General features: G+C 68.5%; 223 protein-coding genes, 1 tRNA gene and 1 other RNA gene (1 of these 225 running past the window's edge). 124 read left to right on the top strand and 101 right to left on the bottom strand.

Going from position 1 to position 220,281, the window contains the following annotated elements; genetic code table 11:
• From BLQ14_RS05495 to BLQ14_RS05485, 3 genes are all read left to right on the top strand, one after another.
• Positions 1 to 610 carry the final stretch of a glutamine synthetase family protein gene (locus tag BLQ14_RS05495; RefSeq protein ID WP_092499037.1) on the top strand. It extends 722 nt beyond the left edge of the window, so the window shows 610 of its 1,332 coding nt (coding positions 723-1,332); the start codon falls outside the window, past its left edge; the stop codon is at positions 608 to 610.
• Positions 611 to 680: 70 nt separating this feature from the next.
• A complete protein-coding gene (locus BLQ14_RS05490) occupies positions 681 to 1,394 on the top strand; it encodes a type 1 glutamine amidotransferase (protein WP_092499036.1) in 714 nt (237 codons plus the stop codon).
• A gap of 12 nt (positions 1,395 to 1,406) precedes the next feature.
• Positions 1,407 to 2,714 (top strand): NAD(P)/FAD-dependent oxidoreductase, encoded by a 1,308-nt coding sequence (locus tag BLQ14_RS05485; protein ID WP_092499034.1) that lies wholly within the window; start codon positions 1,407 to 1,409, stop codon positions 2,712 to 2,714.
• Between the two features lie 41 nt (positions 2,715 to 2,755).
• Here BLQ14_RS05485 and phaR read toward each other — a convergent pair whose 3' ends face one another.
• From phaR to BLQ14_RS05470, 3 genes are all read right to left on the bottom strand, one after another.
• The gene (gene phaR, locus BLQ14_RS05480; protein WP_092499033.1) at positions 2,756 to 3,319 is read right to left on the bottom strand and encodes a polyhydroxyalkanoate synthesis repressor PhaR; all 564 of its coding nucleotides are present in this window, start codon (positions 3,317 to 3,319) and stop codon (positions 2,756 to 2,758) included.
• A gap of 203 nt (positions 3,320 to 3,522) precedes the next feature.
• Positions 3,523 to 3,975, bottom strand: coding sequence for a Phasin (locus BLQ14_RS05475; protein ID WP_092499458.1), 453 nt, complete (start codon positions 3,973 to 3,975; stop codon positions 3,523 to 3,525).
• Between the two features lie 109 nt (positions 3,976 to 4,084).
• Entirely contained in the window at positions 4,085 to 5,908 is a 1,824-nt protein-coding gene (locus BLQ14_RS05470; RefSeq protein ID WP_092499031.1) for a PHA/PHB synthase family protein, read from the bottom strand.
• A 119-nt stretch (positions 5,909 to 6,027) separates the two neighbouring features.
• Here BLQ14_RS05470 and phaZ point away from each other — a divergent pair, with 119 nt between their 5' ends.
• Positions 6,028 to 7,347: a polyhydroxyalkanoate depolymerase gene (gene phaZ, locus BLQ14_RS05465; protein ID WP_092499029.1), complete on the top strand. Its 1,320-nt coding sequence runs from the start codon at positions 6,028 to 6,030 to the stop codon at positions 7,345 to 7,347.
• Here phaZ and BLQ14_RS05460 read toward each other — a convergent pair.
• The 4 genes from BLQ14_RS05460 to BLQ14_RS05445 all read right to left on the bottom strand — a co-directional run bounded on the left by BLQ14_RS05460 (position 7,268) and on the right by BLQ14_RS05445 (position 10,809).
• Positions 7,268 to 7,987, bottom strand: coding sequence for an alpha/beta fold hydrolase (locus BLQ14_RS05460; RefSeq protein ID WP_092499027.1), 720 nt, complete (start codon positions 7,985 to 7,987; stop codon positions 7,268 to 7,270). The genes phaZ and BLQ14_RS05460 overlap by 80 nt on opposite strands.
• Before the next feature lie 268 nt (positions 7,988 to 8,255).
• Positions 8,256 to 9,020, bottom strand: a complete 765-nt coding sequence (locus BLQ14_RS05455; protein ID WP_092499026.1) for an SDR family NAD(P)-dependent oxidoreductase — start codon at positions 9,018 to 9,020, stop codon at positions 8,256 to 8,258.
• 44 nt (positions 9,021 to 9,064) lie between these two features.
• A complete protein-coding gene (locus tag BLQ14_RS05450) occupies positions 9,065 to 10,045 on the bottom strand; it encodes an alpha/beta hydrolase (RefSeq protein ID WP_092499024.1) in 981 nt (326 codons plus the stop codon).
• Positions 10,042 to 10,809: an alpha/beta hydrolase gene (locus BLQ14_RS05445; RefSeq protein ID WP_092499023.1), complete on the bottom strand. Its 768-nt coding sequence runs from the start codon at positions 10,807 to 10,809 to the stop codon at positions 10,042 to 10,044. The genes BLQ14_RS05450 and BLQ14_RS05445 overlap by 4 nt, the downstream gene beginning before the upstream one ends.
• 323 nt (positions 10,810 to 11,132) lie before the next feature.
• Between BLQ14_RS05445 and thrS the strand changes: the two genes are divergently transcribed.
• A complete protein-coding gene (thrS, locus tag BLQ14_RS05440) occupies positions 11,133 to 13,109 on the top strand; it encodes a threonine--tRNA ligase (RefSeq protein WP_092499019.1) in 1,977 nt (658 codons plus the stop codon).
• Between the two features lie 10 nt (positions 13,110 to 13,119).
• Here the strand turns inward: thrS and BLQ14_RS05435 are convergent, their stop codons facing one another.
• Complete coding sequence (locus tag BLQ14_RS05435; RefSeq protein ID WP_092499018.1) at positions 13,120 to 13,452, bottom strand: arsenate reductase family protein; 333 nt, start codon at positions 13,450 to 13,452, stop codon at positions 13,120 to 13,122.
• A gap of 207 nt (positions 13,453 to 13,659) precedes the next feature.
• Here BLQ14_RS05435 and BLQ14_RS05430 point away from each other — a divergent pair, with 207 nt between their 5' ends.
• Complete coding sequence (locus BLQ14_RS05430; RefSeq protein ID WP_092499016.1) at positions 13,660 to 13,869, top strand: cold-shock protein; 210 nt, start codon at positions 13,660 to 13,662, stop codon at positions 13,867 to 13,869.
• Positions 13,870 to 13,947: 78 nt separating this feature from the next.
• Here the strand turns inward: BLQ14_RS05430 and BLQ14_RS05425 are convergent, their stop codons facing one another.
• From BLQ14_RS05425 to BLQ14_RS05415, 3 genes are all read right to left on the bottom strand, one after another.
• Positions 13,948 to 14,217, bottom strand: coding sequence for a hypothetical protein (locus BLQ14_RS05425; protein ID WP_092499014.1), 270 nt, complete (start codon positions 14,215 to 14,217; stop codon positions 13,948 to 13,950).
• 208 nt (positions 14,218 to 14,425) lie between these two features.
• On the bottom strand, positions 14,426 to 14,725 hold the full coding sequence (locus BLQ14_RS05420; protein ID WP_106176383.1) for a hypothetical protein: 300 nt from the start codon (positions 14,723 to 14,725) through the stop codon (positions 14,426 to 14,428).
• Positions 14,726 to 14,870: 145 nt separating this feature from the next.
• Positions 14,871 to 16,064: a LysR family transcriptional regulator gene (locus BLQ14_RS05415; RefSeq protein WP_092499010.1), complete on the bottom strand. Its 1,194-nt coding sequence runs from the start codon at positions 16,062 to 16,064 to the stop codon at positions 14,871 to 14,873.
• A gap of 117 nt (positions 16,065 to 16,181) precedes the next feature.
• On the opposite strand from BLQ14_RS05415, the gene BLQ14_RS05410 reads away from it, so the two are divergent.
• The 21 genes from BLQ14_RS05410 (at position 16,182) to BLQ14_RS05310 (ending at position 38,583) form a co-directional block, all read left to right on the top strand.
• Positions 16,182 to 16,919, top strand: coding sequence for a PIG-L deacetylase family protein (locus tag BLQ14_RS05410; protein ID WP_092499009.1), 738 nt, complete (start codon positions 16,182 to 16,184; stop codon positions 16,917 to 16,919).
• A gap of 13 nt (positions 16,920 to 16,932) precedes the next feature.
• Positions 16,933 to 17,901: a VOC family protein gene (locus BLQ14_RS05405; RefSeq protein WP_245656947.1), complete on the top strand. Its 969-nt coding sequence runs from the start codon at positions 16,933 to 16,935 to the stop codon at positions 17,899 to 17,901.
• Positions 17,902 to 17,904: 3 nt separating this feature from the next.
• Positions 17,905 to 18,576: a 4-carboxy-4-hydroxy-2-oxoadipate aldolase/oxaloacetate decarboxylase gene (locus BLQ14_RS05400; protein WP_092499005.1), complete on the top strand. Its 672-nt coding sequence runs from the start codon at positions 17,905 to 17,907 to the stop codon at positions 18,574 to 18,576.
• Complete coding sequence (locus BLQ14_RS05395; RefSeq protein ID WP_092499003.1) at positions 18,569 to 19,648, top strand: 4-oxalomesaconate tautomerase; 1,080 nt, start codon at positions 18,569 to 18,571, stop codon at positions 19,646 to 19,648. The genes BLQ14_RS05400 and BLQ14_RS05395 overlap by 8 nt, the downstream gene beginning before the upstream one ends.
• Positions 19,645 to 20,529 carry an amidohydrolase family protein gene (locus tag BLQ14_RS05390; protein WP_092499001.1) on the top strand — a complete coding sequence of 295 codons (885 nt, stop codon included), beginning with the start codon at positions 19,645 to 19,647 and terminating at the stop codon, positions 20,527 to 20,529. Before BLQ14_RS05395 ends, BLQ14_RS05390 begins: the two co-directional genes overlap by 4 nt.
• Complete coding sequence (locus BLQ14_RS05385; protein WP_092499000.1) at positions 20,526 to 22,478, top strand: TRAP transporter permease; 1,953 nt, start codon at positions 20,526 to 20,528, stop codon at positions 22,476 to 22,478. Before BLQ14_RS05390 ends, BLQ14_RS05385 begins: the two co-directional genes overlap by 4 nt.
• Positions 22,475 to 23,449 carry a TAXI family TRAP transporter solute-binding subunit gene (locus BLQ14_RS05380; RefSeq protein WP_092498999.1) on the top strand — a complete coding sequence of 325 codons (975 nt, stop codon included), beginning with the start codon at positions 22,475 to 22,477 and terminating at the stop codon, positions 23,447 to 23,449. Before BLQ14_RS05385 ends, BLQ14_RS05380 begins: the two co-directional genes overlap by 4 nt.
• A gap of 62 nt (positions 23,450 to 23,511) precedes the next feature.
• Positions 23,512 to 24,177, top strand: a complete 666-nt coding sequence (locus BLQ14_RS05375; protein ID WP_092498998.1) for a dienelactone hydrolase family protein — start codon at positions 23,512 to 23,514, stop codon at positions 24,175 to 24,177.
• Positions 24,178 to 24,180: 3 nt separating this feature from the next.
• Complete coding sequence (locus tag BLQ14_RS05370) at positions 24,181 to 25,071, top strand: NAD(P)-dependent oxidoreductase (RefSeq protein WP_092498997.1); 891 nt, start codon at positions 24,181 to 24,183, stop codon at positions 25,069 to 25,071.
• A 209-nt stretch (positions 25,072 to 25,280) separates the two neighbouring features.
• Positions 25,281 to 26,006, top strand: coding sequence for a GntR family transcriptional regulator (locus BLQ14_RS05365; protein ID WP_092498996.1), 726 nt, complete (start codon positions 25,281 to 25,283; stop codon positions 26,004 to 26,006).
• A 28-nt stretch (positions 26,007 to 26,034) separates the two neighbouring features.
• The gene (gene ligM, locus BLQ14_RS05360) at positions 26,035 to 27,450 is read left to right on the top strand and encodes a vanillate/3-O-methylgallate O-demethylase (RefSeq protein WP_092498995.1); all 1,416 of its coding nucleotides are present in this window, start codon (positions 26,035 to 26,037) and stop codon (positions 27,448 to 27,450) included.
• A gap of 110 nt (positions 27,451 to 27,560) precedes the next feature.
• Complete coding sequence (locus BLQ14_RS05355) at positions 27,561 to 28,565, top strand: TRAP transporter substrate-binding protein (protein ID WP_092498994.1); 1,005 nt, start codon at positions 27,561 to 27,563, stop codon at positions 28,563 to 28,565.
• Positions 28,566 to 28,568: 3 nt separating this feature from the next.
• A complete protein-coding gene (locus BLQ14_RS05350) occupies positions 28,569 to 29,072 on the top strand; it encodes a TRAP transporter small permease (RefSeq protein WP_092498993.1) in 504 nt (167 codons plus the stop codon).
• Positions 29,069 to 30,373: a TRAP transporter large permease gene (locus BLQ14_RS05345; RefSeq protein WP_092498992.1), complete on the top strand. Its 1,305-nt coding sequence runs from the start codon at positions 29,069 to 29,071 to the stop codon at positions 30,371 to 30,373. The genes BLQ14_RS05350 and BLQ14_RS05345 overlap by 4 nt, the downstream gene beginning before the upstream one ends.
• Positions 30,374 to 30,453: 80 nt before the next feature.
• Complete coding sequence (locus BLQ14_RS05340) at positions 30,454 to 31,656, top strand: amino acid ABC transporter substrate-binding protein (RefSeq protein ID WP_092498991.1); 1,203 nt, start codon at positions 30,454 to 30,456, stop codon at positions 31,654 to 31,656.
• A gap of 51 nt (positions 31,657 to 31,707) precedes the next feature.
• Positions 31,708 to 32,574 (top strand): branched-chain amino acid ABC transporter permease, encoded by an 867-nt coding sequence (locus tag BLQ14_RS05335; RefSeq protein ID WP_092498990.1) that lies wholly within the window; start codon positions 31,708 to 31,710, stop codon positions 32,572 to 32,574.
• On the top strand, positions 32,571 to 33,497 hold the full coding sequence (locus BLQ14_RS05330) for a branched-chain amino acid ABC transporter permease (protein ID WP_092498989.1): 927 nt from the start codon (positions 32,571 to 32,573) through the stop codon (positions 33,495 to 33,497). The genes BLQ14_RS05335 and BLQ14_RS05330 overlap by 4 nt, the downstream gene beginning before the upstream one ends.
• Entirely contained in the window at positions 33,497 to 34,243 is a 747-nt protein-coding gene (locus BLQ14_RS05325; protein ID WP_092498987.1) for an ABC transporter ATP-binding protein, read from the top strand. Before BLQ14_RS05330 ends, BLQ14_RS05325 begins: the two co-directional genes overlap by 1 nt.
• Entirely contained in the window at positions 34,236 to 35,501 is a 1,266-nt protein-coding gene (locus tag BLQ14_RS05320) for an ABC transporter ATP-binding protein (protein ID WP_092498985.1), read from the top strand. The genes BLQ14_RS05325 and BLQ14_RS05320 overlap by 8 nt, the downstream gene beginning before the upstream one ends.
• Positions 35,502 to 35,511: 10 nt before the next feature.
• The gene (locus BLQ14_RS05315) at positions 35,512 to 36,987 is read left to right on the top strand and encodes an aldehyde dehydrogenase family protein (protein ID WP_092498984.1); all 1,476 of its coding nucleotides are present in this window, start codon (positions 35,512 to 35,514) and stop codon (positions 36,985 to 36,987) included.
• 36 nt (positions 36,988 to 37,023) lie between these two features.
• The gene (locus tag BLQ14_RS05310; RefSeq protein WP_092498982.1) at positions 37,024 to 38,583 is read left to right on the top strand and encodes a flotillin family protein; all 1,560 of its coding nucleotides are present in this window, start codon (positions 37,024 to 37,026) and stop codon (positions 38,581 to 38,583) included.
• Positions 38,584 to 38,604: 21 nt separating this feature from the next.
• On the opposite strand, the gene BLQ14_RS05305 is transcribed toward BLQ14_RS05310, so the two are convergent.
• Positions 38,605 to 40,446 carry a feruloyl-CoA synthase gene (locus BLQ14_RS05305; RefSeq protein WP_092498981.1) on the bottom strand — a complete coding sequence of 614 codons (1,842 nt, stop codon included), beginning with the start codon at positions 40,444 to 40,446 and terminating at the stop codon, positions 38,605 to 38,607.
• A gap of 101 nt (positions 40,447 to 40,547) precedes the next feature.
• Between BLQ14_RS05305 and BLQ14_RS05300 the strand changes: the two genes are divergently transcribed.
• The 6 genes from BLQ14_RS05300 to BLQ14_RS05275 all read left to right on the top strand — a co-directional run bounded on the left by BLQ14_RS05300 (position 40,548) and on the right by BLQ14_RS05275 (position 45,709).
• Positions 40,548 to 41,354, top strand: coding sequence for a crotonase/enoyl-CoA hydratase family protein (locus BLQ14_RS05300; RefSeq protein ID WP_092498980.1), 807 nt, complete (start codon positions 40,548 to 40,550; stop codon positions 41,352 to 41,354).
• A complete protein-coding gene (locus BLQ14_RS05295; RefSeq protein WP_092498979.1) occupies positions 41,347 to 41,835 on the top strand; it encodes a MarR family winged helix-turn-helix transcriptional regulator in 489 nt (162 codons plus the stop codon). The genes BLQ14_RS05300 and BLQ14_RS05295 overlap by 8 nt, the downstream gene beginning before the upstream one ends.
• Positions 41,832 to 42,707, top strand: coding sequence for an amidohydrolase family protein (locus tag BLQ14_RS05290; RefSeq protein ID WP_092498978.1), 876 nt, complete (start codon positions 41,832 to 41,834; stop codon positions 42,705 to 42,707). Before BLQ14_RS05295 ends, BLQ14_RS05290 begins: the two co-directional genes overlap by 4 nt.
• 26 nt (positions 42,708 to 42,733) lie before the next feature.
• Positions 42,734 to 43,852: a C4-dicarboxylate TRAP transporter substrate-binding protein gene (locus BLQ14_RS05285; RefSeq protein ID WP_092498976.1), complete on the top strand. Its 1,119-nt coding sequence runs from the start codon at positions 42,734 to 42,736 to the stop codon at positions 43,850 to 43,852.
• Between the two features lie 70 nt (positions 43,853 to 43,922).
• Positions 43,923 to 44,420, top strand: a complete 498-nt coding sequence (locus BLQ14_RS05280) for a TRAP transporter small permease (protein ID WP_092498974.1) — start codon at positions 43,923 to 43,925, stop codon at positions 44,418 to 44,420.
• Complete coding sequence (locus tag BLQ14_RS05275; protein WP_092498972.1) at positions 44,417 to 45,709, top strand: TRAP transporter large permease; 1,293 nt, start codon at positions 44,417 to 44,419, stop codon at positions 45,707 to 45,709. The genes BLQ14_RS05280 and BLQ14_RS05275 overlap by 4 nt, the downstream gene beginning before the upstream one ends.
• 6 nt (positions 45,710 to 45,715) lie before the next feature.
• Here BLQ14_RS05275 and BLQ14_RS05270 read toward each other — a convergent pair whose 3' ends face one another.
• A complete protein-coding gene (locus BLQ14_RS05270) occupies positions 45,716 to 47,158 on the bottom strand; it encodes a mannose-1-phosphate guanylyltransferase/mannose-6-phosphate isomerase (protein WP_092498970.1) in 1,443 nt (480 codons plus the stop codon).
• A gap of 192 nt (positions 47,159 to 47,350) precedes the next feature.
• Between BLQ14_RS05270 and BLQ14_RS05265 the strand changes: the two genes are divergently transcribed.
• The 3 genes from BLQ14_RS05265 (at position 47,351) to BLQ14_RS05255 (ending at position 50,327) form a co-directional block, all read left to right on the top strand.
• Positions 47,351 to 47,800, top strand: a complete 450-nt coding sequence (locus BLQ14_RS05265) for a DUF1178 family protein (RefSeq protein WP_092498968.1) — start codon at positions 47,351 to 47,353, stop codon at positions 47,798 to 47,800.
• Positions 47,801 to 48,002: 202 nt separating this feature from the next.
• On the top strand, positions 48,003 to 49,088 hold the full coding sequence (locus BLQ14_RS05260; RefSeq protein ID WP_092498967.1) for a Zn-dependent alcohol dehydrogenase: 1,086 nt from the start codon (positions 48,003 to 48,005) through the stop codon (positions 49,086 to 49,088).
• Positions 49,089 to 49,094: 6 nt separating this feature from the next.
• Positions 49,095 to 50,327, top strand: a complete 1,233-nt coding sequence (locus BLQ14_RS05255) for a mandelate racemase/muconate lactonizing enzyme family protein (RefSeq protein ID WP_092498965.1) — start codon at positions 49,095 to 49,097, stop codon at positions 50,325 to 50,327.
• A 187-nt stretch (positions 50,328 to 50,514) separates the two neighbouring features.
• Here the strand turns inward: BLQ14_RS05255 and BLQ14_RS05250 are convergent, their stop codons facing one another.
• Both BLQ14_RS05250 and BLQ14_RS05245 read right to left on the bottom strand, forming a co-directional pair.
• Complete coding sequence (locus tag BLQ14_RS05250; RefSeq protein WP_092498964.1) at positions 50,515 to 51,189, bottom strand: SOS response-associated peptidase; 675 nt, start codon at positions 51,187 to 51,189, stop codon at positions 50,515 to 50,517.
• A 179-nt stretch (positions 51,190 to 51,368) separates the two neighbouring features.
• Positions 51,369 to 52,886 (bottom strand): bifunctional metallophosphatase/5'-nucleotidase, encoded by a 1,518-nt coding sequence (locus tag BLQ14_RS05245; protein WP_092498963.1) that lies wholly within the window; start codon positions 52,884 to 52,886, stop codon positions 51,369 to 51,371.
• Positions 52,887 to 53,048: 162 nt separating this feature from the next.
• Here BLQ14_RS05245 and BLQ14_RS05240 point away from each other — a divergent pair, with 162 nt between their 5' ends.
• From BLQ14_RS05240 to hisH, 5 genes are all read left to right on the top strand, one after another.
• Positions 53,049 to 53,390, top strand: a complete 342-nt coding sequence (locus tag BLQ14_RS05240; RefSeq protein WP_092499456.1) for a DUF952 domain-containing protein — start codon at positions 53,049 to 53,051, stop codon at positions 53,388 to 53,390.
• On the top strand, positions 53,387 to 54,469 hold the full coding sequence (locus BLQ14_RS05235) for a quinone-dependent dihydroorotate dehydrogenase (protein WP_092498962.1): 1,083 nt from the start codon (positions 53,387 to 53,389) through the stop codon (positions 54,467 to 54,469). The genes BLQ14_RS05240 and BLQ14_RS05235 overlap by 4 nt, the downstream gene beginning before the upstream one ends.
• Before the next feature lie 2 nt (positions 54,470 to 54,471).
• On the top strand, positions 54,472 to 54,822 hold the full coding sequence (arsC, locus tag BLQ14_RS05230) for an arsenate reductase (glutaredoxin) (protein WP_092498961.1): 351 nt from the start codon (positions 54,472 to 54,474) through the stop codon (positions 54,820 to 54,822).
• 163 nt (positions 54,823 to 54,985) lie between these two features.
• Entirely contained in the window at positions 54,986 to 55,573 is a 588-nt protein-coding gene (gene hisB, locus BLQ14_RS05225; RefSeq protein WP_092498960.1) for an imidazoleglycerol-phosphate dehydratase HisB, read from the top strand.
• Positions 55,574 to 55,576: 3 nt separating this feature from the next.
• A complete protein-coding gene (gene hisH / locus BLQ14_RS05220; RefSeq protein WP_092498959.1) occupies positions 55,577 to 56,215 on the top strand; it encodes an imidazole glycerol phosphate synthase subunit HisH in 639 nt (212 codons plus the stop codon).
• Positions 56,216 to 56,221: 6 nt separating this feature from the next.
• On the opposite strand, the gene BLQ14_RS05215 is transcribed toward hisH, so the two are convergent.
• The gene (locus BLQ14_RS05215) at positions 56,222 to 56,614 is read right to left on the bottom strand and encodes a DUF2147 domain-containing protein (RefSeq protein ID WP_092498958.1); all 393 of its coding nucleotides are present in this window, start codon (positions 56,612 to 56,614) and stop codon (positions 56,222 to 56,224) included.
• 139 nt (positions 56,615 to 56,753) lie between these two features.
• Between BLQ14_RS05215 and hisA the strand changes: the two genes are divergently transcribed.
• Positions 56,754 to 57,473, top strand: a complete 720-nt coding sequence (gene hisA, locus BLQ14_RS05210) for a 1-(5-phosphoribosyl)-5-[(5-phosphoribosylamino)methylideneamino]imidazole-4-carboxamide isomerase (RefSeq protein WP_092498956.1) — start codon at positions 56,754 to 56,756, stop codon at positions 57,471 to 57,473.
• A gap of 39 nt (positions 57,474 to 57,512) precedes the next feature.
• On the top strand, positions 57,513 to 58,274 hold the full coding sequence (gene hisF / locus BLQ14_RS05205) for an imidazole glycerol phosphate synthase subunit HisF (protein WP_092498954.1): 762 nt from the start codon (positions 57,513 to 57,515) through the stop codon (positions 58,272 to 58,274).
• A gap of 7 nt (positions 58,275 to 58,281) precedes the next feature.
• Here hisF and BLQ14_RS05200 read toward each other — a convergent pair whose 3' ends face one another.
• Entirely contained in the window at positions 58,282 to 58,755 is a 474-nt protein-coding gene (locus BLQ14_RS05200) for a hypothetical protein (protein ID WP_092498952.1), read from the bottom strand.
• A gap of 100 nt (positions 58,756 to 58,855) precedes the next feature.
• Here BLQ14_RS05200 and BLQ14_RS05195 point away from each other — a divergent pair, with 100 nt between their 5' ends.
• Entirely contained in the window at positions 58,856 to 59,170 is a 315-nt protein-coding gene (locus tag BLQ14_RS05195; RefSeq protein WP_092499454.1) for a phosphoribosyl-ATP diphosphatase, read from the top strand.
• Positions 59,171 to 59,189: 19 nt separating this feature from the next.
• Here BLQ14_RS05195 and BLQ14_RS05190 read toward each other — a convergent pair whose 3' ends face one another.
• Genes BLQ14_RS05190 through scpA form a run of 4 tightly spaced genes read right to left on the bottom strand, consistent with a single transcriptional unit; the run spans position 59,190 to position 62,991 of the window.
• Complete coding sequence (locus BLQ14_RS05190; RefSeq protein ID WP_092498950.1) at positions 59,190 to 59,678, bottom strand: GNAT family N-acetyltransferase; 489 nt, start codon at positions 59,676 to 59,678, stop codon at positions 59,190 to 59,192.
• Positions 59,675 to 60,298 (bottom strand): VOC family protein, encoded by a 624-nt coding sequence (locus BLQ14_RS05185; RefSeq protein WP_092498948.1) that lies wholly within the window; start codon positions 60,296 to 60,298, stop codon positions 59,675 to 59,677. Before BLQ14_RS05185 ends, BLQ14_RS05190 begins: the two co-directional genes overlap by 4 nt.
• Before the next feature lie 10 nt (positions 60,299 to 60,308).
• Entirely contained in the window at positions 60,309 to 60,839 is a 531-nt protein-coding gene (locus BLQ14_RS05180; RefSeq protein ID WP_092498946.1) for a hypothetical protein, read from the bottom strand.
• Between the two features lie 4 nt (positions 60,840 to 60,843).
• On the bottom strand, positions 60,844 to 62,991 hold the full coding sequence (gene scpA / locus BLQ14_RS05175; protein ID WP_092498944.1) for a methylmalonyl-CoA mutase: 2,148 nt from the start codon (positions 62,989 to 62,991) through the stop codon (positions 60,844 to 60,846).
• Between the two features lie 110 nt (positions 62,992 to 63,101).
• On the opposite strand from scpA, the gene BLQ14_RS05170 reads away from it, so the two are divergent.
• A complete protein-coding gene (locus BLQ14_RS05170) occupies positions 63,102 to 63,605 on the top strand; it encodes a DUF4174 domain-containing protein (protein ID WP_092498942.1) in 504 nt (167 codons plus the stop codon).
• Positions 63,606 to 63,716: 111 nt separating this feature from the next.
• Here BLQ14_RS05170 and BLQ14_RS05165 read toward each other — a convergent pair whose 3' ends face one another.
• The 6 genes from BLQ14_RS05165 to BLQ14_RS05150 all read right to left on the bottom strand — a co-directional run bounded on the left by BLQ14_RS05165 (position 63,717) and on the right by BLQ14_RS05150 (position 68,785).
• Positions 63,717 to 65,768, bottom strand: a complete 2,052-nt coding sequence (locus BLQ14_RS05165) for an acetyl-CoA carboxylase biotin carboxylase subunit (RefSeq protein WP_092498940.1) — start codon at positions 65,766 to 65,768, stop codon at positions 63,717 to 63,719.
• Positions 65,769 to 65,850: 82 nt separating this feature from the next.
• Positions 65,851 to 66,210: a hypothetical protein gene (locus tag BLQ14_RS05160; RefSeq protein WP_092498938.1), complete on the bottom strand. Its 360-nt coding sequence runs from the start codon at positions 66,208 to 66,210 to the stop codon at positions 65,851 to 65,853.
• Between the two features lie 72 nt (positions 66,211 to 66,282).
• A complete protein-coding gene (locus BLQ14_RS15610; protein WP_281220838.1) occupies positions 66,283 to 66,414 on the bottom strand; it encodes a hypothetical protein in 132 nt (43 codons plus the stop codon).
• Positions 66,415 to 66,628: 214 nt separating this feature from the next.
• Positions 66,629 to 67,057, bottom strand: coding sequence for a DUF6497 family protein (locus tag BLQ14_RS05155; protein ID WP_092498936.1), 429 nt, complete (start codon positions 67,055 to 67,057; stop codon positions 66,629 to 66,631).
• Positions 67,057 to 67,179, bottom strand: coding sequence for a hypothetical protein (locus BLQ14_RS15605; protein ID WP_281220837.1), 123 nt, complete (start codon positions 67,177 to 67,179; stop codon positions 67,057 to 67,059). Before BLQ14_RS15605 ends, BLQ14_RS05155 begins: the two co-directional genes overlap by 1 nt.
• Positions 67,180 to 67,252: 73 nt before the next feature.
• Entirely contained in the window at positions 67,253 to 68,785 is a 1,533-nt protein-coding gene (locus BLQ14_RS05150) for an acyl-CoA carboxylase subunit beta (protein WP_092498934.1), read from the bottom strand.
• Positions 68,786 to 68,977: 192 nt separating this feature from the next.
• On the opposite strand from BLQ14_RS05150, the gene BLQ14_RS05145 reads away from it, so the two are divergent.
• Together BLQ14_RS05145 and BLQ14_RS05140 are read left to right on the top strand one after the other, a co-directional pair.
• Positions 68,978 to 70,225, top strand: coding sequence for a multidrug effflux MFS transporter (locus BLQ14_RS05145; protein ID WP_092498932.1), 1,248 nt, complete (start codon positions 68,978 to 68,980; stop codon positions 70,223 to 70,225).
• 71 nt (positions 70,226 to 70,296) lie between these two features.
• Positions 70,297 to 71,685, top strand: a complete 1,389-nt coding sequence (locus BLQ14_RS05140; protein ID WP_092498930.1) for a helix-turn-helix domain-containing protein — start codon at positions 70,297 to 70,299, stop codon at positions 71,683 to 71,685.
• Between the two features lie 8 nt (positions 71,686 to 71,693).
• Here BLQ14_RS05140 and BLQ14_RS05135 read toward each other — a convergent pair whose 3' ends face one another.
• From BLQ14_RS05135 to betI, 7 genes are all read right to left on the bottom strand, one after another.
• Positions 71,694 to 71,954, bottom strand: a complete 261-nt coding sequence (locus tag BLQ14_RS05135) for an HP1242/YdcH family protein (protein WP_092498928.1) — start codon at positions 71,952 to 71,954, stop codon at positions 71,694 to 71,696.
• Positions 71,955 to 72,039: 85 nt separating this feature from the next.
• Entirely contained in the window at positions 72,040 to 72,714 is a 675-nt protein-coding gene (locus tag BLQ14_RS05130; protein ID WP_092499452.1) for a thermonuclease family protein, read from the bottom strand.
• A gap of 63 nt (positions 72,715 to 72,777) precedes the next feature.
• Entirely contained in the window at positions 72,778 to 74,436 is a 1,659-nt protein-coding gene (betA, locus tag BLQ14_RS05125) for a choline dehydrogenase (RefSeq protein WP_092498926.1), read from the bottom strand.
• On the bottom strand, positions 74,436 to 75,083 hold the full coding sequence (locus BLQ14_RS05120) for a glutathione S-transferase family protein (protein WP_092498924.1): 648 nt from the start codon (positions 75,081 to 75,083) through the stop codon (positions 74,436 to 74,438). Before BLQ14_RS05120 ends, betA begins: the two co-directional genes overlap by 1 nt.
• Positions 75,084 to 75,293: 210 nt before the next feature.
• Positions 75,294 to 76,754 carry a betaine-aldehyde dehydrogenase gene (betB, locus tag BLQ14_RS05115; protein WP_092498922.1) on the bottom strand — a complete coding sequence of 487 codons (1,461 nt, stop codon included), beginning with the start codon at positions 76,752 to 76,754 and terminating at the stop codon, positions 75,294 to 75,296.
• A 2-nt stretch (positions 76,755 to 76,756) separates the two neighbouring features.
• Positions 76,757 to 78,265 carry a choline-sulfatase gene (gene betC / locus BLQ14_RS05110; protein ID WP_092498920.1) on the bottom strand — a complete coding sequence of 503 codons (1,509 nt, stop codon included), beginning with the start codon at positions 78,263 to 78,265 and terminating at the stop codon, positions 76,757 to 76,759.
• The gene (gene betI, locus BLQ14_RS05105; protein WP_170068409.1) at positions 78,262 to 78,828 is read right to left on the bottom strand and encodes a choline-binding transcriptional repressor BetI; all 567 of its coding nucleotides are present in this window, start codon (positions 78,826 to 78,828) and stop codon (positions 78,262 to 78,264) included. Before betI ends, betC begins: the two co-directional genes overlap by 4 nt.
• Before the next feature lie 99 nt (positions 78,829 to 78,927).
• Between betI and BLQ14_RS05100 the strand changes: the two genes are divergently transcribed.
• The 3 genes from BLQ14_RS05100 (at position 78,928) to choV (ending at position 81,902) form a co-directional block, all read left to right on the top strand.
• The gene (locus BLQ14_RS05100; RefSeq protein ID WP_092498916.1) at positions 78,928 to 79,872 is read left to right on the top strand and encodes a choline ABC transporter substrate-binding protein; all 945 of its coding nucleotides are present in this window, start codon (positions 78,928 to 78,930) and stop codon (positions 79,870 to 79,872) included.
• Between the two features lie 141 nt (positions 79,873 to 80,013).
• Positions 80,014 to 80,850, top strand: coding sequence for a choline ABC transporter permease subunit (gene choW / locus BLQ14_RS05095; RefSeq protein WP_092498914.1), 837 nt, complete (start codon positions 80,014 to 80,016; stop codon positions 80,848 to 80,850).
• Positions 80,847 to 81,902 (top strand): choline ABC transporter ATP-binding protein, encoded by a 1,056-nt coding sequence (gene choV, locus BLQ14_RS05090; RefSeq protein ID WP_092498912.1) that lies wholly within the window; start codon positions 80,847 to 80,849, stop codon positions 81,900 to 81,902. The genes choW and choV overlap by 4 nt, the downstream gene beginning before the upstream one ends.
• Positions 81,903 to 81,923: 21 nt before the next feature.
• Here choV and BLQ14_RS05085 read toward each other — a convergent pair whose 3' ends face one another.
• The 4 genes from BLQ14_RS05085 to BLQ14_RS05070 form a co-directional block, all read right to left on the bottom strand.
• Positions 81,924 to 82,838 carry a DMT family transporter gene (locus BLQ14_RS05085; protein ID WP_092498910.1) on the bottom strand — a complete coding sequence of 305 codons (915 nt, stop codon included), beginning with the start codon at positions 82,836 to 82,838 and terminating at the stop codon, positions 81,924 to 81,926.
• Positions 82,839 to 82,880: 42 nt separating this feature from the next.
• The gene (locus BLQ14_RS05080) at positions 82,881 to 83,489 is read right to left on the bottom strand and encodes a LysE/ArgO family amino acid transporter (RefSeq protein WP_092498908.1); all 609 of its coding nucleotides are present in this window, start codon (positions 83,487 to 83,489) and stop codon (positions 82,881 to 82,883) included.
• Positions 83,490 to 83,516: 27 nt separating this feature from the next.
• Positions 83,517 to 84,134 (bottom strand): M23 family metallopeptidase, encoded by a 618-nt coding sequence (locus BLQ14_RS05075; protein WP_092498906.1) that lies wholly within the window; start codon positions 84,132 to 84,134, stop codon positions 83,517 to 83,519.
• A 74-nt stretch (positions 84,135 to 84,208) separates the two neighbouring features.
• Positions 84,209 to 84,958 carry a YebC/PmpR family DNA-binding transcriptional regulator gene (locus BLQ14_RS05070; protein WP_092498904.1) on the bottom strand — a complete coding sequence of 250 codons (750 nt, stop codon included), beginning with the start codon at positions 84,956 to 84,958 and terminating at the stop codon, positions 84,209 to 84,211.
• 298 nt (positions 84,959 to 85,256) lie between these two features.
• Between BLQ14_RS05070 and BLQ14_RS05065 the strand changes: the two genes are divergently transcribed.
• The 13 genes from BLQ14_RS05065 (at position 85,257) to ptsP (ending at position 99,496) form a co-directional block, all read left to right on the top strand.
• On the top strand, positions 85,257 to 87,032 hold the full coding sequence (locus BLQ14_RS05065) for an SLC13 family permease (protein WP_092498902.1): 1,776 nt from the start codon (positions 85,257 to 85,259) through the stop codon (positions 87,030 to 87,032).
• A gap of 68 nt (positions 87,033 to 87,100) precedes the next feature.
• Positions 87,101 to 87,790: a haloacid dehalogenase type II gene (locus BLQ14_RS05060; RefSeq protein WP_092498900.1), complete on the top strand. Its 690-nt coding sequence runs from the start codon at positions 87,101 to 87,103 to the stop codon at positions 87,788 to 87,790.
• Complete coding sequence (locus BLQ14_RS05055) at positions 87,787 to 88,626, top strand: alpha/beta fold hydrolase (protein ID WP_092498898.1); 840 nt, start codon at positions 87,787 to 87,789, stop codon at positions 88,624 to 88,626. The genes BLQ14_RS05060 and BLQ14_RS05055 overlap by 4 nt, the downstream gene beginning before the upstream one ends.
• Before the next feature lie 8 nt (positions 88,627 to 88,634).
• Positions 88,635 to 89,609 (top strand): threonine ammonia-lyase, encoded by a 975-nt coding sequence (locus tag BLQ14_RS05050; RefSeq protein ID WP_092499450.1) that lies wholly within the window; start codon positions 88,635 to 88,637, stop codon positions 89,607 to 89,609.
• Positions 89,610 to 89,688: 79 nt separating this feature from the next.
• The gene (gene pobA / locus BLQ14_RS05045) at positions 89,689 to 90,858 is read left to right on the top strand and encodes a 4-hydroxybenzoate 3-monooxygenase (protein WP_092498896.1); all 1,170 of its coding nucleotides are present in this window, start codon (positions 89,689 to 89,691) and stop codon (positions 90,856 to 90,858) included.
• A gap of 14 nt (positions 90,859 to 90,872) precedes the next feature.
• On the top strand, positions 90,873 to 91,661 hold the full coding sequence (gene pcaD, locus BLQ14_RS05040) for a 3-oxoadipate enol-lactonase (protein WP_092498894.1): 789 nt from the start codon (positions 90,873 to 90,875) through the stop codon (positions 91,659 to 91,661).
• A gap of 81 nt (positions 91,662 to 91,742) precedes the next feature.
• The gene (gene pcaC / locus BLQ14_RS05035) at positions 91,743 to 92,132 is read left to right on the top strand and encodes a 4-carboxymuconolactone decarboxylase (protein WP_092498892.1); all 390 of its coding nucleotides are present in this window, start codon (positions 91,743 to 91,745) and stop codon (positions 92,130 to 92,132) included.
• A complete protein-coding gene (gene pcaH, locus BLQ14_RS05030) occupies positions 92,129 to 92,878 on the top strand; it encodes a protocatechuate 3,4-dioxygenase subunit beta (protein ID WP_092498890.1) in 750 nt (249 codons plus the stop codon). Before pcaC ends, pcaH begins: the two co-directional genes overlap by 4 nt.
• Before the next feature lies 1 nt (position 92,879).
• Positions 92,880 to 93,479: a protocatechuate 3,4-dioxygenase subunit alpha gene (gene pcaG, locus BLQ14_RS05025; protein ID WP_092498888.1), complete on the top strand. Its 600-nt coding sequence runs from the start codon at positions 92,880 to 92,882 to the stop codon at positions 93,477 to 93,479.
• A 120-nt stretch (positions 93,480 to 93,599) separates the two neighbouring features.
• Positions 93,600 to 94,433, top strand: a complete 834-nt coding sequence (locus BLQ14_RS05020) for a 3-oxoadipate:acetyl-CoA acetyltransferase (RefSeq protein WP_092498886.1) — start codon at positions 93,600 to 93,602, stop codon at positions 94,431 to 94,433.
• An 8-nt stretch (positions 94,434 to 94,441) separates the two neighbouring features.
• On the top strand, positions 94,442 to 95,770 hold the full coding sequence (locus BLQ14_RS05015; RefSeq protein WP_092498884.1) for a class-II fumarase/aspartase family protein: 1,329 nt from the start codon (positions 94,442 to 94,444) through the stop codon (positions 95,768 to 95,770).
• A gap of 130 nt (positions 95,771 to 95,900) precedes the next feature.
• Complete coding sequence (locus BLQ14_RS05010) at positions 95,901 to 97,139, top strand: aspartate kinase (RefSeq protein WP_092498882.1); 1,239 nt, start codon at positions 95,901 to 95,903, stop codon at positions 97,137 to 97,139.
• Positions 97,140 to 97,249: 110 nt separating this feature from the next.
• On the top strand, positions 97,250 to 99,496 hold the full coding sequence (gene ptsP, locus BLQ14_RS05005; protein ID WP_092498880.1) for a phosphoenolpyruvate--protein phosphotransferase: 2,247 nt from the start codon (positions 97,250 to 97,252) through the stop codon (positions 99,494 to 99,496).
• Between the two features lie 3 nt (positions 99,497 to 99,499).
• On the opposite strand, the gene BLQ14_RS05000 is transcribed toward ptsP, so the two are convergent.
• Positions 99,500 to 100,051 carry a GNAT family N-acetyltransferase gene (locus tag BLQ14_RS05000; RefSeq protein ID WP_092498878.1) on the bottom strand — a complete coding sequence of 184 codons (552 nt, stop codon included), beginning with the start codon at positions 100,049 to 100,051 and terminating at the stop codon, positions 99,500 to 99,502.
• Positions 100,052 to 100,147: 96 nt separating this feature from the next.
• Between BLQ14_RS05000 and BLQ14_RS04995 the strand changes: the two genes are divergently transcribed.
• On the top strand, positions 100,148 to 100,753 hold the full coding sequence (locus BLQ14_RS04995) for a flavin reductase family protein (RefSeq protein WP_092498876.1): 606 nt from the start codon (positions 100,148 to 100,150) through the stop codon (positions 100,751 to 100,753).
• A 74-nt stretch (positions 100,754 to 100,827) separates the two neighbouring features.
• Here the strand turns inward: BLQ14_RS04995 and rpoH are convergent, their stop codons facing one another.
• Positions 100,828 to 101,724: an RNA polymerase sigma factor RpoH gene (gene rpoH, locus BLQ14_RS04990; RefSeq protein WP_092498874.1), complete on the bottom strand. Its 897-nt coding sequence runs from the start codon at positions 101,722 to 101,724 to the stop codon at positions 100,828 to 100,830.
• A gap of 179 nt (positions 101,725 to 101,903) precedes the next feature.
• The gene (locus BLQ14_RS04985; RefSeq protein WP_092498872.1) at positions 101,904 to 102,944 is read right to left on the bottom strand and encodes an RluA family pseudouridine synthase; all 1,041 of its coding nucleotides are present in this window, start codon (positions 102,942 to 102,944) and stop codon (positions 101,904 to 101,906) included.
• Between BLQ14_RS04985 and BLQ14_RS04980 the strand changes: the two genes are divergently transcribed.
• The 4 genes from BLQ14_RS04980 to BLQ14_RS04965 are packed head-to-tail and all read left to right on the top strand — an operon-like array spanning position 102,943 to position 106,359.
• Entirely contained in the window at positions 102,943 to 103,272 is a 330-nt protein-coding gene (locus BLQ14_RS04980; RefSeq protein WP_092498870.1) for a DUF6476 family protein, read from the top strand. The two genes, BLQ14_RS04985 and BLQ14_RS04980, sit on opposite strands and share 2 nt — an antisense overlap.
• A 49-nt stretch (positions 103,273 to 103,321) precedes the next feature.
• Positions 103,322 to 104,275 carry an HlyD family secretion protein gene (locus BLQ14_RS04975; protein WP_092498868.1) on the top strand — a complete coding sequence of 318 codons (954 nt, stop codon included), beginning with the start codon at positions 103,322 to 103,324 and terminating at the stop codon, positions 104,273 to 104,275.
• A gap of 7 nt (positions 104,276 to 104,282) precedes the next feature.
• Positions 104,283 to 105,218 carry an ABC transporter ATP-binding protein gene (locus tag BLQ14_RS04970; protein ID WP_092498866.1) on the top strand — a complete coding sequence of 312 codons (936 nt, stop codon included), beginning with the start codon at positions 104,283 to 104,285 and terminating at the stop codon, positions 105,216 to 105,218.
• A 1-nt stretch (position 105,219) separates the two neighbouring features.
• Positions 105,220 to 106,359, top strand: a complete 1,140-nt coding sequence (locus BLQ14_RS04965; protein WP_092498864.1) for an ABC transporter permease — start codon at positions 105,220 to 105,222, stop codon at positions 106,357 to 106,359.
• Positions 106,360 to 106,367: 8 nt separating this feature from the next.
• On the opposite strand, the gene BLQ14_RS04960 is transcribed toward BLQ14_RS04965, so the two are convergent.
• The 6 genes from BLQ14_RS04960 to BLQ14_RS04935 all read right to left on the bottom strand — a co-directional run bounded on the left by BLQ14_RS04960 (position 106,368) and on the right by BLQ14_RS04935 (position 113,024).
• The gene (locus tag BLQ14_RS04960; protein ID WP_092498862.1) at positions 106,368 to 106,655 is read right to left on the bottom strand and encodes an OSBP family protein; all 288 of its coding nucleotides are present in this window, start codon (positions 106,653 to 106,655) and stop codon (positions 106,368 to 106,370) included.
• A 46-nt stretch (positions 106,656 to 106,701) separates the two neighbouring features.
• Positions 106,702 to 108,555 (bottom strand): PHA/PHB synthase family protein, encoded by a 1,854-nt coding sequence (locus BLQ14_RS04955; protein ID WP_092498860.1) that lies wholly within the window; start codon positions 108,553 to 108,555, stop codon positions 106,702 to 106,704.
• 69 nt (positions 108,556 to 108,624) lie between these two features.
• Positions 108,625 to 110,103, bottom strand: a complete 1,479-nt coding sequence (locus tag BLQ14_RS04950; RefSeq protein ID WP_092498858.1) for an MBL fold metallo-hydrolase — start codon at positions 110,101 to 110,103, stop codon at positions 108,625 to 108,627.
• Positions 110,103 to 111,080, bottom strand: a complete 978-nt coding sequence (locus BLQ14_RS04945; protein ID WP_092498856.1) for an LOG family protein — start codon at positions 111,078 to 111,080, stop codon at positions 110,103 to 110,105. The genes BLQ14_RS04950 and BLQ14_RS04945 overlap by 1 nt, the downstream gene beginning before the upstream one ends.
• A 51-nt stretch (positions 111,081 to 111,131) precedes the next feature.
• Positions 111,132 to 112,202: an ABC transporter ATP-binding protein gene (locus BLQ14_RS04940; protein ID WP_092498854.1), complete on the bottom strand. Its 1,071-nt coding sequence runs from the start codon at positions 112,200 to 112,202 to the stop codon at positions 111,132 to 111,134.
• A gap of 33 nt (positions 112,203 to 112,235) precedes the next feature.
• The gene (locus BLQ14_RS04935) at positions 112,236 to 113,024 is read right to left on the bottom strand and encodes an IclR family transcriptional regulator (RefSeq protein WP_092498852.1); all 789 of its coding nucleotides are present in this window, start codon (positions 113,022 to 113,024) and stop codon (positions 112,236 to 112,238) included.
• Between the two features lie 173 nt (positions 113,025 to 113,197).
• Between BLQ14_RS04935 and BLQ14_RS04930 the strand changes: the two genes are divergently transcribed.
• From BLQ14_RS04930 to BLQ14_RS04895, 8 genes are all read left to right on the top strand, one after another.
• Positions 113,198 to 114,436 carry an ABC transporter substrate-binding protein gene (locus tag BLQ14_RS04930; RefSeq protein ID WP_092498850.1) on the top strand — a complete coding sequence of 413 codons (1,239 nt, stop codon included), beginning with the start codon at positions 113,198 to 113,200 and terminating at the stop codon, positions 114,434 to 114,436.
• A 143-nt stretch (positions 114,437 to 114,579) separates the two neighbouring features.
• Complete coding sequence (locus tag BLQ14_RS04925) at positions 114,580 to 115,494, top strand: carbohydrate ABC transporter permease (protein ID WP_092498848.1); 915 nt, start codon at positions 114,580 to 114,582, stop codon at positions 115,492 to 115,494.
• Between the two features lies 1 nt (position 115,495).
• Positions 115,496 to 116,344, top strand: coding sequence for a carbohydrate ABC transporter permease (locus BLQ14_RS04920; RefSeq protein WP_092498846.1), 849 nt, complete (start codon positions 115,496 to 115,498; stop codon positions 116,342 to 116,344).
• The gene (locus BLQ14_RS04915) at positions 116,344 to 118,455 is read left to right on the top strand and encodes an alpha-galactosidase (RefSeq protein ID WP_245656944.1); all 2,112 of its coding nucleotides are present in this window, start codon (positions 116,344 to 116,346) and stop codon (positions 118,453 to 118,455) included. Before BLQ14_RS04920 ends, BLQ14_RS04915 begins: the two co-directional genes overlap by 1 nt.
• Positions 118,448 to 119,224, top strand: coding sequence for an SDR family NAD(P)-dependent oxidoreductase (locus tag BLQ14_RS04910; RefSeq protein WP_092498842.1), 777 nt, complete (start codon positions 118,448 to 118,450; stop codon positions 119,222 to 119,224). Before BLQ14_RS04915 ends, BLQ14_RS04910 begins: the two co-directional genes overlap by 8 nt.
• Positions 119,221 to 120,147, top strand: coding sequence for a 2-dehydro-3-deoxygalactonokinase (locus tag BLQ14_RS04905; protein ID WP_092498840.1), 927 nt, complete (start codon positions 119,221 to 119,223; stop codon positions 120,145 to 120,147). The genes BLQ14_RS04910 and BLQ14_RS04905 overlap by 4 nt, the downstream gene beginning before the upstream one ends.
• Positions 120,144 to 120,761: a 2-dehydro-3-deoxy-6-phosphogalactonate aldolase gene (locus BLQ14_RS04900; RefSeq protein WP_092498838.1), complete on the top strand. Its 618-nt coding sequence runs from the start codon at positions 120,144 to 120,146 to the stop codon at positions 120,759 to 120,761. The genes BLQ14_RS04905 and BLQ14_RS04900 overlap by 4 nt, the downstream gene beginning before the upstream one ends.
• An 86-nt stretch (positions 120,762 to 120,847) precedes the next feature.
• The gene (locus BLQ14_RS04895) at positions 120,848 to 122,773 is read left to right on the top strand and encodes a beta-galactosidase (protein WP_092498836.1); all 1,926 of its coding nucleotides are present in this window, start codon (positions 120,848 to 120,850) and stop codon (positions 122,771 to 122,773) included.
• Here the strand turns inward: BLQ14_RS04895 and BLQ14_RS04890 are convergent.
• From BLQ14_RS04890 to BLQ14_RS04875, 4 genes are all read right to left on the bottom strand, one after another.
• Positions 122,770 to 123,546 (bottom strand): sulfite exporter TauE/SafE family protein, encoded by a 777-nt coding sequence (locus BLQ14_RS04890; RefSeq protein ID WP_092498834.1) that lies wholly within the window; start codon positions 123,544 to 123,546, stop codon positions 122,770 to 122,772. The two genes, BLQ14_RS04895 and BLQ14_RS04890, sit on opposite strands and share 4 nt — an antisense overlap.
• A complete protein-coding gene (locus tag BLQ14_RS04885) occupies positions 123,543 to 124,598 on the bottom strand; it encodes an AbrB family transcriptional regulator (protein ID WP_092498832.1) in 1,056 nt (351 codons plus the stop codon). The genes BLQ14_RS04890 and BLQ14_RS04885 overlap by 4 nt, the downstream gene beginning before the upstream one ends.
• Positions 124,599 to 124,678: 80 nt before the next feature.
• Positions 124,679 to 126,286 (bottom strand): FMN-binding glutamate synthase family protein, encoded by a 1,608-nt coding sequence (locus BLQ14_RS04880; protein ID WP_092498830.1) that lies wholly within the window; start codon positions 126,284 to 126,286, stop codon positions 124,679 to 124,681.
• Positions 126,287 to 126,319: 33 nt separating this feature from the next.
• On the bottom strand, positions 126,320 to 127,645 hold the full coding sequence (locus BLQ14_RS04875; RefSeq protein ID WP_092498828.1) for an aspartate aminotransferase family protein: 1,326 nt from the start codon (positions 127,643 to 127,645) through the stop codon (positions 126,320 to 126,322).
• Between the two features lie 109 nt (positions 127,646 to 127,754).
• On the opposite strand from BLQ14_RS04875, the gene BLQ14_RS04870 reads away from it, so the two are divergent.
• The 4 genes from BLQ14_RS04870 to BLQ14_RS04855 all read left to right on the top strand — a co-directional run bounded on the left by BLQ14_RS04870 (position 127,755) and on the right by BLQ14_RS04855 (position 132,851).
• Positions 127,755 to 128,630: a MurR/RpiR family transcriptional regulator gene (locus BLQ14_RS04870; protein ID WP_092498826.1), complete on the top strand. Its 876-nt coding sequence runs from the start codon at positions 127,755 to 127,757 to the stop codon at positions 128,628 to 128,630.
• A gap of 58 nt (positions 128,631 to 128,688) precedes the next feature.
• Positions 128,689 to 129,657, top strand: coding sequence for a TAXI family TRAP transporter solute-binding subunit (locus BLQ14_RS04865; protein WP_092498824.1), 969 nt, complete (start codon positions 128,689 to 128,691; stop codon positions 129,655 to 129,657).
• 147 nt (positions 129,658 to 129,804) lie between these two features.
• Positions 129,805 to 132,414, top strand: a complete 2,610-nt coding sequence (locus BLQ14_RS04860; RefSeq protein WP_092498822.1) for a TRAP transporter permease — start codon at positions 129,805 to 129,807, stop codon at positions 132,412 to 132,414.
• Positions 132,411 to 132,851 (top strand): universal stress protein, encoded by a 441-nt coding sequence (locus tag BLQ14_RS04855; protein WP_176759529.1) that lies wholly within the window; start codon positions 132,411 to 132,413, stop codon positions 132,849 to 132,851. Before BLQ14_RS04860 ends, BLQ14_RS04855 begins: the two co-directional genes overlap by 4 nt.
• Before the next feature lie 6 nt (positions 132,852 to 132,857).
• On the opposite strand, the gene BLQ14_RS04850 is transcribed toward BLQ14_RS04855, so the two are convergent.
• Positions 132,858 to 132,934, bottom strand: a tRNA-His gene (locus BLQ14_RS04850).
• Between the two features lie 120 nt (positions 132,935 to 133,054).
• On the opposite strand from BLQ14_RS04850, the gene BLQ14_RS04845 reads away from it, so the two are divergent.
• Positions 133,055 to 133,267 (top strand): DUF6324 family protein, encoded by a 213-nt coding sequence (locus BLQ14_RS04845; protein WP_092498820.1) that lies wholly within the window; start codon positions 133,055 to 133,057, stop codon positions 133,265 to 133,267.
• On the opposite strand, the gene BLQ14_RS04840 is transcribed toward BLQ14_RS04845, so the two are convergent.
• Entirely contained in the window at positions 133,251 to 133,754 is a 504-nt protein-coding gene (locus BLQ14_RS04840; protein WP_092499446.1) for an MmcB family DNA repair protein, read from the bottom strand. The two genes, BLQ14_RS04845 and BLQ14_RS04840, sit on opposite strands and share 17 nt — an antisense overlap.
• Before the next feature lie 118 nt (positions 133,755 to 133,872).
• On the opposite strand from BLQ14_RS04840, the gene ssrS reads away from it, so the two are divergent.
• Positions 133,873 to 134,029, top strand: a non-coding RNA gene (gene ssrS, locus BLQ14_RS04835) — 6S RNA.
• Positions 134,030 to 134,077: 48 nt separating this feature from the next.
• Here the strand turns inward: ssrS and BLQ14_RS04830 are convergent.
• The 5 genes from BLQ14_RS04830 to BLQ14_RS04810 form a co-directional block, all read right to left on the bottom strand.
• Complete coding sequence (locus BLQ14_RS04830; RefSeq protein ID WP_092499444.1) at positions 134,078 to 134,401, bottom strand: hypothetical protein; 324 nt, start codon at positions 134,399 to 134,401, stop codon at positions 134,078 to 134,080.
• Between the two features lie 93 nt (positions 134,402 to 134,494).
• The gene (gene nusB, locus BLQ14_RS04825; protein ID WP_092498818.1) at positions 134,495 to 134,971 is read right to left on the bottom strand and encodes a transcription antitermination factor NusB; all 477 of its coding nucleotides are present in this window, start codon (positions 134,969 to 134,971) and stop codon (positions 134,495 to 134,497) included.
• Complete coding sequence (locus BLQ14_RS04820; RefSeq protein ID WP_092498816.1) at positions 134,968 to 135,510, bottom strand: 6,7-dimethyl-8-ribityllumazine synthase; 543 nt, start codon at positions 135,508 to 135,510, stop codon at positions 134,968 to 134,970. The genes nusB and BLQ14_RS04820 overlap by 4 nt, the downstream gene beginning before the upstream one ends.
• Positions 135,511 to 135,516: 6 nt before the next feature.
• Positions 135,517 to 136,674: a 3,4-dihydroxy-2-butanone-4-phosphate synthase gene (gene ribB / locus BLQ14_RS04815; RefSeq protein WP_092498814.1), complete on the bottom strand. Its 1,158-nt coding sequence runs from the start codon at positions 136,672 to 136,674 to the stop codon at positions 135,517 to 135,519.
• A gap of 136 nt (positions 136,675 to 136,810) precedes the next feature.
• On the bottom strand, positions 136,811 to 137,419 hold the full coding sequence (locus BLQ14_RS04810) for a riboflavin synthase (protein ID WP_092498812.1): 609 nt from the start codon (positions 137,417 to 137,419) through the stop codon (positions 136,811 to 136,813).
• Positions 137,420 to 137,631: 212 nt separating this feature from the next.
• Between BLQ14_RS04810 and BLQ14_RS04805 the strand changes: the two genes are divergently transcribed.
• The 3 genes from BLQ14_RS04805 (at position 137,632) to BLQ14_RS04795 (ending at position 142,227) form a co-directional block, all read left to right on the top strand.
• Positions 137,632 to 138,912, top strand: a complete 1,281-nt coding sequence (locus BLQ14_RS04805) for a capsule biosynthesis protein (RefSeq protein WP_092498810.1) — start codon at positions 137,632 to 137,634, stop codon at positions 138,910 to 138,912.
• A 149-nt stretch (positions 138,913 to 139,061) separates the two neighbouring features.
• Positions 139,062 to 140,153, top strand: coding sequence for a polysaccharide biosynthesis/export family protein (locus BLQ14_RS04800; protein WP_092499442.1), 1,092 nt, complete (start codon positions 139,062 to 139,064; stop codon positions 140,151 to 140,153).
• A 7-nt stretch (positions 140,154 to 140,160) separates the two neighbouring features.
• The gene (locus BLQ14_RS04795) at positions 140,161 to 142,227 is read left to right on the top strand and encodes a capsular polysaccharide biosynthesis protein (protein WP_092498808.1); all 2,067 of its coding nucleotides are present in this window, start codon (positions 140,161 to 140,163) and stop codon (positions 142,225 to 142,227) included.
• A 15-nt stretch (positions 142,228 to 142,242) separates the two neighbouring features.
• On the opposite strand, the gene BLQ14_RS04790 is transcribed toward BLQ14_RS04795, so the two are convergent.
• From BLQ14_RS04790 to BLQ14_RS04775, 4 genes are read right to left on the bottom strand one after another with little or no spacing between them, the layout of a single operon-like run.
• Entirely contained in the window at positions 142,243 to 143,091 is an 849-nt protein-coding gene (locus tag BLQ14_RS04790) for an ATP-binding protein (protein ID WP_092498806.1), read from the bottom strand.
• Positions 143,088 to 143,996 carry a twin-arginine translocase subunit TatC gene (tatC, locus tag BLQ14_RS04785; protein WP_092498804.1) on the bottom strand — a complete coding sequence of 303 codons (909 nt, stop codon included), beginning with the start codon at positions 143,994 to 143,996 and terminating at the stop codon, positions 143,088 to 143,090. Before tatC ends, BLQ14_RS04790 begins: the two co-directional genes overlap by 4 nt.
• Positions 143,993 to 144,556: a Sec-independent protein translocase protein TatB gene (gene tatB, locus BLQ14_RS04780; RefSeq protein ID WP_092498802.1), complete on the bottom strand. Its 564-nt coding sequence runs from the start codon at positions 144,554 to 144,556 to the stop codon at positions 143,993 to 143,995. The genes tatC and tatB overlap by 4 nt, the downstream gene beginning before the upstream one ends.
• A 47-nt stretch (positions 144,557 to 144,603) precedes the next feature.
• Positions 144,604 to 144,816, bottom strand: a complete 213-nt coding sequence (locus BLQ14_RS04775; protein ID WP_092498800.1) for a twin-arginine translocase TatA/TatE family subunit — start codon at positions 144,814 to 144,816, stop codon at positions 144,604 to 144,606.
• 200 nt (positions 144,817 to 145,016) lie between these two features.
• Here BLQ14_RS04775 and BLQ14_RS04770 point away from each other — a divergent pair, with 200 nt between their 5' ends.
• Positions 145,017 to 145,760, top strand: a complete 744-nt coding sequence (locus BLQ14_RS04770; RefSeq protein ID WP_092498798.1) for a helix-turn-helix transcriptional regulator — start codon at positions 145,017 to 145,019, stop codon at positions 145,758 to 145,760.
• A gap of 69 nt (positions 145,761 to 145,829) precedes the next feature.
• Entirely contained in the window at positions 145,830 to 146,234 is a 405-nt protein-coding gene (locus BLQ14_RS04765) for a VOC family protein (protein ID WP_092498796.1), read from the top strand.
• Between the two features lie 43 nt (positions 146,235 to 146,277).
• Here the strand turns inward: BLQ14_RS04765 and BLQ14_RS04760 are convergent, their stop codons facing one another.
• Positions 146,278 to 147,417 (bottom strand): ABC transporter ATP-binding protein, encoded by a 1,140-nt coding sequence (locus BLQ14_RS04760; protein ID WP_245656977.1) that lies wholly within the window; start codon positions 147,415 to 147,417, stop codon positions 146,278 to 146,280.
• 182 nt (positions 147,418 to 147,599) lie between these two features.
• Positions 147,600 to 148,379 carry an SDR family oxidoreductase gene (locus BLQ14_RS04755; protein ID WP_092498794.1) on the bottom strand — a complete coding sequence of 260 codons (780 nt, stop codon included), beginning with the start codon at positions 148,377 to 148,379 and terminating at the stop codon, positions 147,600 to 147,602.
• Positions 148,380 to 148,854: 475 nt separating this feature from the next.
• Here BLQ14_RS04755 and BLQ14_RS04750 point away from each other — a divergent pair, with 475 nt between their 5' ends.
• The 12 genes from BLQ14_RS04750 (at position 148,855) to BLQ14_RS04695 (ending at position 161,249) form a co-directional block, all read left to right on the top strand.
• Positions 148,855 to 149,868, top strand: coding sequence for a Hint domain-containing protein (locus tag BLQ14_RS04750; protein ID WP_170068411.1), 1,014 nt, complete (start codon positions 148,855 to 148,857; stop codon positions 149,866 to 149,868).
• A gap of 113 nt (positions 149,869 to 149,981) precedes the next feature.
• Entirely contained in the window at positions 149,982 to 151,601 is a 1,620-nt protein-coding gene (locus tag BLQ14_RS04745; protein ID WP_092498790.1) for a peptide chain release factor 3, read from the top strand.
• 4 nt (positions 151,602 to 151,605) lie between these two features.
• A complete protein-coding gene (locus BLQ14_RS04740) occupies positions 151,606 to 152,223 on the top strand; it encodes an exopolysaccharide biosynthesis protein (protein WP_092498788.1) in 618 nt (205 codons plus the stop codon).
• A gap of 250 nt (positions 152,224 to 152,473) precedes the next feature.
• Positions 152,474 to 154,003 carry a DEAD/DEAH box helicase gene (locus tag BLQ14_RS04735; RefSeq protein ID WP_092498786.1) on the top strand — a complete coding sequence of 510 codons (1,530 nt, stop codon included), beginning with the start codon at positions 152,474 to 152,476 and terminating at the stop codon, positions 154,001 to 154,003.
• A gap of 77 nt (positions 154,004 to 154,080) precedes the next feature.
• Positions 154,081 to 155,130 carry an alanine racemase gene (gene alr, locus BLQ14_RS04730; RefSeq protein WP_092498784.1) on the top strand — a complete coding sequence of 350 codons (1,050 nt, stop codon included), beginning with the start codon at positions 154,081 to 154,083 and terminating at the stop codon, positions 155,128 to 155,130.
• Positions 155,127 to 155,918 carry an MlaE family ABC transporter permease gene (locus BLQ14_RS04725; RefSeq protein WP_092498782.1) on the top strand — a complete coding sequence of 264 codons (792 nt, stop codon included), beginning with the start codon at positions 155,127 to 155,129 and terminating at the stop codon, positions 155,916 to 155,918. Before alr ends, BLQ14_RS04725 begins: the two co-directional genes overlap by 4 nt.
• On the top strand, positions 155,915 to 156,664 hold the full coding sequence (locus BLQ14_RS04720) for an ABC transporter ATP-binding protein (RefSeq protein WP_092498780.1): 750 nt from the start codon (positions 155,915 to 155,917) through the stop codon (positions 156,662 to 156,664). The genes BLQ14_RS04725 and BLQ14_RS04720 overlap by 4 nt, the downstream gene beginning before the upstream one ends.
• Positions 156,664 to 157,110, top strand: a complete 447-nt coding sequence (locus BLQ14_RS04715; protein ID WP_092498778.1) for a paraquat-inducible protein A — start codon at positions 156,664 to 156,666, stop codon at positions 157,108 to 157,110. Before BLQ14_RS04720 ends, BLQ14_RS04715 begins: the two co-directional genes overlap by 1 nt.
• A gap of 105 nt (positions 157,111 to 157,215) precedes the next feature.
• Positions 157,216 to 158,580, top strand: coding sequence for a DNA repair protein RadA (radA, locus tag BLQ14_RS04710; protein WP_092498776.1), 1,365 nt, complete (start codon positions 157,216 to 157,218; stop codon positions 158,578 to 158,580).
• Positions 158,581 to 158,620: 40 nt separating this feature from the next.
• Positions 158,621 to 159,193 (top strand): CvpA family protein, encoded by a 573-nt coding sequence (locus BLQ14_RS04705; protein WP_092498774.1) that lies wholly within the window; start codon positions 158,621 to 158,623, stop codon positions 159,191 to 159,193.
• 152 nt (positions 159,194 to 159,345) lie between these two features.
• Positions 159,346 to 160,815, top strand: coding sequence for an amidophosphoribosyltransferase (purF, locus tag BLQ14_RS04700; protein ID WP_092498772.1), 1,470 nt, complete (start codon positions 159,346 to 159,348; stop codon positions 160,813 to 160,815).
• Positions 160,812 to 161,249 carry a DUF1284 domain-containing protein gene (locus BLQ14_RS04695; RefSeq protein WP_092498770.1) on the top strand — a complete coding sequence of 146 codons (438 nt, stop codon included), beginning with the start codon at positions 160,812 to 160,814 and terminating at the stop codon, positions 161,247 to 161,249. Before purF ends, BLQ14_RS04695 begins: the two co-directional genes overlap by 4 nt.
• 67 nt (positions 161,250 to 161,316) lie before the next feature.
• Here BLQ14_RS04695 and BLQ14_RS04690 read toward each other — a convergent pair whose 3' ends face one another.
• Positions 161,317 to 161,922 carry a biotin transporter BioY gene (locus BLQ14_RS04690; RefSeq protein WP_092498768.1) on the bottom strand — a complete coding sequence of 202 codons (606 nt, stop codon included), beginning with the start codon at positions 161,920 to 161,922 and terminating at the stop codon, positions 161,317 to 161,319.
• Positions 161,923 to 162,029: 107 nt separating this feature from the next.
• Between BLQ14_RS04690 and BLQ14_RS04685 the strand changes: the two genes are divergently transcribed.
• The 4 genes from BLQ14_RS04685 (at position 162,030) to BLQ14_RS04670 (ending at position 165,424) form a co-directional block, all read left to right on the top strand.
• Positions 162,030 to 162,686 carry an SDR family NAD(P)-dependent oxidoreductase gene (locus BLQ14_RS04685; protein WP_092498766.1) on the top strand — a complete coding sequence of 219 codons (657 nt, stop codon included), beginning with the start codon at positions 162,030 to 162,032 and terminating at the stop codon, positions 162,684 to 162,686.
• A 71-nt stretch (positions 162,687 to 162,757) separates the two neighbouring features.
• Complete coding sequence (gene surE, locus BLQ14_RS04680; RefSeq protein WP_092498764.1) at positions 162,758 to 163,540, top strand: 5'/3'-nucleotidase SurE; 783 nt, start codon at positions 162,758 to 162,760, stop codon at positions 163,538 to 163,540.
• 37 nt (positions 163,541 to 163,577) lie between these two features.
• Positions 163,578 to 164,228 (top strand): protein-L-isoaspartate(D-aspartate) O-methyltransferase, encoded by a 651-nt coding sequence (locus tag BLQ14_RS04675; RefSeq protein ID WP_425412086.1) that lies wholly within the window; start codon positions 163,578 to 163,580, stop codon positions 164,226 to 164,228.
• A gap of 44 nt (positions 164,229 to 164,272) precedes the next feature.
• Positions 164,273 to 165,424, top strand: a complete 1,152-nt coding sequence (locus tag BLQ14_RS04670; RefSeq protein ID WP_092498760.1) for a LysM peptidoglycan-binding domain-containing protein — start codon at positions 164,273 to 164,275, stop codon at positions 165,422 to 165,424.
• Positions 165,425 to 165,597: 173 nt separating this feature from the next.
• Here the strand turns inward: BLQ14_RS04670 and BLQ14_RS04665 are convergent, their stop codons facing one another.
• From BLQ14_RS04665 to BLQ14_RS04620, 10 genes are all read right to left on the bottom strand, one after another.
• Positions 165,598 to 166,626 (bottom strand): phosphotransferase family protein, encoded by a 1,029-nt coding sequence (locus BLQ14_RS04665; RefSeq protein WP_092498758.1) that lies wholly within the window; start codon positions 166,624 to 166,626, stop codon positions 165,598 to 165,600.
• A gap of 3 nt (positions 166,627 to 166,629) precedes the next feature.
• On the bottom strand, positions 166,630 to 167,283 hold the full coding sequence (locus tag BLQ14_RS04660; protein WP_092498756.1) for a histidine phosphatase family protein: 654 nt from the start codon (positions 167,281 to 167,283) through the stop codon (positions 166,630 to 166,632).
• Positions 167,284 to 168,519, bottom strand: coding sequence for an acyl-CoA dehydrogenase family protein (locus BLQ14_RS04655; protein WP_092498754.1), 1,236 nt, complete (start codon positions 168,517 to 168,519; stop codon positions 167,284 to 167,286).
• Between the two features lie 120 nt (positions 168,520 to 168,639).
• Entirely contained in the window at positions 168,640 to 169,119 is a 480-nt protein-coding gene (locus tag BLQ14_RS04650) for a MaoC family dehydratase (RefSeq protein WP_092498752.1), read from the bottom strand.
• A gap of 142 nt (positions 169,120 to 169,261) precedes the next feature.
• Complete coding sequence (locus BLQ14_RS04645; protein WP_092498750.1) at positions 169,262 to 170,896, bottom strand: long-chain fatty acid--CoA ligase; 1,635 nt, start codon at positions 170,894 to 170,896, stop codon at positions 169,262 to 169,264.
• 182 nt (positions 170,897 to 171,078) lie between these two features.
• Positions 171,079 to 172,464, bottom strand: coding sequence for a phosphohexomutase domain-containing protein (locus BLQ14_RS04640; RefSeq protein ID WP_092498748.1), 1,386 nt, complete (start codon positions 172,462 to 172,464; stop codon positions 171,079 to 171,081).
• Positions 172,465 to 172,468: 4 nt separating this feature from the next.
• Positions 172,469 to 172,708, bottom strand: coding sequence for an Lrp/AsnC ligand binding domain-containing protein (locus tag BLQ14_RS04635; RefSeq protein WP_092498746.1), 240 nt, complete (start codon positions 172,706 to 172,708; stop codon positions 172,469 to 172,471).
• Positions 172,709 to 172,868: 160 nt separating this feature from the next.
• Positions 172,869 to 174,197, bottom strand: coding sequence for an MATE family efflux transporter (locus BLQ14_RS04630; protein ID WP_092498744.1), 1,329 nt, complete (start codon positions 174,195 to 174,197; stop codon positions 172,869 to 172,871).
• A complete protein-coding gene (locus BLQ14_RS04625; protein ID WP_092498742.1) occupies positions 174,194 to 174,721 on the bottom strand; it encodes a PaaI family thioesterase in 528 nt (175 codons plus the stop codon). Before BLQ14_RS04625 ends, BLQ14_RS04630 begins: the two co-directional genes overlap by 4 nt.
• A 3-nt stretch (positions 174,722 to 174,724) precedes the next feature.
• Positions 174,725 to 175,144 (bottom strand): PaaI family thioesterase, encoded by a 420-nt coding sequence (locus BLQ14_RS04620; protein WP_092498740.1) that lies wholly within the window; start codon positions 175,142 to 175,144, stop codon positions 174,725 to 174,727.
• A gap of 138 nt (positions 175,145 to 175,282) precedes the next feature.
• On the opposite strand from BLQ14_RS04620, the gene BLQ14_RS04615 reads away from it, so the two are divergent.
• The 10 genes from BLQ14_RS04615 (at position 175,283) to BLQ14_RS04570 (ending at position 185,477) form a co-directional block, all read left to right on the top strand.
• The gene (locus BLQ14_RS04615; protein ID WP_092498738.1) at positions 175,283 to 176,461 is read left to right on the top strand and encodes a putative manganese transporter; all 1,179 of its coding nucleotides are present in this window, start codon (positions 175,283 to 175,285) and stop codon (positions 176,459 to 176,461) included.
• Between the two features lie 68 nt (positions 176,462 to 176,529).
• Positions 176,530 to 176,928, top strand: coding sequence for a MerR family transcriptional regulator (locus tag BLQ14_RS04610; RefSeq protein ID WP_092499438.1), 399 nt, complete (start codon positions 176,530 to 176,532; stop codon positions 176,926 to 176,928).
• Positions 176,929 to 177,022: 94 nt separating this feature from the next.
• Positions 177,023 to 177,472, top strand: a complete 450-nt coding sequence (locus BLQ14_RS04605) for a MerR family transcriptional regulator (protein ID WP_092498736.1) — start codon at positions 177,023 to 177,025, stop codon at positions 177,470 to 177,472.
• Positions 177,444 to 179,222 carry an acyl-CoA dehydrogenase C-terminal domain-containing protein gene (locus BLQ14_RS04600; RefSeq protein ID WP_092498734.1) on the top strand — a complete coding sequence of 593 codons (1,779 nt, stop codon included), beginning with the start codon at positions 177,444 to 177,446 and terminating at the stop codon, positions 179,220 to 179,222. Before BLQ14_RS04605 ends, BLQ14_RS04600 begins: the two co-directional genes overlap by 29 nt.
• Before the next feature lie 26 nt (positions 179,223 to 179,248).
• Complete coding sequence (locus BLQ14_RS04595; protein ID WP_092498732.1) at positions 179,249 to 179,461, top strand: hypothetical protein; 213 nt, start codon at positions 179,249 to 179,251, stop codon at positions 179,459 to 179,461.
• A gap of 10 nt (positions 179,462 to 179,471) precedes the next feature.
• On the top strand, positions 179,472 to 180,638 hold the full coding sequence (locus BLQ14_RS04590; protein ID WP_092498730.1) for an acyl-CoA dehydrogenase family protein: 1,167 nt from the start codon (positions 179,472 to 179,474) through the stop codon (positions 180,636 to 180,638).
• Between the two features lie 289 nt (positions 180,639 to 180,927).
• Positions 180,928 to 181,563 carry a glutathione S-transferase family protein gene (locus tag BLQ14_RS04585; protein WP_092498728.1) on the top strand — a complete coding sequence of 212 codons (636 nt, stop codon included), beginning with the start codon at positions 180,928 to 180,930 and terminating at the stop codon, positions 181,561 to 181,563.
• A gap of 16 nt (positions 181,564 to 181,579) precedes the next feature.
• Positions 181,580 to 182,791 (top strand): acetyl-CoA C-acetyltransferase, encoded by a 1,212-nt coding sequence (locus tag BLQ14_RS04580; protein WP_092498726.1) that lies wholly within the window; start codon positions 181,580 to 181,582, stop codon positions 182,789 to 182,791.
• A gap of 4 nt (positions 182,792 to 182,795) precedes the next feature.
• The gene (locus tag BLQ14_RS04575) at positions 182,796 to 183,254 is read left to right on the top strand and encodes a cupin domain-containing protein (protein ID WP_092498724.1); all 459 of its coding nucleotides are present in this window, start codon (positions 182,796 to 182,798) and stop codon (positions 183,252 to 183,254) included.
• Positions 183,255 to 183,278: 24 nt separating this feature from the next.
• Positions 183,279 to 185,477 (top strand): 3-hydroxyacyl-CoA dehydrogenase NAD-binding domain-containing protein, encoded by a 2,199-nt coding sequence (locus BLQ14_RS04570; RefSeq protein WP_092498722.1) that lies wholly within the window; start codon positions 183,279 to 183,281, stop codon positions 185,475 to 185,477.
• Positions 185,478 to 185,511: 34 nt separating this feature from the next.
• On the opposite strand, the gene BLQ14_RS04565 is transcribed toward BLQ14_RS04570, so the two are convergent.
• Together BLQ14_RS04565 and hemC are read right to left on the bottom strand one after the other, a co-directional pair.
• Positions 185,512 to 186,603, bottom strand: a complete 1,092-nt coding sequence (locus tag BLQ14_RS04565) for a glycosyltransferase family 2 protein (RefSeq protein WP_092498720.1) — start codon at positions 186,601 to 186,603, stop codon at positions 185,512 to 185,514.
• Positions 186,604 to 186,669: 66 nt separating this feature from the next.
• On the bottom strand, positions 186,670 to 187,617 hold the full coding sequence (gene hemC, locus BLQ14_RS04560) for a hydroxymethylbilane synthase (protein WP_092498718.1): 948 nt from the start codon (positions 187,615 to 187,617) through the stop codon (positions 186,670 to 186,672).
• 109 nt (positions 187,618 to 187,726) lie between these two features.
• Here hemC and hemE point away from each other — a divergent pair, with 109 nt between their 5' ends.
• A complete protein-coding gene (gene hemE / locus BLQ14_RS04555; RefSeq protein WP_092498715.1) occupies positions 187,727 to 188,758 on the top strand; it encodes a uroporphyrinogen decarboxylase in 1,032 nt (343 codons plus the stop codon).
• 139 nt (positions 188,759 to 188,897) lie between these two features.
• Here the strand turns inward: hemE and BLQ14_RS04550 are convergent, their stop codons facing one another.
• Positions 188,898 to 189,752, bottom strand: a complete 855-nt coding sequence (locus BLQ14_RS04550; RefSeq protein WP_092498713.1) for a LysR substrate-binding domain-containing protein — start codon at positions 189,750 to 189,752, stop codon at positions 188,898 to 188,900.
• A 99-nt stretch (positions 189,753 to 189,851) separates the two neighbouring features.
• Between BLQ14_RS04550 and BLQ14_RS04545 the strand changes: the two genes are divergently transcribed.
• Genes BLQ14_RS04545 through BLQ14_RS04530 form a run of 4 tightly spaced genes read left to right on the top strand, consistent with a single transcriptional unit; the run spans position 189,852 to position 194,635 of the window.
• Complete coding sequence (locus tag BLQ14_RS04545) at positions 189,852 to 191,018, top strand: 2-aminoethylphosphonate--pyruvate transaminase (RefSeq protein ID WP_092498711.1); 1,167 nt, start codon at positions 189,852 to 189,854, stop codon at positions 191,016 to 191,018.
• Positions 191,019 to 191,041: 23 nt separating this feature from the next.
• Complete coding sequence (gene phnA, locus BLQ14_RS04540; RefSeq protein WP_092498709.1) at positions 191,042 to 192,298, top strand: phosphonoacetate hydrolase; 1,257 nt, start codon at positions 191,042 to 191,044, stop codon at positions 192,296 to 192,298.
• Positions 192,299 to 192,303: 5 nt separating this feature from the next.
• A complete protein-coding gene (gene phnY / locus BLQ14_RS04535; protein WP_170068413.1) occupies positions 192,304 to 193,755 on the top strand; it encodes a phosphonoacetaldehyde dehydrogenase in 1,452 nt (483 codons plus the stop codon).
• A gap of 37 nt (positions 193,756 to 193,792) precedes the next feature.
• Complete coding sequence (locus tag BLQ14_RS04530) at positions 193,793 to 194,635, top strand: EamA family transporter (RefSeq protein ID WP_211295352.1); 843 nt, start codon at positions 193,793 to 193,795, stop codon at positions 194,633 to 194,635.
• Positions 194,636 to 194,718: 83 nt separating this feature from the next.
• Here the strand turns inward: BLQ14_RS04530 and BLQ14_RS04525 are convergent, their stop codons facing one another.
• A complete protein-coding gene (locus BLQ14_RS04525) occupies positions 194,719 to 196,338 on the bottom strand; it encodes an acyl-CoA dehydrogenase family protein (RefSeq protein WP_092498705.1) in 1,620 nt (539 codons plus the stop codon).
• A 137-nt stretch (positions 196,339 to 196,475) separates the two neighbouring features.
• On the opposite strand from BLQ14_RS04525, the gene BLQ14_RS04520 reads away from it, so the two are divergent.
• From BLQ14_RS04520 to BLQ14_RS04500, 5 genes are all read left to right on the top strand, one after another.
• Positions 196,476 to 196,772, top strand: a complete 297-nt coding sequence (locus tag BLQ14_RS04520; protein WP_092498703.1) for an FtsB family cell division protein — start codon at positions 196,476 to 196,478, stop codon at positions 196,770 to 196,772.
• 131 nt (positions 196,773 to 196,903) lie between these two features.
• Positions 196,904 to 197,923, top strand: coding sequence for a pyruvate dehydrogenase (acetyl-transferring) E1 component subunit alpha (gene pdhA, locus BLQ14_RS04515; protein ID WP_092498701.1), 1,020 nt, complete (start codon positions 196,904 to 196,906; stop codon positions 197,921 to 197,923).
• Positions 197,924 to 197,938: 15 nt separating this feature from the next.
• The gene (locus BLQ14_RS04510) at positions 197,939 to 199,330 is read left to right on the top strand and encodes a pyruvate dehydrogenase complex E1 component subunit beta (RefSeq protein ID WP_092498699.1); all 1,392 of its coding nucleotides are present in this window, start codon (positions 197,939 to 197,941) and stop codon (positions 199,328 to 199,330) included.
• A gap of 12 nt (positions 199,331 to 199,342) precedes the next feature.
• Positions 199,343 to 200,668 carry a pyruvate dehydrogenase complex dihydrolipoamide acetyltransferase gene (locus tag BLQ14_RS04505; RefSeq protein ID WP_092498697.1) on the top strand — a complete coding sequence of 442 codons (1,326 nt, stop codon included), beginning with the start codon at positions 199,343 to 199,345 and terminating at the stop codon, positions 200,666 to 200,668.
• Between the two features lie 75 nt (positions 200,669 to 200,743).
• Entirely contained in the window at positions 200,744 to 201,076 is a 333-nt protein-coding gene (locus BLQ14_RS04500) for a carboxymuconolactone decarboxylase family protein (RefSeq protein ID WP_092498695.1), read from the top strand.
• A 7-nt stretch (positions 201,077 to 201,083) separates the two neighbouring features.
• On the opposite strand, the gene cysE is transcribed toward BLQ14_RS04500, so the two are convergent.
• Positions 201,084 to 201,893, bottom strand: a complete 810-nt coding sequence (cysE, locus tag BLQ14_RS04495) for a serine O-acetyltransferase (protein ID WP_092498693.1) — start codon at positions 201,891 to 201,893, stop codon at positions 201,084 to 201,086.
• 80 nt (positions 201,894 to 201,973) lie between these two features.
• Here cysE and BLQ14_RS15665 point away from each other — a divergent pair, with 80 nt between their 5' ends.
• Positions 201,974 to 202,321 (top strand): TraR/DksA family transcriptional regulator, encoded by a 348-nt coding sequence (locus tag BLQ14_RS15665; RefSeq protein WP_092498691.1) that lies wholly within the window; start codon positions 201,974 to 201,976, stop codon positions 202,319 to 202,321.
• Here BLQ14_RS15665 and BLQ14_RS15660 read toward each other — a convergent pair.
• The 21 genes from BLQ14_RS15660 to BLQ14_RS04385 form a co-directional block, all read right to left on the bottom strand.
• The gene (locus BLQ14_RS15660) at positions 202,228 to 202,599 is read right to left on the bottom strand and encodes a DUF7742 family protein (protein ID WP_143004458.1); all 372 of its coding nucleotides are present in this window, start codon (positions 202,597 to 202,599) and stop codon (positions 202,228 to 202,230) included. The two genes, BLQ14_RS15665 and BLQ14_RS15660, sit on opposite strands and share 94 nt — an antisense overlap.
• Positions 202,600 to 202,605: 6 nt before the next feature.
• Positions 202,606 to 203,316, bottom strand: a complete 711-nt coding sequence (locus BLQ14_RS04480; RefSeq protein ID WP_092498687.1) for a DUF2793 domain-containing protein — start codon at positions 203,314 to 203,316, stop codon at positions 202,606 to 202,608.
• The gene (locus BLQ14_RS04475; RefSeq protein ID WP_092498686.1) at positions 203,309 to 207,238 is read right to left on the bottom strand and encodes a baseplate multidomain protein megatron; all 3,930 of its coding nucleotides are present in this window, start codon (positions 207,236 to 207,238) and stop codon (positions 203,309 to 203,311) included. The genes BLQ14_RS04480 and BLQ14_RS04475 overlap by 8 nt, the downstream gene beginning before the upstream one ends.
• Positions 207,238 to 207,687: a C40 family peptidase gene (locus BLQ14_RS04470; RefSeq protein WP_092498684.1), complete on the bottom strand. Its 450-nt coding sequence runs from the start codon at positions 207,685 to 207,687 to the stop codon at positions 207,238 to 207,240. The genes BLQ14_RS04475 and BLQ14_RS04470 overlap by 1 nt, the downstream gene beginning before the upstream one ends.
• A complete protein-coding gene (locus tag BLQ14_RS04465; protein ID WP_092498682.1) occupies positions 207,684 to 208,571 on the bottom strand; it encodes a DUF2163 domain-containing protein in 888 nt (295 codons plus the stop codon). Before BLQ14_RS04465 ends, BLQ14_RS04470 begins: the two co-directional genes overlap by 4 nt.
• Positions 208,571 to 209,209, bottom strand: a complete 639-nt coding sequence (locus BLQ14_RS04460; protein ID WP_092498680.1) for a DUF2460 domain-containing protein — start codon at positions 209,207 to 209,209, stop codon at positions 208,571 to 208,573. Before BLQ14_RS04460 ends, BLQ14_RS04465 begins: the two co-directional genes overlap by 1 nt.
• Before the next feature lie 12 nt (positions 209,210 to 209,221).
• A complete protein-coding gene (locus tag BLQ14_RS04455; protein ID WP_092498678.1) occupies positions 209,222 to 209,881 on the bottom strand; it encodes a phage tail tape measure protein in 660 nt (219 codons plus the stop codon).
• A 4-nt stretch (positions 209,882 to 209,885) separates the two neighbouring features.
• Positions 209,886 to 210,089: a rcc01693 family protein gene (locus BLQ14_RS04450; protein ID WP_092498676.1), complete on the bottom strand. Its 204-nt coding sequence runs from the start codon at positions 210,087 to 210,089 to the stop codon at positions 209,886 to 209,888.
• Positions 210,086 to 210,418, bottom strand: coding sequence for a gene transfer agent family protein (locus BLQ14_RS04445; protein WP_092498674.1), 333 nt, complete (start codon positions 210,416 to 210,418; stop codon positions 210,086 to 210,088). The genes BLQ14_RS04450 and BLQ14_RS04445 overlap by 4 nt, the downstream gene beginning before the upstream one ends.
• Before the next feature lie 3 nt (positions 210,419 to 210,421).
• Entirely contained in the window at positions 210,422 to 210,838 is a 417-nt protein-coding gene (locus tag BLQ14_RS04440) for a phage major tail protein, TP901-1 family (RefSeq protein ID WP_092498672.1), read from the bottom strand.
• A gap of 24 nt (positions 210,839 to 210,862) precedes the next feature.
• Entirely contained in the window at positions 210,863 to 211,273 is a 411-nt protein-coding gene (locus BLQ14_RS04435; RefSeq protein ID WP_092498670.1) for a DUF3168 domain-containing protein, read from the bottom strand.
• Positions 211,270 to 211,608 (bottom strand): head-tail adaptor protein, encoded by a 339-nt coding sequence (locus tag BLQ14_RS04430; protein WP_092498668.1) that lies wholly within the window; start codon positions 211,606 to 211,608, stop codon positions 211,270 to 211,272. Before BLQ14_RS04430 ends, BLQ14_RS04435 begins: the two co-directional genes overlap by 4 nt.
• Positions 211,605 to 212,201, bottom strand: a complete 597-nt coding sequence (locus BLQ14_RS04425; RefSeq protein ID WP_092498666.1) for a head-tail connector protein — start codon at positions 212,199 to 212,201, stop codon at positions 211,605 to 211,607. The genes BLQ14_RS04430 and BLQ14_RS04425 overlap by 4 nt, the downstream gene beginning before the upstream one ends.
• Before the next feature lie 163 nt (positions 212,202 to 212,364).
• A complete protein-coding gene (locus BLQ14_RS04420; protein ID WP_092498664.1) occupies positions 212,365 to 213,567 on the bottom strand; it encodes a phage major capsid protein in 1,203 nt (400 codons plus the stop codon).
• Between the two features lie 50 nt (positions 213,568 to 213,617).
• The gene (locus BLQ14_RS04415) at positions 213,618 to 214,178 is read right to left on the bottom strand and encodes an HK97 family phage prohead protease (protein ID WP_092498662.1); all 561 of its coding nucleotides are present in this window, start codon (positions 214,176 to 214,178) and stop codon (positions 213,618 to 213,620) included.
• On the bottom strand, positions 214,168 to 215,361 hold the full coding sequence (locus BLQ14_RS04410; protein WP_092498660.1) for a phage portal protein: 1,194 nt from the start codon (positions 215,359 to 215,361) through the stop codon (positions 214,168 to 214,170). The genes BLQ14_RS04415 and BLQ14_RS04410 overlap by 11 nt, the downstream gene beginning before the upstream one ends.
• Positions 215,362 to 215,558: 197 nt before the next feature.
• Positions 215,559 to 216,920 carry a DNA-packaging protein gene (locus BLQ14_RS04405; protein ID WP_245656942.1) on the bottom strand — a complete coding sequence of 454 codons (1,362 nt, stop codon included), beginning with the start codon at positions 216,918 to 216,920 and terminating at the stop codon, positions 215,559 to 215,561.
• A complete protein-coding gene (locus tag BLQ14_RS04400) occupies positions 216,844 to 217,185 on the bottom strand; it encodes a hypothetical protein (protein ID WP_092498656.1) in 342 nt (113 codons plus the stop codon). The genes BLQ14_RS04405 and BLQ14_RS04400 overlap by 77 nt, the downstream gene beginning before the upstream one ends.
• A 183-nt stretch (positions 217,186 to 217,368) precedes the next feature.
• The gene (gene mltG / locus BLQ14_RS04395; RefSeq protein ID WP_092498654.1) at positions 217,369 to 218,523 is read right to left on the bottom strand and encodes an endolytic transglycosylase MltG; all 1,155 of its coding nucleotides are present in this window, start codon (positions 218,521 to 218,523) and stop codon (positions 217,369 to 217,371) included.
• Positions 218,523 to 219,785 (bottom strand): beta-ketoacyl-ACP synthase II, encoded by a 1,263-nt coding sequence (gene fabF, locus BLQ14_RS04390; protein ID WP_092498652.1) that lies wholly within the window; start codon positions 219,783 to 219,785, stop codon positions 218,523 to 218,525. Before fabF ends, mltG begins: the two co-directional genes overlap by 1 nt.
• A gap of 167 nt (positions 219,786 to 219,952) precedes the next feature.
• A complete protein-coding gene (locus BLQ14_RS04385; RefSeq protein WP_092498650.1) occupies positions 219,953 to 220,189 on the bottom strand; it encodes an acyl carrier protein in 237 nt (78 codons plus the stop codon).
• Positions 220,190 to 220,281 lie beyond the last annotated feature (92 nt).

The following is a 220,281-nucleotide window of genomic DNA, read 5'->3' as shown; positions in this document are numbered from 1 at the left end:
CAAGCCCTATGCCGGCCAGCCGGGCTCCGGCATGCATGTGCATTTCTCGGTGCTGGACAGCGCCGGGCGCAACATCTTCGACAACGGCAGGCCGGAAGGCTCGGATGCGCTGCGGCATGCCGTGGCCGGCTGCCTCGCGGCGATTCCGGCATCAACGCTGATCTTTGCCCCGCACGCCAATTCCTACGAGCGGCTGGTGCCGGGCGCGCATGCTCCCACGGGCATCTCGTGGGCCTACGAAAACCGCACGGCGGCGCTGCGCATCCCCGGCGGCGCACCGGCCGCCCGGCGCATCGAGCACCGCGTCGCGGGCTCCGACACCAACCCATACCTGGTGATCGCCGCCATCCTCGGTGCCGCGCTCGCGGGTATCGAGGCCGGGGCCGAGCCCCCTGCCCCGATCACCGGCAACGCCTACGCCGCTGACCTGCCGCAGGTGCCCGCAAGCTGGGAAGAGGCGCTGGCTCTGTTTGAGAAGGACGAGGGCATGACCGCCATCTTCGGCGCGGAGCTTCAGCGAAACCTCGTTCTGACCAAGCGGCAGGAAATGCGGCTGGGCGAACGGTTTACCCCCGAAGAGCTCCGCGACATATGCCTTGACGCGGTGTGAGCGGCGTCTTGCGGACGCGCCACGCTGCGCCTAGCTTGGTCCAAGAGCCGCGTTTTCAGTAGCGTCAGCAATGCACATCGGCATCCTTCAGACCGGCCACGCGCCCGAGCCACTGATCCCCGAGCATGGTGACTATGGGGAGTTGTTTCCCCGGCTGTTGGCCGGGCGCGGCTTCACCTTTTCCACCTGGAGCGTGGTTGACGGAGACTTTCCCGAATCGGTGCATGACGCGGAGGGGTGGCTTCTGACCGGCTCGCGCCATGGCGCCTACGACGATCTGCCGTGGATCCCGCCGCTCGAGGAGTTCATCCGCAAGGCCTATGCGGCGGGTGTGCCATTGGTGGGCATCTGCTTTGGCCACCAGATCATCGCCCAGGCCCTCGGCGGCAAGGTGGAAAAGCACCCCGGCGGATGGATCATCGGTCGGCAGGAGTATGACTTCTCCAACGGGCTCGGGCGGCTCGCGCTCAATGCCTGGCATCAGGATCAGGTGGTGGAGCTGCCCGAGGGCGCCCAGGTGGTGGCCTCACATCCCGGCTGCCCCTATGCGGCGCTAGCCTATGAGGGAGACCGGGCCTATACCATCCAGCCGCATCCCGAATTCGACGCGCGCTTCATCGAGGGGCTCATGCGCACGCGCGGCCCCGGCAATGTGCCCGAGCCGTTGCTCGAGGCGGCCGAGGCCGAGCTTGGCAAGCCCGTCGATCAGGCCAGATTCGCCGACAGCATCGCCGAGTTCTTCCACCGCGCGAAGAACCGGCAGGACATGGCAGCGTCAGGCTGAGAAGCGGCGCCCATGAACCTTCTCGACGCCAACGACCGCCCGGGCGCCTACCCCGAGAGCTGGTATGCCGCAAGCGCGGTGCTGCCCGCGCCGCGCCCCCGGCTCGAGGACAGCCTGAATGCGGAAATCTGCGTGATCGGCGGGGGTTACACCGGGCTTTCGGCGGCACTGCATCTGGCCCGGCGCGACCATGATGTGGTGCTGATCGAGGCGCAGCGGGTGGGCTTCGGGGCCTCGGGACGCAACGGCGGGCAGGTGGGTTCGGGCCAGCGGCTTGACCAGATCGAACTCGAGCGCCGCCTCGGGGCGGACGATGCGCGCAAGCTCTGGCAGCTGGGCGAGGACGCCAAGGCGTTGGTACGCGGGCTCGTTGACGAGCTCGGAATTGATGCGCGCTGGCGGCCCGGCGTGGCGCATGTGGACGAACGCGCCTCGGGTGTGACCCATGCCCATGCTCTGGCCGAAAAGCTCGCCCGCGATTACGGCTACGAAAAGGTCGAACCCCTCGACGAACAGGCGGTGCGGGCGCTGATCGGTTCGCGCCGTTTTCGCGGCGGGCTCATCGACTGGGGCGCGGGGCACATCCACCCCTTGCGCTTCGCGCTGGGGCTTGCGCAAGGGGCCGAAGCGGCGGGTGCGCGCCTCTTCGAGCGCACGCGCGCGCTGAGGATCTCCGAGCGCGACGGCCGCCGGGTCGTCACCTGCGACGGCGGCGAAATCTCTGCCGAGCATGTGGTGGTGGCCGCCAACGGCTATCTCGGCGGGCTTGAGCCGCATGTTGCCCGGCGGGTGATGCCGATCAACAACTTCATCGTCGCCACCGAGCCCTTGGGGGAGCGGGCACAGGAGATCCTTGCCCGCGACATCGCCGTGGCCGACGGGCGCTTCGTGGTCAGCTACTGGCGGCTCAGCGAAGATGGCCGGCTTCTCTTCGGCGGCGGCGAGAGCTATGGCTACCGCTTCCCCGCCGACATCGCCGCGATCGTGCGCAAGCCGATGCTCCGCATCTACCCACAGCTCGCCGGGACACGGATCGATTACGCCTGGGGCGGAACGCTCGCCATCACCCGCACGCGCCTTCCCGCCTTCTTCTGCCCGCGCCCCGCCGTCTGGTCAGCCTCGGGCTACTCGGGGCACGGGGTGGCGCTGGCGACACTTGCCGGACGCATCCTTGCCGATGCCATCGAGGGCGAGGATGCCGCATTCCGGCTCATGGGGCAGGTGTTGCCCCCGCCCTTTCCGGGCGGGCGGGCGCTACGCTCGCCGCTTCTGGCGCTGGCAATGGGCTGGTTCGGGCTGCGCGACCGGCTCGGGATCTGACCCGGCGCGAGCGCAAGCGGCACCGCAAGGCGCAAAGCGCGCTACTGCCCCAGCTTGGCGAGCTTTTCCTGGAGTTCGGCAAGCTGCTTCTTGATCTCGTCGAGATCCTCGGCACTCGCCGACGCGCCTTCGCGCTTCTCCCCCTGCTTCGACGCCTTGCCCCAGGCGGCGAGCCCACCGGTCATGGCCTCGAGAAACGCCTTCTGCTGCGCCTGCATCGCCTCGAAGCCCGGCACGGCCCGCAGAGGGTTCATGGAGTTCATGTTCTCCATGAGCTTCGACTGGCTCTCGCGCAGCATCTCGAAGGAGGCGGCCAGAAACTGCGGCACGATCGACTGCACCTCGGTGGTGTAGCTGCGCACCAGGTCGGTAAGCACATTGATCGGCAGCACGTTCTCGCCGCGGCTCTCGTGCTCGGCGATGATCTGTAGCAGGTATTGTCGCGTCAGGTCATCGCCGGTCTTGAGGTCGATGATCTTCACGTCGCGCCCTTCGCGGATGAAGCGGGCGATATCGTCGAGCGTGACATAGTCGCTGGTCTCGGTGTTGTAGAGCCGGCGGCTTGCATAGCGCTTGATGAGAAGCGGCTCGGACGTCTGTGCCACCTGTGATCCTCCCCATGGATCCTGTGCCCGCGGCCGACCTGGGGCAAACCGCAATCGCCCCGTTGTCGCAGCGCAGAAAAAGCCTAAGGGAGCGCGGCAGAAAAGAAAAGGGCGAGCCCGCTTCCGGGCTCGCCAATTCGACCGTCCTTCAGGGAGGAGGGAGGAGAAATCGACGGTCGGTCGTTCCTGTCTTGCTCAGCGGCTCACTTGACCGGAGCAGCGGCCTTCTTCGCGGCCTTGGTCACCTCTTCGGTAGCCTTGCGGACCGCGGCCGAAGCGTCCTCCGACAGATCCTTGCCAGCCGCCAGCATCAGCTCGACGGTCTCCATCTGCACCTTCTTGGCCACCTCGACGAAGGCGGCGAGCGACTCGGCGGTCATCTCCGCCTGCGCCGCGGCAAAGTCGGTCAGGGCCTTGGTGTAGTCGGCCGGATCTTCCTTGACGGCGGTCACTTCGGCGAGCTTCGCGAGCGTGTCGCGCGTCCACTTGGTGGAGATCTCGGCGGACTTGTCCGCCGCCTCGAGAGCCACCTTGGAAAGCTTCTCGCCGAGCGTCGCCTGAGTCTTGAAGGCATCCTGCATCGCGCTCATGTCCACCGGGAACGCGCCCATCAGGTCCTTCATGATCTTGGTGTAATCCTGGGTCTTCGCAGCCATCTTCGTCACTCCAATCCGCGGGCCACCCCGCATGTCTCGCTTCTGCAGCATATATGCATGCTGCATCGCGGCATTGCAAGAGGAATTTGCTGCAGCGCAGCAAAAATTTTCAGTGCTCGCCCTGCTCGGCGCTTCGCGCCAGCACATAGGAGCCCGGCGCCTTGCCCAGCGTGGGATGACCTGCATCGCCCGGCTGGCGCGCGGGAATCATCCGTCCAGAGCGGCGCGCAAGCCACTTTTCCCAATCCGGCCACCACGAGCCCTCATGGAACTGCGCGTGCGCCAGCCACTCCTCCGGCGTCTCGTGAAGTTCGGGGTTGAGGTAATGGCCGTACTTCCTCTTCGTGGGCGGATTGACGATCCCGGCGATATGGCCTGATTCGGAAAGGATGAAGGTCTTCGAGCGGCTGCCCATCTGCCGGATGCCGTTGTAGCTCGCCTTCCAGCCGGCAATGTGGTCGGTCTCGCAGGCCACGGCACAGAGCGGCACGTGCACATCCCTGATCGAGAGCTTCTCGCCGAGGATCTCGAGCTCGCCCTTGGCGAAGCGGTTCTCCTGGCACAGCCAGCGCAGATACTCGATGGTCATGCGCGCGGGCAGGTTGGTGCCGTCACCGTTCCAGTAGAGCAGATCGAAGGCCGGCGGCGTCTCGCCCAGCATGTAGCTGCGGATCGCAGGCGCATAGACAAGGTCGGTGGAGCGCAGGAAGGAGAAGGTGCGCGCCATGTAGAAGGCGCGCAGAATGCCTTCGCGCTTCACCTCGCGCTCGATGCCGTCAACGAAATCGTCGGTCAGGAAAACCGCGAATTCCCCCTGATCCTCGAAATCGGTGAGCGTGGTGAAGAAGGTGGCCGAGCGGATCGACTTGTCGCCGCGCTTGTGCATGAGGGCCAGCGTCAACGCCAGGGTGGTGCCGGCGATGCAGTAGCCCACGGCGTTGACCTGCTCCTCGCCGGTGATCGCCTTCACCTCGCGAATCGCGGTCATGTACCCCTCCTCGATGTAGGTATCGAGCCCGACATCGGCGTAGGAAGGGTCGGGGTTCTTCCAGCTCACGACAAACAGCGTGTAGCCCTGATCCACGATCCAGCGGATCAGCGAGTTCTCGGGCTTGAGGTCAAGGATGTAGAACTTGTTGATCCAGGGCGGGAAGATGATGAGCGGGGTCTTGTGCACCGTCTCGGTGCGCGGGGTGTACTGAATGAGCTCGAACATCCGGTTGCGGTAGACCACCTCGCCATCGGTGGTCGCGAGGTTCTCGCCCACGCGGAAGGCATCCTTGTCTGCAAGCGTGACCAGTAGATCGCCCTCGTTGGCCTCGATGTCGCGCACGAGGTTCTCGAGCCCGCGCACCAGCGACTCGCCCTCCGTCTCGATCGCGCGCTGCAGCGCCTCGGGATTTGTGCCGAGGAAGTTCGCCGGGTTGAACATCTCGAGGATCTGACGGGTGAAGTACTCCACCCGCTTGCGCTCCTTCGGATCCAGACCCTGCATGTCGGCGATGGCGTTCTCCACCGCCACGGTGTTGAGGAGATACTGCTGGCGCAGGTAGTTGAAATAGGGGTGCTTGTGCCACAGCTCGCCCTGAAAGCGGCGATCCTCGCGGCGGCGCAGCTCCTCTTCCTCTTCCTCGTCCTCGATCTCGAGCTTGCCCTGCAAGAGCCGCTGCTGCGCCTCGAGGTAATGCTTGAGCGACTTGCCCCAGTAGGAAACCTGATGCTCGAGGATCTTGGCCGGGTTCGACATCATGCCCGCCACATAGGCCGCGGCCGCCTTCATGAAGAGCTCCGAGCTCGGCGCCTCGAGCGCGGGCTCTGGCGGTTTCTTGCGCGACAACGCCGCCACCAGCCGCTTCGACAATTCGTCCAGCTTCGCCAGATTGGCGTTGAGCCTTTCGAGCGACTCCGGCAATTGTCTTTCCTCGGTTGTCATGTTTCCGTTTCCAAACTAGATTTCGCATCCGCAGAATAGCGGCTGCGGCCTTTCAATGAAAGGGCGCGGCTGGTTGACCGTGCCACCCGGCATGGCGCGGAACGGCAAGGACGGGCAGCATGCGCTACATGGCCACCTATGATCTGATGGAGACGGTGCGCAACACCAACCAGTGGCTGGGCGCGACTGCCCAGGCCATCGGCTCCTATCCCTGGACGGGGCTCATGCCCACGCCCTTCTTCCGCCTTCTTGCCGCATGGGGCGAGGTGACCGAGCGGAGTTTCTCGCGCATGGTCGCCAAACCCGATTGGGGCATCACCTCGGTTCTGGCCGAGGACGGGCGCGACCACCTCGTCGCGGTCGAGCCGGTGGTGATGAAAGCCTTCGGGGATCTCGTCCACTTCAAGGCGATCGGTCGGCCCGAGCGCGCGCGCAAGGTCATGCTCGTTGCGCCCATGTCGGGGCATTACGCGACGCTCCTGCGCTCGACCGTGGCGAGCCTGCTGCCCGACTGCGAGGTCTATGTCACCGACTGGCACAATGCCCGCGACATTCCCGTAAGCGCAGGCAAGTTCGACATCGAGGACTACACCCTTTACCTCGTGGAGTTCATGCGCCACCTCGGCCCTGACATCCATGTGATCGCCGTCTGCCAGCCCGCGCCGCTGGCGCTTGCCGCCACCGCTTGGCTGGCGGAGCGCGAGCCGGCCGCGCAGCCGCGCACCCTCACGCTGATAGGTGGGCCCATCGACCCTGACGCCGCCCCCACCGAAGTCACCGACTTCGGCAGGCGCGTGACCATGGGCCAGCTCGAGGAGATGGTCATTCAGCAGGTCGGGTTCAAATACGCCGGAGCCGGGCGCATGGTCTATCCCGGTCTCCTGCAGCTTGCCTCCTTCATGTCGATGAACGCCGACCGCCACGGCGAGGCTTTCCTCAACCAGATCCTGCGCGTGGCCAAGGGCGAGGCGAGCGATCACGACAAGCACAACCGATTCTATGACGAGTACCTCGCGGTGATGGACATGACGGCGGAATTCTATCTTTCCACCGTCGAGCGCATCTTCAAGCGCCGCGAGATTGCCCGCAACGCCTTCACCATCCGCGGCGAGCCCGTGAACATCGGCGCCATCACCGACGTGGCGGTGAAGATCGTCGAGGGCGAGAAGGACGACATTTCCGCCCCCGGCCAGTGCCTTGCAGCGCTCGACCTTCTCACCGGCCTGCCGGAAGAGAAGAAGGCCCACCACCTCGAGCCCGGCGCGGGACATTACGGCATCTTCGCCGGACGCTCGTGGCGCGACAACATCCGCCCGCTGGTGCTCGGATTCATCGACGCCAACGGCGGCCCTCGCGGTGTCAGGCCAGAACCCGGCCCGCGGGCGCAAGAAGCCAGCGACGCAGAAGCGCGGTCACGAGACGCGGGCGCTCCAGCGTAGGCAGGTGCCCCGCGCCGGGGATCACCTCAAGACGTGCAAGCGGCATGAGCTGGGCGATGAACTCGTGCCGACGCAGCGGATAGAGACGGTCTTCCTCGCCGCAGATCACCAACGCAGGCGTGCGCGCGCGGCGCAGCGTGGCCTGCTGATCGGGGCGTCGCTGCAGGGCGCGTGATTGCGCGACGAAGACCTCGGGGCCCAGATCGAGCGCCATTCTCATCACCGTTTCGGCAAGCTGCCGACCCTGGGCGTCGAGCGCCGCGGCGGGCAACCCCATCTCCTCGCGGATGACCTCCGCCAGCCGCCCGGTGCGCGCGCGGATGATGCGCGGCTCGCGCGCCGCGGCGACCGAGGCAAGTTCGGCCTGCGCGCTCGTGTCCATCAGGCACAGCCGCGTGACCCGGTCGCGTGACTGGGCGAGCGCCTCCATCGCCACCATCCCGCCAAGCCCGAGCCCGGCCACCGCAAAGCGGGGCGGCGCGGCCTCGAGCAGGTTGCGCGCCAGCCGGGCAATGGAGTCGCCGCCCGTCATCGGCATCACCATCACCGGCACCTCGCGGGAAAGCGCCTCGATCTGGGGCGCGAAGAGGCGCGCGTCGCTCATCATGTCCGGCAGGAGCACGAGGGGTTCGGCGCCCATGCCTCAGCGCCTCCCTCGAAAACGGACGGCAGGGCGAGACATGCTGGCTCTTGTCATGATCGAACCTTCGGGGAGCAGAGCCGGGATTGCCGGCCGCTCCCCTCCGAAACCCCCGGACTGCACATTTTGTTCAATCATCGGACTCGATTTGACCTGAAAACGACCGGAGAACATCGCAATCGTGATTTCTTGGCAAGACCGCGAGAGGTCCGTGCAGACCTTCGACACTCCGGCTTTGCTGCACCATTGCAATCTGCATGTCCGCTCCTCAGTCGGCGGTCCATCCGCCATCGACGAGGATGGACGTTCCGGTGACCAGTGCCGCGGCATCCGAGGCGAGCCAGACCACCGCGCCCATGATGTCCTCCACCTCGCCAGCGCGGCCGAGTTTGATCTTCTGCTCGATCCAGCGAAGCTTCGCGGAATCGGCGAGCGTCGCTTCGGTCAACGACGTGCGAATGAAGGTGGGGCAGAGCGTGTTGACGCGAATGCCGAGCGGCCCCCATTCGATGGCCATGGCCTTGGTCATCCCCTCCACCGCATGCTTTGAGGCGCAGTAGACGGCGCGATCGGCCCCGCCGACATGGCCCATCTGGCTCGAGACCTGGATGATCGAGCCCTTGATGTGCGCCGTCACCATCCCGCGCGCCGCCTCCTGCGCGAGGAAGTAGGCCGCGCGCGCGTTCACCGCCATGACCATGTCATAATCCTCCGGGTCGGTCTCGAGCGCGGGCGTGTGCCGCGCGATGCCGGCGGAATTGACGAGAATGTGGAACGGCCCATGCTCGGCGAAGAGGCGCCGCACCGCGGGGAGATCGGTGACATCAAGCTCGGCACCCTCGGCGACCATTCCCCGCGCGCGCATTTCCTCCACCGCCGCCTCGCGCTCGGCGCGCCCGCGGGAGGCGATCAGCACCTCCGCCCCCGCCTCGGCCAGCGCCACCGCCGCGCCAAGCCCGATGCCGCGGGAGCCGCCGGTGACCAGAGCGCGGCGGCCATCGAGGCGGAAGGATGGGGTGCGGGGAAGCTTCATCGGTCGTCTCCTTTCTGTGGTTCGGCGCGCGCCGAGACCGTCACCTACGGCGCTACAACCGAACGCCACCACTCAAGGATGGTCCGGACCAAGAGCGGCGTCGTCTCGGGCGCGAGGATGTCCCCGGCAATGACGTGATAGGAACCGCCTGCCCCGCCGGGCGGGCTCAGCTCGACAAGGCGGACAGGCCCGCCCCAGCGGCCGGCGACCTCCTTCACCCTGTCCGGCCGGATCACCTGATCGCGCTCGGAATAGACGAAGAGCGCGGGCACGCGGGCGCGGGAATAGTCCTGCCGGAGGGCATGATCGACAAGCGCCATGAGCGGGATGGCCGCGACGGTGGGGTAGCGCGTTGTCCAGTGCGCCGCCTGTTCGGCGTTTGCCGGCTCCCAGCTCCGCTCGCGCCCGGTGAGAAGCGGCGCCCAGAGGCGGGCGAAGGGCAGCAGCGCGAGCCGCGCGGCCTTGTCCTGCACCCCGAAATTCGGCGAAACGAAGACGATGCCGGCGATGGCATCCGAGAGCCCGGGCTCAAGGGCGGCGAGCGCGGCGAGCGTCCCGCCGGTGGAGGTGCCGATGACAAGCACCCTCTCCCCCACCGCGCGCGCCACGGCAAGCGCGGCCCGCATGTCGGCAATCCAGTCGCCCGCGCGCGGCTCGGCCAGCGCCGCGCCACCGCGCCCGTGGCCCGAAAGGCGGTAGTGCACGAGATTGGCGCCGAGCGCCTCGGCCACCAGCTCGGGCACCGGCCTGAGCTCCGCCGGGCTTGCCGAGAAGCCGTGCAGATAGAGCACCGCGACCGGCGCGCGCGCGCGCCGTTCTCCGGCCCAGAGAATGGCCGAGCCGTCGCCGGGCCGGATGTCGTCATGGGCCGCCTCGCGCGCGGCAAGCCATCCCTCGGGGTCGGCGGCAATGGCGGCATAGTCGGGGTGAAGGCCGGTCTCGACCGGCTCGCGCGGGCCGAAGGCGAGAAGCAGGGCGACGACAAGCGCCAGCGCCGCCAGAGCCCAGAGCACGGCCCGCCTCATGCCCCGCGCCCGGCGCGCGCCGTCACTTCGTGGATGGCGGTCTCGATCAACTCAAGGCAGTCGGGGTCTGAAAAACGGTGATCGGCGCCCTTCACCAGCGTCAGCCGCATGTCGGCGCAGTCGGCATGATCGAGAAGCTTCAGAGGCACCTCGAGCGGCACCGCCTCATCCTCCGTTCCCTGCAGCAGCCGCACCGGGAAGGGCAGGCCGAGCGGCCGGCGCAGGACGAGATGCCTGCGGCCTTCCTCGATCAGCCGGCGGGTGATGATGTAGGGGCCGTCCTCATAGTCGGAGGGGATGGCGATCTGCCCCTTTTCCACGAGTTCGGCGCGCTGGGCCTCGTCAAATCCGGCCCAGAAGCCGTCTTCGGTGAAATCCGGTGCGGCGGCGATGCCGACGAGGCCGGCCACGCGCGCCGGACCCAGCCTTTCGCTCGCCAGAATCGCGATCCAGCCACCCATGGAGGAGCCGACGAGAATCTGCGGGCCTTGCGTCAACGCCTCGATGGCGGCCACCGCATCCTCGGCCCAGTCGCCGATGCAGCCTTCTTCGAAACGGCCCGACGAGGCGCCGTGACCGGAATAGTCGAACCGCAGGAAGGCGCGGCCGCGCGCCCGCGCCCAGGCCTCGAGATGGAGCGCCTTGGTGCCGGTCATGTCCGAGCGGAAGCCGCCGAGAAACACCACCCCCGGCCCCGCCCCTTCGCTTTTGTGATAGGCGATGCGCCGGCCCTGCGGCGTGTCGAGAAATGCGGGCGCGCTCATGCCTCAACTCTCCTTCTGCTCCTGCCCTTCCCAGTTTGCCGTGAAAGCACCGCACTCTTCCAGCCCGATCTGCGCCGACCGAGGAGCGCGTCATGCGGAACACCGAAACCAATGCCGCCCCTGTCCCGCCCGGCCGTCGGGCCGGGCATGCGCCCGCCCGCCCCCAAGGCGGCCGCATGCCCGCGCGACAGATGTCGCCGCGCAAACCACACCCCTGCCCCCTTCACGTTGACACCGCGGCCCGTCTGCCCCAATTGGGGCCGGACAACCACATACCCGCAACCGGGCGTTCCGTGGGCGCCAGACCGACGAGGAGAGCCGCCATGGCCGAGACGATCACCCTGACCTTTCCCGATGGCGCGAGCCGCACGTATCCGCGCGGGGTGACGGCGGCCGAGGTGGCGGCGTCGATCTCCAACTCGCTGGCAAAGAAGGCGATCTCGGCCGAGGTGGACGGTCGGCACTGGGACCTGCAGTGGCCGATCGAGGAGGATGCGTCCATTCGCATCTTCACCATGGCCGATGACGAACCGGCGCTCGAGCTCATCCGCCACGACCTTGCCCATATCATGGCCCGGGCGGTGCAGGAGATCTGGCCCGAGACCAAGGTCACCATCGGCCCGGTCATCGACAAGGGCTGGTATTACGACTTCGATCGCGCCGAGCCCTTCACACCCGAGGACCTGGGCCGCATCGAGACGCGGATGCGCGAGATCATCGCCGCCCGCGATCCGGTGCGCACCGAGGTCTGGGAGCGCGCGCGCGCCATAGCCTACTACCGGGACAATGACGAGCCCTACAAGGTGGAGCTTGTCGAGGCGATCCCCGAGGGCGAGCCGATCCGCATGTACTGGCACGGGCACTGGCAGGATCTCTGCCGCGGTCCGCATCTGCAGCACACCGGGCAGGTGCCTGCAGATGCGTTCAAGCTGATGCGCGTGGCCGGCGCCTACTGGCGCGGCGACAGCTCGCGCCCCATGCTCCAGCGCATCTACGGCGTGGGCTTCAAGACGCGACAGGATCTCAAGGCCTATCTGAACTTCCTCGAGGAGGCCGAGCGGCGCGACCATCGCCGCCTCGGCCGCGAGATGGATCTCTTCCACTTCCAGGAGGAGGCGCCGGGCCAGGTGTTCTGGCACCCCGCCGGCTGGACCATCTACACCACGCTGCAGGACTACATGCGCCGCCAGCAGCACCGCGGCGGCTATGTCGAGGTGAACACCCCACAGGTGGTCGACCGCAAGCTGTGGGAGGCTTCGGGCCACTGGGAGAAATACCAGGAGCACATGTTCATCGTCGAGGTGGACGAGGAGCACGCCCGCGAGAAGACGGTGAATGCGCTCAAGCCGATGAACTGCCCCTGCCATGTGCAGATCTTCAATCAGGGCCTGAAGAGCTACCGCGACCTGCCGCTCCGCATGGCCGAGTTCGGCGCCTGCAACCGCTACGAGCCTTCGGGCGCGCTGCATGGGCTCATGCGCGTGCGCGGCTTCACCCAGGATGACGCGCACATCTTCTGCACCGAGGCGCAGATCGAGAGCGAGACCAAGCGCTTCATCGGGTTCCTCTCCGAGGTCTACCGCGATCTCGGCTTCGAGGAATTCCGGGTGAAATTCTCCGACCGCCCCGAGATGCGCGCGGGCTCCGACGAGGTGTGGGACAAGGCCGAAGCCGCGCTGAGAGCCGCGACCGAGGCGGCGGGCTATGACTTCGAGCTCAACCCCGGCGAGGGCGCCTTCTATGGCCCGAAGCTCGAATTCGTGCTGACGGATGCCATCGGGCGCGACTGGCAGTGCGGCACGCTGCAGGTGGATTTCGTGCTGCCCGAGCGGCTCGATGCCAGCTACATCGGGCCTGACGGTGCGCGCCACCGGCCAGTGATGCTGCACCGCGCCACGCTCGGCTCCTTCGAGCGCTTCATCGGCATCCTCATCGAGGAGCACGCGGGCCGCCTGCCCTTCTGGCTTGCCCCCCGGCAGGTGGTGGTCGCCTCCATCGTCTCGGACGCCGACAACTACGTGCATGAGGTGGTGACCGCACTGAAGGCGCGCGGGATCCGCGCCGAGGCCGACATCCGCAACGAGAAGATCAACTACAAGGTGCGCGAGCACTCGCTGAGGAAAGTGCCGGTGATCCTCGCCCTCGGCCAGCGCGAGGTGGAGGAGCGCACCGTCTCCGTCCGCCGGCTGGGCGAGAAGCAGACCCGCGTCGCCCCGCTTGCCGAGATCGTGGAGCAACTGGCCACCGAAGCCTTGCCGCCCGATCTGGCGCGCGAGCGGGCAGCCGCGCATACCGCCTGAGGCGCGGGCCTCAGGCGAGCCCCAGCGCCGCCTGCGTCTCGGGCGTCCAGCCCAGAAGCAGGCGGCCGTCATCCGTCTCGATCAGCGGACGCTTCATCAGCGCGGGATGGGCGCGCAGAAGCTCGCGTGCCGGGCGCGCGCGTTCCTCCTGCCCCAGCGCGCGCCAGGTGGTCGAGCGGCGGTTGACGAGCGCCTCGCCATACTGCTCGAGGGCACGGTCGAGGACGGCCTCGTCAATCGGGGCCTCGCGAATGTCGATGAGATCGGCATCCACTCCCGCCGCGGCCAGCGCCTTGACCGCCCTGCGGCAGCTGTCGCAGCTCCTGAGCCCGAAAATTCTCACTTTTTTCCCTCCGGTGGTGCAATTTCCGCCCGTGACGCACGATTTGCCCTTGCCAACGGGCCCGATCGCCCCCATTCTCCTGCCCGTGACGACGGACTTTCCCAGGACGACCGCTTCCTTCTAGGGGGCAGCCGAAAGACTTGGAAGACCCGGCTGCACCGGCCCGCCGCAATACCGTGGGCGGGAAACATGAGAAGGAGAAGCGGCATGCCCAGCGGCACCGTGAAATGGTTCAATTCCACCAAGGGTTATGGTTTCATCGCGCCCGATGATGGCGGCAAGGATGTCTTCGTGCACATCTCCGCCGTCGAGCGCGCCGGGATGACCAGCCTGCAGGAAAACCAGAAGGTCAACTACGAGGTCCGCGAGGGGCGCGATGGGCGCAGCTCGGCGAGCGATCTCGAGATGGCCAACTGATCCCGCTTCATCAAGCGATGAAAAGGAGCGGCGCGCCGGAGACCGGCGCGCCGCTTCTCTTTTGTCGGGTCTGGCGCCTTACTGCTTTTCCCACCAGAACGGCTGATAGCCCGCCCCGTGCTTGTAGGGATAGACAATCACTTCCCGCCCGTCGGGGTAGACGTAGTGGCGCATCGTGAGGTTTTCCGTGGGCCAAGGCGCATTGGCGCAACAGCCGGGCCGCGGCGCGAAGACGCCAGTGTATTTGCCGGACGTCTCCACCCGGTCGCCGGCCAGCTCGGCCAAAGCCTGCCCCGCCGACAGCGCCAGACCCGCGAGCAACAGGGCGGCAAATTTCCTGAAAAACATGCCTTCCCCCAGAATTGCGACCACCACAGTCGGCAGGATCTTGCCTCTCCGATGTCGAATCTAGTGCAAACTCCCAACGGGATCAGAGAAGAACGCGGAAGCGGCGTGTTCTTCCGGTCTGAACAGTCCGCGAAACAAGAAACGGCCCGGCCCCCGAAACGTGGGAACCGGGCCGCGGGACGTGAAGACTCTCGGTAACTAGCCGGCGTCAGTCGCGGATATAGTAGCCCTCGCCGGATCCCTTGCCGGTGGCCACATAACGCCCCCGAAACGTGCCCTGCTTCCGCTCCGCGTAGCCGACGCGGTTGGGTGTGCCGCAGCTGACGACCCCACCGATCACCACCGGTTGCAGCCCCGCAGGGCAATGGTTGGCCTCGGAAGGATACGCCCAGATCGGCACCTCGTCCGTTGCGGGAGCGAATTCGCCGAGCGGCATGTCATTCCAGGCCATGGCCGACGCGCTGGAAAGGACGAAAAACAGCAGCGCGCCCAAAACCCGTCCGGGCATGATCCCCTCCTCTGCTTCCTCGGCTTGCCCCGAGGTTCAGCGAATTCACGTTAGCTTTCCGAGCCGTATCGCTCAAGAGCCGTGACCTGGACGTCACGGAAACACAGGGTTTCCGCCACACGCGCAGGGCGGCTCGCGCCCGTGTTCAGCCTCTTGCACGGTCTGCGGCCTTCCGGATGAAGCCGATGAGCTGCGACTGCGCGCGCGTGGGTACCCATTCGGCGCGGAAGGTCAGTCCGATGGGACGCTCGGGCCAGTCGCGGCCAATGTCGAGCGGAACGAGAAGCCCGCGTGCCACCTCTGCCTCCGCCTGACGCGCGGAGATGCAGCCCAGCATGTCGCTGCGGCCCAGAAGCTCGCGCATTAGCAGGATCGAACCGCATTCGAGAATGCTCTCGGGAGGCACGAGCCCGGCGCGCGTGAACAGCTCGTCGAACTGCGCGCGCGCCGGCGTCCCGGTGCGCGGCACCACCCAAGCCTGCCGCGCCAGCGTCTCCAGCGGCACGCAGCTCCGCCCTGCCAGCGAATGCCCCGGCCGGGCCAGCACCGCCAGCCGGTCGGCAAACAGGGCTTCCTGCACGATGTCGCCGATCGGCGGCGGGTCGCGCAGCGCACCCAGGATGAAATCGATCTCGCCTCGGCGCAGACCGGTGAGCAGATCACCATAGCGGCCGTCAAGCACCGTCACCGGATGGCGCGGACGCGCGGCGCGAAACCGGGCCAGTGCCTCTGGCAGCACCACCGAGCGCGACAACGGCAGCGCCCCGATCACGATCGCCCCGCCATCGCCGCCGTCGAGCTCGGCCAGCTCGGCGTCCGCCTGGGCAAGCTCGGCAAAGGCGAGGCGCGCGGCCTCGGCGAGTTCGCGGCAGGCGCGCGTCGGCACCACGCCATGGGAGGTGCGCTCGAAAAGTCGCTTGCCCGCCTCCGCCTCGAACTGGGCAATGGCCCGGTGAACGGTCGGCTGCGCCACCCCCAGCCTGCGCGCCGCCAGCGTGAAGTTCTGGGCCTCCGCGGTGGCGATCAGGGCCATCAGACGCGCGGTTGTGGCGGTGAGAGGCAGCCGTGGAGAGACCGCTGCCAGCGCCGCGTCAAGCCGGTTCAGGGCGCGCCGCACCCGTGCCTCAAGCACCCGGCCCCGCTCGGTCAGGAACACGCCTTGCCCGGTCCGGTCGAACAGTGGCCCGCCCGCCTGCCGCTCGAAGCCGGCGAGCGCCTGACTGACGGCGGGCTGGGAGACATGCACCCGTGCCGCAGCGCGCGTCAGCGACCCTGTCTCGGCTATGGCGAGAAAGGCCCGCAGATGGCGCAGGTTGGGTGTCTTCGGCGGGGTAGGCATCGCTCCTCGATCACGCAAGTTATAGCATGATCTTATCACGTGGAATGGGGTTCGAAATTGCACGCGCCGTGCGGGCCGTGACATGAGTCCTCCCGCTGAACGGCAGGAGGAGCGGAAATGTCGGCAAATGGTGGCAAGACGGCGCTGGTTATCTCCGCCCATGCGGCGGATTTCGTCTGGCGCGCGGGCGGCGCGATCGCCCTGCACGCCGAGAAGGGCTACGAGGTGACGGTGGCCTGCCTGTCCTTCGGCGAGCGCGGGGAGAGCGCGCGGCTGTGGAAGGAGGGCAAGACGCTCGAGGAGGTCAAGGCGATCCGCCGCGCCGAGGCGGAGGCGGCGGCCGAGGCTCTGGGCGTGCATGAGCTCGTCAGCTTCGATCTCGGCGACTATCCGCTGCGGCTTTCCGACGAGGACCGCTTCCGCCTCGTCGACCTGATCCGCAAGGTGCAGCCCGCCTTCATGCTGAGCCACTCGCAATACGACCCCTACAACACCGACCACATGTACACCACCGAGGTGGTGCTCGAATGCCGCATGGTGGCGCAGGCTTGGGGACACAACCCCGGCGAGAAGGTTCTCGGCGCGCCGCAGCTCTATCTCTTCGAGCCGCACCAGACCGAGCAGATGGGCTGGAAGCCCGACACCTTCCTCGACATCACGCCGGTGTGGGAGAAAAAGCGCGCGGCGATGGAGTGCATGCAGGGCCAGGTGCACCTGTGGGACTATTACACCCGCGTCGCCCAGCAGCGCGCCAACCACTTCAAGCGCAACTCCGGCGGCCAGGCCGGCGGGCGTGACTGCAAATATGCCGAGGCCTTCCAGTCCGTCTTTCCGCGCACCGTGGACGAGCTTTGAGGGGGGGCGCGCCGTGAACGAACCGACGAACCCCAGCTTCGACATCGCCCATCTGGGCCATGTCGAGATGTATACCGACCGCTTCGAGGAGAGCCTCGACTTCTTCACCCGTGTCTACGGGCTCAAGCTCAGCGGGCAGGACGACAACAGCGCCTACCTGCGCGCCTGGGATGACTACGAGTTCTGCACCCTCAAGCTCACCCGTCACCACGCCACCGGCGTGGGCCATGTGGGCTACCGCGCAAGCTCGCCCGAAGCGCTCGAGCGGCGGGTGAAGATCATCGAGGCATCGGGCTATCCCGTCACCGGCTGGGTCGAGGGCGACATGAGCCACGGGCCGGCCTTCCGCTTCTCCGACCCCTTCGGCCATGACTTCGAGATCTACTGGGAGACGCGCTGGTACGAGCCCCAGGAGGAAGCCGAGCGGGCGGCGCTGAAGAACACCGCCTCGGCCTTCACCGGCGCCCCGCCCCGGCGCATCGACCACGTCAACCTTCTGGCCGAGGATGTGAGCGTCTTCCGCGACTTCATGCTCACCTGCCTCGGCTCGCGCATCACCGAGCTCATCCAGCTCGACAACGGACGCATCGGCGGCTGCTGGTTCACGGTCAACAACAAGACCTACGACCTTGCCTGCACCGAGGAGCACGGAGGCGGCATGGGGCGGCTGCATCATGTGACCTACGCCACCGACCAGCGCGAGGACATCCTGCGCGCCGCCGACATCTTCCTGCAGAACGGCGTGCACATCGAGACCGGCCCGCACAAGCACGCCATTCAGGGCACCTTCTTTCTGTATGTCTGGGAGCCCGCGGGCAACCGGGTGGAGCTGGCCAATGCCGGCGCGCGGCTGGTCCTGGCGCCCGACTGGGAGCCGGTGGTGTGGACCGAGGCCGAACGCAAGAAGGGCCAGGCCTGGGGGCTGAAGACCATCGAGACCTTCCACACCCACGGCACGCCGCCGGTTGAGAAGAAAGGCTGAGCAATGGGAATTGTCGTTCAGAACATCGAGCGCGCCGCGAAGGAGGTCATCGAGGGGCTTGCCCGCGCGGGCGTGGCCACGGTGCACGAGGCGCAGGGGCGCCGCGGGCTGATGAGCGCGCGCATGCGCCCCATTCAGCAGGACGCGGCGATTGCCGGCTCGGCGGTGACCATCAGCGCCCCGCCCGGCGACAACTGGATGGTGCATGTCGCCATCGAACAGCTGCGCGAGGGCGACATCATGGTGCTTGCCCCCACCGCGCCCTGCGACATGGGCTATTTCGGCGATCTTCTGGCCACCTCGGCCATGGCGCGCGGCTGCCGGGCGCTGGTGATCGACGCGGGCGTGCGGGACACGCGCGACCTGCGCCAGATGGGCTTTCTGGTCTGGTCCACGGCCGTCTCGGCGCAGGGCACGGTGAAGGAGACGCTGGGCGACGTGAATGTCCCCATCGTCTGCGCCGGGGCGCTGGTGAACCCCGGTGACGTGATCGTCGCCGATGATGACGGGGTCTGCGTGGTGCCGCGCGAGCGCGCCGCGGACGTGCTCGCCGCCGCCGAGAAGCGGCTTGCCAGCGAGGAGGACAAGCGCAGGCGCCTCGCTGCCGGCGAGCTCGGGCTCGACATGTATGGCATGCGCGAGAAGCTTGCGGCCAAGGGGCTGAAATATGTCTGACCCGGTGCAAGACGGCATCCCCTGCATGTGGATGCGGGGCGGCACATCGAAGGGCGGCTACTTCCTCGCCTCCGATTTGCCCGCCGATCCGGCCGAGCGCGATGATCTTCTCCTGCGCATCATGGGCTCTCCCGACCCGCGCCAGATCGACGGGATGGGTGGCGCCGATCCGCTCACCTCGAAGGTCGCCATCATCCGCCCCTCCGCGCGGCCGGGCGTGGATGTGGACTATCTCTTCCTGCAGGTCTTTGTCGATCAGCCGATCGTCACCGATGCCCAGAACTGCGGCAACATCCTTGCCGGCGTCGGCCCCTTCGCGATCGAGCGCGGCCTTGTCGCGGCGCGGGAACCGGAGACGCCGGTGACGATCTACATGGAGAACACGGGCCAGATCGCGGTGGCGCGCGTGCAGACGCCCGGCGGGCGGGTCACCTATGCCGGCACTGCGCGCATCGACGGCGTGCCGGGCACCGCCGCGCCGGTGCCGATCGAGTTCCGCGACACCGCCGGGTCGAGCTGCGGGGCGCTCCTGCCCACGGGCAACGCGCGCGACGTGATCGAGGGGGTGGAGGCCACGCTCATCGACAACGGCATGCCTTGCGTGATCCTGCGCGCGGCCGACTTCGGGCTCACCGGGCGCGAGAGCCCCGCCGAGCTCGAGGCCAATGACGCCTTGCGCGCGCGCCTCGAGGCGATCCGCCTTGCCGCGGGCCCGCTGATGAACCTCGGCGACGTGCGCGGGAAATCGGTGCCGAAGATGACCCTCGTCAGCCCCCCGCAGGCGGGCGGGGCGATCTCCACCCGCAGCTTCATCCCGCACCGCTGCCACAAGGCAATCGGCGTTCTTGCCGCCGTCACCGTGGCGACCGCCTGCCTCATTCCCGGCAGCGTGGCGGCCGAGCTTGCGGTGATCCCCGAGGGGACGGAGAAGCTCATGTCGATCGAGCATCCCACCGGCGAGATGACGGTGATCGCCCGCCTCGCCGAGGATGGCAGCGTGGCGCGGGCCGAAGTGCTGCGCACCGCGCGCAAGCTGATGGACGGGCGCGTCTATGCGAGGCCGGCAGCATGAGCGATGACTACCTTCCCTTCCACCCGAACCCGCGCAAGCCGAGCTACCGCCCGCCCGAGGGCGCGGTTGACGCGCACTGCCATGTCTTCGGCCCGGCGGCGCGCTTTCCCTTCGCGCCGGAGCGCAAATACACCCCCTGCGACGCGCCGAAGGAAAAGCTGTTCGCGCTGCGCGACTTTCTGGGCTTCTCCCGCAACGTCATCGTGCAGGCCACCTGCCACGGGCGCGACAATTCCGCCCTCGTTGACGCGATTGAGACGGCCGGAAGCCGCGCGCGCGGCGTTGCCATCGTCGGCCCCGATGTGACCGACGCCGAGCTTGACCGGCTCGACGAGGCGGGGGTGCGGGCGGTGCGCTTCAACTTCCTGCGCCGGCTCGTCGATGCCGCCCCGCGCGAGGATTTCGCCGCCATCGCCGCGCGCGTCGCCAAGCGGGGCTGGCATGTGGTGGTCTATTTCGAGGCCGGGCAGCTTGCCGAGCTCGCGGGCTTTCTCGCCACCCTGCCCTGCCCCGTGGTGATCGATCACATGGGCCGGCCGGATGTGCGCGCCGGCGTGGAGGGCGCGGCATTCCAGGACTTCCTGCGCTTTCTCGACGCGCACCCGGCGATGTGGGTCAAGGTCTCCTGCCCCGAGCGGCTGACCGTTCAGGGCCCGCCCTATGACGATGTCGTGCCCTTCGCCCGCGCGCTCGTCGAGCGCTTTGGCGATCGCGTGCTCTGGGGCACCGACTGGCCGCATCCCAACATGCGCTCGCACATGCCCGACGATGGCGAGCTCGTCGACATGATCCCGCGCATCGCGGTGACCGAAGCGGCGCGGCAGGCGCTTCTGGTGGACAACCCCATGCGGCTCTACTGGCCCGAGGAGGTGGCGCCATGAGCGGGGCCGTCCGGCTCGAGGGCCTCGGCCGCTGGCTCGTGGCCGGATGCGCCACGACGATGGTGGTGGCCTGCATCTTGTGGAACGTCGAGGCACCCACCCGGCTGGGCTTTGCCATTCTGCCCCAGCAATACATGGCGCTGCAGCTCGGCCTTGCGCTGGCGATTTGCTATCTCGCCTTCGATGCCCGCGGCGGCCGCAGGCGAGCGCCGGGGACGGTCGCGCTTCTCGTCGCGCTCGGCTGTCTCGGCGTGCTCGGCTATGCCGCGCTCGATTTCCAGTGGCTTCTGAAGGAGCAGTTCTACCGCCCCTGGCAGATCACGCTGGTGGGCACGGTGGTGGTGCTGGCGGTGATGGAAGGGATCCGGCGCCGCACGGGCTGGATGCTCTTTTCCATCGTCGCCGCCTTCCTTCTCTATGCGCTTCTGGCCGACAGGGTGCCGGGCCGGCTGATCGGCAAGGCCGTGAGCCCCAAGGGGCTGGTCGACTATGTCGGCTTTGACTCGAGCGCCGTGTTCTCCTCGCCGCTTGCGGTGGGCACGATGGTGGTGCTCCTCTTCGTCTTCTTCGGCCAGCTGCTCTTTGCCGCCGGGGGCGGCGCCTTCTTCACCGATCTGGCCATGGCCGCGGCCGGGCGCAGCCGGGGCGGCAGCGCCAAGATCGCCGTGATCGGCTCGGCGCTCTTCGGGGCGATCTCGGGCTCGGCCGTCTCCAACGTGGCGACAACCGGGGTGATCACCATCCCGCTGATGCAGCGCGGCGGCTACCGGGCGCGCGATGCCGGCGCCATCGAGGCCGTGGCCTCCACCGGCGGGCAGCTCGCGCCCCCGATCATGGGCGCCGCGGCCTTCCTGATGGCCGAATTTCTCGACATCCCCTATGCCAGCGTGGCGGCGGCCGCGCTTCTGCCGGCGGTGCTCTATTTCCTTGCCGTCTTCGTGCAGGTTGATCTCATCGCCGGGCGCGACCGCATCGCCGCCGCCGAGGCCGATCAGCGCGGCGTGGCCGAGGTGCTTGCCCAGGGCTGGCACTTCGCCGTGCCCTTCGCGCTGCTTCTGGCCGGGCTCTTCTGGTGGCGGATGGACCCCGAGGACTCCGCCCTTCTCGCCGCCGTTGCCATTGCCGGGCTCGGATTTCTGCGCGGCTATGGCGACAAGCGCCTGACCTTGCGCAGCCTCGGCCAGGTGTTCGTGGACACCGGCACCGGCATGGTCGACCTCATCCTCGTGGTCGCGGCGGCCGGTTTCGTCATCGGCGTGCTCAACATCACCGGCCTCGGCTTTGCCCTGACGCTGGTTCTCGTCGATGCGGTGGGCGGCAACCTGCTGCTGCTTCTGGCGATGTCGGCGGCGATCTGCATCGTTCTGGGCATGGGGATGCCCACCTCGGGCGTCTATGTGCTGCTCGCGGCGCTGGTGGCGCCGGCGCTCGTCGAGGCCGGGATCGGGCAGCTCGCCGCGCATCTCTTCATTCTCTACTTCGGCATGATGTCGATGATCACCCCGCCGGTGGCGCTTGCCGCCTTCGCCGCCGCCGCGATCAGCCGGGACGATCCGCTGATGACGGGGCTTGCGGCAATGCGCGTGGGCTGGGCGGCCTTCATCCTGCCATTCGTCTTCGTCGCCACGCCGGCGCTCCTGATGGAGGGCGGCTGGGGCGCGATCCTGCGCGACTTCGCGCTGACGGCAGTGGGCGTGGCGGCGGTCACCGCCGGCATCGTCGGCTTCTGGAGCCGCAGGCTGGGGCTCGCGGCGCGCGCGCGCCTCACCGCGCTTGGCGCGCTGGCACTGCCGCTCGGGGCGGTGCCGCTCGCCGCATCGGCCGCCGCCGCGCTCGCCGCGGCGCTCTGGGCGGTGAAGCTTTCGATTTCCGACGCGCGCCGGGCGCAAGACCGGCCGGCCGCCGAACCGGGCGCAGGGGCGCCCGCAACCAGGGGAGGAAAGGGATGACCTTCATCACACGTTCGATCGGCGCGGGGCTGTTTGCCGCCGCGCTCGCGGCAGGCGCCGCCTCGGCGCAGGTCGTGACCATCGCAACCGGCGCGCAGGGCTCGCTGGCCTACAACTCGGGCCAGGCGGTGGCCAAGGTGGCCAACGAGGCCGGGATCATCGCCCGCACCCAGCCGCTTGTGGGCTATCTGCCGCTCATCAATGCGGGCGAGGTGGATTTCGGTTTCTCCAACGCCGTGGAGGCCGAATACGCCTATACCGGCACCGGCAACTATGACCGGCCGCACCCCAACATCCGCCTCGTCGGCGTGATGTTTCCGCTCACCACCGGGATCATGGCGCCCTGCGATCTGGGGCTGAAATCGGTGGAGGATCTGAAGGCACGGGCCGGCGAGCTCAGGATTGCTTCGGAATACACCTCTTCCACCATCATTCCCTTCTACATCGCCGGCGCGCTCGCCAACGCCGGGATCAGCTATGACGACTTCCAGCAGGTGCCGGTGGCCTCCTTCGTCGCCGGCATCAACGCGCTCGGCGACGGGCTTGTGGACATCGCGCTTGTCAGCCTCAACGCCGGGGCCGGCCAGCAGGCGGCGGTGAAGCTGAAGGACCGCGGCGGCCTGTGCTACATCTCGCTCGACAATTCCGAGGAGGGCGTGGCGCGCTTCAAGGAGTATCTGCCGGCAGGCAGCATCGTGTCGCTGCCGCAGAACGACAAGATCAACGGCCTGCAGAACTACGGCGCCAATATCATGCAGATCCCGTGGGTGATGCTGACCCACGCGGGCGCCGACGAGGAGCTTGTCTATCGCATGGTCAAGGCCGTGGCCGAGAACAAGGACAAGCTCGCCGAATCCTTCGGCCTCTTCAGGCTTGCCAAACGCGAGACGATGGCGCCCGCAAGCCGCGTGCCCTACCACCCCGGCGCGCTGCGCTACTACGCCGAAGCCGGCATCCCGGTCGGCCAGTGACCCTTTAGGCCCGGCCGCGCGCACACCGCCGGCCGGGCCGCATCCTTCAGCGGAGACCGCCCATGATGAAAGAAGTGACGGCCGCCGACGGCCATGTGCTCGACTGCTGGATCGAACCGGCACAAGGCGAGCGGCGCTCGGGGCTCGTGATATTGCAGGAGATCTTCGGCGTCACCGAGCAGCTCAAGGGCGTGGCGCGGCGCTATGCGAAGCTGGGCCACGAGGTGGCGATCCCGGCGCTCTTCGACCGGGTCGAGCGCGGCCTTGTCATCCCGTTCGACGAAGGCGCGCGGGGGCGGGAGATCATGCTTTCGCTCGGGCTTGAGGACACCATGCGCGACATCGCCGCGGCGGTGGAGACGCTCGCCGAGGCCGGCGGCAAGGTCGGGGTGATGGGCTTCTGCTGGGGCGGGGGGCTGGCGATCGGCGCGGCCGGGCGGCTCGAGACCGGCGCGGCGGTGTCCTTCTACGGCACCCGGCTCGAGCGCTATCTCGACCGACCCTTGCGCGCGCCGCTCCTGTGTCATTTCGGCACGCGCGACGACCACACCCCGCCCGAGATGATCGAGGCCCTGCGCCGGCATGCGCCAGAGGCGGAGATTCACCTCTACGAGGCGGGCCACGCCTTTGCCAATGATGCGCGCCCCGCCGCCCATGTGCCCGAGGCTGCCGAGCTTGCGCACCGGCGCACCGAGGCCTTCCTTGCGCGCCACCTTCAGGGAGAGTGAGCGATGCGCATTGCCTTCATCGGCTTTGGCGAGGCGGGCTCGACCTTCGTTACCGGCTGGCGCGAGGCGGGCGGGCCGGCGGCCGAGATCGCCGCCTATGACATCAAGACCGACCGCGCCGAGACTGCGGTAGCCCAGCGCGCGCTGTATGAGCGGCTCGGGGTGGAAGGCGCGGCGAGCCTTGCCGAGGCGCTCGCCGGGGCGGATCTGGTGATCTCGGTTGTCACGGCCGATCAGGCGCTGGCCGCGGCCAGAGCCGCCGCCCCCCATCTCGGCCCCGGCACGCTCTACTGCGACATGAACTCGGTCTCGCCCGGCACCAAGCGCGCGGCCGCCCGAGCCGTGGACGCGGCGGGCGGTGCCTATGTGGACGTGGCGGTGATGGCGCCTGTCGGGCCGAAGCGGCATCTGACGCCCCTCCTTGTCTCGGGGCCGCACGCGACGCGCGCCATCGAGCGTCTGCGCGCCCTGCCGATGGCGGCCGAGCCCGCCGGCGAGGAGGTCGGGCGGGCCTCGGCGATCAAGATGCTGCGCTCGGTGATGGTGAAGGGGATCGAGGCGCTCTCGGCCGAGCTTGGCCTTGCCGCCGCCGCCGCCGGGGTCGGCGACGAGGTGCTCGCCTCGCTCAACGCCAGCCACGGCAAGATCGACTGGCACCGGCAGGTCGCCTACAACCTGGAGCGGATGGTCACCCACGGCGCACGCCGCGCCGCCGAGATGGAGGAGGTGGCCACCACCCTTGCCGAGCTGGGCATTCCGAACCGGATGGCACGCGCGAGCGCGGAATGGCAGCGCCAGATCGCCGGGGTCGGCGCGGCACTGCGCCAGGATCGGAACCTTGCCGACGAGGCGCTTGCCACTCGGCTTCTCGAGGAAATGCGCGCGAAGAACTGAGCCCGCCGCTTCTCCGCCGGAAGGGGCGCGCGGCTGCCCCTTCCGTCGCCGCACCCGAAGTCTCGCCTGCTTTTTGTATACATTTACGCCCTTCAGGACGCACTCAAGCGCTCGTTTCGGCGCATTGACACAAAACTGTATACAGAATATCGAATCCCGAAACGCCCCCGAAGCCTTGGGAGGGGATTCGGGCAGCGCCGGGAGGAGACATGGGCGAGCGGCTATCCCAGCATGAGCGCGCCTTGCGCGAACTCAGGGCGATGATCCTTCAGGGCCGCTTCGAGGCGAATGCGCGCCTATCCGAGCCCGCCCTTGCCGAGGAGCTGGGCATTTCCCGCACGCCGCTGCGTCAGGCGATGGCGCGCCTTGTCGAGGAAGGGCTTCTGGAGCGGCTCGACACCGGCCGCTGCCGCGTGGCCAGCTTCACCATCGAGGACATCTTTGACGCCATCGAGCTGCGCGGCGTCGTCGAGGGCACGGCCGCGCGGCTTGCCGCAGAGCGCGGCATCTCCGCCGCGCATGCCCGCGAGGGGCAGGAGATACTCGCTTCGCTCGACCGGGCCGTCTCGGCGCCCGGCGGGCTCGATTTCGAGACTTACGTCAGACTGAATGCCCGCTTTCACCGCCTGATCGCCGAAATGCCGGGCAGCGCGATCATCGCGCGCGAGGTCGAGCGGGCCACGCGCCTGCCCCTCGCCTCGCCGAGCGCGTTCCTGCAGGGGCAGGAGACGGTCCCCGATTTCGCCGCATCTCTCAGACATGCCCAGACGCAGCACCGGGCGATCTTCGAGGCGATCACGGGCCGCGAGGGGACGCGCGCCGAGGCGCTGATGCGCGAACATGCCCGGCTCGCGCGCCAGAACCTCCGTCACGTTCTGAAGGCCGGCCCGAGCGTGGCCGGAAAGGTGCCCGGCCTTGCCCTCATCTCGAACTGACACAGCGACAGAAGAAAGGAAGCCCCATATGCCAAGCCTCAGCGAGCTGATGAAGAAATGGAAGAACCCCGTGGAGATGCTGCGCAACTCGCGGTCGGGGATCTATGTCTACCCGGTGGTGGCGCCGGAATTCGCCAACTGGCGCGACGAGCAGCGCGCCTGGCGCGAGTCGGCGGTGCTGTTCGACCAGTCCCACCACATGGACGAGCTCATCGTCGAGGGGCCGCAGGCCACCGAGTTTCTCTCCCACCACGGGATCAACCGCTTCGACAACTTCGGCCTCAACCGGGCCAAGCACTATGTGCCGGTCACGCCCGCGGGCCATGTGATCGGCGATCACATCATCTTCCGCGAGCGCGAGGACAAGTATGTGCTCGTGGGCCGCGCGCCGACGGCCAACTGGCTGATGTTCGCCGCCGCCTGGGGCAACTGGAACGTGCGCCTGCGCCACGACCCGCGCTCGCCGAGCCGGCCCGAGGGCGAGCGGGTCTTGCGCGTGCACTACCGCTACCAGATCCAGGGCCCCGAGGCCTGGAAGGTCATCGAGAAGATGAACGGCGGGCCGATCCCCGACATCCCCTTCTTCCATGTGGACTGGATCAATGTCGGCTCGAAGCGCGTGCAGGCGCTGCGCCACGGCATGTCGGGCGCGCCGGGGCTCGAGATCTGGGGGCCCTATGAGGACAAGAGCTACATCCTCTCCACGATCCTGCAGGCAGCCGAGGATGCGGGCGTCAACCTCGTGCGCTGCGGCAGCCGCGCCTATTCGACGAACACGCTCGAGTCGGGCTGGATTCCCTCACCGCTGCCCGGCATCTACACCGGCGAGGGCATGCTCGCCGACTACCGCGACTGGCTCGGCGACGACATGTACGAGGCGGTGGGCTCGATCGGCGGCAGCTTCGTCTCCGACAACATCGAAGACTACTACATGACGCCCTTCGACCTCGGCTACGGCTTCTACATCGGCTGGAACAAGGATGACTTCATCGGCAAGGCCGCCCTTCAGGAGATGAAGGACAAGCCGCACCGCAAGAAGGTCACCTTCGAGTGGAACCGCGACGACGTGCTCAAGGTCATCGCCACCGCCTTCGAGGACGGCACGCCGATGAAGTGGATCGACTTCCCGCAGCCCAACTACGCCTCGACCTCGGCCGACATGGTGCTCGAGGGTGATCGCATGGTGGGGCTGAGCATGTTCAACGGCTACAGCTTCAACGAGCGCGCGCTCCTGTCGCTGGGCGTGGTCGACCCTGATGTCGAGGTGGGTGACGTGCTGACGCTGAAATGGGGCGAGCCGGAGCCGACCATGAAGACCTCCACAGAGCGTCACCGCCAGGCGGACATCCGCGTGCGCGTCTGCCCCGCGCCCTACGCGCGACAGGCCCGCGAATCCTACGCGCCGGGCAGCTGGCGCACCAAGGCGGAGAAGGCAGCAGGCTGAACTTATGGCCTGTGCCTGAAATTGATGACCGCGGCGGGGACGATCGCGCTATCGTCCCCGCGACCGGCCGGGAGCGAGCCGGCCCGAAAAAAGACAACAGGAGGAGGAAGATGAAGATCGCACGTGAATTCGCAGGGGCTTTGGCGGGAACGCTCGCAGGCTTCGCCATGGCCGCCGTGACGGCGCTGCCGGTGTTTGCCGAGGAGCTCAAGTTTGCCAACTTCACCCCGCCCTTCCACACCATCAACAAGAGCGTGATCGAGAAGCTCGATTCCGAGCTCAGCGCCCGCACCGGCGGAGAGCTTCGCGTGCGGGGCTACCATGGCGGCGAGCTCGGCTCGGGCCCCGTGGAGCAGTATGTGCGCGCGGTTCAGGGTGTGGCCGACATCGTCTGGGGGCTGCCGGGCTACACCTCCTCGCAGTTCCGCAAGACGATGATCGCCGAGCTTCCGGGGGCGATTCCACCCGAGAAACCCGGCTATGAGGCGCTCTGGGCCGCGTATGATCCGCATCTGAAGGACGAGTTCCCCGCCACCAAGCCGCTGGCTTTGTGGACGTCGGAGCCCAACATCTTCATCATGCGCAACAAGGTCATCCGCACACCGGCCGATCTCGCCGGGCTGAAGGTGCGCGTCGCAGGCGCCACCGCCGCGGAGGTGGCCGAGGCGCTCGGCGCCACGCCGGTGCAGATGCCGATCAATCAGGTCTACAACGCGCTGCAGACCGGGCTGATCGACGGAGTGATCACCGGCGCCTCCACCCTCACCGACTTCAAGCTCGACGAGGTTGCAGACGCCATCACCACCGGCGCGCCGCTGGGGCGCATCGCCTTTTACACGGTCATGAACCTGGCGAAATACGAGAGCCTGCCGGCCGAACATCGCGCCGCCATCGATGCCGTGGCGGGGATTCCGCTCTCGAAGAGCGCCGAGGATGCCTGGTATGCCGCCGCGGACGCCGCGCTTGACGCCGCGCGGGCGGACGCGCGCAACACGGTCGTCGATCTCACGCCGGAGGAGGCAGCGCCCTTCGCCGAGGCGGTTCGGGGCGTGGTCGAAGCCTACGTCAAGAGCGTCGGCGGCGAGGCGGCTCTCGCGGCGATGCGGGGCGAATAAGGCGTGTACCGCGCGATAAGGCGGGCCGCGGACGGCCTCATCGAGCTTTGCGCGGGCCTCGGCGCCCTCGGCCTGATGGTCGAGGTCGCCGTGGTGATTGTCGATGTGGTTGGCCGGGCCTTCGGCCATCCGCTCTATGGCTCGCAGGACATCATCACCATGACCATGGTGTTCGTCGTCTTCGGGGCCATGGCGCTGTGCGACCGCCGCGGCGGCCACATCGCCGTGGACCTTCTCGAGCCGCGCCTGCCCGCGGCCCTCAATCGCGCGATCGACGTCCTCTCCGCCCTGCTCGGCGCGGCGATCTTCGTCACGCTCGCATGGGCGGTCTATGAGAGCGCGAAGCTGTCGGTGATGCTGAACCTCTCCACCAATCTTCTGAACCTGCCCAAGGCATGGTTTCAGTGGGCGCTCTGCGCCCTCGCGCTCGTCACCGCGCTGGCGATGCTGCTCAGGGCGTTCGAAGCTGCCGTGCGGCCGAGCGCCGCGAGGGAGCCGGGCAGATGAACGAGGGCGGCATCGGCCTGTCGGGACTTCTCATCCTGCTGGTGCTCCTGGCGCTGCGGGTGCCGGTGGCGTTTGCCATGTTCCTCGTCGGTTTCTTCGGCATCGCCATTCTCAACGGGCTGCCCTCGGCCATGAGCCTCCTGGCATCCGAGGCCTTCACGCTCGGCACATCTCCCGAGCTCGTGGTGATCCCGCTCTTCATTCTCATGGGCAATGTGGCCTCTGCCTCGGGAATGAGCCGGAGGCTCTACGACGCGGCCTATGCGGCGATCGGCCATGTGCGCGGGGGGCTGGCCTCGGCCACGGTGATCGGATGCGGGGGCTTTGCCGCGCTGTCGGGCTCCTCCGTGGCCTCGGCGCTGACCATGGGCAAGGTGGCGCTGGCTGAAATGCAGCGCTTCAACTATGATCCGCGGCTCTCAACCGGGGTGGTGGCGGCGGGCGGCACGCTGGGCATCCTCATTCCGCCCTCCACCGGCTTTGTCATCTACGCCATCCTGACCGAACAGTCGATCGGCCGGTTGTTCATCGCCGGCATCCTGCCGGGTCTGCTGCTGCTGGCGCTGTTCGTGACCGCGATCAGCCTGATCTGCTGGTGGCGCCCCGAGATGGGGCCGGCGGGGGAGCGCCGGCCGCTCGGCGCGAAGCTGCGGGCGCTTGCCGGGGCGGTGCCGATCCTTGGCGTGATCCTGGTGTCCATCGGCGGCATCTATGCCGGGCTTTTCTCGCCTGTCGAGGCTGCCGCGGTCGGAGCGGGGCTGGTGATTGCTCTGGGCGCGCTGAGCGGCAACCTGACGCTCGCGCAGCTGTGGAGCGCCTCGAAGGATTCCGTGGCGACCACGGCAACGGTGATGCTCATCCTGATCGGCGCGCACATGATCAGCCCGTTCCTCGCGCTGGCCCATGTCTCCACCATCGTCGGCAGCTTCATCGAGGGGCTCGGGCTCGGCGTGACCGGCACGCTGGTGATGATCCTCGCCCTCTATCTGGTGCTCGGCTGCTTCCTTGAGGGCTTCGCGATGCTTGTGTTGACATTGCCAATCTTTTTCCCGATCGTCACCGCACTCGGCATCGACCCGATCTGGTTCGGGGTACTCGTGGTTCTGACGCTGGAGATGGGCCTCATCTCGCCGCCGGTTGGCATAAACGTCTTCATCGTCAAGTCGGTGGCACCGGATGTCCCGCTTGGCCAGATTTTCCGGGGCGTCCTGCCCTTCTGGGCGATGATGCTGGTCGCGCTGGCCATCCTCATTGCCTTTCCGCAAATCTCCCTCGTGCTGCCAAATTCGATGTTCGACTAGCGCAGCAGGGGCCGGGCCCGTCGCCTCGGCGGGGCGACGGGACGCCGGGAGACAAGCCGCCAGAAAAGGGAGGAAAACAGATGAGACGCAGAACTCTGGCAAAGGGCATGCTGGCCGCGGCCGCGCTCGGGCTGAGCCTTGCCTCGGCGCAGGCCGCCGAGCCCCTGAAGATCGGCGCGGTCGGCCCGAAGACCGGGCCGCTCGCCGGCGGCGCGGCCGTCACCTTCTGGCCCAACGTCAAGCTCTGGGCGCATGACGTGAACGCGCGCGGCGGCATCAATGTCGGCGGCGAGATGCGGCCTGTGGAGATCATCGAATACGACGACCAGACCAACCCCGGCGAGACCATCAAGGCGGTGCAGCGTCTGGCCACGCAGGATGGCGCCGACTTCATCCTCGCCCCCTACGGCACCGGCTTCAACATCGCCGCGGCGCCGCTCTTCGACCGCTTCGGCTATCCGATGGTCACCCACACCGCGATCACCGATCAGACCGAGGAGCTGGCCGCGAAGTTCCCCGACATGTTCTTCACCCTCGGCGGCGCACAGGGGCTTGTCGGATCGGTGGTGGACATCCTCAACGAGCTGCGCGATGCCGGCCGGATCGGCAACAAGGTGGCGATGGTCAATGTCGCCGACGCCTTCGGCATCGAGATGGCCGAGGTGGCCCGCCCGCTTCTGAAGGAGGCGGGCTACGAGCTCGTCTATGACAGCTCCTATCCGCTCGGCACGCAGGATCTCTCGCCGATAGTCAAGGGCGCCAAGGCCGCAGGGCCGGATGCCTTCCTCGCCTGGTCCTATCCGCCCGACACCTTCGGGCTGACCGAACAGGCGATGATCGAGGATCTTCCGGTAAAGGTCTATTACACCGCGGTGGGCACCGCCTTCCCTGCCTTCGGGGCGAAGTTCGGCAAGGCCGCCGAGGGCGTTCTGGGTGCCGGCGGCGTGCATGCCGATGGCGAGCGGTTCAAGGAATATGCCGCGCGCCACGAGGCGGTCACCGGCGCCAAGCCCGACTACTGGGCCTCGGCGATGGTCTATTCGAGCTTCCAGATCCTCGAGCAGGCGATCGAGGCGGTGGGCTCCACCGACCGCGCGGCGGTGGCGAAATACATCCACGAGAACGAGTTCGACACCGTGATCGGCAAGATCCGCTTCGACGAGAACAACTCCAACCCCGCCTACTGGACCGTCGGCCAGTGGCAGGGCGGCGTGTTCAAGGGCGTGCGCTCCACCGGCCGCGAGGGCGCGGTGCCGGTGCGGCTGAAGGAAGGCTGGAAGTGATCCGGCCGGTGGCGGCTCCGCAAGGGGCCGCTGCCTTCGGGGAGGAGAGGCATGGACATCCTGATCACGGGGCTGCTGCTGGGCGGCACCTACGCGCTCATCGCCATGGGGCTCAACCTGCAATACGGCATGGCGCGGATCATGAACCTCGCCAATGGCGAAATGCTGGTGGCGGGGGGCTTCGCCGCCTTCTGGCTCTACAACGCCGGACAGGTGAGCCCGCTTCTGACGGTGTTTCTGGTTGCGCCGCTCGCCTTTGCGCTCAACTGGCTGATCTACCGGGTGATGCTCTTGCCGCTCGTGCGGCGGGCGAAGTCGCGCGGCCAGCTTGAGGTGGACTCGATCCTTGCCACCTTCGGCCTCAGCTTCGTTGCGGTGGGGCTGATGCTGATGGCCTTCGGCGGCGACTATTTCAGCTATTCCTACCTCGCGCGCCCGGTCAGTTTTCTGGGCGACACCTACGCGCTCAACCGCATGGTCGCCTTCCTCGCCGCGGTGGTGATCTGCGGCGCCCTCTACCTCTGGCTCGAACGCTCGCGCGCGGGCATGTCGATCCGCGCCATTGCGGTCGCGCCCGAAAGCGCGCGACTCGTGGGCATCGACGTGCCCCGCCTTGCCGCGATTGCCTTCGCGCTTGGCGGCGCGGTCACGGCCGCGGGCGGCGCGCTGATCTCGAGCTTTCTGACCCTCGACGCCTCCACCGGCGTTGTCTTCACCCTCAAGGCGCTCATCATCGTCATCATGGGCGGGGTGGGCGACGTGCGCGGCACCATCGTCGCCGCGCTGCTCCTGGGCGTGATGGAAACCTTCGTCGCCGCCCTCATCGACCCGGGCCTGACCCTGGCCGCGGCCTATCTTCTGTTCATCCTGATCCTGCTCTTCCGTCCGCAGGGTCTCTTCGGGCAGAGGACGACATGACCGGACAGGAACTCCGCGCCCTCATCCTCTCCACCCTTGCCCTCGCGGCTGCCGCGGCGCTGCCGGCGCTGGGCAGCAGCTACTGGCTGACCATGGGCGTCACCATCGCCATGTATACGGTGCTGGCAACGAGCTGGGCGCTGTTCTCGGGGCCCACGCACTACATCTCGCTTGCCACCGCCGCCTTCTTCGGCGTGGGCACCTACACCACCGCCATCGGCATCGAGCTTCTGCCCTACTGGACGCTCCTGCCCATCGCCGCCGCGCTGGGTGCGGTGATGGCCGCCCTCGTGGGCTTTGCCACGCTCAGGCTTTCGGGCGTCTACTTCGTGATCTTCACGCTCGGCCTTGCCGAATTCGTGCGCCAGATCATCACCTGGGTGCAGAACCTGACCGGCCAGAAGGGCCTTTACGTGCTGACCGACCTGACCGAGAAGCACATCTACTGGCAGCTTCTGGGGCTCGCGGCGCTCGTCTATCTCGCCGGCTGGCTGATCGCGCGCTCGCGGCTCGGCTTTGCACTGCGCATCATCGGCGATGACGAGGAGGTCGCGCGTCACGTCGGCATCGACACCGCGCTTGCCAAGATCGTTCTGTTCATGGTGCCGGGCGCGGTGGCCGCCGTGGCCGGGGCGATGCTCGCGCCGCGCTACATCTACATCGAACCCTCGCTCGCCTTCACGCCGATGCTCTCGTTCCAGGTCGTCATCATGGCGCTTCTGGGCGGCACCGGGCGGCTGTGGGGCGCGGTGGTGGGCGTCATTCCCTTCACCCTTCTGTGGGAGGCAATCTCGGCCTCCTTCCCCAATCAGACGACGCTGCTCCTCGGAGTTGCCTTCCTCGTCATCGTCTATCTGCTGCCACGGGGCTTCGTGGGGCTTCTCGAGGATGCGCGCCGGCGCCTCGGCGGAGGGGGGTGGTGATGGCGGTGCCTTCCTCCTCCACCCCGGTGCTGTCGCTGAGGGGCGCGACCAAGCGCTTCGGCGGGCTCGTGGCGGTGAACAATCTCGACTTCGACGTGATGGAGCATCAGGTCATGGGGCTGATCGGCCCCAACGGCTCGGGCAAGTCCACCACGCTCAACCTCATCTCCGGCGCGCTCAGGCCCAGCGCCGGCAGCATCCTTCTGCGCGGGGCGCCGATCACCCATCTGCGCGCCCATGCCATCGCCCGGCGGGGGGTGGCGCGCACCTTTCAGCTCGTGCGGGTGCTGCCCTCGATGACGGTGCTCGAGAACATCCGCGCCGGCGCCGTCTTCGGCCATCGCCGGCGCTGGGGGCATGAGGCCGATGCCTTCGCCACCCAGATGGCCGAGAAGGTCGGGCTTGCGGGCAAGCTGGCGATGCGGGTGAGCCAGCTCACCTACATCGACACCAAGCGGGTCGAGCTGGCGCGCGCGCTGGCCTCCGAGCCGCGGGTGCTTTTGCTCGACGAATGGCTTGCCGGCCTCAACCCCACCGAGCTCGGGGAGGGCATCGCGCTGGTGCGGCGGCTGCGCGACGAGGGGCGCACGATTCTTCTCGTGGAGCATGTGATGGATGCGATCCGCTCGCTCTGCGACGCTTGCGTGGTGATGGCCGCGGGCGCCAAGATCGCAGAAGGGACGCCCGACGAGGTGCTTTCCGACCCGGAGGTGATCCGGGCCTATCTGGGGGAGGAGGATGCTTAAGGTCCGCGCGCTCAGCGTCTCCTATGGCCAGCACCGGGCGCTCGAGGAGGTCTCGGCCGGCCTCGATGCAGGCGAGATCGTTGTGATCCTCGGCGCCAACGGGGCGGGCAAGTCGACGCTTCTGAAGGCGATCGCCGGCATCTGCGAGGGTCGGGTTTCGGGCGAGATCCTCATGGACGGGATCGACATCACCGGCATGGAGCCGCACGAGATCGTCGCCCAGGGCATCGCGCTGGTGCCCGAGGGGCGGGGGATCTTCCCGCAGCTGACGGTGCAGGAGAACCTGGCCCTCGGCGCCCACACCGCCCATGCCCGCGACGAGGCGGCGGGCAATCTCGAGCGCGTCTATGCGCTCTTTCCCAAGCTCAGGGAGCGGCGCCGGCAGGTGGTGCGCACAATGTCGGGCGGCGAGCAGCAGATGGTGGCGATCGGGCGGGCGATGATGTCGCATCCGCGCATCCTGATGCTCGACGAGCCCTCGCTGGGGCTCTCGCCGATCCTGTGCAAGGAACTGTTCCAGAGCCTCAAGGCCGTGCGCGACAGCGGCATCGGCATTCTCCTTGTCGAGCAGAACGCCCGCCAGAGCCTCGCCATCGCCGATCGCGGCTACCTGCTGGAGAACGGCCACATCGTGCACCACGACAGCGCCGAGGCGCTGGCGCGCGACCCGGCCGTGCAGCGTGCCTATCTCGGCTCGGGCGGCAGGGCGGCACCCGCCGCGCCACCGCGCGCACCGGCAAGCGCGCCCCCGGCTCCGGCTCCCGCCAGCCCACTGGCCGCGCCCGCCGCCCCGCCGCGCAGGCCGGCCGGCCCCAGCCCCCCGGAAATCGCGGCGGCGGCGCTTGCGAAGGTCACTTCCCCGCCGCCGCCGAAACCAGCACCAGCGGCGGCGACACCGGTGCAGGCTCCCCCGCCGCGGCCGGCGCCCGCGCCGGCCCCGCAACTGCCGCCGTGCCCCTCGACCGCCCCCGCGCCCCCGGCCGCGCGCCGCTCGAAAGCAGACGAGATGCTCGGCCTCTCCATCGCCGAGCTCGTTGCACGCGCCGAGCGCAAGAGCGCGGCGAGCACGAGCCCCCGCAACGGGCCGAGCCGGCCTGCCGCGCCCGCGCCGCGGCCTTCGGCGCCCACACTGACCCCGACACCGATGCCCGATCTCTCCGCCAGCGGCGCCGATCGCCTGCGCGCCGCCCTCGCCGAGATCGAGCAAGCCGCCCGTCGGGCCGAGGCGTATCGCCCCGGCTTCGGGCGCAAATCCTGAGGAGGCAACCATGCTTGACGCCACCACCGCCGCCCCCACCATCCGGGGCATGTACATCGGAGGCCGCTGGGTGCCGGCTGCGCGCACCTTCGATGACCTCAACCCCTCCGACAATTCGCTCTACGCCCGCATCCCCGATGCCAGCCGCGAGGACATGGCCCGCGCCATCGAGGCCGCCCAGGCCGCCTTTCCGGCCTGGTCCGCCCTGCCCTTCACCGAGCGGGCGAAAGCGCTTCTGAAGGTCGCCGAGGTGTGGGAGCGGCGCGCGCCCGACTTCGTTGCCGCCGCCGTCGCCGAGGGCGGGGGCTGGTACGGCAAGGGGGTGTTCGAGGCGGGATATGTCGCCGGGGTGTTCCGCGCCGCCGCGGCGCTGTGCTACCACTCCACCGGCGAGCTGCTGCCCTCCGAGCATGGCAAGCTGTCGATGGCAACGCGCTGGCCGCTCGGCGTGGTCAGCGTCATCAGCCCCTGGAACATGCCCGGCATCCTCACCTCGCGCGGCTTTGCCGCCGCGCTGGCCGTGGGCAACACCGTCGTGCTCAAGCCCTCCGAGGACACGCCCTACGCCGGCGGCCTCTACTTTGCCGAGATCCTCGAGGAGGCCGGCATTCCCGCCGGTGTCTTCAACGTCGTCACCTGCTCACGCGAGAGCGTCGCCGAGGTGGGCGACGAGATGATCGAGCACCCCTATGTGAAGGCGATCAGCTTCACCGGCTCCACCGCCGTCGGCCGGCACATCGCCGCCAAGGCGGGCGCCTACCTCAAGAAGGCCTGCGTGGAGCTTGGCGGCAAGGACTCGATGATCGTCTTCGAGGATGCCGATCTCGACGCGGCGGCGCGCGCGGCCAACTTCGGCAGCTTCATGCATCAGGGGCAGGTGTGCATGTCCACCGAGAAGCTGCTGGTGCAGGAGTCGGTCTATGACGAGTTCATGAAGAAGTTCCTCGCCCGCGCCGCGCGGCTGAAGACGGGCCACACCGCCGACAAGGAAAACGTCATCGGCCCGCTCGTCAACGCCCGCCAGGCCCAGCGCGTGAAGCGTCTCATCGATGACGCGGTGGCCAAGGGCGCGCGCATCGAGCTCGGCGGCAAGGCGTGGGACAACTTCGTCGAGCCCACCGTGCTGACCAATGTGAACTCCACCATGGACATCTGGCACGAGGAGACCTTCGGCCCGGTGGTCATCGTCTGCCCCTTCCGCACCGAGGAGGAGGCCATCGCGCTGAACAACGACACCGAGTACGGGCTGACCGCGGCGATCTGGACGCGCGACGAGGCGCGGGCGCTGCGTATCGCCGGCCAGCTCGAGACGGGCATGGTTCACGTCAACTGCCAGAACATCAACGACGAGCCGCATGTGCCCTTCGGCGGGGTGAAGGCCTCGGGCGTGGGCCGTTACGGCGGGCGCTGGTCGCTCGATGCCTTCACCGAGCTGCGGTGGATCACGCTCGACCGGGGCGGTCGGCACTTCCCGCCGCAGTTCTGAGGCGGCGGGCAGGGAATTCAGGGAGGAGAGGCGAAGATGACCGCACTGGGCTGGATCATTCTTCTGCTCGTCATCGCCGCGGTGCTGGTGGTGCTGGCGGCATGGTTCTACGAGCGCGCCACCAACGAGGTCAGCCTCGTCAAGACAGGGCTCGGCGGGCGCAAGGTGGTGATCGACGGGGGCACGCTGGCGCTGCCCTTCTTTCACGAGATCACCCGGGTGAACATGCAGACCATCCGCATGCACGTGACCCGCGCGGGCGAGAATGCGCTCATCACCCGCGATCGCATGCGCATCGACGTGGGCGCTGAGTTCTACGCCTCGGTGATCCCCGAGCCCGAGGCGATCTCGCGCGCCGCACAGACGCTCGGGCGGCGCACCTTTCAGCCCGATCAGCTCACCCAGTTGATCGACGGGATGATGGTGGATGCGCTGCGCTCGGTGGCCGCGCAGATGACCATGGACGAGCTGCACGAGAACCGCGCCGAGTTCGTCCGCGAGGTGCGCGAGGCGCTCAAGGACGTGCTCGGGCGGTACGGGCTGCAGCTTGACAGCGTGTCGCTGACCGCGCTCGACCAGACGCCCTTCTCGGCGCTCGACGAGAACAACGCCTTCAACGCCGTCGGCATGCGCAAGCTTGCCGAGGTGATCGCGCGCTCGAAGAAGGAGCGCGCCGAGATCGAGGCCGAAAGTGCCGTCAGCGTGCGCCGGGCGGAGATGGAGGCCGCGCGCCGCAAGCTCGAGATCGAGCTCGAGGAACGCCGCGCCGAGATCGCGCAGACCCGCGAAATCGAGCTTCTCCTGGCCGAGCAACTCGCCGAGGTCGCCCGCCGCAAGGCCGAGGCCGAGCGCGAGGCGGCGGAGGCGCGTATCCGCATGGAGCAGGAGATCCAGGCCGCGAGCATCGCCCGCGAACAGGCGATCCGCGAGGCCGAGATCGCCCAGGCGCGCGCGCTCGAGATCGCCGAGCAGGAGCGGCTGATCCTGAATGCCGCCAAGAGCCAGGAGACGAGCCGCGCCCAGGCCGAGGCGACATCGGCGCGCGCCGCCGTCGTCACCGCCGAGCAGGCGCTCGAGACCCTCAAGCAGATGGCCGAGGCCGAGCGGCGCCGGCGCGTCGCCCTTGTCGCCGCCGAGCAGGAGGCCGAGGCCGAAGCCACCCGCGCCCGCATCGCCGCGGAAAAGGACAAGGTGGTGGCCAAGGCGCGCGGGGTGATCCGCCGCGAGGAGGCCGAGACGCTGCGCATCTACGCCGCGGCCGAGACCGAGGCGGAGGCCGCGCGGATCAAGGCGCTTAACCTCAAGTCAGAGGCGACGCTTGCCGCCGAGCTCGAGCGCGCGCGCCTTGAGGCGATGCCGAAGATCATCGCCGAGGCGGTCAAGCCGGCCGAGAAGATCGAGGGTATCTCGATCAACCACATCACCGGCCTTGGCCGAGGGGCGGGCGAGCCCGCGCCGGCCGGCCCCATCAATCAGGTGGTCGACTCGATGCTCGAAATGGCCGTGGCCATGCCCGCGCTGAAGAAGATCGGCGAGTCGATCGGGCTCAACCTCGAGGGCACCGGCGGCTCCGCCGGAGAGGCGAAGAAGGGCTGAGCGCCCCCGGAGAGGGTGGCGTCAGCCCGCCGGCGCCACCCTGATCACCGCCGGATCGTCCGAATAGAGCCGCTCGACGAGATCGGCACGGTTTCTGAGCACCGCGCGCTGGTTGACCGAACCCTTGTCGGTGACCTCGCCGGCATCGAAGGAAAGCGGCTCGGCAAGGAACATGATGCGCATCACCCGGCTGGCCGAGCCCGTGGCGCGCGCGGCATGGGCGGCGAGCCGCTCGGCCGCCACCGCCCGCACCTTGGGGTGGTTGATGAGCGCCTCTCCCTCAAGCGTGGCATCGCCCGCGATGGCCCGGAGCGCGGCGAGGTTCGGCACGATCAGCGCGGCAAGCTCCTCCCGCCCCTCCCCGGCAATCACCGCGTCAGAGGCGATGCCGCCCAAGTCATCGACAAGCCCCGACCTCAGCGCACCCACCGCCACCCAGGTGCCCGAGGCAAGCTTGAAGTTCTCGGCAAGCCGCCCGTCGAAATACACGCCCTTGGCCGGATCCTCCGGGTCGGCCAGGCGGAAGGCGTCGCCGAAGCGGTAGAAGCCCTCCTCGTCGAAGGCGGCGCGGGTGAGTTCGGGGTCGCGCCAGTAGCCGGGCGTGACCGAGGGGCTCTTCACCCGCCCCTCGAGCTTGCCGGCCTCGGGCGCGAGCTTGAAGGTCACGCCGTGGGCGGGGATGCCGACATTGCCGGGTCGCTCCTGCCGCTCCATGCACATCAGCGCAAAAGGCCCCGTCTCGGTGGAGCCGAAGCCCGTGGCCAGGAGAACGCCACCCGGCACCGTCTCGTCGGCGAGCCGCGTGATCCGGTCCCACACCGGCTGGCTCATGCCGGCACCCGCATACATCATCATTGCCAGCCGCGAGAAGAAATGCCGCCTGAGCCCCTCGTCGGCCTCGAGCGCATCGGCGAGCATCTGATAGCCGAGCGGCACGTTGAAATACCATGTCGGCGCCACCTCGCGGAGGTTGCGAATCGAGCGCTCCATCGCCCCGGGCGCCGGCCGGCCGTCGTCGATGTAGAAGGTGCCGCCGTTGTAGATCACCATGTTGAAGACCTTGTTGCCCGAGGCGGTGTGGTTCCACGGCGCCCAGTCCACCACCACGGGCGGGATGTCCTCGAGAAAGACGTAGCACTGGCGCACCATCTGCTGGTTCGCACACAGCATGCGGTGGGTCTGGATCACCGCCTTGGGCGCGCCGGTGGTGCCGGAGGTGAAGAGGAACTTGGCAATGTCATCTCCGGTCAGCGCGGCATGGGCGGCGTCCATCTCCGGCGTCGGGGCGGTGGCGCAGAGGGCTTCGAAGGAGAGGTTGCGCCGCCCGGGCACCTCGCCCTCTGCGGTGACCACCGGCACATCCTCGCCGATCACCGCCTCGATGGCGGGGCGGAAAGGGTCGGCCTTTTCGACAAACACCATGCCGGGCGTCAGCTGGCCGACCACATCGCGCAGCTTGGCGTATTCGCCGCCCGAAAGCGCATAGGCCGGCGCGATCGCCGCCGAGGCCGCGCCGGCGTGCTGGGCGCCCAGCGCCATCAGCGCGTGCTTCGTGGAGTTGCCCGAGAGGATCAGGAGCGGGCGCTCGACCGACACGCCCTCGGCCAGAAGCGCCGTGGCGATGGCGCGGATGCGCGCCGCGCCCTCGCCATAGCTCGTGGCGACCCATTCGCCGGTGTCATCGCGCTCCACCATCCAGGGCCGGTCGGGGTCGCGCGCGGCCCATTCCATGAAGCGGTCGGTCATGGTCACGGGGTAAGGGCCCAGGGGCTCCTCCTGCCAGATCACGAGGCTCCCGTCACCCCGCCGCTCATGGCGCACGCTGGGCGTCCAGAACCTGACCTTGCTGCGATCGAACGCCATCGCCTCCTCCTTCCGTGACACCGACGAATCTTGACATTGCCCCTCTATTTTGTCTACTTGGAAACAAAATTCCAGTCGCCTGATGCCAGGGAAAGGGTTCGATGGACGCCAGCGCCGAAGCACCGCTCGTCACCTATGAGCTGAGGGGGGCGGTGGCCGTCGTGACCCTCAACCGCCCCGAGAAGCGCAACGCCATCAGCGACAGGGTGGTTGCCGCGCTCGACGAGGCGGTGAGCCGCGCCACGGCGGAGGCGAAGGCGGCGGTGATCTGTGGCGCGGGGCCGCATTTCTCGGCCGGGCTTGATCTGGCCGAGCATGTGGAGAAGACGCTGATCGAGGCGGTGGAGAACTCCCGCACATGGCATCGCGTCTTCGACCGTATCCAGCGGGGGTGCATCCCTTGGGTTGCCTCCCTGCAGGGCGCGGTGGTGGGCGGCGGCTTCGAACTTGCCGCCTCCACCCACATCCGCGTCGCCGACCCCGGCGCCTATTTCGCCTTGCCTGAGGGCTCGCGCGGCATCTTCGTAGGCGGCGGCGGCTCGGTGCGAATCGCCCGGCTGATCGGGGCGGCGCGCATGGCCGACATGATGCTGACCGGCCGCACCGTCCCGGCCGCGGAGATGGAGCGCTGGGGCGGGGTGAGCTACATCGCCCCCGAGGGCGAGGCCTTCGAGATGGCGCTGAAGCTCGCGGAGCGCACGGCGCAGAACGCGCCGATGTCGAACTACGCCATTCTCAACGCCCTGCCCCGCATCCAGGACATGAGCAGCGAGGACGGGCTATTCACCGAATCGATCATGTCCGCCCTCGCCTCGGCCACACCCGAGGCGGAGGAGCGGCTGCGCGCCTTCCTCGAGAAGCGCGCCGGAAAGGTCGAGGCACCAGCGGGAGGCGGCGGCAATGCATGAGACCGCCGCCGCCACGCATGACGAGGTGCGGCTTGGCGCGCTCGCCAATTCGCTCGGCTTTCTGTTGCGCCTCGCGCAGCTGACCAACTTCTCCGACTTCTATGCCGCCTTCGACGGCACCGGCATTCGGCCAGGCGAGATCTCCGTCCTGATGCTCATCGGTGAGAATCCGGGGATCCGGCAGGGGGTTCTCGCGCGGCGGCTGATGATCAAGCGCGCGCACATGGCCAAGATGATCGCGGCGATGGAAGCCGACGGGCTGGTGGAAAAATCCGTGCCCGAGGCGGACCGGCGCGGCGTTGAGCTGCGCCTCACGCCCAAGGGCCGCGCGCGGGTGGCGCAGGCGCAGCCGATCTTTGCCCGCCTCGATGCGGTGAGCCACCGCGGGCTCACCCCGCGCGAGGAGCAGGAGCTCAAGCGGCTCTTGCGGAAATATCTCGAAATCGACAGCCAGTCCGACGGCCGGGAGGCGCAACCATGAATGCCGACGAGCTTGTTGCCATCGACTTTCACACCCACGCCGAGGAGCCCTGCAACCCCGCCCGCGACGACGGCTACAACGAGTTTCAGGCAGGCATGGCGGCCTATTTCAAGAACCCGGCCGGCGCGGAAGGCATGCTGCCGACGGTGGAACAGACCGCCGCCTATTTCCGCGAGCGGCGGATCGGCGCCGTGATCTTTCCCGTCGATGCCGAGCGCGAGACGGGCTTCCGCCGCTATTCCAACGAGGAGGTGGCGCGGATCGCGGCCGAGAATTCCGACATTCTCATCCCCTTCGCCTCGATCGACCCGGCCAAGGGCAGGATGGGCGCGCGCGAGGTGCGCCGGCTCGTGCGCGACTTCGGGGTGAAGGGCTTCAAGTTCCACCCCACCATGCAGGGTTTCTTCCCCAACGACCGCTCGGCTTATGTGCTTTACGAGGCGATCGCCGAGGAAGGGGCGATCGCGCTCTTCCACACCGGGCAGACGGGGGTGGGCTCGGGGCTTCGCGGCGGCATGGGGATGCGGCTGAAATACTCCAACCCCATCCACATCGACGATGTGGCGGTGGACTTTCCCGACATGCCCATCGTGCTGGCGCATCCCTCCTTTCCGTGGACGGAGGAGGGCCTCGCCGTCGCCCAGCACAAGCCCAATGTCTACATCGACATGTCGGGCTGGTCGCCGAAGTATTTTCCGCCGCTCTTTGTCAAATACGCCAACACGATCCTCAAGAAGAAGATGCTCTTCGGCTCCGACTGGCCGGCGATCACGCCTGACCGCTGGCTTGCCGACTTCGAGACGATCGGCATCCGAGACGAGGTCAAGCCGCTGATCCTGAAGGAGAACGCACGGCGGCTTCTGAAGATCTGACGACATGAAACCAGGGAGGACACGTCATGTCGAAACTTTCGCTTTCACTTCTTCTCGCTGCCGGGATTGCCGTCTCCGCGGGGGCTGACGCGCGCGAGCTGCGCATCGCCTCGGGCGCGCCGCCGCCGCATCCGGCGACGAGCCATCTCTACAACGGACTGGCGAAATACCTGCCCGAGGAGTCGGGCGGCGCCCTGACCGCGATCTTCCTTGGCCCCGAGGTGGTCAGCCTCGGCCAGATGAAGGACGCGCTGCAAACGGGTCTCATCGACGTGGGCAACCTCCTGCCGCTCTACTTCCCGGCCGAACTGCCCAACTTCGCGCTCGCCGGCGAGCTGTCGCTCTCGGCGCGCGACCCCTACGCCGTGGCCGCAGCGCTGACCGAATACACCGTCAACTGCGAGAGCTGCCAGAAGGAGCTTTCGGACTTCGGCATGGTCTATCTGGGCTCGGGCTCGTCCGACCCCTACCGGCTTCTGACCAAGGAGCCGGTGGTCACCGCCGATGACCTCAAGGGCGTGCGCCTGCGCTCGGGCGGGGCACCCTACTCGCGCTGGGCAGAGCATTTCGGCGCCGTGCCCGTCGCGATCAGCGTGCTCGAGACCTTCGAGTCGATGAGCCAGGGCACCATTGACGGCACCATGGCCTCGATCGGCGATCTGCTCGCCTTCCGCCTGGTGGAGCTTGTCAAGCACGTCACGCCCGTGCCGCTCGGCACCTACTTCTCCACCTGCAACTTCTGCGTCGCCAAGGGCACCTGGAGCGAGCTGAGCGTGGATGAACGCGCCGCGCTCCTGCGCGCGGCCAACCGCGCCAATTTCGACTTCACCTGGCGCTGGGGCTACGACTTCCCCGCCATCGCCGAAAAGGCGGCGCGCGATGCCGGCATCACCTTCCACGAGCCCGATCCCGCGCTGGTCGAGGCCGCCCGCGCCTTCGCCATCGAGGATCGCAAGACCGCGGCCCGCATCGCCAAGGAGCGCTTCGGCATGGAGGATGCCGAGGAGCGCGTGGCCGAGTTCGTCGCGCTCGTGGAGAAGTGGGAGAAGATCTCCGAAGAGACCGGCCGCGACCGCGATGCGATGACGCAGAAGGTATGGGAAGAGGTCTGGAGCAAGGTGGACCTCGCCAGCTACGGCATGTGAACCGGTGGGGGCCGGCGCCCGCAGCGCGCCGGCCCTTGCCGCCGAAGGAGGAGCCAGGGGAGGAGAAGGCATGGACCGGCTCGACCGCGCCGCCGAACGGCTTGCCCAGGCGCTCGCGCTCGTCGGGGCGCTGGGGGTCGTGGCGCTGCTTGTGCATGTCGCGGCAGATGTCGCGCTGCGCAATCTCTTGGCGCGCCCGATTCCGGCCACCAACGAGATCGTCTCGCGCTACTACATGGTCGCGATGGCCTTCCTGCCGCTCGCCTGGGTGGAGCGGCGCGGCGGCATGGTCCGGGTCGAGCTCATCGACGCGGCGCTGTCGCCGGGGCTCAAGCGCCTCTCCGAGCTGGCGGTCGCAGCGCTCACCCTTGCCATCTACCTGACGCTGGCCTGGGTCAGCTCTGAGCACGCGCTGAAGCAATGGAACGTCGGCGCCTTCGTTGATGTGCTGGGCCGCCGCGTCATCGTCTGGCCGACCTTCTTCCTGCCCGCGGCGGGCTTCTTCCTCGCCGCGCTCGTCGTCGCTCAGCGCATTCTTGCGCTTCTTTCCGGGCGGTCGCTGCCATGAGCGTCGAGACCGGCTTCTGGGGCATCGCCGCGCTTCTCATCCTGCTCATCCTGCGGGTGCCGGTGGCGCTGTCGCTGATGACCGTCTCCTTCGGCGGCATCGCCGCGCTGCTCGGGCTCAAGCCCGCGCTCGGGATCCTCTCCAACACCCCCTACAGCTTTGCCGCCAACTGGACGCTGAGCGCGGTGCCGATGTTCCTGCTGATGGGCTTCGTCGCCTATCACGCCCAGCTCACCGGCGGACTCTTCGATGCCGCCAAGGCGCTCTTGCGCCGGGTGCCGGGGGCGCTGGCCATCGCCTCGATCTTCGCCTGTTCGGGCTTTGCCGCCGTCTGCGGCTCGTCGCTCGCCACCGCCGCCTCCATGGGGCGCATCGCCATCCCCGAGATGGTGCGCGCAGGCTACGCCCCCTCGCTTGCCTCGGGCACCATTGCCGCGGGCGGCACCATCGGGGCGCTGATCCCGCCCTCGATCCTGATGATCGTCTATGGCGTCTTCGCTGAGACCTCGATCACCCGGGTCTTTCTCGGCGGCATTTCGGTGGGCATCCTCACCGCCATCGGCTACGCGCTCGTCGTGCTCGCCTTCGCCTGGGCACGCCCCGATCTGGTGCCGCGCCGCCCCATCGAGAGCGAAACCCTCTCCGCGCGTGCCGCACTCGCGCGCGTCTGGCCGGTGCTGGTGCTCGTCGTCATCGTCTTCGGCGGGCTGTTCTCGGGCTTCTTCACAGCCACCGAGGCGGGGGCGATCGGCGCGGGCGGGGCCATCGTCATCTCCGCACTCATGGGCCGGCTCTCGCCGCGCGTGCTGCGCGATGCGCTGCTCGAGACGCTGACCACCACCACGTCGCTTCTGATCATCGGCATCGGCGCGGCGATGTTCACCCGTTTTCTGGGCCTCACCGGGCTGTCGGGGTTTCTGGCCCGCCAGGTGGGCGCGGCCGACATCTCCTATGCCGAGCTGATGCTCATCATCGTGCTCGTCTATCTCGCCCTCGGCATGGTGATGGAGCCGTTCGGGGCGATGCTGGTGACGCTGCCGGTGTTCCTGCCGATCCTTCAGGCCGAGGGCATCAGCCTCGTGTGGTTCGGCGTGCTGGTGGTGAAGCTCCTCGAGATCGGCATGATCACACCGCCCGTGGGGCTCAACGTCTTCGTCATCCGCAACGTCGCCTCGCGGCACGTGACCACGGTGCAGGTGTTCAAGGGCGTCGCCCCCTTCTTCGCCGCCGACCTTCTCGTGACCTTCCTCATCATCGTCGCGCCGGGGCTGGTGCTGTGGCTCGCCTGAGCGCGCTCACTCGCGGGCGTAGACATCCTCGTAGCGCACGATGTCATCCTCGCCGAGATAGGCGCCGGTCTGCACCTCGATGAGCACCATCGGCAGCTTGCCGGGGTTCTCGAGCCGGTGCACGGCCCCGAGCGGCACGTAGATCGACTCGTTCTCGGTGACGAGCTTAACCTCCTCGCCCACCGTCACCCGCGCCGTGCCGCTCACCACGATCCAGTGCTCGGCGCGGTGCACATGGCTCTGCAGCGAAAGCTTGCCGCCGGGCTTCACCACGATGCGCTTGACCTGGAACCGGTCGCCCAGCGCCAGCGTCTCGAACCAGCCCCAGGGCCGGAAGTCGCGGGCAAAGGCCGTGGCCTGCCGCGCGCCCTTTTCCTTGAGCGCCTCGACCGCCTCCTTCACCTCCTGCGCGCGGTCCTTGGCGGCCACGAGCACCGCATCGGGCATCGCCACGGCAACAATGCCCTCAAGCCCGATGCCCACGAGCTCCGGCCCCTCCTCCTCCGACCGGAGCAGAACGTCCCGGCAGTCGAGCGCCGTCACCGGCCCCTCGGCGGCCACGCCCTCGGCGTCGGGCGACGAGTGGCGCCAGATCGCCTCCCACCCGCCGAGATCGGACCACGCCCCATCGTAAGGCACCACGGCGAGATCGCGGGCCTTCTCCATCACCGCGTAGTCGATGGAGATGTCGGGGACCTCGCCCCAGGGCTCGGCGGCAAGCCGCAGAAAGTCGAGATCGGCCCGCGCGCCCTCGACCGCCGCGCGCACCGGCGCGACGATCTCGGGTGCGTGCTCCTCGAAGGCGGCGATGATGCGCTCGGCGGTGAACATGAAGATGCCGGCGTTCCACAGATACCGCCCCGAGGCCACCATCTCGGCCGCCCGCGCGGCATCGGGCTTCTCGACAAAGCCCGAGAGCGGCAGCACCCCCCGCGCGCCGGCGTCGGCGTCGCGGCCAAGCTCAAGATAGCCATAACCCGTCTCGGGCCGGTCGGGGCGGATGCCGAACGTCACGATCGCCCCCTCCCGCGCCGCCGCGCCGCCCCGTGCCACCGCCGCGCGGAACGCCTCGGCATCGGGAATGAGATGATCGGAGGGCGCCACAAGCATGACCGCCTGCGGATCCGCGCGCGCAACATGAAGCGCCGCGGCAAGAACGGCGGGTGCCGTATTGCGCCCCGCGGGCTCGATGATGATCGCCCCGGGGCGCACGCCGGCCTCCGCCAGCTGCTCGCCCACGATGAAGCGGAACGGCTCGCCGGTGATCGCCACCGGCGGCGCGAAGCCGGGCCCCGAGAGCCGGCGCGCGGCGGCCTGAAACAGGCTCTCCTCCCCGACAAGCCGCGCGAACTGCTTGGGATAACTCGCCCGGCTCACAGGCCAAAGCCGCGTCCCCGAGCCGCCGCAAAGCAGAACCGGATGCACCTGCCGCGTTACATCATCTCTCATCGACGACCGCTCCACCGCTCCGCTTCACACACGCAAGGCGGGAAAGCCACTCCTCCGCCTCACCCATTAACCTGCCCGCCACTATGCGCGCCCGCAACCACCTTGACGAGTCCCAAATCGGCCCGCCCCGCGAATTGAATTTTCGCCACGCAGGCTTATGTTCGGGCAAGTTGCGCCAGAGCAGAGCCGAGCATGATCCGCTACGCCCTGAAATGTGACACCGGCCACGAGTTCGAGAGCTGGTTCCAGTCCGCCGATGCCTTCGACGGGCTCAAGGCCTCGGGCATGGTTGCCTGCCCGGCCTGCGGCAGCACCGCCGTGGAAAAGGCGTTGATGGCGCCGCAGATCCGCCCCTCCCGCAAGCGTGCTGCGGCAGACGGCCCAGTGCCCGAGGAACGCAAGCCGCTGACCGGGCCGCGCCATCCCGTGGAGGAGTTCCTCCGCGCGCTGCGTCGCAAGGTCGAGGAGAACTGCGACTATGTCGGGCGCAACTTCGCCACCGAAGCACGCGCCATCCATCTCGGCGAGGCGCCCGAGCGGCCGATCTACGGCGAGGCGGCCCCGGAGGAGGCGCGCGAGCTGCTCGAGGAGGGCGTACCCATCGCGCCGCTTCCCTTCATCGGCCCGCGCAACACCAACTGAGCGCTGCCCTGCCCTCTCACCCTGGGTGCAAATACCCCCGCCGGGGGCACGCGCTCCCCGCAGGGGAGCGCAAGGAAGAACTGCGGCCCGAAGGGCCACAATCCCGGCCCCGGACCATGACGCCATGCCTGGTCGGTTTCGCCCTTGCCAGCGCCGGCACGCGGCGCCACTCTCGGCGCCGTGACAATCGAGGAGGACCGCCATGGCCCGCATCCGCGCCGCTCTGTGCCGCAGCTTCGGCGCACCGCTCACCATAGAAGAGGTGGAGCTGCGCGCCCCCGGCCCCGGCGAAGTTGAGGTCGACATCGCCGCCTGCGCCATCTGTCACTCCGACATCTCCTATGCCGATGGTGGCTGGGGCGGGCATCTGCCGGCGGTCTACGGCCACGAGGCGGCCGGGCATGTGCGCGCGGTCGGCGAGGGGGTGAGCCGCTTCGCACCGGGCGACACGGTGCTCGTCACCTTCCTGCGCGCCTGCGGCCACTGCCCTTCCTGCGCCGCCGGCCATCCGGCGGTGTGCGAGACACCCTATGACCGCGCCGCCGGCCCCCTCACCCTGCCCGATGGCACACCGGTGGAGCAGGGGCTCGGCTCGGGCTGCTTCGCCGAGCGCGCCGTGGTCGATCAGTCGCAGATCGTGAAGATTCCGCCCGAGCTACCGCTTGACGCGGCCTGCCTGTTGAGCTGCGGCGTCGTCACCGGCGTCGGCGCGGTGGTCAACACCGCCCGCCTGCGCTCCGGCGAGAGCGTGGTGGTCATCGGCGCGGGCGGGGTCGGGCTCAACGCCATCCAGGGCGCCTGGCTTGCCGGCGCGCGGCGGATCGTGGCGGTGGACATGACGCCCGAGAAGCTTGAGGCCGCGGCCGAATTCGGCGCCACCGACGGGGTGCTTGCCACCGAGCCGAAGCCCTGGCGCCGGGTGCGCGAGATCCTCGGCGGACGGCTTGCCGACGCGGTCTTCGTCACCGTGGGCGCCATTCCCGCCTATGACACCGCGCTGCGCTATCTCGCACCGATGGGGCGGATGGTGATGGTCGGCATGCCGCATTCGGGCGAGCTCTCCAGCTACGAGCCGGTGATTGTCTCGGCCATCGGCCAGCAGATGCTGGGCTCGAAGATGGGCGATGTGGTGCTCGAGCGCGACATCCCCTGGATGGTCGACCTCTACCGCCAGGGGCGGCTGAAGCTCGATGAGCTGGTTTCCGGGCGCTGGTCGCTCGATCAGATCAACGAGGCCATCGCCGACACTAAGTCAGGCGCGGCCCGGCGCAACGTCATCGTCTTCTGAAGCCCGATGCGGCTCGAGGATCTCGAGATCATCATCACCGCCCCGCCGGCGCCCGGCTGGGGCGGGCGCTACTGGATCTTCGTCAAGCTCACCACCGATGACGGCCTCACCGGCTGGGGCGAGTGCTACGCCTCGAGCGTCGGCCCGGAGGCGATGCGCGCCGTCATCGAGGATGTTTTCGCCCGCCACATGCAGGGCGAGAGCCCCGAGAACATCGAGCTGATGTTCCGCCGCGTCTATTCCTCGGGCTTCACCCAGCGCCCTGACCTGACGGTGATGGGCGCCTTCTCTGGCCTCGAGATCGCCTGCTGGGACATCTTGGGCAAGGCGCGCGAGCGGCCCGTGTGGGCTCTACTCGGCGGGCGCGTGAACGAGCGCGTGCGCGCCTACACCTATCTCTACCCGCTGCCCCACCACGACATCGACGGCTTCTGGATCAGCGCCGAGATGCACGCGGAAGCGGCTGCCGACTGTGTCGCGCGCGGCTACACGGCGGTGAAGTTCGACCCCGCCGGCCCCTATACCATTCACGGCGGGCACATGCCGGCGATGCGGGACATCACCCGTTCGGTGGCCTTCTGTGCCGCGATCCGCGAGGCGGTGGGAGACCGGGCCGATCTTCTCTTCGGCACGCACGGGCAATTCACGCCCGCAGGCGCCATCCGGCTGGGCCAAGCGCTCGAGCCCTACGCGCCGCTCTGGTTCGAGGAGCCGGTGCCGCCCGACGATGTTGCCGGCATGGCCGAGGTTGCGCGGGCCGTGCGCATTCCCGTGGCCACCGGCGAGCGGCTGACCACGCGCGCGGAATTCGCCGCCGTCCTACGCGCCGGTGCGGCGGCGATACTGCAACCGGCGCTGGGGCGCGCGGGCGGGCTTTGGGAGGGGTGCAAGCTCGCCGCGCTGGCCGAGGCCTTCGGCGCCCAGATGGCCCCGCATCTCTACGCCGGGCCGGTGGAATGGGCGGCCAATGTGCATCTGGCGGTGGCAGTCCCGAATCTGCTGATGGCCGAAACCATCGAGACGGAGTTTCACCGCGACCTCATCGGCGGCGCGATCGCGGTGGAGGAGGGCTTCATCGCCGCCCCGCAGGGCCCCGGGCTTGGCATCGATCTTGACGAAGCGCTCGCCCGCGCCCACCCCTTCACCGGCGAGGGGCTGCATCTGCAGATGCAGGAGGCACCTTGCGATTATGTTGGCGTCAACTGCTTTGCCGGAGGTGCACCGCCTGTGAAGGAATGAGGACAGATCGCGTTGCGCGCCACCCTTCCCGCCCAACGCGAGAACAATGCCTCAGAATCGCCGCATTTCGCCGCTACAAGGAAAGTCGAGCAAAGAGGCATTCGGGTTTTCCCTGGCCCGCCGGAAACGGGCCGATGGCAGCTTCCTCCCTGACTGGACAGGCCGCGCTTCGTCGCGGCCTCTTTTTTCAAGCCTCCTCGGAAACGGGTTCGATCAGCTCCGGCCCTTGGGCGCGGGAAGAGTTGACGCGGGTGCTCACCCGCCACGCCCTGAGGCTGCCCGCAGGCGCAGGCCGCATCAGAAGCGCCGCGCCCTTCCCCGCCTCGCCAAGCCACAAGGGCCAGTCCTCGCGCGCGATGATGACCGGCGCGCGGCTGTGGATATGGGCGATGTCGGGGTTGGCACTGGTGGTGACGATGGCGGTCGTGGTCATCGGCTCCTGCCCCTCCGCCTCCCAGCGCTGCCAGATGCCGGCAAAGGCCAGCGGGCTGCCGTCGCGGGCGGTGATGTACCACGGCAGGCGGCGGCCGTCGGGAGCCTTCTGCCACTCGTAGAAGCCCGAAGCGGGGATCAGGCAGCGGCGTTCGCGCGCGGCGCGGGCGAAGGCGGGCTTCTTGGCGACCGATTCGGCGCGGGCGTTGATGAGGAGCGGGCCGTCATCGGGCGTCTTGTACCAATGCGGGATGAAGCCCCAGCGCAAGCCACGGAGGCGGCGGATGCCATCCTCATGGGTGACGGCGTGAATGCGCATGGTCGGGCAGACGTTGTAATTGGGCGTGGGCGGGAGGTCATTGTCGGGCACCGCCCCGAAGAGCTCGACCATCGCCTCCGGCGGCAGGGTTATGGCGAAACGCCCGCACATGGGTGCGAGGCTAGCGCATCGCGGCGAGGAAGGAAAAGCATGCGGCGGAGTGAAGAGCGGAAGGCCTGCCGCCCGGCCGCGAGGCCGGGCAGCGCCCGGCCCGCCCCCCACGGGGCGGGCGCTTCACGCCCACCCCGCCGGGCCGGGCGCCGCCCTTCTTGCCACAGGGTCGGCGCGGATCACTCCCCAACGCGACGGATGCGGCCCTCGACCGTCTGCGTGACCTTTCCCATCTTCGCGATGTAGTCGATCACGTCATTGGCCATGAGGTTGCCGTTGCCCTTGTCGATGACCACACGGCCACCGCCGAGCGCGGCATAGCCGTCACCGCCGGCCAGCATGTAGTCGTTGGTGGCCACCCGATAGACCTTGTTCAGATCGAGCGGCGCGCCGTTCACCTTGACCTCCACGACGCGGCTGCCCGGCTCGGCCGAAGGATCCCACACCACCGTCAGCCCCGAGACCTGCGGGAAGCGGCCCGCGCCCTCCTCCACACGCGAGAAGCCGTTCTCGAGCGCGTCGAGAATCTGGGCGCCGGTGATCTCGGTCATCACCGTGACATTGCCGAAGGGCAGCTCGGTGAGGATGTCGCGGCGGGTGAGAACCGTGCCCGGCTCATAGGTGCGATCGCCGCGGATGCCGCCGCCATTGGTGATCGCCACATCCGCGCCGGTGGCCGCGCGCATGGCGTCGGCTATGAGATTGCCGATCGCCGCCTCCTCGGCGCGCACCACGTTGCGGCGGCTGTCGAGCGTCACCTCGGTCACGCCGATCTCGACATTGAGACTCTCGTCGAGCTTGGCCTTGAAGGCATCGACCAGCGCCTGCGTCTCGGGGTCGGGCTCGACATTGGCCGAATCGATGAAGCGGAAGTTCGGCTTCCAGCTCACATGCCGCTCGCCGCGCCGCTCGCCGATGGTGACGTAGAGATCGAGCGGCGCGATGAAGCGGCCGTCCATCCCCGTCTCGACATAGGCTGTCACCCCGTCATAGGCGGTGGCGTAGGAATGGTCGTCGCCCGACATGATCACGTCGAAGGCATGGCTCGCGATCAGCGCGCGGTCGTTGGGCATGGGCGTCTGCACGACGCCGATGACGAGATCGGCCCCCTCGCCGCGCGCCGCCTTCGCCGCTTCAATCGCCGTCTCCACCGTGGGCAGGAAGACGAGATCGCCGGTGTCGGAGACCTCGGGCGAGGTGTCCTGCGCCACCGGAATGAGCGCAATCCTGAGCCCCGCCATCTCCTTCCACATCACCCCGCCAAGCCCTTCGAGCGGCGAGCCGTCGGCCTTGGTGATGTTGATCGCCGCCCAGGGGTATTTCGACGCCTTCATCTTCTCGACGAAGTTGTCCATTCCGAAATCGAACTCGTGGTTGCCGGGAACGGCGATGTCGAAGGGCACGATGTTGGTCAGGTCGATCATGTTCTGCCCCTTGTCGAAGCCCGACAGGAGCGAGGGCGAGAGCATGTCGCCGTCGAAGACATAAAGCGTGTTGGGGTTTGCGGCGCGCTCGGCGCGCGCCACCGCGTTGAGCCTGGCCACGCCGCCGACACCGTCCTTGTCGCTGAACTCGTAGATGTCGCCGATGCCGAGGATGGTGAGCTTCACCGTCTCCTGCGCCTGCGCGGCCGCGCCGAGTGCCAGAGTGGCACCCGCAACGAGCCCGCCGGCGATGTTGCGAATCAACCTTGTCATTATGCGTCTCCCTGATGACTTTGTTGTTGTCGATTGCGCCACTCTGCGCCCGCCCGGGGGCGTGAGTCAAAGCGCAAGACAAGGCCCCGGCGACTGCCGTGACGTAACACTGCGGTGACACGCGGCTTGACCGGCGGGCGCGCGCGCGGCAAGGACGCGGCCATGCTGATCTACAAGATATTCCGCGCCGCCGAATGGCAGGGGCTGGAGGAAGCCGGCGAGACCGCGGGCGCGCCGGTCGATCTTGCCGACGGCTTCATCCATTTCTCCACCGCCGAGCAGCTGGCCGAAACCGCGGCGAAGCATTTCGCGGGCGAAAAGGGCCTCGTGCTCGCGGCGGTGGAGACGGAGGCGCTCGGGCCTGCGCTGCGCTGGGAGCCCTCGCGCGGCGGGCAGCTCTTTCCGCATCTCTACCGGGCCTTGAGGCGTGCGGAGGTGGTCTGGCACACGCCGCTGCCGCTGGGGCCCGACGGCCGGCACACGTTTCCCGAGGCGCTCGCATGAGGCTGGTCGAACGGCTCGGGCTCGCCGCGCTTCACCGGCTCGAGCCGGAGCGGGCGCACCACCTGGCGCTCAGGGCGCTCAAGGCGGGGCTGGTGCCGCTCGAAGGCGGGCCGGTGACAAGCCCGCGGCTTGCAACCCGCATCGCCGGGCTCACGCTGCCCAACCCCGTGGGGCTCGCGGCGGGCTTTGACAAGAATGCCGAGGCCGTCGCGCCCCTCTGCCGCGCCGGTTTCGGCTTTGTCGAGTTCGGCGCCGCCACGCCGCGCCCGCAGCCCGGCAACCCTCGCCCGCGACTCTTCCGCCTGACCACCGATCGCGCCGTCATCAACCGCTTCGGCTTCAACAACGAGGGTGCCGAGGCCATCGCCGCGAGGCTCGCCGCAAGCCGCTGCGCGGTGCCGCGCGGGCTCAACCTCGGCGCGGGCAAGGACAGCCCCGACCGCGCCGGCGACTATGCCGAGGTGCTGCGCATTGCCGGCCCGCACATCGACTTTGCCACGGTCAATGTCTCCTCGCCCAACACCGAAGCCCTGCGCGATCTGCAAGGCCGGGCCGCGCTCGAGGCGGTGATCGCGCGGGTGCGGCAGGCGAATGCCGCGCTGCCCCGCCCGGTGCCGCTGTTTCTGAAGATCGCCCCCGATCTTTCCGACGCCGAGATCGCCGAGATCGCCGCCGTGGCGATGGAGGCGCGGCTCGATGGGATCATCGCGACCAACACCACCGTGCGCCGCGAAGGGCTGAGAAGCGCTGCGCGGGGCGAGGCGGGCGGGCTCTCGGGGCGGCCGCTCTTTGCGCTCTCGACTCGGGTTCTGGCGCGGCTCTCCTTCGAGACCGGGGGCGCACTGCCGCTGATCGGGGTGGGCGGCATCTTCTCCGCCGAGGACGCCTTCGAGAAGATCCGCGCGGGCGCAAGTGCGGTGCAGCTTTACACCGCGCTCATCTATGAGGGGCTCTCGCTTGCCCCGCGCATCGCGCGCGGGCTCGACCGGCTGCTGGAGCGCGAGGGATTTGCGAGCGTTGCCGAGGCGGTGGGCACCGGACGGGAGCGCTGGCTGCGGGAACCGGCTCAGGGAGGTTGAGGATGGGCGAAGGCGAAGTGATCATCTGGCACAATCCACGCTGCTCGAAGTCGCGGGCGGCGCTGAAGCTGCTCGAGGAGCGCGGGATTGCACCGAAAATCCGGCTTTATCTGACCGATCCGCCAAGCGTGGAGGAGCTCAGGGAGGTGGCGCGCATGCTCGGCGTCGGGCCGCGGCAGATGATGCGCGTGAAGGAGCCGGAGTATCGCGCGCAGGGTCTGGCCCAAGCCGATGACGAGGCGCTGTTTGCGGCGATGGCGGCAACGCCGAAGCTCATCGAGCGGCCCATCGTCATCAAGGGCGGGCGTGCCGCGATCGGCCGGCCGCCCGAGGCGGTGCTCGACATTCTGTGACAGAGGGGGGCGCTGCCCCCCGCGCTTTCGCGCTCCCCCCGGGGTATTTCCACCCAGGGTGAGAAGGGAAGGGGCACGCCCGGCTTGGCAGGCGCCGCGCCTCTTCCTATAAGGCGGCTGGCCAGAGACCGGTAAGGCGGCTGGCCAGAGACCGGAGGCTTTGATGCGTCGCGCCAGCATGACCCGCAAGACTGCCGAAACCGAGATTTCGGTGGAAATCGACCTTGATGGCAGCGGCGTCTATGACAACGCCACCGGGGTGGGCTTCTTCGACCACATGCTCGACCAGCTCGCGCGCCATGCGCTCATCGACATGAAGGTGCGGGCCGAGGGCGACAGGCATATCGACGATCACCACACGGTGGAGGACACCGGCATCGTGCTCGGCCAGGCGCTGGCGCAGGCGCTCGGCGACAAGCGCGGGATCAGGCGCTACGGCGCCTGCCTTCTGCCGATGGATGACGCGCTGGTGCGCGCCGCGCTCGATCTGTCGGGCCGGCCGTTTCTGGTGTGGAACGTCGCCATGCCGACGGCGAAGATCGGCAGCTTCGACACCGAGCTCGTGCGGGAGTTCTTCCAGGCGTTCTCGACCCATGGCGGGATCACGCTTCATGTCGATTGCCTGCACGGGATCAACAGCCACCACATCGCCGAGGCGGCCTTCAAGGCGGTGGCACGGGCGCTGCGCGACGCGGTGGAGAATGACCCGCGCAAGGGGGATGCGATTCCCTCGACCAAGGGGACGCTTTAGGCCGTGACCACCGTCCTGATCGACTACGAGTCGGGCAATCTCCACTCCGCCGAGAAGGCCTTGAGCCGCATGGCTGCCGAGGTGGAGGCGGGTGCTGTGAAGGTCACTTCGCGGGCAGAGGATGTGGCGCGCGCGAGCCGCATCGTGCTGCCGGGCGACGGGGCGTTTCCGGCCTGCCGGGAGGCGCTTTTCGCCATCGACGGCATGGCCGAGGCGCTGGAGGAGGCGGTGATCGGGCGCGGCGTGCCGTTTCTGGGCATCTGCGTGGGCATGCAGATGCTGGCGACGCGCGGGCTTGAGTATCGCCCCACGCCGGGGCTTGGCTGGATTCCGGGCGAGGTGGTGAAGATCGCGCCCGCCGATCCCGCGCTGAAGGTACCGCACATGGGCTGGAACGACCTGGTCATCGACACGGCGCACCCGGTGCTTGAGGGCATAGAGACGGGCGATCACGCCTATTTCGTGCATTCCTACCATTTCGTGGTGGAGAATGCGGCGCACAGGCTTGCGCATTGCGACTATGGCGGCGAGATCACCGCCATCGTCGGGCGCGACAACATCATCGGCACGCAGTTCCACCCCGAGAAGAGCCAGAAGCCGGGGCTGCGGCTGATTGCCAATTTCCTGCGCTGGCGTCCCTGAGCGGCGCTACTTCACGCGTGTCCAGGTCTGCGAGGAGCACAGGAGACCTCCGGCCACGCAGCCGCGCAGCTTGAGCCTGTCGGGGCCCTGCAGGTCCATCTTGCCGATGTAGATCTTGTTGTTGGAGGGGCGCCAGACCTTGCCGCGGTAGCTGCCGTTGCCCTTGGGTTCCATGTTGATGACCAGAACCTTGCCCTTGTTGGGCGAATCATACTCGCCCGAGGCGTTGAAGGTGCGTTCGATCACGCCGCAGATGTATTGCCCGCAGGGCGCCATGCGAACGTAGGCATAGGCGCCATCGTCGGCCTCGGTCTTCCACAGCCCCTCCACCGGATCGGCAGCGGCGGCCGGCAGGGCAAGGCCGAGCAGCATGGCGAAGGCGAGCACAAGTCTCTTCATGTTGGTATCCTCCCGTCTCCCTGAGGTGGATGCTGCCGGTTTGGCGGGCGCGGCTCAAGGCTGACGTGGCGTCTGCGAATTGCATCGCGGCGCGCGGGGTGCCAAAGAGCGGCCGAAATCCGAGTGTCGGGAGTGCGCGATGATCCTCTACCCTGCGATTGATCTCAAGGACGGCCAGTGCGTGCGGCTTCTGCGCGGCGAGATGGAGGCGGCGACGGTGTTTGGCGACGATCCCGCCGCGCAGGCCCGCGCCTTTTCCGAGGCCGGCTGCGAATGGCTGCACGTGGTCGATCTCAACGGCGCCTTCGCCGGCCACCCCGTCAATGCCGCGGCGGTGGAGGCGATTCTGGCGGCGGTGTCGATCCCGGTGCAGCTCGGCGGGGGCATCCGTGACATGGCCACCATCGAGGGCTGGCTCGAGCGAGGGCTTGCGCGGGTCATCCTCGGCACGGTGGCGGTCGAGAATCCTGCGCTCGTGCGCGAGGCGGCGCGCGCCTTTCCGGGCCGCGTGGCAGTGGGGATCGACGCGCGCCAGGGGCGTGTGGCCACGCGCGGCTGGGCCGAGGAGACGGAGGTGATGGCCAGCGATCTTGCCCGCTCCTTCGAGGATGCCGGGGTGGCGGCCATCATCTACACCGACATCGAGCGCGACGGCGCCATGGCAGGTCCGAATGTGGCGGCCACGGCGGCGCTGGCGCGGGCGGTGTCGATCCCGGTGATCGCCTCGGGCGGGGTCTCCTCGCTGGCCGACCTCATCGCGCTGAGGGACACCGGCGTGATCACGGGCGCGATCGTGGGGCGGGCGCTTTACGACGGGGCCATCGACCTTGCAGAGGCGTTGGCCGCACTCGGAGAGTAACGCTTTTCAGGCCGGTGCAATCGCGCTATCTCGCGGGCCATGCTCAAGACGCGCATCATCCCTTGCCTTGACGTCGCCGATGGGCGGGTCGTCAAGGGCGTCAATTTCGTCGATCTCGTTGATGCCGGCGACCCGGTGGAATCGGCCCGCGCCTATGACGCGGCGGGGGCCGATGAGCTGTGCTTTCTCGACATCCATGCCACGCATGAGAACCGGCGCACGATGTATGATCTGGCCACGCGCACGGCCGAGCAGTGCTTCATGCCGCTGACCATCGGCGGCGGCGTGCGCACGGTGGAGGATGTGCGCAACCTTCTGCTTGCCGGGGCCGACAAGGTGTCATTCAACTCCGCTGCCGTGGCCGACCCCGAGGTGGTGGCCCGTGCGGCCGACCGTTTCGGCTCGCAGTGCATCGTGGTGGCGATCGATGCCAAGACCGTGGCGCCGGGGCGGTGGGAGATCTTCACCCATGGCGGGCGCCGGCCCACCGGCATCGACGCGGTGGAATTCGCCCGGCTTGTGGCCGAGAAGGGGGCGGGCGAAATCCTGCTGACCTCCATGGACCGCGACGGCACGCGCGCGGGCTTCAACATCCCCCTCACCCGGGCGGTGGCTGATGCCGTGCCGATACCGGTCATCGCCTCGGGGGGCGTCGGCACGCTCGATCATCTGGTGGAAGGCGTGGTGGAGGGGCACGCGAGCGCGGTGCTCGCAGCGTCGATCTTCCATTTCGGCCATTACACCATCGCCGAGGCCAAGGCGCATATGGCCGCGGCCGGCATCCCCGTCCGGCTCACCTGAACGCCGCTCAGAACCCCGAGCAGTCACCCTTCGCCTCAGCGAAGGGCACGGCCACGGGCCTCAGCCGCCCCTTGAAGATCGCGATCGGGTCATAGGGCGGCTCCTTGATGAGGTCCGGGTTGGTCTGGCGCAGCACATAGCAGCCGGCAAAGACCGCGCGCGAGCCGTCCCGCCGAACCGCGGCGATCACCGTGGGCACCAGCCAGTAGGTGGTGCCGGCCGCGCCTTCCGAGACCACCTCGCCGGTGCGCACATCGACCCACAGCGTATCGGCATAGCCGGCCACAAAACGGTGGAAGTCGGGGCGCACATCGTCGTCGAAATAGCTCCAGGCGCGGGGGTAGTGGTGCATCGAGACGGCATTGTAGAGCGATTGGATCACCGCCTCCGGCGTGGAGCGGTCGTCAAGATAGCGCAATGGCTCGAGCGCAAGCCCGGCACCGGGCAGCAGAGCCAGCAGAGCTGCAAGGGCCTTCCACATCTTCGCCTCCCTTGGCTGAGGCCGATTTTCGCGCATCTTCGGAGCGAGGCAAGGGATTGACACCGCCGCGACGCGGCGGGATGTGGGGCGCATGGCACAGATCGAGACATTGCAGCGCCTGGCTGATACCATCGCCGCCCGCCGCGGGGCCGATCCCGAAAGCTCCTGGACCGCCCGGCTTCTGGCCCAGGGGCCCGAGAAATGCGCCGGGAAGTTCGGCGAGGAGGCGGTGGAGGCGATCATCGAGGCGGTCAAGGGCGACCGCGCGCGGCTCGCGGCGGAGGCGGCGGATGTTCTTTATCACCTGCTCGTCATGCTGGCCGCGCGCGAGGTGACGTTTGATGAGGTGCTCGCCGAGCTCGCCCGCCGCGAAGGCACCTCCGGCATCGCCGAGAAGGCCGCGCGCAAGGTCTGAGGGCGCAGCGAGGGCGCCTTCAGAGAAACTTCTGCATCAGGTGCAGGTCGAACCAGAGGCCGAACTTGAAGCCCACCTCGCGCAGCACCGCCACTTCCACGTAGCCGAGACGCGCATGAAAGGCGCGTCCGGCAGGATTGCCCGAGGAAACCCCGGCGAAGATGCAATGCGCGCCGCGGGCGGTGGCGTGGGCCTCGACATGCGCCATCAGGCTCCGCCCCACCCCGCGCCCGCGCGCCTCAGGCGCGAGGATCACCGTGTGCTCCATGCTGTGCGCATAGCCCACCCCGGCGCGGAACTGGAAATAGGTGGCAAAGCCCGCGATCGCGCCTCCGGCTCCTTCGGCCACGAAGAAACCCAGCCCCTCGGCCTGCCGCGCGGCGATGAGCGCGGCGATCTCTTCGGGGTTCTTCTCGACGCTGTTGAAGGTGATCGCCGTCTCCCGGATCACCGGATTCCAGATCGCGGCGATGGCGGGGGCATCCTCCGCCCTGGCGTCGCGGATCATGGCCCGAGCAGCCTTGGCCCGTGCGGCGTGGCGATCACCGCGCGCATCTGCGGGAGTGCGCCGTATCTGACGAGAAGGCGCGCATCCTCCACCAGAGGCGCCAGCGCGGCCTCGAGCGCTTCGGCCGCAGGGTGAAAAAGCTCCAGCCGCTCAAGCGTGCAGCCCGAGGGCGGGAGCTGCTCGGCGGGGTGGTCGCCCTCCTCCCACTCGATCAGCGCCGGGAACAGCCCGTCGAACGGCGTCACCCCGATTTCGGGCACCGTCAGCCGCCAGGCGAGGTCGCCGCGCGAAAGCTCCATCGGCGCGCCGATGCCCTCGGGCGCGGCGGCAAGCGCGGCGTCGAGGTCGTCACAGCGCAGCACCCAGGCCACGGGGCGCGGCGCCCCCTCGAAGCTGTCGAGCGCGAACCAGCGAGGGCGGCCGGGCGGGATCGCCTGCGGATCGATGGCGATGACCTCGAGGTATTCCCCCTCGCCCAGCGACAGGAGGCGATTGTGCGTGCCCATGGCCGGGTGCTGGCCGCCGGGTGCAAGCGGCACGCCGAGCGTGGCGGAGACGGCCTCGGCCCCGGCATCGAGATCCTCGGCCGCGATCACCAGATGGTCGATGGTGCAGGGCATCCCCACCCCCTCATTGTGCAAGACGCGCAAGCCATCCCGCCCCTGCCCAGAGCATGGCCACCAGCGTGGGAAAATAGCTCGCGGCAAAGCCGAAGGCGCGCAGTCCGGGCGAAAGATGACACCCCGCCCAGGCAGCGATGCGGGCAAGCGCAAGCCCCAGCCCGAGCGCGACCACAACTCCGGGGCCGTCGCCCACGAGGAGATAGGCCAGCGGCGGCCAGAGCGCGAGCGCCATCACCGTGAGGGCCACCGTCTCGGCCAGCACATGGGCGTCGATGGCCCGCCGGCTGCCCGGAGCGGGGGGCTGCGAAGGATGGACGTCATCGGCAAAGCGCCCCGCTGCCAGCCAGCCGAGCATGGCGGCGAGGATGAGCCCCGGCGCGAGAAAGGCAAAGGCGAGCGTGGCCAGAAGCGAATAGACCGGCAGGTTGAGAAGCGCCACGCCCGCCCAGACCTCGGCGATTGCCAGCACGATGCCCGCCCCGGCGCCAAGGGCGCGCGCGGCGCGGCCGGCGCCTTCTGCCCCGCTCCTGCCTGCCATGTCCCTACTCCGCCGCCTGCCCCATCCGCGCCTCGCGGATGAGCTTGAGGATTTCCGATGCCGCCTGCGGAATGTTGGTGCCCGGCCCGAAGATCGCCTTCACCCCCTTCGACTTGAGAAACTCGTAGTCCTGCGGGGGGATCACGCCGCCGCAGATCACGATGATGTCCTCGGCGCCCTTTGCGCGCAGCGCCTCGATGAGCTTCGGCGCGAGCGTCTTGTGCCCGGCCGCCTGGCTCGAGATGCCGACCACATGCACGTCGTTGTCGATGGCGTCCTGCGCCGCCTCCTCGGGGGTCTGGAAGAGCGGGCCCACATCGACATCGAAGCCGATGTCGGCAAAGGCGGTGGCGATCACCTTGGCGCCGCGGTCGTGGCCGTCCTGCCCGAGCTTGACCACCAGCATGCGCGGGCGGCGGCCCTCTTCTTCGGCGAATTTCTCCACCTCGCGCTGGATCGCGGCGAACCCCTCGTCGCCCTCATAGGCCGCGCCATAGACGCCCGAAAGCGTCTTCACCTCGGCCCGGTGCCGGCCGAAGACCTTCTCCATCGCCATCGAAATCTCTCCCACCGTGGCGCGCGCCCGCGCCGCCTCCACCGCCGCTTCCAGAAGATTGCCGCCCTCGCGCGCGCGCCGCTCGAGCTCTGCCAGCGCCGCATCGACCGCGGCCTGATCGCGCGTGGCCTTGAGCCGCTCGAGCCGGGCGATCTGCGCCTCGCGCACCTTGGTGTTGTCGATCTCGCGGATCTCGACGGGCGGCTCCTCCTCGGGGCGGTAGCGGTTGACGCCCACGATCACCTCCTCGCCGCGATCGATGCGGGCTTGCCGCCGCGCCGCGGCCTCCTCGATCCTGAGCTTCGGCATGCCCGACTCCACGGCCTTCGTCATGCCGCCCATCGCATCCACTTCCTCGATGAGCTTCCAGGCGGCATCCGCCAGCTCGGCGGTGAGCTTCTCGACATAGTAGGAGCCCGCGAGCGGGTCGATCTGATGCGTGATCCCCGTCTCGTGCTGAAGGATGAGCTGGGTGTTGCGGGCGATGCGCGCGGAGAAGTCGGTGGGCAGGGCGATCGCCTCGTCAAAGGAGTTGGTGTGCAGCGACTGGGTGCCGCCAAGCACCGCCGAAAGCGCCTCGTAGGCGGTGCGCACGATGTTGTTGTAGGGGTCCTGCTCCTGCAGGCTCACGCCCGAGGTCTGGCAGTGGGTGCGCAGCATCAGGCTTTGCGGCTTCTTCGCGCCGAACTCCGACATGATCCGGTGCCACAGGAGCCGGGCGGCACGGAGCTTGGCGATCTCCATGAAGAAGTTCATGCCGATGGCGAAGAAGAAGGACAGGCGCGGCGCGAAGCTGTCAACGTCGAGCCCGCGCGCCATGGCCGCCTTCACATATTCCTTGCCGTTGGCGAGCGTGTAGGCCAGCTCCTGCACCAGCGTCGCGCCGGCCTCCTGCATGTGGTAGCCGGAAATCGAGATGGAGTTGAAGCGCGGCATCTCGCGGGCGGTGTATTCGATGATGTCGGCGACGATCCGCATCGAGGGTTCGGGCGGGTAGATGTAGGTGTTGCGGACCATGAACTCCTTGAGGATGTCGTTCTGGATGGTCCCCGAAAGATCCTTGCGCGCCACGCCCTGCTCTTCGCCGGTGACGATGAAATTGGCCATGATCGGGATCACCGCGCCGTTCATCGTCATCGACACCGACACCTCGCCGAGCGGGATGCCATCGAAGAGAATCTTCATGTCCTCCACCGAGTCGATGGCGACACCGGCCTTGCCAACGTCGCCCTCGACGCGCGGATGATCGCTGTCATAGCCGCGGTGGGTGGCGAGATCGAAGGCCACCGAAATGCCCTGCTGACCGGCGGCGAGGGCCTTGCGGTAGAAGGCGTTCGATTCCTCGGCGGTGGAGAAGCCGGCATACTGGCGGATGGTCCAGGGCCGGCCAGCATACATCGTCGCCCGCGGCCCGCGCACATAGGGCGGCAGTCCCGGCATGGAGCCCAGATGCTCAAGCCCCGCGATGTCTTCCTCGGTGTGGAGGGGGGCCACGTCGATGCCCTCGGGGGTGTGCCAGGTGAGGCTCTCGAGCGGCCTGCCCCTGAGTTCCTTCTCGGCCAGTTCCTTCCACTTCTCGCGATCGCTCGTGCCCATCGCCCTTTCTCCTCTTGCGCCGGAAGGCCACGCCTCATTCGCAGCCGCCGCGGCTTTCAACCTTTCGCCATCCTCTCCCGCGCGCCTATATTGCCCCGGCAGGAGGCCCGATGACGCGAATCCTTTCCCTCGTTCTTGCCGGCGCGCTTGCGCTCGCCGCCCCCGCCGCGGCCGAGAACGGCATTGCCGAGACGCCCGAAGAGGAACCCGCACCGCAGGCCGAGCCACGCGGCCTTGTTCCGCTCGATGCCGCGAACCATACGCTTGACGAGTTCCTGTGGGTGGCGCGCCCGCTCGTCGTCTTTGCAGATACGCCGGCCGATCCGCGCTTCCAGCGCCAGCTCGAGCTTCTGGCAGAACGCCCCGAGCCGCTGATCGAGCGCGACGTGGTGGTGATCGTCGACACCGACCCGGCCGCCCGCTCCGAGATCCGCCTTGCCCTGCGCCCGCGCGGCTTCTCCTGGGTGCTGGTGGACAAGGACGGAACGGTGATCCTGCGCAAGCCCCTGCCCTGGCATGTGCGCGAGATCACTCGCGCCATCGACAAGACGCCGCTCAGACAGCAGGAGATCGAGGAGGAGCGGCGGCGACTGCTGGAAGCGCAGGACGGGTAAGGCGCCGCCCGCATCGCGCAAGGCGCCGGCGAGAGCCGCGCCCGAGGCAGGCCGGGCGGGCGCATGCGTTTTCTCATCGGCTCACCGGCGCGTCGCACGTCCCCTCTTCCCTCACTCGAACTCCATGATCACCTCGTCCACGCCAAGGCTGTCGCCGGGTGCGGCGTGGATCTTCGCCACCACTCCGCGCCGCTCGGCGCGCAGGATGTTCTCCATCTTCATCGCCTCCACGGTGCAGAGCGGCTGGCCCTCCTCGACCTGCTGGCCGACCTCCACATCGATCTTCACCACCAGCCCCGGCATCGGGCAGAGCAGCATCTTCGAGGTGTCCGGCGGCGCCTTCTCGGGCATCAGCGCGGCCAGCTCGGCCGCGCGGGGGGTGCGCACGAAAACCTTCAGCTCGGCCCCGCGCGTGCGGATGCGAAAGCCCCCGCCCCTGATCTCGTTCACCTTGAGCACCAGGGGCTCGCCATTGACCTCGAGCACCGCCAGCGTCCGCCCCGGCGTCCAGTCGCTCTCGACCCGGTAGTCGCCGTCATCCTCGAAACGCACCGTCGATCCCTGACGGTCGGCCTTGATCTTCACCGGCCAGCGATGGCCGTCGATTTCCACAACCCAATCCTCGCCGACATGGCGCTCGTGATTGTCCATGCGCCCGGAGATGCGCGCGCGGCGAATCTCCGCCACCCGGTGCATCGCCGCCGCCGCGGCCGCGACACGCCGCAGCGCCTCCTCCGAAAGCTGAACCCCCTGAAAGCCCTCGGGGTATTCCTCGGCGATGAAGGCGGTGGTGATGTCGCCCTTCACGAAGCGCGGATGATCCATCACCGCCGACAGGAAGGGGATGTTGTGGCCGATCCCCTCGACCTCGAAGGCGTCGAGCGCCACGCGCATGGCCTCGATCGCGCCCGCGCGGTCCGGCGCCCAGGTGCAGAGCTTGGCGATCATCGGGTCGTAGTAGATCGAGATCTCGCCACCCTCGTAGACGCCGGTGTCATTGCGCACGGCCGTCTCGCCGCGCGGGGCGGCCTCGTCGAGCCACTTGCCCGCGTCCGCCATCGGCCCGGCGGCAACCTCGGCCGGCGGGCGGTAGCGGGTGAGCCGGCCCGTGGAGGGCAGGAAGTTGCGATAGGGATCCTCGGCGTAAAGCCGCGACTCGATCGCCCAGCCGGTGAGCGTGATGTCCTCCTGGCTGAAGGGCAGCTTCTCGCCTGCCGCGACGCGGATCATCTGTTCCACAAGGTCGATGCCGGTGATGAGCTCGGTGACGGGGTGCTCCACCTGCAGGCGCGTGTTCATCTCGAGGAAGTAGAAGTTCCGCTCCCCGTCGACGATGAACTCCACCGTTCCGGCCGAGCGGTAGCCCACGGCGCGGGCAAGCGCGCAGGCCTGCTCGCCCATCGCCCGCCGCGTTGCCTCGTCGAGAAACGGCGAGGGCGCCTCCTCGATGACCTTCTGGTTGCGCCGCTGGATGGAGCATTCGCGCTCGCCCAGATAGACGACATTGCCGTGCCCGTCTGCGAGCACCTGAATCTCGATGTGCCGGGGCTGGGTGACGAACTTCTCGATGAAGATGCGATCGTCGCCGAAGCTCGCGGCGGCCTCGTTCTTCGAGCTCTGGAAGCCCTCGCGCGCCTCCTCGTCGTTCCAGGCAATCCGCATCCCCTTGCCGCCGCCGCCGGCGCTGGCCTTGATCATCACCGGATAGCCGATCTCGCGGGAAATCTTCACAGCCTCCTCGGCATCGGCGATGAGCCCCATGTAGCCGGGCACGGTGTTGACCCCCGCCTCGGCGGCGATCTTCTTCGAGGTGATCTTGTCGCCCATCGCCTCGATGGCCTCGCGCGGCGGACCGATGAAGACCACGCCCGCCTCCTCGAGCGCGGCGGCAAAGCGCGGGTTTTCCGACAGAAAGCCATAACCGGGATGCACCGCCTGCGCACCGGTCTCGCGGATCGCGGCCATCACGCGGGAGATGTCGATGTAGGACTGCGCCGCCGGCGGCGGGCCGATATGCACCGCCTCGTCAGCCATCTTCACATGCAGGGCATGGCGGTCGGCATCGGAGTAGATGGCGACGGTCTTGATGCCCATGCGGCGGGCGGTCTTGATGACGCGGCAGGCGATCTCGCCGCGGTTGGCGATCAGGATCTTGTCGAACACGGGCGCTGTCCTCGTATCGGAAAGAGGGGCAAGGGAGCGGAGCGCGCGGCGGAGTCACGCGCAAGGAACGGGGCCGGCCGCCTCATGGCCGGTCCTCCCCGTCGAAGAGCTGGGGGAAGCTGCGCCGGGCGGCGTCGAGATCGACGCGCAGCATGGCGTCGTAGCTTTCGGGGTCGAAAGAATCTTCGGCGGGCACCACCTCGCGGCCGAAGAGCCACGACAGTCGGCCGGCATCGAGGTTGCCGCGCGGGAAGGGTTCGGCGCCGAAATGCGCGATCAGCGCGGCCAGAAACGCCTCGTCCGCGGTGCGGTCGGCCGGCCGGCGGTCGGCGTAACGCTCACGCGCGACGAGCCGCGTGGCCCCGCGCGGGTTGGCGCGTCGGATGGTGAACTGGAAATCGGTGCCGGGAAGGCGGCCGGGAAAGCCGCGATGCTTGATCATGCCGCACCCCCCGGCAGGAAACGGGCGCGGCGGTGGGTCGGGGCAGGCGCGGCGGCCTGCCCCGGCGTGATCTTACTTGTATTTGCCCGTTTGGACGGGCTCGACGGTGATCGGCTCGGGCACGACCACTTCCTCCTGCTGCGCACAGGCAGCAACGAAGCCGACGAGGCCGAGAGCGAGAACCAGTTTGACGGCTTTCGACATGTTTGTCTCCTATTCAAATCCTGGCGGTTTCCCGCGTTCTGATGGGCGCGGTTCCCCCCATACAAGGTACAGGTCCCTGTCCGGTAACCCGCGCCGACAATACGGCATCGTTCGGCGAATGAAAATTCCGTGCAGACATGATGCCGCAGTTGTGGCGCGATTGCATCATTTCCGCGCATGCCCGGACGCTGCGCCAGCGGCTTCAGGCCCATCATCAAAAGCCCTCCCACACGCATCGGCCGCCCTGCACCGAGAAAGCCTCGAAATATCGGGTCGCCTCCGGCGCCGGCTGGCCGAATTCGACCTCCCGATCGGCGAGTTCGATGACGATCTGTCCGACCGCCTCGCCTTGCGGAAGCCAGGGCAACGCGAATCGGTTGCACAGATGCTCCATGTCCTGCGCGGCGGTGTCGAGATTCACCGTGCCACCAACGCGGGAAATGGCTGGCGCCACGAAGCGGAACCGCCAGGTGATTCCCGCCGTGAGTCCCGCCGCGGCGCCGGCATCCCTCCGCGCCTCGATGAAGCGCACCTCCTGCCCCGAAGGCACCTCGACGCGCGCGCCCGCCTCCTGCGCCGCCGCAGGCAGGGCAAGGGCGAGACCGGCGACGAGCGCCGCGCGATGTGCGGCCGCCGGCGCCATCAGGCCGGCGCCCCCGCCGCGCGGGCGCCGAAGCGGGCTGGGGCGGTGGTCCCGATCAGCTCCATGTCGTCGCGGTGGCGGTCATCGGCGCGGGTGATGACGAAATCGGGCGTGGTCTCCATGGGTCGGGTTCCTTGTCGCGGCTGGCGCCGCGTGCCTTCGGCGAGGGTATTTGAACCAGGATGATGCAACCGGTCAGAGCGGGATGTTGTCGTGCTTCTTCCAGGGGTTTGTCAGCTTCTTCTCACGAAGCGAGGCGAAGGCGCGGCAGACGCGACGGCGGGTCGAGTGGGGCATGATGACATCGTCAATGAAACCGCGCTCGGCCGCGACGAAGGGGTTGGCGAAACGCTCCTCGTATTCCTTCGTGCGCGCGGCGATCTTCTCGGGGTCTCCAAGCTCGGAGCGGTAGAGGATCTCGACGGCGCCCTTGGCGCCCATCACCGCGATCTCGGCCGTGGGCCAGGCGTAGTTGATGTCGCCGCGCAGGTGTTTCGACGACATCACGTCATAGGCGCCGCCATAGGCCTTGCGGGTGATGACCGTGACCTTGGGCACCGTCGCCTCGCCATAGGCGAAGAGGAGCTTGGCGCCATGCTTGATGACGCCGCCGTATTCCTGCGCCGTGCCAGGCAGGAAGCCGGGGACATCGACGAAGGTCAGGATCGGGATCTCGAAGGCATCGCAAAAGCGCACGAAGCGCGCGGCCTTTCGACTTGAATCGATGTCGAGCACGCCCGCGAGCACCATGGGCTGATTGGCCACCACCCCCACCGTGCGCCCCTCGAGGCGGATGAAGCCGGTGATGATGTTCTTGGCGAACTCCTCCTGGATCTCGAAGAAATCGCCCTCATCGGCGACCTTCAGGATCAGCTCCTTCATGTCGTAGGGCTGGTTGGGATTGTCGGGAATGAGCGTGTCAAGCGAGGGCTCGACGCGCTCGGGGTCGTCGAAGAAGGGTCGGACCGGGGGTTTTTCGCGGTTCGACTTCGGCAGGAAATCGACGAGGCGGCGAACTTCCATCAGCGCCTCGACGTCGTTTTCGAACGCCCCGTCGGCCACCGAGGACTTGCGCGTGTGGGTGGTGGCGCCGCCGAGCTCCTCGGCGGTGACGACTTCGTTGGTGACGGTCTTCACCACATCGGGGCCGGTGACGAACATGTAGGAGGTGTCCTTCACCATGAAGATGAAGTCCGTCATGGCCGGGGAGTAGACCGCGCCACCCGCACACGGCCCCATGATGACCGAGATCTGCGGCACCACCCCCGAGGCCATGATGTTGCGCTGGAACACCTCGGCATAGCCCGCCAGCGAGGCGACGCCCTCCTGGATGCGCGCGCCGCCCGAGTCATTGAGCCCGATCACCGGCGCGCCATTCTGCACCGCCATGTCCATGATCTTGCAGATCTTCTGGGCGTGGGTTTCGCTGAGCGAGCCGCCGAACACGGTGAAATCCTGGGAGAAGACATAGACCAGTCGGCCGTTGATCGTGCCCCAGCCGGTGACCACCCCGTCGCCCGCGGGCCGCTGCGCCGCCATGCCGAAATCGGTGCAGCGGTGGGTCACGAACATGTCGAACTCCTCGAAGGAGCCCTCGTCGAGCAGAATTTCAAGCCGCTCGCGTGCGGTCAGCTTGCCCTTGGCGTGCTGAGCGGCGATGCGGGCCTCGCCCCCGCCCAGACGGGCGGAGGCGAGGCGGCGTTCCAGTTCCTGCAGGATGTCGTTCACCGGTGTCCTCCTTGCGCGGTGGCGACGAAACTAGAAGCAAGGACGCACGCGGAAAAGAAAAAACCGGTAAATTTGCAAACATGACCACCAAGCGCTCTCGAAAATTGCAAAGATGAAAACAACACGAAACGCACCATCGGTTGTGCGCTGATGCAGATGGACATCGCACCAAGTTCGTCATAGCGATTGACAATGCCAATCGGAATCGCCGACCGGCGCGACGAGCGGCGCAAGTCTTCCGTGCGCTTTCTCGACCGCGCGTCACCGCCACATGTGATCACGCTCGTCCTGCTGGCCGGAGTTTCGGCCATGTCGATGAACGTGTTTCTTCCGTCTCTGCCAAGGATGGCCGCCCATTTCGGCACCGACTACGCGCTGATGCAGCTTTCGGTGGCAATCTACCTCGGCATGAACGCGCTGCTGCAGGTCTTCGTCGGCCCCATTGCCGATCTCTATGGCAGGCGGCCCGTGATCATCGGCGGCCTCGTCCTGTTTCTGCTGGCCACGCTGGGCTGCATCTACGCCCCGAATGTCGAGATCTTCCTCGCCTTCCGCATGGCGCAGGCGGCGGTCGTGACCGGCATGGTGCTCAGTCGCGCCATTGTGCGCGACATGTTCCCCCCCGATCAGGCTGCCTCGATGATCGGCTATGTGACCATGGGAATGTCCGTGGTGCCGATGCTCGCACCCGCTCTCGGAGGCTGGCTCGACGAGCTCTTCGGCTGGCAGGCCAACTTCTGGGCCCTTCTGGCCATCGGCGTGATCCTTTTCCTGCTGGTCTGGTTCGACCTCGGGGAAACCGGACAGCGGGGCAGCATCTCGCTGCTGGCGCAGTTCCGGCAGTATCCCGAGCTGCTCACCTCGCGCCGGTTCTGGGGTTACTGCCTGGCCTCGGCATTCTCCTCCGGCGCCTTCTTCGCCTATCTCGGCGGCGCGCCCTATGTCGGCGACCGTGTCTTCGGACTTGACCCGGCCGTGCTTGGCGCCTTCTTCGGCGCCCCGGCCGTGGGCTATTTCCTCGGCAATTACCTCTCGGGGCGGTACTCGGTCCGTTTCGGGATCAATCGCATGATTCTGGCCGGAACACTGCTGTGCAGCGGCGGCATGCTGGCCTCGCTTGCGCTTTTCGAACTCGGCCTCGGCAACCCTTACGTCTTCTTCGGCTTCATGACCTTCGTCGGCCTCGGCAACGGCCTGACCATTCCCAACGCCACTTCCGGCATGCTCTCGGTGCGCCCGCATCTGGCCGGCACCGCAAGCGGGCTTGGCGGCGCCATGATGATCGGCGGCGGCGCGGCGCTCTCGGCGTTGGCGGGCGCGGTTCTCGGCGACGGCCGGGGCGCCGAGCCGCTCATCGTCATCATGCTTGCCACCGCGCTCGCGGGCGTGGCGGCAATGCTCTTCACCATCCGGCGGGAGCGCCAATTGAGCGGCGACTAGCCCCCCTCTCTTGCCGCGCGCAATTTGCAAAGCTAGAAATCGGCTTGCGGAAATTGCAAAGGTGAGCGGCCATGGGCGCGCGCAAGCTCTATGCCGGAGCAAAGCTCAGGGAGCTCAGGACGCGCCTGGGGCTGACCCAGAGGAGCTTCGCCGAGAAGCTCGGCATCTCGCTGCCATATCTCAACCAGATGGAGAACAACCACCGCCCCGTGTCGGCCGCAGTGGTGCTGGCGCTTGCGCATGAGTTCGGTTTTGACGTCACCGAGCTTTCCACCGGCGAGGCCGAGCGGCTCGTCTCGGACATGCGGGAGGCGCTGGCCGATCCGGTCTTCGGCGAAGAGGCTCCCGCTCTTGCCGATCTGAGGCTCGTTGCGTCGAACGCGCCCGCGCTCGCGCGCGCCTTTCTGGGGCTGCATCGCGCTTACGTGCAGGCGCAGGAGCGGCTTGCGTCGCTTGATGAAGCACTCGGACAGGACGGTGCGGGACTGCGCCTGTCGCCTTGGGAGGAGGTGCGCGACTTCTTTCATTATTGCGACAATTACATCGACGCCGTTGATCGGGCCGCGGAGCGTTTCGCCGGCGCAGGAGACGCGCAGTCCGCCGCGCTGGCGCAGCTTGAAAAGCTTGGGATTACCCTTCGGATCGAAGACTCTGACACGCTGCGCTCATACGATGCCGAAACCCGTGTTCTGCGCATTTCCGGGAGGGTGGCGACATCGACGAGACTGTTCCAGCTTCTGCACCAGATTGCACTTCTCACGCAGGAACCGCTGATCGAGGCCACGCTCGATCTCGCCCGTTTCTCCAGCGATGCGGCGCGGGCGATCGCCAAGACCGGGCTTGCCAACTATTTCGCCGGCGCTGCGCTGCTTCCCTATGAGCGGTTTCTGAATGCCGCGCGGGAGACGCGCCATGATCTCGAGCGCCTCGCCGGACTCTTCGGCGCCTCGATCGAGCAGGTCGCCCACCGCCTCTCGACGCTGCAGCGGCCCGGAGCCAAGGGCGTGCCCTTCTTCTTCGTGCGGGTCGATCAGGCCGGCACGATAACCAAGCGCCATTCCGCCACGCGCCTGCAGTTCGCCCGCTACGGCGGCGCCTGCCCGCTATGGAACGTTCACCAGGCCTTCGAGACGCCCGGCCGCTTCCTGCGCCAGCTGGCGGAGACGCCCGACGGCGTGCGCTACCTTTGCCTTGCGCGGGCGGTCACGAAACCGGGCGGCAGCTTTCGCGCCCCGGTGCAGCGCTATGCCATCGGGCTTGGCTGCGAGATCCGGCACGCCGGCGCGCTTGTCTATGCCGACGACATGGATCTTTCGCGCCGCGCCGCCTTCGAGCCCATCGGCATCTCGTGCCGCATCTGCGAGCGACCCGACTGCCACCAGCGCTCGGTTCCACCTCTGGAACGGCGGCTCACCATTGACCCGAACTGCCGTGCCCTGTTGCCCTACCGGGTGCAGTAGGCGGGGCGTCAGCCCGCCGCCGCCCCGGCCGCCTTTTTCTTCAGGTAGGCGTAGATCTCGTCCTTCAGGGCCACCCGCTTGCGGCGCAGCTCCTCGGCCTTGGGTTCAAGCTCCGGATCCGGGCTGACCTCGAGCGCATGAATCTCCCGGTTCAGGGCCTCGAACCGCTCCGCCAGGTGAGCAAAGTGGGTGTCGCTCTGCTTCAGCTCGGCAATGAGCGCGGCGTGCTCGGGAAACTCGTCTTCCAGAAGGTGGGGTCGGTGGGACATGGGTATCGATCTCCTTCGTTCCGCTGTCTTGCCCGTCGGGCTTGCGCATCCATCTGTGTGATGGGAACGGGCAGGTCAACCCCGCCTACCTCAGCGCCCTCCGCCAGCCCGCCGCCCGGGCCGCGGCCTCGGAGCAGAACCATCTCTCGCCCCTCGCCGGATCAACGCGCACCCGCTCGTAGTCGCGCTGGCCGGGCATGTGATAGATCCGTCCGGCGCGCGAGACGTTGCCCTTGATCGCGCAGGAAGGATCGGGCGCAGACTGGACCGGCGACGCGGCGCGGGCGCGGAACTCCGCGGGCGAGTCCACCTCCCCCGACCAGACACCGCGCCTGGCAAACAGGGCTTCCTTCTCCGCATCGACATAGTCGAGGGAGTAGCGCCGATACGCCATCGCCGCGCCGGCGCGCACCAGCACCTCAGCGATATCCTCTCCCTCCACGGCGCAGCGGGCAACCGTGCGCGCGTAGCGATCCGTGCCCAGCTTCTCGCATGTCACCTCCCGGCCGCGCAGACGGGCGGCGAGCCAGTCCCGCGCCCAGCGGCCGCAGGCCCAGCCGCGCCCGTCATCGCGCGTGCAGCTCTGCCCCAGCTCGGGCGCATCGATGCCGAACAGCCTGACCTTCCTGCCCCGAACCTCCAGCGTGTCCCCGTCGATCACCACCGCGGCGCCGGAAAACCGTTCGTCGGCCGCGGCACCGGCACCACACAGGGCCAGGAGCGCCACGGCGAGAACATGCTGCGAACGAAATCTTAACATGGCGTCAAGATGCGCGCGCAGCGGTGCGGGGCACAAGCCCCTCGCTGACGAAAGGTTAACGGCTCAACGCTGTGATTCCCGCCAGCGCGGATTGATCCAGGGCTCGCGCTCCTCGCGCGGCAACGGGCTGCGCCCGAGAATGTGGTCGGAGGCCTTCTCGCCGACCATGATCGAGGGCGCGTTGATGTTGCCGTTGGTCACCTGCGGGAAAATCGACGAATCGGCCACCCGCAACCCGTCGACGCCGATCACCCGGCATTCGGGATCAACCACCGCCATCGGGTCGTCGCGCCGCCCCATGCGCGCGGTGCCGCAGGGGTGATAGGCGCTCTCGGCATGCTCGCGGATCACCGCGTCGAGCTCGTCGTCGCTCTGCGCGTCGGGGCCGGGGAGAAGCTCGCGGTCGGCGTAGGGCGCAAAGGCGGGCTGGGCAAAGATCTCGCGGGTAAAGCGGATGGCGGCTCGGAAATCGCGCCAGTCCTTCTCGTGGCTCATGTAGTTGAAGCGGATGATCGGGGCTTCGGCCGGATCAGCAGAGCGCAGCGTCACCGCCCCGCGGCTCGGCGAGCGCATCGGCCCGGTGTGCACCTGAAAGCCGTGCCCGTCTGCCGCCGCCTTGCCGTCATAGCGCACGGCGATGGGCAGGAAGTGAAACTGGATGTCAGGATACTCCACCCCCGCCGCCGAGCGGATGAAGCCGCAGCTCTCGAACTGGTTGGAGGCGCCGAGCCCGCGGCGGAAAAAGAGCCACTGCGCCCCGATCAGCGCCTTGCCGAACAGGTTCCAGTACTTGTAGAGGCTCACGGGCTGCTTGGCCGCCATCTGCACGTAGAGCTCGAGGTGATCCTGCAGGTTCTGCCCCACGCCGGGGCGATCGGCGATCACCTCGATGCCGTGTTCGGCCAGATGCGCGGCGGGCCCGATGCCCGACAGCATCAGGAGCTTCGGCGAATTGATCGAGGAGGCGGCGAGAATCACCTCGCGGCGCGCGCGGATCACCTCGATGCGCCCGCCGCGCGCCACCTCGACGCCGCGCGCCCGGCCCTCCTCGATCACGACGCGGCGGGCCAGCGCGCGCACGAGATCGCAGTTCGGCCGCTTCAGCGCGGGCTTCAGATAGGCGTTCGCCGCAGACCAGCGCCGCCCCTTCCAGATCGTCGCCTCGAAGGGGCCGAAGCCCTCCTGCTGGCGGCCGTTGTAATCCTCGGTGCGCGGATAGCCCGCCTGCACCCCGGCCTCGATGAAGGCCCGCACGAGGGGGTTCTTCATCGGCCCGCGGGTGACGTGCAACGGCCCGTTCAGCCCCCGCCATGACGGATCGCCCCCATGCCCGCCGTCATGCCAGCACTCCATGCGCTTGAAATAGGGCAGCACGTCGGCAAAGGCCCAGCCGTCGGCGCCCATCTCGGCCCATGTGTCGAAGTCGCGGGCGTGGCCGCGCACATAGACCATCCCGTTGATCGAGGAGGAGCCCCCGATCACCTTGCCGCGCGGGCAGGCAAGCCGCCGGCCGCCCAGATGCGGCTCGGGCTCGGTGACGAAGCCCCAGTCATAGCGGCGCATGTTCATCGGGTAGGAAAGCGCGGCCGGCATCTGGATGAACGGCCCCGCGTCCGAGCCGCCATGCTCGATGACCAGCACCGAGGCTCCCGCCTCGGAAAGGCGATAGGCCATGGCGCAACCGGCGCTGCCGGCGCCGACAATGACGAAATCCGCTTCCATCATGCCTCCGGATGTCTGAGCGGCGCGTAGTCAACCATGACATGCGCGCGATAGGCCGGCCGCCCGGTGAGCCGCGCATAATAGGCCTCAAGCCCCGGCGCGGGCGGGCGGTCGATGTCGAGGGTGAACCAGCGGTAGAGCGCATGGCCGCAGACGATATCGGCAAGGGTGAAGGCCTCGCCCATCACCCATGGCCCTTCGCCGATCTGCGCCTCGAGAATGCCCGCGAGCCGGATGAATTCGTCGATGGCGCGCCCAACCGCCACGGCATCGCGTTCGCGCGCAGGCTTGCGCACGAGCGGCCAGAAGATCGGGTGAATGAAGGCCGCGGCGAAGGTGACCTTGCCCCATTCCGCCCACTGATCCACCGGCGCGCGCGCCACCGGATCGGCGGGCCAGAAGGCGCCGCCGTCGCCATAGCGAGCGGCGAGGTAGCGCAGGATGGCACAGCTCTCCCAGAGCACCAGCTCGCCGTCGCGCAAGACCGGCACCCGCCCGTTGGGGTTCATGGCCAGAAACTCGGGCGTATCGACCCCGCCGTAAACATGGCCGTAGTCGAGCCGCTCCACCTCAAGCCCGAGCTCGGCCGCCCCCCACATCACGGCCTGCACATTCGACGAGGTCGCGCGCCCATAGACCGTCAGCATCGCCCTTTCCTCCGGTGAGTCGTCGCCGGGTCAAGGATCGCCGCAGGCGACCGCCGCAGGCGGCCGCAGGTCCTTGACGCGGCGGCGACTCGCCACATCACACTGGAACGCGCGCCTTCAGGGGCGCGAAGCCCCCTGAAGCGCTTCTCGGCAGAGTCCCCGCACGCCTCGGGCGGGCACGGCGGGGCGCCTGCCGGGCGCGCGTTAAACTCAATAAGGCGCATCCAGCCCTCCCATCCCGACATAGACCGTCTTGAGCTGCGAATAGTGCTCGATGGCGGCAAGCCCGTTCTCCCGCCCCACGCCCGAGAGCTTGTTGCCGCCGAAGGGCACCTCGACGGGTGTGAGGTTGTAGCTGTTGATCCAGGTGCTGCCGGCCTGAAACGCCGCCACCATGCGATGGGCGCGGGCCAGATCGCGGGTGAAGACGCCGGCCGCGAGGCCATAGGGCGTGGCATTGGCGCGCGCGATGACTTCTTCCTCGTCGTCGAAGTCGAGCACCGCCATGACGGGGCCGAAGATCTCTTCCCGCGCGATGGTCATCTCGTCGGTGACCTCGGCAAAGACGGTAGGCTCGATGAAGAAGCCGGGCCGGTTGGCGCGCCGCCCGCCGGTGACGAGCCGCGCGCCCTCCTCCACCCCCTTGCGGATGTAGCCCTCGACGATCGCGAGCTGCTCGGCGCTGACGAGGGGGCCGAAATTCACCGCCTCATCCAGCGGATCGCCCATCACCACGCCCTTGAGCCGCTCGGTAAGCCGCTCAAGGAAGGCGTCGCGAATGGGGCGCTGAACGAACACCCGCGTGCCGTTCGAGCAGACCTGCCCCGAGGCATAGAAGTTGCCGAGGATCGCGCCGCCCACCGCCGCCTCGAGATCGGCATCGGAGAAGATCACGAGCGGCGACTTGCCGCCAAGTTCCATGGTCACATGGCGCATGCCTTCGGCCGCGGCGGCATAGACGCGCCTGCCGGTCTCGACCGAGCCCGTGAGCGAGACCTTGGCCACCCGCGGGTCGGTGACGAGCGCGGCCCCCACCTCGCCCGCGCCCTGGACGACGTTGAACACGCCCGGCGGCGCGCCCGCCTCCATGAAGATCTCGGCCACTTTCAGCGCCGAGAGCGGCGTAAGTTCGGACGGCTTGAAGACCATGGTGTTGCCGCAGGCAAGCGCGGGCGCCGCCTTCCAGCAGGCGACCTGCGTGGGATAGTTCCACGCCCCGAGCCCCACGCACACGCCCAGCGGCTCGCGGATCGTGTAGGCGAAATCGCCGCCGGGCAGGCGCACATGCTCGCCGCGCAGCGCCCCCGCGATGCCGCCGAAGAATTCCAGTGCATCGGCCGCCGAGGTGGCGTCGGCCACCAGCGTCTCCTGCAGGGGCTTGCCGGTGTCGATGGTCTCGATCTCGGAGAGCGCGCGGTTGCGCTCGCGCATGATTTCTGCCGCCCGGCGCAGGATGCGCCCACGCTCGGTGCCCGAGAGCGCAGCCCATGCCGGTTGCGCCGCGGCCGCGGCCGAAAGCGCCGCTTCCACCACCTCGGGCGTGGCGGCGTGAACGCGCGCGACCTCTTCTCCGGTGGCAGGGTAGATGACGGGCATCGGCGTGCCGGCCGCATCCTCCATCGGCTGGCCGTTCACGAAATGGCTGGCGGCGGGCTGGACATCGGGGCGCATTCTCACTCTCCTCTCGGGAAGCGCTGGCTTTCCTCCAGCACGTTCAAATCCTTGTGGTTGCGCATGAAACGCTCGGAGGCGTCCTTGAGCGGCTGGTAGTCCCACGGGTAGTAGCCGCCCTTGCGCAAGGCCTCGTAGACAATGAGCCGGCGCGCCTGCGAATCGCGCACTTCGGCCTCGAAACGGTCGAGATCCCACATCGCATCGGCCTTGGCGCGGAAGGCGGCGAGGCGGTCGGCATGAGCGGGGTCCGCGGCGAGATTCGTCAGCTCATGGGGGTCGGCCTTGAGGTCGAAGAGTTGCTCGGGGTCAACCCGGCAGCGGGTGTATTTCCAGCCGCCTTCCACCAGTGCCACCATCGGCGCCACGGAGGCTTCGGCGGCATATTCCATCGCCACCGGCGCCCCACGCTCGCCGCCCGCGACGAGCGGCAGGAGCGAGCGGCCATCCCACCATTCGGCCGCATCGCCCGCCTCGATGCCCAGAAGCTCCAGCAGCGTCGGGCCAAGGTCCATCAGGGAAACGGGTGCATCGATGCGGGCCGGGGCCAGTTCGGGCGCCGCGATCATCAGCGGCACGCGCGCCGAGCCCTCGAAGAAGCTCATCTTGAACCACAGCCCCCGCTCGCCCAGCATGTCGCCGTGATCGGAGCAGAAGATGACGACGGCCTCCTGGCGCGTGTCCTCCATCACCTGGAGAATCTCGCCGATCTGCCGGTCGATGTACGAGATGTTGGCGAAATAGGCGCGGCGGGCGCGGGTGATGTCATTGTCGGAAATATGATAGGATCGCCAGTCGTTGGCGTCGAAAATGCGCTGGGAATGCGGGTCATGTGACTCATAGGGCAGCGCCGGCACCTCCGGCAGAAGGTGCTCGCACCCCGCGTAGAGATCCCAGTCGCGCCGGCGCGCGACGTAAGGGTCATGCGGGTGGGTGAAGCTCACCGTCAGGCACCAGGGCCGCGCATCGGCGCCGCGGGCGGCGTCATAGAGCCACTGGCGGGCGAGAAAGCCGACCTCGTCGTCATACTCGAGCTGGTTGGTGATCTCGGCCACGCCCGCCTGCGTCACCGAGCCGAGGTTGTGGTACCACCAGTCGATGCGCTCGCCGGGGCGGCGCCAGTCGGGCGTCCAGCCGAAATCCGCGGGGTAGATGTCGGTCGTGAGCCGCTCCTCGAAGCCGTGCAGCTGATCGGGGCCGACGAAATGCATCTTTCCCGAAAGGCAGGTGCGCCAGCCGGCGCGACGCAGAAGGTGGGCGAAGGTGGGCAGCTCGGCGCGGAACTCGGCGGCGTTGTCGTAGATGCCGGTGGCCGATGGCAGCCGCGAGGTCATGAAGCCGCCGCGGCCGGGCGCGCAGAGCGGCGAGGCGGTGTAGCAGTTGGCAAACCGCACCGACTGCTCGGCAATCCGGGCCAGATTGGGTGTGACGAGCCAGGACGCCGGGCCGTCGGGAAACAGCGTGCCGGCGAGCTGGTCCACCATCACGATGAGAACATTGGGGCGGGTCATGGCGCCTCTCCGATCAGAGCGTCGATCACGTCTCGGACAAGGGCGATCTCGGCGGTGGCATCCGGCGCCTTCGGTGCCAGGGCGGCGCGGATGTAGAGCCCGTCGATGAGCGCGGCGATGGCTTCCGCCAGCTGCGCGGCGCGCGGACCCACCAACGGGCGCAGGGCGTGCAGAAGGTTCGAGCGCAGCCGGCGCTGATAGATCGCGAGCAGCCGCGAGGCTTCGGGCGAGAGGCGCGCGGCGACATAGAAGTTCAGCCAGGCGGAGATGGTCGCGTCGTCGAAATTCTCCGGGCCGAAGCTTGCGCGAATGATGGCATCGAGTCGCGCGCGCGGGCTCTCCGCCGTCCTCAGTGCCTCGCGGACCGAGCGGCCGTAAACGGCGAGGATGTGGCGCATGGCGGCGAGAAAGAGCCGTTCCTTGTTTCCGAAGTAATGATGCGCGAGCGCCGCGGAGACGCCGGCGCGCCGGGCGATCCGGCTGACGGTGACGTCGAGCGAGCCGACATGGCCGATCTCGGCGATGGTCGCTTGGACCAGCGCCTGGCGTCGGATAGGTTCCATCCCGAGTTTCGGCACGCCTGACCTCCGTGCGGGGTTGCGGGACGAAGCTAGCTGGTCTTTAATTGACTCGTCAATCAAGAAACCGGGGAGGATCCCGCCATGAACATCAGACCCATTCTCGCCGCCCTGGCGCTTGCGCTGGCCGGCACGCCGGCGCTGGCGCAGCAGGAGCCCGAACAGTGCGGCACCGTGCGCTTCTCCGATGTGGGCTGGACCGACATCACCGCCACCACGGCGGCCACGACCGTGGTGCTCGAGGCGCTCGGCTATGACACGGACGTGAAAGTTCTCTCCGTGCCGGTCACCTACACCTCGCTCGCCAATGGCGACATCGACGTGTTCCTCGGCAACTGGATGCCGACCATGGAGGCCGACATCGCCCCCTACCGCGACTCCGGCAAGGTGGATGTCGTCGGCGTCAATCTCGAGGGCGCGAAATACACGCTCGCGACCAACGCCAAGGGGGCCGAACTTGGAATCCGCGACTTCGCCGACATCGCCAGGTTCCGCGATGAGCTTGACGGCAAGATCTACGGCATCGAGCCGGGCAATGACGGCAACCGCCTGATCATGGACATGATCGCGCAGGATGCCTTCGGGCTCTCGGGCTTCGAGGTGGTGGAAAGCTCCGAGCAGGGGATGCTGGCGCAGGTCGCGCGCGCCGAGCGCCGCGGCGAGCCGATCGTCTTTCTCGCCTGGGAGCCGCACCCGATGAACGCCAATTTCGACATCACCTATCTCTCGGGCGGCGACGACTGGTTCGGGCCCGACTATGGCGGCGCGACGGTCTATACCAACACCCGCGCGGGGTATGTCGAGGAATGCCCGAATGTGGGCCGGCTTCTGAAGAACCTCAAGTTCTCGCTCCAGATGGAGAACGAGATCATGGGGGCCATCCTCGACGAGGGCCGCGACCCGAAGGAAGCCGCCCGCGACTGGCTGAAGGCGCATCCCGAGGTGCTCGAGGCATGGCTTGACGGCGTGAAGACCCGCGACGGCGGCGACGGGCTCGCGGCGGTCAAGGCGGCTCTTGGCATCGAGTGAGCAGTGGCGGGGGCTCTGCCCCGTCGCCATTGGGCTTGAACCGATGGCGCCATCAATGGCGACCCCCGGGGTATTTTCACCAGGATGATGAACAAGGGGGCGGTCATTTGGTGACCGCCCCCAAGGCGGGGAGAATTGGCCGTGGAGTGGCTGACCGAGCGCAAGATCCCCATCGGCGCGGTGGCGCGCGATGCCTTCGACTGGCTGCAGGGGCATGGAGCGTGGTTCTTCGACGGGCTGTCGGACGGGCTCGATGCAATGATTGCCGCGATCCTGTGGCTGTTGCAGACGCCCCATCCGCTCATTGTGGTCGCCGCCTTCGTGGCCCTGACCTGGGTGCTGCAGCGCAGCTGGAAGACAGCGCTTTTCGTGGCGGCCGGTTTTCTCTTCATCCTCAACCAGGGTTACTGGGAGGAGACCACCGAGAGCCTCACGCTGGTGCTCTCTGCCTGCGTGGTCTGCATGGCGGCAGGCGTGCCGCTGGGCATCGCCGCGGCGCACCGGCCGCGACTCTATGCGGCGATGCGGCCCGTGCTGGACCTGATGCAGACGCTGCCGACCTTTGTCTATCTCATTCCCGCGATCGTCTTTTTCGGCATCGGCATGGTGCCGGGACTGATCGCGACGGTCATATTCGTGCTGCCCGCCCCCATCCGGCTGACGCATCTGGGCGTGTCGACCACGCCCGAGCCGCTTCTGGAGGCCGCGCGCGCCTTCGGCGCGACCGACCGGCAGGTGCTGTGGAAGGTGGAGCTGCCTTTCGCCTTTCCGCAGATCATGACCGGCCTCAATCAGACCATCATGCTGAGCCTGTCGATGGTGGTCATCGCCGCGCTCGTGGGCGCGGACGGGCTTGGGGTTCCGGTCGTGCGCGCCCTGAACCAGGTGAACACCGCGCTCGGCTTCGAGTCGGGTTTTGTCATCGTCGTGGTCGCCATCATGCTTGATCGCATGCTGCGCGTGGAGCGGAACAGATGAGCGTCGGGGCAGGCACAACGCGGACGGCGGTCGAGTTTGACCATGTGTCCATCGTCTTCGGCGACCGGCCCGAACTGGCCCTGCCGCTCATGGACGAAGGATTGAGCCGGGAGGAGATCCAGGCGCGGACGCGGCAGGTTCTGGGCGTGCATGACTGTTCGCTGAGCGTCGCCGAGGGCGAGATTCTCGTGCTGATGGGGCTGTCAGGCTCGGGCAAGTCGACGCTTCTTCGGGCGGTGAACGGGCTCAACCCGGTCACGCGCGGCGACGTGCGGCTGCGCTTCGGCGACGAGATGGTCTCGGTCACGCGGGCCGATCCCGCGCAGCTGAGGCGGCTGCGGCTTCACTGCGTGTCGATGGTGTTCCAGCAGTTCGGGCTGCTGCCATGGCGCACGGTGCGCGAGAATGTCGGGCTCGGGCTTGAGCTCGGCGGCGTTCCGGCGGCCGAGCGGCGGGCGCGGGTTGATGCCCAGCTCGAGCTCGTGGGGCTGTCGGACTGGGCCGAGCGGCGGGTGGACGAGCTCTCGGGCGGCATGCAGCAGCGGGTGGGGCTGGCGCGCGCCTTCGCGACCGAGGCGCCGATCCTGCTGATGGACGAGCCCTTCTCGGCGCTCGACCCGCTGATCCGCGCGCGGCTGCAGGACGAGCTGCTGGAGCTGCAGGAGCGGCTTTCGCGCACCATCATCTTCGTCAGCCACGACCTCGACGAAGCCTTCAAGCTGGGCGACCGTATCGCCATCATGGAAGGCGGGCGCATCGTGCAGTGCGGCACGCCGAAGGACATCTTCACGAACCCGGCCAATGACTACGTGGCCGATTTCGTGGCGCACATGAACCCGCTCGGCGTGCTGCGCGCTGCCGATGTCATGGAGCCCACAGGCGGCGCGAGGGCCGCGGCGCGGGTTGCGCCCGATGCGCCGCTGAGCGAGGTGATGCGCCGGCTCACCGAAGGGGCCGAGGCGGTGGCGGTCGAGGAAGATGGCGCCGTGGTCGGCGTGATCACCCCTGCCCTTGTCATGGCGCGGATTCTCGACCCAAGGGGGGCGGAGTAATCTCCCGCACGGGCAAGATGCTCAGAGCTTGGTCGCCATCACCGGTGGCGTGACGGCGCGGCGTTTCAGCATCGCCTCGCGCCAGGTGATGAAGCTCACCGAGCCGAGGATCAGCGCGCCACCCACGATCACCCAGCCGTCCACCGGCTCGCCGAAGACCAGCGCGCCGAGAAGCGCCGCCCACACCAGCTGCAGGAAGGTCACCGGCTGGGTAACCGACAGCGGCGCGGCGCGGAAGGCCAACGTCATGGTGTAATGTCCGCCGGTGGCGCAGGCAGCGACGAGGAAGAGCCAGAACAGCTCGGTGAGCGTCGGTGTCACCCACACCGCGGCGGCGAAGGGCGCAAGGCCCACGGTCACCGTCACCGACAGCCAGCCCACGACCACCGCCGGGCTCACCCGCCCCGACATCACCTTCGCCATCAGGTAGGAGGCGGCGAAGAAGAGCGCGCAGAAGAGCATAGCCACATGCCCGGGCGAGATCTCGCGCATGCCGGGCCGCAGGATCACCAGCGCGCCGAGGAGCGCCACCGCGACCGCAGCGATGCGCCGCGCCGCCAGCGTCTCGCCAAGAAACAGCGCCGCGCCGAGGGTGACATAGACGGGGGAGAGGTAGTTCATCGCCGTCACCTCGGCGATGGGGATCCGGGTCATGGCGTAGAACCACGCCATCACGCCAAAGGTGTGCGCGAGCCCGCGCGCGCCGAACAGCGTCAGCGCCCGGCGGTCGGGGGGCGCGGCGAACATCGGCCGCAGCATCGGGACGAGGAACACAAGCCCCAGCGCATAGCGCAGAAACGCCGCCTCGGGAGGAGGGATGCGGCTGCCCACATGCTTGACGATGGCGGTCACGGCAACGAAGAGCGCCCCGGTGACGAGCATCCAGAACACCCCCGCCACCGGGCGGGACGCTCCCGCCGATGCGGTCTCGGACATGGCGCGCAGAAAACGACAGCGCGGCAGCGTCCGCAAGGGGGCTCAGCCCCCGATGATGAGGCTTGCGGCGATCGTCCACATGACGGCGCCGACCACCACCTCCAGAACGCGCCAGGCGGCGGGGCGGGCGAACACGGGCCGCAGCACCGCCGCCCCATAGCCCAGCGAGAAGAAGAACAGGAATGAAGCCGTCACCGCACCGGCTCCGAAGGCAAGGCGCGCGCCGTCATACTGGGTGGAGATCGAGCCCAGAAGCACCACCGTGTCGAGATAGACGTGCGGGTTGCCCCAGGTCAGCGCAAGGCAGGTGAGAAGCGCCCTTTTCAGCGAGCCCGCCGCGCGCGCGGCCGGGTCGAGTGCGGCCGAAGGCCCGAAGGCGGCGCGGAAGGACAGCGCGCCATAGACGAAAAGAAAGGCCGCACCCGCCCAGCGCATTGCCGTGGCGATACCGGGAATGACGGCCTGAAGCGCGGAAAAGCCGCCCACGCCGATGGCGATCAGCACCGCATCGGAGAGCGCGCAGGTCAGGCAGACGGCGAACACATGCTCGCCCTTCAACCCCTGTCTGAGCACGAAGGCGTTCTGTGCGCCGATGGCGAGAATCAGGCTGAGGCCGAGTGCGAAGCCGGCCGAGAGCGCCTCGAACGACATGGGAACCTCCGAGAATGCCACCGCCTCTCACCCGGCCTTGCAGGGCACTGGGAGAGTTATGCGGAAGGGACGCGCCGGCAGGCGCCGGCGTGCGTCAAAGCAGGTCACGCGCCCCACGCCGTCGGCCCACAAAAGATGCGGGTCAAGCGCCTTGAGGTTGCCGCGCTCGTTCTCGCGGCGGACCTCGAAATGCAGGTGGACCAGAAGGCCCAGAAGCCCCGTGTCGCCCATGGTGGCGATCTCCTGCCCGCGCCTGACCTTGTCGCCGGGCTTCACGCCGCGGCTCTGAAGGTGCAGATAGACGGTGCGCACGCGCCGCCCCCCCTCGTCGGTCCCGTGGTCGATGACCACGCGGTTGCCGTAGTTCGGCTCGTAGTAGGAGGCGACGACGACACCGGGCGCGGCGGCGAGAATGGGCGTGCCACGCTTGGCCCAGAAGTCGATGCCGTAATGGCCGGGGTAGGAGATGTCGGGATTGCCGGGCGCGAATTCCTTGCTGATGTAGGGGGCGTTCGGCGGCACGACGACCTCGATCGGATCATCGACGAAAGCCTCGTAGGGCGCTGCGCCGCCGTAGCGCTCGACCTCCATGCAGCCGGCGAGAGCGAATAGCGCCGCTGCAGCCGCGAGCAGATACCGTGCCATGCGCCCTCCCCGGCTTTTGTGCCCTTGCGCCCCCGCTCATCGGGAGCGCGCGCCCTCTGCCCCGGTTGCCCCGGTCAGCCGGCGGCGAGCTTCTCCATCACCTCGTCGGAGACTTCGAAATTCGCCGTCACCTTCTGAATGTCGTCATCCTCCTCGAGCGCCTCGATCAGCTTCATCAGCTTCTCGGCGGTCTCGAGGTCGATCTCGGTGGTGGTGGTGGGCCGCCAGACGAGACGCGCCGATTCGGGCTCGCCCAGCGTTTCCTCGAGCTGGCTCGCGACGCTGGCAAGGTCGGTATCGGCGGTGATGATCACATAACCGTCGCCGGTGTCCTCGACATCCTCCGCACCGGCCTCGAGCGCGGCCTCGAAGACATGCTCAAGGTCGAAGGAGCCCGGCGGATAGCGGATCTCGCCCTTGCGCTCGAACATGAAGCTCACCGAGCCGGTCTCGCCAAGCGACCCGCCGTGCTTGCCGAAGGTGGAGCGGACGGTGGAGGCGGTGCGGTTGCGGTTGTCGGTCATCGCCTCGACGATCATCGCCACCCCGCCGGGGCCGTAGCCCTCATAGCGGATCTCCTCATAGGCTTCGGCCTCGCCGCCGATGGCCTTCTTGATCGCGCGCTCGATGTTTTCCTTGGGCATGGAAGCCGCGCGCGCCTCGCGGACCGCAAGCCTCAGGCGCGGGTTCTTGTCAGGATCGGGGTCGCCCATCTTGGCGGCGACGGTGATCTCCTTGGACAGTTTCGAGAACAGCTTGGAGCGCGCCGCGTCCTGACGCCCCTTGCGATGCTGAATGTTCGCCCATTTCGAATGGCCGGCCATGACCCACTCCACTCCTGCAACCTGCTGAACGCGCGCTCTATAGCCGCGCGCCCTTCACGGGGCAATCCCGCCGGAACGATGCGCCCGCCGCCGCGCCCGCCGTCGGCCTCTGGCCTTGCCCCCTCGCTGATCCTAATGTGGCGCTCGATCCGTCCCATGCAAGAGCACGCCGCCCCATGCCCCTGCCCCGCACCTCCGCCAGCCCCGGACGCAAGCCGCTCTCCCTCGCCCCGGCAGCGCCGGGCGCGGTGCGGGGGCGGGCCGGGGCTGCCCCCCGCAGCGGCAGGAGAAGCGTTGCATGAGCGCCGATCAGGCCATTCTCTTCGCTCTCTTCGGTGCCGTGTTCGGCCTTCTTCTCTGGGGTCGGATCCGGTACGACCTTGTCGCCTTCTCCGCCCTCATCGTCGCGGTGCTTCTCGGCGTCGTTCCGACGGATGAGGCGTTTTCGGGCTTCGGGCATCCGGCGACCATGGTCGTGGCGCTGGTGCTCGTCGTCTCGGCGGGGCTCGTGCGCTCGGGCGTGGTCTACATGATCACCCGCACGCTCATCGATGCGAGCCGCCCGCTTGCCCGCCACATCGCCATCATGGGCGGGGTCGGGGCGCTGCTTTCGGCCTTCATGAACAATGTCGCCGCACTTGCGCTCCTGATGCCGGTGGACATCCAGACCGCGCGCAAGGCCGGCCGGCCGGTGGCGCTCTCGCTCATGCCGCTGTCCTTCGCCACCATTCTTGGCGGCATGGTCACGCTGATCGGCACGCCTCCCAACATCATCATCGCCGCCATCCGCGAGGATGCCCTCGGCGCCCCCTTCGCCATGTTCGACTTCGCCCCGGTGGGCGGGCTGACCGCGCTTGCCGGGCTTGCCTTCGTCGCGCTTGTCGGCTGGCGGCTGATCCCCGCGCCCCAGCGCGCGGCGCGCGAGCCTGCCGCCGCGATTGCCGACTACATCGCCGAGCTTGTCGTGCCCGAGGGCTCCGAGCTCATCGGCAAGCGCCTCTCCGAGCTCGATGAGCTTGCGGCGAAGAACGACGTGCAGATCATCGGCCTCGTGCGCGGCGGCAAGCGGCGCTACGGCACCCAGCGCAACACGCGGCTTGAGGCGGGCGACGCGCTGGTGATCGAGGCAAGCCCGGAGGCGCTCGACGAGTTCCGCGCCGCCACGCGGCTCGACTTTGCCGAGGAGAAGCGCAAAGAGGCGCTGAAGGCGGAGGGCGCGGGGGTGGCGCTTGTCGAGGCGGTGGTGCCCGAGGGTGCGCGCATCGCCGGCAAGACGGCCCAGTCGGTGGGGCTCGGCTGGCGGCGGCGCACGGTGCTTCTGGGCATCTCCCGGCAGGGCCGGACGATCCGCACGCGGGTGCGCAACACCGTGATCGAGCCGGGCGACATCCTGCTTCTGCTGACACCCGAGGAGACGCGCGACGATGTGGTCGAATGGCTGGGCTGCCTGCCGCTGGCCGCGCGCGATCTTGCGGTCACCGACCCCTCGAAGGCCTGGGCGGCGATCGGCATCTTCGCCGCGGCGGTCGCGGCGGCGAGCTTCGGGCTCGTCTACCTGCCGGTGGCGCTCGGGGCGGTGGTGGCGCTTTATGCGCTCCTGCGCATCGTGCCGCTCGGCGAACTCTACAACCAGATCGAATGGCCCGTGGTGGTGCTTCTGGGCTCGATGATCCCGCTCGGCGCGGCGCTCGAGGCCTCGGGCGGCACCGAGCTTGTCGCGCGCTCGCTCGTCTGGCTGACCGAGGGCTGGCCGGCCTGGGCGGTGCTGACGGTGCTGATGCTGGTGACGATGACGCTTTCGGACGTGCTCAACAACACCGCCACCACCATCGTCGCCGCGCCCGTGGGCATCGACATGGCGCGCGCGCTCGGCGTCAGCCCCGACCCCTTCCTGATGGCGGTGGCCATCGCCGCTTCCTGCGCCTTCCTCACGCCGATCGGTCACAAGAACAACACGCTGATTCTCGGCCCCGGCGGCTACCGCTTCGGCGACTACTGGCGCATGGGGCTGCCGCTCGAGATCGTCGTGGTGGCGGTGTCGATCCCGGCGATCCTGGTCTTCTGGCCGCTCTGAGGCGCGGCGCCCCTTTTCTTCGGGGGCAGGCTCTGCCAGTCTCGCGCCGGGAAGCAAGGGAGGTGAGGATGCCCGTTCGTGCCTGCGTCTTCGATGCCTACGGCACCCTCTTCGACGTCTCCGCGGCCGCGCGCGAGGCGGCGGGCGAGCCGGGGCGCGAGGCACTCGCCGCGTGCTGGCAGAAACTGGCCAGCGACTGGCGGCTCAAGCAGCTGCAATACACCTGGCTGAGGGCGGTGGCCGGGGCGCACACCGATTTCTGGACCGTCACGCAGGACGGGCTCGACTGGGCGCTCGAGGCCAACGGGCTTGCCGGTGATGCGGAGCTGCGCGAACGGCTCCTGCAGCTCTATTTCGAGCTCTCCGCCTACCCCGAAGTGCCGAAGATGCTGGCCACCCTCAAGGAACGGGGCTTTGTTACCGCGATCCTCTCCAACGGCGAGCCGAAGATGCTCGCGGCCGCGGTGGAGAGCGCGGGCATCGGCGCCTTTCTCGACGACGTGCTGTCGGTGGAGAGCGTGGGCGTCTTCAAGCCGCACCCCTCGGTCTATGCCATGGTCGGCGAGCGCTTCGGCACCGCGCCGGCGGAGGTGCTCTTTGTCTCTTCCAACTGCTGGGATGCCTGCCACGGCGCGGGCTTCGGCTTCGTCTCCGCCTGGGTCAACCGCGCCGGCGAGCCGATGGACCGGCTGCCCTGGCAACCGGCGCATGTGCTGAGCGATCTGACCACCATCCCAAAGCTCGCGGAGACACTTTGAGCGACGACTACCGCCATTTCCGCAGCCCCGACGGCCTCAGCCTCGCCTATCGCGACGAGGGCGCGGGACTGCCCCTGATCGCGCTTGCAGGCCTCACCCGCGACTCCCGCGACTTCGACTATCTCGCCCTACACCTGCCCGAAGGCATCCGCCTCATCCGCCCCGACTATCGCGGTCGCGGCCGCTCGGAGTGGGCGCCCGATCCGGCAAGCTACGCCATCCCCGTGGAGGCGGGCGACGTGATCGCGCTGATGGATCATCTCGGGCTAGAGCGCGCCGCCATCCTCGGCACCTCGCGCGGCGGGCTCATCGCCATGATGCTTGCCGCCACGGAGAAGGAGCGGCTTCTCGGCGTCTGCCTCAACGACATCGGCCCCGAAATCGCCGCCGAGGGGCTCCAGCGCATCATGGGTTATGTGGGGCTCAAGCCCGCCTTCCGCAGCCGCGCCGAGATGGCCGCCGCCTTGCCCCGCCTCATGCCGGGCTTCGAGGGCGTGCCGCCCTCCCGCTGGGCCGAGGAGGTGGAACGCCACACCACCGAGACCGCAGACGGCCTCGGCCTGACCTATGATCCGCGCCTGCGCGAGGCGCTCGTCGCCGCCGGCCACCAGCCCGCCCCCGATCTCTGGCCGCTGTTCGATGCGCTTGCCGGACTGCCGGTTGCCCTCATCCGCGGCGCAAACTCCGATCTTCTCAGCCGCGCGACGGCCGAGGAGATGGCCCGCCGCCGCCCCGACATGATCCGCGCCGAAGTGCCGGGGCGCGGCCATGTGCCGTTTCTCGACGAGCCCGAATCGCTTGACGCCATACGCCGCTGGCTGGAGCTCATGCCGTGAACATCGACATGATCGAGGACGCCGCCGCGCGGCTGAAGGGAAAGGCGCGGCGCACGCCGCTTCTTTCCTCCCCCTTCCTCGACGAGATCGCCGGCCGGCGGGTGCTGGTGAAGCCCGAATGTCTCCAGCACACCGGCTCCTTCAAGTTCCGCGGCGCCCATGCGGCCATCTCGGCGCTGCCGGCCGAGATGCGGGCCAAGGGCGTGCTCGCCTATTCCTCCGGCAACCACGCCCAGGGCGTGGCATTGGCCGCGCGGATGCACGGCATCCCGGCGGTGATCGTGATGCCCAACGACGCCCCGGCCATCAAGCTGGCCAACACCCGCGCGCTCGGCGCCGAGGTGGTGGAATACGACCGCCCCGGCGGCGAGGACCGCGAAGCGATCGGCGAGCGCCTTGCCGCCGAGCGCGGGCTCACGCTGATCCGCCCCTACGACGAGCCGCAGGTGATCGCGGGGCAGGGCACCGTGGGGCTGGAGATCGCCGAACAGGCGGCCGAATGCGGGGTGAGCGAGGCCGAGGTGCTGGTGCCCTGCGGCGGCGGCGGGCTTTCGGCCGGCATTGCCCTTGCGCTCGAGGCGCGGGCGCCGGCGATGCGCGTGCGCCCCGTCGAGCCCGCGGGCTGGGACGACACCCGCCGCTCGCTCGAGGCCGGCCGCATCGAACCCGTACCACCCGGCGCGCCCGTCTCGCTTTGCGACGCCATCGTCACCCCGGCGCCGGGGCGGCTCACATTCCCGATTCTCAAGCGCCTCGCCGGCCCCGGCCTTGCCGTGACGGACGAGGACGCGCTGCGCGCCATGGCGGCGGCCTTCGCGCGGCTGAAGATCGTGGCCGAGCCCGGCGGGGCGGTCGCGCTTGCCGCGGCGCTGTTCCGACCCGAGGCAGCAAGCGGCGAGACCGTGATCGCGGTCGTCTCCGGCGGAAATGTCGATGCGGCCCTCTTCATCCGCGCCCTCGAGCGCCACGGCTCCCGCGTCTGACGGCCCCCGGACGGGGTCAGGAAATTTGATTGACAATGCAAATCATTTTGGCGAAATCTTCCTTTCAAGAGGAGGGATCATGCGCACACAGGTTTGCATCATCGGAGGCGGCCCCTCGGGGCTTTTGCTGAGCCAGCTTCTGCACCGCAAGGGCATCGATACCGTCGTGCTTGAGCGCCACAGCCGCGAGCATGTGCTCTCGCGCATCCGCGCCGGCGTGCTCGAATGGGGCACGGTCGAGCTTCTGCGCGAGGCCGGTGTGGGCGAGCGGATGGATCGCGAGGGTCTCCCCCACTTAGGCGTGAACCTCGCGCTGCAGAACCGCGCCTTCCGCATCGACTTTCAGAAGCTCGTGGGCAAGAAGGTCATGGTCTACGGCCAGACCGAGGTGACGCACGACCTTTACGCAGCCCGCGATGCCATTGGCGGCAAGGTGATCTGCGAGGCCGAGGGCGTCACGCTGCACGACCTCGACACCGACGCGCCCTTCGTCACCTTCGTGAAGGACGGCAGCGAACAGCGCATCGACGCCGACTACGTCGTCGGCTGCGACGGCTTTCACGGCGTCTCGCGCCGCTCGATCCCGGCCGACACGCTGCGCGAATACGAAAAGGTCTATCCCTTCGGCTGGCTCGGCGTGCTCTCGCGCACCCCGCCCGTTCACGACGAGCTGATCTACGCCAACCACCCGCGCGGCTTCGCGCTCTGCTCGATGCGCAACCGCAACCTCAGCCGCTACTACATCCAGGTTCCGCTCGACACCAAGCTCGAGGACTGGCCCGACGAGGCCTTCTGGGAAGAGCTCAAGCGCCGCATCCCCACCGACGCGGCCGAACGCCTCGTCACCGGCCCCTCGATCGAGAAATCCATCGCGCCCCTGCGCAGCTATGTCGCCGAGCCGATGCGCTGGGGGCGGCTGATGCTCTGCGGCGACGCGGCCCACATCGTGCCGCCCACCGGCGCCAAGGGGCTGAACCTCGCCGCAAGCGATGTCCATTACGCCTATCACGCCCTCGCCGACCACTACCTCGAGGGCGACGACGAGGGGCTCGAGCGTTACTCCGAGCGGGCGCTTGCCCGGGTATGGAAGGCGATGCGCTTTTCGTGGTCCTTCACCATGCTCATGCACCGCTTCCCCGATCAGAGCCCCTTCGAGCAGCGCATGCAGGAGGCCGAACTCGAGGTGCTCGAAAGCTCCCGCGCCGCGCAAACGGTAATGGCCGAAAACTACGTCGGCCTGCCCTACTGACCGGAGAGACGCCCATGCTGATCGCCGATCTCGGAGATGTCCGGCTCCACTACCGCGACGAGGGCCCGCGCGATGCCCCCGCAGTGGTGTTTGCCAATTCGCTCGGCACCGACCTGCGCCTGTGGGACAAGATCCTGCCCTATCTGCCCGGCGGGCTGAGGATCATCCGCTACGACAAGCGCGGCCACGGGCTGTCCTCCTGCCCGCCAGCGCCCTACTCGATGGGCGCGCTCATCGGCGACGCGGAGCGGCTGATGGACCATCTCGGCCTGCGCGACGCCGTCTTCGTGGGCCTCTCGATCGGCGGGATGATCGCCCAGGGGCTGGCGGTGAAGCGCCCCGATCTCCTGCGCGCCATGGTGCTTTCCAACACCGCCGCCAAGATCGGCACCCGCGAGATGTGGCAGGAGCGCATCGATGCCGTGAGAGGCGGCGGCATCGAGGCGCTTGCCGACGCGATCATGGAGCGCTGGTTCTCCCGCGCCTTCCGCGAGACGGTGGAACTCGAGGCCTGGCGCAACATGCTCATCCGCCAGCCCGCCGAGGGCTACATCGGCTGCTCGGCGGCGATTGCCGGCACCGACTTTCTCACCAGCACCTCGGGGCTGACGCTCCCGACCCTCGCCATCGCCGGCAGCGAGGACGGCTCCACGCCCCCTGATCTGGTGCGCGAGACCGCCGCCCTCATCCCGCACTCCCATTTCGAGATCATCCGGGGCGCCGGCCACCTGCCCTGCGTGGAGAAGCCGCGCGAGTATGCGCGCCTGCTGACCGCGTTTCTCGCCGAACACGGCCATGTGTGAGCCCATGTTCCATCACCCTGGTGCAAATACCCATATCGCCGCCCGCTCCGGGCAGGGGGCTGACGGAGGAGAACACCGCCTATGACCGACCGTCACGCGCAGGGCATGAAGACCCGCCGCGAGGTGCTGGGCGACGCCCATGTCGATGCGGCAGAGGCACGCAAGACGCCGTTCGACGCCCCCTTCCAGGAGCTCATCACCGAAGCGGCCTGGGGCCATGTCTGGAGCCGCGGGACGATCTCGCGGCGCGAGCGCTCGATGCTGACCATTGCGCTTCTGGCCGCGCTCGGAAACACCGAAGAGCTGCCCATGCACATCCGCGCCACCGCCCGCACCGGCGCGAGCCGCGAGGACGTGATGGAGGCGCTTCTGCATGTCGCCATCTACGCCGGCGTGCCGCGCGCCAACACCGCCATCCGAATCGCCCGCGAGACCTATGCCCAGATGGAGGAGGAGGACCAGGCCTCATGACCGCATCGCACCCCAACCGCGCGAGCACCTTGCCGCTCATCCCCCGGGACCGCACGGCGCATCCGCCGGCCTACGACCCGGACTACAAGACCACCGTCACGCGCTCGCCGCGCTGGCCGCTGATCTCGGTGGACTCCACCACCACCGAGGAGACGGGCCCGCTCTTCGGCCATGACCTGATCGGCCCCTTGGACAACAACCTGATCCTCAACTACACCGGCGGCAAGGCGGCGGCCGTGGGCGAGCGCATCCTCGTGCACGGCCGAGTGCTCGACGAAAACGGCCGCCCCGTGCCCAATACGCTCGTCGAGATCTGGCAGGCCAATGCCGGCGGACGCTACCGCCATGTGAAGGACACGTACTTCGCGCCCCTCGACCCCAATTTCGGCGGCTGCGGGCGCACGCTTACCGACGAGAACGGCTACTACCAGTTCCTGACCATCAAGCCCGGCGCCTACCCCTGGCCCAACCGGGGCAACGAGTGGCGGCCCAGCCACATCCACTACTCGATCTTCGGGCACGCCTTCGGCCAGCGGCTCATCAGCCAGATGTATTTCGAGGGTGACCCGCTGATCGATCGCTGCCCCATCGCCCACACCATCAAGGACCGCGGCCAGCTCGACCGCCTCGTCGCCGCCCTCGACATGTCCGCGGCCCGGCCGATGGATTTCCTCGCCTACAAGTTCGACATCGTGCTGCGCGGCCGCCGCCAGACGATGTTCGAGAACCGCCCGGAGGGTCTTTGACATGGTCCAGAAACTCGACACCTTGCGCGAAACGCCCTCGCAGACGGCCGGCCCCTACGTTCACATCGGCTGCATCCCGAGCTTTGCCGGCATCGAGGGCGTCTACCCCGAAGACCTCGGCAAGCGCGCCATCGAGGAGGGTGCGCGCGGCACGCCCATCACCATTACCGGGCAGATTCTCGACGGCACCGGCTGGGCCCTGCGCGACGCGCTCATCGAAAGCTGGCAGGCCGATGCCGCCGGCATCTACCCGGGCCAGCCCGGCGCCGACCCCAAGGTCAACGGCTTCTGCCGCTTCGCCGCCGACAAGGAGACCGGCGAGTTCATGCTGAAGACGATCAAGCCCGGCCGCGTGCCCTCGGGCTGGGGCGGGTTGCAGGCGCCGCACATCGCGCTCTGGATCGTCGCCCGCGGCATCAACATCGGGCTGCAGACACGCATCTACTTCGAAGACGAGGACAACTCCGAAGACCCGGTGCTCGCGCGCATCGAGCAGCGCCACCGCGTGGACACGCTCATCGCCAAGCGCATCGGGGACGGCCAGTATCGCTTCGACATCCGCCTGCAGGGCGAGAACGAGACCGTCTTCTTCGACATGTAGGATCCGTCCCGGCCCGGAGCGCCTATCCGCTCCGGGCCATTCTGCGCCCGGACAGTGGCGCGCGAGGAATTGCATCGCCCGCCGCGGGCACATAGCCTTGGCGCGCGCAAAGGAGGCTCCATGACCAAACCCTGCATCATCTGCGTGGCCATCACCGGCTCGGTGCCGCAGAAATCCGACAACCCCGCGGTGCCGATCACCGTGGAGGAGCAGATCGAATCCACCCATGAGGCGTTCGAGGCCGGTGCCGCGATCGTTCACGCCCATGTGCGGAAGGATGACGGCACCCCTACTTCCGACCCTGAGCGCTTCGCCCGCCTCAAGGAGGGCATCGAGAAACACTGCCCGGGCATGATCATCCAGTTCTCCACCGGCGGGCGCTCGGGCGCGGGCAAGGAGCGCGGCGCCATGCTCTCGCTGCGTCCCGACATGGCCTCCCTCGCGGTGGGGTCGAACAACTTCCCCACCCGCGTCTACGAGAACCCGCCCGATCTCGTCGACTGGCTCGCCGCCGAGATGCTCAAATTCGACGTCAAGCCCGAGATCGAGGCCTTCGATCTGTCGCACATCTTCCAGGCGGTGAAGATGAGCGAGGAAGGCAAGCTGAAGAAGCCGCTCTACATCCAGTTCGTGATGGGGGTGAAGAACGCCATGCCGGTTGACCGGGAGGTGTTCGACTTCTACCGCCGCACCGTCGCCCGCCTCGCGCCCGACGCCGAATGGTGCGCCGCCGGCATCGGCGCGGGCCAGATCGTCGTCAACGAATGGTGCGTGACCACCGGCGGGCATTGCCGCACCGGCCTTGAGGACAACATCCGCCTCGACCGCAACACGCTCGCACCCTCCAACGCGGCGCTGGTGCGCCGGGTCGTGGAGCTGTGCGAAAAGCACGAACGCCCCGTCGCCACCCCCGCCGAGGCGCGCGCCATCCTGCATCTGCGCCCCGCCCCCTGAGCCCCGCGATGGCCGGCATCCTCTATGACAGCGCCATCTTTCGCGGGCTCGTCACCGACGCGGAGGCGGCGCGCCTCTTCACCGACAGCGCCGAGATCCGCGCCATGCTGGTCGTGGAAGGAGCGCTCGCCAAGGTACAGGGCGAACTCGGGCTGATCCCCGAGACGAGCGCCGAGACCATCCACCGCGCCAGCCTCGAGGTGGAGATCGACCCCGCCGCGCTCGCGCCCGAGACCGCCCGCAGCGCGGTGGTGGTGCCCGCGCTTGTCGCCGCCTTCCGCGAGGCGATGGCAGCCCCCGAACACGCGCAATACGTCCACTGGGGCGCCACCTCGCAGGACATCATCGACACCGCGCTGATGCTGCGCCTGCGCCAGTTCCTGTCACTGATGGAAGCCCGCCTTGCCGCCTGCCTCAAGGCGCTGGGCCGGCTTGCCGGGACCCATGCCGAGCTGCCCATGGCCGCGCGCACCTACGGCCAGGCGGCAACGCCAACGAGCTTCGGAGCGACAGTGGCGCAATGGGGCCGGCCGCTTCTGCGCCAGCACGCGCTCCTGTCCGCACTGCGCGCCGATGTGCTCGTCGTCAGCCTCGCCGGCGCGGCCGGCACGCTCTCGGCCATGGGGCCGAAGGGCCCGGAGGTCCGCGCCCGCCTCGCCCGAGCCCTCGGCCTCGGCGACCCCGGCGCGCCCTGGCACGCCGAACGCGACCGCATCGCCCGCCTCTCGGCCTGGATCACCGCCACCATGGGCGCGCTCGGCAAGATGGGGGAGGATCTCCTTCTCGCCACCCAGCACGGGGTGGGCGAGATCCGGCTCGCGAGCGCCGGCGGCTCCTCGACCATGCCGCAGAAGCAGAACCCGGTGCTGCCCTCGCTCCTCGTGGCCCTGGCCCGCCACGCCACCGCGCTTGACGCGACGCTGCAGGGCGCCGCGCTCCACGCCCAGGCACGCGACGGCTCGGCCTGGTTCTGCGAATGGCTCGCCCTGCCCCAGCACTGCCTGGGCCTTGCCCGCGCGCTCGCCGTCGCCGAGGAACTCGCCACCACCCTCTCGCCCGACGCAGAGGCCATGGCCCGCCACCTCGACGACGGCGCCGGCCTCATCCACGCCGAGGCGCTCAGCTTCGCGCTCGCCGCGCACATGCCGCGCCCCGAGGCCCAGGCCGCCGTCAAGCGCCTGTGCGCGCGCGTCCGCGAAACCGGCACGCCCCTGCGCAGGCTGGCGCGCGCGGAGTGGCCGCAGATCGACCTCTCCGCAGCCTTCGATCCGCGCGCCAATCTCGGCACCGCCCCTCAGGATGCGCGCGCCTTTGCCGAAGCGGTGCGCCGGCTCTGATCCATCATCCTGGTGCAAATACCCCCGCCGGAGGCACGCGCGGCATCGCCGCGCGCCCCCGCTTGCCCTTTGCGCAACGCCCGCCTATGAAGCAGGCGCATTCGCCTTCAACCGGACGACGCCTCGGCCCATGCCCATTCTGGTGATGAAATTCGGCGGCACCTCCGTCGCCACGCCCGACCGCATCCGCCGCGCCGCCAAGCGCGTGGGGCTGGAGGTTGCCAAGGGCTATGACGTCATCGTCATCGTCTCGGCCATGGCAGGCGAGACCAACCGCCTCATCGAGCTCGTTGACGACATCGCCCCCCTCTACGACGCGCGTGAATATGATGCCGTCGTCTCCTCGGGCGAGAATGTCACCGCCGGGCTGATGGCGCTCACCCTGCAGGAAATGGACATCCCCGCGCGCAGCTGGCAGGGCTGGCAGGTGCCGGTGCGCACCACCTCGGCCCATGGCGCCGCGCGCATCGAGGAGATCCCCACCGACAACATCATGGCCAAGTTCGCCGAGGGCATGAAGGTGGCGGTGGTGGCGGGTTTCCAGGGCGTGAGCGCCGAGAACCGCATCACCACGCTCGGCCGCGGCGGCTCCGACACCACCGCCGTGGCCTTCGCCGCCGCCTTCGGAGCGGAGCGCTGCGACATCTACACCGATGTCGACGGCGTCTACACCACCGACCCGCGCATCTGCGACCGCGCGCGCAAGCTCGACAAGATCGCCTTCGAGGAGATGCTCGAGCTCGCCTCGCTGGGCGCGAAGGTGCTGCAGACCCGCTCGGTGGAGCTTGCCATGCGCTACAAGGTGCGCCTGCGCGTGCTCTCGAGCTTCGGCGACAACGACGAAAGCGCGGGAACCATCGTCTGCGACGAGGAGGAAATCGTGGAAAGCAAGGTCGTATCGGGCGTCGCCTTCAGCCGCGACGAGGCCAAGATGACACTGACCTCGGTGGCCGACCGCCCCGGCATCGCCGCGGCGATCTTCGGCCCGCTCGCCGAGGCCGGCGTCAATGTCGACATGATCGTGCAGAACATCTCCGAGGGCGGGCGCACCGACATGACCTTCTCCTGCCCCACCCGCGAGGTGAAGCGCGCCCAGGCCGCGCTCGAGAAGGCCCGCGAGATCGGCTCGATCGATTTCGAGGAACTGGTGGCCGACACCCATGTGGCCAAGGTCTCGGTGGTTGGCATCGGCATGCGCAGCCACACGGGCGTTGCGGCGCGCATGTTCCAAGCGCTGGCGCGCGAGGGCATCAACATCCAGGTCATCACCACCTCCGAGATCAAGATCTCGGTGCTTATCGACCGCAAGTACATGGAACTCGCCGTGCAGGCGCTGCATGACGAGTTCGAGCTTGAAAAGGCCGCCTGAGGCAGAGGCCCGCCCGCTGCCCTGCAGATGGTTTCCACCTTCGCGCGAGCCGTGCAAGAATGCCGGCGACCGACCGAGATGAGGGGACGCCGGGAGAACACCGGGCCGCCATGGACCACGTTGGAGAATCCGACAGCCGCAAGCTCCTCAGACGCTTGCGCGACACGCTGGCCAGCGCCGAGGCCGGTCAGGCACGTCTTGACCGCATCACCGAGCTGATCGCCGAATCGATGGGCACCGAGGTGTGCTCCATCTACCTCTTCCGCGACCGTGACACGCTGGAGCTCTGCGCCACCCAGGGGCTCGAGCGTCAGGCCGTGCACAAGACACGCCTGAGAATCGGCGAAGGCCTTGTCGGCCGCGTGGCGAAGACCGGAAAGCCCATCAACACCGAGGATGCCCCCTCCGCCCCCGGCTTCCGCTACATGCCGGAGACGGGGGAGGAGCGCTATTCCTCCTTCCTCGGGGTGCCGATCCAGCGGCTCGGCGAGACGCTTGGCGTGCTCGTTGTCCAGTCGCGCGAGGCGCGCCGCTACTCCGATGACGAGGTCTATGCGCTCGAGGTGGTGGCGATGGTGCTCGCCGAGATGGCCGAGCTTGGCGCCTTCGTCGGCGATGACGCCGGCCTGTCCGCCCCGCACAAGCACCCGGTCATGATCCGCGGCTCGGTGGCGCAGGAGGGCAACGCCGAGGGCCACGTGTGGCTGCATGAACCGCGGGTGGTCGTCACCAACCCGGTGGCCGACGACCCCGAAGCCGAGCTTGCCCGCCTCAACGAAGCGCTCGAGACGCTGCGGGTGACGGTGGACCAGATGCTCGAGGCCGTCGACGCCACCGACAAGGAGCAGCGCGAGGTGCTCGAGGCCTACCGGCTGTTCGCCAATTCGCGCAGCTGGCGGCGGCGCATCGAGGATGACATCCGCCGTGGCCTGTCGGCCGAGGCGGCGGTGGAAAAGGAGCAGTCCGCCGCCCGCGCCCGGCTGGCGCAGGTGCCCGACCCTTACCTGCGCGAGCGGCTGCATGACCTCGACGATCTCTCCAACCGGCTTCTGCGCATCCTCACCGGCCAGGGCCGCGAGACCGGCGCCCAGATGCCCGCCGACCCGATTCTCGTCGCCCGCAACATCGGGCCGGGAGAACTGCTCGACTACGGCCGCAGCCTGCGCGGCATCGTGCTCGAGCAGGGTTCCGTCGGCAGCCATGCCGCGATCGTGGCCCGCGCGCTTGCCATTCCGCTCGTCATCCACGCCGAGAACATCACCACCGAGGCGCTCAACGGCGACCATATTCTCGTCGATGGTGACGAGGGCGTGGTGCATCTGCGCCCCGAGGAAGCGGTGGTTCAGGCCTTCCGCGACAAGATGGCGATGGCGGCGGAAGCCCAGAAACGTTACGCCGGCCTGCGCGACCAGCCCGCCGTCACCCGCGACGGCGTGCGTCTGCGCCTCGACATGAACGCCGGTCTCATGGCCGATCTGCCCTCGCTGAAGAGCTCTGGGGCAGAAGGCGTGGGGCTGTTCCGCACCGAATTGCAGTTTCTCGTGCGCGCGAAGATGCCGCGCCGGTCGGAACTGGTGCAGATCTACCGCCGCGTGCTCGATGCCGCCGACGGCCGGCGGGTGGTGTTCCGCACCCTCGACATCGGCTCGGACAAGGTGTTGCCCTACATGCGCCAGGTGGAGGAGCCGAACCCCGCGCTCGGCTGGCGCGCGATCCGGGTCGGGCTCGACAAGCCCGGCGTGATGCGCATGCAGGTGCAGGCCCTGATCCGCGCCGCGTGGGGGCGGCCTCTTTCGGTGATGTTCCCCTTCGTGGCGCAGATGGACGAATTCGTCGCCGCCCGCGACATCGTGCTGCGCGAGATCGAGCGCGAGCGGGCGCTTGGCCATCCGCTTCCCGAGAAGCTCGAGATCGGGGCGATGCTGGAGACGCCCAGCCTTGCCTTCGCGCCGCGGCACTTCTTCGAGATGGCCGACTTCATCTCCATCGGCGGCAATGATCTGAAGCAGTTCTTCTTCGCCGCCGACCGCGAAAACGAGCTCGTCCGCCGCCGCTACGACACGCTCAACATCAGCTTCCTGAGCCTCGTCGAGATGATCGTGAAGCGCTGCGAGGAAACGGGCACGCCGCTCAGCTTCTGCGGCGAGGATGCCGGCCGGCCGGTCGAGGCGGCCTGTTTCGCGGCCATGGGCATCCGCACCCTGTCGATGCGCCCGGCCTCGATCGGGCCGGTCAAGCATCTGTTGCGGCAGGTGGACCTGCGCGAGCTGCGCGCCGCCATCGATGCCGCACGTGCCAATGGCGAGCAGTCCGTGCGGCGGGCGGTAATGGAGGTGCTGGCGCGCGCCCGCGGCTGAGGCTCAGGTTCTGCTCCCGCCTTGCGGCGGTGGCAGCGGCGCGCCGGGGCGGGCGCGTCCCGCGGGCCAGGGTCGGACCTTGCCACAAACGCCCATCCAGGCATCGCCGGAGCCCAGCGTGAGCCCCAGGACACGGTCGGGGTTCGTGGGTGGTGGCATCTCCACACCCTCGAGCCGCCGAAAGCCGAAACGGCCGTAATAGGGTTCATCCCCCACCAGCATCACCCGGCGCCAGCCGTACCCGGCCGCCCGCGCGAGGCTTTCGCGGATGAGCCATGCCGCAAGCCCTTCGCCCTGCCGGATCGGGTGGGTGGCCACGGGACCGAGGAGCAGCGCTTCATGCGCCGGATCGCCGATCACGACCGGCCAGTAGCGGATGGCGGCAGCGAGCGCGCCCGCCTGATCGCGCAGGATCAGGCACAGCGGCGTGACCGGCTCGACGCCCTCGCGCAGCCGGTAGGAGGAAAGCGCCTCGCGCCCCGGCGCAAAGCACAGATCGAAGAGCGCCTCGACTTCCCACCAGTCCGCCTCGCCTTCAACCGACAGCTGGTCCACCGCCTCACCTCCGCCACCGGCTCCCGGCCCCAGTTTTCACTGGAACGCCGCCTAGCACGCGGCTAACCCATGGGCAACGCAAGGAAAGGAGCCTGCATGTTCTACCGCCCCGAGGATGGTCACGGACTGCCGCACAACCCCTTCAACGCGCTTGTCGTGCCCCGACCGATCGGCTGGATCTCATCCCGCGACGCCGAGGGGCAGGCCAATCTCGCCCCCTACTCATTCTTCAACGCCGTCGCCTACGAGCCGCCGCAGGTGATGTTTGCCTGCACGTCCGGCAAGCCCGACCGGCCCGGCATGAAGGACAGCGTGGCGAACATCCTCGAGACCGGGGTGTTCTGCGTCAATGTGGTGGAATACGCCATGCGCGACGCGATGAACGCGACCTCGGCGACGTTGCCCGCCGGGGTGGACGAATTTCAGGCGGCCGGCCTGGAGCGCGCCGACTGCGTGGTGATCGACTGCCCGCGAGTCGCCGGCGCGCCCGCGGCGCTCGAGTGCCGCCTCACGCAGACGGTGAAGCTGCCGGGCAAGGCCAACACGGTCGTGTTCGGCAAGGTGGTGGGCGTGCACATCCGTGACGATGTGCTGGTGAACGGCATGGTCGACGTCACGCTGTTCCAGCCGCTCGCCCGGCTTGGCTATCGCGACTACACGCGGGTGACCGAGGTCTTCCGCCTGGCCCGGCCCGACGACTGACCTCGGGCGAAACGAAAACCCCGGCCGAGGGGGCCGGGGTATTTGCACCCAGGGTGAGAGGGGCATGGGCGCGCTCACGCGGGCGTCAGCATGCCCTTTTCGCGGGCGAGCTCCTTCATGCGCTTCTGCAGCTTCTCGAAGGCGCGCACCTCGATCTGGCGGATGCGCTCGCGGCTGACGCCATATTTCTGCGACAGCTCTTCCAGGGTCACCGGTTCGTCGACCAGGCGGCGCTGGGTGAGGATGTCGCGCTCGCGCTCATTGAGCACATCCATCGCCTGCTCAAGCAGCGCCATGCGTGCCTCGAGCTCTTCGCGCTCGGCGAAGGCCTCGGCCTGATCGGCGTCCTCGTCCTCGAGCCAGTCCATCCATTCGGTGGTGCTGTCCGAATCCGAACCGATGACGGCGTTGAGCGAGGCGTCGGAGCCGGACAGGCGCCGGTTCATCGAGATCACCTCCTCCTCGGTCACGCCGAGATCGGTGGCAATCTTCTTGACCTTGTCAGGGTGCAGATCACCCTCGTCGAGCGCGCCGATGCGCGCCTTCGCCTTGCGCAGGTTGAAGAACAGCTTCTTCTGTGCCGCGGTGGTGCCGAGCTTCACAAGGCTCCAGGAGCGCAGGATGTATTCCTGAATGGCGGCACGGATCCACCACATCGCGTAGGTGGCAAGCCGAAAGCCCTTGTCCGGGTCAAAGCGCTTGACCGCCTGCATGAGGCCCACATTCGCCTCCGAGATCACCTCCGCCTGCGGCAGCCCGTAGCCGCGATAGCCCATGGCGATCTTGGCAGCGAGCCGCAGATGGCTTGTCACCAGCTTGTGGGCGGCCTCGGTATCCTTGTGCTCGACCCAGCGCTTGGCAAGCATGTATTCCTCTTCCGGCTCCAGCATCGGAAACTTGCGGATTTCCTGCAAGTACCGGTTGAGCCCCTGTTCGGGAGACGGGGCCGGCAGATTGGCGAAATTCGACATGAAACTCCCTCGTTGCCTCCTGTTTGCCGGAGGCGCTTCAGTCCTTCCCATGTGATGGGGTTTTACATGAGAACATGGGTCACCGCGCCTCGCGCTTCAAGGGTTTGGCCGTTCGGCGCCCATTCTGCACCGGCGGAGGGCCGGGCGAAAGCGGTTCTTGTGCCGCATCCGCGCAGAGGTCATGTGCGCCCGGCACAAGAGAGCATCGCTTCAAGCGCCGAAAGGTCGTTGGGCAGAGGGGCGGTAAAGAGCAGCCGCGCGCCGCTGGCGGGATGGACGAAGCCGAGCTCGGCGGCATGCAGAGCCTGACGCGGGAAGGCATCGACGAAGGCAGCAACCTCCTCACCCAGGGCGCTGGCGGGGGCCCGCCGCCGCCCGCCGTAGCGGCGGTCGCCGATGAGGGGGTGGCCGACATGGGCGAGATGGGCGCGAATCTGGTGGGTGCGTCCCGTCTCGAGCCGGCAGTCGAGCCGCGCCGCAGCCGGCGGCGATCCGAACCGGGCGCGAAGTTCGGCCCGGGTGACGGCGTGGCGCCCGCCGCGGCGCTGAACGGCCTGGCGCTGGCGGTCGACGGGGTGACGGCCGAGCGGCAGGTCGATCCTGAGCACGCCGCCGGGCTCGAAGGAAACCCCCGGCAGTCCGCGCAAGCGGGGGTCGGAGGCCTCCGGCACGCCGTGGCAAAAGGCGACGTAGCGGCGATGCACGGTATGGGCGGCGAATTGGGCAGCGAGTGCCTGCTGGGCACGGTCGGTCCTGGCCACGACGAGAAGGCCCGATGTCTCCTTGTCGATGCGATGCACGATGCCGGGCCGGGCGCTGCCGCCCACGGCCGGCAGTTGCCCGCCGCAATGCGCGAGAAGCGCGTTCACCAGCGTGCCCGACGGCGCGCCCGGCGCGGGGTGGACGACCATCCCGGCGGGCTTGTCGATGACGATCACCTCCTCGTCCTCGTAGACGATTGAAAGCGGGATCGGCTCGGCCTGCATGTCCGTGGGCGCGGGTTCGGGCAGCTCGATTTCGTAGACCTCGCCGGCGCTCACCGGCGCCTTGGGCTCGGTCACCGGCACGCCCGCGCGGCGCACGCGCCCCTCGGCGATGAGCCGGGCGAGGCGGGTGCGCGAGAGCCCCGCGCTCTCTGGCACCTCGCGGGCCAATGCCTTATCAAGCCGGCGGGGCGGATCGGCACCGATCTCGACCTCAAGGCGGGAGGGCTGGGACATGGACGATACTCCGGCAGGCGCAGCAGAGGGCGGCGGCGAGGCCGTCCGACATCTGCGGTTTCTCAAGGCTCTGGTCACGGTGCTGAGCGTGACCATGATCGCCGGATTCCTAGTGCTGATCGCGGTGCTTGTCATCCGCTTGCCCGCGCCCGCTCCCGCCGGCCCGCCGCTGCCCGAGCGCATCCGCCTGCCTGAAGGCGCCGCGCCCTACGCCTTCACCGAGGCGCCGGGGTGGTATGCGGTGGTCACGCGCGACGGGCGCATCCTGATCTTCGAGCGCGAGACGGGGAGGCTCAAGCGCGAGATCGCGGTGGAAATCGGCGACTGAAGGGGCAAATGCCCTTTCCGCCGCGCCGCTTTCCTGCTTCCTTGCGGTCATGTTCGAATTCGTTTGCTCCGTCCCCCTGCTCGCGGCCTTCTTCGAGATCTGCCAGCCCCCGCCGCCCCTCGCGGTGGGCTACGCAGAGGGCGAGTATGTGCATGTCGCACCCATAGAGACGGCGCGCATCGACACGCTGCTCGTCACCCGCGGCGACCGGGTGGCGCCGGGCGACGTCCTTGCGCGCATGGAGACGCGCGATGCCGAAATCGCCGTGGCCGAGGCGCGGGCGGCGCTGGCGCGCGCCGAAAGCGAGCTTGCCGATCTGAGGCGCGGCAGCCGGCCCGAGGAGATCGCGCGGGTCGAGGCCGAGCTTGCCTCGGCGAAGGCGCAGGCCGAGGAGGCGCGGCGCGAGGTGGAGCGGGACCGCGACCTTCTCGCGCGCGGCGTGCTCCCGCAGGCGCAGTTCGACGCGGCCGAGACGCGGCTGAGGATCGCCGAGGCGCGGGTGGCCGAGATCGAGGCGACGCTGAGGGTGATGCGGCTGCCGGCGCGGCCCGACCGGATCAAGGCCGCCGAGGCGGCGGTGGAACAGGCGCGCGCCGCACTCGAGCGCGCGGTCTGGCGGCTGTCGCAGCGCGAGCTGACGGCGAGCGTCACCGGGCGGGTAACCGACATCCTGCGCTTTCCCGGCGCGCTTGCGGGGCCGCAGGCGCCGGTTCTCACGATCCTGCCACAGGGCGGGGTGAAGCTGCGCTTCTATGTGCCAGAGGCCGCGCTTGCGCTCCTCGACGAGGGCACGCGCGTGAAGGGTTTCTGCGATGGCTGCGCCGAGCCGCTGCTGGCGCGGGTCAGCTACATCTCCGACACGCCCGAATTCACGCCGCCGGTCATCTACTCCGTCGAGTCGCGCCAGAAGCTCGTCTATCGCGTCGAGGCGCGCCCAGAGCCGGGCCAGCCCGCGCCGAAGCCGGGGCAGATTCTCGACATCCGGCTGGCCGGCGAGGAGTGATCGGCGCATGGATCCGGTGATCGCGGTCGAGGGGCTGACCAAGCGCTACGGGCAGCGCACCGTGGTCGATCATGTCTCGCTCACCGTGGAGAAGGGCGAGATCGCCGGGTTTCTGGGCCCGAACGGCTCGGGCAAGACCACCACCATCCGCATGATGTGCGGGCTTCTGACGCCCGACGAGGGGCGCGGCACGGTGCTGGGGCGCGACGTGATCCGGCAGGCGCGGGAGATCAAGCGCGAGGTGGGTTACATGACGCAGCGCTTTTCCTTCTACGAGGATCTCACCATCGAGGAGAACCTTGCCTTCGTCGCCCGCCTCTACCGCCTGCGCCCAATGCGTGCGCATGTGCAGCGCACGCTCGAGGAGCTCGGGCTGAGCCATCGGCGGCGTGATCTTGCCGGCACGCTCTCGGGCGGCTGGAAGCAGCGGCTGGCGCTTGCCGCCTGCGTGATGCATGAGCCGAAGCTCCTCCTGCTCGATGAGCCGACCGCCGGGGTGGACCCCAAGGCGCGGCGCGAGTTTTGGGACGAGATCCACCGGCTCGCGGCGCGCGGCATCACGGTGCTCGTCTCCACCCATTACATGGACGAGGCCGAGCGCTGCCACCGCATCAACTACATCTCGCGCGGCCGGCTTCTGGCGACGGGCACCGTCGCCGAGATCATCGCGCGCTCGGGGCTTGCCTCATGGATCGTCGAGGGCGCACCGGCCGCGATCGACGCCGCCATCGAACGGCTTCACGGCGCGCCGGGGGTGGAGCAGGCAACCCCCTTCGGCCTCACCCTGCATGTCGTCGGCCGCGACGGCGAGGCGCTGGCGCGCTCGGTACGTCGGGTCGCGGCTGAACTGGGGCTCAGCGCACGGCCGGCGGAGACGACGCTTGAGGATGTCTTCATCCATCTCATGGGCGAGGAGAATTCCAGGGACCGGGAGGCGGCCTGAGATGCGCTGGCTCGCGTGGCACCGGCTCTGGGCGATGCTCGTCAAGGAATTCGTTCAGATGCGGCGCGACCGCGTCACCTTTGCCATGATGCTGGGGGTGCCGCTCATTCAGCTCGTGCTCTTCGGCTTTGCCATCAACAATGACCCCAAGAAGCTGCCCGCCGCGCTGGTGACCACGAGCGAGGACCAGTTCACCCGCGCCATCGTCACCGCGCTCGAGAACACCGGCTATTACCGTTTTACCCACATTCTCATTTCCGCCGAGAAGGCCGATCTCCTGATCGACAACGGCACGGTTTCCTTCGTCGTCACCATCCCTTCGGACTTCGCGCGCCGGGTGATGACCGAAGAGAGGCCGCAGATCCTGATCGAGGCGGACGCCACCGACCCTTCGGTTGCCTCCGGCGCGATTTCCACCCTTTCCACCGTCTCGGCCAATGCGCTGCGCCGCGAGCTTGCCGCCACGGCCGGCGCAGGCGCGGTTGCGGGCGGGGGTGCGGCGCTCGAGGCGGTGGTGCACCGGCGCTACAACCCCGAGGGCGTCACCCAGTTCAACATCGTCCCCGGACTTCTGGGGGTGATCCTGCAGATGACCATGGTGATGATGACGGCGATGGCGCTCACCCGCGAGGTGGAGCGGGGCACGATGGAAAACCTGCTCGCCCTGCCCGCCACCCCGCTCGAGATCATGCTCGGCAAGGTTCTGCCCTTTCTCGTGGTGGGTGCGGGGCAGGTCGTTGTGGTGCTTGTGGCCGCCCGCGTGCTCTTCGGCGTGCCGATGGCGGGCGACATGCGCCTGCTTCTCGCCGGCATCCTGATCTTCGTGCTGGCGCTGATCTTTCTGGGCTACACCTTCTCCACGCTTGCGCGCACGCAGATGCAGGCGATGCAGCTTTCCTTCTTCTTCTTCCTGCCCTCGATCCTGCTCTCGGGCTTCGCCTTTCCCTTCCGCGGCATGCCGGGATGGGCGCAGGCGATCGGCGAGGCGCTGCCGCTGACGCATTTTCTGCGCCTCGTGCGGGGCGTGATGCTGAAGGGCGCCGATCTTCACACCGTCTCGTCCCAGATCGCCGCCCTCATCGGGTTTGCCGTGCTCTTCGCCGCGCTCGCGCTCATCCGCTTCCGGCGCACGCTCGACTGACGGGCCGCTCAGACCTGCCCGAGCCGCAGGATCCAGCGCTCGATGGTATCGGTGAGCCCGTCAATTTCCTCCCGGAAGCCCTTGTGCAGCTCCGACCACTTGTCGGCACCTTCCGCCTCGGCCTTGAGAAGCCGCCGCGAAATCTCTTCCCGCTTGAGCTCCAGCCGCTCCAGCTCGGCCAACGCCGCCGCGCGCTCTTCAACGGGGCCGTTCTCGATCGCGCGCCGCTGGTCGCGCAGGCGCATGTCGATGTCATGCAGCTTGGCCTTGAGATCGTCGATGTAGGTGGTGCCCATCTTGCGTCCTTTCCTTGCCTGTCCCGTCCCTGCGCGTGGCTCGCGTTCAAGGCTGGTGCACGTAACTTCCCGGCGCATCCTCGAGCGCCGCCGCATCCGTGCCCGGCAACCCCATCCGCGGCGGCCTTGCCCGACCCGTGGAGCGGTTCGCAAGCCATTCCTCCCACGCCGGCCACCAGCTGCCCTCGTTCACCGGTGTCTCTTCGCACCAGCGATCAGGGTCGACATAGGGCGCATCCGCCGCGCGCTTGCTTACCCGGTAATGGCGCCGGGGATGACCCGGTTCGGAAACGATGCCGGCATTGTGCCCGCCGCTTGTCAGCAGGAAGGTCACCTCGGTGTCGGTCAGCAGGTTGAACTTGTAGACCGAGCGCCACGGCGCGACATGGTCGCGCTCGGTGCCCACCGCGAAGATCGGCGCGCGGATGTCGGAAAGCGCGATCGGCCGACCCTCGACGCGGTAGCGCCCCTCGGCCAGATCGTTCTTGAGGAAGAGCTGGCGCAGATATTCCGAGTGCATCCTGTAGGGCAGGCGCGTGCCGTCGGCGTTCCAGGCCATCAGGTCGGTCATCGGCTGGCGCTCGCCCATCAGGTAGTCATGCACCATGCGCGACCAGATCAGGTCGTTGGAGCGGAGCATGCGGAAGGCCCCGGCCATCTGCTTGGTGTCGAGATAGCCCTGCGCCCACATCATGTCTTCGAGGAAGGCGACCTGCTTGTCGTCGATGAACAGCATGATCTCGCCGGCCTCGGTGAAATCGACCTGCGCGGCGAAGAAGGTGAGCGAGGCGAAGCGCTCGTCGCCATCCCGCGCCATCGCCGCCGCCGCAATCGCCAGAAGCGTGCCGCCAAGGCAGTAGCCGACGCCATGCACGGGCGTGTCGGGCACCACCTGGCCGATTGCGTCAAGCGCCTCCATCACCCCGAGCCGGCGGTAGTCGTCAAGGCCGAGGTCACGGTCTTCGCTGGTGGGGTTCTTCCAGGAGATGATGAAGACGGTGTGCCCACGCTCGACCAGCCAGCGCACCAGCGAGTTGTGCGGCGAGAGATCGAGGATGTAGTATTTCATGATCCACGCCGGCACGATCAGCACCGGCTCGCGCCAGACCGTCTCGGTCGCCGGCGCATACTGGATGAGCTCGATCAGTCGATTGCGGTAGATCACCTTGCCCGGCGTCACCGCCACGTTCTTGCCGGGGCGGTAGGCTTCCGCCCCCACCGGCGGGCGGCCGGCCACGGCGCGCTGCCAGTCCTCGAGGAAATTGGCCCAGCCGCGGAAAAGGTTCATGCCCCCCTCGGCGGTGGTCTTGCGGATCACCTCGGGGTTCGTCCAGGGAAAGTTCGAGGGCGAGACGGTATCGAGCCACTGGCGCGCGCCGAATTCGACCATGCGTTCGTGCTGCTCGGTCATCCCCGGCACGCCGGTGGTGGCGTTGTGCCACCACTGCTGGGCGAGAAGGAAGCCCTGCCAGATGAAGGAGAAGGGAGGCTTCTGCCAATCCTCGCCTACAAAGCGCTTGTCCTGCGGCAAGGGCTCGATGCAGGGCGGGCAGTTGCCACCCGTCATCGTTGCCGTGCCCACATGCGCTGCGAAGCGTGCCGCCTTGCGCACCGCCTTCTCGGCAAGCTCGGCGCGCTTGCCGGGCGAGAGTGCAAGCCCCGTGGCCCAGTCTTGCCAGGCGGCGGCAAGCGCGAAGGGCGAAAGCCCTTGGGTCAGATGCGCCAGGGAGGCGCGCAAGGCCCGGTCCATCACCGCATAGGGCGAGGTCTCCGCCTCGTCGCGGGCCGCCGGCGGCGCGACACAGGGCGCGGGCGCTGTCGCTGCACGCCCCGCGGCAGCCGACGGCCCCTGTCCCGTGTCCAGCTCTCGGGCGTCTGCCTTCACGTCTGCCTCGGCCATCGTCACACCACTTCACGCGTCCCGCAGGCTCAGGCTCGCCGATCGGCCCCGAGCCCGCCTTGACCGGGATCAATGCCTGCGAGGGGATGTGTGCTTTCGCCCGCTGGCCTGCAAGGGGCTGGTCTCGGCGAGCACGAACCTCTCCCCCAGCCGCGGACGGCAGGTGGCAAGGCCGCGCCTTTCCAGCGCCTGCGCCATCGCCGCCATCCCGCCCTCGGCATCGCCATGGACGAGAAAGGTTATCTCCGGCCGCCCGGTCTGCGCGTGCCAGGCCAGAAGCTCGTCACGCCCGGCGTGGGCGGAGAAACCGTTGATGGTATGAATCTGCGCGCGCACGGCCACGGTCTCGCCCAGCACCTGCACCGTGCGCGCCCCGTCGATGATCTGCCGCGCGAGCGTGCCCTTGGCGGCAAAGCCCACGAAGATCACGCTTGCCTCCTCGCGCCAGAGGTTGTGGCGCAGGTGGTGCAATACGCGCCCGCCGGTGCACATGCCCGAGCCGGCAAGGATCACCGCCGGCCCCTCCTGCCGGTTGATGCGGCGCGAGGCCTCCACCTCGCGCGTCAGCTTTAGCCGCGGCAGGCGGAAGGGGTCTGCACCGGCCATCAGTTCCCGGCGGAAGGGCAGCTTGAAGGCCTCGGGGTGGCGGCGGAAGACGGCGGTGGCGGTGATCGCCATCGGCGAGTCGAGATAGACGGGCAGCTTGCGCGGCAGGTCGCCCGCCACCACCGCGCGCGAAAGGATGAAGAGAAGCTCCTGCGCACGCTCGAGCGCGAAGGTCGGGATCACCACCTTGCCGCCGCGGGCGATGGTGGCGCGGATCGCCTCGATGAGTTCGCGCGCCGACTCCTCGAAGCTGCGGTGGTTGCGGTCGCCGTAGGTTGTTTCCATCACCACCCAGTCGGCCTCGGGCGGGCGGGCGCGCTCGCGCAGGACGGGCCGGCCGGAGTTGCCGATGTCGCCCGAGAAGACGAGACGGCGGCGGCCGGTGCCGTCGGGCGCGGGCAAATCAAACACCGCCTGCGCGGCACCAAGGATGTGCCCCGCCTCGATCAGACGGACGGTCAGGCCCGCGCCCAGCGAATAGCTGCGCCCGTAGCGCAAGGCCCGCCCGAAGGAGGCAAGTGCTGCGCAGGCCTCGTCGAGACCGTAGAGCGGCGGGCGGGGAGCGCGGCCCGCCCGAAGCGCGCGCTCGGCCTCGCGCTCGGCATCCTCTTCCTGAATGCGCGCGGCATCGAGCAGCACCACCTGCGCAAGCTCCGCCGTCGCCCGGGTGCAAAGCACCTCGCCCTGAAAGCCGCGCGCGACCAGAAGCGGCAGGCGCCCGCAATGGTCGAGATGGGCATGGGTGAGCACCACCGCGTCGATCGTTGCCGGATCAAAGCCGAAGGGCGCCCGGTTCAGCCGATCGGAATCGGCCTCGCCCTGAAACATGCCGCAATCGATCAATATCCGCCTACCCGCCGCCTCGAGCAGGTGGCAACTGCCCGTCACGTTGCGCGCCGCGCCGTGAAAGGAAAGCGCTATCGCCCTGCCCTGCCCCGCCATCAGCCGCCCTCCACGGCAGGCCCGCCCGGCCGGCAGGGGCCGAGGAGCGGGCAGCCCGCGTCTTCATACCAGTCGGCGATGGCGGCATAGATTTCTTCGGCCGTCTCCGCCTCGCTGAAAAGCTCGCGATCCTCGGCGTCGATCACCCCTTCCTCGAGCAGGAAGTCGAAGTTGACCGCCGCGCGCCAGAAGGCCCGGCCGACAAGCACGATCGGCAGGGGGTCGATCTTGCGCGTCTGCACCAGCGTCAGCGCCTCGAACAGTTCATCAAGCGTGCCATAGCCGCCGGGAAAGATCACCAGTGCACGGGCGCGGTGCATGAAGTGGAGCTTTCTGAGCGCGAAGTAGTGGAAGCTGAAGCACAGCCCCTCGCTGAGATATGGGTTGGGATATTGTTCATGCGGCAGGGTGATGTTGAGCCCCACCGACCGCGCGCCGGCCTCGAACGCGCCGCGGTTGGCCGCTTCCATGATGCCGGGTCCGCCGCCGGTCATCACCGCCACCCGTTCAGGCCGCGGCCAGTCCGTCTGATCGGCAAACATCGCGCCGAAACGCCGGGCGACATCGTAATAGCGGGCGTTCTCCAGCCGGCGGCGGGCCTGCCTGACATGAAGAGCAAGCTCGGGATCGTCCGGGTCCGCGGCCAGCGCAGCCTCGGCCGCGGCGAGACGCCGGGCCGCGGCAGCAGGCTCGGCGATGCGGGTCGAGCCAAAGACGACGATGGTGTGGCCGATGCCGGCCTCCCGCAGGCCGAGCTCGGGCTTGAGATAGTCGAGCTGCAGCCGCGTGCCGCGGGCCGGATCGGAGGCTAGAAAGTCGAGGTCGCGGTCGGCCTGAAGGTAGGCCGGATGCGCCATGATCGCGCGCACCCGCTCGAGCGCGGCCGGATCATCGGCGACGTCCTTGGGCACGCTCCACGGCAGCGGCTCGCGGCGGGGCGGGGGCGGGTCGTCCTGTGGGTCGGGTGCTTCGGTCATGGCGCGATGGTGCGCCGGCCGCGCGGCGGGAGCAACCCCCGAAGCGCGGCCTCAGCGCAGCCGCGCGCCCGTCTCGGCGTCGAAGGCCATGGCCGCACCCGGCGTGATCGCAAGCCGCACCGGCGCGCCGGAGGGAATCGCCTCGTCCGAGCGCGTCTCCACAACCAGCCGCTCGCCGGTGGGGGTGGTGATGTGGTCATAGGCCACGCCGCCCAGCCGCTCGCGAATGTCGATCCTGAGCGGCTGGCCCTCCTCGGGCGTGACGCTCAGCACCTGCGGGCGCAGCCCCAGCGTGACCTTGCCGCCCGCGGGCGGCAGGCTGGCAAGCCCGAGTTCCAGCTCCGCGCCGCCCAGCGCGGGCACCCGCACCCGCCCCTGCCCGACCGACTCGGCGGCAAGGAAGTTCATCGACGGCGAGCCGATGAAGCCCGCGACGAACTGGTTGTCGGGATCGCGGTAAAGCTCCATCGGCGCGCCCACCTGCTCGATGCGGCCGGCGCGCAGCACGACGATCTTGTCGGCCAGCGTCATCGCCTCGACCTGATCGTGGGTGACGTAGATCATCGTCGCGCCGATCTCCTTGTGCAGATGCGCGATCTCCACCCGCATCTCGACGCGCAGCTCGGCGTCGAGGTTCGAGAGCGGCTCGTCAAAGAGAAACACCTCCGGGCCCCGCACGATCGCCCGTCCGATCGCCACCCGCTGGCGCTGGCCGCCCGAAAGCGCGGCGGGCTTGCGCTTGAGATAGGGCTCAAGCCGCAGGATCCCGGCCGCGCGCCTGACCTTCTCGGCGATCTCGGACTTGGGCACGCGGTTCATCTTCAGCCCGAAGCCCATGTTCTCCTCCACCGTCATGTGCGGGTAGAGCGCATAGGTCTGGAACACCATCGCGACGCCCCGGTCGGCCGGATCGGCGCGGGTGACATCGCGCCCGCCGATGGTGATGGTCCCTTCGGTCGTCTCCTCGAGCCCCGCCACCATGCGCAGCAGGGTCGACTTGCCGCAACCCGACGGCCCGACGAAGACGCAGAACTCGCCGTCGGCGATTTCCAGATCAATGCCGTGGATCACCTGCGTCTCGCCGAAACGCTTGACCACCTTCTGAAGTGTCACACCGGACATGGGCTGTTCCTCTGGCTGTGCGGCGGGTTCATGTCACGCGGGAAACTGCCAGTGCGCGGCATCGGCACCGATGGCGCGCGCGGTTTCCTCGAGATCGGGGCGGAGCGCGGCAAGCTCCTCGAGACTGCGCCGCGCGGTGGAGGTGGTGATCGACACGCCGCCGATCACCCGCCCGCCCGGCGCGCCGCCCGAAAGGATGGGACTTGCGATGCAGATGATGCCCGGCTCGTGCTCCTCCCGGTCGAAGGCCACGCCCTCGGCGCGGATGCGCTCGAGCTCGGCGGCCAGCGTCTGCGGGTCGGTGATGGTATTGGGCGTATGGCGCAGGAAGGCCTGCCGGGCGATCGCGGCCTCGCGCGCGGCCGGCTCCAGAAAGGCCATGATCGCCTTGCCGATGCCGGTGCAGTAGCCCGGCCCCACCTTGCCTGCCTGCGCGAACATCTCGATCGGCTGGGCGGCGTTGCGCTTGTCGACGTAGAGCACCTGGCCCTGATCCATCTGCGCCAGATGGATCGTCTCGCCGGTCCTGGCGGCCAGGCGGTCGATGTGGGGGCGCGCGATCGGCGCGAGCGAGCTCTGTTTCCATGCCTGATGGGCAAGGCGCACGAGCCGCAGACCGAGGGTATAGGTGTGCAGCTCCGCGTCATAGGCGAGCAGGCCCTGATTCGTCAGCGTCTGCAGCAGACGATAGAGCGTGGCCTTCGGCAGAGGGCTTTCGGCGAGCAGTTCGGAAAAGCGCACCGGCCGCCCCTTCGACGCCACCGCGTCGAGGATTTCCAGTGCCTTGCCAACCGTGCCGTCGCTTCTCTCCGGCTTCGCCATGCGCCGCTCCTCCCGCATCACGGCACGCGCCGCGACGAAAACTGTTGACAAGGCTAGCGCCCCGCCGCACTGTTTTCAATAGTTGAAAACGAGTTTCATTATATGGAACTCACCGGACCCAGAGGGGTGGGCCCGGTCCCTCAACTGGATTGGAACACCAAAGGGAGGACACCATGTTCCTGCGCACCAAGACCCTTGTCGCGGCCCTCGCCGCCTCGACGCTCCTCGCGTCGGGCGCGACGGCGCGCGAGCTTGTCATCAACACCGACACCTCGGACCCGGCGCCGAAGAAGGCCTTCGAGCAGCTGATCGCCGATTTCGAGGCCGAGTATCCCGACATCAAGGTCACCTGGAACCTCTTCGACCATGAGGGTTACAAGACCTCGATCCGCAACTTCCTGACCGCGGATTCGCCCGATCTGGCCAACTGGTATGCCGGCAACCGCATGCTGCCCTACGTCAAGGCCGGCCTCTTCGCCCCGATCGATGACGTGTGGGACGAGCACAACCTTCACGAGACGCTGGCGCCGGCCGCCGCCTCGATGACCATCGACGGAAAGAAGTGGGGCATCCCCTACACCTACTACCAGTGGGGCGTTTATTACCGGCTGGACATCTTCAACAAGCTCGGTATCGAGGAGCCCAAGACCTTCGACGAGCTTCTGGCCGCCTGCGACACGCTCAACGCCAACGGCATCACGCCCATCACCATCGGCACCAAGTATCTGTGGACGGCCGCGGGCGTCTTCGACTACCTCGACCTGCGCACCAACGGCTACGACTTCCACATGGCGCTGACCCAGGGCGAGATCCCGTGGACGGATGACCGCGTGCGCGCGGTCTTCGCCAACTGGAAGAAGATGCTCGACCACGACTGCTTCATCGACAACCACCCCTCCTGGTCGTGGCAGGAGGCTCTGGCGCCGATGGTGCAGGGCGAGGCGGCGATGTATGTGATGGGCAACTTCGCCGTGGCGCCGCTGCGCGAGGCAGGGCTGACTGACGATCAGCTCGACTTCTTCCAGTTCCCGGTGATCGACCCGTCGATCCCGCTGGCCGAAGAAGCGCCGACCGACACGGTGCATCTGGCCGCCAACGCCAAGAACGTGGAGGAGGCCAAGCTCTTCCTCGCCTTCCTCGCGCGGCCTGACGTGCAGACCAAGATCAACGCCACGCTCGGCCAGCTGCCCATCGCCAAGGGCGCCGAGATCGCCGACGACAAGTTCCTGCGCGAGGGCTACGAGATGCTGTCGAACACGACGGGCGGCATCGCCCAGTTCTTCGACCGCGACGCGCCGGCCGAAATGGCCAAGGCCGGCATGGAAGGCTTCCAGGAGTTCATGGTCAAGCCCGAGCGTCTCGACGCCATCCTCGAGCGGCTCGAGAAGGTGCGCCAGCGGGTCTACAAGTGACCTGACGACCCATCGCCGGCGGGCCTGGACAGCGCCCGCCGGCCCCTGACCGAAGCCCTTCCCGGCCACCGCGCCGGGGCGGGCATTCCTTCGGCCCTGCGGCCCGGAAGGCCGGGGCGCAACGCGCGGCGGAGAACGAGGCCATGACCGACATTTCCCCATCCACCCCGTCCCGCGGCTGGTGGCGGCGCAATCAGCAGCGCTTTGCCCCCTGGCTGTTTCTCGCGCCGGGGATCGCGATGTTCCTCGTCTATGTCATCATTCCGATCTTCCAGTCGATGAGCCTGAGCCTCTATGACTGGGACGGGCTCGGCGAGAAGACGTATATCGGCCTCGACAACTACCGCGAGCTCTTCGATGACGAGGCCTTCTACACCTCGCTTAAGAACAACGTCATCTGGCTCGTGCTCTATCTGCTGGCGATCCCGGCCGGCCTGTTCGTGGCGCTCTTTCTCAACCAGAACGTGACCGGCATCCGCCTTTACAAGTCGCTGTTCTTCTTTCCCTTCGTCATCAGCCAGGTGGTGGTGGGCCTTGTCTTTTCGTGGTTCTACGACCCCTCCTACGGGCTTCTGAACATCATCCTGCAGGGCTTCGGCCTCGAGCCGATCCCGGTGCTGGCTGACGAGCGCTATGCCACCTACGGCATCATCGCCGCCGGCCTCTGGCCGCAGACGGCCTATTGCATGATCCTCTATCTCACCGGGCTCAACGCGGTGGATCCCGAGCAGATCGAAGCCGCGCGGCTCGATGGCGCCAAGGGCTGGCGGATGCTGTGGTATGTGGTGCTGCCGCAGCTCAGGCCCGCCACCTTCATCGCCATGGTGGTGACGATCATCGGCGCGCTGCGCAGCTTCGACCTCATCTCGATCATGACCGATGGCGGGCCCTGGGGCTCGACCCGTGTGCTGGCCTTCTACATGTACGAGCAGGCCTTCTCAGAATACGGCTTCCGCATGGGCTATGGCGCGGCCATCGCGGTGGTGCTGTTTGCGATCATGATGGTCTACATCTCCGCCTTCCTGTGGAAGATGTACCGCGACGAGAGGGGGCGCTGAGATGTTTCCCAAACCCATCCAGTCCGCCCCCGCGCCCGCGCGCATCGCCTACAAGGCCGCCCTGCCCGTGGCGCTCGTGCTGTGGCTCCTGCCGCTGATCGCGGTGGCGCTGACCTCGGTGCGTTCGGCCGGCGACATCACCGCCGGCAACTACTGGGGCTGGCCGACCGACTTTCACCTGTGGGAGAACTACACCGCGATCTTCGAGAACACGCCGATCGGCAAGTACATCTGGAACTCCTTCCGCGTGACCATTCCCACGGTGATCGGCGCGGTGGCGCTCTCCTGCATGACGGGCTTTGCGCTTGCGGTCTACCGCTTCCGCGCCAACCTGCTCGTCTTCTTCATGTTCGTGGCCGGCAACTTCGTGCCTTTCCAGATCCTGATGGTGCCGGTGCGCGACCTGACCCTTCAGATGGGGCTCTACAACTCGGTCACGGGGCTGGCGCTCTTCCACATCGCCTTTCAGACCGGTTTCTGCACGCTGTTCATGCGCAACTTCATCCGCGCGATGCCCTTCGAGCTGATCGAGGCGGCGCGCGTAGAAGGGGTGAGCGAGTTCCGCATCTTCTGGTATGTGGTGCTGCCGCTCATGCGCCCTGCCATCGCCGCGCTCGCGGTGCTCATCTTCACCTTCATCTGGAACGACTATTTCTGGGCACTGGTCCTGACCCAGGGCGCCGACAGCCAGCCGATCACCGCCGGGCTCTACTCGCTCAACGGCCAGTGGGTGGCGGCCTGGCATCTGGTCTCGGCGGGCTCCATCGTCGCCGCGTTGCCGCCGGTGCTGATGTTCTTCCTCATGCAACGGCACTTCATCGCCGGCCTCACGCTCGGAGCCGTGAAGTGATGCGCGCCTGGCGGCTTGACGACGCGCGCCAGACGCTGGTGATCGCAAAACAGGGCGAGGGCGTCGCGGCCTGCATCTACTGGGGCCCGCGCCTGCCCGACGGCGAGGCGCTCGACACCCTGACCGAGGCGCACGGCCGCGACATCACCGGTGGGATGCTCGATGCCGAGCCGGTGCTCACGCTCTGCCCCGAAGCGGCGCGCGGCTTTCCGGGCCAGCCGGGGCTCGTGCTGCGCGACGGCAGAGGTGCGCCCCTCGAGCCTGCCTTCGCGTTCGCGGGCGCGGTGGAAGGGCCCGGCACACTGGCGCTCACCTTCGCCGACTCCGCGCTCGGCCTCACCCTTCGGGTGCGGCTCGCGCTCGGGGGCGACCCGGGCGTGCTGCGCGCGCAAACGATCCTCGAGGCGAAGGCGCCGGTACGCGTCGAGTGGCTCGCCGCCCCCGTGCTCCCCGGCCCAGAGGAGGGGCGCGAGATCATCGACTTCGCGGGGCGCTGGTGCGGCGAGTTCCAGCCCGTCACCACGCCCTGGGCGCCCGGCATCCGCCTGCGCGAGGCACGCACCGGGCGCAGCGGGCACGAGCATTTCCCCGGCGCGATCTTCCCCGGGGCCGGCGCGACCAACACCCAGGGCCGCGCGTGGGCCTTTCATTACGGCTGGTCGGGCGGGCACCGCATGGTGGCCGAGGAGCTGCCCGACGGCCGCCGCCAGATCCAGTTCGGCCATGCAGCAGGCTCCGAGCGCGCGGCCGGCACACGCTTCGAGACCGCACCGCTTTATGCCGTCTTCTCCGACACCGGCCTCAACGGCTGCGCCGTGGCCTTCCAGCGGCTGATCCGCGATCGGCTCGTGCCCTGGCCTGACCCGAGCCGCCCGCGACCCGTCCATTACAACTGCTGGGAGGCGGTCTATTTCGACCACCGCCTTGACGAGCTGAAGGAGATCGCCACCCGCGCGGCCCAACTCGGCGCGGAGCGTTTCGTGCTAGATGACGGCTGGTTCGGGCGGCGCGACGACGACACTTCAAGCCTCGGCGACTGGCGGGTGGATGCGCGCAAGTACCCCGAAGGCCTCGGCCCGCTCATCGAGCATGTGCACGGGCTCGGCATGAGCTTCGGGCTGTGGTTCGAGCCCGAGATGGTCAACCGCGACAGCGATCTTGCCCGCGCGCATCCCGACTGGATTCTCGGGCCCGCCGCCCAGCTTCCCGGCCGCGGACAATATGTGCTCGACATGAGCCGCGCGGAGGTGCGCGACCACCTCTTCGAGGCGATGGCGGCAATCCTGTCGGCCCACCCCATCGACTACGTCAAGTGGGATCACAACCGGCTGCTGCCTGTCGCCGATGCCGCCCAGACGCGCGGCACCTACGCGCTCATCGACCGGCTGCGCGCCGCCTTCCCCGCGCTCGAGATCGAAAGCTGCGCCTCGGGCGGCGGGCGGATCGACGCCGGGATCCTTTCGCGCACGCACAGGGTGTGGCTGTCGGACTCCAACGACGCGCTCGAGCGGCTGCGCATCCAGCACGAGGCGACGCTCTTTTTGCCCGCGGCTGTCACGGGCTCCCATGTCGGCCCGCGCCGCTGCCACACCTCGGGGCGGGTGCTCGACATCCGCTTTCGCGCCTGGGTCGCGGCCCAGCGGCACATGGGCTTCGAGATGGACCCGCGCGAGCTGACCGGGGAGGAAGCGGCCACCCTCTCCGAGGTGACCGCATGGTGGAAGGCCAACCGCGCCTGGCTGATGACCGCCGACATCCTGCGCCTCGACCACGCCGACCCCGCGGTGATCGCCGAAGAGCAGCTCGCCCGCGACGGCTCCCGCTTCGTCGTCTTCGCCGGGCGCGCCGCCGCCTCCGCCCAGATCGCTCCGCGCCCCTTGCGCCTGACCGGGCTCGATCCGGCCGCGCGCTACCGCGTCAGCCTGCGCAACCGCGAGGATGCGCCCGCGCTTTCCCGCGCGCCGATTGTGCTCAAGCACGCTCCCCTTGAGCTTTCCGGGGCGGCATTGATGCACCATGGCCTCAACCTGCCCTGGAGCTTTCCCGAAACCCTCTGGGTGATCGAAGGCGTCCGCCTCGACCCCGGCCAAGGAGTGACAGCCGATGCCTGACCACGCGCTCCCCCGCTACCCCGATCTCGAAGGCGCCGCCGTCTTCATCACCGGCGGCGGCTCGGGCATCGGCGCGGCGCTGACCGAGGGCTTTCTCGCGCAGGGCGCGCGGGTGGCCTTCGTCCAGCGCTCCGACGCTTCCGCCTTCTGCGACGCGATGGAGAAGAAGCACGGCAACCGCCCGCTCTTCATCCCCTGCGACATCACCGACATTCCCGCCCTGCGCGCCGCCGTCGCCGAGGCCGAAAAGGCGCACGGCCCCGCGCGCATCCTCGTCAACAACGCCGCCAACGACCAGCGTCATGCCACGCTGGAGGTGGACGAGGCCTTCTGGGACTGGTCGATGGCGATCAACCTCAAGGCCTATTTCTTCACCGCCCAGGCGGTCATCCCCGGCATGAAGGCGCAGGGCGGCGGGGCGATCGTCAACTTCTCCTCGATCAGCTACATGATGGGCCAGTCCGGCTACCCGGTCTATGCCACGGCGAACGCCGGCATCACCGGGCTCACCCGGGCGCTCGCCCGCGAATTCGGGCCGGACAACATCCGCGTCAACGCGCTCGCGCCCGGCTGGATCCTGACCGAGAAGCAGCGCCAGATGTGGGTCACACCCGAGGCGCTCGCCGCCCATATCGACCGGCAGTGCCTCAAGCGCGAGCTCGAACCGGCCGATGTCGTCGGGCCGACGCTGTTTCTCGCCTCCGAGGCGTCGGCGGCGATGACCGCGCAGCTCGTCGTCGCCGATGGCGGCGTGGTGATGACCGCATGAGCGCGCCGCACCCCTTCGCCGACTGGATCGCCGCCGACTGGGGCACGAGCCACCTGCGGCTCTGGGCGATGGGGCCGACGGGCGCGGTGCTCGAGCGCGCGCGCTCCGACGCCGGCATGGGCCGGATCGGGCGCGATGACTACGAGGCGGAGCTTCTGCGCCTGATCGGCCACCGCCTCGCGCCGGGGCGCGCGACACCGGTGATCGTCTGCGGCATGGCCGGCTCGCGGCAGGGCTGGGCCGAGGCGCCCTATGCGCTCGCCCCCTGCCCGCCGCCGGGAATCGCCGAGGCCACCCGCGCGCCGGCCCGCGATGCGCGCCTTGCCGTGTACATCCTTCCCGGCGTGCGCCAGACCCGGCCCCATGCCGACGTGATGCGCGGCGAGGAGACCCAGATCGCGGGCCTTCTCGCGCGCCTGCCCGGCTTTGACGGCATCGCCTGCCTGCCTGGCACCCACACCAAGTGGGTGCAGATCTCAGCCGGCGAGATCGTCAGCTTCACCACGGCGATGACGGGCGAGCTCTACGCGCTGCTCTCGACGAAGTCGGTTCTGCGTCATGCGCTCGACGCCGAGGGCTGGGACGACACCGCCTTTGCCGAGGCCATGGCCGAGACCATCGCGCGGCCCGAGCGGCTCGCCACCCGGCTCTTCACCATCCGCGCCGAGGCGCTCACGGCGGGTCTTTCGCCCGCGGCCGCCCGCGGCTGCCTCTCGGGCCTTCTGATCGGCGCCGAGCTTGCCGCCACGCGGCCCTGGTGGCTCGGCCAGCGCGTGGCGATCATCGGCGCGGCGAAGCTCTCGCGCGTCTACGCCGAAGCCCTCGCCGCCCAGGGCGTTGAGGCCGAACGCTTCGACGACGAGGAGATGACGCTTGCGGGCCTCACCCGCGCCCGCCAGTCGCTGACGGAGAACGCCACATGAGCCGCAACATCATCGCCATCCTGCGCGGCCTGACCCCGGCCGAGGCCGAAGCCATCGGCGCCGCGCTGATCGAGGCGGGCATCGACCGCATCGAGGTGCCGCTGAACTCGCCCGAGCCCTTCGAGAGCATCGCCCGCCTCGCTCGCGCCTTCGGCGCGCGCGCTTTCATCGGGGCGGGCACCGTGCTCACCGCCGAAGACGTCGCCCGCGTGGCCGAGGCAGGCGGCAGGCTCATCGTCTCGCCCGACACCAACCCCGCCGTCATCGAGGCCGCCCGCGCCGCGGGGCTCGCATGCTATCCCGGCGCCATGACCCCCTCGGAGTGCTTCACCGCGCTCCGCCACGGCGCGACGGGGCTCAAGCTCTTCCCGGCCTTCCTGATCGGCACCGAGGGGCTCAGGGCGATCCGCGCCGTGCTGCCGCCGTCCACCGAGTGCTGGGCAGTGGGCGGCATCGCATCCACCGACTTCGCCGCCTGGCGCGCGGCCGGGGCCACGGGCTTCGGCATCGGCTCGAGCCTCTACCGCCCGGGCCTGACGCCCTCCGAGGTGGCCGCCCGCGCCCGCGCCCTCGTCGCCGCATGGGACGCCACCGAAGGCGTGCACAGCGCCTGAGACCGGGCGCGCCCGCCCCCATCATCCTGGTGAAAATACCCATTTCCGCCGCCGCCACACGCACCTCGCCGAAGGACAAGCGCCCCATGACCACCCGCGCCCTCCGTCCCGAACTCGGATGCTGCTACTACCCCGAACACTGGCCCCGCGCGCGCTGGGCCGAGGATGCCCGCGCCATGGCCGCCGCGGGGCTCTCCTGGGTGCGCATCGGCGAGTTTGCCTGGGCGCGGCTCGAGCCGCGGCCGGGCGAGCTGCACTTCGACTGGCTTGACGAGGCGATCGCCACGCTCGGCGCGGCCGGCCTCAGGGTGGTGCTCGGCACGCCCACCGCCACGCCGCCACGCTGGATGATCGACCGCCACCCCGACATGCTGGCGCTCGATGCCGCAGGCCGCCCGCGGCGCTTCGGCTCGCGCCGGCACTACTGCTTCAGCCACGAGGGCTACCGCGCCGAGGCGGTGCGCATCACCCGCCTTCTCGCCGAGCGCTACGGGGCAAACCCCCATGTCGCCGCCTGGCAGACCGACAACGAATACGGCTGCCACGACACCACGCTCTCCTACTCGCCCGCGGCCAGCCGCGCCTTCCGCCGCTGGTGCGAGGCGCGCTACGGCACCATCGACGCCCTCAACGAAGCCTGGGGCAACGTCTTCTGGTCGATGGACTATGCCAGCTTCGACGAGATCGAGCTGCCGAACCTCACCGTGACCGAGCCGAACCCCGCTCACAGCCTCGCCTTCCGCCGCTTCTCCTCAGATCAGGTGGTGCGCTTCAACCGCGCGCAGGTCGAGGCGATCCGGGAGCACTCGGCCGCCCCGATCCTGCACAACTACATGGGCCGGATCACCGATTTCGACCATTTCGCCCTCGGCGCCGATCTCGACATCGCCACGTGGGACTCCTACCCGCTCGGCTTCCTCGAGGACCGGGTGGAAGCCGATGCCGCCCACAGGATGCGCTTCGCCCGTCAGGGTGACCCTGACTTCCAGGCCTTCCACCACGACCTCTACCGCGCCGTGGGGCGCGGGCGGATGTGGGTGATGGAGCAGCAGCCGGGGCCGGTGAACTGGGCGCCCTTCAACCCCGCGCCGCTCCCCGGCATGGTGCGGCTCTGGACATGGGAGGCCATCGCCCATGGCGCCGAGGTCGTCTCCTATTTCCGCTGGCGGCAGCTTCCCTTCGCGCAGGAGCAGATGCACGCAGGCCTCCTGCGCCCCGACGGGGCCGAGGCGCCGGGGCTTGCCGAGGCGCGCGAGGTCGCCCGCGAGCTTGCCGAGACCGGCGCCATCGAGACGGCGCGGGCGCCGGTTGCGCTGATCTTCGACTATGACGCCGACTGGGCATGGACGATCCAGCCCCATGGCGCGGGCAACAGCTATTTCGGGCTCGTCTTCACGGTCTACCGCGCGCTGCGCGCGCTGGGGCTTTCCATCGACATCCTGCCGGCAAGCGCGCGCGACTTCTCGGCGTACCGCCTTATCGCCGCGCCGGGGCTCATGCATGTGCCCGACGACCTCGGCCATGCGCTCGCCCGCGCCGATGCGCTGGTGCTCGCGGGCCCGCGCACCGGAGCGAAAACCGCCGAAGGCGCGATCCCGCTGCCCCTGCCGCCAGCCCTGCCCGGCCTCGATGTCACCGTGGCCCGGGTCGACAGCCCCCGCCCCTCGCCGGGGGTGGCGCTCGTCGGCGGCGGGACCATGGGGCGCTACATCGAGGAGCTGGAGACAGGCCCGGAGGCGCGGGTGCTCGAGCGCCTCGCCAACGGCGCCCCGGCGCTGGTGGCGCAGGGCAACTGGCGCTACCTTGCCGGCTGGCCCGATGCTGCGGCGGCGCGCCGGCTCGTGCGAGGCATCTGCGCCGAGGCCGGACTCGAGACGCTGGAGCTGCCCGATGGCCTGCGCTGCCGCCTCGCCGGTGGGCGGCGCTTCTGGTTCAACTACGACGCCTCCCCGGTCGCCTTTGCGGGGCGCACCCTGCCGCCGGCGGGCGTGCTCATCGAGGACGCCTCCTAGAGGCGCACCTCGGGCCAGAGCCACGCGGCCAGCGCGTTCCAGATGAGCCGCAGCGAGACGAGGATCAGCACCACATCGAGCGCCCGCCTGAAGCCGCGGTCGGAGATGCGAAGGAGCACGTGCCGCCCCGCGAGCGTGCCCAGAAACCCCGCCGCGATCATCGCGAGGATGAAGCCCGCCCACGGCCCGTAGGCAAAGCCCAGTAGCCCGAAGGCGGCGATCTTCAGCCCGTGCTGAAGCGTCATCAGCACCGCATGCGTGGCCACATGCGCCTGGCGGGGCAGTCTCAGCGACTTGGTGAAATTCGCCACAAACACGCCGGTGGCGCCAAAGAACATGGTGAGGAAAGCCGAGACGAGGCCGGTGACGGCCGGGAAGCGCGCAAGCCAGGCGGGCGGGCGCGCCAGCACCGACCAGATCACGAACGCCCCGACGCCCGCCTGCACCACCGGCCCCGGCAGGCGCACCACCACCGCCCCGCCCAGCGCCACGCCCGCAAGCGTGCCCAGCGCGAAGGCGGCGAAGGGCGGCCAATGCACGTGGCGCCAGAGCACTCCCGCGCGCAACGCGTTCGAGCCAAGCTGCACCACGCCATGCACGGGAATGAGCGCGGCCGGCGGCATCAGGTTGGCCATCACCGCAAGCAGGAGCGCACCGCCGCCGATACCGAGCGCCACGGTGATGAAGGAGCCGGCAAAGCTCGTGGCGAGCAGCGCCAGCGCCACCGGCGCCTCGAGCCCCCCGGAAAGCCAGGCGACAAGCGAGCCGCTCACCTTACCCGCCCGAGGATCAGCCGGGCCGCGAGCGGCGCACCGATGATGACAAGCGAGATGCGCGTGAGGTGATGGACGATGACAAAGCCCAGATCAGCCCCCGAGACGATGGCAAGCACGGTCATCTCCGCCTGCCCGCCGGGCGCGAAGGCCAGAAACCCCTCGACGGGGCGCGCAAGCCCCAGCGCCACAACCGCCTCGGTCACCGCCGCCGCGAGCGCGGCGAGAATGACGACAAAGGCCATGCCCGCCAGCACCACCCGGCGGATCTCGCCCATGGTCACGCCCACATAGCCCACACCGATGGCCACCCCGATCATGTATTGCGCGAACAGGATCGCCTCGGCCGGCGGGCGGGCGTGAATGAGCCCCGTGAGGCTCAGCGCGGCGGTCACGATCATCGGCCCGAGGATCGAGGCGCCAAAGAGCCCGATGCGCTCGCCGCCCTTCCAGCCGATGAGCGCGGCCAGCGCCATCAGCCCCATCTCGTGCACCGGCAGGCTTGCCGCCGGCGCACCCACCGGATTGGCCAGCGTCGCGCCGAATCCCCAGGTCAGGATGGCCGGCGCCACCGTCACGATCACGAGCACGCGCGTGGCGTGGATGAGCGAGAGCGCGCGCACGTCGCCCCCCGCCTCGGTCCCGAAGATCACCATGTCCTGCAGCCCCCCCGGCATCGCCGCATACCATGCCGTCACCCGGTCGAAGCCGCAGACGCGGTGAAAGAAGGGCAGGCCGACGAGCCCGATGGCGGCGATGTAAAGCGGAACGAAGGCCACCGAGGCGGCCATCTGCGGCAGGCGCGAGACGACCTCGGGCGTGATCGAGGCGCCCACCGCCACGCCAAGGATGGTGCGCGCCGCCACGCCCACCGGCCCGAAGCCCATCAGCGGTCGGCGCGCGAGCGCGGCGACGAGGCAGGCAAAGAGCGGGCCGAAGAGAAACGGCAACGGCAGCCCGAAGGCGAGAAACACGGCCACGCCGGCTGCGGCGGCCACCGCCGTCTCGGCACGCCGTCGCCAGGGCGGAAGGGGAGATGCAGGCTTCGCCATCGGAACCCCGAGTCGGAATTGCATACGCCTGCATACAATGGAATGCGCGGAGCTTCCAGCCCGCGTCCGCGAGCCGCCGTTCAGGTGCCGTAACGCGCCTCGGGTGGCGCGAAGCTCTCGGCCCGCGCGCGCCACCAGCGTTCGAGATAGCCGAAGCCCACATCTTCCTCGCGCAGGAGAAAACCTTCCGGAAGGTAGGGATAGGCCTCCTGCCCGGTGACCATGTCACGGTCATTCTCGCGCATGAGCAGATGGTGGGGCTGAAAATGCCGCGGGTGCGGCAGGCCCGCGGCACCGCTGAGCTCGCCCAGCGCGCGCATGGTGTTGCGGTGGAAGCGATACACGCGTTCCGCCTTGTCGGGAACGACAAGCGCGCGCACCCGCGTCGGGTCCTGGGTGGTCACGCCCACCGGGCAGCGATTGGTGTGGCAGGCCTGCGCCTGGATGCAGCCGATTGCGAACATGAAGCCGCGGGCGGAATTGGCCCAGTCGGCGCCGATGGCCAGCGCGCGAGCGATCTCGAAGGCGGTGATGAGCTTGCCCGAGGCGCCGAGGCTGATCCTGTCGCGAAGCCCCGCGCCGCGCAGGGTGTTGTGGGCGAAGGTCAGCCCCTCGGTCAGCGGCATGCCCATGCGGTCGGCAAACTCCACCGGCGCCGCACCCGTGCCACCCTCCTTGCCGTCGACCACGATGAAGTCAGGCGTGATGCCCGTCTTCAGCATTGCCTTGACGATGCACATGAACTCGCGCCTGTGCCCGATGCAGAGCTTGAAGCCCACCGGCTTGCCGCCCGAAAGCTCGCGCAGGCGGGCGATGAACTCCATCAGCCCTACGGGCGTGGAGAACTCCGGGTGCGCGGCGGGCGAGACGCAATCCACCCCCATGGGAATGCCGCGCGCCTCGGCGATCTCCGGCGTGATCTTGGCCGCCGGCAGCATGCCGCCGTGGCCGGGCTTGGCGCCCTGGCTCAGCTTCAGCTCGATCATCTTCACCTGATCGTCGGCCGCCTGATCGGCAAAGCGCGCCGGATCGAAGCGCCCCTGCGCCGTGCGGCAGCCGAAATATCCCGAGCCGATCTCCCATATCAGGTCCGCTCCGCCCTCGCGGTGGTAGCGGCTGATGCCCCCCTCGCCAGTGTCATGGGCAAATCCGCCGCGCCTGGCGCCCTTCGACAGGGCGAGAATGGCGTTGGCCGACAGCGCGCCGAAGCTCATCGCCGAAATGTTGTAGAGCGACAGGCTGTAGGGCTGCTTGCAGTCCGGCCCGCCGACGGTGACGCGAAAGTCGGTGTCCTCGATGGTGATCGGCGCCACCGAATGGGTCAGCCACTCGTAGCCCGAATCGTAGACGCGCGCGCGGGTGCCGAAGGGGCGCTTGTCCTCCACACCCTTGGCGCGCTGGTAGACGAGCGAGCGTTCCTCGCGCGAAAACGGCTCCTCGTCCTGATCGCTCTCGATAAGATACTGGCGAATCTCGGGCCGGATGCCCTCGAACAGAAAGCGCATGTGCCCGAGAATGGGATAATTGCGCAGGATCGAGTGCCGCGTCTGGACGAGATCGTGAATGCCAAGCAGCGCGAGGCTCCCGAAAAGCCCCAGCGGCAGGAAAAACCACGGCGAAACCGATAGTCCGGCCGCCGAGAGCAGCGCGAGAATGATGGCACCAATCAGCACGCTGAAACGCGACATGCGCTCTGTTCTCCTCTCTGTATGGCGCCGGATCTAATGCGGAAGGCTTGCCTCCAGCGCGTCCGCGAGTTTGCCGATGACCTCGCCGATCTGCTCCTCGGTGATGATGAAGGGGGGAGCGAGAAGCACATGATCCCCCCGCCGCCCGTCGATCGTGCCCGACATGGGATAACAAATCAGCCCACGCGCGAAGGCCTCCCGCTTGATCCGGGCGGCAAGGCCAAGGCCCGGCTCGAAGGGCGCTTTCGTCTCGCGGTCGGCGACAAGCTCAAGGGCCCGGAAGAGCCCGCGGCCGCGCACCTCGCCCACATGCGGGTGTTCTCCGAACGCCTCCTCGAGCGCGGCCCCGAAGCGCGCGCCCATCTCCGCCGCGCGCGCCACGAGCCCGCCATCGGTGAGCTTGGTGAGCACGGCAAGCCCGGCCGCCGCGGCAACCGGGTGGCCCATGTAGGTGTGGCCGTGCTGGAAGAAGCCCGAGCCCGCCGCGATCGCCTCGTAGATGGCGCGGGTGCACAGCATCGCCCCGATCGGCTGATAGCCGCCGCCAAGCCCCTTGGCGACGGCGGTGATGTCGGGCGTGACCCCTTCCTGCTCGCAGGCAAACAGCGTGCCCGTCCGCCCCATCCCGCACATCACCTCGTCGAGGATGAGGAGAATCCCGTGCCGGTTGCAGATTTCGCGGATGCGCCGGAAATAGCCCGGCACCGGCACCACCGCCCCTGCCGTCGCCCCCACCACCGGCTCGGCGACGAAGGCGATCACCGTCTCGGGGCCGAGCCGCTCGATCTCCGCCTCGAGCTCGGCCGCGAGTCGGTCGGCATAGGCCGCATCGCTCTCGCCCGGCTCCTTGCCCCGGTAGGGGTAACAAGGCGAGACATGGGCGACATCGATGAGCATCGGCGCAAACTGGGCACGGCGCCATTCGTTGCCGCCGGTGGCGAGCGCGCCCAAGGTGTTGCCGTGATAGCTCTGGCGGCGGGCGATGAAGTGGCGCCGCTGAGGCTCGCCGATCTCGAGGAAATACTGGCGCGCAAGCTTGAGCGCCGCCTCCATGGCCTCCGACCCGCCGGAGACGAGATAGACCCGGTCGAGATCGCCCGGCGCATGGGCGATCAGCTTGTCGGCCAGCGCCTCCGCCGGTTCCGAAGTGAAGAAGCCCGTGTGCGCGAAGGCGAGCCGCTCGACCTGCGCCTTGATCGCGGCGATCACATCCGTGTCGCCATGGCCGAGACAGGAAACGGCCGCACCGCCCGAGCCGTCGAAATAGCGCCTGCCCTCGGCGTCGATCAGATAGCAGCCCTCGCCTGCGACGGCGACGGGTGGCAGGGCCTTGGTGTGACGGGGAAAGATGTGGGACATCGAGCGCGATCCTCGGCGCAGGCGGCAGCACGCAACTTGTGAAACATATGTTTCGCTTGTTGACAAGAATTAAAACGTCTGAACAATTGCCCGGATCGGGAGGAAAGGCGTGGCGGAACACGACACCATCCGCGACAAGATCGCGAGCCAGTACGCCGAACTCAGCGACAGGCTGAAGGTGGCGGCCGACTACGTGGCCGAACACCCGCTTGACGTGGCCACACGCTCCTTGCGCTCGCTCTCGGCAGCAAGCGGCGTATCCCCGGCAACATTCTCGCGGCTGGCGCGCGCGCTCGGGTTTTCCAGCTACGAGGAGATGCGCGAGCTGTCGCGCCGTGCGGTGGGCAACCGCGCACTTTCCTTCTCCGAGCGCGCAGGACTTCTGCGCGCCGAGGCGCGGGCCGGGGGCGGGCCGGTGTCGATGCTGGAGCGGCAGGCGGCCGCCTGCATTCGCAACATTGCCGAGCTCGAGCACAATACCGACCGCAGGCGCCTCACCCAGGCGGTGGACTTGCTGCACGCGGCCCGGAATGTCGTGCTGTTCGGCGCCTTTTCCTCGACGGGGGTGGTTGAGTACATGGCCTATCTGGCCAATTACATCGCCCCGAACTGGACGCTCGCGGGCCGCATGGGCGCCTCGCTTGGCGCGGCACTGGCCGACCTTGGCGCCGAGGACGCGCTTCTCGTCGTCACCAAGACACCCTACGCCCGACGCGCCGTCGTCGCCTGCGAGATGGCACGCAGCGACGGGGCGCAGGTGATCCTGATTACCGACAGCCATGCGTGCCCGGCCATTCCGCACGCAAACGTGCATTTTCTGGTGCCCACCGAGAGCCCGCAGTTCTTTTCGTCATATGCGGCCACCGTGGTGCTGATCGAGACCATCATCGCCATGCTGGTGGCCCGCTCGGAGGCCGATCCGAGCGAACGCATTCGCCAGGTCGAGCAACGCAATCGCGGCCTCGGCGAATTCTGGCCGGGTTGAACCCCGGCCAAACAACAGGAAGAACCATACGACATCTGCAAGAGAGGGAGAGATTGCAATGTTCATGAAACTCAAGCTGGCCGGCGCCGCCATCGCGGCAGCGCTCGTGGCGGCGCCCGCGGTCACGGCCGAGGAGTTCGTCACCATCGGCACCGGCGGGGTGACCGGCGTGTACTACCCCACCGGCGGCGCGATCTGCCGGCTGATGAACAAGAACCGCAAGGAATCGGGCATCCGCTGCTCGGTCGAGTCCACGGGCGGCTCGATCTACAACATCAACACGATCCGCGCCGGCGAGCTCGAGTTCGGCGTGGCCCAATCCGACTGGCAGTATCACGCCTACCACGGCACCTCGAAATTCGCCGATCAGGGCCCCTTCGAGAAGCTGCGCGCGGTGTTCTCGGTACATCCCGAACCCTTTACCGTGGTGGCGCGCGCCGATGCCGGCATCAAGCATTTCAATGATCTGAAGGGCAAACGCGTGAACATCGGCAACCCCGGTTCCGGTCAGCGCGGCACGATGGAAGTGCTGATGGAGGCGATGGGCTGGACCATCGACGACTTCGCGCTCGCGACCGAGCTCAAGGCCGCCGAGCAGTCGGCCGCGCTGTGCGACAACCAGATCGACGCCATGGTCTACACCGTCGGCCATCCCTCCGGCTCGATTCAGGAGGCCACCACCTCATGTGACGCGGTCATCGTGGAGGTGAGCGGCCCGGCCGTCGACAAGCTGGTCGCCGAGAACCCCTTCTACTCCCATGCGGTGATTCCGGGCGGCATGTACCGGGGCAACCCGGACCCGGTGAAGACCTTCGGCGTGCGCGCGACGGTCGTGACCAGCGCCGATGTCAGCGAAGACGCCGTCTACTGGCTGGTGAAGTCGGTCTTCGACAATTTCGATGACTTCAAGAACCTGCACCCGGCCTTCGCCAATCTCGACCCGAAGGAAATGATTTCGGCGAGCCTTTCGGCACCGCTGCATCCCGGCGCCGTGAAATATTACAAGGAGCGTGGCTGGATGGAGTGATCTGTCCAGTCGGTGACGACCTCGCCGCGGCCGGAAAGCCGGCCGCGGCACAGCCCGCGCAGGGGCACGAGACCAAGAAACGCCGCGCCGGGCGATGCGCCGATGAGGCTCCGGCTCGGCGCCGAAGACAGGGATGGAGCGAGAGCGATGACAGAGACAGGCGAAAGAGGCCGGCCGCTTTCTGAAAGCGAGCTGCAGGAGCTTGTCGCGGCCACTGACGCGGGCGGTCGCAACCCCGGCGGCGCGGTCGCGCTGTTCATGGCCACGGTGGCTTTCGTCTGGTCGGCCTTTCAGGTGCTTCTCGCCTCGCCGGTCTCGAACCTGCTGCTGCCCGGCGACATCATCAACAACTCCCGCCAGATCCATCTGGCCTTCGCCATCTTCTTGGCCTTTCTCGCCTATCCGGCGGCGAAGTCCAGCCCGCGCCACTACATCCCCATCCAGGACTGGATCATGGCCATCGCGGGCGCCTTCATCGCGCTCTACGGCTACATCTTCTACGAGAAGATCGTGAATGCCGGCGGACTTGCCGACAACACCGACAAGTGGGTGGCGCTCGTCGGGCTTATCCTGCTCTTCGAGGCCGCGCGGCGCGCCCTCGGCCCGGCCATGGCGATCATCGCGACGATCTTTCTGCTCTATGTCTTCTTCGGCTCGTCGAGCTGGGTGCCCGAAGTCATCCGCTGGAAGGGGGCGAGCCTGCAGAAGGCGATGAGCCACATGTGGATCACCTCCGAGGGTGTGTTCGGCATCGCGCTTGGCGTCTCCACCAAGTTTGTCTTCCTCTTCGTGCTCTTCGGCGCGCTGCTCGAGAAGGCGGGCGCGGGCAACTACTTCATCAAGATGGCCTTCGGCGCGCTCGGCGCGCTGCGCGGGGGCCCTGCGAAGGCCGCGGTCGTCGGCTCGGCCGCCACGGGGCTCATCTCCGGCTCCTCGATCGCCAATGTGGTGACCACCGGCACCTTCACCATCCCGCTGATGAAGCGGGTGGGCTTCACGCCCGAAAAGGCCGGCGCGGTCGAGGTGGCCTCCTCGGTCAACGGCCAGATCATGCCACCCGTCATGGGCGCGGCCGCCTTCCTGATGGTGGAATATGTCGGCATCTCCTACGTCGAGGTGATCAAGCATGCCTTCCTGCCGGCGGTGATCAGCTACATTGCGCTGGTCTACATCGTCCATCTCGAGGCGGTGCAGAACAACATGCCCACCATCGGCGACAAGGTCGTCAACCTCGGCCGCACCATCGGGGGCATGGCGCTTTTCTTCGCGGGTTTTGCGCTTCTGTGCTACGGCGTGCAGTATCCGGTGCGCTGGATCGTGGCGCTGGTGCCCGAGGGGGCGGGGTGGCTCCTCGCGGTGCTGACCGGCCTTGCCTATCTCGCGCTTCTCTGGCTTGCCGCGCAGGAGCCCGATCTCGAGCCCGACGACCCCAACGCCGAGCAGGTGGAGCTGCCCGACGTGGGGCGCATCTACAAGACCGGGCTCTACTTCCTCCTGCCCATCGTCGTGCTCGTCTACTTCCTGATGATCGAGCAGAAGTCGCCGGGCCTCTCGGCCTTCTGGGCGACGTTCCTCCTGTTCTTCATCCTGCTCACGCAAAAGCCGCTCAAGGCGATCTTCCGGGGCGAGAATCGCACCGCCAATGCCTTCCGCGAAGGGCTGGGCGACTTCGTGCAGGGCATGATCGACGGCGCGCGCAACATGATCGGCATCGGCCTTGCCACCGCCACGGCGGGCGTGATCGTGGGCACGGTGACGCTCACCGGCGTGGGGCAGGTGATGGCCGATCTCGTGGAGTTCCTCTCGGGCGGCAGCCTGATCCTGATGCTGCTCTTTGTGGCGCTCCTGTCGCTCGTCCTCGGCATGGGGCTGCCGACGACGGCCAACTACATCGTCGTCTCCTCGCTGATGGCCGGCGTGGTGGTGGAGCTTGGCGCCAATCACGGGCTGATCGTGCCGCTGATCGCGGTGCATCTCTTCGTCTTCTACTTCGGCATCATGGCCGATGTGACACCGCCCGTGGGGCTCGCGAGCTTCGCCGCGGCGGCCGTGTCGGGGGGTGACGCGATCCGCACCGGCTTTACGGCCTTCTTCTACTCGCTGCGCACGGTGGTGCTGCCCTTCGTCTTCATCTTCAACACCGACCTTCTGCTGATCGACGTCACGTGGTGGCAGGGCGTCATCGTCTTTGTCATCTCCACCATCGCCATCCTGGTCTTCACCGCCGGCACGATGGGCTGGTTCCTGACCCGCTCGCGCATGTGGGAGAGCGCGGCGCTGATCCTCATCGCCTTCGCGCTCGTGCGCCCCGGCTTCTTCATGAACATGATCCAGGAGCCCTGGCGCGAGATTGCTCCGGCCGAGTTCATCACCGAGGTCGGCCGGCTTGCGCCCGGAACCGAGCTGCGCCTGAAGGTCGCCGGCCCCGACTTCGACACCGGCGAGATGCGCGAGAGCCAGGTGGTGCTGGTCATCCCCGAAGGCGCATCGGGCGAGGACCGGCTGTCTGCCGTCGGGCTCATCGTTCTGGTGGAGGACGGGCTTGTGAAGCTCGACGAACCCTTCCCCGGCACGCCCTATTTCGAGACCTTCAAGAACTACGACTTCTACGCAGACGAGCCGGTGCGCATCGTGGTCGCGCTCGAACCCGTCGAGGGACTGCCGAAGGAGCTCGTCTTCATTCCCGCGCTGTTGCTGCTCGGAGGGCTTGCCCTCGTCCAGAGCCGCCGCGCAAGACCAGGGGAGGCGCTCGCATGAGCCGCAAGATCACACGCATTCTCTGTGCCGTGGACATTGCCACCCACGGCAAGGACGACCCCGTGCTCGAGACCGCCGCGCGCCAGGCCCAGTGGGAGGGCGCGGCGCTCGAGGTTCTCACGGTGGTGCCGGACATGGGTGTTGGCGAAGTCACCAGCTTCTTTCCGCCCGATTACGAGAAGAAGGCCGTGGGCATCGCCCGCGATCGCCTGCACGCCCATGTGGCAAGGGTTCTGGGCGAGGAGCGTGCGAGAGAGGTCGCTTGCGTGGTCGCGGCGGGCTCGGTCTACCGCGAGGTTCTGCGGGTGGCGGCGGTGTCGGGGGCCGATCTCATCGTGGTCGGCTCGCACAAGCCCAAGGCGGCCGATTTCCTGCTCGGCAGCAACGCCGCGCGCATCGTGCGCCACGCCGCCTGCTCCGTCTATGTCGTGCGCTGAGGGGGATGGTACCGCCTCCCCGGCTCGAACGGGGGACCCCCAGATCCACAATCTGGTGCTCTAACCAACTGAGCTAAGGCGGCACTCGCGCTGCAGATACCCCCGGCCATGGCCGATTGCAAGGGGCGAGAGCGCATGTCGCACCCCTTGCCCGCCGCCGCGCGGCGCGATAGGTGCCCGTTCTCGGCAGAAGGAAGGCAGCCATGGGCATCAACAGCGAATCCGACATCGCCGCGAATCTCCAGATAGGCCCCACCACCGAGGGCATGGTGCGCATCTATGTCGAGGGCGAGGGCTTCGAGATTCCGATGGACTTCGACCCCGAGGAAGCCGAGGAAATCGCCGAAGAGCTGCGCGCCGCCGCGGCGCGGGCGCGCAAGATGGCCAGCAAGAAGGGCGCTAAAGGCCGTTCGTAAGCTGCTCGTCCCCGGCCGAAGACAGAAAGCTCGGCCGCGGGTCGCGCAGGGCCTGCAGGCGCAGCGCGGCGTGGCGGGCGAATTTCAAGGTGAGCGCCTTGCGGCGCGCCCCGGCAAGCCGCGATTCGGGACCGAAACGCACGATCTCGGCATCATAGGCGTCGGCGATGATGAGGCCGGTCTCATCCGGCAGAAGCTCCACGGGAAACGCCGCATCCACCGCCCAGAAGTAGCGGTCGCACCACTCCATATACCCTTGCCACTTGTTGTCGGCGGCAAAGTCGGCGCGACTCGACTTGCACTCCACCACCCACAGCTCGCCTTTCGGCCCAAGAGCCATGACATCCACCCTCAGTCCCGGCGCGGGCACCATCTCCTCCACGCAGGCAAAACCGTGCGAGACGAGATGCCGGCACACGCCCCGCGCCAGAAGCTGGCCGGGGCGCAGGGCAGGTGCATCCACAGGCGAGGCAGGCGTGATCGACATGCGCAAAGCATGAACAATTCGTGAACGAATGACAAGGCAGAGAATGGCCTTGCCGGCGGTGGAAATCTGCATGAAACTGCTTGCCGCGGCGCGGCGATGCACCTAACTAGGGCGGTGGCGGGTTCTGCCCCTCTCGTGACGAGGTCAAATTCCGGTGGCCTTACTCGATCCCGAGGGAGCTGGCTCTGACAAGGTCGTGGCCTTGTTACCTGGCGCCCACCTGTACAAGCAGGCTCTCGGGAATTGGTTGCCTCAACGGTTGCGGCGGTCCCGCCACTTTCGCCTTCAGCCAGGAACTCCCGCCCCTCGGGCGGCCGATGCGCTCAGCGGCGCCGGGCCTCCACCGGGACGGGCACCAGCGCAGGCACGAGCACCGGCTCAAGCACGGGCTCGGGGGCGCGGCGCCCGCCTTTCGGCTCATCGTCATCCTCTGCCATGCGCAGAATGGTCACGGCGAACTGAACGCCCGAAAACACGATGCCATTGGCCATGAACAGCATCGCCAGGGCGAGAGGCCCCTCGCGCATCGAGAAGATCAAATGCCGCAATCCGGCAATGTCGAGCCACAGGAGCCCGGCCACGAACAGCGCCGAAAGCGCGAATCCGATCGCCACCTGACGGATATAGAGAGCGACGAGCCTGGGCATCCTTGCCTCCATCTGACTGCATCTGCAACACAAAGGATAGGAAGCCCAGGGCCGCTCGAAAAGGGTTCCGAATGCCGCAGGATGAAACCTGCCTCAGAAGGCCTCGGGCTGCGCCTCGCGCGCCATGTGATCGAGCACGGCGTTGACGAACTTGGGCTCGCGCCCCTCGGGGAAGAAGGCGCGCGCGACATCGACGAATTCGGAGATCACCACCTTCGGCGGCGTCTTTGCCAGCACAAGCTCAGCCCCGGCGGCGCGGAAGAGCGCGCGCAAGGTCGGGTCGATGCGGTCGATCGGCCATTTGGCGACAAGCGCGCGATTGGTCATCTGGTCGATGCGCGCCTGCTGGTTCACCGCTTCCTCCACGAGCGCGGCGAAAAGATCGGCATCCGCCTCGGCGAGCTCCTCGCCGCCTTCCTCGAGCGGCCGGCCGAAACGGTAGTCGAGAAACTCCCGAACAACCCGGTCGCAGGTCTGGCCGGTCTGTTCCATCTGGTAGAGTGCCTGCACGGCATGCAGGCGCGCGGCGGATTTCCTGCGCCGCCGGTCGGGTCGCCTTGTGTGGCTCATGCGCGTCCGGGCTCCTCGGAGGCGATGCGGTAGCTCTCTTCCGGGCGGAAGCCGACACCGCGTCGCTCACCCCCCCAGCGGCGCGCGAGCGCGACCAGATGCAGCGCCGCCACCGCCGCGCCGCCGCCCTTGTTCTGGCCGTTCGGGTCGGCGCGCACCTCGGCCTGGGCGCGGTTCTCCACCGTCAGGATGCCGTTGCCGATGGCTGCTCCCTGCAGCCCCAGCAGCATGAGCCCGCGCGAGCTGTCGTTGCAGACGGTCTCGTAATGCGTGGTCTCACCGCGGATGACGCAGCCGAGCGCCACGTAGCCGTCGTAGTTCGAGAGCCGCTCGGCCAGCGCAATCGCGGGCGGGATCTCCAGCGCGCCCGGCACCTCGATCAGTTCATGCGCCGCGCCTGCCTCCTCCAGCACCGCGCGGGCGCCGGCGACCAGATTGTCGGCAATGTCTCGGTAATAGGGCGCGACCACGAGGAGCAGCTTCACCGGCATCTCGAAGCGCGGCAGGGGCAGCGTGTCGTGGGTTTCGGTTCCGGCCATGGCGTCTCAGTCCCTCGGTATGGGGCGCGTGCCCTCGATGGAAAGGCCGTAGCCCTCGAGCCCGACCACCTTGGGCTTGGGGGAATTGGTCAGGAGAATGAGCTTCGACAGCCCCAGGGAAGACAGGATCTGCGCCCCCAGCCCGTATTGGCGCAGGGTCTGGGGGGACGTGTCATCCATCACGAGCTTCATGTGCGTGTCGCGCAGAAGCACCAGCACGCCGCGCCCCTCTTCAGCGATCACCTTCATGGCGTTGGCGAACTCGCGCGTGCGCCCGGGCCCGCCGATGCCGACGATGTCAAGTAGCGGATCGAGCGTGTGCACCCGAACGAGCACCGGCTCGGGGCCGGAGATGTCGCCCTTGATGAGCACGATGTGCTCGGAGCCGTGGGTGGTGTCGGTGTAGATGCGCATTTGCCAGGCGCCGCCGAACTCCGAATGGATCGGCCGCTCGTCGGTCATGCGCACGAGATTGTCGTAGCGCCGGCGATAGGCGATGAGATCGGAGATGGTGCCGATCTTGAGCCCGTGCCGCTGCGCGAAGGCGACGAGATCGGGCAGCCGCGCCATCGTCCCGTCTTCCTTCATGATCTCGCAGATCACGCCGGAGGGGTTGAGGCCGGCGAGCCGGGCGACATCCACCGCCGCCTCGGTGTGGCCTGCACGCACCAGCACGCCCCCCTCCCTTGCGCGCAACGGAAACACGTGGCCGGGCGTGGCAATGTCCTGCGGGCCGCGATTGGGGTCGATGGCCACGGCAATCGTCAACGCCCGGTCATGGGCGGAGATGCCGGTGGTCACCCCCTCGCGCGCCTCGATGGAGACGGTGAAGGCCGTCTCGTGGCGCGAGGAATTGGTGGAGGCCATCAGCGGCAGGCCGAGCTGGTCGATCCGCTCGCCGGTGAGCGCAAGGCAGATCAGCCCGCGCCCGTGCGTGGCCATGAAGTTGATCGCCTCGGGCGTGGCCATCTGGGCGGGGATCACCAGATCGCCCTCGTTCTCGCGGTCCTCGTGATCGACAAGAATGAACATGCGCCCGTTGCGCGCATCCTCGATGATCTCCTCGATCGGCGAGATCGCGGCGTGGTAGTCTTCCTGCGCCGTCTCGCCGGTGCCGCTCACGGCGGCTTGGGTTTCGGTGTCGGCCTTTGTCTCGGCGCTCATCGCGCACTCCCCGTTTCGGATTCCGTGGCCAGATAGTGCATAACGCGCCCGCTTGCCAGAGCGGCGCATGCCAGAGCCGCGGAGCGCCGGCCACCCTGTAGGCAGACGTGGCCCGCCCTGCCCCGCGCGCGCCGGCTCAGAGCCCCTCGGCCTCCTTCAGCCGCGCCACATAGCGCGCGAGCGTGTCCACCTCGAGATTGACGCGGTCGCCAACGGCCACCTGCCCCCAGGTGGTTACCGCCTTGGTGTGGGGGATGAGGTTGATGCCGAATTCCACCCCCTCGACCTCGTTCACGGTAAGCGAGGTGCCGTTCAGCGCGACCGACCCCTTCGGCGCAATGAAGCGGGCAAGCTCGACGGGCGCGCGAAGGCGAACCCGCGTCGAATCGCCCTCCTCGGTGACGGACACCACCTCGGCCACGCCATCGACATGACCCGAGACGATATGCCCGCCCAGCTCGTCGCCGACCCTCAGCGCCCGCTCGAGGTTGACACGCCTGCCCGGCGCCCAACCGGGATTGCCGATGTTGGTCCTGGCCTGCGTCTCGGCCGAGACCTCGACATCAAACCAGTTTCGCGGCGCGCTGCCTTTGTCGATGACCGTCAGGCACACCCCGTCGCAGGCGATCGAGGCGCCGATGTCAATGCTGGCGGCGTCGTAGCTGCAGGCGATGCGCGCGCGCATGTCGCCGCGCCGCTCGATCTCGAGGATTTCGCCGATGTCGGTGATGATGCCGGTGAACATGCGCTTCCTCCGTCGTTGCCCGGCACGTAAGCCTCCGCGCGGTGGAGGGCAAGCCGCCGCATTGCCACCCTTGCCCCGAAATCGTCACATGGCTGCGCCATTTGGCAGGAATCATTTCTCAATCCGCAACAATGCCCCGGGCAGCGCAGCAAAGTCGTTGACGGGGCTGCGTCACTGGCGAAACCTCCAGCGCGGGGGAAGGGGACGACAAAATGAGCGAGACACGGCGCTTTCTGTTCCTGCAGGGCCCGCACGGCCCCTTCTTCGACCGGCTGGGCGCGATGCTGCGCGCGGCCGGCGCCGAAGTCTGGCGCGTGGGCTTCAACCGGGGCGACGAGGCGTTCTGGTCCGACAAGCAGCGCTACATCCCCCATCTCGGCACCGTGGAGGAGTGGCCCGCAAGATTCGCGGCGCTGTGCGAAGAACTCGCGCTCACCGACATCGTGCTCTACGGCGACACGCGCCCGGTGCACGCCGCCGCCGTTGCCGAGGCGCGGCGCCGGGGAATCACCGTGCACGTCTTCGAGGAGGGCTATCTGCGCCCTTTCTGGGTGACCTACGAGCGCGGCGGGTCGAACGGCAATTCGCGGCTGATGGGCATTTCGGTGCCACGGATGCGGGAGATTCTCGCCGATGCCGATTTCGACAATCTCGAGGCGCCGGCGCATTGGGGCGACACGCGCCATCACGTCTTTTACGGCGCGCTCTATCATGCCTTCGTGCTGCTTGCGAACCGCCGCTACCGCAACTTCCGCCCCCACCGGGAGCTGACCGTGCGCCAGGAGTTCCGCCTCTACCTGCGCCGGCTTCTCCTGATGCCCGCGCAGTGGCTCGAGCGGCTGGTCGTCACCGAGCGCATCAAGCGCGGCGGCTTTCCCTACCACCTCGTCCTGCTCCAGCTCGCCCATGACACGAGCTTCCGCGACCACAGCCCCTTCTCCTCGATGAGCGAATTCGCCGAGCAGGTGATCGCAGGCTTTGCCGCCGGCGCGCCCCGCCATCATCACCTCGTGTTCAAGGCGCATCCTCTGGAGGACGGGCGCACACCCATTCACCGCGACATCCGGCGGCTTGCGCGCGCCCACGGCGTGGACGGGCGGGTGCATTTCGTGCGCGGCGGCAAGCTGGCGCGGCTGCTCGATCACGCCCGCAGCGCGGTCACGGTCAATTCCACCGCCGCCCAGCAGGCGCTCTGGCGCGGCCTGCCGCTCAAGGTCTTCGGCCGGGCGGTCTATGACAAGCCCGAGTTCGTCTCCACCCAGCCGCTGCCGGAGTTCTTCCGCCGGCCCACCCGCCCCGACAGCCGCGCCTATCGCGACTACCGCCACTACCTTCTCGAGACCTCCCAGATTCCGGGCGGCTTCTATTCGGCGCGCGGGCGGCGGCAGCTCCTGCGGCTGGTGGTCGATCTGATGCTCGCACCCGAAGACCCTTACGACGCGCTCGAGCGCGGCACAACGGCACCGCGGCAACAGTTGCGGGTCATCAAATAACGGCACCAACCACTAGCGGCTGGCTTTTGCGGCCCGATTCCGGTAGCTTGAAATAAAAACCTGAGGCAGAACCAACAAGGTCAGGAGACCGGGCAGTGACTTTCTCCCTTGGCAGGGCGGCAAAGATTGCCGTCATTTCCGTGCTTGCGATGACGCTGACCGCCTGCGGCCTGCCCCGCTCGGGCCCGAGCAAGAACGAGATCTTCGCCGGTTCAGTCCAGCGCAAGGGCGACGCCTTCATCGTCTCGGTCAACGACCGGGTGACGCGCGCGACCGCCGTCATTCCCGCCTTCGGATTCTCGGATGCCTTCCTCAAGGCCGGGGTCATCGGCTCGGACATCATCCGCCCCGGCGACACGCTGGGCCTGACCATCTACGAGAACGTCGATGACGGGCTTTTGGCCAGCCAGGGGCTGAACGCCACCACCCTCAACGAGGTGCAGGTGGACGGGCAGGGTTACATCTTCGTGCCCTATGCCGGACGCATCAAGGCGGCCGGCAACACCCCCGAGGCGGTGCGCCGCATCATCACCGAAAAGCTTGCCGACCAGACGCCGGACCCGCAGGTGATGGTCCGCCGGCTCGCCGGTGATGGCGCCACGGTCACCGTGGCCGGCGCGGTGGGCGCTCAAGGCGTCTATCCCATCGAGCGGCCGACGCGCACGCTCACCGCCATGCTGGCGCGCGCCGGTGGCGTTACCGTTCCGCCCGAGATCGCGCAGGTGACGGTGATGCGCGGCAAGGAAACCGGCAAGATCTGGTATCAGGACCTGTTCGAGTATCCGCAATACGATATCGCCCTGCGCAACGGCGACCGCATTCTCGTGCAGGAGGACACCCGCGCCTTCACCGCGCTTGGCGCCACCGGCAGCCAGAATCGCGTGCGCTTCGACACCCAGACCATCACCGCCGTCGAGGCGATCGCGCGGGTGGGCGGCCTCAACCCCAACCTCGCCGATCCCACCGGCGTGTTCGTGTTGCGAAACGAGCCCGCGGAGATCGCCAATCAGGTGCTCGGCCGCACCGATCTCGTGGGCGCGCAACGCATGGTCTATGTGCTCGATCTGACCGAACCCAACGGGCTCTTCCTTGCCCGCGACTTCGTGATCCGCGACGGCGACACGGTCTATGTCACCGAGGCGCCCTTCGTGACCTGGTCGAAGACGCTCGGCGCTCTCACCGGCTCGCTCTCGATGGCCTCCTCGCTCGTCTCGACCGCGGACACCTTGTCGGGCAACTGACGGAAACATGCGCGCGCGCTCCGGCATCTCCGCGCCTGCCACCGATGCGCGAGAGGCCGGGGGGCGACGCCTCTGCGTCTACAACGGCGGTTTCCTGACCCAAAGGCGGATACGGCGCATTCTGGAACTCGCCGGCTGGCGCGTGGCGGTGGGCCAGCCCCGCCCGGGCGACTGGGTGGGCGTCTGGGGCCAGAGCCCGACCGCCTGGCGCGGCGAGCGGGTGGCGGCACGGCGCGGGGCGCCGATCCTGCGGGTGGAGGATGCCTTCCTGCGCTCGCTGCATCCCGGCCGCGCGGGCCGCGAGCCGCCGCTCGGGCTGCTTCTCGACCGCACCGGCGTGCATTTCGACCCCGCCCGCCCCTCCGACATCGAGACGCTTCTGGCCACCCACCCGCTCGACGACACCGCACTGCTCGACCGCGCCCGCGCCGGCATCGCGTGGCTGCGGGATGCGCATCTGTCGAAATACACCGCCTTCGACCCCGCCGCGTCCGTGCCGGCCGCGCCCTACGTTCTCGTCATCGACCAGACCCGCGGCGACGCGTCGCTGCGCGCCAGCGGCGCCGATGCCGCGACCTTCCGCGACATGCTCATCCGCGCCCGTGCCGAGCATCCGGGGCTGCCGGTTGTCATCAAGACCCACCCGGAGACGGCGGGCGGCCATCGCCCCGGCCATTTCGGCCCAGAGGATTGCGGCGAGGGCGTGACGCTGCTCACCGAACCCGTGAGCCCCTGGGCGCTCTTCGAGGGGGCGGTGGCCGTCTACACGGTTTCCTCGCAGCTCGGCTTCGAGGCGATCTTCGCGGGCCACCGGCCGCGCGTCTTTGGCCAGCCCTTCTATGCGGGCTGGGGGCTGACCGAGGATCTCACCCCCCACCCGCGCCGCGGCCGCAGGCTCACCCGCGCGCAGCTTTTCGCGGCGGCAATGATCCTCTACCCCACATGGTATGATCCCTGCCGCGACCGGCTGGCGAGCTTCGAGGAGGCCGCCGCCCAGCTCGAGTCCGAAACCCGCGCCTGGCGGGAGGATCACAACGGCCATGTGGCCGTGGGCATGCGGCTGTGGAAGCGGGGGCATCTGCAGCGCTTCTTCGGCCGCCACAAGCGCCTCGTCTTCGAGAACGATCCCGCGCGTGCGATCACACGCGCCGAACGCGAGGGGCGCGGGATTCTCGTCTGGGCCGGGAAAGCCACGAAGGAGCTTGACGCTGCACCGGTGAGAGTTGCCCGCGTCGAGGACGGCTTTCTGCGCTCGCGCGGGCTCGGGGCGGCGCTGGTGCCGCCGCTCTCGCTCGTCACCGACGATCTGGGCATCTACTATGACCCCGGCCGCGAAAGCCGGCTCGAGCGGCTCATTGCCGAGGCCGCGGCGCTGCCGCGTGAGCGGCTTGCCCGCGCCGAGGCGCTGATAGCCACGCTCACGCGCGAGCGGCTGACAAAATACAACCTCGCTGCCCGCCCCCTGCCCGCGCTGCCGCCCGGGCGGCGCATCCTCGTGCCGGGGCAGGTGGAGGATGACGCCTCCATCGAGACGGGCTGCGGCGAGATCCGCACCAATGCCGCGCTGCTCGCCGCCACCCGCGCCGCCAACCCCGAGGCGGTGATCCTCTACAAGCCGCACCCGGATGTGGAGGCGGGGTTGCGGGACGGTCAGATGAGCGAGGCCGAGGCGCTCGCGCATGCCGACATCGTGCTCGCCGAGGCCGACCCCGTGGCGCTCATCGAGGCTGTGGACGAGGTCTGGACGATGACCTCCCTCCTCGGCTTCGAGGCGCTCCTGCGCGGGCGGCAGGTGACCTGCCTCGGCGCGCCCTTCTATGCCGGCTGGGGTCTGACGCGCGACCTTGGCCCGGTGCCCGCGCGCCGGCGCGCGCGCCCGTCGCTCGCCGCGCTCGCCCATGCCGCGCTCATCGCCTATCCGCGCTATCTCGACCCCCTAACCGGCCTGCCCTGCCCGCCCGAGGTCGCCGCAGAGAGGCTCGCGCGTGGCCCCCTGCCCCGGCCGGGGCGGCTCAACCGCGCCCTCGCCAAGCTGCAGGGCGCTTTCGCAAGCCACGCATGGATCTGGCGTTGACGCGGCGGTGCCCGCTCAGATCTTCACACCGCGCCGGCCGGCCAGGTCGGTGAAATACTGCCAGGCCACGCGGCCCGAACGCGCGCCCCGCGTCGCCTGCCACTCGATCGCCTCGGCGCGCAGCGTGGCCTCGTCAATCTCGATGCCGTAGGCCTCGCAATAGCCGCGGATCATGGCAAGGTAGGCGTCCTGGCTGCAGGGGTGGAAGCCGAGCCAGAGCCCGAAGCGATCCGACAGCGAGACCTTCTCCTCGGTCGCCTCGGAGGGGTTGATGGCCGAGGAGCGCTCGTTCTCGATCATGTCGCGCGGCATCAGGTGGCGGCGGTTCGAGGTGGCATAGAACACCACGTTCTCGGGCCGGCCCTCCACGCCCCCGTCGAGCACCGCCTTGAGCGACTTGTAATGCTCGTCATCGTGCGAAAACGACAGGTCGTCGCAGAACAGCACGAAGCGATAGGCCGGAGCCTCGCGCAGAAGCGACATCAGCCGGCCGACCGAGGGGATGTCCTCGCGCTGGACCTCCACGATCTTCAGCGCGGGATATTCCGTGGACACCGCGCCATGCACCGCCTTCACCAGCGAGGACTTCCCCATCCCCCGCGCGCCCCACAGAAGCGCGTTGTTGGCAGGCAATCCCGCGGCAAAGCGGCGGGTGTTCTCAAGAAGCGTGTCGCGGACGCGGTCGATCCCCACAAGCAGGCTTATGTCGATGCGGTTGACCTTCTCCACCGGCGTGAGCCGGTCGGGCGAGGCATGCCAGACAAAGGCGCCCGCGGCATCAAAGTCGGGCGCGGTGGCCGGCGGCGGCGCAAGGCGCTCCAGCGCCTCGGCGATACGCCTGAGGGTCTCGGTCTCGCCCGTCATGCGCCCGTCTTGCCCTGCCCCTGATCCTCTTCCTCGTCGAACTCGGCATAGAGGTCGTCGAGGCTCTCGTCCTCGCCGAGAATGCCCTCCGCGCGCAGCTGCTCGTCACGGCGCCGCTCGACCCCACGGACGAGGAAGATCGAGATCTCGTAGAGCCCGTAGACCACGGAAAACAGGATCACCTGGGTGATGACATCGGGCGGGGTGACGATGGCTGCAAGCGTCAGGATGCCGACGACGGCGTACTTGCGCACATCCGCGAGCCCGCGCGAGCTGACGAGCCCGGCCTTGCCCATCAGCGTCAGAAGCACCGGGAGCTGGAAGCACAGCCCGAACGCGACGATGAACTTGATGGTGAGCTTGAGATACTCCTGCGCCGATCCCTGAAAGGCGATGCCCGCCACCGCGTCTTCCGCTCCCCCTTCGCCGAGCACGCTGCCGGGCTGCTGGAAGCCGAGGAAGAAGTCGAATGCAAGCGGCGTGACAACGTAATAGGCGAAGGCCGCGCCAAGGAAGAACATGAAGGGCGAGGCGATCAGGAACGGCAGAAAGGCGCGTTTTTCCGAACGGTAGAGCCCCGGCGCCACGAAGCGCCACATCTGGTAGCTGATGTAGGGAAAGCTCAGCACCAGCCCGCCAAGAAGCGAGATCGAGACGGCGACGAAGAAGCCTTCCTGCAGCTTGATCAGGATGAGCCCGCAATCGCTGTGGCCCCGTTCGGCCATGGCGCTGCAGAGCGGCTGGGTGAGGAAGTTGAAGATCGGGTTCCACCACGCGAAGCAGATCACCATGCCGATGATGAAGGCGATCAGCGAGCGGATGATGCGCGTCCTCAGCTCCGCCAGATGCTCGATGAGCGGCGCGGAGGTGTCGTCGATCTCGTCATCGTCCGGGCGGGCGGTCATTTCGCGTCATCCCTGGATGTGTCGCCTTCCGCGGCGCCATCGGCCGGCGAGCCACCGGCAGCCGGGGCCTTGGCGGGCGGCGTGCCGCTGGCCGCCGCGGTTTCCTCCGCGATGCGCTTGCGCGCCACTTCGGCGGCGTGCTCCCGGATCCGGCGCGCCACCTCGGCCCGCTCCTCGCTGAGCCTGCCCGCCGCGGATCCCGCCGACGCGGTCGCGCCCTCGCCCGGCTCGGCCTTCGCCGCGCCCTCCTTGCCGCCCTTCTTCAACGCCGCCTTGGGGTCCCATTTCTCGAAACGGTCGGCGGCCTCATTGAGCCGGTCGAGCCCTAGCCTGGTCGGCGAAGTGGCCTTGCGCAGATCACCCGCCACCTTGTTGATCTCGCCCACGCCCGCCTCGTCGGCCGCCTCGTTCATCGCCCGCTGGAAGTCGCGCGCCATGGCCCGCATCTTGGCCGTGAACCGCCCCAGCGTGCGGAACATGCCCGGCAGGTCCTTCGGACCCACCACGATCAGCGCCACGATGGCGATGAGCAGAAGCTCACTCCAGCCGATGTCGAACACCGCCGCCGCCTCCTCGGAAGGGGGCCGCCCCGGTCATGGGGCGACGCTCAGGCCTTGTCCTTCTGTTCCTCGGGCGCGACTTCCTTGGCCGCGGCGGAGGCATCCTCGATTTCCTTCTGCCCCTCGCTCACCCCGCGCTTGAAGGCGGTGATGCCCTTGCCCACCTCGCCCATCAGCGCCGAGATCTTGCCGCGGCCGAAAAGCACCAGCACCACGATCGCGATCAGAAGAAGGCCGGGAAGGCCGATATTGTTCAGCATGGGTCTCTCTCCCAGAGCCGGGCGCCACGCGCCCCATCCGCAATACCGCGCTATGTAGGGCCAAGCCGGGGCACGGAAAAGCGCCAAATGCAGGTTCGGCGGCATTTTCGCCCGCTTTCGGGGGCGCGCGGGCGCTTGGCGGCAAACTCCTGACGGGATAATGTCAGTTGTGCAGGGAATAAAGGGCGAAACCGCGCGAGATGACCAGCGAATCACCTGTCACGACACGGCCCGGCCGGCGCGCCGACCGGCTGATCGCGCTCATCGCCATAATGCGCGACGGGCGGCTGCATCGCGGCGCCGACCTCGCGCGCCGGCTCGGAGTTTCCACTCGCACCATCTGGCGCGACATGGAGGCCCTGATGCGTTCGGGCGTGCCGGTCGCGGGCGAGCGTGGCATCGGCTACCGGATGACGGCGCCCGTCACCCTGCCGCCGCTCAACCTCACGCTCACCGAGCTCGAGGCGTTGCATCTGGGGCTGGCGGCGGTGAGCGCTGCGGCCGACGATGACGAACTGCGCGGGGCCGCACGCAGCCTCGCGGCCAAGCTCGACGCGGTGCTGCCCGAAGAGCACGACGCCCCCGCCAGCGGCTGGAATTTCGCCATTCACCCCTTTGCCGATGCCGCGCCCGGCTTTCGCCACCTTCCCCGGCTGCGCGCGGCGATCCGCTCGCGCCAGAAGCTGGCGATCGAACATCGCGCGCTTGACGGACGCGACAGCGCCCGGGTGATCCGCCCGCTCGAGCTTGACTACTGGGGCAGGGTCTGGACGGTCACCGCCTGGTGCGAGACGGCACGCGACTTTCGCATCTTCCGCGCCGACCGCATCCTCTCGGTCCGCGCCCTGCCGGCACTCTTCGTGGAGGAGCAGGGGAAGACGCTCGCGGATTTCCGCGCGCGTCGCGAGGCCGGGACGGCAGCGGGGGTGGAGGAGGGGCTGTAGCGTGCCGCCCTTGCGCTTGCGCCACGGGGGCGCAAGACTGCCCGCCAATGCTGCCGCTGGAGCCTCGCCATGCCCCTCGAACGTCTCGATCACGTCAACATCCGCACCGCCAACCTCGAGACGATGGTGGAATGGTACGGCCGTGTGCTCGACATGCATCCCGGCCCGCGGCCCGACTTTCCCTTCCCCGGCGCCTGGCTCTACGTGGGCAACCAGGCGGTGGTTCATCTCGTCGGGGTGAGAGAGCAGCCGCAGACGCGCGAGCCCAGGCTCGAGCATTTCGCCATCACCGCAACCGGGCTGCGGGAGTTCGTGGAGCGGCTCGAGACGGAAGGCGTGCCCTACACGCTCGACCGCGTGCCGGGAATGCCGATCGTGCAGGTGAACCTCGCCGACTGTGACGGCAATCACATCCACGTCGACTTCGACGCGCTCGAGCTCGAAGCGCTCGAGCACGCCCGGGGGCCCGCCTGACCGGGAGCGGCGGCGGCCGCAGGCGTCACTTGTCAGCCGACGGTCAGCGGGGCGCAGCGGCGCCGGCGTCGGCCAACGCCTCGGCCGCAGCATCGGTTTCGCCTTCGCGCACGAGCCCGGTATGCGAGATCTCGGGCGAGGAAGGAAACACGAAGCAACGATCCCGCCGGAAAGCCACCCACAGAGGCGTACCGGGTTTGGGCAGAAACACCGAGGGCACGCTCGCGCGCAGGATCGAACCGTCATAGTCCATCCGCAGCTCGACAAGGCTCTCGGCGCCCAGAAACCGCGCCCGTACCACCACGCCGCGCGCCCATGTGCCCTCTTGAGGAGTGGGCGCGGGGCCGCGCCCGCCGCGGTCGAGGTCGAGCTTGAGGTGCTGGGGGCGGATGACGATGTCCACCATCGTTCCATCGGGGATGCCGGGGGCGAGAAACTGGCCGAAGGGGGTGTCGGTCAGCGCCCCGCGCACCACCCCGCGGATCACGTTGAGATCGGAAAAGAAAGCCGCCGCAGCCTGATCCACCGGCGCGTTGTAGACGTTGTAGGGCGCGCCCTTCTGCACGATCCGCCCGCCGCGCATCAGCGCGATCTCGTCGGCCATGCGCATCGCCTCTTCCGGCTCGTGGGTGACGAGAAGCACCGCCGCCCCCTCCTCCTTGAGGATGTCGAGCGTCTCGTCGCGGATCCCGTCGCGCAGCCGGTTGTCGAGGCCCGAGAAAGGCTCGTCCATGAGCATGACCCGAGGCCGCGGCGCAAGCGCGCGGGCGAGCGCGACACGCTGCTGCTCGCCGCCCGAAAGCTCGTGGGGATAGGCGTCAATGTAGCGCTCAAGCCGTACGCGCCGCAAAAGCTCCTCGACGCGGGCCCGCTTCTCCGCCCTGCTGCCCGAGGTCAGCCCGAAGGCCACATTCTCGGCCACCGAGAGATGCGGAAACAATGCGAAGTCCTGAAACATCAGCCCGATGCCACGCCGCTCGGGCGGCACATGCAGGCCCGGCGCGGTCATCTCCTCGCCATCGACGATGACGCGCCCCGCATCCGCCGTCTCCACGCCGGCGATGATGCGCAGCGTGGTGCTCTTTCCGCAGCCCGAGGGCCCCAGAAGGCAGGTCACCTGCCCCGGCATCACCGTCAGGGAGACGTCCTTCACCACCGGCCGCCCCCCGAAGGAGCGGGTCAGCCCCTCGACCTGAAGCCGCGGCGTCTCCCCCGCCGGGGCGGGGGGCTGAAGGGTGGGGGCATTCGTGCTCGCCTTTGTCGCCAAGGGGCACCTTTCCTGATCGAAGCGCTAAGGTTTATGCCGACCAGATAGAGAGGCCACGCCCTCCCCGCAAGGCCGGAGAGGCGGCGCTGCGGCCCGCCTCAGATCGTGGCGTTCACGTTGCCGCCGTCGAGAAGCACGTTCTGGCCCACCATGAAGCCCGCAAACTGCGAGCACATGAAGGCGCAGGTGGCGCCGAACTCCTCCACCGTTCCGTAGCGGCCCGCCGGGATCTCGGCCTGCACCCGCCTGGTCGCCTCCTCAACCGAGATGCCCTCCCGCTCGGCGATGGCGCGGTCAAGCGCGAAGCGGCGCTCCGTGGCGTGGCTTCCGGGCAGGAGATTGTTCACCACCACGCCGTATTTCGCCACCTGCCGCGACATCCCGGCAACGAAACCCGTGAGCCCCGTGCGCGCCGAGTTCGACAGGCCAAGTATCGGGATCGGCGCCTTCACCGACTGGCTGGTGATGTTGACCACCCTGCCCCAGCGCCGCTCGATCATCCCCGGCACCAGCGCCTGCATGAGCGCGATCGGGGTGAGCATGTTGGCGTCGAGCGCCTTGATGAAGTCCTCGCGCGTCCAGTCCGTCCACATCCCCGGTGGCGGGCCGCCGGCGTTGGTGACAAGGATGTCAGCACCCTCGGCAGCAGCAATGACGCGGGCGCGGTCATCCTCGGCGGTGATGTCCCCGGCCACGGTGGTCACCGGCACACCGAAATCGGCGCGGATGGCCTCGGCCGCCTCCTCAAGCGCCTCCGCCCCGCGCGCGTTCATCACAAGCTCCACCCCGGCCTCCGCGAGGGCACGCGCGCAGCCAAGCCCGAGCCCCCTTGAACTGGCCGTCACCAATGCCTTGCGGCCCCGAATCCCGAGATCCATCGCCTTGCCTCCGCAGCCTTGCGCGCTCCTGTTTCTGCGCCCGCTCTCGAGCGCCTCTCATGGGCCTAGCATCCGCGCCAGCGCGGCGGAAGGGCCGATTCGCGCGCAGGCAGGCCCCGGGCCTGGGCGGCCGCACTCTCGCGGCCGCGGAAGACCGATTCGCCGCGGCGGGCGGGGCCACGCGCGGAAGGCGACGGTTCAGGCAATGGAACCAATCCGCGGCGAATACCGGAATTGGCGAGCATGACGCCACGGCAAACGCGATTGAGCCGCATTTCCGCGTTGGGGATTTGCCCCGTGCCTTCCCGCCCCGTATTCTCGGGGCCATCGCAGAAATCAGAATGGCGCGCCGCAAGTGGCCCGGGAGCCCGCAGTCGAGGGCTCAGAGGCCTGATCGCGCCGTCAAGGACTGTTTGAAGGTTTAGTGATGAGTGCCTCGCCTTACAGACCCGGCCAGCGTGATGAGCGGGCACACATGCGCTCCGGTTCCAGGCGACGGCGTCTCTCGGTGTATCCGGCCGAGGCGTTCCGGGTGGTTGACGGCGCCAATCTCGGCGACCCGATCGGCGAGGCGAATGAACTCGTTCCGGGCGATGTGTATGCGCTGAGCCGGGGCGCGCGACAGTTCGAGCTGACCGTGGCCGTCGGCAGGAGCATGACGCTGCTGCGCGTGGCCGAAAGCTCGCCCGCCGGCCGGGCGGGTGCACGCGTCGTCATCGACTGCTGCGCCACCTTCATGGCGCTTGATGGCACCACGGTCGAAGCGCTGATCCTTGCCGAACTCGACGCCGGCGAGCAACACACGGCGCAGCTGTGGCTGATGCCGTTTTCACCGCCGGCGGAGAAGACGGACTATGCCCTCGTCGCCATTGACCGCCGCTCGGGCGCGGAACGCCTCGCGGAACTTGGCTGCCTGAGCTTCGCGCGCGGCACGCGCATCACCCTTGCGAACGGCGAACAGCGCCCCGTGGAGGAACTTCGCCCCGGCGACATGGTTCTGACGCGCAATCATGGAGCCCAGCCCCTGCGCTGGATCGGCGCGCGCGTGCGGCGCGCGAGCGGGGCATTCGCGCCCATCGTCATCGCCAGGGGCGTGCTCAACAACGAGCGCGAGCTCATCCTCAGCCCCGGCCAGCGGGTCTTCGTCTACCAGCGGCGCGATCTGCTCGGCACCGGGCGGCGCGAGGTGTTCGTGCCCGCGAGCATGCTGGTCAATGGCCGCGACGTGGTGCGGGGCGAGGGCGGTTTCGTGGAATACTTCGATCTGATGTTCGACGCTCCCGAGATCGTTTACGCCGAAGGCATCGCCACCCAGAGCTTCGCGCCGGCACCGGAGGAGGCCGAACCGATCCTTCCGCCGGCGGTGCTCGAACGCCTGCGCAGGGAAGGAGCGCGCCTGCGCGGCAGCGCCCCGGCCGTGACACTTTCGGAAGGGGCGCTGGAGCCGGAACGCGCCACCGAAATTCTGCGTCTGGCAAGCCGCGCCTGACGCGCTGGCCGCGACTTGCCGCAACTTGCCGCGCGCTCGAGGCCGCGCCTCGGCGCGCCGGACGCCTTCATCGCCGATTGCGCCCCGACCGGGCCGCGCCTATATCGCCGGCCATGCTCGACACAACCGACCCCGCCCGTTCGAACGCTCCCGTGCTCCCGCCCGAAATCGCGCGGCGGCGCACATTTGCCATCATCTCGCACCCCGATGCGGGGAAGACGACGCTGACGGAAAAGTTCCTTCTCTACGGCGGCGCCATCCAGATGGCGGGGCAGGTCCGCGCCAAGGGCGAAGCGCGGCGGACGCGCTCGGACTTCATGCAGATGGAAAAGGACCGGGGAATTTCGGTCTCGGCTTCGGCGATGTCCTTCGATTACCGCGAGTGGCGCTTCAACCTCGTGGACACGCCCGGCCACTCGGACTTCTCCGAAGACACCTACCGCACTCTGACGGCGGTGGACGCGGCGATCATGGTCATCGACGGCGCCAAGGGAGTGGAGAGCCAGACGAAGAAGCTCTTCGAGGTCTGCCGGCTGCGTGATCTGCCGATCCTGACCTTCTGCAACAAGATGGACCGGGAGGCGCGCGACACCTTCGAGATCATCGACGAGATCCAGGAAAGCCTCGCCATCGACGTCACGCCGGCAAGCTGGCCCATCGGCTCCGGAGCCGACTTCATCGGCTGCTATGACGTGCTGGGCGACCGGCTGGAGCTGATGAACCGGGCCGACCGCAACCGCGTGGCCGAGTCGATCGTGATGGAGGGGCTCGACGACCCGCGCATGGCCGAACATGTGCCCGCCGAGTTGCTCGAAAGGCTGCGCGACGAGCTGGAGATAGCCAAGGGCCTTCTGCCGCCCTTCGACCGGCAGGCGTTTCTGGAAGGGCACCTGACGCCGATCTGGTTCGGCTCGGCGATCAACTCCTTTGGCGTGAAGGAGCTGATGGAGGGCATCGGCCGCTACGGCCCCGTGCCCCAGCCCCAGCGCGCCGAGCCGCGCCAGATCAGCCCCGAGGAGCCCGCCGTCACCGGCTTCGTCTTCAAGGTGCAGGCCAACATGGACCCCAAGCACCGCGACCGCGTGGCCTTCCTGCGGCTGGCCTCGGGGCATTTCCGGCGCGGCATGAAGCTCACCCATGTGCGCACGAAGAAGGCGATGACGGTGTCGAACCCGGTGCTGTTTCTCGCCGCCGACCGCGAGCTTGCCGAGGAGGCCTGGGCGGGCGACATCATCGGCATCCCCAACCACGGCCAGCTCAGGATCGGCGACACGCTGACCGAGGGCGAGGCGCTGCGGGTCACCGGCATTCCCAGCTTTGCGCCGGAGCTTCTGCAGGTCTGCCGGGCGGGCGATCCGATGAAGGCCAAGCATCTGGACAAGGCGCTGATGCAATTCGCCGAGGAAGGCGCGGCCAAGGTGTTCCGCCCGGCCGTCGGCTCGGGCTTCATCGTGGGTGTCGTGGGCGCGCTGCAGTTCGACGTGCTGGCGAGCCGCATCGAGCTTGAATACGGGTTGCCGGTGCGCTTCGAACCCAGCCAGTTCACCTCGGCGCGCTGGGTGTCGGGGCCAAGGGAGGTGCTCGAGCGGTTCATGGCCGCCAACAGGGGCCACATGGCCACCGACCATGACGGCGACCCGGTCTATCTCACCCGCCTGCAATGGGACATCGACCGGATCGAGCGCGACTACCCCGAGCTCACCCTTTCGGCGACAAAGGAAATGATGGTCTGAGGCGATGGCCCGCGCGCACCCGACTCCGGCAGAGATCGAGGATGCGCTGCATGCCACGCTGGCCGCGCTGGAGGAGATCGCCCACGGCGGGCGGGTGACGGTGGGCGAGATGATCGCGCGGCTCGGCGGCCGCGCCTACGGCCCGCTGATGGTGCTGCTTGGTCTGCTTGTGGTGCTGCCCACGGGCATGATCCCCGGTGTCCCGGCGCTCGTGGGCCTCGGCGCGCTGGCGCTGGGGCTGCAGATGCTCACGGCCCACCCCTCGCCGTGGCTGCCCCGGCGTCTGCGCGAGATCGAGCTCGGCGAGCAGAGAGTGGCGCGGATGGTTGCGCGCTGGCTGCCGCGGCTCATGCAGATCCGGCGGGTGCTGAGGCCGCGCATGACCCTGATCGCCGAAGGCGCCATCGGGCGGCAGATTGCCGGGCTCGCCGCCGGCCTCGCGGGTCTGATCATGGTGCCGCTGGGCTTCATCCCGTTTCTTCCCTTCGTACTCGGCCTCGCCCTCGTCATCATCGGTCTTGCGCTGGCCGCGCGTGACGGGCTGGCCATGCTGGCCGGATGCGCCGTTTTCGTGCCGGCAGGCTGGATCCTTCTTGGCCGACTGCTGATGCTGATTGGCTAGCCATCGGCGCCGAGGAATCCGCCCCGCGATGCGCCACAAACCGCGCTCTTGAGCGTGAAAGGGGTAGAAATCGGTCTGAAAATGCCCATGTCTGGTGCAATATGGGGTGAATAGGGCGCCTTGAGCTTGACCTGAGAGGCAAGCTGGCCTAACCCGTTGGCCCCATGGACACAGACGAAGACCGGCAATCCGGCCGGTCAGGCCGCGCAGACAGCGGCCACCCGACAAGCCGCTGACGCGAAGGACATCAATGTCAGGATTTGACGATCTGGGGCTGGACCCCAAGGTTCTCCGGGCCGTGAAGGACGCCGGATACGAAAACCCCACACCCATTCAGGCCGAGGCGATCCCGGCCGCACTGCAGGGCCGCGACGTGCTGGGCATCGCCCAGACCGGCACCGGCAAGACGGCAAGCTTCACGCTGCCGATGATCACGCTTCTGGCCAAGGGCCGGGCGCGGGCGCGGATGCCGCGCAGCCTCGTTCTCTGCCCCACCCGCGAACTTGCCGCGCAGGTGGCCGAGAACTTCGACATCTACGCCAAGCATGTGAAGCTCACCAAGGCGCTCCTGATCGGCGGGGTGAGCTTCAAGGAGCAGGAGGCGCTCATCGACCGCGGCGTTGACGTGCTCATCGCCACGCCGGGCCGGCTGCTCGACCATTTCGAGCGCGGCAAGCTGCTCTTGACGGGCGTGCAGATCATGGTGGTGGACGAAGCCGACCGCATGCTCGACATGGGCTTCATCCCAGACATCGAGCGCATCTTCAAGCTCACCCCCTTCACCCGGCAGACGCTGTTCTTCTCGGCCACCATGGCGCCCGAGATCGAGCGCATCACCAACATGTTCCTGCAGGCGCCGGTGAAGGTGGAGGTCGCGCGCCAGGCCACCGCCTCGGAGACGATCGAGCAGGAGGCGATCCACTTCCGCCCCTCCCGCCGCGACCGTGCCGCGAAGGAAAAGCGCGAGCTTCTGCGCGCCGCGCTCAGGCGCGAGGGCGAGAGCTGCAAGAACGCCATCGTCTTCTGCAACCGCAAGGTCGATGTCGACATCGTCGCCAAGAGCCTCAGGAAGCACGGCTTTGACGCCGCGCCCATCCATGGCGATCTCGACCAGTCGCAGCGCATGCGCACGCTGGAGGCCTTCCGGGATGGCGAGCTGCGCATTCTCGTCGCCTCCGACGTCGCCGCGCGCGGGCTCGACATCCCCGATGTGAGCCATGTGGTCAACTTCGACGTGCCCACCCACCCCGAGGATTACGTGCACCGCATCGGCCGTACCGGCCGGGCCGGGCGCTCGGGCAAGGCGATCACGCTGGTGGCGCCGTCGGACGAGAAATACCTCGAGGCGATCGAGAAGCTCATCGCCAAGCCCATTCCGAAGGGCGAGAACCCGCTCGGCACGCCATCCGGGCCCGAAGCTGCCCCGCAAGCCGAAAAGGCCGAGTCTGCCTGCGGGGAGAAGCCGCGCAAGCGCCGCAGCCGCGGCGGCCGGGGCCGCAAGCGAGAGGAGCCGGCGCCAGCCGATGCCGCGGCGCCGGACAAGGCGACAGCCGACGCCAGCGCCGGCGACACGGCCGAGACGTCTCCCGAGCAGCAGGCTGACACCGGCGCCGAGGCAAGAACCGGAAAGGCCGAGCCGCGAGTGGCGGCGGACAAGCCCGCCCGCAAGTCGCGCACGCGAAAAGACGCGGCCAACGGTCGAGACGAGGCGGTCGTCGGCATGGGCGACCACATGCCGAGTTTCATCGCCTTGAGCTTCGACGATCGCTGCGCCCGCTGACCGCGCGCGGCGATCGCGGCGCCCCGGTGCAGCTCCGCCCTTGACGCGGGGCCGCTTCGGCCCGAAAGAAGGTCGCCATGGCAGGCGGACATCTCGACATCGACCTTGACGCGATCGTCGCCAACTGGCGCGCGCTCGACGCTCTTTCCGCGCCCGAGGTCGAAACGGGCGTCACCATCAAGGCCGACGCCTACGGCCTCGGTGCCGGCCCGGTGGCCGAGGCGCTGGCAGAGGCGGGCGCAGGGCGTTTCTTCATCGCCCAGGCGGAGGAAGGCGAGGCGATCCGCGAGGCGGTGGGGCCAGGGCCCCTCGTCTATGTCTATTCCGGCCACATGGAAGGCGACACCGAGGCGATCGGCGATCTCGGCCTGATCCCGGTGCTCAACTCCATCGAGCAGATGACGCGCCATTTCGAGCGCCTGCCGCGCCACCCCTTCGCCATCCAGCTCGACACCGGCATGAACCGGCTCGGCATGGAGCCCGCCGAATGGCTTGCGGTGCGCGATCTGGTCATCCAGCAGCGGCCGCATTTCGTGATGAGCCATCTCGCTTGCGCGGACGAGCCCGAGCACCCGATGAACGCCCGCCAGCTCGCCCTGTTCCGCGAACTGACCGAGGGGCTTTCGGTGCCGCGCTCGCTTGCGGCCACGGGCGGCATCCTGCTCGGCCCCGAGTATCACTTCGACATCACCCGCCCCGGCATCGGCCTCTATGGCGGCCTGCCCTTCGAGGACGCCCGGCCGGTGGTGGTGCTCTCGCTCCCCGTCATCCAGACCCGCAGCCTCGAGCCGGGCGAGACCGTGGGCTATGCCAACACTTGGGAGGCGGAGGTGCCGACGCGCCTTGCCACCGTCTCGGCCGGCTATGCCGATGGGCTCATGCGCGCGCTCTCCAATCGCGCCATGCTGTTTGCCGACGGTGTCCCCTGCCCGCTTGTCGGGCGGGTGTCGATGGATCTCATCACCGTCGACATCACCCATCTCGACCGCGACCCCGAGACGCTCGAAATTCTCTGCCCCGAGCAAAGCATCGACGATCTCGCCGCCGCGGCCGACACGATCGGCTACGAGATCCTCACCGCGCTCGGCAACCGCTACACCCGGCGCTACCGGCGGAGTGAAAAATGAAGGGCGCGCGGCTCCTCGACCCGCTGGCGGGGCTTGGCGCCTCCACCCTCGGCCTTCTTGCGGCGATCGGCCGGGTGGCCTTCTACCTCGCCAGCACGCTGAGCCATGTCCTGCGCCCGCCCTTCTACCCGCGTGAGTTTCTCGCCCAGCTCATGGTGATCGGCTATTTCTCGCTGCCGGTGGTTGGGCTCACCGCGCTTTTCACCGGCGGCGCGCTGGCGTTGCAGATCTATGTGGGCGGGGCGCGCTTCAACGCCGAAAGCGTGGTGCCGCAGATCGTGGCCATCGGCATGGTGCGCGAGCTTGGCCCCGTGCTGACGGGGCTGATGGTCGCCGGGCGCGTGGCCTCCTCCATCGCCGCGGAGATCGGCACCATGAAGGTGACCGAGCAGATCGACGCGCTTGTCACGCTCTCTACCAACCCGATGAAGTATCTCACCGTTCCGCGCGTGCTTGCCGCCACCATCGCCCTTCCGGTGCTCGCGGCGGTGGGTGACGCCATCGGCATCTTCGGCGGCTATCTCGTCGGCATCACCCGGCTTGACCTCAACGCCGCCACCTACCTCAAGAACACCGCCGATTTCCTCGAGACGGCCGACGTCATCTCCGGCCTCGTCAAGGCCGCCGTCTTCGGTTTCATCGTGGCGCTGATGGGCTGCTATCACGGCATGAACTCGGGCCGCGGCGCCCAAGGGGTGGGGCGGGCGACAACCAACGCCGTGGTCTCCTCGTCGGTGCTGATCATGGGCGCCAACTACCTGCTCACCCAGCTCTTCTTCGCCACATGATCGAGCTCATCGACGTTCACAAGTCCTTCGGGAAGAAGCACGTCCTCAAAGGCGTGAACCTTCGGGTCGAGAAGGGCGAGTCGATGGTCATCATCGGCGGCTCGGGCACCGGCAAGTCGGTGCTGCTGAAATGCATCCTCGGCCTCGTGCGCCCCGAGAAGGGCCGCATCCTTCTCGACGGGCAGGACGCGATCCGCCCTTCCGACCGCGACGCCTTCCTCGCCCGCTTCGGCATGCTGTTCCAGGGCGGCGCGCTGTTCGATTCGCTTCCCGTCTGGCAGAACGTCGCCTTCCGGCTCCTGCGCGGCGCGCTCAAGCGCCCGCGCGAGGAGGCCCGCCGCATCGCCATCGACAAGCTGGCCCGCGTCGGCCTCGGCGCCGACACGGCCGACCTCTACCCCGCCGAGCTGTCGGGCGGCATGCAGAAGCGCGTGGGCCTTGCGCGCGCCATCGCCGCCGAGCCCGAGATCATCTTCTTCGACGAGCCCACCACCGGGCTCGACCCGATCCTCGCAGGCGTCATCAACCGCCTCATCCGCGGCATCGTCGAGGAGATGGGCGCCACCGCCGTCACCATCACCCATGACATGACCAGCGTCCGCGCCATCGCCGACCGCGTGGCGATGCTGCATGACGGGGTCATCCAGTGGGTCGGCCCCGTCAGCCAGCTCGACAATTCCGGCAACCCATACGTGGACCAGTTCGTCCACGGCCGCGAGGAGGGGCCGATCGAGGCGCTCCGCTGATGCGCACCGCCCTCACCCTTGCCAACCTCGGCCTTCTCGTCCTCTTCCCCCTCTCCTGGTTCGCGCCGCTCCTGCGCGCGGGCTTCCTGCCCCTCTTCGGCCTCTCCGAGATCAGCGTCGTCTCCGGCCTGCAGGCGCTCTGGCAGACGGATGTGCTTCTCGCCCTCATCGTCACCGCCTTCGCCCTCTTTGCACCGATGGCCAAGACGATCGGCCTCGCCCTCGTCCATTTCCGCCTCGCCTCGCCCAGCCTGCTGCCCGCGCTCGCCCTGCTCGGAAAGCTTGCGATGGCCGACATCTTCCTCGCCGCCATCTACATCGTGGTCATCAAGGGCATCGGCGTCGGCCGGGTCGAAACCGCCTGGGGCCTCTATCTGTTCACGGCATGTGTCCTCGCGAGCCTCGCCATCTCCACCCTCACGGCGCGGCAGCAGAAGCAGCGCTGAGACGGCCTCATCATCCTGGCCCAAATACCCCCGCCGGAGGCATGAAATCGCCGCGCAGCGGCATGCCGCCTTGCACGCCCGCGCCGCGGCGGTGCAGATAACGCCATGGCCCGTGCACCAGCCTTTGTCTGTTCCGAATGTGGCGCCCGCCACGCCAAGTGGTCGGGCCGCTGCGACGCCTGCGGCGCGTGGAACACCATCGCCGAGGAGGCGCCACTCTCCACTTCGCCGGGGCGCGGCGCGCTCGGGGCCGCGCGCGGGCGGGCCGTGCCGCTCGTCGATCTCGCTGGCGCCGAGCCCCCGCCGCCGCGTGCGGCCTCGGGGCTTGACGAACTCGACCGGGTGCTGGGCGGCGGGCTGGTGCCCGGCTCGGCGGTGCTGGTGGGAGGCGATCCGGGCATCGGGAAATCGACGCTGCTCCTGCAGGCCGCCGCGCGCTTTGCCGCCCAGGGGCTTGGCACCGTCTATGTCTCGGGCGAAGAGGCGGCCGCACAGGTGCAGCTGCGCGCGCGCCGGCTCGGGCTTGGCACGGCGCCGGTGCGCCTTGCCGCCGAGACAAGCCTGCGCGACATCCTCACCACGCTCGAGGACGTGCGCCCCGGCCTTGCGGTCATCGATTCCATCCAGACGCTCTGGGCCGACACGGTGGAGGCCGCGCCCGGATCGGTGGCGCAGCTGCGGGCGGTGGCTCATGAGCTTGTCCGCTTTGCCAAGCGCACCGGAACGGCGGTGATTCTCGTCGGCCACGTCACCAAGGAAGGCCAGATCGCCGGGCCGCGCGTCGTCGAGCACATGGTCGACACGGTGCTCTATTTCGAGGGCGAACGCGGCCATCCCTTCCGCATCCTGCGCAGCGTCAAGAACCGCTTCGGCCCGGCCGACGAAATCGGCGTGTTCGAGATGACCGGGGCGGGGCTTGTCGAGGTGGCCAACCCCTCGGCGCTGTTTCTCTCCGAGCGCGGCGAGGCACAGCCCGGCGCGGCGGTCTTTGCCGGCATCGAGGGCACGCGGCCGGTGCTGGTGGAGTTTCAGGCCCTCGTCGCCCCCGCCCCGCCGGGCCAGTCGCGCCGCTCGGTGGTGGGCTGGGATGCCGGCCGCTTGGCGATGATTCTCGCCGTGCTCGAGGCGCGATGCGGCATCCCCTTCGCCGGGCTCGACGTCTATCTCAATGTCGCGGGCGGGCTCAAGGTGAGCGAGCCGGCGGCCGATCTCGCCGTCGCCGCGGCGCTGCTCTCGGCGCGGGAGGATGTCGCGCTGCCGCCCGAGACGGTGGTTTTCGGCGAGATCAGCCTCTCGGGCGCGCTGCGGCCCGTGAGCCAGACCGAAAACAGGTTGAAAGAGGCACACAAACTTGGTTTCACCAGCGCCATCGCGCCGCAGCGCAGCCGCACCGGAGCGGTAGCGGGTATCACCGTCACGGCCTTTTCCGATCTGGCCGGATTCGTGGGCGAGGTCTTCGGGGCGGGTTGAGCGGGGCCGGAGGCAGACGAGGGCAGGAGCGGGAACAGCGATGGAAGGCTTCACGATCATCGACGCGGTCGCCGCGGCCGTGATTCTCCTCTCGGCGCTTCTGGCCTGGTCGCGCGGCTTCGTGCGCGAGGCGATGGCGATTCTGGGCTGGATCGCGGCGGCCGTGGTCGCCTTCATCTTCGCCCCCAGCGTCGCGCCGATCGTGCGCGAGATCCCTTATGTCGGGGATTTCCTCTCGGACAGCTGCGAGCTGTCGATGATCGCCTCCTTCGCCGTCGTCTTTGCGTTGGCGCTGGTGGTGGTGTCGCTCTTCACGCCCCTGTTCTCGAGCGCGGTGCGCAACTCGGCGCTGAGCGGGCTCGATCAGGGCCTTGGATTCCTGTTCGGCGTGGCGCGCGGGGTTCTGCTGGTGGCGGTCGCGCTTGTCGTCTACGACCGCGTGGTGCTGAACGAGACCGTGCCGATTGTCGACAACAGCCGCACCGCGCAGGTGTTCCGCAACATCGAGGGGGCGCTTGACGAGGCCATCCCCGACAGCGCGCCCTCGTGGATCGTGGCGCGCTACGAGGAGCTTGTCGGCGGCTGCAGCGGCGGTGCGGCGGAACCGCGCTGACGCGCGGTGCCTCCGGCGGGGGTATTTGCACCAGGATGATGAGGAAGGGGCGCGAAGCGCCGTCTGCCGGAACGATGTGACAAACGGGTGACAGCCCGGCAACGAGGCACTAAATGGTGGCGCGAGCCGAATCCACCTGGAGCGCATGGCCCATGGCAGAGCTGCCTCCCGCCCATCCTTTCGACCATGACAAGCTGAAGGAGGAGTGCGGCGTTTTCGGCGTCATCGGCGTGGCCGATGCGGCGAGCTTCGTGGCGCTCGGGCTGCATGCGCTGCAGCATCGCGGACAGGAGGCGGCCGGCATCATCACCTGGGATGCCGAGCGCGGTTTCAGCTCGGCGCATCGCTTCGGCTATGTGCGCGACAATTTCACCCGCGCCGACGTGATCGCGAGCCTGCCCGGACAGATCGGCATCGGCCATGTGCGCTACTCCACCTCCGGCTCCAAGGGGCACACGCAGATCCGCGATGTGCAGCCCTTCTTCGGCGAGTTCTCCATGGGCGGGGCGGCGATCGCGCATAACGGCAACATCACCAATGCCGCCGCCCTGCGCCGGGAGCTGATCGAGCGCGGCTCGATCTTCCAGTCTTCCTCGGACAGCGAGTGCATCATCCATCTGATGGCGCGCTCCCTGCAGCGCACGATTCCCGAGCGGATGAAGGACGCGCTGCGCCGGGTGGAAGGCGCGTTTTCGGTCGTGGCCATGACGCGCACCAAGCTCATCGGGGTGCGCGACCCGCTTGGCGTGCGGCCGCTGGTGCTGGGGCGCATCGGCGAGGGCTGGGCGCTGGCCTCGGAGACCTGCGCGCTCGACATCATCGGCGCAGGCTTCGTGCGCGAGATCGAGCCGGGGGAGATGGTGGTGATCTCCGAAGGGGAGGGCGTGCAGAGCTTCCGCCCCTTCGAGCCGGCGCGGCCGCGCTTCTGCATCTTCGAGCATGTCTATTTCTCGCGGCCCGATTCCATTCTCGGCGGGCGGTCGGTGTATGAGACCCGCCGCCAGATCGGCGTGGAGCTGGCGCGCGAGGCGCCGGTGGAGGCCGATCTCGTCTGCCCGGTGCCCGATTCGGGCACGCCCGCCGCGATCGGTTATGCCCATGAGAGCGGCATTCCCTATGGCATGGGGATCATCCGCAACCAGTACATGGGACGGACCTTCATCGAGCCCACCGAGCAGATCCGCAACATGGGTGTGCGGCTCAAGCTCAACGTCAACCGCGCGCTGGTGAAGGACAAGCGCGTGGTGCTCGTCGATGACTCGGTGGTGCGCGGCACGACGAGCCGGAAGATCAAGGAGATGATCCTGGATGCCGGCGCGGCGGAGGTGCATTTCCGCATTGCCTCGCCGCCCACGGCCTGGCCCTGCTTCTACGGGGTGGACACGCCCGAGCGCGAGAAGCTGCTTGCCGCCTCGATGAGCGAGGAGGAGATGTGCCGATACCTGGGAGTGGACTCCTTGCGCTTCATCTCGCTCGACGGGCTCTACCGTGCGGTGGGCGAGGCGGAGGGGCGCAACAACGCCTGCCCCCAATATTGCGATGCCTGCTTCTCGGGTGACTACCCGGTGGCGCCCTCGGACATGATCGAGAAGGGGTTCCGGCTGAAGACGGCGGCGGAATGACGGCGCCGCCCAAATCCCCGATCCGCTTTCGCCCGCATCATTTTATCTGCGCGCTCGGCTATCGCGGGAAGGGCTATTCGCGCGCCTTCACCGAGAACATGGATGCGCTTGTTGTGCGGCGACTGCGCGCAGCCGGCGGGGAGGCCGAGGTAATCGAGGTGGTGGGCCTGGCCGATGACATCTGCGCCCCCTGCCCCCGCCGCCGGGGGCGGCTTTGCGAGGTACAGCCCGCGATCGCGCGGCTCGACGATGCCCATGCGCGCGCGCTCCGGCTTCAGGTGGGCGACCGGCTGACATGGGGCGAGGCGCTGGAGCGCATCCGCGCGAATGTACCGCCGGGCGGGCTCAAGGCGCTCTGTGCGGGGTGCCAGTGGCTTGAGCTGGGTCTTTGCGAGGCTGCCTTGCGGGCGTTGCACGAGCAGGCCGGCGCCTGAACTCAGAAAGAAGAACGCCGCCCGGCGTGGTGCCGGACGGCGCTTGGATGTTTCGGCTCGGTCGGGCTCAGCCGGCCCGACGGCGGGCAAGCGCCGTGAGCGCGCCGCTGGCGATCAGCGCCGCCAGCACCGCCTTGACCGTGTCACCGATCAGGAAGGGTTTCACGAAGTGGACCCAGTAGAAATCGGTGAAGCTCCTGCCGATCCAGCCCGCCTCGATGCCGAACGCCTTGGCGATGGCCATCGGCCAGGCAAGGCCGGGAATGTAGAGCGCGGCCGAGATCGCGATGCCGGCAAGCGCCAGCGCCAGCGGCCGGCGCGCCAGGCCGCGCTCGGAGGCAAGGCCGGCGAGCCACGCCATCGGCACGAAGCCAACGAGAAAGCCTGCGGTCGGCCCGAAAAAGGCCGCGCCATTGGCGCCACCGGCGAACACGGGAAGGCCCGTCGCCCCTTCGGCCAGGTAGGCAAGAAGCGTTGCCGCGCCGAGCCGCGAGCCGTAGGTGAACCCCACGAGCAGAACCGCCAGCGTCTGCAGAGTCATCGGCACAGGATAGAAGGGCACGGTGATCTGCGCCGCCAGCGCAATGAAGGCTGAACCCGCGATTACCATCAGAGCCTTCTGCGCCAACGTGCGGTTCGCGGCGAGCGTTACAGTGCCGGTATTCTGGACCATGTCGGTTGCCTCCTGTCACAACAGTTGGCGGATTGGTGGGCGGGGCGTGGTCAAAAGTCAAGCATCACGCCCTTGCACCCGCCGCAAAAGGGTGGGAATTGGCGGGCATGAAGACGGCCACCCAGATAGCCCTCGTCACCGGCGCGAGCCGGGGCCTTGGCTTCGCGCTTGCCGAGGCGCTGGCGCGAAGCCATCACGTCATTGCCGTGGCCCGCACCGTGGGCGGGCTCGAGGAGCTTGATGACCGCATCAAGGCCGCGGGCGGCACGGCGACGCTGGCGCCGATGGACATCACCGAGGCGCAGGCCATGGCGCATCTGTGCCGGTCGATCCACGAGCGTTGGGGCGGGGTGACACTCTGGGTGCACACGGCCATTCACGCGCCGGCGCTCTCTCCCGCCGATCACATCGACGAGCGCGACTGGCAGAAGGCGATGGCGGTGAATGCCGATGCCACGCGCCGGCTCATCGCTTACGTCGCGCCGCTTCTGCGCGCGGGCGGACCCGCGGCGCGGGCGCTCTTCTTCGACGACCCGCGCGTGGGGCAGAAGTTCTTCGGCGCCTACGCCGCGTCCAAGGCGGCGCAGATGGCTCTTGCCCGCGCCTGGGCGGCCGAGACCGCCCGCATCGGGCCGAGGGTCGAGATACTCGAGCCGCGCCCGATGCGCACCGCCACGCGCGGGCGCTTCTTTCCCGGCGAGGAGCGCGAACGCCTCGCCGCGCCGCGTGACGAGGCAGAGAGGCTTCTGGCCCTCCTCGGCTGATCGGGGATCGTCCGCTTGCCCGCGGGGCGTCACTCGCCTATTGGAAAGTGGGTTCGCGGGCAGGTGTGGGCATGCGCATTCTTCTGACCAATGACGACGGCATCAATGCCGAGGGGCTGAAGGTGCTCGAGGCGATCGCCGCCGAAATCGCCGGCCCCGAGGGCGAGGTGTGGGTGGTGGCGCCGGCCTTCGAGCAGTCCGGTGTCGCCCATGCCACGAGCCATGCCCATCCCACCATGATTGCTGAACTCGGGCCGCGCCGCTGGGCCGCGGAAGGCTCGCCGGCCGATTGCGTGCTGGCCGGCATCCACGACATCATGGACGCCCCGCCTGATCTCGTGCTCTCGGGTGTCAACCGCGGCAACAACTCCGCCGAAAACGCCGCCTATTCGGGCACGCTCGGCGCCGCAATGGAAGCGGCGCTGCAGGGCATCAGGGGAATCGCGCTCTCGCAGTATCTGGGCCCGCGCAACCTGTCGCTTGCCAACCGCTTCGAGGCGGCGGCGGTGCATGGGCCGCGGGTGGTGCGCCGGCTGCTCGAGGAAGGCATCTGGGATGATGCGCCCTACCGGCTATTCTACAACGTGAACTTCCCGCCGCTGCCGGCGGCGGAGGTGAAGGGCATCCGCGTTGCCGCGCAGGGAATGCGGCGGCTCGGCGCGCATCAGGTGGAGCCGGTGGTCTCGCCCAACGGGCGGCGCTATCTGTGGATGAAAGGCTCGAGCCAGCAGGTGGAGACAGGCCCCGGCACCGATGCCACGGCCAATGTGAGGGGCTACATTTCGGTCACGCCGATGCGCGCGGACTTCACCGACCACGAGGTGCTCGCCCGGCTGAAGGAGCGGCTGGAGTGAGGCGCGCCCGCGTGCGCGTGCATGGCCAGAGGGAGGGCTGCGCGAGGTGACCTCTGAAGCCGAGCGCAAGATGCGGTTTCTCTTCGCGCTGCGCTCCAAGGGGGTGAGCGACAGCCGCGTGTTGAGCGCCATGGAAAGGATCGACCGCGGCCTGTTCGTGAAGGGGATCTTCGCCGCCCGCGCCTACGAGGACATGCCGCTGCCGATCGCCTGCGGACAGACCATCTCGCAGCCCTCGATCGTGGGGCGGATGACCCAGGCGCTCGATGTGCAACCTCGCCACAAGGTGCTCGAGGTGGGAACGGGCTCGGGCTACCAGGCGGCGGTGCTGAGCCTCCTGGCGCGCCGCGTCTACACGGTGGATCGCCACCGCAGACTGGTACGCGAGGCGAACGAGCTGTTCAGCCGGCTGGGGCTTGCAAACATCACCGCGATCACCGCCGATGGCAGCTTCGGCCTGCCCGAGCAGGCGCCCTTCGATCGCATCATCGTCACGGCCGCCGCCGAAGACCCGCCGGGGCCGCTCTTGGCGCAATTGCGCCCAGGGGGTATCATGGTATTGCCGGTCGGCCAGTCGGACACCGTCCAGACGCTGATCAAGGCCACGCGCACCGAGGACGGCATCGAATACGAGGAACTGGGGCCGGTGCGCTTTGTGCCGCTCGTCGAAGGTTTGGGACAGGAATGATGACAGAGGCCCGCAGACCGACGGGTCCGCAGCGAGGAAGAGCAATGCCTGAATTTTCCGGAACGTCTTCGCGGCTCGCCGCCGCGCTGATTGCCACCGCCGCGCTTGCCGGATGCAGCGGCCTCGATCTCGACCTGCGCGACGTGGCCGGCCAGCCGCTCGACACCAGCGCGGCGGTGGAGCAGGCAAGCGCCCCGCGCCCCGCGCCCGATGCGCGCGGGGTGATCAGCTACCCGCAGTTTGACGTCGCCATCGCCCGGCGCGGCGACACGGTGGCAAGCCTGGCGGCCCGGATCGGCGTGGACGCCCGCGCGCTTGCCGAGAACAACGGGCTCACCCCGGAGGCGAGCCTGCGGGCGGGCGAGGTTCTGGTCCTGCCTGCCTCGGCGCGGCGCGGCGGCTCGGCCTCCGCCGGTGGCGTGGACATCACCACGCTGGCCGGCAACGCCATCGAACGCGCCGAGAGCGCCCAGGCCAGCGCCGCGGCGACCCCGGTGCAGGAGGGCCCCGCGCCGGTCCGCCACAAGGTGGTGCGGGGCGATACGGCCTATTCCATCGCGCGGCTCTATGGCGTGTCGGTGCGCGCGCTTGCGGAGTGGAACGGGCTTGATGCCGACATGACGGTGCGCGAGGGGCAGATTCTGCTGATCCCGGTTCCCGCCGAGGACGTGGCTGCGGCGAAGCCAGAGCCCGCCGAAGCCAGACCCACCGCCCCCGGCGAGGGCAGCCCCACGCCGCTTCCGCCTTCGGCGGCCAAACCGCTGCCCGAAGACGACACCAAGGTGACGAAAGAGACCGCAACGCCGAAGCCCGCGGCGATGGCCGAGGAGCGCACCGAAACCTCCACCTCGCGGCTGGTGATGCCGGTGCAGGGATCGATCATCCGCCCCTACAAGAAGGGCGTGAACGAGGGCATCGACATCGCCGCCGCGCCCGGCACGCCGGTGAAGGCGGCGGGCTCCGGCGTCGTCGCCGCGATCACCCGCGACACCGATCAGGTGCCGATCCTCGTGATCCGGCATTCGGGCAATCTGCTGACCGTCTATGCCAACATCGACGACATCACCGTGAAGAAGGGTGACAGCGTCAACCGCGGGCAGGTGATCGCCAAGGTGCGGGCGGGTGATCCCTCCTTCCTGCATTTCGAGGTGCGCGAGGGCTTCGACAGTGTCGACCCGGTGGAGTATCTGAACTGACTCTGCACGCACCAGGGTAAGGTCAAACCTCGCGCGTGATCCCCCGCCTTCTCGCCCGGCCGTCAGGCCGGGCAGCGCCCGCCCCGCCCCCTTGGGCGGGCGCTTCCAGCACCCGCCCCCGGGCCGGGCGCCGCCCTTCGCTTTCGAGGTCGCTGCGCCCATGCCTTGCGCTCTCACCCCTCCCGCGCCGCCTTCAGCCCCGCCTCGGCGAACTGCGGCACGAAAGCCCCCATCTTGAGCCCCCGCTCTGGGTTCGAGGCGTTGCCGTCGAGCGCGCGCTTCTTCACCCCCTGCAGGATCGCGCCCATGCGGAAGAAGGCGAAGGCGAGCGCAAAATTGAAATCCGGAATCTCCGCAAGCCCCATGCGGCGGGCATAGGCCGCAACGAACTCCTCGTCCGAGGGGATGCCGAGCGCGGCGCGGTCCACGCCTGCAAGCCCCCTGCCCTCCTCGCCCGGAGGCATGCGCCACTGCATGACCGTGGCGGCGAGATCGGCGAAGGGGTGACCGATGGTCGACAGCTCCCAGTCGAGCACCGCCACGCAGACGGGCGCATCGGGCGCGTAGAGAAGGTTGTCGAGCCGGAAGTCGCCATGCACGAGCGTCCGCCGGCCGTCATCGGCGGGCAGGTTGGCCTCGAGCCATGCAATGAGTGTATCCATCGCCGGGATCGTCTCGGTCTCGGTGGCGCGATACTGCTTGGTCCAGCGCGCGATCTGGCGGGCGAAGTAGTTCCCCTCCGGGCCGAAGTCGGACAGGCCGGTGGCGGCAAGGTCCACCGAATGGATCGCCGCCAGCACCCGGTTCATCTCGTCGAAGACGCCCGCGCGCTCCTCGCGGGAAAGGCCGGGCAGGCGCGGATCGACGAAGTTGCGCCCCGGCACATGCTCCATGATGTAGAAGGCCGACCCGATCACGCTCTCGTCCTCGCAGAGCGCATATACCTTGGGCACCGGCACCGCGCTGCCCTCGAGCGCCCTTTGCACGCGAAACTCCCGGTCCACCGCATGGGCGGATTTCAGGAGCTTGCCCGGCGGCTTGCGGCGCAAGACGAAGCTGCCGGAGGGTGTATCTAGCCGGAAGGTGGGGTTCGACTGGCCGGTGGCGAACTTTGTCGCGGTCGCCGGGCCGCGGAACCCGGGCACATGGGCCTCGGCCCAGCGGGCAACGGCGTCAACGTCGAGAAGGGCGGTGTCGGTCATGGCTCAACTGTAAGTCAGAAGACGCGCGGCGTTCGCGGCGTCGATGTGCGGGGTTTCGTTGAAGCCGGTCAGATAGAGCCCCGAGCGCGTGACAAGAAGCCGGCTGACGGCGGCGTTCTTCATCTGCAGCTGCAGGCGGATCATCTGCTCGGCCGGAGCGTCAAGGGCAGCGCGCAGCATCTGCGCGATCGCTCCGCCCGAGGAGACGGCAAGCACGCTGCCGCCCGCTGACGCCATGGCCTCTCGTGCGGCTTCGACGCGCGCGCAGAAACTCTCCCAGCTTTCGGGCGGATCGGCGATCTCGCCCGCCTGCCAGGCCAGAACCGCCTCGCGCAGGGCGCGGAAATGACTCCGCCGATCCACCCACAGACCATCGGGTTCCGGCCGGTCGCGAAAGAAGGCGCCCAGAAGCCCGTGAAAGTCGAACTCGTTGAGCCCTTCATGGACCACCGGCGCAACATCGAGCCCCAGCCCCTCGAACGTCTCCCGATGCCGCCTCTGGCCGCCAATGAAAACGGCCCCGGGCGCCACCCCCTGCCGCCTCAGCGCCTGCCCGAGCGCGCGCGCCTGCTCATGGCCAAGCGCCGAGAGCCGGTCATAATCGCCCGCGCCGAAGCTTGCCTGGGCGTGGCGGATGAGGATGATCTCGCTCGCCATTCAGACCTTCTCGTTGGTGTATTTCCTGAGCTCCGCGCGGGCCACCTGCCGGCGGTGCACGGCATCGGGCCCGTCGGCAAAGCGCAGGGTGCGCAGATGCGTCCACATCTGCGCGAGCGGGAAATCCTGGCTGATGCCGGAGCCGCCGTGCATCTGCATCGCCTCATCGACCACCTTCAGCGCCATCAAGGGGGCGACAACCTTGATCTGCGAGATCCAGGGCTGAGCCTCCTTCACCCCGACATTGTCCATCATCCAGGCGGCCTTGAGGCACAGGAGCCGGGCCATCTCGATTTCCATGCGGGCATTGGCGATGATGTCGTGATTGGCGCCGAGGTCCGCCAGCCGCTTGCCGAAGGCCTTGCGGGTGAGCGCGCGCCGGCACATCAGCTCGAGCGCGCGTTCCGCCTGCCCGATGGCGCGCATGCAGTGGTGGATGCGCCCCGGCCCGAGCCGCCCCTGCGCCACCTCGAAGCCCCGCCCGACCCCGAGCACCACCGCATCGTCGGGCACGCGCACGTCCGTGAAACGGATATGCATGTGCCCGTGCGGCGCGTCGTCATGGCCGAAGACCTGCATCGGGCGCAAGACCTCGATGCCGGGCGTGTCGGCGGGGATGAGAAACATGGTGTGGCGGGCGTGCTTCTCCGCCGCCGGGTCGGTCATCGCCATGGTGATGTAGAGCGTGCAGCGCGGATCGCCCGCCCCGGAGATCCAGTGCTTCTCGCCATTCAGCACCCAAGTGTCGCCCTCCTTCACCGCGCGCATGGAAATCTGCGTGGCGTCGGAAGAGGCGACATCGGGCTCGGTCATGAGGTAGGCCGAGCGCGTGCGCCCCTCGAGCAGGTCGGGCAGCCAGCGCGCCTTCTGCTCCGGCGTGCCGTAGCGCTCCAGCACCTCCATGTTGCCGGTGTCGGGCGCGGAGCAGTTGAAGATTTCGGCCGCCAGCGGCACCTTGCCCATCTCCTCGGCCAGATAGGCGTATTCGACGGTGGTCAGCCCCGGCCCCTTGTCACTGTCGGTCAGCCAGAAGTTCCACAGCCCCCGCGCCTTGGCCTTCGACTTCAGCTCGTCGAGGATCTCCAGCTGGCGGTCGGTGAGCTGGAAACGGTCGCCGGACGGGTGCTTGCCCACCTCGGCGAAGTATTCCTCGCTCGCGGGCGCGATCTCGTTCTCGATCATCGCGCGCACCTCTTCAACGAGCTTCGCCACGCGCTCCGTCATGCCAAGGTTCATCTCACGCTCCTTTTCCCGTGTGTCTCGGCCGAGGGCATGCGTCCGCCCGGGTGGGCGCGAATGCGCCCGCCAAGGGTGAGGGCGGGCGCATGCCCGGAACGCTGCGCGCTCCGGGCGGCATCAGCCCTGGCCACCATTCACCAGATACCACCGCTGCAGCCAGCGCGCGGCCAGCGCCGGTCGCTCGGCGCCTTCGATCTCCACCGTCACATCCCATGCAAGCGTGACCTCGCCGGGGCGGCGCTCCTCGAGCCCGGCGAGCACGAACCGCCCCCGCACCCGTGCGCCCGCCGGCACCGGCGCAACGAAGCGCAACCGGTCGAAGCCATAGTTGACGCTCATGCGCGCGCCGGCAAGCGGCGGCTCGGCATCATAGGCCATGGCCGACAGGAGCGAGAGGGTCAGAAACCCATGCGCCACCGTACCGCCGAACGGGGTCTTACGGGCGCGCTCGGGGTCGGTGTGGATGAACTGGTCGTCTTCCGTGAGCGCGGCGAAGGCGTCGATCATCGGCTGGTCGATGGTGAACCAGCGCGAAACCCCGAGCTCCTCGCCCAGGCGCGCGGCCATCTCGGCCGGGGTGAGGGCGCGGGCGGTCATGGCGCCTCATCGCGCCGGAGGGCAGCGCCCGGCCCGAGGGTGGGCGCTGAAAGCGCCCGCCCTGTGGGGCGGGTCGGGCGCTGCCCGGGCCGTTGGCCCGGGCGGGGCCATGATGTCAGCGCATCAGCCAACACCTGCCCTCTCACCCCGCATCCGGCAGCTTGTGGTGCGCGAACTGCTCGCGCAGCGTGAGCTTTGAGACCTTCCCCGTGGCCGTGAGCGGCAGCGCCTCGACAAACACCACGTCGTCGGGAAGCTGCCACTTGGCGAAGTGCTGGCCGAGAAGCGCGATCAGCTCGCCCGGCTCGGGCTTCGCGCCCTCCTTCGGCACCACGACGAGAAGCGGCCGCTCGCCCCATTTCGGATGCGGCACGGCGATCACCGCGCAGTTGGCCACGCCGGGATAGCTCATCACCACATTCTCCAGATCGAGCGACGAGATCCACTCGCCCCCCGACTTGATCAGATCCTTCGCCCGGTCGCGGATCTCCAGATAGCCCGCCGGGTCGATCGAGGCGATGTCGCCGGTGGCGAACCAGCCCTCCTTGTCAAAGGCCTTGGCGCTCGCTTCGGGGTTTTCGTAATAGCCAGAGATGATCGCGGGGCCGCGCACGTAAAGCTCGCCCGTGGCCTTGCCGTCATGGGGCAGGCGGTTGCCCTGATCGTCGACGATCTTCAGCTCCACCCCGAAGATGCGCCGCCCCTGCTTCGACTTGAGCCGCAGCTTCTCCTCAAGCGGTGCGTCCTTCATCGCGAGCGGCAGGTTGCCCTGCGTGCCCACGGGGCTCATCTCGGTCATGCCCCACGCGTGGCAGACATTCACGCCCAGCTCCTCGAAGGCCGCGATCATCGAGCGCGGCGCGGCCGAGCCGCCGATCACCACATCGCCGAAGCCCTCCGGCACCCGGCCCTGCTCGCGGATCTCGGCCAGAAGCCCGAGCCAGACGGTGGGCACGCCCCAGGCGGAGAACACCTTCTCGCGGTCCATGAGCGCAAACAGCGACTTGCCGTCGAGCGCGGGGCCGGGAAAGACGAGCGAGGCGCCGGTGAGCGGCGCGGCGTAAGGCAGCCCCCAGGCGTTGACATGAAAGAGCGGCACCACGGGCAGGATGCGCCGGCCCTCGCGCAAGGCTTCCGGCAGGCCGAGCCCCACCATCATTGCATGCAGGACGGTGGAGCGGTGCGAGTAGAGCGCGCCCTTGGGCACGCCAGTGGTGCCGGAGGTGTAGCACAGCCCCGCGGCGGTGTTCTCGTCGAACTCGGGCCAGTCGATCGCCTCGGGCTGGCCGGCGAGAAGCTCCTCATAGACCATGGCACCGGGGAGCGTGGTCTCGGGCATATGCGCCCGGTCGGTCATCACCACATAGCGCAGGCTCTCGGGCAGGTGCTCCATGAGCTTCTCGACGAGCGGCACGAAGGTGGTATCGAGAAACAGGATCGAGTCCTTCGCGTGATTGACGATGTAGCTCATCTGTTCGGGCGGAAGGCGCGGGTTGATGGTGTGGCAGACCGCGCCGATGCCCGAGATCGCGTAGTAGAGCTCGAAATGGCGGTGGGTGTTCCAGGCGAGCGTCGCCACCCGGTCGCCTTGCCTGACGCCGAGCTCGCGCAGCGCATGGGCAAGCTGCGCCACGCGTCGGTGGGTCTCGGCATAGGTGGTGCGGTGGATGTCCCCCTCGGTGCGGACCGAGACGATCTCGCCTTCGGGCGTCACCTCGGCGGCATAGGTCAGAATGTCCGCAATGCGCAGCGGACGGTCCATCATCAGGCCCTTCATGCGCTCCTCCCTGCCTGAACTGGCCGGGGCGACTAAAGCAGAGCGGAGCGCGGCCGAAAAGGGGCGTGTTTCATTGAGACTCCGCTCAACCCGGCCGTCAGGCCGGGCAGCGCCCGCCGCGCCCCCATGGGCGGGCGCCGCCCTTCGCGCAAGTCAGAACGCGATGGCCCAATCGGCGTTCCTCAGCTACCCGCGCCCGCGATCACCGCCCTTATCTCCTCGACCTTGCGCGCCACAAGGGCCGCGTCGCCCAGCGCCTCGACATTCAGCCTCAGCACCGGCTCGGTGTTGGAGGCGCGCAGGTTGAAGCGCCAGTTGGAGAAGCTCATCGACAGCCCGTCGAGCCGGTCGGTCTCCTCTGCCTCGGCCCCGAACTGCGCCTCGACCGCGGCCATGGCGGCGGCGGGGTCGGCAAGGCGGAAGTTGATCTCGCCCGAAGAGGGGTGACGCGCGCGCATCTCGGCCACGAGATCGGAGAGCGGCCGGCCGGTCTCGGCCATAACCGCGAGCACCTGAAGCCAGGGGATCATGCCGCTGTCGCAATACATGAAGTCGCGGAAGTAGTGATGGGCCGACATCTCGCCGCCATAGACGGCGTCGACCTCGCGCATCTTCGCCTTGATGAGCGCATGACCCGTGCGCGAGACGACCGCCTCGCCGCCGGCCTCGGCGACGACGCGTTGCGTGTTCCACATGACGCGCGGATCATGGACGATGCGCGCGCCCGGATGGCGGGCGAGCATCGCCCGGGCGAGAAGGCCGACGATGTATTCGCCATCGATGAAGCCGCCGGTCTCGTCGAAGAGGAAGCAGCGGTCGAAGTCGCCGTCCCAGGCGATTCCGATGTCGGCGCCGGTGGCGCGCACGGCGGCGGCGGTGGCATCGCGCTTCTCGGGCAGGAGCGGGTTGGGAATGCCGTTTGGAAAACTGGGGTCGGGGGCGGCCTGGATCGTCTCGATCTCGAGCTGCGCGCCAGCCGCGGCGAGCGCCTCGGCAAGGGCGGCGAAGGTCGGGCCGGCCGCGCCGTTGCCGGGGTTGGCGAGAAGGCGGAAGCCTTTCAGACGGGCAGGCTCGATGAAGCTCAGCACGCGCGCGACATAGGCCGGGCGCGGGTCGACGCGGCGGCGGGTGCCCGCCGCTGGCGGCGGCGGCGCGGGGCGGGCGAGAAGCTCCGCCGTGCGCGCCTCGATCTCGGCCAGCCCGCTTTCGCGGCTCACCGGCCGGGCGCCTTCGCGCACCATCTTGATGCCGTTATCCTCGATGGGATTGTGCGAGCCCGTCACCATCAGCCCGCCATCGGCGCCGAGATGATCGGTGGCGAAATAGACCTCCTCGGTGCCGCACAGGCCAAGCTCGAGCACCTCCGATCCGGCGGCCATCGCGCCCTCGGCCAGCGCATGGGCAAGCGCGGGGCTCGAGGCGCGCGCGTCATGGCCTAGCACAACGCGGCGCGCGCCCAGGATCTCGGAGAAAGCCTGCCCCACGGCGCGGGCGAGCGGCGCGTCGAGATCGCGCCCGACGCGGCCGCGGATGTCGTAGCTCTTGAAGGCGGGGAGAGGCGCGTTCACGGTTTCAGAAGGCCTTGAAGGTCAGCGTCGTCAGCGAGCGCTCGATCCCGTCGATGTCGAGCACCTTTTCGTTGATGAAATGGCCGATGTCCTGGCCCTCGGGGATGTAGAGCTTGAGCAGCAGATCCCATTCGCCCGAGGTCGAGTAGAGCTCGGAGTGAAGCTCGCGCAGCGCGATTTCCTCGGCAACCTTGTAGGTGGTGCCGGGCCGGCAGCGCAGTTGCACGAAGACGGGTGAGGACATGGCGCGCACACTCCCTGATCGAGGCTGAAGCGGGCTCAAATTGGCCCGGCGCGCGGCAAAGCGCAACCGCCCCGGCGCCGTCAGCCGTGGAAGGGGGGCGCTGCCCCCCGCGCTGTCGCGCTCCCCCCGGGGTATTTCCACCCAGGGTGAGAAGGAAGGATCAGCAAGCTTCGGCGTCGCGCTCGACGGCGGGGTAGCGCAGGGCAAGGGTCAGGCCGCGAGCCGCGAAGGAGAGCAGGAGCGCAAGCCACAGACCGTGGTTTTCGAGCGGCGGCAGCAGCAGCGCGACGGCGAGGGCATAGACGGCGGCGGAGACTGCCATCATGTTGCGCATGTCGGCCGCGCGCGTGGCGCCGATGAAGATGCCGTCAAGCATCCAGGGGGCGACGCCGAGGAGGGGGGCGAGCACCATCCAGTGAAGATAACGCCGTGCCTCGAGCCGGACTTCGGGAGCGGTCGTCATCAGGTCGATGATCGCCCCGCCGAAGAGAGCGAAAGCCGCGGCCATCAGCAGCGCCGCCCCCAGCCCCCAGCTCGAGGTGACGAGCGCACCGCGCCGCAGGAGCGCGCGGTTGCGCGCCCCGATCGCCTGAGCCACCAGCGCCTCGGCCGCGAAGGCAAAGCCGTCAAGCGCATAGGCCGTGATGTGCAGGAACTGCATCAGCACCTGATTGGCCGCGAGCGTCACATCGCCGAAGCCCGCCCCAAGGAAGAGGAAGGAGACGAAGATCGCCTCGAGAAGGAGCGAGCGGATGAGGATGTCACGGTTGACGGCGCCCATGCGCCGCAGCCGCGCGCGATCGAGCAGGCGCGGCAGCGCGCGGAAGGCAGGGTGGGAAAGACCGTCGCGGCAGAGCCACAGGCCGAGGCCGAGCCCGCCCCATTCGGCGAGGAAGGTAGCAAGCGCCACGCCCTCCACACCCCAGCCGAAGCCGAGCACGAAGAGGATGTCGAGGGCGATGTTGGCAAGATTCATCGCGAGCTGGACGGCGAGCACCGCGCGGGTGCGTTCCTGGGCGATGAGCCAGCCGGTGATACCGTAGATGGCGATGGCGGCGGGCGCGGACCAGACGCGGATGGCCATGTAGTCGCGGGCAAGCCCCTCGACCTCGGCCGAGGCCGGAGAGATCACGAAGGCGCCGGCGAAGAGGGGCCATTGCAGCGCGATGAGGGCTGCGCCCGCGCCAAGCCCGATCATCAGCGCGCGCCCGAGCATCGCCGCGACCTCGGCGCTGTCGCCGGCGCCGCGGGCCTGGCCGGTGAGTCCCACCGTGCCCATGCGCAGGAAGCCGAACACCCAGTAGATGGCGGTGAGGATGATGGCGCCGATCCCCACCGCGCCGATGGGGGCGGCCTCGCCGAGCTGGCCGACAACGCCGGTATCGACCGCGCCGAGGATGGGAACGGTGGCGTTGGAGAGAACGATGGGCAGGGCGATCGCCAGCACCCGCCGGTGGGTGACGGGAGGCGCCGTCGCGGCCGCGGTCATGCGCCCTCGGCCTCGCGCGGCGGCGGCATCAGGAAATGCCCCGTGGCCTGGGCGAAGGGGCGCGCGCGGTTGTCCTGCCAGGCCTCGACATGGACCGAGGCGTAGCGCCGGCCCGAGCGGTTGACGCGGGCGCGGGCGTAAGCGTCACGCGGCAGGCCCGAGCGCAGGTAATCCACCGTGAAGTCGATGGTCTTGGGCAGGCGCGGCAGGTGGCGCGCGTCGATGTCGGCCGGGTCGATGCGGCCTGATTCGATGTCTTCCCAGAGATATGACCAAGACAGCTCGATGATCGCCGTCACCTCCAGAAAGGCCGCCGTGGCGCCGCCGTGCAGGGCGGGCAGCAGCGGGTTGCCGATGAGCTTTTCGTCATAGGCCATGGTGGCGGTGAGCTCGTCGCCACGCCGGTCGAAGCTGATACCGAGAAAGCGGATGTAGGGCACGCCATCGACCAGCGCGCGCAGCGCGGCGTCGCGGCGCTGCTTGACCACCTGCACGGGCTCGGGGCGCGGACGACGGGGCGTCATGGCTCAGCGCTCCACCGTGAAGGCGCCGGTGGCGGCGGCGACGGGGCGGGAGCGGTCCTCGTCGCAGGCGGTGGCGCGCACGAAGGCGACCGAGCGGGTCATGTGGTAGCATTCGGCGCGGGCGGTGATCTTCTGCCCCGGCGTGGCCGGGCGCATGTAGTCGATCCTCAGATCGAGCGTCGCGGTGCCGCCGGGGTTGGAGGGATGCGCCATCACCGCCGCGCCGGCGCAGGTGTCCATCAGCGCCGAGACCGCCCCGCCGTGGATCACGCCCGTCTCGGGATCACCGACAAAGCGCGCGTCCCAGGGCATCTCCACCTCTGCGATTCCGGGGCCGAGGTCGGTCAGGCGCATGCCGAGCGCGCGGCTGTGCGGCAATGCCTGGATGAACTGGTCAGCCCGTTTCAGCTTGTCAGGGTCCATGCCACCGTCCCTCTCGCCGCCCCTCCTGCCCGAGGGCGCTGCCCTTGCCGTCGGCGCTCTTTATTCGCGCTTGCACCGGCGGCGGCAAGTGCTATGTTCCTGTATTGAGAATAATTCGCAATTGCAGGAAGACGCGCCATGACCTCGACTCCCGAATCCGTCGCGGCTTCCGCCGCTGCTGCGGCCGGCTCCGCCGGAGCGGCCCCCTCCTCCGTGATCGCGGGCCTTGGCGCCATGCAGGCGCGGCGGCTGGCCTTCGCGCTTGCCCTCGCCGCGCTGGCAGCGGCACCCGGCGAGCTCGGCGCGCTCACGCGCGGCCTGATGGCGGACGCCTTTTTTCAGGTGAGCGTCTTCGTTGCCGCCACGCTGATGCTCTTCTACGGCGCCGAGCGGCTCTTTCGTTTCAACATTGCCGAGGCGCTGCAAAAGTCGCGCGGGCTGCAGGTGCCGCTGGCAGCGCTGATGGGCGCGACACCGGGCTGCGGCGGCGCGGTGGTGGTGGTGGCCGCCTACACCAGCGGCCATGTCGGCTTTGGCGCCGTTGTCGCCACGCTGACCGCCACCATGGGCGACGCCGCCTTTCTGCTGATCGCCACACGGCCCGACGCCGCCGCCGTGGTGCTGCCGCTGAGCTTTGCGGTCGGCATCATTTCCGGGTGGCTGGTGGACCGCTTCAACCGCATCGAATACCGGACCTTGACGGCCGAGTGCCGGATTGCCCCCCGCATCGGCCGCATCCGGCTGCGCGACATTGCCTATGGCGTTCTCGTCCTGCCCGGCCTCGTGGTTGGCGGGGCGCAGATCGCGCAGATCGAGATCGACAGTCTCTTCGGCATACCCGCCCTCTGGCTCGGCGTGGCCGGGGCGCTGCTTGGCCTCTTCATCCGCGCCGTCTCGCCCGTTCACGCCATGACCAATGACGAGGATCCGCCGCTCACGCGCATGGCGGAGGAGACTTCCTTCATCTCCGTGTGGGTGATCGCGGCCTTTCTTGCCTATGACTACCTCGTCGCCTTTGCCGGGGTCGATCTGCGCGCGGCCTTCGAGGTGATCCTGCCGCTCCTGCCGCTGGTGGCGATCCTTGTAGGCTTCATCCCCGGCTGCGGGCCGCAGGTGCTCGTCGTCACGCTCTACATCAACGGCGTGATCCCCTTTGCCGCGTTGATCGGCAATGCCATCTCCAATGACGGCGACGCACTATTCCCGGCAATCGCGCTGAACCCGCGCGCAGCGGTGGCGGCCACCCTCTATTCCGCCGTGCCGGCGCTTGTCGTGGCCTATGGCTTCTACTTCCTCGCGCCGGGCTTCATGAACTGAGCTGCGGCGTTGAACCCGGGCCGTCGCCGGCCTAACCTTGCTGCATGGGCAAAGGGCCGGAGGCGCAGATGGGCGAGGAGCGTCTGAGCTTCAAGGAGATGTGCGCACGCTTCGAGGTGACGCCGCGCACCCTGCGCTATTACGAATACATCGAGCTTCTCAGCCCCGCGCGCGAGGGCCGGGCACGCTTCTACGGCCCCCGCGAGATTGCGCGCATGACGCTGATCCTGCGCGGCCGGCGCTTCGGCTTCAGCCTCGAGGAAATCCGCCAGTGGCTCGAGCTCTACGAGACGGAAGGCAGCGAGGAGCAGATCCGCGTCTTCGTCACCCATGCCGACCGCCAGCTTCAGGCCCTGCGTGAAGAGGCAAGGCGGCTTGAGGAGACGATCGCCGAGCTCGAGGCGACCCGCGCGGAAGCCGCCGCGCTCTTGCCTGAAGGCGGGGGTGGCGGCGCGCGCGAAAAGTGACGCAACGTTTCATTGACGTAAACGTAAGCCAAGCTTGATCGGCCACTCTCCGGCCGGCATCTAGAGATCAGAGACGGATGCCACCGGAGAGACCATGACCGACGAGCTGATGACCATCGGCGAGATGTGCCGAAGCTTCGGCGTCACCGCCCGCACCTTGCGATTCTATGAGCAGAAGGAGCTTCTGGCGCCCATCCGCGAGGGGCAGAAGCGCCTCTATACTCGGCGCGACCGGGCGCGGCTGAAGCTCATCCTGCAGGGCAAGCGCTTTGGCTTCTCGCTCGAGGAGATCCGCCAGCTTCTGGACCTCTACGACATGGGCGACCAGCAGCGCACCCAGTTCAAGCGCACCTATGAGCTGGCGCTGAAGCGGCTCGCGGCGATGGAAGCCCAGCGCGACGAGCTCAATGCCGCGATCGAGGATCTGCGCGCCCAGCTTGAATGGGGCCGTCAGCAGATCGAGGCGATGGATGCAAAGGCCGCGGCCCGCCGGGCCGGCGAGGAGGAGAGAAACGGTGACGACCTACACCCCCCCCACCCGTGACATGCAATTCGTCCTGCACGATGTGCTGCAGGTCGCGAAATCCGACATTCCCGGTTACGAGGAACTCGAGCCAGACTTCACCGCGGCGGTGCTCGAGGAGGCCGGCAAGCTCGCCGCCGAGGTGCTGCACCCGCTGAACAAGGTCGGCGACGAGGAAGGCTGCCGGCTCGAGAATGGCGTTGTCCGCACCCCCACCGGCTTCAAGGCCGCCTACGACCAGCTTCGCGAGGGCGGCTGGAACGGGCTCGACTGCGACCCCGAATACGGCGGTCAGGGCATGCCCCATCTTCTCGGCACGGCGGTGGGCGAGATGTTCGTCTCCGCCAACATGGCCTTCAACATGTATCAGGGGCTCACCCACGGCGCGGTGAACGCGCTGCACGCCCACGGCTCGGAAGAGCAGAAGGCCACCTATCTGCCGAAGATGATCGACGGCATCTGGACCGGCACGATGAACCTCACCGAGCCGCAGTGCGGCACCGATCTCGGCCTCATCCGCACCCGCGCCGAGCCGGCCGAGGACGGCACCTACAGGATCACCGGCCAGAAGATCTGGATCTCCTCCGGCGAGCATGACCTCAGCGAGAACATCATCCACCTCGTGTTGGCCAAGGCGCCGGGCGGGGGGCCGGGCACCAAGGGCATCTCGCTCTTCATCGTGCCGAAATTCCTCGTCAATCCCGACGGAAGCCTCGGCGAGCGCAACGCCGTCACCTGCGGCGGGCTCGAGGAGAAGATGGGCATTCACGGCAATGCCACCTGCGTGATGAACTACGATGGCGCCACCGGCTATCTGGTGGGCGAGCTGCATCAGGGCCTGCGCTACATGTTCACGATGATGAACGAGGCGCGGCTCGGCGTCGGCCTTCAGGGCTATGCGCAAGGTGTCGTGGCCTATCAGAACGCGCTGGCCTTTGCCCGCGAGCGGCTGCAGGGGCGCGCGGTGACGGGGCCTGCCAACCCCGAGGGCCCCGCCGACCCGATCATCGTGCACCCCGACGTGCGGCGGATGCTGATGCACCAGAAGAGCTTCGTCGAGGGCGCCCGCGCGCTCGCCTTCTGGGGCGCAAGCCTCATCGATGCCTCCCGCCGCAAGGGCGATCAGGAGGCCGAGGAGATGATCTCGCTCCTCATCCCGGTGATCAAGGGCTTCCTCACCGACAAGGGGTTCGAGACCACGGTGCTCGCCCAGCAGACGCTGGGAGGCTCGGGCTACACGAAGGAATGGGGGCTCGAGCAGTTCGTGCGCGACTGCCGCATCACCATGATCTACGAGGGCACCAATGGCATCCAGGCGCTTGACCTCGTGGGGCGCAAGCTCGGCCGCAACGGCGGGCGTGCGGTGCTCGAGTTCTTCGAGATGGTGAAGCGCTTCATCAAGGAGAACGAGGGCAACGAGGCGCTGAAGGAGGGCTTCCTCGACCCGCTCAAGGCCGCCTCGAAGGATCTGCAGGCGGCGGGGATGCATTTCATGCAGGCTGGCATGAAGAACCCCAGCGACGCGCTCGCCGGCGCCTATGACTTCATGCACCTCTTCGGCCATGTCTGCCTGGGGCTGATGTGGGCGCGCATGGCGCGCGCGGCGATGGAGGGGCTCGAGGCCGAGGGTGCGGACCGCGCCTTCCTTCAGGCCAAGATCACCACCGGGCGCTACTACATGGCCCGGCAGCTGCCGGCGACAAAGGCGCATCTGGCGCGCATCCTCGCCGGCGGCGAGACGGTGATGGAGCTCCCCGCGGAGGCGTTCTAGACTGCACCGGTCAGGAAGGACAGCCCATGCCCAAGCGCTTTCGCCTCACCCGCCGCTTTCCCGTCGCCATGACCGAGGACGGCTACCGGCGGCTCAGGCGCTTCGCCGCCGAGGCGGGGCTTGATGAGGGCGAGGCGCTGTCCTTCCTGTTCGAGCATTTCGACAGCGTGACCGACCACGAGAAGCTGACCCACCGGCTGCGGCTGTTCAACAGCGAACTCGAGGCACGCAAGCGATGAGGGAGGAAGCATGACCGACGAGGCCCGCAGCGCCTGGATGACCGACGAGCACGTGATGCTCGCGGAACTCACGCGCAAGTTCATCACCGAGGAATGGAAGCCGCGCTTTCCCAAGTGGCGCGCCCAGGGCGAGATGGACCGCGACACATGGCGCGAGGCGGGCGAACTGGGGCTGCTCCTGCCCTCGATCCCGGAGGAATACGGCGGCGCGGGCGGCGATTTCGGCCACGAGGCGGTGATCACCATGGAAGCAAGCCGCGCCAATCTCGCGGCCTGGGGCTTTCCGATCCACTCCACCATCGTTGCCCACTACATCCTCGCCTACGGCACCGAGGAGCAGAAGCGCCGCTGGCTGCCGCGCATGGCCAGGGGCGAGCTCGTGGCCGCGCTCGCCATGACCGAACCCTCCGGCGGGTCGGACCTGCAGGCGATCAGGACGCGCGCCATCCGTGACGGAAATGTCTACCGGCTCTCGGGGCAGAAGACCTTCATCACCAACGGCCAGCACGCCAACCTCATTCTGGTGGCCGCCAAGACCGACCCCGAGGCGCGCGCGCGCGGCATCTCGCTGGTTGCGGTCGAAACCGACGGTGCGACGGGCTTCACCCGCGGCCGCAAGCTCGAGAAGATCGGCTGCCACATGGCCGACACCTCCGAGCTCTTCTTCGACAACGTCCCCGTCCCGCCCGAGAACCTGCTGGGCGGCGAGGAGGGCCGCGGCTTTGCCCAGATGATGGAGCAGCTGCCCCAGGAGCGCCTGTCCATCGGCTGCGGCGCGGTCGGGGCGATGGAAGGGGCGCTCGAGCGCACGCTGAAATACACCGCCGAGCGCGAAGCCTTCGGGGGGCCGCTCACCCAGTTCCAGAACACCCGGTTCCAGCTTGCCGAGATCGCCACCAAGACGGCAGTGGCGCGCAGCTTCCTCGACCAGTGCATTGCCGAGCACCTTCAGGGCCGCCTCACGGTGGAACGCGCGGCGATGGCCAAGTGGTGGCTCACCGACACGCAGGGCGAGGTGCTCGACGCCTGCGTGCAGCTCCACGGCGGCTATGGCTACATGGTCGAGTACGAGGTCGGCGAGATGTGGGCCGATGCCCGCGTGCAGCGCATCTACGGCGGCACCAACGAGATCATGAAGGAGCTCATCGCGCGCAAGCTGACGGGGGTGCGGCGATGATGGCGGCAGGACACGCGGCTTGCGCCGAACGCCGCTTCGCGGCGTGCCTCCGGCGGGGGTATTTGCACCAGGATGATGAAGCCCGCACACCCCCGGCGCGGAAGGCATGGCTCCCGGCCGGGGATGGCATCACCCTGGGCGGTCATCGGCTCCCCAGCCTGTACCGCAGGGACATGTTTGACGCCTCAGGCTTAACGCCCGGTTACCGGGCGCGGCAGATGCTTCCATCACCCTGGTGCAAATACCCATTTTCCGCCGCTGACACGCGCGCAACGACAGGGATCTGGCGATGACGATCAAGCTCTACTGCTTCGGTGAATCCGGCAATGCCTACAAGGCGGCGCTTGCGCTTGAACTTTCGGGGCTCGACTGGGAGCCGGTCTTCGTCGACTTCTTCAACGGCGAGACCCGCACCGAGCGCTACCGCACGGAAGTCAACGAGATGGGCGAGGTGCCGGTGATGGTTGACGGCGACTTCCGCCTCAGCCAGTCGGGCGCCATCCAGCAATACATCGCCGACAAGACGGGCAAGTTCGGCGGCGAGGGGCGGGAGCGCTACGAGGTGCTGCGCTGGGTGCTGTGGGACAACCACAAGCTCTCGTCCGTGGCCGGAATGACCCGCTTTCTGATGAACTTCCTGCCCGCCGAGAAGCGCCCCGAGCCGGTGATCGCCTTCAACCAGGGGCGGCTGAAGGCCGCCTACACCGTGCTGAACAACCATCTCAGGGGCCGCGACTGGATCGTCGGCGACGGTCCCACCAACGCCGATTTCTCCTGCTGCGGCTACCTCTTCTATCCCGAACCCTTCGGCTTCGACCGCGCCGAATGGCCCGAGATCGACCGCTGGCTTTCGAACATCCAGTCCCTTCCCGGCTGGAAGCACCCCTATGACCTGATGCCCGGCAACCCCTCCGACCGGGCCTGACAAGAGGCAAGCAACAATGACCGACGCCTATATCTATGACGCCGTCCGCACCCCCCGCGGCAAGGGCCGCAAGGACGGCAGCCTGCACGAGGTGACCGCGCTGAGACTCTCGGCGCTGACGCTGAATGCGATCAAGAAACGCAACAACCTCGACGGCCACGCGGTGGAGGACGTGATCTGGGGCAATGTCACCCAGGTGGGCGAGCAGGGCGGCTGCCTTGCGCGCTCGGCGGTGCTGGCCTCCGATCTTGACGAGTCGATCCCCGGCATCTCCATCAACCGCTTCTGCGCCTCGGGCCTCGAGGCGGTGAACCTTGCCGCCAACCAGGTGCGCGGCGGCGCGGGCGAAGCCTACATCGCCGGCGGGGTGGAGATGATGGGCCGCGTGCCCATGGGCTCGGACGGGGCGGCGATCGCCGTCGACCCGAACCTGGCGATGAAGACCTATTTCGTGCCGCAGGGCATCTCGGCCGACATCATCGCCACCGAATACGGCTTCTCCCGCGACGATGTCGACGCCTATGCGGTGGAATCGCAGAAGCGCGCCAAGCGGGCATGGGACGAGGGGCGGTTCGCGCGCTCGGTCATCACCGTGCGCGACCAGAACGGCCTGCCCATTCTCGATCATGACGAGCACATGCGCCCCGAGACCGACATGCAGTCCCTGGGCGCGCTCAAGCCCGCCTTCAAGGAAATGGGCGAGGTGATGCCGGGCTTCGATCAGGTGGCGATCCTGAAATACCCGCATCTGGAGCGCATCGAGCACGTCCACCACGCCGGCAATTCCTCGGGCATCGTCGATGGCGCCGCGGCGGTGCTGATCGGAAGCAAAGAGTTCGGCGAAAAGCACGGTCTCAAGCCGCGGGCGCGCATCCGCGCCACCGCCAAGATCGGCACCGACCCGACCATCATGCTCACCGGCCCCGTGCCGGTGACGCAGAAGATCCTCGCCGAGTCCGGAATGGAGATCGGCGACATCGACCTTTTCGAGGTCAACGAGGCCTTTGCCGCGGTGGTCCTGCGCTTCCTTCAGGCCTTCCACGTCGATCACGACAGGGTCAACGTCAATGGCGGCGCCATCGCCATGGGCCACCCCCTGGGCGCGACGGGCGCGATGATCCTCGGCACGCTTCTCGACGAGCTCGAGCGCGCCGACAAGGAGGTTGGGCTCGCCACGCTCTGCGTTGCCTCGGGCATGGGCGCGGCCACGATCATCGAGCGGGTGTGAGCCGATGCCCAGGATCGACATCGACGCCATCGACTGGAAGGGCGGCACGGGCTACCCCGCCCCCTTCGCCGCGCGTGTCGGGGGGCGGTTCCGCAAGCGGCTGGGCGATGCCGGGGGCCTCACCCAGTTCGGCGTCAACCTCACCCGGCTTGAGCCCGGCGCGATGAGCGCGCTGCGCCACTGGCACGAGGCGGAGGACGAATTCGTCTACGTGCTTCAGGGCGAGCTCGTGCTGATCGAGGACGACGGCGAAACCCCGCTGCGCGCAGGCGAGGCGGCGGCCTTCAAGGCGGGCGTCGCCAATGGCCATCACCTCGTCAACCGCTCGGACGCCCCCGCGCTCTATCTCGAGATCGGCACGCGCGCCGAGGCCGAGCGCGTAAGCTACCCCGATGACGACCTCATGGCGGTGAAGGAGGCCGGTGCCTACCGCTTCACCCGCCGTGACGGCAGCGCCTACTGACAGTATCCCCGAAGGGACAGACCCATGACCGATTTCACCTACGCCGTGGATGCCGAGGGCATCGCCACCATCACCTGGGACGTGGCCTCGAAATCCATGAATGTGATGAGCTTCGAGGGCCTCGCCGAGCTCGACGCGGCCATCGACAAGGCCCTCGCGGACGATGTCGTGAAGGGCATCGTCATCACCTCCGCAAAGGACAGCTTCGCCGCGGGGATGGACCTCAACGTGCTCGCCCGGATGCGCGAGGAGGCAGGCCCCGAGCCCGCGAAGGGCATCTTCGAGGGCATCATGCGCATGCACGGGCTTCTCAGGAAGATCGAGCTTGCCGGCATGGACCCGAAGACGAAGAAGGGTGGCAAGCCCATCGCCGCGGCGCTTCCCGGCACCGCGCTCGGCATCGGCTACGAGATCGCGCTTGCCTGCCACCGCATCTTCTGCGCCGACAATCCCAAGGCCAAGATCGGCTTGCCCGAAATCCTCGTCGGCCTCTTCCCCGGCGCCGGCGGCACCACGCGGCTTGTGCGCAAGCTGGGCGCGATGGGGGCCGCACCCTTCCTGCTCGAGGGCAAGCTCAATGACCCGAAGGCGGCCAGGGCCGCCGGACTCGTCGACGAGGTGGTGGATGACCCCGTCGCCGCCGCCCGCGCCTGGGTTCTGCAGGCGAAGGACGCCGATCTCGTCAAGCCGTGGGATGCCAAGGGCTACAAGATGCCCGGCGGCGCCCCCTATCACCCGGCCGGCTACATGACCTTCGTCGGCGCCGCGGCGATGGTGAACGCGAAGACAAAGGGCGTCTACCCCAACGCGAAGACGCTGCTCTCGGCCGTCTATGAGGGCGCGCTCGTCGACTTCGACACCGCGCTGAGAATCGAGGCGCGCTGGTTCACCAATCTTCTCCTCAACCCCTCATCGAGCGCGATGATCCGCTCGCTCTTCGTCAACAAGGAGGCGCTTGAGAAGGGCGCGCGGCGGCCGGCGAACATCCCCGACCAGCGGGTGCAGAAGCTCGGCGTTCTCGGCGCGGGCATGATGGGCGCGGGCATCGCGCTGGTCTCGGCCATGGCCGGCATCGAGGTGGTGCTCATCGACCAGACGCAGGAGGCCGCCGAGCGCGGCAAATCCTACACCGAGCGCTACATGGACAAGGGCATCAAGCGCGGCAAGGCAACGCCCGAGAAGAAGGCCGAGGTGCTCGCCCGCATCACCGCCACCACCGACTACGCCGCGCTCGAGGGTGCCGACCTCGTCATCGAGGCGGTGTTCGAGGATCCCGCGGTCAAGGCCGAGGCCTACGGCAAGACCGAGGCCGCGGTGGACGAGAGCTGCATCATCGCCTCAAACACCTCCACCCTGCCGATCAGCGAGCTTGCTCAGCATGTGAGCCGGCCGGAGGATTTCATCGGCATCCATTTCTTCTCGCCGGTCGAGAAGATGATGCTGGTCGAGATCATCAAGGGCCGCGAGACCGGCGACCGCGCCGTGGCCAAGGCGCTCGACTACGTCCGCCAGATCCGCAAGACGCCGATCGTGGTCAATGATGCACGCTTCTTCTATGCCAACCGCTGCATCATCCCCTACATCAACGAGGGCATCCGCATGGTTAAGGAAGGCGTGGTTCCGCCATTGGTGGAAAACGGCGCCAAGCTCGCTGGCATGCCCATCGGGCCCCTGCAGCTCGTCGATGAGACCTCCATCGACCTTGGCGTGAAGATCGCCAAGGCCACCAAGGCAGCGATGGGCGAGGACTACCCCGACGACGCGGTGGACGAGGTGCTGTTCTGGATGGCCGATCAGGGGCGTCTCGGACGCAAGGCCAAGGCGGGCTTCTATGACTATGATGAGAACGGCAAGCGCATCGGCCTCTGGCCGGGGCTGAAGGAGAAATACCCCCCCGCCGCCCAGCAGCCCCCCGTGGAGGAGGTCAGGCACCGGCTTCTGATGATCCAGGCGCTCGAGGCGGTGCGCGCCTTCGAGGCGGGCGTGCTCATGGACATCCGCGAGGGCGACGTGGGCGCCATCCTCGGCTGGGGCTTCGCGCCCTGGTCGGGCGGCCCCTTCTCCTGGCTCGACATGCTGGGCGCGAGGCGCGCCGTCGAGATCTGCGACGATCTCGCCGAACGCCACGGCCCCCGCTTCGCCGCGCCTGCGCTCCTGCGCGAGCTCGCCGAAAGGGGCGAGACCTTCTACGGCCGCTTCACCGAAACGAAGAAAGCCGCCTGAGCCGGGAGCTGGCAAGGCGTCTCATCATCCTGGCTCAAATACCCCGGGGGGTCCGGGGGGCAGCGCCCCCCGGCCCGCCCTTTCCGGCCCGCACACCCGCCCGGCGCAGCACCACCCGCCGGCGCAGAAGCTCCGCGCCAAGCGCGGCATCCACCTCCCGCCGCTCGGTGCCGACACAGCGCGAGAACAGCTCGAGCCCCTCGAGCGTTGTCAGCGCCTCTTCCGCCCGCGCCCGGTGCCAGGCGAGCCCCTCGCGGTGCAGCCGGTCGATTTCGGGGTCCGCCCGCAGCTCGGCCAGCGCCGCCTCGAGCGCCGGCAGGTGCCGCAGGATGGAGCGCTCCTCGACCACGTTGAAGTTCCGGTCGGCCCAGTAGCCGATGTCCACCGGCTTCCCGCTTCGGTTGGGCAGCCCGCGCGCGGCCTTGACCAGGAACGCCTTCGCCGAGCGCAGCGAGTAGTGGTTGAGGGCGACCAGATCCATCCCGGCATTCTGCCCCAAAATCACTGCGCCCTCCCTCGCGAAGGCCTCCGGCAGGCGCCGCCCCGAGCCGTTGACCCAGACCGGCCGGCGCGTGGGGTCCGGCGCCTTCGGCCGGTGCACGCCGGGCCTGCCATAGAAGCCCGCGTTGCGGTAGAGCGTCTTGAACTGGCTCGCCGTCCAGGGCGCGTGGCAGGGAAAGGGCGCGGCGCGAGTGAACTGGGCAATGGTGGGCGCGTCCTCGATCTCCACGACGCCCGAGTCGCCGAAAAGACGCCAGGTGAGCGTGACGGCATCGGCCTGGGGCACCGCGGCGAGAAGATCGGCAAGCCGCCCCTCGCCTGCGTGTATGTTCACGAACTCGTCGCAGTCGGCGACCAGCAGCCAGTCGGCCTGCGCAACCCACGGGTGGCGCGCAGCGCGCTCTAGCGCGGTCCACTGCACGCCCTTCTTGCCGATCCGGTCATTGCGCTCATGCGCGAGCCACCCGCGCCGCGCCAGCGCGTCGAGCAGCAGATCGGTGCCATCCTCGCAGTCGTTGGACCAGACGAGGAAGCGGTCAAAGCCGATCAGCCGGTGATAGGCGACCCACTCGAGCACATGGGGCGCCTCGTTGCGCATGGTGGTGATGATCAGCGCGCCACCCATGGCCCTCCCGCCGCTTTCGCCTCGCCCCAGTCCTAGCGCGCACGCACGGCCGAGAGAAGCGCGCGCTCAGCGCCAGTCGAAGAAACCGGCGCCCGCGCGCGCGAGCAGGCCTTGCGCCATGGCGCGCCCCATCTCGGGGCCGTCCTCGACAGCACCGGTCATGTCGTCGGCGAGCGCCTCCGAGCCGTCGGTGCGCAGGATCTCGCCCCTGAGCCTCAGCCTCCCGCCGTCAAGCTCGGCAAGTCCGGCGATGGGCGTCTGGCAGCTTCCGTCAAGCGCGGCGAGAAAGGCGCGCTCGGCGGCAAGCCGGCGCGCGGTCGGTGCATCGTGGATCGCCTCGAGAAGCGCGGCGGTGGCCGTGTCCTCGCCCCGCCGCTCGATCCCGATCGCCCCCTGCGCCACCGCCGGCAGCATCTCGTCAGGTTCCACGGCGCGATGCGGCACCTCGCCCGTAAGCCCCAGCCGCTTGAGCCCGGCGCAGGCCAGAAACGTCGCCTCGGCCACCCCATCCGCGAGCTTTTTCAGCCGCGTCTGCACATTGCCGCGAAACTCCACCACCTTCAAATCCGGCCGGGCATGAAGGAGCTGGGCGCGCCGGCGCAGGCTCGAGGTGCCGACAACCGCACCCTCCCCAAGCTCGCCCAGCGCGCGCGCCTCAAGCGTGACGAAGGCGTCGCGCACATCCTCGCGCGGCAGGAAGCAGTCGAGCACCAGGCCCGCGGGCTGGGCCACCGGCATGTCCTTCATCGAGTGCACGGCAATGTCGATGCGGCCTGCGAGAAGCGCCTCCTCGATCTCCTTCGTGAACAGCCCCTTGCCGCCCAGCTCCTTCAGGGGTCGGTCCTGCACGCGGTCGCCGGTGGTGGTGATGACGACGATCTCGAAGGCCTCCCGCTCGAGCCCATGCGCGGCCATGAGCCTGTCGCGCGTCTCATGGGCCTGCGCCAGCGCCAGCGGCGAGCCGCGGGTGCCGATCCTGAGGGGCGCGGCGGGCGTGGGCAGTTGCGTTGGCATGGGCGGGCAGTCTCCTCCGGCGCGTCCTGTTGCCCCGCCCGGGACCGGCGCCCTTGACATCGCGGCGCTCGCGCGGGACGGGATGGCGCAGCAATAAACGGGGAAGCCGATGGCGGAAACCAGAAAACTTATGCGCGCACTCGCGGGCGAGGTGCAGGAGGTGCCGCCCGTCTGGCTCATGCGCCAGGCCGGCCGCTACCTGCCCGAATACCGCGCCACGCGCGAGAAGGCGGGCGATTTCCTGACGCTGTGCTACACGCCCGAGCTCGCCGCCGAGGTCACGCTGCAGCCGATCCGCCGCTTCGGCTTCGATGCCGCGATTCTCTTTGCCGACATCCTCCTTGTGCCGCAGGCGCTTGGGGCGGAGTTGTGGTTCGAGACGGGCGAAGGCCCGCGGCTTTCCACCATTACCACGCCGGCCGATCTCGCCCGGCTGAAGCCCGCCGAAGCGATTCACGAGACGCTGGCGCCGGTCTACGAGACGGTGGGCATCCTCAAGCGCGAGCTGCCCGCCGAGGTGCCGCTGATCGGCTTTGCCGGCGCGCCCTGGACGGTGGCCACCTACATGATCGCCGGGCGCGGCACGCCCGATCAGGGGCCTGCGCATGCGCTGATGCGCGAAGACCGCGCCACATTCGCTGCGCTGATGGAGCGGATCACCGAGGCGACCATCACCTATCTTTCGGCGCAGATCGAGGCGGGCGCCGATGTGGTCAAGCTCTTCGACAGCTGGGCGGGCTCGCTCACGGGCGAGGACTTCCGCGACTGGGCGGTGGCGCCGGCGCGGCAAGTCATCGCCGCGCTCAAGGCGCGCCATCCGGGCGTGCCGGTAATCGCCTTCCCGCGCGGGGCGGGGCCGGCCTATGAGGGTTTCGCGCAGGCGACCGGCGCCGATGCGGTGGCGCTCGACCAGAGCGTCGATGCCGCCTGGGCCGCGGCGCATGTGCAGCGCGAGGCCTGCGTGCAGGGCAATCTCGACCCCGCGCTTCTGGTCGAGGGCGGCGAAAGGCTCATCACCGAGACGCGGCGGATCGTCGATACATTCCGCAGCGGCCCGCACATCTTCAACCTCGGTCACGGCATCACCCCCGATGCCGACCCCGACAACGTCGCGCGGATGCTTGAGGCGATCCGGGGCTGAGGGCGCACGGCCTCGTCGTGTTCAGGGGAACTCTGTCCGCCCGGGGCGCGAAGCGGCCCGGGCATGTGTCCGCCCGCCCCCCACGCGGACGCATGCCCTTCCTTCCGGCGTCGGGGTAAACGCACTGAAGACGTGTCGCCTACAGCAGGTTCAGAAACGCCGCCACCAGCCGGGCGTGGCGGCGCTCACGCAGGCAGACGAGCGCCTCGCGCATCATCAGCCCCTCGTCGGGGCTGAGCGGCAGCGCCACAAGCCGCGCGTCGGCGCCGAACTCGGCCATGGAGGTGAAGCCCACGCCACCGCCCGCGGCCACGATCTCGCGCACCGCCTCGCGCCCCTCGGCCTCGATGGCGGGCGTGAGCTTCAGCCCCGCCCGCGCCGCCGCCGCCTCCACCTTGGCGCGGGTGCGCGAGCCCGCCTCGCGCATCACCAGCGGCAGCTCGGGCAGGCGCGCAAGCGGCAGCGCCCCTTCGCCCGCCAGCGGATGGTCGCGCGCGACGAAGGCGACGATGGGCGTCTCGTTGAGGATGCGGGTGATGAACTCCGGCCCCTCCGGCGGCTCTCCCATCACCCCGATCTCCGCCTCCCAGGCGCGCAGCGCGGCAAGCACCGTCTCGGAGTTGCCGGTGCGCACCGTGACCTGCACGCCCGGATGGCGGGCGCGGAAGGCGGCAAGCCCCGCCAGCAGGTGATGGGCGCTGTCGGCCACCACGCGCAGATGCCCCGCCCTCAGCGCCTGCGCCTCGGAAAGGAACTCCGCCGCCTCGCGCTCGGCCTCGAACAGCCGGCGGGTGATGGCGTGAAGCGCGCGGCCGGCCTCGGTGAGCCGCACCCGGCGGTGGGAACGGTCGAAAAGGCGCACGTCATAGGCCGTCTCGAGCTGCTTGACCTGATCGGAGACGGCGGGCTGCGTCAGCCCCATCGCCTGGGCGGCGCGGGAAAAGCCGCCCTCTTCGGCGACATGGTGAAAGGCGCGGAGCTGGGCGTGGCGCATGGATAGGCTGTGCTTATCATTTGATCTGAATTAACGATTTTTCATATGCCTCGGACCGTGGCAAGACAAGCCCGCAACCCGCGCCTGAGGAGGCTTGCCATGACTGCTCAGCAAACCGACCCGTGGCTGCTGACACCGGGGCCCTTGACCACCGATGCCCGCGTACGCGAGGCGATGCTGCGCGACTGGGGCAGCTGGGACAGCGACTTTCGCGCCATGACCGCCGAGATGCGCGCCCGGCTGCTCGACGTCGCCCATGCCGACCCGGCCGAATGGGCCTCGGTGCCGATGCAGGGCTCGGGCAGCTACTGCGTAGAAGCGATGCTGGGCTCCTTCCTGCCGCCGGACGGCAAGGCGCTGGTGCTGGCGAACGGCGCCTACGGCCAGCGCGCGGCGAAGACGCTTGCGGTGATGGGGCGCGCGCATGTGGTGATCGACAAGGGCGACTACCTGCCCCCGCGCGGCGAGGAAGTCTCCGCCGCGCTGGCCGCCGACCCGGCGATCACCCATGTGGTGGCGATCCATTGCGAGACGTCCTCGGGCATCCTCAACCCGCTCGAGGAGATCGCCGAGGCCACCGCCGCGGCGGGGCGGAAGCTTCTGATCGATTCGATGTCGGCCTTCGGAGCCCTGCCCCTCGACGCGCGCAGCCTGCCCTTCGAGGCGATGGTCTCCTCGGCCAACAAGTGCATCGAGGGCGTGCCGGGCTTCGGCTTTGTCATCGCGCGCAAGGATGCGCTCGAGGCCGCCGCGGGCAACGCCCATTCGCTCAGCCTCGATGTGCATGACCAGTGGGCTTACATGGAGAAGACCGGCCAGTGGCGCTTCACCCCGCCGACACATTCGGTGGCGGCGTTTCTGAAGGCGCTCGAGCTGCACGCGGCCGAGGGCGGCCAGCCGGGGCGGCTTGCGCGCTACAGCCGCAACCGCGATGTGCTGGTCGAAGGCATGCGCGCGGCCGGCTTCGAGACGCTTCTTGATGACCGCTGGCTCTCGCCCATCATCGTCACCTTCTTCACGCCCGCCGACCCGGCCTTCGACTTCGCCCGCTTCTACGAGGGCATGAAGGCGCGCGGCTTCATCATCTACCCCGGCAAGCTGACGGTTGTGCCGAGCTTCCGCATGGGCTGCATCGGCGCGCTCAATGAGAGTGTGATGCGCGCCGCCGTCGCCGCCGCCACTGAGACGCTCACCGAGATGGGGGTGAGAAGCGCCGCGCCCCCCGCCTCGGCGCTGGAAGAACGCCGCCGGCACAACGCCGCCTGATACCTGCCCGAAAGGAGCACGCAATGAACGAAATGAGCCCCACCCCCGTTGCCGTGAACGGCCGCGCCTATCCGCTGCCGCGGGTGCCGGCCGTGGTGATCTGCCTTGACGGCTGCGAGCCGGCCTATCTGAGCGAGGCCGAGGGCGCGGGGCTCATGCCCAACCTCGCCCGCATCCGGCGCACGGGCACCGAGCGGCTCGCGCATTCGGTGATCCCGTCCTTCACCAACCCCAACAACCTCTCCATCGCCACCGGCCGCCCCCCCTCCGTGCATGGCATCTGCGGCAACTACCTCTATGACCCGGAGACGGGCGAGGAGGTGATGATGAACGACGTGCGCTTTCTGCGCGCGCCCACCATCTTTGCCGCCTTCCATGACGCGGGTCACAAGGTCGCGGTGGTCACCGCCAAGGACAAGCTGCGCGCGCTTCTCGGCGCGGGGCTGAGCTTCGACGACGGGCGCGCGGTGTGCTTTTCATCCGAGCGCTCCGACACGACCACCAGGGCCGAACACGGCATCGAGAACGCCGCCCGTTGGCTCGGCCGGGCGGTGCCGGATGTCTATTCGGCCGAGCTGTCGGAATTCGTCTTTGCCGCCGGGGTGAAGCTTCTCGACGAGATGCGCCCCGACATCATGTATCTGACCACCACCGACTACATCCAGCACGCACACGCCCCCGGCACGCCGGTGGCCAACGCCTTCTACGCGATGTTCGACGGCTACCTCGGCGAGCTCGATGCGCGCGGCGCGGCCATCGTCATCACCGCCGATCACGGCATGAAGCCCAAGCATGACGAGGCGGGCCGGCCGAACGTGATCTATGCGCAGGATCTGCTCGACGACTGGCTCGGCGAAGGGGCGGCGCGGGTGATCCTGCCGATCACCGACCCCTATGTCGTCCACCACGGCGCGCTCGGGGGCTTTGCCACCGCCTATCTGCCGAAGGAGGCCGACCGCGCCGACATCGTCGCGCGGCTCGCCGCCATCCCCGGCATCGACGCAGTGCTCACGCGCGAGGAAGCCGTCGAGCGCTTCGAGCTGCCGGCCGACCGCATCGGCGACATCGTGATGGTCGCTGGCGAGACCATGACCATCGGCTCATCGGCGAGCCGGCATGATCTTTCCGCCCTGCACGGGCCGCTCAGAAGCCACGGCGGCTTCGGCACCCAGACCGTGCCCTTCATCGTCAACCGGCCCCTGCCCGACCTGCCCGAGGCACCCGCCTTGCGCAACTTCGACGCCTTCCACTACGCAACCACCGCCGCCGCGAAGGGATGAAACCGATGAAGGACGCCCGCCCCATCCGCCACGAGCCCATGCGCATCGCCGGCGAGAAGGTCGATGCCGAGGATGTCATCGAGGTGCGCTATCCGTGGGACAATTCGGTGATCGGCACCGTGCCCGCAGGCCGCGCCGAACACGCCCGCCGCGCCTTCGAGATCGCCGCCAGCTACACACCGACGTTGACCCGCTACGAACGCCAGAGGATTCTGCTCAATACCGCCGAGATCATCATCTCGCGCAAGGAGGAGCTGGCCGAGCTCATCACGCTGGAGCTCGGCATCTCGAAGGCCGACAGCTACTACGAGGTCGGGCGGGCCTTCGATGTCTACACCCTCGCGGGCCAGCTCTGCATCCAGGACGATGGCGAGATCTTCTCCTGCGATCTCACCCCCCACGGCAAGAAGCGCAAGATCTTCACCCTGCGCGAACCCTTGACGGCGATCAGCGCCATCACCCCCTTCAACCACCCGCTCAACATGATCAGCCACAAGATCGCCCCGGCGATCGCCACCAACAACTGCGTGGTCGCCAAGCCCACGGAAAAGACGCCGCTCACCGCGCTGGTGCTCGCCGACATCCTCTATGAGGCGGGCCTGCCGCCCCAGATGCTCTCGGTCGTCACCGGCTGGCCCCAGGACATCGGCGAGGAGATGATCACCAACCCCCACGCCGAGCTCGTCACCTTCACCGGCGGCGTGCCGGTGGGCAAGCTGATTGCGCAGAAGGCGGGCTACCGGCGCACGATTCTCGAGCTTGGCGGCAACGACCCGCTGATCGTGCTCAACGACCTCTCCGACGACGACCTGAAGAAGGCCGCCGAGCTTGCCGTGCTGGGTGCCACCAAGAACTCCGGCCAGCGCTGCACCGCCGTCAAGCGCATCCTCGTGCAGGAAAGCGTGGCCGACCGTTTCGTGCCGATGGTGCTCGAGCGGGCGAAGAAGATCCGCTTCGGCGATCCGATGGACCCGGAGACGGAGCTTGGCACGGTGGTGGACGAGGAATCCGCCGCCCTTTTCGAGCGGCGGGTGCAGGACGCCGCGAAGATGGGCGCCGAGGTGCTCTATGACCCCGGCCGGCGCGGCGCGCTCCTGCCGCCCATCGTGGTGGACCGGGTGCCGGTCGAGGCGGAACTCGTGATGCAGGAGACCTTCGGCCCCGTCATCCCCATCATCCGCGTGCCCGACGACGACGGCGAGGTGATGCGCATCTCCAACTCCACGCCCTTCGGCCTTTCCTCCGGTGTCTGCACCAAGGACTTCCGCCGCATGCAGTCCTTCATTGCCGGGCTCAAGGTGGGCACCGTCAACATTTGGGAGGTGCCCGGCTACCGCATAGAGATGTCGCCCTTCGGCGGCATCAAGGACTCGGGCAACGGCTTCAAGGAAGGCGTGATCGAGGCGATGAAGAGCTACACCAACGTCAAGACCTTCTCGCTGCCCTGGGAGCACTGAGCATGCGCGGCAGAAGGGGTGGGCGCGGGGGCCGCCCATGAGCACGGGCGCGCTGGCGCTGGCGCTGCTCGCGGCGGTGCTGCACGCAAGCTGGAACGCCATGCTGAAGGGCGCGCGCGACCGCGCCGCGGCAATCGCCGGCGTCTCGGCAACCCATGCGCTGGCGGGCCTGGCCATGGTGCTTGCCTTCCCCGAGCCACCCCCGGCTGCGTGGCCATTCATCGCCCTCTCGGCCACCGTCCACTACGGCTATTACATCCTGATCTTCCACGCCTACCGGCTGGGCGATCTCTCGCTCGCCTACCCCATCGCCCGTGGCATCGCGCCCTTCGCGGTTGCGCTCGGCGCCCTCGTCATCCTCGGCGAAGACCTCGGCCCGGCGGGCTGGGCGGGGCTTGCCGCCGTCTCCGCCGGCATCGCGCTTCTCGCGCTCGCCCGCCCCTCCGCGCCCGCCGCGCTCGGGGGCGCGGTCGGCGTTGCCGTCATGACCGGCCTTGTCATCGCCACCTATTCGGTGGCCGACGGCATCGGCATCCGCCGCGCCGGGGAAGCCGCGCTCGGTTACATGGGCTGGCTCTTTCTGCTCGAATTTCCGGTGCCGCTTGCCATCGCCCTGAGGCGGCGCCGCGGCAAGGCCGCGATACCGCCGCGCACGTTGCTGGCCGGCATGGCCGCCGGCGCGCTTGCCGTCACCGCCTATGGCCTTGTCCTCTGGGCCAACCGCATCGCGCCGCTCGGAGCCGTCTCCGCGGTGCGCGAATCAAGCGTGATCGTTGCCGCGCTTATCGGCGTTGCCGCCTTCGGCGAAGGCCCCGCCGCGCCGCGCCTTGCCGCCGCCGCGCTGGTCGCCGCTGGCATTCTGCTGCTCGCCCTCGCCTGAGAGGGCGCTCTTCTTCATCACCCTGGGCCAAATACCCCCGCCGGAGGCCGGCGCGGGCGGGGCTCGACACCCCGCGCGCGCCGCTATTGCCCGAGGTACGGCAGGATCGCCCCGGCATCGAGGCCCCTCACCGTTCCCGCCACCCGGCCGGCGTCACCCGCGAGCCGCGCCTGAACGAAGCCCTCGGCAAGCGGCGCGGGGCCCGCGCGCAGCAGCACCGACGCGGCCAGAAGCGCGGCGGTGCGCTCGGCGAAGGCGCGCGCTTCGGCCTCGGCAGGCAGGCCCGTCCAGCGCGCGCGCCAGGCCTCAAGCGCAGCGTCATACCGGTGATCGGCGCCGCGCGCGGCCTCGAGCTCGGCGGCAAGGACCTCGGCCGTGAGCGGCTCACGCGCGAGGCTGCGCAGGATGTCGAGGCAGATCACATTGCCCGAGCCTTCCCAGATCGAGTTGAGGGGGGATTCGCGAAACAGCATCGGCAGCGGCGTGTCCTCCACGTAGCCCATGCCGCCCAGCGCCTCCATCGCCTCGTAGATCACGCCGGGGGCGGCCTTGTTGGAGGCGAATTTGGCCAGCGCCACGCCGATGCGGGCGAAGGCGCGGTCCTCGGTGCCCGAACCGTCGAAGGCGCGCGCCACGCGCATCCCCAGCATCAGCGCCGCCGCCCAGTCGAGCGCAAGATCGGCCAGAACCGCGCGCATCAGCGGCTGGTCGATCAGCCGGCGCTGGAAGGCGGTGCGGCGGCTCACCCACCAGTGCGCCTCGGCGAGTGCGGCGCGCATCAGCCCCGCGGGCGCCATCGCCGTATCGAGCCGGGTGTGATGCACCATCTCGATGATGGTGCGCACCCCCGCCCCCTCCTCGCCCAGGCGGAAGGCAAGCGCGCCCTCGTACTCGATCTCGGCCGAGGCGTTGGCGCGGTTGCCGAGCTTGTCCTTCAGCCGCATCAGCCGGATGGCATTGCGCCCGCCCTCCAGCCAGCGCGGCACCAGAAAGCAGGTAAGCCCGCCGGGCGCCTGCGCCAGTGTCAGAAAACCGTCCGACATCGGCGCGGAGCAGAACCACTTGTGGCCGGTCAGCCGCCAGGCCTCGCCATCGGGCTCGGCGCGGGTGGTGTTGGCGCGCACATCCGAGCCGCCCTGCTTTTCGGTCATCGCCATGCCCATGGTGGCGCCCGCCTTTGCGGCCAGCGGCGCCACGGCCGGATCATAGCGCCGCGACAGGAGCTTCGGCCGCCACAACGCCTCGAGCGAAGGCTCGGCGCGCAACGCCGGCACCGCGGCATAGGTCATCGTCATCGGGCAGCACACGCCGGGCTCCACCTGGCTCATCAGATAGACCATGGCGGCGTGGGCGGCGTGCCCGCCCGGCACCCCCTCCCACGCGATGGCCGAATAGCCCGCGGCAATGCCCGTCTCCATCAGCCGGTGATAGGCAGGGTGGAAATGCACCTCGTCAAGCCGCCGCCCGCCGCGGTCGAAGAGCCGCAGCTCGGGGCTCACCCGGTTCGCATCGCGCGCCGCCTCGGCCATTTCCGCGCCACCGATGGCCCGCGCGAAGGCCGCCACCGGCGCCGGATCGGCGCCCGCGAAGTCGAGGGCGTGGCGGAGCACCGGGTCGCTCTGCCACAGCTCCGGCACCCGCGGCTCGGGCTGGTTCTCGACACGATGGGTGGAAAGCTCCCCGCTGCCGGCAAGCCCGCTCATCAGGCCCTCCCTGCCCGTGATTCCTGCCGCCAGCCTAGGCGCTTCCGGCCGCCGCCGCGAGAGGGATTCCCCTCGCGCCGTGGCTGTGGCATGATCGTTCCCACGCGCCCGCCAGAGGCGCCTTCAATGAGGCAGAGATGTCACGGCAGGGTCCGCCCTTCGGCTCGCTCGTCTTCTTCACCGTCATCTTCGCGCTGGCGGGATACTTCACCTTCGCCAGCGTCCAGGGTGAGCACGGCCTGTTCCGCCGCGTGCAGATCGAGGCAGAGGCCGCCCAGCTGCGCGCCGAGCGCGACCGCCTCGCCGCAGAGGTCGCGCGCATGGCCAACAAGACGCGGCGCCTGTCGGATGAGTTTCTCGACCTCGACCTGCTCGACGAGCAGGCGCGCTCGGTGCTGGGGCTGATGCGCACCGATGAGATCGTGATTCGCTGAGCCCCGCGCACGCTTGTCCGGAGCGCATGGCAGCGCTGCGCCGGCGCACGGCAATTTCCTGTCGCAATCCTCCGCGTCCTGCGCTATGGGATAGTTTAACGCTAAACTACCTTCCAGCGGAGGAGATGCCCATGGCCACGACCCGCAAGAGTTCGAAGTCGGCCAAGCCGCCGGCGAGCCGCGAGGAGCTGCTGCACTATTACCGCGAGATGCTGCTCATCCGCCGCTTTGAGGAGAAGGCGGGTCAGCTTTACGGCATGGGGCTGATCGGCGGCTTCTGCCATCTCTACATCGGACAGGAGGCGGTGGTGGTCGGCCTCGAGGCGGTGGCAAGGGAGGGCGACAAGCGCATCACGTCCTACCGCGACCATGGTCACATGCTGGCCTGCGGCATGGACCCGCGCCGGGTCATGGCCGAGCTCACCGGCCGCATCGACGGCTACTCCAAGGGCAAGGGCGGCTCGATGCACATGTTCTCGGTGGAGAAGCATTTCTACGGCGGGCATGGGATCGTCGGCGCACAGGTGCCGATCGGTGCCGGGCTAGCCTTTGCCGACAAGTATCGCGGCAACGACAACGTGACCTTCACCTATTTCGGCGACGGCGCGGCGAACCAGGGCCAGGTGGCGGAGACCTACAACATGGCGGAGCTGTGGGATCTGCCGGTGATCTTCGTGATCGAGAACAACCGCTACGCCATGGGCACGCGGGTTGACCGCGCCACCAAGAGCCCGGACTTTTACGAGCGGGGCGCCGCCTACGGCATCCCCGGCGAGATGGTCGACGGCATGGACGTGCTGGCGGTGAAGGCCGCCGGCGAGAAGGCCGCCGCACATGCCCGCTCGGGCAAGGGGCCGTACATTCTGGAGATGATGACCTACCGCTACCGCGGTCACTCCATGTCGGACCCGGCCAAGTACCGCACGCGCGAGGAGGTGCAGAAGATCCGCGAGGAGCATGACCCGATCGACGGGGTGCGCAAGATCATTCTCGCCCACGGTCTGGCGACGGAGGACGAGCTCAAGGAGATTGACCGCGAGGTCAAGCAGATCATCAACGAGGCCGCCGAATTTGCCCGCCAGAGCCCCGAACCGCCCGAGGAGGAGCTCTGGACGGATGTCTATGCCGACGACAGCGGCGCGCGTGCCTGAGGGGGATAGAGGACCATGGCAACCGAAATTCTGATGCCCGCGCTGTCTCCGACCATGGAGGAGGGCACGCTTGCAAAATGGCTGGTGAAGGAAGGCGACAAGGTCTCCGCGGGAGACGTCATCGCCGAGATCGAGACCGACAAGGCGACAATGGAATTCGAGGCCGTCGATGAGGGCATCGTCGGCAAGATTCTCGTGCCCGAGGGCACCGAAGGGGTGAAGGTCAACACCCCCATCGCGATTCTGGTGGAGGAAGGAGAGGAGGTTCCCGCGGAAGGACCGGCCGCGGCTGCCTCACCGGCGCCGCAAGCGGCGCCGGCCCCGGCTTCTGCCGCCGCGCCGGCCGCCGCACCCGCAGCGCCTGCCGTGGCGCGGGCCGCAGCACCTTCCACCGGAGTCACCCGCGACTGGCCCGAGGGCACGCCGACGAAGACCCAGACCGTGCGCGAGGCGCTGCGCGACGCCATGGCCGAGGAAATGCGCCGCGACGAGCGTGTGTTCCTGATGGGCGAGGAGGTCGGCCAGTATCAGGGCGCCTACAAGGTCAGCCAGGGGCTGCTCGACGAATTCGGCGAGCGCCGCGTCGTCGACACGCCGATCACCGAGAACGGATTTACCGGGCTCGGCGTGGGCGCGGCCATGGCCGGACTGAGGCCGATCGTCGAGTTCATGACCTTCAACTTCGCCATGCAGGCGATCGACCACATCATCAACTCCGCCGCGAAGACCCGCTACATGTCAGGCGGGCAGATCGGTGTGCCGATCGTCTTCCGCGGTCCCAACGGTGCCGCCGCCCGCGTCGCCGCCCAGCACAGTCAGGACTATGCGGCATGGTACGCGCATGTCCCGGGGCTGAAGGTTGTCCAGCCCTATTCGGCGGCGGATGCCAAGGGCCTTCTGAAGACCGCGATCCGTGACCCCGACCCGGTGATCTTCCTCGAGAACGAGATCCTCTACGGCCACTCCTTCGAGGTGCCGGATCTGGAGGATTTCACCATTCCCTTCGGCAAGGCGCGGATCTGGCGCGAGGGCACGGATGTGACGCTGGTGAGCTTCGGGATCGGCATGACGCATACCCTCAAGGCCGCCGAGATGCTCGAGGCCGAGGGCATCTCCGCCGAGGTCATCGACCTACGCACGCTGCGCCCGATGGACACGGCCACCGTGATCGAGAGCGTGAAGAAGACCAACCGCTGCGTGACGGTGGAGGAAGGCTGGCCGGTCTGCTCGATCGGCAACCACATCTCGGCGGTGCTGATGCAGGAGGCATTCGACTGGCTCGATGCGCCGGTGATCAACTGCACCGGCAAGGACGTGCCGATGCCCTATGCCGCCAATCTCGAGAAACTCGCGCTGGTGACGCCCGAAGAGGTCGTCGCCGCCGTCCGCCAGGTCACCTATCGCTGAGGAGGCGCGCCAATGCCCACGCAGATCCTGATGCCCGCGCTCTCCCCCACCATGGAGGAGGGCACGCTGGCGAAATGGCATGTGAAGGAAGGTGACACCGTCTCGGCCGGTGACGTGATCGCCGAGATCGAGACCGACAAGGCGACGATGGAGTTCGAGGCCGTAGATGAAGGCATCATCGGCAAGATCCTCGTCCCCGAAGGCACCGAGGGCGTGAAGGTCAACACACCCATCGCCATCCTGCTCGAGGAGGGCGAACGCCTCGAGGACATCGAGAACGCGACACCCACCGCGCCGCAGCAGGCTGCGCCCGAGCCGCAGGCCGCGCCCGAGACGAAAAGCGCGCCCGAACCGGCGAGCCGCGCCCCTGCAGCGCCCGCGGCCCCGGCGGCAGAGAAGTGCGGGCGCATCTTCGCCTCGCCGCTCGCCCGCCGTCTCGCGGCCGAGCACGGGCTGGACCTGTCAAAGATCGAGGGCACCGGCCCGCATGGGCGCATCGTCAAGGCCGACATCGAGGCAGCGCTGGCCGCGCCGAAGCCCGCAGCCGCGCCCGTGGCGGAGAAACCGGCCGCCGCGCCAGCCGCTCCTGCCGCAGCTCTTTCCGCCGGCCCCTCGGCCGAGACGGTGATGAAGATGTTCGCCGATCGCCCGTTCGAAGAAGTCAAGCTCGACGGCATGCGCAAGACCATCGCCGCGCGGCTGACCGAGGCCAAGCAGACCATCCCGCATTTCTACCTTCGCCGCGAAATCCGGCTGGATGCGCTTATGAAGTTCCGCGCCCAGCTCAACGCCGAGCTTGCCGAGCGCGGGGTGAAGCTCTCGGTCAACGACTTCATCATCAAGGCCGCCGCACTGGCGCTGCAGGAGGTGCCCGACGCCAATGCCGTCTGGGCGGGCGACCGCATCCTCAAGCTCAAGCCGTCCGACGTGGCGGTGGCCGTGGCGGTGGAAGGCGGGCTCTTCACCCCCGTCCTCAAGGACGCTCATCTGAAATCGCTCTCGGCGCTCTCGGCGGAGATGAAGGATCTCGCCACGCGCGCCCGCGAGCGCAAGCTTGCCCCGCACGAATACGTGGGCGGCAGCTTCGCGATCTCCAATCTCGGCATGTATGGCATCGAGAGCTTCGACGCTGTCATCAACCCGCCGCACGGCTCCATCCTCGCCGTCGGTGCGGGCGTCAGGAAACCGGTGGTGAATGATGCCGGCGAGGTCGAAGTGGCCACCATGATGAGTGTGACCCTCTCCGTCGATCACCGCGTCATCGACGGCGCTCTCGGGGCGCGCTTTCTGGAGGCCATCAAGCGCCACCTCGAACACCCCCTCGGCATGCTCGCCTGAGCCGGGATTGATCCAGCGCAAGGCGGCCGTCGCCCGAATGGGCGATGGCCGTTTTGCATTTCAGGGGAGACGAAAATGGACTGGAAAGCCCAGCTCAAGAACACCAGCGACAACCTGCGCGCCTTCCGCGAACTTCAGCCCGACACTGGCCATGGCTTCACCGCGCTCTCGCAGGCGGCAATGGCACCGGGCGCGCTCACGACCAAGCAAAAGGAGCTCATCGCGCTAGCCATCGGCATCTCGACCCGCTGCGTCGACTGCATCGGCTTTCACATCAAGGGCGCCGCGCGCGCCGGCGCCACGCGCGAGGAGGTGGCCGAGACGATCTCGGTTGCAGTGATGATGGGCGGCGGCCCGGCGTACATGTATGGGGTCAAGGCGCTCGAAGCGTGGGACCAGCTGACCTGAACGCCTCCTACTCCCTGCCGCGCAGCAAGTGGTCCATCGAGACAGAGGGCTGATCGCATCCCGCCTCGCCCACGATCCTTGCCGGCACGCCGGCGACCGTCGTCTTCGGCGGCACGTCCTTCAGCACCACCGAACCAGCCGCAATCCGGCTGCAGTCGCCGACGCGGATGTTGCCCAGCACCTTCGCCCCGGCACCGATCAACACGCCGGCGCCGATCTTCGGATGCCTGTCTTCATCCTCCTTGCCGGTGCCACCCAACGTCACCGAGTGCAGCATCGACACGTTGTCGCCGACCACCGCCGTCTCGCCGATGACAATGGAGTGGGCGTGATCGATCATGATTCCCTTGCCGAGCCGCGCGGCCGGGTGAATGTCCACACCGAACACTTCCGAGCAGCGCATCTGGAAGAAATAGGCCAGATCCTTGCGACCCTGCCTCCAAAGCCAATGCGCCAGCCGATAGGCCTGCAAGGCCTGGAACCCCTTGAAATAGAGGATCGGCTGCATCAGCCGATGGCAGGCAGGATCACGGTCGTAAACCGCAACGAGATCGGCCCGCAACGCTTCGCCGATGGCCGGATCGGCGGCGAGAGCCTCATCGGCAATCTCGCGCAGAAGCTGCTCGGGCATCTCTCCCGAGGCCAGCTTGAACGAGAGCCTGTAGGCCACCGCTGCCTCCAGCGTCCGGTGATGGAGAATGCAGGAGTGGATGAGCCCGCCCATCAGCGGCTCCGCCTTCACCGCCTTCTCGGCCTCTTCACGTATCCGCGTCCAGACCGGGTCGAGTTCGGCAAGCTTGCCCTGTGTCCGTGCCATGGCGCTTTCCTCTTCGCTTTCGCTGCATTACACCACAGCCACGGGTCAGGCAAAACAGGAAAGCGCCAGAGTCCGCACCAATGCCTTTGTCCCAAGACGATCTCAACCTTCTGCGGAACCGGCTTCTCGAGGAGCTCGCCGGCCTCGAAAACGCCGAGGCCCTTGGCCAGAGTGGACAGCGCACCGTCGAACTGGACCAACAGGCGGTCGGCCGCCTCACGCGCATGGATGCCCTGCAGAGCCAGGCCATGTCCAAGGCCGAAGCCGCACTGCGCGCGCGCCGGCGGCGCGCCATCCACGCCGCATTGGCCCGCATGGACGAAGGTGAATACGGCTACTGCTGCGACTGCGGGGAGGAGATCGCACCCCGTCGGTTGGAGATCGACCCTGCCGCCGCCACCTGCGTCTCCTGCGCCTCGGCGCGCTGACGGCGATCGTCGATCAACGCCTCGAGCACCGCGGCAAGACATCCGAGCCAGCGTGCGTCGTTCATCGAGGGCTCGGGCCCCGGCCGGCGCAAGAGCGCTGCGGCCATGAGGCTGCCATCTCCCCAGAGCGGATGCGCCCGCCCGTTGCGCTTGCGCCAGCTGTCGGCCCATCGCGCCTCGGCGATGAGCCGCCGTGCCACTGCGCCGTGATCGGCCTCCGCAAATCCCATCAGGACCCGGGCTGCCGCCACCATGTCACTGTGGGTCAAGGCACGCATGGCCGTTCACAGCTCGGGCGGCGTCGCCCGGAACATGTGCACAGCCAGCCGCAACTCGCCGCCGGCGAACTCGCCCCCCGCCGCGGTGAGCATGAGTGGCGTATCGGCATAATACGTCTGGGGCTGACCCGACATGCCGATCACCCACGAGCCCTGCACCAGTGACAACCCGCTGCCATAGCGGTTCGTGCTGCCGGGCACGCCCAGCTCCCAGCTCGTCAACGTGCCGGTGATCGCCGTCTTGACCCGTCCCGTGACGGCCAGCACCACGGCGTATTGCGGGATGATGAAGGACGTCGTCGAACTCGTGCCCGCCCCGATCACATGATCGAACTCCACCGACTCGATCAGCGCATGCGCGCGCCCCGGCGTCACCGCCACCGCGTTCTCGATCCACCCCGCGCCATCCCAGACGACATGAGCACCCGTCTCGGCGAGAAAACCGCGCCAGCCGACTTGCGGCGTGACGAACACCCAGCCGCCGTTCGAGCCAATGGCGAGCTGCCCCTCGTGACCCGACCAGTCGCCGGTTGCGCCGCTCGGCACCGCATACACCGCGCCCTCGCTCGCCGCGGCAGGCGGCGCGCTCTGGCTCGACGAGACAAGCACCAGCTGCGTGAGCCCGTCCAGCCGCGCCAACGCCTCGTTGACGGTGACATGCTTCTGCGCCTGGCTTGGGGCGAGAAGCGGCAATCCAAGATTGAGGGTCTCAGCCATTGATCGTGATCCTCCTTGAAGGACCGGCTCCGAACCGGTCCGAAATCTGCGCCACGTCGATCTCGAACGGTGCCGTCACACCGTCTGCGGTCTGAAGCGCCACAGGGTAGGACCACGTCGGCGCGGCCACCTCCTCCTCGCGCAGGAGCACGCCCCCCGCCCAGACCTGCACGCGATAGAGCTCGCGCTCCTCGCCCAGCGGCACCTCGTAGACCTCCCAGCTGTCACCATCGATGCGTGTGCGACGCACCCACTTGACGCCGAGATCACCATTCCCGGCCCGCGCCGCACGCAGATGCGCCACGCGATAGGGGCGCAGGCCCACGCCCTGAAAGGCATGCAGCTCATGCACATAGGCCGGGTCGTCATAGGCCTTCGCCGCCGGTCCCACGCGATAGTGGCGCTCCAGCCCCCGGTGCTCCGGCGCCAGCCCGACCTGGTGCGCCGCCCCGTCGAGCAACACGAAATGGCTGCCCGCCGGCCACGCCGCCGGCATCACACCGTCGGTGCCTGCCTGCCCGCGCAAGCGCTCCGACAGTGCCCACAACCGCTCTCCGACAAGCTCGGCCCGCGCAAACTGGATGACCTCCCAGACACCTGTCTCGGGGTCGCCGATCGCCGCCGCATTCGCCCCGTTCAGGACCGCCTCCAAGGACGCGGAGGAAAGCACGCCCCGAATGAGCCGCACCCTCAACGCCGGGCCGCGGTCAACAAGGCCCTCGGTGGCCGCGGGCAGCTCGGTTTCGGTGATGCCGACCACCGCCGCACGCTCAAGCACAGTGTCGAGCGCATATCCCGCATCCTGGGACGCGTGATATACGGCAACCGGCCCCGACCAGTTCACCGCCGTTGCCGCCACATGCGGGGCGTGCTCAACCTCCTGACCGGTCAGAATCGGCAGATCCATGAAAACCGGGTAGACCGGCCCCACCGCCTGCACCGTCCCGGCCCCAAGCTGCGCGGGGCGCTCCTCGCCCGAGGGCCCCGCAGCCAGGCTCGTGTCCACGCGCACCCCCTCAGCGAGCCGCGCACCGGCGCTCTCCACCCGGTCAACGCGGAACTCGGTAAGCCCCGCCTCCGTCTCGAGGCTCACCACGTCTCCGGCCATCACGCGCGCCCGGCTCGGCGGCAGGGCAAAGCGCACCCGATCGCGCGCAATCCTGGCCTCGGCCAGCCAGCGCTCCGCGATCCCGCGCGCCTCGGCGCGGGTAAGCACCATCGGAAACTCCGAAACCGAGACACCCCGGCTCTCCTCATCGGCAAAGACGGCCTCCTCCGCGGCCGCCGCAAAGTCCGCATCCGCCTCGCTGAAACTGAGCCGCACGCGCCCGGCTGTTTCGGCCTCCGGCAGACGGATGGTCTCCAGATCTCCTTCAAGCTCGTCGCTGACGGCCAGGAGATCGCGGCCCACCACGTGATCGACCCGCCCGCCACGGGTGACAAAGCTCAGAGCGCCCTCACGCTCGACCGCGTCAAACCCGTGCGCCAGCATCAACGGCTGCAAATCCGCGCGCGCCGATGTCACCTCGTTCAGCCAGTAGCCACGTACGAGTCCATGCAGCCGGCCAACATCCACATCTTCCACCCCCGCCCGCCCGCAGATCTCGCGCACCACCTCGGCCAGCGACCGCGAGGAGGCCCGCCCGTTGATCCAGTGGCCGCAGGTATAGTTGGCCGCATCAGCCCAGAGATCGGCGCGCCCGGGAAAGAACGGATAGGGCCGCGTGTCCCACGCCCAGACATGGGCGCGCTCCATGTCGATCATCGGCCCGCCGTAGACAGACGAGACAGGGTTGTTCGCCGGATCGCTCCAGTACGAAGTCACCGCGCGCAGATACTGCATCTGGATGTAGTCATCACGCGCCCCGCTCGAGTATTTCGGCAGCGACGACTCCGAGCTCTTCGGGTCAAGAAACCTGTTCGGCTCGTTGGTTCCCTTGTCGACGGCCGCGCAGCCGAACTCCGTGAACCAGATCGGCTTCGACTCCGGCACCCAGGGCGTCGGCGTCGCCAGCCTCACCCCGCCCCGCCGCTCGTGATGGGGGTTCGACCACCAGCCTCTGATGTCCTTGTAGCGGAACACCCAGTGCTCGCCATGGGCACTGTCCTCGATCGGTGTGCGCCGCTGGATCGCCTCGGCCTCGGGCGCATGGTAATACCAGTCATACCCCTCGCCGCCGGCGACATTAGCCCTGAGGTAATCGAGGTTGTAGATCGAGCCCCAATGTGCATCGGCATGCTCGCGCCCATCGCGCCAGTCCGACAGCGGCATGTAATTGTCGATGCCGATGAAATCGATGTTCGCATCGGCCCAGAGCGGATCGAGGTGAAAGAACACGTCCCCCGAGCCGTCCTGCGGGTGATAACCGAAATACTCCGACCAGTCGGCGGCATAGCCGATCTTGGTCTCCGGCCCGAGAATCGCGCGCACGTCAGCCGCCAGCCGGATCAGCTCCTGCACGGCCGGGAAGCTGCTGGCCGCCCCTCTGATCTGGGTGAGCGCACGCATCTCCGAGCCGATGCAGAAGGCATCGACCCCGCCTGCCGCCGCACACAAATGCGCATAGTGCAGTATGAATCGCCGGTAGGACCATTCCTCGGGCCCGGTGTAGGCAACATGGCTCCCGATCACGGTGAAGTCCGAGGGTGACGCCGCGCCAAAGAAGGCCTCCACCTCGGCCTCCGCTGCAGCCGTCCCGTCCGGCGAGCCGGGAACACCGGGCGCAAGCGAGGTGGTGATCCGCCCACGCCACGGCAGATGCGGCTGTCCCGCCTTCCCCGTCCACGGGTCGATGAGCGCATTGCCCTGAAGCTGCTCCATGAGGATGAACGGGTAGAAGGTCACATGCGCCCCGTCGGCGCGCATGTGTGAAATCGCCTCCACAACAGAACGATCAGCCGGCGTGCCGCCATAGACGGGCGCGCCGTCAACATGCGGCACCACCCCGGCGTTGAAGCGCCAAAGCCCCGACACCCGCCAGGGCATCTCCCGCCCGTCAGCCGCGCTCTGCTCCACCTTCGGCCTGAGCGAACACTGCCCTGCCCGCAGATCGTCCCCGAACCAGCTGACCACCAGCGAGACGGCGTTGCAGTTTGGCAGCTCGTCGCGCAGCGCCTTCCACGAGGCCACGAAATCGGTCACACCTGCGGTGGAGTTCAGGTTCGCCGGCCGCAGGTCGCCAGGGCCGTTGTCGTAATGCACCACCGAAGTGGCGAGCGCGTATTCGCCCGTACCCGGCACCAGCGCCACGCCCCGTGTCCCGCGCGCGATTTCCGGCACCTCCTGCCCCGGCTGCTCCGGGCGCATGACCTCGAAGGTCAGCTGCGGCACCCGGTTCCCGTATGGCTCAAGCTGCAGGTCCTCGAGCACGACATAGGTGATGCCCCGATACGCCGGGGCATTACCCGCCCCCTGCACCGCCTCGATCTTCGGGTCGGGCATCTGATCCTCGGTGCCACGATAGACACGCATCGTGAGAGTGCCGCGATCCACCTCCATGCCGTCGGCCCAGACGCGCCCGACACCGGTGATCTCGCCCTCGCAAAGCGCCACCGCCAGGCTGATCGAGTAGGAATGATCCCGGGTGGTTATCCTCGGGCCCGTCCCCTTGCCCGAGCCCCCGGCGGTTCTGGTCGTGACCGTCTCCCGGAAACGCGTCGCCCAGATCACCTGCCCCGGCACCCGCGCGCGGCCATGCACGCGCGTCACCGGCGTTCCTTCGCTTGCTCCGGTGAGGCGCAGCCGATCCATCTTGCCGGTCTCCACCACCTCCGAGCCGACACCGAGAATCTGCTGGTCCACCCAGCGCCCAAGCGTCGCCCCGATCGCGCGGCCGATGACCACCGAGGACAGCCCCAGCACATTTCCGCCAATGGCGGACCCCACGGCCGCACCCACCGCGGAGAGGACAATCGTCGCCATCAGGCCCCCCTTTCAGGAAATGAGAACCGCGCCACCACCCGGCGCGCCCAAGGCTCGGAGAGAGGGCTTTCCACCACCCCGTGCCCGCTGTAGCTGTGAATGAAGCTCGGTCGCCTGCCCGCCGCAGCAACAATCCCGAGGTGCTTGGCCACCGCACCGGCGCGCATCCGAAACAGAAGCACCTGGCCGGGCTCCACCGCCTCCCCCGGCGCGCAGGCAACGAGATGCTGCCGCGCCGCGCGCCAGAGCACCTCCTCACCTGAAGGCTCATCCCAGTCCAGGGTGTAGGGCGGCACCGTCTCGGGCTCCTTGCCGTAAAGCTCCCTCCACACGCCGCGCAGGAGGCCCAGACAGTCGCAGCCCGCCCCCCGCGTCGAGGCCTGATGCACATAGGGCGTGCCAAGCCAGCGCCGCGCCTCGGCAACCGCCGCCGCACCGATGCCGCTCATGGCACCAGCTTCCCGCCGTCAAGAACCTCGCCCGAAGACGGGTAGCTCATCAGCCAGTCCTCGCCCGGAATATGCGGAAAGCCACGGAAGTTCAGATGATTGCCGAATTTAGCCTTGCAGGTATCGAAGCGCTTGTCGCAGCCGGCCTCGAGCCGCACCAGGTCGCCCGGCTCGACCGCCGCGGCCAGCGCCTGCCAAAGCGCAATCTCCCGCCCATGCTCCCGAGCCCGATCCATGCGGATCACGCCGGCAAGCCCAGCCGCCGCGCCCGTGATCACCCGCACCATCCCGGCCTCGAACCACCCCTCGGCAAATCCCTCGAATGGCTCGAAGACCAGAAGCTTGCGCGCCTCGACGGCCACCACCGCTGCCTCGACACTGAAGGCCGGGTCGCTCAGATCGACCCCGCAGCGCGCATCACCCAGAATGGCGGCACACTGCTTCTGGTAGGCCCCGCCGACGGGCGTGTTGAGCGCCTCCGTGAGCCCCCTGAGCTCGGCGTGAAACGCCCCGCCCGCGCGTCGGATCTCGCCAAGCGTTCCCCGAAAGACAAGCGCCCTTTCCTCGGGATTGGCCCAGTTGACCAGCCAGGCAAGCACCTCCGCGCCGTCAAACCGCCCCGCCTCGATGTCAGCCTCGGTCAGGGCAATGCTCGACAGCGCGCCAACGGCCTCGGCGTTATCCACGCTGAGGCCCGTCGACTGCTGCAGCGCACCGGCCGAAATCCCCGTCTCGGCACGAAAACGCACAGCATCGAAGAGGATATCCTCGTCATGATCGGTAAAGCCGTAGCGCGTGCCGTCCCGGCGCGTGAGCAGCCAGCAGCGGCAGACGGTCGTCACGCCGCTGGCAAGATGCGCCTCGAATGCCGGATCAAGCGTCATCAGATACGCACCTCCACCACCGGAATGCTCGGCACCTCGCCGGCCTGAAACGTGGCCACCGACACATCGATGCGGTCGGTGTCAAAGCGCACCGGCACGTCAAACTCGAAGCCTGCGGTCACCACCGCCCCGATCGCCGGCGCACTGCCAAGGCTGACCACGCCCTGCGCGTGATCGACCGTGAAGTGCTCGCCCTCGACAAGCTCCACGCCACCCACCGCCACCCGCACCGTGCCGGCCACCGGCTTGACGATCGGGCGCCGATAGTCGGCAGTCTCGTCGCCGGAGCGGTAGAGCTTGACGAGCTGGAACGCGGTCGTGACCTCATCGCCCGTGCCAAGCTGCTGATCGAACGGCCCCACCTCCCGCGACGGCGCGCAGGACTTGAAGTCCGCCCAATCCTTCCAGCGGAACGCGTGCAGCCGCCCGCGGCGCGCCTCGAAAAACTGGAGCACCGTCTCGAGATCGTCGAGCGACGAGAGCGCCAGCCCCGCATCATAGCGCCGCCGCGAATGGGCCCACAGGCTGTTGCGCTCCTCAAAGCCGTTCGCCAGCGTCACCACCTCGGTGCGCCGCTCCGGCCCTCCGGTGGCGCCGAAACTCAGCGCCGCGGGAAACCTCACCTCGTGAAATGCCATGCCCTTTCCTCCTCAGCGGTTGCGCTGGCCGCGGCTGAGAAGCCGGGTCATGCTGGCTGCAATCTGCGTCTGCCCCCGCCGGAAGCCTTCCACGTCCGGGGTGGAGATGTTCATCACCACCTGCACCGGCCGCGCCGCGGCACCGCCCTGCACCGCGACGCCGAGCTTGCCATCGGCCCCGCGCTTGAGCGGCATGATCGCCTCGGGCCCCGCCTCGCCCATGAGCCCCACTCCTCCTCGCATCGGAAACGTCGTCGGCCCGCTCACCACACCGCCCTGGGCAAAGGGCATCACCCGCCCCTGGGCGAAGCTGCCACCCTTGGCAAACAGCCCAAAGCCGGAGACGACCGACTCGATGCCTTGCGCGAGAAGCCCCCCGAAATGCGAAGTCACCGGCCGGATGGCGGCCGAATAGGCCGCATCAATCATCGCCTGCGCCACGCCCTTGAGCGCATCCTCAAGCCGCATGCCGTCAAAGACGAGCCCATCGAAGGCGCGCCTGAGCCCCCGGCTGATCCCGCCCGAGAGCACATTCACTTCGCGGCTGGTGCTCGCCAGCGTCCCCTGCATCGCCTTCAGCTCGCTCTCGAAGGCCCGCGCCATGCCGGCCGTCGCCCCGAGCGTCGCCTCCAGCGCCTCGATCTCGTCGTCGAGCGCGTTCACATCCTGCATCGGCTCACTCTCCATCGCCCTCGTCGGGGAAGGCGCGCATCAGTTCGGCAAGCCGCGCCCGCGTCAGCGGCGCCGCCCGCCCCTCGATCCCCAGCATCAGCCGCAGTTCCACCGGCGTGAGCGCCCAGAATTGCGCGGGCGTCAGCCGCAGCCCATGCAGCCCCGCCCGCATCAGCGCCGCCCAATCGATGCGCGGCCCGCCGCTCACCCCGCGCCCTCCTCCTCACCGGGAAGCGCGAACGCGCGCACCAGAAGCGCCGCCGCCGCCCGCGCCGCCTGAAGCGGACCGCCCGCGATCTCGGCGGCGGTGAGATCGGCGGCCGAGCCCTGCCAGCCGCCGCCCCTCAGCCCCGCCACGATCACCGCCAGCACATCGCGGCTCGAGAACCGCCCGGCCTCGAAACGCTCCACGAGCTCCACGAGCGAACCTGCCCCGAGCGACGCCTCGAGCTCGGCGAGCGCCCCCAGCGTCAGTTTCATCGCCCGCGGCGCCCCGTCGATGACGAGCTCGACCTCTCCCGCCCAGGGGTTGGCCATGGCTCACACCGCCGCCACGAAGCTCAGCGCCCCGGCCGAGGCCATCGAGATCTCGTAGGTCGCTTCGCCATTGTGGGTGCCGGCATATTCGATCGCGGTGATCAGGAACGGCCCGTCCACCGTGCCGAAATCGGGGATGATCACCTGGAACCGCGGCGTCTGCCCATCGAAGAAGATCTGCCGCGCCCGCTCGTCGGTGGCATCGTCGCGAAACACGCCCGAGCCCGAGATCGAGGCGCTCTTCACGCCCGCCCCGCCAAGCAGCTCCCTCCAGCCGCCCGCGCTCTCGAGGCTGGTGATGTCCACCTGCTCGGCGTTGAAGGAAATCCGCTGGGCGCGCAGCCCCGCGAAGGACTGGAAGGTGCCGCTTCCGTCCATGTCGATCTTGATCAGAAGATCCTTGCCGTTCTGGGCCGCCATGTCCCTCACTCCGTTGCCTTGTCCTCAGATGTCCTCGGTCCGCGCCCGAAAGCGCAGATCGATCCGTCGCAGCACGCCCGCCTCGTCGCGCGCCGCCTTCGCACTCAGAAACCACAGCCCCACCACGCGCCCGCGCGAGAGTGCGAGCGGCGCGCCGAGAAGCGCGTCCGACACCGCCACCGCCACCTCCTTGGCGGTCTGGAAGCCCGCCGCATCGCTGATCACGCTGACGGTGAAGTCATGGCGCGCCCCGCGCACGCTGCCGTCCGAGGCATCCCGCGCCTCCTCCGGGCCGATGCTGACATAGGTTGGGGGCAACGCCCCCGGCGGCACCTCGTCGTAGATCGCGCTGCCCACCAGCGCCACGAGCGCCGCATCACCCTGCAGCCGCGCAAAGACCGCCTCCTGCAGCGCCGCCGATGTCCCGTAGCTCATGCCACCACCTCCTCGACCGCATGACAGGTCAGGTAGCGGGCCTGCGGATCGGCATCCGTCACCGCCAGGATGCGCCACAGCCTCCCCCCCTCGCGAAAGCGCTGGCCGGGCACCGGCCGCGACGGCGCGCCATGAGGCGCGGCGCGCACGGTGATGCGGTAGCGCGCCTCGCCAACGGTGATGTCGGCCATCTCCGCCTCGCGCCCCGCGCCCGCCTTCACCTCGGCCCAGAGCGTGCCCAGCGCCGTCCAGACAAGGTCATAGCCGCCGGCGCCGTCACTCACGCGCGAGGCGCCTTCGAGCACCAGCCTGCGGTTCAGCCTCGGTGCCTTCATCGCGCGCCCTCGCCGAAGAGCCGCACAGTGCGGTAGCGGTCGATCAGAAGGCTCACCGTGAAGGGCATGCCCTCGCCCACCGGCGCAACACCGCGGTTCTCGTAGTAATGCGCCGCAAGCATCAGCACTGCCTGACACAGATCGGCCGGCAGCCCCGCCCAGTCCGGCGCATAGCCCGCGGTGAAGCTGATCTCCACCGCGCCATTCAGCGGTATGAGCGGCAGGTTCAGCCCGTTCGACACCAGCCGCGGCCGCTGCAGGTCGGGCTCGAGCCGGTAGCGGGCCGGGTCGATGACCGTCTCCACACCGTTGCGGTCGATGGTCCTGACCTCGGTGATGGCGGTCACCGGCGCCACCGGCAGCGCCTGACGGGCGAAGTCGCGCCAGCCGCTGAGCCGCCAGGTGAAGCCGCGCTCGATGAGTATCTTTCCGGTGCGCGCCTCGATCGCCGCGAAGGCGGCGCGCAAATGGGCCTCCAGCACCGCGTCCTGAAGCCCGTCATCGGCAAACCCGGTGCCGAGCCGCAGGTGGTCCTTGAATTCCGTGACCGGCAGCGCCGCGGAAGGCAGCGTGGTCTGCTCGACTAGCATCATGAAACGTCTCCGAAATCGGGTAGCCTCCCCTGCGGTGATGGGCGCGCGCCGCCCGGTTGCTCGGACGGAGGGGAGCAGCTGGTCAACGCGGGGCCAAACTGGCGCGCGCCCACCGGCCGGCCCGCGGCTCACACCACGGCCCGGCCATCCGCGACAACGCGGATCAGAAGGAGAACTTCAGCACCTTGATGGCGTTGAAGTCGCTCACATCACCACCCACGCGCTTGGTGGCGTAGAACAGCACATGAGGCTTGGCCGAGAACGGATCGCGCAGCACCCTGAGATCAGGGCGCTCGGCGATGGTGTAGCCGGCAGCGAAATCGCCAAAGGCAATGGCCGGGGCGTCGGCGGCGATGTCAGGCATGTCCTCGCAGATCAGCACCGGATAGCCCATCAGCCGCGCGGGCTCCCCCGCCGCCAGCCCGTCGGACCACAAGAAGCGGCCATCGGCATCCTTCAGCTTGCGCACCGCGCCCGCGGTCTTGGAGTTCATCACGAAGCTCGCGTTGGCGCGATACTGCGCGCCCAGCGCATAGACCAGATCGACGATCACATCGGCCGGATCGGTGGCCGGGAAGTCGCCGGCAACGCCAGTGGCCACATGGCCGATCTGCCCCCAGGTCTCGGAACCCACCGGCACCGTCGGATAGCTCAGAAAGCCCTTCGGCTTGTCCACCCCGTCGCCGTTCACGAAGGCCGCCGCCTCGGCGCGGGCGAATTTCTCTGCGATGCGCCCGGCCAGCCAGCCCTCCACATCGAAGGCCGAGTCGTCGAGAAGCCGCTGCGAGACCTTCGGCATCGCCGAGAGCTCATAAAGCGGGATCGAGATACGCTCGATGGTCGGCGTGCCGGTCTCGCCCGTGGCCCCGGTCTCCGTCGCCCAGCCCGCGCCAGTGTCGGCAAGGTCGATCAGCACGTCATAGGAGGTCGCCTCGACATTGACGACGCTGGCGATCTTGCGGATCGAGGCGGTGGCATTCAGCACGCTGCGGATCGTCTCCGAGGTCTGCGGGTCCACCAGATAGCCGCCGTCCGACGCCACCGCGGTGGACATCGCCTTGCCATCGAGCTCGAGCCCGCGGAGCGCGGCGTCATCACCCGAGCGCACATAGGCCTCGAAGGCCTTCTGATGCGGCGCCGCGGGGTTCTCGGAGGCGGTGGCAAGCACGGGACGGCCCGGCTTGAGAGATTTGCGATCCATCATGGTCAGTCGCTCTTCCTGTTTCTGGAGTCTGGAGGTCACGTCGGCCTGAAACGCCTTCAGGTCGCTCACGAATCCGGCCAGCGCGGTCTTCACCTCCGCCGCCGGGTCGGCCTGGGCGGGCACACCCGTCCCGGCCCGAGCCTTGCTCTCGGTCTCGGTCATCCTTGGTCCTGTGAGTTGGTTGAGAGAGGGGTCGGGTCAGCCGGCCGCCATCACGTCGCGGCCAGCAAGCGGCGCGCGTGCCGGAAGGCCGCCGCCAGTTCGCGCAAGGCTTCGGCGCCGGGGTGCTCCCCCTTCGCCGCCACCCGCGCCTCGGCGAGCATCGGGAAGGTGACAAGCGACACCTCCCACAGCTCGACTTCCGACAAGCGCCGCCGGCCCTTGTCGTCCCGCGTGGCCCGGCGCGTCCGATAGCCGATCGACAGCCCGTCGATCGCACCCGCCGCCACCAGTGCGGCCGCCTCGCGGCCACGCGCCACATCCGTCAGGATCCGGCCCTTCACATAGAGCCCGCGCTCATCCTCACGCACCTCGTCCCACACCCCGATGGGCTGGGCCGGATCATGCTGCCAGAGCATCTTCACCCGCCGCCCCGCCGCGGCCAGCTCCTTCAGCGAGCGGGCATAGGCGCCGGGCTCGACCACATCGCCGCCCTGATCCACACGGCCGAACAGCGAGGCATACCCGGCAATCACCGTCCCGTCGGTCACCGAGATCTCCTCGCCCAACCGGCAGAACTTGCGCTCCGGCGCTCCCTGAGCCTCAATCGTCATCGCCCGTCTCCTCCTGATTGAGCGGCGGCAGCCCCAGCATCGCCCGCTTCTCTGCATCGGTCAGGAAGCTGGCCTCAGCCACCCGCCGCCACTCCAGATCGCGCTCCGCGCCCAGCGCCGGCACCCGGTCAATGTCCGGGGCAAGGGTGAGCCGCTCGCCCGCGAACTCGCCCAGCCAGGCCCCGAGCGCGGCCGCCACGCGGGAGGCCAGCGGCAGCACCGTCAGCCGGTAGAAGGCGCGGTTGGCTTCCTGATAGTTGGCGTAGGTCGCATCGCCGGGGATTCCGAGCAGCATCGGCGGCACCCCGAAGGCCAGCGCGATCTCCCGCGCCGCCGCCTCCTTGGTCTTCTGAAACTCCATGTCCGAGGGCGAAAAGCCCATCGGCTTCCAGTCGAGCCCGCCTTCCAAGAGCATCGGCCGCCCGGCATTGCGCGCGCCCTGATGATGCGCCTCGAGCTCGGCCTGCAGCCGCTCGTACTGATCGGGCGAGAGCAACCCCTGCCCGTCCGCGCCGCGGTAGACGATCGCCCCCGAAGGCCGCGCGGCATTGTCGAGAAGCGCCTTCGACCAGCGCGAGGCGGCATTGTGCACGTCAACCGCCGCCGCCGCCGCCTGCAGGGGCGAGAGCCCGTAATGGTCGTCCTGGGGGTGGAAGTGCTTCAGATGACAGATCGGCGAGGGCCCGAACTCCGGCACCGCAAAGCGATGCTTCCGCCCGCCGACGCCGTAGTCATAGGCCGCGGGCCAGCCATCGGGCCCCGGCACGATGCTGATGCGGTCGGACCGCAGAACATGCAGCTCCGCCGGCAGCGCCGCCTCGCCCGCCACCGCTTCCACATAGGCGTTGCCGCTCAGCATCAGCTGGGCATAGAGCGCCTCGAAAAGCTCCGCCCGCCCCTGCGCTGCATTGGGCCGCCCGACAAGCTCCAGCACCGGATGCTGCTGATACCGCCGCTCCGCGTCGCTCAGCACGAGCGGCAGCGCCGCCGCCGCCTCGGCGATCAGCTTCACGCAGCGAAACCCCACCGGATTGCCCGCAAAGCCGTTGCGGATGAGGCTTGCGGTATCCCGCGGCCCCCAGACGCTACGCCCCGAGCTTGCCCAGGCCACCAGCCGCCCCGTGGCCGAGGCCTTCACCTCCGGCACCGCCTCGCGGGACCGCCTTAATATCTCGAACACCATGTCGTCTCCCTTTCACCTCCGGCACGCCACGCAGGGGTGGCAGCGACTGAAAGGCCCGCCCGGCCGTCAGGCCGGGCAGCGCCCGACCCGCCCCCGTCGCACCAAAGGTGCGCCCTCGCCGCAACGGGGCGGGCGCTTCACGCCCACCCCGCCGGGTCGGTCGCTGCCCTCGTCTCGACAGGATCGCTGCGTCAGGCTCAGCCCAGGCTCCGCACCCGCGGCCGTCGCCAGGCCGCGGCCGGCGCGATGACCAGCTCATGCAGGGCCCACACCAGCGCATCCAGCCGGTCGGGCGAGCCCGCCCCCCGATAACCCTGCGCCGTCATCCGGCACATCTGATCCTCGAGCACCTCGAGACCGGGCATGTGCACGACCCGCCCCCGCTCGTAGAGTGCGGCCACCGGCTCGGCGCGCGCGGCCTTTCCCCGCGCCGCCCGCACCGCGCGGAAGGGCACCAGGGGGTCGACCTGCCGCACCACGCTCTCCACCAGATCGCCGCCCTGATTGACCTCGGCCACCAGCCGCTCGGCGCCGTGCCGCTCCATCGCCGCAATCGCCGCTTCCGCCCAGCCCTTGGGCGAGGCGGCGCGAACGCTCGCGTCCTCGATCACCACCGCGCGCCAGTCCTGCGGCGGTCCCTCGGCGATGACACCGGCCACCACGATGCCGCATTCGTCCGAACCCGCGTGCCCCGTCACCGGCGGATCGACGGCCACAACCACCCGGCTGATCCCCTCAGGCAAAGCCTTCACCCGCAGCCCCTCGAGCGCAGCACCCGTCCACATCGCGCCCTCGACCTCGTCGAGAAGCTCGCCGTCAAGCTCCTGCCGGCCAAGCCGCGTGCCCGCATAGCGCGCCCGAACCTCGGCAAGGAACGATTCCGCCAGATAGGCCCGGTTCGCCTCCGTCGGCGCCCGCGTGACCACCGTCGAAGGGTTGGCCAGAAGCGCCTTCAGCACGCCCACATTGCGCGGCGTCGTCGTCACCACCTGCCGGGGATGCTCCCCGAGCCTGAGCGCGAACTGGAGCATGTCCCAGGCCTCCTGCGCGTGCTTCCACTTCGCCAGCTCATCGGCCCAGGCGGCATCGAACTGCGGCCCCCTCAGCGCCTCGGGCTCATGGGCCGAAAACACCTGCGCCACCGCCCCATTCGGCCACACGAGCCGCCGGCGCCCCGCCTCCCACTGCGGGCGACGGTCAGGGGGCGAACAGGCGAGAATCCCGCTGTCGCCGAACACCATCACCTCCCGCGCCTGGTCGAAGGTCTCACCGATCAGCGCCACCCGCTTCGAGCGCCCCGCCGCCAGCGGCGTTGCCCCCTCCACCTCCGCGCGCACCCACTCGGCCCCGGCGCGCGTCTTGCCCGCGCCGCGCCCGCCCATGATGACCCAGCTCTTCCAATCGCCCTCGGGCGGCAGCTGATGCGGCAAGGCCCAGAACTCGAAGAGATAGGGTAGCGCCAGAAGCGCCCCCTCCGAGAGCTCACCCAGAAACCTCTCCACCACCTCCGGCGGCTCTGAGGCGAGCCAGGCGGCGCCGGATCTCGTCTCGCGCCGCATCGAAGTCGAGCGCATGTCCGCCAACGACACCGTTTGCGGTCTTGAGTTTGTCTTCAAGCCTCTGCCTCTCTTCCATCGCCATGCGGATGGTGGCGCGATACTCGGCCACCGTTCGCTTCGCGTCTCCCGGTGCGGGAACTTCTCCCGCCTCGATCTGCCGCACGAGCTCGGCCATGAGCTCGGTGACGGCCACAAACTGCTCCATCGCCACCGAGACCATGCGCTCGGCGACCCCGTCCTTCCCGAAGGGGGTGATCAATGCCATGCCGTTGTGTTCTGCCCTCATGCCTGCCCGCACGAGAGAAGCGAAAAGGCGGCTCCGGGGTCACCCCCGGGCCGCCTTGCCCACTTCTTCCAGCTTGCCCAAAGTAGTACTCTGGACCGTCCCGAAAGTCAAGAAGTTTATTGTTATCAGTGTGTTAACGCACCGCGCGCTGCCCTTTCGGCGTCATTCGCCATTCCGCTGACGCTCTATCTCCCGGTAGCGCGCCACATTGCGGTTGTGCTCCGCAAGCGTCTTGGCAAAGGCATGCCCCCCCGTGCCATCGGCCACGAAATAGAGAAAATCCGTCTCCTCGGGATTCAGCACCGCCTCGATCGAGGCCAGCCCCGGATTGGCAATCGGCGTCGGCGGCAGCCCGTCGATGACATAGGTGTTGTAGGGCGTCTCGCGCCTGAGCTCGCTCTGCCTGATCCCGCGCCCCAGAACGCCCTGCCCCCTGGTGAGCCCATAAATCACGGTCGGGTCGGTCTGCAGCCGCATCCCCTTCTTCAGCCGGTTGATGAACACCGAGGCCACGATCCGCCGCTCCTCGGGCACGCCCGTCTCCTTCTCGACGATCGAGGCGAGAATGAGCGCCTCCTCCGGCGTCTCGAAGGGAAGATCCTCGGCCCGGTTGGCCCACGCCGTCTGCAACCGCTCTTCCTGCCGCCGCTGCATCTCGGCAATCACCTCCGCCCGGCTCATGCCGCGCACAAGCTCGTAGCTGTCGGGCGCGAGCGATCCCTCATCGGGAATGCCGTTGATCTCGCCGGTGAGCACATCGACGAGCTTGAGCCCCTCGACCACCTGCCAGCTCGTCACCCCCTCTGCAACAGTCAGCCGAAAGCGCGTATCCGCCGGCTCGAGCATCTGCAGGTAAACCTCCGGCGGCTCCTCGCTCACCGGGTCGAAGGACGCCCGCTCCACAAAGCGGTTCTCCACCGGGTCGAGCTCGCGCACCTGCACCTGAAAGCGCGTCACGCCAATGCGCCAGACGATTTCCGTGCCACAGGTCGACTGCCCCCCGCGGGTGACGATATCCACGATCTCGGCCATCGAGGCACCAGGCGGAATGCGAAAACTCCCCGCCTTCAGCGCCTGCGCCTTGCCCGCATACTGCGCCCCCACCCGGAAGATCGTCGGATAGGTGACAGCACCCTGGCCCGCCAGCTGCTCGCTCACCCGCGCCATGTTGGAGCCGGGCGCCACCCGAAGGCAGATCGCCTCGGCCAAGGGTCCGGGCTTGCTGTACTGATGCTGCGCCCAGGCGATGAAGCCGCCGAGCGCCACCAGTACAACGATCATCAGCGTCAGGGCATTCGAGGCGATGTGACGCCACATCAGCCGTCAACCCTCCCCAGCACCAGCGAGGCATTGGTGCCGCCAAAGCCGAAGCTGTTGGAAAGCGCCACCCTGATTTCCCGTTTGCGCGGCGCATTCGGGGCAAGGTCGAGCGGCGTCTCCACCGCCGGATTGTCGAGATTGATGGTCGGCGGCGCCACCTGATCGCGGATCGCAAGCACGCAGAAGATCGCCTCCACCGCCCCCGCCGCGCCCAGCAGATGTCCGATCGAGGACTTGGTCGAGGACATCGTCACCTTCGGTGCCGCCTCACCCAGGAGCCGCTCCACCGCGCCAAGCTCGATGGTGTCGGCCATGGTCGAGGTGCCATGCGCGTTGATGTAGTCCACCGCCGAAGGCTCGAGTCCGGCCCGCTCGAGCGCCGCCTTCATCGAGCGATACCCGCCCTCGCCATCCTCGCTCGGCGCGGTGATGTGATAGGCGTCGCCCGTGAGCCCGTAGCCCAGCACCTCGGCATAGATCTTCGCGCCGCGCGCCCGCGCGTGCTCGTATTCCTCGAGCACGACCACGCCCGCGCCCTCGCCCATCACGAAACCATCGCGGTCTGCGTCATAGGGCCGGCTCGCCCGCTTCGGTTCATCTCCCCACTTGGTGGAAAGCGCCTTGCAGGCATTGAACCCCGCAATCCCGATCTCCGAGATCGGCGCCTCGCTGCCTCCCGCCAGCATCACGTCGGCATCACCCCACTGGATGAGCCGCGCCGCGTCGCCGATGGCATGCGCGCCGGTCGAGCAGGCCGTCACCACGGCATGGTTGGGCCCCTTGAAGCCGTAGCGGATCGAGATGTTGCCGCTTGCCAGATTGATCAGCGAGCCGGGAATGAAGAAGGGCGAAACCCGCCGCGGCCCCTTCTCCTTGATGAGCATCGCCGTCTCGGCGATGGTCGACAACCCGCCGATGCCGGAGCCCACCATCACCCCCGTGCGCAGCCGGCTCTCCTCGTCCTCGGGCTTCCAGTTCGCATCGCGCACTGCCTGCTCGGCTGCCGCCATGGCATAGAGAATGAAGGTATCGACCTTGCGCTGCTCGCGCTTGTCGAGCCAATCATCAGGGTTGAACGTGCCGTCGGAGCCATCGCCGCGCGGAATCTCGCAGGCGTAGGTCGTCGCCAGATGGCTGGCGTCGAAGCTCTTGATCGTGTCAGCCCCGGATTCACCGGCCAGCAGCCGCGACCAGGTTTCCTCCACCCCGCACGCCAGCGGCGTGACCATCCCCAGCCCCGTGACAACAACTCGGCGCATCGTCTCACCCTCGCTTCTCGGTCACGCCCTGATACACGCGCCACTTGCAATGCCGCAAGGCCGGTGCCTGACAGGGCGGCCGCACATGCACAGGAAGGGCGCTCCCGCCCCCCGTCAAGAAAAAGGCGCCCCGCAGGGCGCCCCCAACTTCGTCTGGCACCCGCCTCTCAGGAGGTTGCCTCGGTAATGAACTTCACAGCATCGCCGAAGGTCTGGATGGTCTCGGCCGCGTCATCGGGGATCTCGATGCCGAACTCCTCCTCGAAGGCCATGACCAGTTCCACCGTGTCCAGACTGTCCGCGCCCAGATCGTCGATGAAGGAGGCCGAATCGACAACCTTGTCCTCTTCCACGCCAAGGTGTTCGACAACGATCTTGCGGACGCGATCTGCGATGTCGCTCATTTCAGTTCCTCATTCCTGTTCGGGTTCTGCCCCGCGATCCTCACTGCCCCGGTTTGCCGGAGCGCTCCCTGTCCCGTCAACCACACGGAACA

The sequence above is a fragment of the Meinhardsimonia xiamenensis genome (genome assembly GCF_900102905.1).
Classification (GTDB): Bacteria; Pseudomonadota; Alphaproteobacteria; order Rhodobacterales; family Rhodobacteraceae; genus Meinhardsimonia; species Meinhardsimonia xiamenensis.
This window is presented reverse-complemented; position numbering and strand designations above follow the sequence as displayed.

Coding starts and splice junctions, on each gene's coding strand:
- BLQ14_RS05490 (WP_092499036.1), top strand. CDS start 681: ATGCACATCGGCATCCTTCAGACCGGCCACGCGCCCGAGCCACTGATC.
- BLQ14_RS05485 (WP_092499034.1), top strand. CDS start 1,407: ATGAACCTTCTCGACGCCAACGACCGCCCGGGCGCCTACCCCGAGAGC.
- BLQ14_RS05475 (WP_092499458.1), bottom strand. CDS start 3,975: ATGGCTGCGAAGACCCAGGATTACACCAAGATCATGAAGGACCTGATG.
- BLQ14_RS05470 (WP_092499031.1), bottom strand. CDS start 5,908: ATGACAACCGAGGAAAGACAATTGCCGGAGTCGCTCGAAAGGCTCAAC.
- phaZ (WP_092499029.1), top strand. CDS start 6,028: ATGCGCTACATGGCCACCTATGATCTGATGGAGACGGTGCGCAACACC.
- BLQ14_RS05460 (WP_092499027.1), bottom strand. CDS start 7,987: ATGGGCGCCGAACCCCTCGTGCTCCTGCCGGACATGATGAGCGACGCG.
- BLQ14_RS05455 (WP_092499026.1), bottom strand. CDS start 9,020: ATGAAGCTTCCCCGCACCCCATCCTTCCGCCTCGATGGCCGCCGCGCT.
- BLQ14_RS05450 (WP_092499024.1), bottom strand. CDS start 10,045: ATGAGGCGGGCCGTGCTCTGGGCTCTGGCGGCGCTGGCGCTTGTCGTC.
- BLQ14_RS05445 (WP_092499023.1), bottom strand. CDS start 10,809: ATGAGCGCGCCCGCATTTCTCGACACGCCGCAGGGCCGGCGCATCGCC.
- thrS (WP_092499019.1), top strand. CDS start 11,133: ATGGCCGAGACGATCACCCTGACCTTTCCCGATGGCGCGAGCCGCACG.
- BLQ14_RS05430 (WP_092499016.1), top strand. CDS start 13,660: ATGCCCAGCGGCACCGTGAAATGGTTCAATTCCACCAAGGGTTATGGT.
- BLQ14_RS05425 (WP_092499014.1), bottom strand. CDS start 14,217: ATGTTTTTCAGGAAATTTGCCGCCCTGTTGCTCGCGGGTCTGGCGCTG.
- BLQ14_RS05420 (WP_106176383.1), bottom strand. CDS start 14,725: ATGCCCGGACGGGTTTTGGGCGCGCTGCTGTTTTTCGTCCTTTCCAGC.
- BLQ14_RS05415 (WP_092499010.1), bottom strand. CDS start 16,064: ATGCCTACCCCGCCGAAGACACCCAACCTGCGCCATCTGCGGGCCTTT.
- BLQ14_RS05410 (WP_092499009.1), top strand. CDS start 16,182: ATGTCGGCAAATGGTGGCAAGACGGCGCTGGTTATCTCCGCCCATGCG.
- BLQ14_RS05400 (WP_092499005.1), top strand. CDS start 17,905: ATGGGAATTGTCGTTCAGAACATCGAGCGCGCCGCGAAGGAGGTCATC.
- BLQ14_RS05395 (WP_092499003.1), top strand. CDS start 18,569: ATGTCTGACCCGGTGCAAGACGGCATCCCCTGCATGTGGATGCGGGGC.
- BLQ14_RS05390 (WP_092499001.1), top strand. CDS start 19,645: ATGAGCGATGACTACCTTCCCTTCCACCCGAACCCGCGCAAGCCGAGC.
- BLQ14_RS05385 (WP_092499000.1), top strand. CDS start 20,526: ATGAGCGGGGCCGTCCGGCTCGAGGGCCTCGGCCGCTGGCTCGTGGCC.
- BLQ14_RS05380 (WP_092498999.1), top strand. CDS start 22,475: ATGACCTTCATCACACGTTCGATCGGCGCGGGGCTGTTTGCCGCCGCG.
- BLQ14_RS05375 (WP_092498998.1), top strand. CDS start 23,512: ATGATGAAAGAAGTGACGGCCGCCGACGGCCATGTGCTCGACTGCTGG.
- BLQ14_RS05370 (WP_092498997.1), top strand. CDS start 24,181: ATGCGCATTGCCTTCATCGGCTTTGGCGAGGCGGGCTCGACCTTCGTT.
- BLQ14_RS05365 (WP_092498996.1), top strand. CDS start 25,281: ATGGGCGAGCGGCTATCCCAGCATGAGCGCGCCTTGCGCGAACTCAGG.
- ligM (WP_092498995.1), top strand. CDS start 26,035: ATGCCAAGCCTCAGCGAGCTGATGAAGAAATGGAAGAACCCCGTGGAG.
- BLQ14_RS05355 (WP_092498994.1), top strand. CDS start 27,561: ATGAAGATCGCACGTGAATTCGCAGGGGCTTTGGCGGGAACGCTCGCA.
- BLQ14_RS05345 (WP_092498992.1), top strand. CDS start 29,069: ATGAACGAGGGCGGCATCGGCCTGTCGGGACTTCTCATCCTGCTGGTG.
- BLQ14_RS05340 (WP_092498991.1), top strand. CDS start 30,454: ATGAGACGCAGAACTCTGGCAAAGGGCATGCTGGCCGCGGCCGCGCTC.
- BLQ14_RS05335 (WP_092498990.1), top strand. CDS start 31,708: ATGGACATCCTGATCACGGGGCTGCTGCTGGGCGGCACCTACGCGCTC.
- BLQ14_RS05330 (WP_092498989.1), top strand. CDS start 32,571: ATGACCGGACAGGAACTCCGCGCCCTCATCCTCTCCACCCTTGCCCTC.
- BLQ14_RS05325 (WP_092498987.1), top strand. CDS start 33,497: ATGGCGGTGCCTTCCTCCTCCACCCCGGTGCTGTCGCTGAGGGGCGCG.
- BLQ14_RS05320 (WP_092498985.1), top strand. CDS start 34,236: ATGCTTAAGGTCCGCGCGCTCAGCGTCTCCTATGGCCAGCACCGGGCG.
- BLQ14_RS05315 (WP_092498984.1), top strand. CDS start 35,512: ATGCTTGACGCCACCACCGCCGCCCCCACCATCCGGGGCATGTACATC.
- BLQ14_RS05310 (WP_092498982.1), top strand. CDS start 37,024: ATGACCGCACTGGGCTGGATCATTCTTCTGCTCGTCATCGCCGCGGTG.
- BLQ14_RS05305 (WP_092498981.1), bottom strand. CDS start 40,446: ATGGCGTTCGATCGCAGCAAGGTCAGGTTCTGGACGCCCAGCGTGCGC.
- BLQ14_RS05300 (WP_092498980.1), top strand. CDS start 40,548: ATGGACGCCAGCGCCGAAGCACCGCTCGTCACCTATGAGCTGAGGGGG.
- BLQ14_RS05295 (WP_092498979.1), top strand. CDS start 41,347: ATGCATGAGACCGCCGCCGCCACGCATGACGAGGTGCGGCTTGGCGCG.
- BLQ14_RS05290 (WP_092498978.1), top strand. CDS start 41,832: ATGAATGCCGACGAGCTTGTTGCCATCGACTTTCACACCCACGCCGAG.
- BLQ14_RS05285 (WP_092498976.1), top strand. CDS start 42,734: ATGTCGAAACTTTCGCTTTCACTTCTTCTCGCTGCCGGGATTGCCGTC.
- BLQ14_RS05280 (WP_092498974.1), top strand. CDS start 43,923: ATGGACCGGCTCGACCGCGCCGCCGAACGGCTTGCCCAGGCGCTCGCG.
- BLQ14_RS05275 (WP_092498972.1), top strand. CDS start 44,417: ATGAGCGTCGAGACCGGCTTCTGGGGCATCGCCGCGCTTCTCATCCTG.
- BLQ14_RS05270 (WP_092498970.1), bottom strand. CDS start 47,158: ATGAGAGATGATGTAACGCGGCAGGTGCATCCGGTTCTGCTTTGCGGC.
- BLQ14_RS05265 (WP_092498968.1), top strand. CDS start 47,351: ATGATCCGCTACGCCCTGAAATGTGACACCGGCCACGAGTTCGAGAGC.
- BLQ14_RS05260 (WP_092498967.1), top strand. CDS start 48,003: ATGGCCCGCATCCGCGCCGCTCTGTGCCGCAGCTTCGGCGCACCGCTC.
- BLQ14_RS05255 (WP_092498965.1), top strand. CDS start 49,095: ATGCGGCTCGAGGATCTCGAGATCATCATCACCGCCCCGCCGGCGCCC.
- BLQ14_RS05250 (WP_092498964.1), bottom strand. CDS start 51,189: ATGTGCGGGCGTTTCGCCATAACCCTGCCGCCGGAGGCGATGGTCGAG.
- BLQ14_RS05245 (WP_092498963.1), bottom strand. CDS start 52,886: ATGACAAGGTTGATTCGCAACATCGCCGGCGGGCTCGTTGCGGGTGCC.
- BLQ14_RS05240 (WP_092499456.1), top strand. CDS start 53,049: ATGCTGATCTACAAGATATTCCGCGCCGCCGAATGGCAGGGGCTGGAG.
- BLQ14_RS05235 (WP_092498962.1), top strand. CDS start 53,387: ATGAGGCTGGTCGAACGGCTCGGGCTCGCCGCGCTTCACCGGCTCGAG.
- arsC (WP_092498961.1), top strand. CDS start 54,472: ATGGGCGAAGGCGAAGTGATCATCTGGCACAATCCACGCTGCTCGAAG.
- hisB (WP_092498960.1), top strand. CDS start 54,986: ATGCGTCGCGCCAGCATGACCCGCAAGACTGCCGAAACCGAGATTTCG.
- BLQ14_RS05215 (WP_092498958.1), bottom strand. CDS start 56,614: ATGAAGAGACTTGTGCTCGCCTTCGCCATGCTGCTCGGCCTTGCCCTG.
- hisA (WP_092498956.1), top strand. CDS start 56,754: ATGATCCTCTACCCTGCGATTGATCTCAAGGACGGCCAGTGCGTGCGG.
- hisF (WP_092498954.1), top strand. CDS start 57,513: ATGCTCAAGACGCGCATCATCCCTTGCCTTGACGTCGCCGATGGGCGG.
- BLQ14_RS05200 (WP_092498952.1), bottom strand. CDS start 58,755: ATGTGGAAGGCCCTTGCAGCTCTGCTGGCTCTGCTGCCCGGTGCCGGG.
- BLQ14_RS05190 (WP_092498950.1), bottom strand. CDS start 59,678: ATGATCCGCGACGCCAGGGCGGAGGATGCCCCCGCCATCGCCGCGATC.
- BLQ14_RS05185 (WP_092498948.1), bottom strand. CDS start 60,298: ATGCCCTGCACCATCGACCATCTGGTGATCGCGGCCGAGGATCTCGAT.
- BLQ14_RS05180 (WP_092498946.1), bottom strand. CDS start 60,839: ATGGCAGGCAGGAGCGGGGCAGAAGGCGCCGGCCGCGCCGCGCGCGCC.
- scpA (WP_092498944.1), bottom strand. CDS start 62,991: ATGGGCACGAGCGATCGCGAGAAGTGGAAGGAACTGGCCGAGAAGGAA.
- BLQ14_RS05170 (WP_092498942.1), top strand. CDS start 63,102: ATGACGCGAATCCTTTCCCTCGTTCTTGCCGGCGCGCTTGCGCTCGCC.
- BLQ14_RS05160 (WP_092498938.1), bottom strand. CDS start 66,210: ATGATCAAGCATCGCGGCTTTCCCGGCCGCCTTCCCGGCACCGATTTC.
- BLQ14_RS15610 (WP_281220838.1), bottom strand. CDS start 66,414: ATGTCGAAAGCCGTCAAACTGGTTCTCGCTCTCGGCCTCGTCGGCTTC.
- BLQ14_RS05155 (WP_092498936.1), bottom strand. CDS start 67,057: ATGGCGCCGGCGGCCGCACATCGCGCGGCGCTCGTCGCCGGTCTCGCC.
- BLQ14_RS15605 (WP_281220837.1), bottom strand. CDS start 67,179: ATGGAGACCACGCCCGATTTCGTCATCACCCGCGCCGATGACCGCCAC.
- BLQ14_RS05145 (WP_092498932.1), top strand. CDS start 68,978: ATGCCAATCGGAATCGCCGACCGGCGCGACGAGCGGCGCAAGTCTTCC.
- BLQ14_RS05140 (WP_092498930.1), top strand. CDS start 70,297: ATGGGCGCGCGCAAGCTCTATGCCGGAGCAAAGCTCAGGGAGCTCAGG.
- BLQ14_RS05135 (WP_092498928.1), bottom strand. CDS start 71,954: ATGTCCCACCGACCCCACCTTCTGGAAGACGAGTTTCCCGAGCACGCC.
- BLQ14_RS05130 (WP_092499452.1), bottom strand. CDS start 72,714: ATGTTAAGATTTCGTTCGCAGCATGTTCTCGCCGTGGCGCTCCTGGCC.
- betA (WP_092498926.1), bottom strand. CDS start 74,436: ATGGAAGCGGATTTCGTCATTGTCGGCGCCGGCAGCGCCGGTTGCGCC.
- BLQ14_RS05120 (WP_092498924.1), bottom strand. CDS start 75,083: ATGCTGACGGTCTATGGGCGCGCGACCTCGTCGAATGTGCAGGCCGTG.
- betB (WP_092498922.1), bottom strand. CDS start 76,754: ATGCGCCCCGATGTCCAGCCCGCCGCCAGCCATTTCGTGAACGGCCAG.
- betC (WP_092498920.1), bottom strand. CDS start 78,265: ATGACCCGCCCCAATGTTCTCATCGTGATGGTGGACCAGCTCGCCGGC.
- betI (WP_170068409.1), bottom strand. CDS start 78,828: ATGGAACCTATCCGACGCCAGGCGCTGGTCCAAGCGACCATCGCCGAG.
- BLQ14_RS05100 (WP_092498916.1), top strand. CDS start 78,928: ATGAACATCAGACCCATTCTCGCCGCCCTGGCGCTTGCGCTGGCCGGC.
- choV (WP_092498912.1), top strand. CDS start 80,847: ATGAGCGTCGGGGCAGGCACAACGCGGACGGCGGTCGAGTTTGACCAT.
- BLQ14_RS05085 (WP_092498910.1), bottom strand. CDS start 82,838: ATGTCCGAGACCGCATCGGCGGGAGCGTCCCGCCCGGTGGCGGGGGTG.
- BLQ14_RS05080 (WP_092498908.1), bottom strand. CDS start 83,489: ATGTCGTTCGAGGCGCTCTCGGCCGGCTTCGCACTCGGCCTCAGCCTG.
- BLQ14_RS05075 (WP_092498906.1), bottom strand. CDS start 84,134: ATGGCACGGTATCTGCTCGCGGCTGCAGCGGCGCTATTCGCTCTCGCC.
- BLQ14_RS05070 (WP_092498904.1), bottom strand. CDS start 84,958: ATGGCCGGCCATTCGAAATGGGCGAACATTCAGCATCGCAAGGGGCGT.
- BLQ14_RS05065 (WP_092498902.1), top strand. CDS start 85,257: ATGAGCGCCGATCAGGCCATTCTCTTCGCTCTCTTCGGTGCCGTGTTC.
- BLQ14_RS05060 (WP_092498900.1), top strand. CDS start 87,101: ATGCCCGTTCGTGCCTGCGTCTTCGATGCCTACGGCACCCTCTTCGAC.
- BLQ14_RS05050 (WP_092499450.1), top strand. CDS start 88,635: ATGATCGAGGACGCCGCCGCGCGGCTGAAGGGAAAGGCGCGGCGCACG.
- pobA (WP_092498896.1), top strand. CDS start 89,689: ATGCGCACACAGGTTTGCATCATCGGAGGCGGCCCCTCGGGGCTTTTG.
- pcaD (WP_092498894.1), top strand. CDS start 90,873: ATGCTGATCGCCGATCTCGGAGATGTCCGGCTCCACTACCGCGACGAG.
- pcaC (WP_092498892.1), top strand. CDS start 91,743: ATGACCGACCGTCACGCGCAGGGCATGAAGACCCGCCGCGAGGTGCTG.
- pcaH (WP_092498890.1), top strand. CDS start 92,129: ATGACCGCATCGCACCCCAACCGCGCGAGCACCTTGCCGCTCATCCCC.
- pcaG (WP_092498888.1), top strand. CDS start 92,880: ATGGTCCAGAAACTCGACACCTTGCGCGAAACGCCCTCGCAGACGGCC.
- BLQ14_RS05020 (WP_092498886.1), top strand. CDS start 93,600: ATGACCAAACCCTGCATCATCTGCGTGGCCATCACCGGCTCGGTGCCG.
- BLQ14_RS05015 (WP_092498884.1), top strand. CDS start 94,442: ATGGCCGGCATCCTCTATGACAGCGCCATCTTTCGCGGGCTCGTCACC.
- BLQ14_RS05010 (WP_092498882.1), top strand. CDS start 95,901: ATGCCCATTCTGGTGATGAAATTCGGCGGCACCTCCGTCGCCACGCCC.
- ptsP (WP_092498880.1), top strand. CDS start 97,250: ATGGACCACGTTGGAGAATCCGACAGCCGCAAGCTCCTCAGACGCTTG.
- BLQ14_RS04995 (WP_092498876.1), top strand. CDS start 100,148: ATGTTCTACCGCCCCGAGGATGGTCACGGACTGCCGCACAACCCCTTC.
- rpoH (WP_092498874.1), bottom strand. CDS start 101,724: ATGTCGAATTTCGCCAATCTGCCGGCCCCGTCTCCCGAACAGGGGCTC.
- BLQ14_RS04980 (WP_092498870.1), top strand. CDS start 102,943: ATGGACGATACTCCGGCAGGCGCAGCAGAGGGCGGCGGCGAGGCCGTC.
- BLQ14_RS04985 (WP_092498872.1), bottom strand. CDS start 102,944: ATGTCCCAGCCCTCCCGCCTTGAGGTCGAGATCGGTGCCGATCCGCCC.
- BLQ14_RS04975 (WP_092498868.1), top strand. CDS start 103,322: ATGTTCGAATTCGTTTGCTCCGTCCCCCTGCTCGCGGCCTTCTTCGAG.
- BLQ14_RS04970 (WP_092498866.1), top strand. CDS start 104,283: ATGGATCCGGTGATCGCGGTCGAGGGGCTGACCAAGCGCTACGGGCAG.
- BLQ14_RS04965 (WP_092498864.1), top strand. CDS start 105,220: ATGCGCTGGCTCGCGTGGCACCGGCTCTGGGCGATGCTCGTCAAGGAA.
- BLQ14_RS04960 (WP_092498862.1), bottom strand. CDS start 106,655: ATGGGCACCACCTACATCGACGATCTCAAGGCCAAGCTGCATGACATC.
- BLQ14_RS04955 (WP_092498860.1), bottom strand. CDS start 108,555: ATGGCCGAGGCAGACGTGAAGGCAGACGCCCGAGAGCTGGACACGGGA.
- BLQ14_RS04950 (WP_092498858.1), bottom strand. CDS start 110,103: ATGGCGGGGCAGGGCAGGGCGATAGCGCTTTCCTTTCACGGCGCGGCG.
- BLQ14_RS04945 (WP_092498856.1), bottom strand. CDS start 111,080: ATGACCGAAGCACCCGACCCACAGGACGACCCGCCCCCGCCCCGCCGC.
- BLQ14_RS04940 (WP_092498854.1), bottom strand. CDS start 112,202: ATGTCCGGTGTGACACTTCAGAAGGTGGTCAAGCGTTTCGGCGAGACG.
- BLQ14_RS04935 (WP_092498852.1), bottom strand. CDS start 113,024: ATGGCGAAGCCGGAGAGAAGCGACGGCACGGTTGGCAAGGCACTGGAA.
- BLQ14_RS04930 (WP_092498850.1), top strand. CDS start 113,198: ATGTTCCTGCGCACCAAGACCCTTGTCGCGGCCCTCGCCGCCTCGACG.
- BLQ14_RS04925 (WP_092498848.1), top strand. CDS start 114,580: ATGACCGACATTTCCCCATCCACCCCGTCCCGCGGCTGGTGGCGGCGC.
- BLQ14_RS04920 (WP_092498846.1), top strand. CDS start 115,496: ATGTTTCCCAAACCCATCCAGTCCGCCCCCGCGCCCGCGCGCATCGCC.
- BLQ14_RS04915 (WP_245656944.1), top strand. CDS start 116,344: ATGCGCGCCTGGCGGCTTGACGACGCGCGCCAGACGCTGGTGATCGCA.
- BLQ14_RS04910 (WP_092498842.1), top strand. CDS start 118,448: ATGCCTGACCACGCGCTCCCCCGCTACCCCGATCTCGAAGGCGCCGCC.
- BLQ14_RS04905 (WP_092498840.1), top strand. CDS start 119,221: ATGAGCGCGCCGCACCCCTTCGCCGACTGGATCGCCGCCGACTGGGGC.
- BLQ14_RS04900 (WP_092498838.1), top strand. CDS start 120,144: ATGAGCCGCAACATCATCGCCATCCTGCGCGGCCTGACCCCGGCCGAG.
- BLQ14_RS04895 (WP_092498836.1), top strand. CDS start 120,848: ATGACCACCCGCGCCCTCCGTCCCGAACTCGGATGCTGCTACTACCCC.
- BLQ14_RS04885 (WP_092498832.1), bottom strand. CDS start 124,598: ATGGCGAAGCCTGCATCTCCCCTTCCGCCCTGGCGACGGCGTGCCGAG.
- BLQ14_RS04880 (WP_092498830.1), bottom strand. CDS start 126,286: ATGTCGCGTTTCAGCGTGCTGATTGGTGCCATCATTCTCGCGCTGCTC.
- BLQ14_RS04875 (WP_092498828.1), bottom strand. CDS start 127,645: ATGTCCCACATCTTTCCCCGTCACACCAAGGCCCTGCCACCCGTCGCC.
- BLQ14_RS04865 (WP_092498824.1), top strand. CDS start 128,689: ATGTTCATGAAACTCAAGCTGGCCGGCGCCGCCATCGCGGCAGCGCTC.
- BLQ14_RS04860 (WP_092498822.1), top strand. CDS start 129,805: ATGACAGAGACAGGCGAAAGAGGCCGGCCGCTTTCTGAAAGCGAGCTG.
- BLQ14_RS04855 (WP_176759529.1), top strand. CDS start 132,411: ATGAGCCGCAAGATCACACGCATTCTCTGTGCCGTGGACATTGCCACC.
- BLQ14_RS04845 (WP_092498820.1), top strand. CDS start 133,055: ATGGGCATCAACAGCGAATCCGACATCGCCGCGAATCTCCAGATAGGC.
- BLQ14_RS04840 (WP_092499446.1), bottom strand. CDS start 133,754: ATGTCGATCACGCCTGCCTCGCCTGTGGATGCACCTGCCCTGCGCCCC.
- BLQ14_RS04830 (WP_092499444.1), bottom strand. CDS start 134,401: ATGCCCAGGCTCGTCGCTCTCTATATCCGTCAGGTGGCGATCGGATTC.
- nusB (WP_092498818.1), bottom strand. CDS start 134,971: ATGAGCCACACAAGGCGACCCGACCGGCGGCGCAGGAAATCCGCCGCG.
- BLQ14_RS04820 (WP_092498816.1), bottom strand. CDS start 135,510: ATGGCCGGAACCGAAACCCACGACACGCTGCCCCTGCCGCGCTTCGAG.
- ribB (WP_092498814.1), bottom strand. CDS start 136,674: ATGAGCGCCGAGACAAAGGCCGACACCGAAACCCAAGCCGCCGTGAGC.
- BLQ14_RS04810 (WP_092498812.1), bottom strand. CDS start 137,419: ATGTTCACCGGCATCATCACCGACATCGGCGAAATCCTCGAGATCGAG.
- BLQ14_RS04805 (WP_092498810.1), top strand. CDS start 137,632: ATGAGCGAGACACGGCGCTTTCTGTTCCTGCAGGGCCCGCACGGCCCC.
- BLQ14_RS04800 (WP_092499442.1), top strand. CDS start 139,062: ATGACGCTGACCGCCTGCGGCCTGCCCCGCTCGGGCCCGAGCAAGAAC.
- BLQ14_RS04795 (WP_092498808.1), top strand. CDS start 140,161: ATGCGCGCGCGCTCCGGCATCTCCGCGCCTGCCACCGATGCGCGAGAG.
- BLQ14_RS04790 (WP_092498806.1), bottom strand. CDS start 143,091: ATGACGGGCGAGACCGAGACCCTCAGGCGTATCGCCGAGGCGCTGGAG.
- tatC (WP_092498804.1), bottom strand. CDS start 143,996: ATGACCGCCCGCCCGGACGATGACGAGATCGACGACACCTCCGCGCCG.
- BLQ14_RS04775 (WP_092498800.1), bottom strand. CDS start 144,816: ATGCTGAACAATATCGGCCTTCCCGGCCTTCTTCTGATCGCGATCGTG.
- BLQ14_RS04770 (WP_092498798.1), top strand. CDS start 145,017: ATGACCAGCGAATCACCTGTCACGACACGGCCCGGCCGGCGCGCCGAC.
- BLQ14_RS04765 (WP_092498796.1), top strand. CDS start 145,830: ATGCCCCTCGAACGTCTCGATCACGTCAACATCCGCACCGCCAACCTC.
- BLQ14_RS04755 (WP_092498794.1), bottom strand. CDS start 148,379: ATGGATCTCGGGATTCGGGGCCGCAAGGCATTGGTGACGGCCAGTTCA.
- BLQ14_RS04750 (WP_170068411.1), top strand. CDS start 148,855: ATGCGCTCCGGTTCCAGGCGACGGCGTCTCTCGGTGTATCCGGCCGAG.
- BLQ14_RS04745 (WP_092498790.1), top strand. CDS start 149,982: ATGCTCGACACAACCGACCCCGCCCGTTCGAACGCTCCCGTGCTCCCG.
- BLQ14_RS04740 (WP_092498788.1), top strand. CDS start 151,606: ATGGCCCGCGCGCACCCGACTCCGGCAGAGATCGAGGATGCGCTGCAT.
- BLQ14_RS04735 (WP_092498786.1), top strand. CDS start 152,474: ATGTCAGGATTTGACGATCTGGGGCTGGACCCCAAGGTTCTCCGGGCC.
- alr (WP_092498784.1), top strand. CDS start 154,081: ATGGCAGGCGGACATCTCGACATCGACCTTGACGCGATCGTCGCCAAC.
- BLQ14_RS04725 (WP_092498782.1), top strand. CDS start 155,127: ATGAAGGGCGCGCGGCTCCTCGACCCGCTGGCGGGGCTTGGCGCCTCC.
- BLQ14_RS04720 (WP_092498780.1), top strand. CDS start 155,915: ATGATCGAGCTCATCGACGTTCACAAGTCCTTCGGGAAGAAGCACGTC.
- BLQ14_RS04715 (WP_092498778.1), top strand. CDS start 156,664: ATGCGCACCGCCCTCACCCTTGCCAACCTCGGCCTTCTCGTCCTCTTC.
- radA (WP_092498776.1), top strand. CDS start 157,216: ATGGCCCGTGCACCAGCCTTTGTCTGTTCCGAATGTGGCGCCCGCCAC.
- BLQ14_RS04705 (WP_092498774.1), top strand. CDS start 158,621: ATGGAAGGCTTCACGATCATCGACGCGGTCGCCGCGGCCGTGATTCTC.
- purF (WP_092498772.1), top strand. CDS start 159,346: ATGGCAGAGCTGCCTCCCGCCCATCCTTTCGACCATGACAAGCTGAAG.
- BLQ14_RS04695 (WP_092498770.1), top strand. CDS start 160,812: ATGACGGCGCCGCCCAAATCCCCGATCCGCTTTCGCCCGCATCATTTT.
- BLQ14_RS04690 (WP_092498768.1), bottom strand. CDS start 161,922: ATGGTCCAGAATACCGGCACTGTAACGCTCGCCGCGAACCGCACGTTG.
- BLQ14_RS04685 (WP_092498766.1), top strand. CDS start 162,030: ATGAAGACGGCCACCCAGATAGCCCTCGTCACCGGCGCGAGCCGGGGC.
- surE (WP_092498764.1), top strand. CDS start 162,758: ATGCGCATTCTTCTGACCAATGACGACGGCATCAATGCCGAGGGGCTG.
- BLQ14_RS04670 (WP_092498760.1), top strand. CDS start 164,273: ATGCCTGAATTTTCCGGAACGTCTTCGCGGCTCGCCGCCGCGCTGATT.
- BLQ14_RS04665 (WP_092498758.1), bottom strand. CDS start 166,626: ATGACCGACACCGCCCTTCTCGACGTTGACGCCGTTGCCCGCTGGGCC.
- BLQ14_RS04660 (WP_092498756.1), bottom strand. CDS start 167,283: ATGGCGAGCGAGATCATCCTCATCCGCCACGCCCAGGCAAGCTTCGGC.
- BLQ14_RS04655 (WP_092498754.1), bottom strand. CDS start 168,519: ATGAACCTTGGCATGACGGAGCGCGTGGCGAAGCTCGTTGAAGAGGTG.
- BLQ14_RS04650 (WP_092498752.1), bottom strand. CDS start 169,119: ATGACCGCCCGCGCCCTCACCCCGGCCGAGATGGCCGCGCGCCTGGGC.
- BLQ14_RS04645 (WP_092498750.1), bottom strand. CDS start 170,896: ATGAAGGGCCTGATGATGGACCGTCCGCTGCGCATTGCGGACATTCTG.
- BLQ14_RS04635 (WP_092498746.1), bottom strand. CDS start 172,708: ATGTCCTCACCCGTCTTCGTGCAACTGCGCTGCCGGCCCGGCACCACC.
- BLQ14_RS04630 (WP_092498744.1), bottom strand. CDS start 174,197: ATGACCGCGGCCGCGACGGCGCCTCCCGTCACCCACCGGCGGGTGCTG.
- BLQ14_RS04625 (WP_092498742.1), bottom strand. CDS start 174,721: ATGACGCCCCGTCGTCCGCGCCCCGAGCCCGTGCAGGTGGTCAAGCAG.
- BLQ14_RS04620 (WP_092498740.1), bottom strand. CDS start 175,144: ATGGACCCTGACAAGCTGAAACGGGCTGACCAGTTCATCCAGGCATTG.
- BLQ14_RS04615 (WP_092498738.1), top strand. CDS start 175,283: ATGACCTCGACTCCCGAATCCGTCGCGGCTTCCGCCGCTGCTGCGGCC.
- BLQ14_RS04610 (WP_092499438.1), top strand. CDS start 176,530: ATGGGCGAGGAGCGTCTGAGCTTCAAGGAGATGTGCGCACGCTTCGAG.
- BLQ14_RS04605 (WP_092498736.1), top strand. CDS start 177,023: ATGACCGACGAGCTGATGACCATCGGCGAGATGTGCCGAAGCTTCGGC.
- BLQ14_RS04595 (WP_092498732.1), top strand. CDS start 179,249: ATGCCCAAGCGCTTTCGCCTCACCCGCCGCTTTCCCGTCGCCATGACC.
- BLQ14_RS04590 (WP_092498730.1), top strand. CDS start 179,472: ATGACCGACGAGGCCCGCAGCGCCTGGATGACCGACGAGCACGTGATG.
- BLQ14_RS04585 (WP_092498728.1), top strand. CDS start 180,928: ATGACGATCAAGCTCTACTGCTTCGGTGAATCCGGCAATGCCTACAAG.
- BLQ14_RS04580 (WP_092498726.1), top strand. CDS start 181,580: ATGACCGACGCCTATATCTATGACGCCGTCCGCACCCCCCGCGGCAAG.
- BLQ14_RS04575 (WP_092498724.1), top strand. CDS start 182,796: ATGCCCAGGATCGACATCGACGCCATCGACTGGAAGGGCGGCACGGGC.
- BLQ14_RS04570 (WP_092498722.1), top strand. CDS start 183,279: ATGACCGATTTCACCTACGCCGTGGATGCCGAGGGCATCGCCACCATC.
- BLQ14_RS04565 (WP_092498720.1), bottom strand. CDS start 186,603: ATGGGTGGCGCGCTGATCATCACCACCATGCGCAACGAGGCGCCCCAT.
- hemC (WP_092498718.1), bottom strand. CDS start 187,617: ATGCCAACGCAACTGCCCACGCCCGCCGCGCCCCTCAGGATCGGCACC.
- hemE (WP_092498715.1), top strand. CDS start 187,727: ATGGCGGAAACCAGAAAACTTATGCGCGCACTCGCGGGCGAGGTGCAG.
- BLQ14_RS04550 (WP_092498713.1), bottom strand. CDS start 189,752: ATGCGCCACGCCCAGCTCCGCGCCTTTCACCATGTCGCCGAAGAGGGC.
- BLQ14_RS04545 (WP_092498711.1), top strand. CDS start 189,852: ATGACTGCTCAGCAAACCGACCCGTGGCTGCTGACACCGGGGCCCTTG.
- phnA (WP_092498709.1), top strand. CDS start 191,042: ATGAACGAAATGAGCCCCACCCCCGTTGCCGTGAACGGCCGCGCCTAT.
- phnY (WP_170068413.1), top strand. CDS start 192,304: ATGAAGGACGCCCGCCCCATCCGCCACGAGCCCATGCGCATCGCCGGC.
- BLQ14_RS04530 (WP_211295352.1), top strand. CDS start 193,793: ATGAGCACGGGCGCGCTGGCGCTGGCGCTGCTCGCGGCGGTGCTGCAC.
- BLQ14_RS04525 (WP_092498705.1), bottom strand. CDS start 196,338: ATGAGCGGGCTTGCCGGCAGCGGGGAGCTTTCCACCCATCGTGTCGAG.
- BLQ14_RS04520 (WP_092498703.1), top strand. CDS start 196,476: ATGTCACGGCAGGGTCCGCCCTTCGGCTCGCTCGTCTTCTTCACCGTC.
- pdhA (WP_092498701.1), top strand. CDS start 196,904: ATGGCCACGACCCGCAAGAGTTCGAAGTCGGCCAAGCCGCCGGCGAGC.
- BLQ14_RS04510 (WP_092498699.1), top strand. CDS start 197,939: ATGGCAACCGAAATTCTGATGCCCGCGCTGTCTCCGACCATGGAGGAG.
- BLQ14_RS04505 (WP_092498697.1), top strand. CDS start 199,343: ATGCCCACGCAGATCCTGATGCCCGCGCTCTCCCCCACCATGGAGGAG.
- BLQ14_RS04500 (WP_092498695.1), top strand. CDS start 200,744: ATGGACTGGAAAGCCCAGCTCAAGAACACCAGCGACAACCTGCGCGCC.
- cysE (WP_092498693.1), bottom strand. CDS start 201,893: ATGGCACGGACACAGGGCAAGCTTGCCGAACTCGACCCGGTCTGGACG.
- BLQ14_RS15665 (WP_092498691.1), top strand. CDS start 201,974: ATGCCTTTGTCCCAAGACGATCTCAACCTTCTGCGGAACCGGCTTCTC.
- BLQ14_RS15660 (WP_143004458.1), bottom strand. CDS start 202,599: ATGCGTGCCTTGACCCACAGTGACATGGTGGCGGCAGCCCGGGTCCTG.
- BLQ14_RS04480 (WP_092498687.1), bottom strand. CDS start 203,316: ATGGCTGAGACCCTCAATCTTGGATTGCCGCTTCTCGCCCCAAGCCAG.
- BLQ14_RS04475 (WP_092498686.1), bottom strand. CDS start 207,238: ATGGCGACGATTGTCCTCTCCGCGGTGGGTGCGGCCGTGGGGTCCGCC.
- BLQ14_RS04470 (WP_092498684.1), bottom strand. CDS start 207,687: ATGAGCGGCATCGGTGCGGCGGCGGTTGCCGAGGCGCGGCGCTGGCTT.
- BLQ14_RS04465 (WP_092498682.1), bottom strand. CDS start 208,571: ATGACGCTTGATCCGGCATTCGAGGCGCATCTTGCCAGCGGCGTGACG.
- BLQ14_RS04460 (WP_092498680.1), bottom strand. CDS start 209,209: ATGGCATTTCACGAGGTGAGGTTTCCCGCGGCGCTGAGTTTCGGCGCC.
- BLQ14_RS04455 (WP_092498678.1), bottom strand. CDS start 209,881: ATGCAGGATGTGAACGCGCTCGACGACGAGATCGAGGCGCTGGAGGCG.
- BLQ14_RS04445 (WP_092498674.1), bottom strand. CDS start 210,418: ATGGCCAACCCCTGGGCGGGAGAGGTCGAGCTCGTCATCGACGGGGCG.
- BLQ14_RS04440 (WP_092498672.1), bottom strand. CDS start 210,838: ATGGCGGCCCAGAACGGCAAGGATCTTCTGATCAAGATCGACATGGAC.
- BLQ14_RS04435 (WP_092498670.1), bottom strand. CDS start 211,273: ATGAGCTACGGGACATCGGCGGCGCTGCAGGAGGCGGTCTTTGCGCGG.
- BLQ14_RS04430 (WP_092498668.1), bottom strand. CDS start 211,608: ATGAAGGCACCGAGGCTGAACCGCAGGCTGGTGCTCGAAGGCGCCTCG.
- BLQ14_RS04425 (WP_092498666.1), bottom strand. CDS start 212,201: ATGATGCTAGTCGAGCAGACCACGCTGCCTTCCGCGGCGCTGCCGGTC.
- BLQ14_RS04420 (WP_092498664.1), bottom strand. CDS start 213,567: ATGACCGAGACCGAGAGCAAGGCTCGGGCCGGGACGGGTGTGCCCGCC.
- BLQ14_RS04415 (WP_092498662.1), bottom strand. CDS start 214,178: ATGACGATTGAGGCTCAGGGAGCGCCGGAGCGCAAGTTCTGCCGGTTG.
- BLQ14_RS04410 (WP_092498660.1), bottom strand. CDS start 215,361: ATGGTGTTCGAGATATTAAGGCGGTCCCGCGAGGCGGTGCCGGAGGTG.
- BLQ14_RS04405 (WP_245656942.1), bottom strand. CDS start 216,920: ATGCGGCGCGAGACGAGATCCGGCGCCGCCTGGCTCGCCTCAGAGCCG.
- BLQ14_RS04400 (WP_092498656.1), bottom strand. CDS start 217,185: ATGGCATTGATCACCCCCTTCGGGAAGGACGGGGTCGCCGAGCGCATG.
- mltG (WP_092498654.1), bottom strand. CDS start 218,523: ATGTGGCGTCACATCGCCTCGAATGCCCTGACGCTGATGATCGTTGTA.
- fabF (WP_092498652.1), bottom strand. CDS start 219,785: ATGCGCCGAGTTGTTGTCACGGGGCTGGGGATGGTCACGCCGCTGGCG.
- BLQ14_RS04385 (WP_092498650.1), bottom strand. CDS start 220,189: ATGAGCGACATCGCAGATCGCGTCCGCAAGATCGTTGTCGAACACCTT.